General features: G+C 73.6%; 167 protein-coding genes and 2 riboswitches. Of the genes, 81 read left to right on the top strand and 86 right to left on the bottom strand.

The genetic code is table 11. The features are described 5' to 3' along the window. A partial coding sequence (locus ACH4PY_RS31135) for an RICIN domain-containing protein (RefSeq protein ID WP_398190506.1) occupies nucleotides 1–597 on the bottom strand: 597 nt, incomplete at its 3' end. Between the two features lie 1,482 nt (nucleotides 598–2,079). Here ACH4PY_RS31135 and ACH4PY_RS31130 point away from each other — a divergent pair. The 4 genes from ACH4PY_RS31130 to yjfF all read left to right on the top strand — a co-directional run bounded on the left by ACH4PY_RS31130 (nucleotide 2,080) and on the right by yjfF (nucleotide 6,800). Beyond that, nucleotides 2,080–3,093, top strand: a complete 1,014-nt coding sequence (locus ACH4PY_RS31130; RefSeq protein WP_398190503.1) for an ABC transporter substrate-binding protein — start codon at nucleotides 2,080–2,082, stop codon at nucleotides 3,091–3,093. Between the two features lie 73 nt (nucleotides 3,094–3,166). Then, complete coding sequence (locus tag ACH4PY_RS31125) at nucleotides 3,167–4,714, top strand: sugar ABC transporter ATP-binding protein (protein WP_398190500.1); 1,548 nt, start codon at nucleotides 3,167–3,169, stop codon at nucleotides 4,712–4,714. Continuing rightward, nucleotides 4,711–5,796, top strand: a complete 1,086-nt coding sequence (locus ACH4PY_RS31120; RefSeq protein WP_398190497.1) for an ABC transporter permease — start codon at nucleotides 4,711–4,713, stop codon at nucleotides 5,794–5,796. The genes ACH4PY_RS31125 and ACH4PY_RS31120 overlap by 4 nt, the downstream gene beginning before the upstream one ends. Beyond that, on the top strand, nucleotides 5,793–6,800 hold the full coding sequence (gene yjfF, locus ACH4PY_RS31115) for a galactofuranose ABC transporter, permease protein YjfF (RefSeq protein ID WP_398190494.1): 1,008 nt from the start codon (nucleotides 5,793–5,795) through the stop codon (nucleotides 6,798–6,800). The genes ACH4PY_RS31120 and yjfF overlap by 4 nt, the downstream gene beginning before the upstream one ends. A gap of 129 nt (nucleotides 6,801–6,929) precedes the next feature. Here the strand turns inward: yjfF and ACH4PY_RS31110 are convergent, their stop codons facing one another. Further along, entirely contained in the window at nucleotides 6,930–7,535 is a 606-nt protein-coding gene (locus ACH4PY_RS31110; RefSeq protein WP_398190491.1) for a hypothetical protein, read from the bottom strand. Nucleotides 7,536–8,207: 672 nt separating this feature from the next. Between ACH4PY_RS31110 and ACH4PY_RS31105 the strand changes: the two genes are divergently transcribed. After that, nucleotides 8,208–9,323 carry a ricin-type beta-trefoil lectin domain protein gene (locus ACH4PY_RS31105; RefSeq protein ID WP_398190488.1) on the top strand — a complete coding sequence of 372 codons (1,116 nt, stop codon included), beginning with the start codon at nucleotides 8,208–8,210 and terminating at the stop codon, nucleotides 9,321–9,323. Between the two features lie 33 nt (nucleotides 9,324–9,356). Next, nucleotides 9,357–10,880, top strand: a complete 1,524-nt coding sequence (locus ACH4PY_RS31100; RefSeq protein ID WP_398190485.1) for an arabinofuranosidase catalytic domain-containing protein — start codon at nucleotides 9,357–9,359, stop codon at nucleotides 10,878–10,880. A gap of 200 nt (nucleotides 10,881–11,080) precedes the next feature. On the opposite strand, the gene ACH4PY_RS31095 is transcribed toward ACH4PY_RS31100, so the two are convergent. The 4 genes from ACH4PY_RS31095 to ACH4PY_RS31080 all read right to left on the bottom strand — a co-directional run bounded on the left by ACH4PY_RS31095 (nucleotide 11,081) and on the right by ACH4PY_RS31080 (nucleotide 16,337). Continuing rightward, nucleotides 11,081–13,012 (bottom strand): hypothetical protein, encoded by a 1,932-nt coding sequence (locus ACH4PY_RS31095; protein ID WP_398190482.1) that lies wholly within the window; start codon nucleotides 13,010–13,012, stop codon nucleotides 11,081–11,083. An 88-nt stretch (nucleotides 13,013–13,100) separates the two neighbouring features. Further along, nucleotides 13,101–14,054, bottom strand: coding sequence for a carbohydrate ABC transporter permease (locus ACH4PY_RS31090; protein WP_398190479.1), 954 nt, complete (start codon nucleotides 14,052–14,054; stop codon nucleotides 13,101–13,103). Further along, nucleotides 14,044–14,922, bottom strand: coding sequence for a carbohydrate ABC transporter permease (locus ACH4PY_RS31085; protein WP_398190537.1), 879 nt, complete (start codon nucleotides 14,920–14,922; stop codon nucleotides 14,044–14,046). Before ACH4PY_RS31085 ends, ACH4PY_RS31090 begins: the two co-directional genes overlap by 11 nt. Nucleotides 14,923–14,954: 32 nt before the next feature. Further along, nucleotides 14,955–16,337: an ABC transporter substrate-binding protein gene (locus tag ACH4PY_RS31080; RefSeq protein ID WP_398190476.1), complete on the bottom strand. Its 1,383-nt coding sequence runs from the start codon at nucleotides 16,335–16,337 to the stop codon at nucleotides 14,955–14,957. Nucleotides 16,338–16,619: 282 nt separating this feature from the next. Between ACH4PY_RS31080 and ACH4PY_RS31075 the strand changes: the two genes are divergently transcribed. The 5 genes from ACH4PY_RS31075 to ACH4PY_RS31055 all read left to right on the top strand — a co-directional run bounded on the left by ACH4PY_RS31075 (nucleotide 16,620) and on the right by ACH4PY_RS31055 (nucleotide 23,535). Beyond that, nucleotides 16,620–17,399: a FadR/GntR family transcriptional regulator gene (locus ACH4PY_RS31075; RefSeq protein ID WP_398190473.1), complete on the top strand. Its 780-nt coding sequence runs from the start codon at nucleotides 16,620–16,622 to the stop codon at nucleotides 17,397–17,399. Nucleotides 17,400–17,722: 323 nt separating this feature from the next. Then, nucleotides 17,723–19,369 (top strand): glycoside hydrolase family 27 protein, encoded by a 1,647-nt coding sequence (locus ACH4PY_RS31070; RefSeq protein ID WP_398190470.1) that lies wholly within the window; start codon nucleotides 17,723–17,725, stop codon nucleotides 19,367–19,369. 423 nt (nucleotides 19,370–19,792) lie between these two features. After that, nucleotides 19,793–22,204, top strand: coding sequence for a ricin-type beta-trefoil lectin domain protein (locus ACH4PY_RS31065; RefSeq protein WP_398190467.1), 2,412 nt, complete (start codon nucleotides 19,793–19,795; stop codon nucleotides 22,202–22,204). 304 nt (nucleotides 22,205–22,508) lie between these two features. After that, on the top strand, nucleotides 22,509–23,222 hold the full coding sequence (locus ACH4PY_RS31060) for a FadR/GntR family transcriptional regulator (RefSeq protein ID WP_398190464.1): 714 nt from the start codon (nucleotides 22,509–22,511) through the stop codon (nucleotides 23,220–23,222). A gap of 25 nt (nucleotides 23,223–23,247) precedes the next feature. Beyond that, nucleotides 23,248–23,535 (top strand): lactate racemase domain-containing protein, encoded by a 288-nt coding sequence (locus ACH4PY_RS31055; protein WP_398190461.1) that lies wholly within the window; start codon nucleotides 23,248–23,250, stop codon nucleotides 23,533–23,535. A 338-nt stretch (nucleotides 23,536–23,873) separates the two neighbouring features. Here the strand turns inward: ACH4PY_RS31055 and ACH4PY_RS31050 are convergent, their stop codons facing one another. Continuing rightward, nucleotides 23,874–25,235 carry an RICIN domain-containing protein gene (locus ACH4PY_RS31050; RefSeq protein ID WP_398190457.1) on the bottom strand — a complete coding sequence of 454 codons (1,362 nt, stop codon included), beginning with the start codon at nucleotides 25,233–25,235 and terminating at the stop codon, nucleotides 23,874–23,876. Nucleotides 25,236–25,658: 423 nt separating this feature from the next. Between ACH4PY_RS31050 and ACH4PY_RS31045 the strand changes: the two genes are divergently transcribed. The 10 genes from ACH4PY_RS31045 to ACH4PY_RS31000 all read left to right on the top strand — a co-directional run bounded on the left by ACH4PY_RS31045 (nucleotide 25,659) and on the right by ACH4PY_RS31000 (nucleotide 39,620). Continuing rightward, nucleotides 25,659–28,037 (top strand): ricin-type beta-trefoil lectin domain protein, encoded by a 2,379-nt coding sequence (locus ACH4PY_RS31045; RefSeq protein WP_398190454.1) that lies wholly within the window; start codon nucleotides 25,659–25,661, stop codon nucleotides 28,035–28,037. Between the two features lie 68 nt (nucleotides 28,038–28,105). Next, nucleotides 28,106–30,085, top strand: coding sequence for an alpha-L-fucosidase (locus ACH4PY_RS31040; protein ID WP_398190445.1), 1,980 nt, complete (start codon nucleotides 28,106–28,108; stop codon nucleotides 30,083–30,085). Between the two features lie 220 nt (nucleotides 30,086–30,305). Continuing rightward, nucleotides 30,306–32,042 (top strand): RICIN domain-containing protein, encoded by a 1,737-nt coding sequence (locus ACH4PY_RS31035; protein WP_398190442.1) that lies wholly within the window; start codon nucleotides 30,306–30,308, stop codon nucleotides 32,040–32,042. A gap of 224 nt (nucleotides 32,043–32,266) precedes the next feature. Next, nucleotides 32,267–33,310, top strand: coding sequence for a LacI family DNA-binding transcriptional regulator (locus tag ACH4PY_RS31030; protein WP_398190438.1), 1,044 nt, complete (start codon nucleotides 32,267–32,269; stop codon nucleotides 33,308–33,310). 30 nt (nucleotides 33,311–33,340) lie between these two features. After that, nucleotides 33,341–34,411, top strand: coding sequence for an aldose epimerase family protein (locus tag ACH4PY_RS31025; protein WP_398190435.1), 1,071 nt, complete (start codon nucleotides 33,341–33,343; stop codon nucleotides 34,409–34,411). A gap of 265 nt (nucleotides 34,412–34,676) precedes the next feature. After that, nucleotides 34,677–36,212 carry a glycoside hydrolase family 43 protein gene (locus tag ACH4PY_RS31020; RefSeq protein WP_398190432.1) on the top strand — a complete coding sequence of 512 codons (1,536 nt, stop codon included), beginning with the start codon at nucleotides 34,677–34,679 and terminating at the stop codon, nucleotides 36,210–36,212. Between the two features lie 137 nt (nucleotides 36,213–36,349). Further along, the gene (locus tag ACH4PY_RS31015; protein WP_398190429.1) at nucleotides 36,350–36,967 is read left to right on the top strand and encodes a flavin reductase family protein; all 618 of its coding nucleotides are present in this window, start codon (nucleotides 36,350–36,352) and stop codon (nucleotides 36,965–36,967) included. Nucleotides 36,968–37,036: 69 nt separating this feature from the next. Next, complete coding sequence (locus ACH4PY_RS31010) at nucleotides 37,037–37,174, top strand: hypothetical protein (RefSeq protein ID WP_398190426.1); 138 nt, start codon at nucleotides 37,037–37,039, stop codon at nucleotides 37,172–37,174. 97 nt (nucleotides 37,175–37,271) lie between these two features. Next, a complete protein-coding gene (tuf, locus tag ACH4PY_RS31005; protein WP_398190422.1) occupies nucleotides 37,272–38,450 on the top strand; it encodes an elongation factor Tu in 1,179 nt (392 codons plus the stop codon). Between the two features lie 264 nt (nucleotides 38,451–38,714). Then, a complete protein-coding gene (locus tag ACH4PY_RS31000; RefSeq protein ID WP_398190419.1) occupies nucleotides 38,715–39,620 on the top strand; it encodes a spermidine synthase in 906 nt (301 codons plus the stop codon). A 19-nt stretch (nucleotides 39,621–39,639) separates the two neighbouring features. Here the strand turns inward: ACH4PY_RS31000 and ACH4PY_RS30995 are convergent, their stop codons facing one another. Both ACH4PY_RS30995 and ACH4PY_RS30990 read right to left on the bottom strand, forming a co-directional pair. After that, entirely contained in the window at nucleotides 39,640–40,944 is a 1,305-nt protein-coding gene (locus tag ACH4PY_RS30995) for an MFS transporter (protein WP_398190416.1), read from the bottom strand. Between the two features lie 115 nt (nucleotides 40,945–41,059). Continuing rightward, nucleotides 41,060–42,286: a hypothetical protein gene (locus ACH4PY_RS30990; RefSeq protein ID WP_398190413.1), complete on the bottom strand. Its 1,227-nt coding sequence runs from the start codon at nucleotides 42,284–42,286 to the stop codon at nucleotides 41,060–41,062. Between the two features lie 72 nt (nucleotides 42,287–42,358). Here ACH4PY_RS30990 and ACH4PY_RS30985 point away from each other — a divergent pair, with 72 nt between their 5' ends. After that, the gene (locus ACH4PY_RS30985) at nucleotides 42,359–42,820 is read left to right on the top strand and encodes a DUF4442 domain-containing protein (RefSeq protein ID WP_398190410.1); all 462 of its coding nucleotides are present in this window, start codon (nucleotides 42,359–42,361) and stop codon (nucleotides 42,818–42,820) included. Nucleotides 42,821–43,037: 217 nt separating this feature from the next. Then, nucleotides 43,038–43,703, top strand: coding sequence for a DedA family protein (locus ACH4PY_RS30980; protein WP_398190407.1), 666 nt, complete (start codon nucleotides 43,038–43,040; stop codon nucleotides 43,701–43,703). Nucleotides 43,704–43,751: 48 nt separating this feature from the next. On the opposite strand, the gene ACH4PY_RS30975 is transcribed toward ACH4PY_RS30980, so the two are convergent. Further along, nucleotides 43,752–44,321, bottom strand: a complete 570-nt coding sequence (locus tag ACH4PY_RS30975) for a gamma carbonic anhydrase family protein (protein ID WP_398190403.1) — start codon at nucleotides 44,319–44,321, stop codon at nucleotides 43,752–43,754. Between the two features lie 58 nt (nucleotides 44,322–44,379). Between ACH4PY_RS30975 and ACH4PY_RS30970 the strand changes: the two genes are divergently transcribed. Together ACH4PY_RS30970 and ACH4PY_RS30965 are read left to right on the top strand one after the other, a co-directional pair. Further along, nucleotides 44,380–45,213, top strand: coding sequence for an acyltransferase (locus tag ACH4PY_RS30970; RefSeq protein WP_398190400.1), 834 nt, complete (start codon nucleotides 44,380–44,382; stop codon nucleotides 45,211–45,213). A gap of 34 nt (nucleotides 45,214–45,247) precedes the next feature. Then, entirely contained in the window at nucleotides 45,248–45,778 is a 531-nt protein-coding gene (locus tag ACH4PY_RS30965) for a YbaK/EbsC family protein (RefSeq protein ID WP_398190396.1), read from the top strand. 12 nt (nucleotides 45,779–45,790) lie between these two features. Here ACH4PY_RS30965 and ACH4PY_RS30960 read toward each other — a convergent pair whose 3' ends face one another. Then, a complete protein-coding gene (locus ACH4PY_RS30960) occupies nucleotides 45,791–46,198 on the bottom strand; it encodes a CoA-binding protein (protein WP_398190392.1) in 408 nt (135 codons plus the stop codon). A gap of 98 nt (nucleotides 46,199–46,296) precedes the next feature. Here ACH4PY_RS30960 and ACH4PY_RS30955 point away from each other — a divergent pair, with 98 nt between their 5' ends. Beyond that, nucleotides 46,297–46,923, top strand: coding sequence for a YigZ family protein (locus ACH4PY_RS30955; RefSeq protein ID WP_398190389.1), 627 nt, complete (start codon nucleotides 46,297–46,299; stop codon nucleotides 46,921–46,923). A 22-nt stretch (nucleotides 46,924–46,945) separates the two neighbouring features. Here the strand turns inward: ACH4PY_RS30955 and ACH4PY_RS30950 are convergent, their stop codons facing one another. Then, nucleotides 46,946–48,214 carry a glucarate dehydratase family protein gene (locus ACH4PY_RS30950; RefSeq protein WP_398190386.1) on the bottom strand — a complete coding sequence of 423 codons (1,269 nt, stop codon included), beginning with the start codon at nucleotides 48,212–48,214 and terminating at the stop codon, nucleotides 46,946–46,948. After that, nucleotides 48,211–49,134 (bottom strand): 5-dehydro-4-deoxyglucarate dehydratase, encoded by a 924-nt coding sequence (locus ACH4PY_RS30945; protein WP_398190382.1) that lies wholly within the window; start codon nucleotides 49,132–49,134, stop codon nucleotides 48,211–48,213. Before ACH4PY_RS30945 ends, ACH4PY_RS30950 begins: the two co-directional genes overlap by 4 nt. Nucleotides 49,135–49,585: 451 nt before the next feature. Here ACH4PY_RS30945 and ACH4PY_RS30940 point away from each other — a divergent pair, with 451 nt between their 5' ends. Together ACH4PY_RS30940 and ACH4PY_RS30935 are read left to right on the top strand one after the other, a co-directional pair. Continuing rightward, on the top strand, nucleotides 49,586–50,746 hold the full coding sequence (locus tag ACH4PY_RS30940) for an exonuclease SbcCD subunit D (RefSeq protein ID WP_398190378.1): 1,161 nt from the start codon (nucleotides 49,586–49,588) through the stop codon (nucleotides 50,744–50,746). Further along, a complete protein-coding gene (locus ACH4PY_RS30935; RefSeq protein WP_398190375.1) occupies nucleotides 50,746–54,222 on the top strand; it encodes an AAA family ATPase in 3,477 nt (1,158 codons plus the stop codon). Before ACH4PY_RS30940 ends, ACH4PY_RS30935 begins: the two co-directional genes overlap by 1 nt. A 30-nt stretch (nucleotides 54,223–54,252) precedes the next feature. Here ACH4PY_RS30935 and ACH4PY_RS30930 read toward each other — a convergent pair whose 3' ends face one another. After that, nucleotides 54,253–54,699 (bottom strand): Lrp/AsnC family transcriptional regulator, encoded by a 447-nt coding sequence (locus ACH4PY_RS30930; RefSeq protein ID WP_398190372.1) that lies wholly within the window; start codon nucleotides 54,697–54,699, stop codon nucleotides 54,253–54,255. A 93-nt stretch (nucleotides 54,700–54,792) separates the two neighbouring features. On the opposite strand from ACH4PY_RS30930, the gene ACH4PY_RS30925 reads away from it, so the two are divergent. Beyond that, a complete protein-coding gene (locus ACH4PY_RS30925; RefSeq protein ID WP_398190369.1) occupies nucleotides 54,793–55,317 on the top strand; it encodes a rhodanese-like domain-containing protein in 525 nt (174 codons plus the stop codon). A gap of 34 nt (nucleotides 55,318–55,351) precedes the next feature. On the opposite strand, the gene ACH4PY_RS30920 is transcribed toward ACH4PY_RS30925, so the two are convergent. The 6 genes from ACH4PY_RS30920 to ACH4PY_RS30895 all read right to left on the bottom strand — a co-directional run bounded on the left by ACH4PY_RS30920 (nucleotide 55,352) and on the right by ACH4PY_RS30895 (nucleotide 62,764). Beyond that, nucleotides 55,352–55,876 (bottom strand): GNAT family N-acetyltransferase, encoded by a 525-nt coding sequence (locus ACH4PY_RS30920; protein WP_398190365.1) that lies wholly within the window; start codon nucleotides 55,874–55,876, stop codon nucleotides 55,352–55,354. A 95-nt stretch (nucleotides 55,877–55,971) separates the two neighbouring features. Next, nucleotides 55,972–57,663 (bottom strand): DUF885 domain-containing protein, encoded by a 1,692-nt coding sequence (locus ACH4PY_RS30915; RefSeq protein ID WP_398190362.1) that lies wholly within the window; start codon nucleotides 57,661–57,663, stop codon nucleotides 55,972–55,974. A 327-nt stretch (nucleotides 57,664–57,990) separates the two neighbouring features. After that, nucleotides 57,991–59,343 (bottom strand): GNAT family N-acetyltransferase, encoded by a 1,353-nt coding sequence (locus tag ACH4PY_RS30910; RefSeq protein WP_398190535.1) that lies wholly within the window; start codon nucleotides 59,341–59,343, stop codon nucleotides 57,991–57,993. A 27-nt stretch (nucleotides 59,344–59,370) separates the two neighbouring features. Beyond that, the gene (locus ACH4PY_RS30905) at nucleotides 59,371–59,931 is read right to left on the bottom strand and encodes a GNAT family N-acetyltransferase (protein ID WP_398190358.1); all 561 of its coding nucleotides are present in this window, start codon (nucleotides 59,929–59,931) and stop codon (nucleotides 59,371–59,373) included. A gap of 331 nt (nucleotides 59,932–60,262) precedes the next feature. Then, nucleotides 60,263–61,723 carry an NCS2 family permease gene (locus tag ACH4PY_RS30900; protein ID WP_398190353.1) on the bottom strand — a complete coding sequence of 487 codons (1,461 nt, stop codon included), beginning with the start codon at nucleotides 61,721–61,723 and terminating at the stop codon, nucleotides 60,263–60,265. 294 nt (nucleotides 61,724–62,017) lie between these two features. Beyond that, on the bottom strand, nucleotides 62,018–62,764 hold the full coding sequence (locus tag ACH4PY_RS30895; RefSeq protein ID WP_398190350.1) for an SDR family oxidoreductase: 747 nt from the start codon (nucleotides 62,762–62,764) through the stop codon (nucleotides 62,018–62,020). Between the two features lie 258 nt (nucleotides 62,765–63,022). On the opposite strand from ACH4PY_RS30895, the gene ACH4PY_RS30890 reads away from it, so the two are divergent. Further along, nucleotides 63,023–63,787: a GntR family transcriptional regulator gene (locus tag ACH4PY_RS30890; protein WP_398190532.1), complete on the top strand. Its 765-nt coding sequence runs from the start codon at nucleotides 63,023–63,025 to the stop codon at nucleotides 63,785–63,787. Between the two features lie 127 nt (nucleotides 63,788–63,914). Here the strand turns inward: ACH4PY_RS30890 and ACH4PY_RS30885 are convergent, their stop codons facing one another. From ACH4PY_RS30885 to ACH4PY_RS30865, 5 genes are all read right to left on the bottom strand, one after another. Continuing rightward, nucleotides 63,915–65,072: an ROK family protein gene (locus ACH4PY_RS30885; protein ID WP_398190347.1), complete on the bottom strand. Its 1,158-nt coding sequence runs from the start codon at nucleotides 65,070–65,072 to the stop codon at nucleotides 63,915–63,917. Nucleotides 65,073–65,199: 127 nt separating this feature from the next. Then, on the bottom strand, nucleotides 65,200–65,760 hold the full coding sequence (locus ACH4PY_RS30880) for a mismatch-specific DNA-glycosylase (RefSeq protein WP_398190529.1): 561 nt from the start codon (nucleotides 65,758–65,760) through the stop codon (nucleotides 65,200–65,202). Nucleotides 65,761–65,843: 83 nt separating this feature from the next. Next, nucleotides 65,844–67,277: an adenylosuccinate lyase gene (gene purB / locus ACH4PY_RS30875; RefSeq protein WP_398190344.1), complete on the bottom strand. Its 1,434-nt coding sequence runs from the start codon at nucleotides 67,275–67,277 to the stop codon at nucleotides 65,844–65,846. 44 nt (nucleotides 67,278–67,321) lie between these two features. After that, nucleotides 67,322–68,224: an SGNH/GDSL hydrolase family protein gene (locus tag ACH4PY_RS30870; protein WP_398190341.1), complete on the bottom strand. Its 903-nt coding sequence runs from the start codon at nucleotides 68,222–68,224 to the stop codon at nucleotides 67,322–67,324. A 62-nt stretch (nucleotides 68,225–68,286) separates the two neighbouring features. Next, entirely contained in the window at nucleotides 68,287–69,126 is an 840-nt protein-coding gene (locus ACH4PY_RS30865) for a helix-turn-helix transcriptional regulator (RefSeq protein ID WP_398190338.1), read from the bottom strand. Between the two features lie 104 nt (nucleotides 69,127–69,230). Between ACH4PY_RS30865 and ACH4PY_RS30860 the strand changes: the two genes are divergently transcribed. Then, nucleotides 69,231–69,941 carry an SDR family NAD(P)-dependent oxidoreductase gene (locus tag ACH4PY_RS30860; protein ID WP_398190334.1) on the top strand — a complete coding sequence of 237 codons (711 nt, stop codon included), beginning with the start codon at nucleotides 69,231–69,233 and terminating at the stop codon, nucleotides 69,939–69,941. Between the two features lie 18 nt (nucleotides 69,942–69,959). Here the strand turns inward: ACH4PY_RS30860 and ACH4PY_RS30855 are convergent, their stop codons facing one another. From ACH4PY_RS30855 to ACH4PY_RS30845, 3 genes are all read right to left on the bottom strand, one after another. Continuing rightward, entirely contained in the window at nucleotides 69,960–70,976 is a 1,017-nt protein-coding gene (locus tag ACH4PY_RS30855) for a hemolysin family protein (protein ID WP_398190331.1), read from the bottom strand. Beyond that, on the bottom strand, nucleotides 70,973–72,304 hold the full coding sequence (locus ACH4PY_RS30850) for a hemolysin family protein (protein WP_398190328.1): 1,332 nt from the start codon (nucleotides 72,302–72,304) through the stop codon (nucleotides 70,973–70,975). The genes ACH4PY_RS30855 and ACH4PY_RS30850 overlap by 4 nt, the downstream gene beginning before the upstream one ends. 392 nt (nucleotides 72,305–72,696) lie before the next feature. After that, complete coding sequence (locus ACH4PY_RS30845; RefSeq protein WP_398190325.1) at nucleotides 72,697–73,134, bottom strand: GNAT family N-acetyltransferase; 438 nt, start codon at nucleotides 73,132–73,134, stop codon at nucleotides 72,697–72,699. 130 nt (nucleotides 73,135–73,264) lie between these two features. Between ACH4PY_RS30845 and ACH4PY_RS30840 the strand changes: the two genes are divergently transcribed. Both ACH4PY_RS30840 and ACH4PY_RS30835 read left to right on the top strand, forming a co-directional pair. Continuing rightward, nucleotides 73,265–73,492, top strand: a complete 228-nt coding sequence (locus ACH4PY_RS30840) for an antitoxin (RefSeq protein WP_398190322.1) — start codon at nucleotides 73,265–73,267, stop codon at nucleotides 73,490–73,492. Further along, nucleotides 73,489–73,866 carry a fic family toxin-antitoxin system, toxin component gene (locus tag ACH4PY_RS30835; protein WP_398190319.1) on the top strand — a complete coding sequence of 126 codons (378 nt, stop codon included), beginning with the start codon at nucleotides 73,489–73,491 and terminating at the stop codon, nucleotides 73,864–73,866. Before ACH4PY_RS30840 ends, ACH4PY_RS30835 begins: the two co-directional genes overlap by 4 nt. Nucleotides 73,867–73,897: 31 nt before the next feature. Here ACH4PY_RS30835 and bioD read toward each other — a convergent pair whose 3' ends face one another. The 3 genes from bioD to bioB form a co-directional block, all read right to left on the bottom strand. Further along, nucleotides 73,898–74,629: a dethiobiotin synthase gene (gene bioD, locus ACH4PY_RS30830; RefSeq protein ID WP_398190316.1), complete on the bottom strand. Its 732-nt coding sequence runs from the start codon at nucleotides 74,627–74,629 to the stop codon at nucleotides 73,898–73,900. A gap of 165 nt (nucleotides 74,630–74,794) precedes the next feature. Continuing rightward, nucleotides 74,795–76,117: an adenosylmethionine--8-amino-7-oxononanoate transaminase gene (locus tag ACH4PY_RS30825; protein ID WP_398190312.1), complete on the bottom strand. Its 1,323-nt coding sequence runs from the start codon at nucleotides 76,115–76,117 to the stop codon at nucleotides 74,795–74,797. Then, nucleotides 76,110–77,300, bottom strand: a complete 1,191-nt coding sequence (gene bioB, locus ACH4PY_RS30820) for a biotin synthase BioB (protein ID WP_398190309.1) — start codon at nucleotides 77,298–77,300, stop codon at nucleotides 76,110–76,112. Before bioB ends, ACH4PY_RS30825 begins: the two co-directional genes overlap by 8 nt. Nucleotides 77,301–77,494: 194 nt before the next feature. Here bioB and ACH4PY_RS30815 point away from each other — a divergent pair, with 194 nt between their 5' ends. Continuing rightward, nucleotides 77,495–78,673, top strand: coding sequence for an 8-amino-7-oxononanoate synthase (locus ACH4PY_RS30815; RefSeq protein ID WP_398190306.1), 1,179 nt, complete (start codon nucleotides 77,495–77,497; stop codon nucleotides 78,671–78,673). 39 nt (nucleotides 78,674–78,712) lie between these two features. On the opposite strand, the gene ACH4PY_RS30810 is transcribed toward ACH4PY_RS30815, so the two are convergent. After that, the gene (locus tag ACH4PY_RS30810; RefSeq protein WP_398190301.1) at nucleotides 78,713–78,964 is read right to left on the bottom strand and encodes a DUF397 domain-containing protein; all 252 of its coding nucleotides are present in this window, start codon (nucleotides 78,962–78,964) and stop codon (nucleotides 78,713–78,715) included. After that, complete coding sequence (locus ACH4PY_RS30805) at nucleotides 78,961–79,854, bottom strand: helix-turn-helix domain-containing protein (RefSeq protein WP_398190298.1); 894 nt, start codon at nucleotides 79,852–79,854, stop codon at nucleotides 78,961–78,963. Before ACH4PY_RS30805 ends, ACH4PY_RS30810 begins: the two co-directional genes overlap by 4 nt. Before the next feature lie 359 nt (nucleotides 79,855–80,213). Between ACH4PY_RS30805 and ACH4PY_RS30800 the strand changes: the two genes are divergently transcribed. After that, the gene (locus ACH4PY_RS30800) at nucleotides 80,214–80,645 is read left to right on the top strand and encodes an ATP-binding protein (protein WP_398190295.1); all 432 of its coding nucleotides are present in this window, start codon (nucleotides 80,214–80,216) and stop codon (nucleotides 80,643–80,645) included. Nucleotides 80,646–80,663: 18 nt separating this feature from the next. On the opposite strand, the gene ACH4PY_RS30795 is transcribed toward ACH4PY_RS30800, so the two are convergent. From ACH4PY_RS30795 to ACH4PY_RS30785, 3 genes are all read right to left on the bottom strand, one after another. Further along, entirely contained in the window at nucleotides 80,664–81,164 is a 501-nt protein-coding gene (locus ACH4PY_RS30795; protein ID WP_398190291.1) for a C40 family peptidase, read from the bottom strand. A 3-nt stretch (nucleotides 81,165–81,167) separates the two neighbouring features. Continuing rightward, nucleotides 81,168–81,340: riboswitch (cyclic di-AMP (ydaO/yuaA leader) on the bottom strand. 370 nt (nucleotides 81,341–81,710) lie between these two features. Further along, nucleotides 81,711–82,025, bottom strand: coding sequence for a hypothetical protein (locus ACH4PY_RS30790; RefSeq protein ID WP_398190288.1), 315 nt, complete (start codon nucleotides 82,023–82,025; stop codon nucleotides 81,711–81,713). A 5-nt stretch (nucleotides 82,026–82,030) separates the two neighbouring features. Beyond that, entirely contained in the window at nucleotides 82,031–82,666 is a 636-nt protein-coding gene (locus ACH4PY_RS30785; protein ID WP_398190284.1) for an ATP-dependent Clp protease proteolytic subunit, read from the bottom strand. A gap of 58 nt (nucleotides 82,667–82,724) precedes the next feature. Between ACH4PY_RS30785 and ACH4PY_RS30780 the strand changes: the two genes are divergently transcribed. The 8 genes from ACH4PY_RS30780 (at nucleotide 82,725) to ACH4PY_RS30745 (ending at nucleotide 89,535) form a co-directional block, all read left to right on the top strand. Then, entirely contained in the window at nucleotides 82,725–83,015 is a 291-nt protein-coding gene (locus tag ACH4PY_RS30780; RefSeq protein ID WP_398190281.1) for a type II toxin-antitoxin system Phd/YefM family antitoxin, read from the top strand. Nucleotides 83,016–83,108: 93 nt separating this feature from the next. After that, complete coding sequence (locus ACH4PY_RS30775; RefSeq protein ID WP_031513448.1) at nucleotides 83,109–83,411, top strand: urease subunit gamma; 303 nt, start codon at nucleotides 83,109–83,111, stop codon at nucleotides 83,409–83,411. Nucleotides 83,412–83,420: 9 nt separating this feature from the next. Further along, the gene (locus tag ACH4PY_RS30770) at nucleotides 83,421–83,732 is read left to right on the top strand and encodes an urease subunit beta (RefSeq protein ID WP_398190276.1); all 312 of its coding nucleotides are present in this window, start codon (nucleotides 83,421–83,423) and stop codon (nucleotides 83,730–83,732) included. Further along, nucleotides 83,725–85,446: an urease subunit alpha gene (locus ACH4PY_RS30765; protein ID WP_398190272.1), complete on the top strand. Its 1,722-nt coding sequence runs from the start codon at nucleotides 83,725–83,727 to the stop codon at nucleotides 85,444–85,446. The genes ACH4PY_RS30770 and ACH4PY_RS30765 overlap by 8 nt, the downstream gene beginning before the upstream one ends. Nucleotides 85,447–85,452: 6 nt before the next feature. Further along, nucleotides 85,453–86,160, top strand: a complete 708-nt coding sequence (locus ACH4PY_RS30760; protein WP_398190269.1) for an urease accessory protein UreF — start codon at nucleotides 85,453–85,455, stop codon at nucleotides 86,158–86,160. 15 nt (nucleotides 86,161–86,175) lie between these two features. Beyond that, complete coding sequence (gene ureG, locus ACH4PY_RS30755; protein ID WP_398190266.1) at nucleotides 86,176–86,859, top strand: urease accessory protein UreG; 684 nt, start codon at nucleotides 86,176–86,178, stop codon at nucleotides 86,857–86,859. Further along, nucleotides 86,856–87,758 carry an urease accessory protein UreD gene (locus ACH4PY_RS30750; RefSeq protein WP_398190263.1) on the top strand — a complete coding sequence of 301 codons (903 nt, stop codon included), beginning with the start codon at nucleotides 86,856–86,858 and terminating at the stop codon, nucleotides 87,756–87,758. Before ureG ends, ACH4PY_RS30750 begins: the two co-directional genes overlap by 4 nt. Nucleotides 87,759–87,948: 190 nt before the next feature. Further along, nucleotides 87,949–89,535: an alpha/beta hydrolase gene (locus tag ACH4PY_RS30745; protein WP_398190259.1), complete on the top strand. Its 1,587-nt coding sequence runs from the start codon at nucleotides 87,949–87,951 to the stop codon at nucleotides 89,533–89,535. Nucleotides 89,536–89,628: 93 nt separating this feature from the next. Here the strand turns inward: ACH4PY_RS30745 and ACH4PY_RS30740 are convergent, their stop codons facing one another. From ACH4PY_RS30740 to ACH4PY_RS30725, 4 genes are all read right to left on the bottom strand, one after another. Continuing rightward, nucleotides 89,629–90,153, bottom strand: coding sequence for a YbaK/EbsC family protein (locus tag ACH4PY_RS30740; RefSeq protein ID WP_398190255.1), 525 nt, complete (start codon nucleotides 90,151–90,153; stop codon nucleotides 89,629–89,631). A gap of 50 nt (nucleotides 90,154–90,203) precedes the next feature. Next, entirely contained in the window at nucleotides 90,204–91,034 is an 831-nt protein-coding gene (locus tag ACH4PY_RS30735; RefSeq protein WP_398190252.1) for a TIGR02452 family protein, read from the bottom strand. Between the two features lie 79 nt (nucleotides 91,035–91,113). Beyond that, a complete protein-coding gene (locus ACH4PY_RS30730) occupies nucleotides 91,114–91,842 on the bottom strand; it encodes a lysophospholipid acyltransferase family protein (RefSeq protein WP_398190249.1) in 729 nt (242 codons plus the stop codon). Nucleotides 91,843–92,049: 207 nt separating this feature from the next. Further along, nucleotides 92,050–93,510, bottom strand: coding sequence for an MFS transporter (locus tag ACH4PY_RS30725; protein WP_398190245.1), 1,461 nt, complete (start codon nucleotides 93,508–93,510; stop codon nucleotides 92,050–92,052). A 172-nt stretch (nucleotides 93,511–93,682) separates the two neighbouring features. Here ACH4PY_RS30725 and ACH4PY_RS30720 point away from each other — a divergent pair, with 172 nt between their 5' ends. After that, nucleotides 93,683–94,405: a TetR/AcrR family transcriptional regulator gene (locus ACH4PY_RS30720; RefSeq protein ID WP_398190242.1), complete on the top strand. Its 723-nt coding sequence runs from the start codon at nucleotides 93,683–93,685 to the stop codon at nucleotides 94,403–94,405. Between the two features lie 51 nt (nucleotides 94,406–94,456). Here ACH4PY_RS30720 and ACH4PY_RS30715 read toward each other — a convergent pair whose 3' ends face one another. From ACH4PY_RS30715 to ACH4PY_RS30695, 5 genes are all read right to left on the bottom strand, one after another. Further along, complete coding sequence (locus ACH4PY_RS30715) at nucleotides 94,457–95,413, bottom strand: cytochrome c oxidase assembly protein (protein WP_398190239.1); 957 nt, start codon at nucleotides 95,411–95,413, stop codon at nucleotides 94,457–94,459. Between the two features lie 128 nt (nucleotides 95,414–95,541). Next, on the bottom strand, nucleotides 95,542–96,567 hold the full coding sequence (locus ACH4PY_RS30710) for a 6-phosphofructokinase (RefSeq protein ID WP_398190236.1): 1,026 nt from the start codon (nucleotides 96,565–96,567) through the stop codon (nucleotides 95,542–95,544). 201 nt (nucleotides 96,568–96,768) lie between these two features. Then, nucleotides 96,769–97,500: a type 1 glutamine amidotransferase gene (locus ACH4PY_RS30705; protein ID WP_398190233.1), complete on the bottom strand. Its 732-nt coding sequence runs from the start codon at nucleotides 97,498–97,500 to the stop codon at nucleotides 96,769–96,771. A gap of 35 nt (nucleotides 97,501–97,535) precedes the next feature. Further along, complete coding sequence (locus ACH4PY_RS30700; protein WP_398190229.1) at nucleotides 97,536–98,774, bottom strand: MurT ligase domain-containing protein; 1,239 nt, start codon at nucleotides 98,772–98,774, stop codon at nucleotides 97,536–97,538. A gap of 185 nt (nucleotides 98,775–98,959) precedes the next feature. Then, nucleotides 98,960–99,601: a TetR family transcriptional regulator gene (locus ACH4PY_RS30695; protein WP_398190226.1), complete on the bottom strand. Its 642-nt coding sequence runs from the start codon at nucleotides 99,599–99,601 to the stop codon at nucleotides 98,960–98,962. A gap of 148 nt (nucleotides 99,602–99,749) precedes the next feature. Between ACH4PY_RS30695 and ACH4PY_RS30690 the strand changes: the two genes are divergently transcribed. Beyond that, the gene (locus ACH4PY_RS30690; RefSeq protein ID WP_398190222.1) at nucleotides 99,750–100,979 is read left to right on the top strand and encodes an acyl-CoA dehydrogenase family protein; all 1,230 of its coding nucleotides are present in this window, start codon (nucleotides 99,750–99,752) and stop codon (nucleotides 100,977–100,979) included. 24 nt (nucleotides 100,980–101,003) lie between these two features. On the opposite strand, the gene ACH4PY_RS30685 is transcribed toward ACH4PY_RS30690, so the two are convergent. Further along, nucleotides 101,004–101,156, bottom strand: coding sequence for a hypothetical protein (locus ACH4PY_RS30685; protein ID WP_398190219.1), 153 nt, complete (start codon nucleotides 101,154–101,156; stop codon nucleotides 101,004–101,006). A 52-nt stretch (nucleotides 101,157–101,208) separates the two neighbouring features. Continuing rightward, entirely contained in the window at nucleotides 101,209–103,311 is a 2,103-nt protein-coding gene (locus tag ACH4PY_RS30680; protein WP_398190216.1) for an FUSC family protein, read from the bottom strand. 473 nt (nucleotides 103,312–103,784) lie between these two features. Here ACH4PY_RS30680 and ACH4PY_RS30675 point away from each other — a divergent pair, with 473 nt between their 5' ends. Both ACH4PY_RS30675 and ACH4PY_RS30670 read left to right on the top strand, forming a co-directional pair. Continuing rightward, on the top strand, nucleotides 103,785–104,390 hold the full coding sequence (locus ACH4PY_RS30675) for a winged helix-turn-helix domain-containing protein (protein ID WP_398190212.1): 606 nt from the start codon (nucleotides 103,785–103,787) through the stop codon (nucleotides 104,388–104,390). Nucleotides 104,391–104,560: 170 nt separating this feature from the next. Beyond that, entirely contained in the window at nucleotides 104,561–104,923 is a 363-nt protein-coding gene (locus tag ACH4PY_RS30670) for an ArsR/SmtB family transcription factor (protein WP_398190209.1), read from the top strand. Here ACH4PY_RS30670 and mgtA read toward each other — a convergent pair. From mgtA to ACH4PY_RS30640, 6 genes are all read right to left on the bottom strand, one after another. Then, nucleotides 104,894–107,584: a magnesium-translocating P-type ATPase gene (gene mgtA, locus ACH4PY_RS30665; RefSeq protein ID WP_398190206.1), complete on the bottom strand. Its 2,691-nt coding sequence runs from the start codon at nucleotides 107,582–107,584 to the stop codon at nucleotides 104,894–104,896. The genes ACH4PY_RS30670 and mgtA overlap by 30 nt on opposite strands. Continuing rightward, nucleotides 107,568–107,921 carry an ArsR/SmtB family transcription factor gene (locus tag ACH4PY_RS30660; protein WP_398190203.1) on the bottom strand — a complete coding sequence of 118 codons (354 nt, stop codon included), beginning with the start codon at nucleotides 107,919–107,921 and terminating at the stop codon, nucleotides 107,568–107,570. The genes mgtA and ACH4PY_RS30660 overlap by 17 nt, the downstream gene beginning before the upstream one ends. A gap of 77 nt (nucleotides 107,922–107,998) precedes the next feature. Continuing rightward, nucleotides 107,999–108,250 carry a hypothetical protein gene (locus ACH4PY_RS30655; protein WP_398190200.1) on the bottom strand — a complete coding sequence of 84 codons (252 nt, stop codon included), beginning with the start codon at nucleotides 108,248–108,250 and terminating at the stop codon, nucleotides 107,999–108,001. 68 nt (nucleotides 108,251–108,318) lie between these two features. Then, nucleotides 108,319–109,536 carry a cation:proton antiporter gene (locus ACH4PY_RS30650; protein WP_398190197.1) on the bottom strand — a complete coding sequence of 406 codons (1,218 nt, stop codon included), beginning with the start codon at nucleotides 109,534–109,536 and terminating at the stop codon, nucleotides 108,319–108,321. 5 nt (nucleotides 109,537–109,541) lie between these two features. Then, a complete protein-coding gene (locus ACH4PY_RS30645) occupies nucleotides 109,542–110,024 on the bottom strand; it encodes a cation:proton antiporter regulatory subunit (protein ID WP_398190194.1) in 483 nt (160 codons plus the stop codon). Nucleotides 110,025–110,143: 119 nt separating this feature from the next. Continuing rightward, nucleotides 110,144–110,608, bottom strand: coding sequence for a universal stress protein (locus ACH4PY_RS30640; protein ID WP_398190191.1), 465 nt, complete (start codon nucleotides 110,606–110,608; stop codon nucleotides 110,144–110,146). A 224-nt stretch (nucleotides 110,609–110,832) separates the two neighbouring features. Between ACH4PY_RS30640 and ACH4PY_RS30635 the strand changes: the two genes are divergently transcribed. After that, nucleotides 110,833–111,414: an SRPBCC family protein gene (locus ACH4PY_RS30635; protein WP_398190187.1), complete on the top strand. Its 582-nt coding sequence runs from the start codon at nucleotides 110,833–110,835 to the stop codon at nucleotides 111,412–111,414. A gap of 124 nt (nucleotides 111,415–111,538) precedes the next feature. Here the strand turns inward: ACH4PY_RS30635 and sigJ are convergent, their stop codons facing one another. Beyond that, nucleotides 111,539–112,588, bottom strand: a complete 1,050-nt coding sequence (gene sigJ / locus ACH4PY_RS30630) for an RNA polymerase sigma factor SigJ (RefSeq protein WP_398190184.1) — start codon at nucleotides 112,586–112,588, stop codon at nucleotides 111,539–111,541. Between the two features lie 226 nt (nucleotides 112,589–112,814). On the opposite strand from sigJ, the gene ACH4PY_RS30625 reads away from it, so the two are divergent. Then, nucleotides 112,815–113,435, top strand: a complete 621-nt coding sequence (locus ACH4PY_RS30625) for a hemerythrin domain-containing protein (protein ID WP_398190180.1) — start codon at nucleotides 112,815–112,817, stop codon at nucleotides 113,433–113,435. A gap of 29 nt (nucleotides 113,436–113,464) precedes the next feature. On the opposite strand, the gene ACH4PY_RS30620 is transcribed toward ACH4PY_RS30625, so the two are convergent. Continuing rightward, nucleotides 113,465–114,562: a chemotaxis protein gene (locus ACH4PY_RS30620; protein WP_398190177.1), complete on the bottom strand. Its 1,098-nt coding sequence runs from the start codon at nucleotides 114,560–114,562 to the stop codon at nucleotides 113,465–113,467. A gap of 238 nt (nucleotides 114,563–114,800) precedes the next feature. Here ACH4PY_RS30620 and ACH4PY_RS30615 point away from each other — a divergent pair, with 238 nt between their 5' ends. The 7 genes from ACH4PY_RS30615 (at nucleotide 114,801) to ACH4PY_RS30585 (ending at nucleotide 123,066) form a co-directional block, all read left to right on the top strand. Further along, nucleotides 114,801–115,388, top strand: coding sequence for a hypothetical protein (locus tag ACH4PY_RS30615; RefSeq protein WP_398190174.1), 588 nt, complete (start codon nucleotides 114,801–114,803; stop codon nucleotides 115,386–115,388). Nucleotides 115,389–115,514: 126 nt separating this feature from the next. Continuing rightward, entirely contained in the window at nucleotides 115,515–116,654 is a 1,140-nt protein-coding gene (locus ACH4PY_RS30610) for a DUF4129 domain-containing protein (protein WP_398190171.1), read from the top strand. Next, complete coding sequence (locus ACH4PY_RS30605) at nucleotides 116,651–117,166, top strand: hypothetical protein (protein ID WP_398190168.1); 516 nt, start codon at nucleotides 116,651–116,653, stop codon at nucleotides 117,164–117,166. Before ACH4PY_RS30610 ends, ACH4PY_RS30605 begins: the two co-directional genes overlap by 4 nt. 96 nt (nucleotides 117,167–117,262) lie before the next feature. After that, the gene (locus ACH4PY_RS30600; protein WP_398190526.1) at nucleotides 117,263–118,234 is read left to right on the top strand and encodes an AAA family ATPase; all 972 of its coding nucleotides are present in this window, start codon (nucleotides 117,263–117,265) and stop codon (nucleotides 118,232–118,234) included. After that, a complete protein-coding gene (locus ACH4PY_RS30595) occupies nucleotides 118,231–119,577 on the top strand; it encodes a DUF58 domain-containing protein (RefSeq protein ID WP_398190165.1) in 1,347 nt (448 codons plus the stop codon). Before ACH4PY_RS30600 ends, ACH4PY_RS30595 begins: the two co-directional genes overlap by 4 nt. Next, the gene (locus ACH4PY_RS30590; protein ID WP_398190162.1) at nucleotides 119,574–120,098 is read left to right on the top strand and encodes a hypothetical protein; all 525 of its coding nucleotides are present in this window, start codon (nucleotides 119,574–119,576) and stop codon (nucleotides 120,096–120,098) included. Before ACH4PY_RS30595 ends, ACH4PY_RS30590 begins: the two co-directional genes overlap by 4 nt. A gap of 406 nt (nucleotides 120,099–120,504) precedes the next feature. After that, a complete protein-coding gene (locus ACH4PY_RS30585; protein ID WP_398190159.1) occupies nucleotides 120,505–123,066 on the top strand; it encodes a glycoside hydrolase family 2 protein in 2,562 nt (853 codons plus the stop codon). Here ACH4PY_RS30585 and ACH4PY_RS30580 read toward each other — a convergent pair. The 3 genes from ACH4PY_RS30580 to ACH4PY_RS30570 all read right to left on the bottom strand — a co-directional run bounded on the left by ACH4PY_RS30580 (nucleotide 123,044) and on the right by ACH4PY_RS30570 (nucleotide 126,134). Further along, entirely contained in the window at nucleotides 123,044–123,844 is an 801-nt protein-coding gene (locus ACH4PY_RS30580; RefSeq protein ID WP_398190523.1) for a carbohydrate ABC transporter permease, read from the bottom strand. The genes ACH4PY_RS30585 and ACH4PY_RS30580 overlap by 23 nt on opposite strands. Before the next feature lie 95 nt (nucleotides 123,845–123,939). Next, on the bottom strand, nucleotides 123,940–124,845 hold the full coding sequence (locus tag ACH4PY_RS30575) for a carbohydrate ABC transporter permease (RefSeq protein ID WP_398190156.1): 906 nt from the start codon (nucleotides 124,843–124,845) through the stop codon (nucleotides 123,940–123,942). Beyond that, complete coding sequence (locus ACH4PY_RS30570) at nucleotides 124,812–126,134, bottom strand: ABC transporter substrate-binding protein (RefSeq protein WP_398190151.1); 1,323 nt, start codon at nucleotides 126,132–126,134, stop codon at nucleotides 124,812–124,814. Before ACH4PY_RS30570 ends, ACH4PY_RS30575 begins: the two co-directional genes overlap by 34 nt. A 346-nt stretch (nucleotides 126,135–126,480) precedes the next feature. Between ACH4PY_RS30570 and ACH4PY_RS30565 the strand changes: the two genes are divergently transcribed. After that, on the top strand, nucleotides 126,481–127,359 hold the full coding sequence (locus ACH4PY_RS30565) for a putative protein N(5)-glutamine methyltransferase (RefSeq protein ID WP_398190147.1): 879 nt from the start codon (nucleotides 126,481–126,483) through the stop codon (nucleotides 127,357–127,359). A 61-nt stretch (nucleotides 127,360–127,420) separates the two neighbouring features. On the opposite strand, the gene ACH4PY_RS30560 is transcribed toward ACH4PY_RS30565, so the two are convergent. Further along, on the bottom strand, nucleotides 127,421–128,491 hold the full coding sequence (locus ACH4PY_RS30560) for a HoxN/HupN/NixA family nickel/cobalt transporter (RefSeq protein WP_398190144.1): 1,071 nt from the start codon (nucleotides 128,489–128,491) through the stop codon (nucleotides 127,421–127,423). A 211-nt stretch (nucleotides 128,492–128,702) separates the two neighbouring features. Further along, nucleotides 128,703–128,844: riboswitch (cobalamin riboswitch) on the top strand. A gap of 35 nt (nucleotides 128,845–128,879) precedes the next feature. Here ACH4PY_RS30560 and ACH4PY_RS30555 point away from each other — a divergent pair. The 5 genes from ACH4PY_RS30555 (at nucleotide 128,880) to ACH4PY_RS30535 (ending at nucleotide 132,329) form a co-directional block, all read left to right on the top strand. Then, entirely contained in the window at nucleotides 128,880–129,095 is a 216-nt protein-coding gene (locus ACH4PY_RS30555) for a CbtB-domain containing protein (protein ID WP_398190141.1), read from the top strand. A gap of 63 nt (nucleotides 129,096–129,158) precedes the next feature. Then, nucleotides 129,159–130,019, top strand: a complete 861-nt coding sequence (locus tag ACH4PY_RS30550) for a CbtA family protein (RefSeq protein WP_398190138.1) — start codon at nucleotides 129,159–129,161, stop codon at nucleotides 130,017–130,019. Continuing rightward, nucleotides 130,016–130,819, top strand: coding sequence for a hypothetical protein (locus tag ACH4PY_RS30545; RefSeq protein WP_398190135.1), 804 nt, complete (start codon nucleotides 130,016–130,018; stop codon nucleotides 130,817–130,819). Before ACH4PY_RS30550 ends, ACH4PY_RS30545 begins: the two co-directional genes overlap by 4 nt. Continuing rightward, nucleotides 130,816–131,601, top strand: coding sequence for a precorrin-6A synthase (deacetylating) (cobF, locus tag ACH4PY_RS30540; RefSeq protein ID WP_398190132.1), 786 nt, complete (start codon nucleotides 130,816–130,818; stop codon nucleotides 131,599–131,601). The genes ACH4PY_RS30545 and cobF overlap by 4 nt, the downstream gene beginning before the upstream one ends. 2 nt (nucleotides 131,602–131,603) lie before the next feature. After that, nucleotides 131,604–132,329, top strand: a complete 726-nt coding sequence (locus ACH4PY_RS30535) for a cobalt-precorrin-6A reductase (RefSeq protein WP_398190520.1) — start codon at nucleotides 131,604–131,606, stop codon at nucleotides 132,327–132,329. Nucleotides 132,330–132,380: 51 nt separating this feature from the next. Here ACH4PY_RS30535 and ACH4PY_RS30530 read toward each other — a convergent pair whose 3' ends face one another. Beyond that, a complete protein-coding gene (locus ACH4PY_RS30530) occupies nucleotides 132,381–133,547 on the bottom strand; it encodes an SPFH domain-containing protein (protein ID WP_398190129.1) in 1,167 nt (388 codons plus the stop codon). A 27-nt stretch (nucleotides 133,548–133,574) separates the two neighbouring features. Further along, complete coding sequence (locus ACH4PY_RS30525) at nucleotides 133,575–133,808, bottom strand: hypothetical protein (protein WP_398190517.1); 234 nt, start codon at nucleotides 133,806–133,808, stop codon at nucleotides 133,575–133,577. Between the two features lie 155 nt (nucleotides 133,809–133,963). On the opposite strand from ACH4PY_RS30525, the gene nhaA reads away from it, so the two are divergent. After that, nucleotides 133,964–135,871: a Na+/H+ antiporter NhaA gene (gene nhaA, locus ACH4PY_RS30520; RefSeq protein ID WP_398190125.1), complete on the top strand. Its 1,908-nt coding sequence runs from the start codon at nucleotides 133,964–133,966 to the stop codon at nucleotides 135,869–135,871. Between the two features lie 27 nt (nucleotides 135,872–135,898). Here nhaA and ACH4PY_RS30515 read toward each other — a convergent pair whose 3' ends face one another. Beyond that, nucleotides 135,899–136,129 carry a DUF6296 family protein gene (locus tag ACH4PY_RS30515; protein ID WP_398190122.1) on the bottom strand — a complete coding sequence of 77 codons (231 nt, stop codon included), beginning with the start codon at nucleotides 136,127–136,129 and terminating at the stop codon, nucleotides 135,899–135,901. A 264-nt stretch (nucleotides 136,130–136,393) separates the two neighbouring features. Here ACH4PY_RS30515 and ACH4PY_RS30510 point away from each other — a divergent pair, with 264 nt between their 5' ends. Beyond that, on the top strand, nucleotides 136,394–136,822 hold the full coding sequence (locus ACH4PY_RS30510; RefSeq protein ID WP_398190119.1) for an Asp23/Gls24 family envelope stress response protein: 429 nt from the start codon (nucleotides 136,394–136,396) through the stop codon (nucleotides 136,820–136,822). A gap of 75 nt (nucleotides 136,823–136,897) precedes the next feature. Here ACH4PY_RS30510 and ACH4PY_RS30505 read toward each other — a convergent pair whose 3' ends face one another. Further along, nucleotides 136,898–137,512: a TetR/AcrR family transcriptional regulator gene (locus ACH4PY_RS30505; protein WP_398190115.1), complete on the bottom strand. Its 615-nt coding sequence runs from the start codon at nucleotides 137,510–137,512 to the stop codon at nucleotides 136,898–136,900. Nucleotides 137,513–137,580: 68 nt separating this feature from the next. On the opposite strand from ACH4PY_RS30505, the gene ACH4PY_RS30500 reads away from it, so the two are divergent. Together ACH4PY_RS30500 and ACH4PY_RS30495 are read left to right on the top strand one after the other, a co-directional pair. After that, a complete protein-coding gene (locus tag ACH4PY_RS30500) occupies nucleotides 137,581–138,462 on the top strand; it encodes an NmrA family NAD(P)-binding protein (protein ID WP_398190112.1) in 882 nt (293 codons plus the stop codon). Between the two features lie 110 nt (nucleotides 138,463–138,572). Next, on the top strand, nucleotides 138,573–139,088 hold the full coding sequence (locus ACH4PY_RS30495) for an FBP domain-containing protein (protein ID WP_398190110.1): 516 nt from the start codon (nucleotides 138,573–138,575) through the stop codon (nucleotides 139,086–139,088). 73 nt (nucleotides 139,089–139,161) lie between these two features. Here ACH4PY_RS30495 and ACH4PY_RS30490 read toward each other — a convergent pair whose 3' ends face one another. Beyond that, on the bottom strand, nucleotides 139,162–139,662 hold the full coding sequence (locus ACH4PY_RS30490) for an NUDIX domain-containing protein (protein ID WP_398190107.1): 501 nt from the start codon (nucleotides 139,660–139,662) through the stop codon (nucleotides 139,162–139,164). 244 nt (nucleotides 139,663–139,906) lie between these two features. Here ACH4PY_RS30490 and ACH4PY_RS30485 point away from each other — a divergent pair, with 244 nt between their 5' ends. From ACH4PY_RS30485 to ACH4PY_RS30475, 3 genes are all read left to right on the top strand, one after another. Then, nucleotides 139,907–140,449 (top strand): MOSC domain-containing protein, encoded by a 543-nt coding sequence (locus ACH4PY_RS30485; protein ID WP_398190105.1) that lies wholly within the window; start codon nucleotides 139,907–139,909, stop codon nucleotides 140,447–140,449. A 238-nt stretch (nucleotides 140,450–140,687) separates the two neighbouring features. After that, nucleotides 140,688–140,924, top strand: a complete 237-nt coding sequence (locus ACH4PY_RS30480) for a carbohydrate-binding protein (protein ID WP_398190101.1) — start codon at nucleotides 140,688–140,690, stop codon at nucleotides 140,922–140,924. A gap of 100 nt (nucleotides 140,925–141,024) precedes the next feature. Beyond that, on the top strand, nucleotides 141,025–141,435 hold the full coding sequence (locus tag ACH4PY_RS30475; RefSeq protein WP_398190097.1) for a DUF3592 domain-containing protein: 411 nt from the start codon (nucleotides 141,025–141,027) through the stop codon (nucleotides 141,433–141,435). 18 nt (nucleotides 141,436–141,453) lie between these two features. Here the strand turns inward: ACH4PY_RS30475 and ACH4PY_RS30470 are convergent, their stop codons facing one another. The 3 genes from ACH4PY_RS30470 to ACH4PY_RS30460 form a co-directional block, all read right to left on the bottom strand. Continuing rightward, nucleotides 141,454–141,987, bottom strand: a complete 534-nt coding sequence (locus ACH4PY_RS30470; RefSeq protein WP_398190514.1) for an AAA family ATPase — start codon at nucleotides 141,985–141,987, stop codon at nucleotides 141,454–141,456. 32 nt (nucleotides 141,988–142,019) lie between these two features. Next, a complete protein-coding gene (locus tag ACH4PY_RS30465; RefSeq protein WP_398190094.1) occupies nucleotides 142,020–142,244 on the bottom strand; it encodes a cold-shock protein in 225 nt (74 codons plus the stop codon). Nucleotides 142,245–142,460: 216 nt separating this feature from the next. Further along, entirely contained in the window at nucleotides 142,461–143,438 is a 978-nt protein-coding gene (locus ACH4PY_RS30460; protein WP_398190091.1) for a DUF6817 domain-containing protein, read from the bottom strand. Nucleotides 143,439–143,459: 21 nt separating this feature from the next. Between ACH4PY_RS30460 and ACH4PY_RS30455 the strand changes: the two genes are divergently transcribed. Beyond that, nucleotides 143,460–144,068, top strand: a complete 609-nt coding sequence (locus ACH4PY_RS30455; RefSeq protein ID WP_398190087.1) for a CGNR zinc finger domain-containing protein — start codon at nucleotides 143,460–143,462, stop codon at nucleotides 144,066–144,068. 91 nt (nucleotides 144,069–144,159) lie between these two features. Further along, nucleotides 144,160–146,238 (top strand): NAD-dependent DNA ligase LigA, encoded by a 2,079-nt coding sequence (gene ligA, locus ACH4PY_RS30450; protein WP_398190083.1) that lies wholly within the window; start codon nucleotides 144,160–144,162, stop codon nucleotides 146,236–146,238. A 10-nt stretch (nucleotides 146,239–146,248) separates the two neighbouring features. Here the strand turns inward: ligA and ACH4PY_RS30445 are convergent, their stop codons facing one another. Continuing rightward, nucleotides 146,249–147,157 (bottom strand): LysR family transcriptional regulator, encoded by a 909-nt coding sequence (locus tag ACH4PY_RS30445; protein ID WP_398190080.1) that lies wholly within the window; start codon nucleotides 147,155–147,157, stop codon nucleotides 146,249–146,251. Between the two features lie 118 nt (nucleotides 147,158–147,275). On the opposite strand from ACH4PY_RS30445, the gene ACH4PY_RS30440 reads away from it, so the two are divergent. Together ACH4PY_RS30440 and ACH4PY_RS30435 are read left to right on the top strand one after the other, a co-directional pair. Continuing rightward, a complete protein-coding gene (locus ACH4PY_RS30440; RefSeq protein ID WP_398190077.1) occupies nucleotides 147,276–147,623 on the top strand; it encodes a nuclear transport factor 2 family protein in 348 nt (115 codons plus the stop codon). A 102-nt stretch (nucleotides 147,624–147,725) separates the two neighbouring features. Next, entirely contained in the window at nucleotides 147,726–148,361 is a 636-nt protein-coding gene (locus tag ACH4PY_RS30435) for a hypothetical protein (protein WP_398190074.1), read from the top strand. Between the two features lie 94 nt (nucleotides 148,362–148,455). Here the strand turns inward: ACH4PY_RS30435 and ACH4PY_RS30430 are convergent, their stop codons facing one another. From ACH4PY_RS30430 to ACH4PY_RS30415, 4 genes are all read right to left on the bottom strand, one after another. Continuing rightward, nucleotides 148,456–149,205 (bottom strand): D-Ala-D-Ala carboxypeptidase family metallohydrolase, encoded by a 750-nt coding sequence (locus tag ACH4PY_RS30430; protein ID WP_398190071.1) that lies wholly within the window; start codon nucleotides 149,203–149,205, stop codon nucleotides 148,456–148,458. A gap of 141 nt (nucleotides 149,206–149,346) precedes the next feature. Next, complete coding sequence (locus tag ACH4PY_RS30425) at nucleotides 149,347–152,889, bottom strand: ricin-type beta-trefoil lectin domain protein (protein ID WP_398190068.1); 3,543 nt, start codon at nucleotides 152,887–152,889, stop codon at nucleotides 149,347–149,349. A 224-nt stretch (nucleotides 152,890–153,113) separates the two neighbouring features. Beyond that, on the bottom strand, nucleotides 153,114–153,488 hold the full coding sequence (locus tag ACH4PY_RS30420) for a YybH family protein (RefSeq protein ID WP_398190065.1): 375 nt from the start codon (nucleotides 153,486–153,488) through the stop codon (nucleotides 153,114–153,116). A gap of 369 nt (nucleotides 153,489–153,857) precedes the next feature. After that, nucleotides 153,858–154,268, bottom strand: a complete 411-nt coding sequence (locus ACH4PY_RS30415) for a hypothetical protein (protein WP_398190062.1) — start codon at nucleotides 154,266–154,268, stop codon at nucleotides 153,858–153,860. A gap of 122 nt (nucleotides 154,269–154,390) precedes the next feature. Here ACH4PY_RS30415 and ACH4PY_RS30410 point away from each other — a divergent pair, with 122 nt between their 5' ends. After that, nucleotides 154,391–156,244 carry an RNA polymerase sigma factor gene (locus tag ACH4PY_RS30410; protein WP_398190058.1) on the top strand — a complete coding sequence of 618 codons (1,854 nt, stop codon included), beginning with the start codon at nucleotides 154,391–154,393 and terminating at the stop codon, nucleotides 156,242–156,244. A 30-nt stretch (nucleotides 156,245–156,274) separates the two neighbouring features. Here the strand turns inward: ACH4PY_RS30410 and ACH4PY_RS30405 are convergent, their stop codons facing one another. Then, nucleotides 156,275–156,943 carry a Type 1 glutamine amidotransferase-like domain-containing protein gene (locus ACH4PY_RS30405; protein WP_398190054.1) on the bottom strand — a complete coding sequence of 223 codons (669 nt, stop codon included), beginning with the start codon at nucleotides 156,941–156,943 and terminating at the stop codon, nucleotides 156,275–156,277. A 238-nt stretch (nucleotides 156,944–157,181) separates the two neighbouring features. Between ACH4PY_RS30405 and ACH4PY_RS30400 the strand changes: the two genes are divergently transcribed. Further along, nucleotides 157,182–157,430 carry a chaplin gene (locus ACH4PY_RS30400; RefSeq protein WP_398190051.1) on the top strand — a complete coding sequence of 83 codons (249 nt, stop codon included), beginning with the start codon at nucleotides 157,182–157,184 and terminating at the stop codon, nucleotides 157,428–157,430. Nucleotides 157,431–157,516: 86 nt separating this feature from the next. On the opposite strand, the gene ACH4PY_RS30395 is transcribed toward ACH4PY_RS30400, so the two are convergent. The 6 genes from ACH4PY_RS30395 to ACH4PY_RS30370 form a co-directional block, all read right to left on the bottom strand. Next, the gene (locus ACH4PY_RS30395) at nucleotides 157,517–158,557 is read right to left on the bottom strand and encodes an NAD(P)-dependent alcohol dehydrogenase (protein ID WP_398190048.1); all 1,041 of its coding nucleotides are present in this window, start codon (nucleotides 158,555–158,557) and stop codon (nucleotides 157,517–157,519) included. Nucleotides 158,558–158,578: 21 nt separating this feature from the next. Beyond that, complete coding sequence (locus ACH4PY_RS30390) at nucleotides 158,579–159,349, bottom strand: SDR family NAD(P)-dependent oxidoreductase (protein ID WP_398190045.1); 771 nt, start codon at nucleotides 159,347–159,349, stop codon at nucleotides 158,579–158,581. A 7-nt stretch (nucleotides 159,350–159,356) separates the two neighbouring features. Next, on the bottom strand, nucleotides 159,357–160,049 hold the full coding sequence (locus tag ACH4PY_RS30385) for a TetR/AcrR family transcriptional regulator (protein ID WP_398190041.1): 693 nt from the start codon (nucleotides 160,047–160,049) through the stop codon (nucleotides 159,357–159,359). 113 nt (nucleotides 160,050–160,162) lie between these two features. Beyond that, nucleotides 160,163–161,827 (bottom strand): beta-1,3-glucanase family protein, encoded by a 1,665-nt coding sequence (locus ACH4PY_RS30380; RefSeq protein ID WP_398190038.1) that lies wholly within the window; start codon nucleotides 161,825–161,827, stop codon nucleotides 160,163–160,165. 339 nt (nucleotides 161,828–162,166) lie between these two features. Next, nucleotides 162,167–162,691, bottom strand: coding sequence for a DUF3291 domain-containing protein (locus ACH4PY_RS30375; protein ID WP_398190034.1), 525 nt, complete (start codon nucleotides 162,689–162,691; stop codon nucleotides 162,167–162,169). Between the two features lie 48 nt (nucleotides 162,692–162,739). After that, nucleotides 162,740–163,429, bottom strand: coding sequence for a helix-turn-helix transcriptional regulator (locus ACH4PY_RS30370; RefSeq protein WP_398190031.1), 690 nt, complete (start codon nucleotides 163,427–163,429; stop codon nucleotides 162,740–162,742). 258 nt (nucleotides 163,430–163,687) lie between these two features. Here ACH4PY_RS30370 and ACH4PY_RS30365 point away from each other — a divergent pair, with 258 nt between their 5' ends. The 4 genes from ACH4PY_RS30365 (at nucleotide 163,688) to ACH4PY_RS30350 (ending at nucleotide 168,543) form a co-directional block, all read left to right on the top strand. Beyond that, nucleotides 163,688–164,401: a DUF5995 family protein gene (locus ACH4PY_RS30365; RefSeq protein WP_398190027.1), complete on the top strand. Its 714-nt coding sequence runs from the start codon at nucleotides 163,688–163,690 to the stop codon at nucleotides 164,399–164,401. Between the two features lie 228 nt (nucleotides 164,402–164,629). Then, nucleotides 164,630–165,982: a cytochrome P450 gene (locus ACH4PY_RS30360; RefSeq protein ID WP_398190023.1), complete on the top strand. Its 1,353-nt coding sequence runs from the start codon at nucleotides 164,630–164,632 to the stop codon at nucleotides 165,980–165,982. Nucleotides 165,983–166,024: 42 nt separating this feature from the next. Then, nucleotides 166,025–166,987 (top strand): terpene synthase family protein, encoded by a 963-nt coding sequence (locus ACH4PY_RS30355; protein ID WP_398190018.1) that lies wholly within the window; start codon nucleotides 166,025–166,027, stop codon nucleotides 166,985–166,987. Beyond that, nucleotides 166,984–168,543 carry a prenyltransferase/squalene oxidase repeat-containing protein gene (locus ACH4PY_RS30350; protein ID WP_398190016.1) on the top strand — a complete coding sequence of 520 codons (1,560 nt, stop codon included), beginning with the start codon at nucleotides 166,984–166,986 and terminating at the stop codon, nucleotides 168,541–168,543. The genes ACH4PY_RS30355 and ACH4PY_RS30350 overlap by 4 nt, the downstream gene beginning before the upstream one ends. An 86-nt stretch (nucleotides 168,544–168,629) precedes the next feature. Here ACH4PY_RS30350 and ACH4PY_RS30345 read toward each other — a convergent pair whose 3' ends face one another. Then, nucleotides 168,630–169,538 carry a Ku protein gene (locus ACH4PY_RS30345; protein ID WP_398190012.1) on the bottom strand — a complete coding sequence of 303 codons (909 nt, stop codon included), beginning with the start codon at nucleotides 169,536–169,538 and terminating at the stop codon, nucleotides 168,630–168,632. 286 nt (nucleotides 169,539–169,824) lie between these two features. Next, nucleotides 169,825–170,124, bottom strand: a complete 300-nt coding sequence (locus ACH4PY_RS30340; RefSeq protein WP_398190010.1) for a DUF6342 family protein — start codon at nucleotides 170,122–170,124, stop codon at nucleotides 169,825–169,827. 453 nt (nucleotides 170,125–170,577) lie between these two features. Here ACH4PY_RS30340 and ACH4PY_RS30335 point away from each other — a divergent pair, with 453 nt between their 5' ends. Further along, a complete protein-coding gene (locus ACH4PY_RS30335; RefSeq protein ID WP_398190511.1) occupies nucleotides 170,578–171,393 on the top strand; it encodes an alpha/beta fold hydrolase in 816 nt (271 codons plus the stop codon). Then, entirely contained in the window at nucleotides 171,393–172,673 is a 1,281-nt protein-coding gene (locus tag ACH4PY_RS30330; RefSeq protein ID WP_398190509.1) for a SpoIIE family protein phosphatase, read from the top strand. The genes ACH4PY_RS30335 and ACH4PY_RS30330 overlap by 1 nt, the downstream gene beginning before the upstream one ends. Before the next feature lie 138 nt (nucleotides 172,674–172,811). Here the strand turns inward: ACH4PY_RS30330 and ACH4PY_RS30325 are convergent, their stop codons facing one another. The 5 genes from ACH4PY_RS30325 to ACH4PY_RS30305 all read right to left on the bottom strand — a co-directional run bounded on the left by ACH4PY_RS30325 (nucleotide 172,812) and on the right by ACH4PY_RS30305 (nucleotide 175,524). Continuing rightward, a complete protein-coding gene (locus ACH4PY_RS30325; protein ID WP_398190006.1) occupies nucleotides 172,812–173,027 on the bottom strand; it encodes a hypothetical protein in 216 nt (71 codons plus the stop codon). Between the two features lie 222 nt (nucleotides 173,028–173,249). Next, nucleotides 173,250–173,465, bottom strand: a complete 216-nt coding sequence (locus ACH4PY_RS30320) for a hypothetical protein (RefSeq protein ID WP_398190003.1) — start codon at nucleotides 173,463–173,465, stop codon at nucleotides 173,250–173,252. A 184-nt stretch (nucleotides 173,466–173,649) separates the two neighbouring features. Then, on the bottom strand, nucleotides 173,650–174,339 hold the full coding sequence (locus ACH4PY_RS30315) for a hypothetical protein (protein WP_398189998.1): 690 nt from the start codon (nucleotides 174,337–174,339) through the stop codon (nucleotides 173,650–173,652). A gap of 477 nt (nucleotides 174,340–174,816) precedes the next feature. Beyond that, complete coding sequence (locus tag ACH4PY_RS30310; RefSeq protein WP_398189995.1) at nucleotides 174,817–175,161, bottom strand: hypothetical protein; 345 nt, start codon at nucleotides 175,159–175,161, stop codon at nucleotides 174,817–174,819. A gap of 57 nt (nucleotides 175,162–175,218) precedes the next feature. Then, a complete protein-coding gene (locus ACH4PY_RS30305) occupies nucleotides 175,219–175,524 on the bottom strand; it encodes a hypothetical protein (RefSeq protein ID WP_398189992.1) in 306 nt (101 codons plus the stop codon). Nucleotides 175,525–175,852: the final 328 nt, after the last annotated feature.

Below are 175,852 nucleotides of genomic sequence, written 5' to 3'. Positions count from 1 at the left end.
CTGCGCCAGCGCACCCGACGACGACCACCGGTACGACGACGGAAGAGTGCACGTCCCACCCGACGTCGGCGGCGTCGTCGGCGGCGTCGTGGTCGTCCCGGTGAGGCCGGACCAGCGCTGGTTGGCGGCGCCGTTGCACGTCCAGATCTCCACCGGCGTGGTGTTGGCGGTCGCCGCGCCGGTGACGTCCAGGCACAGGCCGGACTCGACGCCGACGATCGTGCCGTCCGAGTTCACCCGCCACTGCTGGTTCGCACCGCCGCTGCAGCTCCAGATCTGCACCCGGGTGCCGGCCGTGGTGGCGTGGCCCGGGACGTCCAGGCACTTGTTGCCGTAGACCGTCAGCTGGTTGCTCGACGTCAGCGTCCACTGCTGGTTCGTACCACCGGAGCAGTCGTAGATCTGGAGGTACGTGCCGTCGCTCTGACTGGCGTTCGGTACGTCCAGGCAGCGACCGGAGCCGGCGCCGCGCAGGGCACCGGTCGTTGCCGCCTGCGCCGGGTTGGCGACGAGCATGGCCGCGACGACGCCCACAGCCGCGAGCATCGAGGCGAGCGCCACGAACAGGCGCCTGTCGCGGAATCTTCCTCTGCGCATGAGGAACTCCTCATCCTTCGGTAAGCGGTTCCGTACCGGCCTGGGGTGGGCCGGCCGGACTGTCGGTGTGGTGCGTCCGGTCAGCGGCCTGCGGACAAGAGCCGCAACCCGGACTGGGGGTGGCGGTCAGATGCCGTACGTTCTCGGAACGGGAGCCGCACGACTGTTAGCGCTAACACATGTGAAGGTGAGCAGCTGCTGGTTCCCTGCGGGGGAGTGGCGGAAGGGGCTCCACGCGGCGCGGCGCGGCGGATTCGGGGCGCGGCAGATCTCCAGCGCCATGTCGGCCTCATTTCTTGGTGCTCCAGCCGGTGTGCGGGAACGGCGCACACCAACGGGATGCTGTGGGGGGGACCAATCACGAGGGTCTGACTGCCACGGCGTGAGGTACTGCCTGTCCCGACGTGGCGAGCTAGCGAAACGGTCGCAAGTGTGGACCCGATGGGCCCGGTAGGTCAACGCCGGGGTTGCGAAAGTTGCGGCTTTCCGAGCGCGGCCGACGCGCTCCCGTGTTCGTCGGCAGGTCAGCCGGATCGGCCCGCCCGCACAGGGTCACTCACCGGCTGACGATGACGCTCCTGCTGCGAACGTTGCGCAACTCGGGCCCGGTCCGACCGCGCCGTCCGGGCACCCGGGAACGGACGTCGCCGGACTTGGGTCCGGGGTGCCCCGTTGGGCCGAGGGGATCCTGCCGGCGGCGCCCCCGGGGTCCGGTCCGGCCTGCTCCGGCGGAAGTTGCCGTTCCGGGCACGGCGGCCGGTCGGCGCGGGCGGAGACCTGTGCGCGCTGTGCCGTCCCTTGACGTGCACGTGTGGCCGTCCTAAGGTGCCGCGAAATGTTCGTAGGGCACCCGGGGATCTCGTCGTTGTGCCGTAGGCCGCCGGTGGGTGACGGCGCGACAGTGGGCTGCATCCGATTGACATGCGAGAGGAGCAATGGTGTTAGCGCTCACCTGGGTGAGTCCTCCCGGAGCGACCGGGTGGAGATATTCCCGATGGCGGCAAGGGGTAGGCACGGGGGTTGCGGGGAGCTATGTTAGCGCTCACTCGTGTGGACCATCCGCCCTCTTCGCAAGGCGATGCTCTGTCGCAGCCGGTATCTTCTGAGCCTGTCGTGGGAGTACCGGTGCTTCGTCGGCCTTGCCGGCCGCGAGCAAGTGAGCGCGCACATCCATGTCATCACGCCGCGGCCCTGAACCGTGGTCCGCGGCACACATTGTTCTTCGTCCAGACCGTCGGGCACCTGCCGCAGCGGGTGCCCGGATCTCCGGCACCGAGCTGAATCTCGACGCGCACAACCCGCACCACCCCACGTCGGCGGCAACCAGGGCAGCTCCCTCGGAACTCCCTGCGCCTCGCCCGAGCCCGTGCCACCCGCTGACCGCGCACCAGTAGTCCCCTCGCAGCGCCGCTGTCCGACAGCGGGTGGTGCGCGGGCAGCCCGCACCAGCGCACCTGCCGCATTTCCCCCGAAGGAGCAGACATGATCGACAGACGCGGATTCCTCACCGCCGGGGCGGCCGCCTCGGCCGCCGGCATTCTCGCGGCGTGCGCGAAGAAGAATCCCGCCAAGGCCTCCGACTCCGGATCCGCTTCCGGCGGCGGTGGCAAGCAGATCACCCTGGGTTTCTCGCAGGTGGGCTCGGAGAGCGGCTGGCGCGCCGCCAACACCCAGTCGGTCAAGGACGCGGCCAGGGAAGCCGGTATCAACCTCAAGTTCTCCGACGCGCAGCAGAAGCAGGAGAACCAGATCTCGGCCATCCGCAGCTACATCGCACAGAAGGTCGACGTCATCTCGTTCTCGCCGGTCGTCGTGACCGGCTGGGACACGGTGCTCAAGGAGGCGAAGGCGGCCGGCATCCCGGTGATCCTGACGGACCGTTCCGTCGAGACGTCGGACCCCTCGCTCTACGTCACCCTGGTGGGCTCCGACTTCGAGAGCGAGGGGGAGCGCGCGGCCCATCTGCTGGAGAAGGTCCTGGCCGGCCAGCAGGACGCGGTGAAGATCGCGCAGCTCGAAGGGACGACCGGGGCGGCTCCCGCGATCGAGCGCGCCAGGGGCTTCGCCAAGATCATGAAGGCGAGCCACCCCGGGTGGAAGATCATCGCGAGCCAGTCCGGGGATTTCACCCGCGCCGGCGGCAAGCAGGTCATGGCGGCCTTCCTGCAGGCGCACTCGGACATCGAGGTGCTGTTCTCCCACAACGACGACATGGCCATCGGTGCGATCCAGGCGATCCAGGCCGCGGGCAAGACCCCCGGCAAGGACATCAAGATCATCTCGTGTGACGGCGTCCACGACGGCTTCGTCGCCATGAGCAAGGGGCAGATCAACGCGATCGTCGAGTGCAACCCCCTGCTCGGCCCCCAGCTGATGGACACCGTGAAGACCGTGCACGCCGGCAAGGGCTCCACGCTGCCCCGGTGGATCAAGACCGAGGAGCACGACTACACCGCGGACCAGGCCGCGGCGGCGCTGCCGAGCCGCAAGTACTGACCGCCGCTCACGACGGTCCCCGGGGCACGGGGACCCCGTCCACGTCGCGACGATTCCACCTAGGAGCGCTGCCATGGCAGAGCCTCGGCCCGTCCTGGAAATGACGGGCATAGTCAAAGAGTTCTCCGGCACACGGGCTCTGTCGGGCGTCGACCTCCGGCTGTTCCCCGGCGAGATCCACGCCCTCCTGGGCGAGAACGGGGCCGGGAAGTCCACGCTCATCAAGGTCCTGACGGGCGTCCACCGGCTCGACGGCGGAACGGTCGTCCTGGACGGCCGGCCGGTTCGCTTCACCAGTCCGCTGCAGGCGCAGCAGGCCGGGATCAGCACCGTCTACCAGGAGGTCAACCTCTGCCAGAACCTCTCGGTGGCCGAGAACATCATGATCGGCCGTGAACCGGTCGGAGCCGGCCGGATCCGCTGGAAGGAACTGCGCCGGCAGGCCGCTCAGCTGGTGACGCGGTTCGGGCTGGATCTCGATGTGTCAGCCCCGCTGGGTTCGCATCCGCTGGCCGTGCAGCAGCTGATCGCGATCATCCGGGCCGTCGGCCCCGGCCGTTTCGCGGGCGGGGCGGAGGCCGGGGCAGCCACGCGGGTGCTGATCCTGGACGAACCGACCTCCAGCCTCGACCGTGAGGAGGTCGAGGAGCTGTTCGCCCTCATGCGGCGACTGCGCGAGGACGGGGTGGCCATCCTGTTCGTCTCCCACTTCCTCGACCAGATCTACGAGGTCTGCGACCGGATGACCGTGCTGCGCAACGGAACCCTGGTCGGCGAGCACCTTGTCGCCGACCTCGGTCAGGTCGACCTGGTCAAGCTGATGATCGGCAAGGACCTGGAAGAGCTGGAGGAGCTCGGCGAGCACCACACGCCCCCGGAGGGCGGTGAGCCGTTCCTGAAGGCGGAGGGCGTCTCCAGGAACGGCGGCATCGCGCCCTTCGACCTGGAAATCCGCGCCGGGGAGGTCCTCGGCCTGGCCGGACTGCTCGGCTCGGGCCGTACCGAACTGGCCCGCCTGCTCTTCGGGGCGGACACCCCGGACGGAGGCCGGGTGCACATCGGGGGGAAGCCGGTGGCACTGAAGGAGCCGAACGACGCGATCGGCAGAGGAATCGCGTTCCTCTCGGAGAACCGCAGAGCCGAGGGCCTGGTCCCCGACCTGACGGTACGGGAGAACATCGTCCTCGCCCTCCAGGCCGCGCGCGGGTGGACCCGGCCCGTACCGGCCCAGCAGCGGGACGATCTGGTCGCCAAGTACATCGCAGCACTGGACATCCGCCCGGCCGACCCCGAGGCGAAAGCCGGCTCGCTCAGCGGCGGGAACCAGCAGAAGGTCCTGCTCGCCCGCTGGCTCCTCACCCAGCCCGCGCTGCTCATCCTCGACGAGCCCACCCGGGGCATCGACGTGGGGGCCAAGGCGGAGATCCAGAAACTTGTCGTGTCACTGTCCGAGGAGGGCATGGCCGTGGTCTACATATCGGCCGAGTTGGAGGAAGTGCTCCGGCTCAGCCACACGCTGGGGGTGCTCCGCGACCGCCGGCTCGTGGCGCGCATGGCCAACGGGCCCGGCGTCACCGCCGGGCGAGTCCTGGAGATCATCGCGAGCGGGGAGCACCGGTGAGCCTCACATCCCTCCGGCGCGCGGCCACGCAGCACCGGCTGTTCTGGCCGGTAGCCGCCCTGGTCGCACTGCTCGTCGTCAACGTCCCCTTCACACCGGGATTCTTCGAGATCCACCTGAAGAACGGGCACCTGTACGGGAGCCTGGTCTCCATCCTGCTGTTCGGGTCCCCGCTCGTCCTCGTGGCGATCGGTATGACCCTGGTGATCGCCACCGGGGGCATCGACCTCTCGGTCGGGGCGGTGGTGGCCATCTCCGGCGCGCTGGCCTGCCTCGTCGTCAGCAAACAGGCCGACCAGGGCAGCGTGACCGGGGTGTTGCTGGCCTTCGCGCTGGCACTTGCCGTGGCGCTGGTGTGCGGTGCCTGGAACGGCTTGCTGGTCGCCCGGCTCGGCATCCAGCCGATCATCGCGACACTGATCCTCATGGTCGCCGGTCGCGGGATCGCCCAGCTGATCACCAGCGGCCAGATCATCACCGTCAACAGCGACGCGTACTCCCTCATCGGCGGGGGCTACTGGCTGGGCCTGCCGTTCTCGCTCTTCGTCGTCGCCGCGGTGGTCGTGCTGAGCATGGCGCTCACCCGCCGTACCGCCCTCGGGCTGCTGGTCGAGGCGGTCGGCGGCAACGCCGAGGCGAGTCGCCTGGTGGGCATCCGGTCACGGCGTATCAAGATCATGGCCTATATGTTCTGCGGACTGTGCGCGGGTGTCGCCGGCCTGATGATCAGTTCCAACGTCTCTGCGGCGGACGGCAACAACGCCGGCCTGTGGATCGAACTAGACGCCATCCTCGCCGTCGTGATCGGCGGCACCTCCCTCACCGGCGGCCGCTTCCACCTCGGCGGCACGATCGTCGGAGCCCTCATCATCCAGACCCTGACCACCACGATCTACACCATCGGCGTGCCGACCCAGACCAACCTGGTCTTCAAGGCCGTCGTGGTCATCGTCGTCTGCCTCATGCAGTCCCCGGTCTTCCGGGCCAAGGTGTTCGGCGCCCGCGGCGGGCGCGGCGGCTCCGACCGCAGACCCTCCGGCGTGGCCGCCGACACGCAACCGCAGATCGAGGTGTCGTCATGAGCGTGATCGACGGTTCCCGCACGCGTGCGGAAGGCCGCCGGCTGCTGCAGGACCGCCGGCTCCCCGTCCTGGTGACAGCCGCTCTGTTCGTCATCATGTTCGGCTTCGGCGCGTTCCGCTACCAGGCCTACGGATTCCTCCACGTCCAGGTCTTCACGAACCTCTTCATCGACAACGGCTACCTGCTCGTCGCCGCGGTCGGTGCGACCTTCGTCATCCTCACGGGTGGAATCGACCTCTCGGTCGGCTCGCTCATCGGCTTCACGACGATGCTGACCGCGTGGCTGGTGGAGAAACAGGGGCTGCCCTTCCTGCTCGTCGCGCCCATCGCGCTGGGAGTCGGCGCCCTCGGCGGCTACCTGATGGGTTACGTGATCCACCACTTCGAGATCGAACCCTTCATCGTGACCCTGGCAGGGCTGTTCTTCTTCCGTGGGCTGTGCCTGGTCATCAGCAAGGAGTCGATCTCCATCTCCGACCCCACGGTGGACAGGCTCGCCCAGACGCATGTCCCCCTGCCCGGCGGGGCGTTCCTCTCGATCGCCGCGGTCGTCTCGCTGGTGGTCCTCGCCCTCGCCTTCTACGTACTGCACTGCACACGGTTCGGCAGGCGGGTGTACGCCATCGGCGGGAACGAGCAGTCGGCGCTGCTGATGGGCCTGCCGGTGGCCGGCACGAAGATCGCCGTCTACACGGTCAGCGGCTTCTGCTCCGCACTGTCCGGACTGCTGTTCACCCTGTACATCCAGTCGGGCGACCCGCTGCACGCGGTGGGCCTGGAACTCGACGCGATCGCCGCGGTCGTGGTCGGCGGCACACTTCTCACCGGTGGATCGGGCTACGTGGTCGGGACGTTGTTCGGCGTGCTGGTACTGGGACTGATCAAGACGCTCATCCAGTTCGAGGGCACCCTCAGCTCCTGGTGGACGAAGATCGCCACCGGGGTGCTGCTCTTCGCGTTCATCCTGATCCAGCGTGCCATGACGGCACGAAACCGGACGTAGGGACCGGCTGTCGCGCGCGGCCGGTCCCTACGTCAGCCGTGCCGGGCCGGAGCACCGTCCGCACGGTGGGCCGGCGCTGGGGAGCGAGCACGGCGTCACCCCGGAGCCGGCGCTCCAGCGAGACGGACCCTACGCGGCGGCCTCCGCGGTCGAGGCGGACGGCGCGGTGTTCCCGGCGGCCGAGTAGTACACCGACCGGCCCTGCTTGGAGCGCTGGGCCTGTCCCTTGGCGACCAGGGCCTCAAGGGTGTTGCGCACGACGGTCGTCTGGATCGTCCGGCCGGGGTGGGACTCGGTGAGCGCGGTGGCGATCTCGGCGGCCGAGCGCGGCTCGCTGCGTCCGGTGAGCTCGGCGACGACCAGTTCCACCAGCGTGGGTGCGGGCGTGGGATTCGCCTTTCCGGCGCCGCCTCCGGCCGCGGTCCTCGTCCTACGGGTGGCTCGACCGGAAGCACGGGAAGCCGCCTCGGGCGGGCGCGGACCGGGCATCGCCGCCCGCGCCACCCCGGGCGCGCTCACGGGGGCCGGAACACGGTCCTGCTCAGGGGTGGCCGGCGCCGCGACCAGCGCCTGCTGCACTCCGACGAGGAGCGCGTGGTCCTGCTCAAGGCTCGCCAGCTTCTCCTGCAGTGCCGCCAGTTCGCCGGCGACGCGTTCTTTTTCCTCGGTGGTGCGTTCCAGATCGGCCTGGATCTGGGCAAGGTACTGGGACTTCAGGGTGGCATTGTCCGCCATGGCAGATCAGCTCGCTTTCCTGTGCACGTGCGGGCGGCGCCGGTCGACATCCGTTGCCGCCGTTCCGTGCCGGTGCGCACGCTGGGCGCGTCGCACGTGAGGGCACTGGGTACGTCGCCCCCCAGGGTAGACGGACATGCCGTCCGGGCACTCCCTCGGGACTTCCGGCGCGTGCCCGCCTCGCGTTCGGAACGCGAAAGCCGTGCGGTGGCCGTCAGCCGACGGGGGCGAAGACCGCGTGCGCCCCGCTCGGTCCGGTGCGTCGGCCCCCGTGTGAGCTGTCGTATTCATCGGGCGGCGCGGTGTCCTGCCGTACCACCGGCGAAGTCCGTCGGGCACGGGCCGGCTGGGGGACGGAGCCGGCCCGCCTCGGTCGACGTTCGCCGGCGGGCTCTCCGCAGAAGCTCTGTGACCAGCTGATTCCACCAGGAGGCGCGCTCGCGTGACGCGGGCCCGCAGGGCTGCGGGCCTGACGGGGCACCGGCTCGCGGGTGGTCTCGTGCAGCACTCTTGAGTTCCGTCCCCCCTATGTGTCAGTCTCATCTGGCCCCCCTGTCGCGGAATTCCTGGCAGCGGGTATGCAACTCGTCTCCATGCAGTCCCCCCACTCGTAGGATTGTGAGCGCTAACATCGGCTCGCGAGCCCCGTGCAGGATCAGACGAGGAACCCTGATGAAAAGACCTTTCACCGCCCTCCTGTTCGCTCTGGCCGCGGCGCTCTGCTTACCCGGCACGGCGTCGGCGACACCGGCCGCCTCCACGGCGTCCACGACACCTCTGCGTGTCATGCCGCTGGGTGACTCGATCACCTGGGGCGTCGGGAGCAGTACGGGCAACGGCTACCGTGCCGCGCTGTACGACGGGCTCGCCGCCGACGGCCATCCCCTCGACTTCGTCGGGTCGCTTCGCGGCGGAACGATGCAAGACCCCGACAACGAGGGGCACTCCGGCTACCGCATCGACCAGGTGGCCGCTCTCACCGACGCGGCCCTGTCCCGGTACCAGCCCGACGTGGTCACCCTGGAGATCGGTACCAACGACCTGAACGGTAATTACCAGGTCTCGACGGCCACTGCCCGGTTACGCTCACTCGTCGACCAGATCACCCGCGACGTCCCGTCCGTGACCGTGCTGGTGGCCTCGCTCGTCGTCTCCACCAGCACCACCGAGGAGCAGTACCGCGGCGCGTACAACCAGGCCGTTCCCGGCATCGTGCAGAACGAGCAGGCCGCCGGCAAACACGTCGGGTACGTCGACATGAGTGCGGTGACCACCGCGGATCTGTCCGACTCCCTGCACCCGAACGACAACGGCTACCAGAAGATGGCCGCCGCCTTCCGGCAGGGCGTCCGGGCGGCCGACAGCGCGGGCTGGCTCGGCGGCTCAGGCTCCGGTTCCGCCTCGGGGCCCGTGCGCTCCGGCCTCGCGGGGAAGTGCCTCGACGTCAGGAACGGCAGCAGCACCGACGGCACCCCGGTCCAGATCTACAGCTGCAACAACGCCGCCGCACAGAACTGGACCGCCTACGCGGACGGCACCCTCCGCGCGGTGGGCAAGTGCCTTGACGCCACCGGGCGCGGCACGGCGAACGGGACGAAGATCGAGGTCTGGACCTGCAACGGGGGTGCCAACCAGGTCTGGCAGGCGGTGAACGGGTCCTACCGCAACCCGGTGTCCGGACGCTGTCTGGACGACCCCGCCGCCTCCACGGCCGATGGCACGCAGACCCAGCTGTGGGACTGCAACGGACAGGTGAACCAGGAGTGGACCGCCCTGGTCCCCGGCTGAGTCACGCACCATTCCACACTCGAAGGAGAGCCGATGCACAGTTCCGCACCCACCCCGTCCACCGGCCTGTGGCGGGCAAGACCCCTGCTCATCCTCCTGCTCGCCCTGGCGATGGCCACGGCCGTCTTCGGCGGCCGGGCCGCCGCGCGCGGTTCGGCCGCCGGGGCGGCCCGGCCGGCGGCCGCCGCGGCCGCGTCCCTGCCCTGCGACATCTACGCCGACGGCGGCACACCGTGCATCGGAGCGCACTCCACGACCCGCGCGCTGTTCGCCGCCTACAACGGCCCGCTGTACCAGGTCCAGCGCGCTTCCGACCACACGTACCACGACGTGGGCCTGCTGACGGCGGGCGGGTACGCCGACGCGTCGGCCCAGACGTCGTTCTGCGCGGGTACGTCGTGCATCATCAGCAAGATCTACGACCAGACCTCCCGCCACAACGACCTGCCCATCTCCTGGGGCGGCTACTGGAAGGGACCGGGCGCGAACGGGGCGGACGTGGGCGCCGACGCGGCGGCGCTGCCGGTCACCGCGGGCGGCCACCCGGTCTTCGGGGTCAAGGTCAACCAGGGCGTGGGCTACCGGATCGACCATGCCAGCGGAGCACCCACCGGCTCCCAGCCCGAGGGCATCTACATGGTGACCTCGTCCAACTTCACCAACCAGTGGTGCTGCTTCGACTACGGCAGCGGCGAGAACACGCACACCGACACGGGCAACGCCACCATGAACTCGATCTACTGGGGCAACGCCTGCTGGTTCGGCGGCTGCACAGGTACCGGTCCCTGGGTGGAGGCCGACCTGGAGAACGGCATGTTCCACACCGGGAGCGGGTCCAACCACGACGCCAACAACCAGGGCGTGCACTTCCCGTTCGTGAGCGCCTGGGAGAAGAACAACGGAACCAGCAACTTCACACTGAAATACGGCAACGCGGCCTCCGGAGGACTCACCACGACGTATTCGGGCGGGCTGCCGAACGGCTACTCGCCGATGAAGACCGACAGCTCCCTGCTGCTGGGTACCGGCGGCGACAACAGCGTCTCCGGCCAGGGCGAGTTCTTCGAGGGCGCCATCACGGCCGGCTTCCCCACGGACGCCACCGAGAACGCGGTGCAGGCCAGCATCACTGCCGCCGGCTACGGCGGCTCGTCCTCCGGCGGGGACGGCACGAGCGGCGTGGTGCGAGGCAACGCCTCCGGGCGCTGCCTCGACGTACCCAACCTCAGCCAGACCAACGGCACGCAGACCGAGCTGTGGGACTGCAACGGCGGTTCGAACCAGCAGTGGACCCTCACCGGCGCCAAGGAGCTGAAGGTCTACGGCACGAAGTGCCTGGACGACGAGGGCAGTGGAACGGCCAACGGTACCAAGGCGATCATCTGGGACTGCAACGGCCAGAACAACCAGAAGTGGAACGTCAACTCGGATGGCACCGTCACCAACGTCCAGACGGGCCTCTGCCTGGACGCGAGTGCCTACGGCACCGCCAACGGCACGCTCGTGCAGCTGTGGACGTGCACCGGGGCCACCAACCAGAAGTGGGCCCGCAGCTGACGTGACATGAGTCCGGGAGCCGCCCCCGGTTGCGACGGCCGGGGGCGGCTCTCACCCACGGGGCCCGGGATCAGCTCCCAGAAGTGGACGGCGCTGCCGAGTACCGGCGCACGGCCCGCCGCGGCGCCACCGGACGAGCGATGCATGGTCATGTCCGCTCCTCGGGGCGCTGCGACCGCCGCTGCCCGTCGTCCGCCGTCTCACGACGGGTCCCGGGGCGCCGGCTCGTCGAGAGGTGTGCGGTAGGTGGGCGTCCGGGTGCGCAGGCCGAGCTGCAGGGTGAGCCGGACGGTACTGGAGCGGGGGAGGACCACCTGCAGCCAGGGTCCGCCGACCGTCACCGACCTGGTGGTGACCGCCGGGGCGGTGTGGCCGTAGTCGTACAGGTCACCGATCCAGGACGGGTCCTCGCAGACGGTGTACTCCACGGTGCGGATGGAGTGCTCGCTGAACGCGCCCGCCTGGACGATCACCGCCCGCGCCGCTTCGGGATCGAGGTTGACCAGATCGACAACCGTGGCGTCCGGGTCGATGGCCGAGACCAGCGCCGCGACCCCGGGGGGAAGCCCCGGGCGGCGGGCGGCGGCGTCGTGGTAGCGCACCCGTGCCTGCTGCAGACCGCCGTTGTAGACCACCTGGGGACCGCCCCAGGTCAGCTGGACAAGAGCCTCGGTGACCACCGGATTGGACTGCTGCCACAGGTGGATGTCGGCCTCCGGCACGTCCCGGTCGCGGTACTTCTCCATACGCGCCAGCCGATGCCGCACCTGCGCCTGGGCCGCCGCCAGGATCTTCTCCGGATAGGCAGGGTCGTCGCCCGCCAGGTAGGCCAGCCAGGGCTCCTCGTGGCCGGCCTCCTCCTTGCTGCGGAAGGAGCGGACCGTGCGCCAGTCGTGTCCGGCGGCGGCGCGCAGGCGGTCGATGCGCGCACGGTCGGCGTGCGAGGCGGTGTGGTGCCACAGCGCGGTCGGGACGGCCATCAGCATGGGGTTGTAGTCGAACCAGCCCTCGTCGCCGTACCGGAAGGGCACATGGAAGGTCGGGGTGTTCACGTCCTCCGCGAGTTGCGGGATCCACTTGGACCGGATGCTGGAGTCGGACTCGGTGAAGGCCATCACCTTGCCGTGCGAGATGATCTCCTCGAGGGCCGGCCGCACCAGCTCCAGGTACGAGTCGTCGCCGCTGACCGCGGCGCCCGCCAGGGCGGCGACGATCGCCGCGTGCCCCACGCTGTACCAGCCGTGCGGCCAGGACCAGCCGTAGTGGCCGCCGTACCACCGCCCGTCGAGCAGACCGCCGACGGTGCCGTCCGGCGCGACGTTGTCGGGCAGGATGCCCCCGTTGGCGGCTGCGCGCTCCCGCCAGGCGCCCACGTACCCGGTGATCCAGTCGGCGTAGCGCTGCTCGCCGGAGAGTATCCAGGCGTTCAGGACGAGGCCTGCGGCGGAGAGGTTGGCCGCGGTGTCACCGTCCCCCATCCGGCGGCGCATCTCCGTGCCGAGCCGCGGGTCGGCGTCGAGCGGAGGCTGCTCCGCGCCCGCCGGCAGGGTCCAGTCGAGGGGGAAGCCGTACATCTGCGCTTCCTTCGGCAGCCATGGGTAGGTGTCGCCGTCCGACAGGCCCTCACGCCCCCGGTCGCTGCCGTTGTGCGGCCGGCGGATGATGCGCCGGCCGGGGTCGTAGTTGCCGTGTCCGGGTTCGACGTACAGGTCCGCGAAGCGCCGCGCCCGCTCGGCCCACCGGTCGGGGGCGGCCATGCACAGGAAGTACAGCAGCAGCAGGCTCTCGCCCTGGTGGAACCAGTCGTAGCCGCGTTCGTACTCGTCCTTGAGCATGCCCAGCTCGGTCAGCTGGCGGGTGACGCCCTCCCAGTGGTGCTCGGACTGGGCCAGCAGGTCGTCCGCGCCTCCGAGCAGGTAGAGCTGGGGCCAGTTGAAGAAGACCTCGTAGAAGTCGTCCACGCCGTCCCGGGAGGTGAGCTCGCCGGTGTAGCGCAGCCGTCCGTCGGGACCTGTGAAGTCGCGGGCGAACCGGCGCCAGGCCCGGTCGAGCAGGTCGAACAGCTCGCGCTGCGCCGTCGCCCAGGTCGGTGGTTCGAGCAGCGGCACCGAGGCCGTGATGACCGGATGCATCGGAGGAGCTCCATTCGCGTTCGGGCACGGCTCGCTCCGGCACGGCGCCGTCCGGTGTGCCGAGCGCCGTGCGGGACGACCGGCTGAGTCAGTTCTTGGTCGCGCCGGCGAGCATGCCCGCTACCAGGAACCGTTGGGAGAACAGGAAGACGACCAGTACGGGGACGATCGCCAGCAGCGTCGCCAGGGCCAGTTCGGGGCGTTCGACCTGCAACGTGCTCGCCGTCGGGTTGAACTGCGGGACGGAGTCGAGCAGGGTACCCAGCCCGACCTGCACCGGGAACTGGTCGCTCTGCGGCAGCATGACGTACGGCAGGTAGTAGTTGGTCCAGTTGGCGACGAAGCTGAAGAAGCCCACCAGGGCGACCACGGGCGCGGCGAGCGGGAGCGCCACCCGGCGGAAGACGCCGAACTCCGAGCACCCGTCCAGCCGTGCCGCGTCCAGCAGCTCTCCGGGCAGGGCGGTGCTGAAGTAGATGTAGGCCAGGTACACCCCGAACGGGTAGAAGGCGTACGGCAGGATGATCGACCACATGGATCCGATCAGGTGGACCGCGTTGACTTCGAGGAACAGCGGCACGACCAGTGTGGCGTTCGGCATCAGCATCACCACGAGGGTGGCGACGAGCAGCGTGCGTCGCCCCCGGAACTCCGTCATCGCCAGCGCGTAGCCGGCCGGCACCGCCACGCTCAGGGTGATCACCAGGGCGAGGAAGGAATAGACGGCCGAGTTCCGCAGCCACATGAAGATCGCGTCGTCCTGGTAGGCGATCAGGGCCGTCCAGTTCGCGTGCAGTGTGTGGAAGGAGCCGAACGACAGCGGATTGTCGTGCACCAGTTGGTCGTCGGTCTTGGTAGCGGCCAGCAGCAGCCAGAGCACCGGCAGCACGAAGAAGACCGCGAACAGCAGGAGCACGAGGGCGGGAAGCGGGTTGACGCGCCCGCGCTCGGAGCGGCCGGCCTGCGTCCGGCCGGCCCGGCCGGGCGCAGGCGCGCTGCCGGCGGGGGTGGCGACCGCCGCTCGCCGGATGTCAGTCCGCATCGAAGAACCCCGATCTGGCCACGAAGACCCCTGCCACGGCCAGCCCGACCACCAGCAGCTCCACCGACACGGCGGCCGCGGTGTTGACGTCGTTGTTCTGGAACGCGAAGTCGTACGCGAGCTGGTTGAGGGAGTAGTCCCGGCCGGCCACGCCGACACTCGCCTGGGTCAGCAGCTGCGGTTCGACGAACAGCTGGGTGCCGCCGGCGAAGGCGAGGATGACCATGTAGACGATCCACTTGCGCAGTAGCGGGATCTGGATCCGCCAGGCGGTCTGCCAGGCACCCGCGCCGTCGATTCGCGCCGCTTCCAGGACGTCTTGCGAGATGTTGTTCAGCGCCCCGTACATCACTACGATCCAGCCGCCGGCCCCGGTCCAGAAGGCGATGAGGGTGAACAGGATCGGCAGGTGACCAGGGGCGACGACCTCGCCGAAGGTGTCGTAGCCGAAGGCCCGCAGCAGGAAGCCGACCGGGCTGACCGCGGGGTCCAGGACGAACAGCCACACCATGACTCCGGCCGCTCCGGCGAGGGCACCGGGCACGTAGTACAGGAACCGCAGTGTCCTGCCCGCGCCGCTCAGCGTCAGCCGGTGCAGCAGCAGCGCCAGCGCGACGACGAACACGACCAGTGACACCAGCCACCAGAGGAGGTAGAGCGCGACGTGCCCGACGGCAGGTGTGAAGCGGAAGTCGTCGACGGCGGTGGAGAAGTTGGACAGGCCGCTGAAGGTTCCGCCGCCGTCGGTGAAGGCGAAGTAGACCGCGTAGCCGGTCGGTACCACTCCGAAGGCGACCAGCAGGACCGTGTAGGCGGCGACGAAACCGTGCCCGGCCCGGCCGGGCCACAGCGTGCGCGAACCGTGCAGCGGTGCGCGGCTCGCCCCGCCGGTCCGTGCCGTCACGGGGTGGTGACCTTGTAGCCGGCGGCGCGCGCGTAGTTGGCGACCGCCGTCTGCCAGGCCGGCAGCAGGGACACCATGGATTTGCCCGCCGTCAGCTGCGGGGTCACCGTGGCGGCCCAGACGGCCTCCTGACTGAACTGGCCGTAGCCCCAACCCGGCCAGACCTCTTCCGCCGCGGCCTGCAGCGGCGCGGCGATGTCCCCGCTGAAGTAGTCGGAGGAGGCCTGCTTGGCCAGCCAGTCCTTCGCCGCGGCGGAGTAGGCCGGGTAACCGGGTGCGAGCCGGGCCTGGTAGTCGTCCGAGGTGGTCACCCACGTCAGGAAGTCCGCGGCGGCCCTGAGGTTGGTGCTGTGTGCGGACAGCAGCCAGGTCCCGCCGCCGACATTGCCCGACGTGCTCGCGCTGTCGGCGGACCATCTGGGCATCGGCGCGACGGCGATCCGGTGCGCCGGAGTCTTGAACGACCCCTGGAACAGGGCGCCGCCGAACCAGGAGGGGCCGGGCATCATGAGGATCCGGCCGGCCTGGTTCTTGTCGAAGTCCGAGCTGAACACGCTGCTCATGGACATCGTCTTGTTCCTGACGAGGGTGTCGAGCAGCGACGCCATGCGCCTGCAGTTCGCGCTGCCGGTGTTCACCGTCACCGCCTTGGGGCCGGTGATCTGGTTGGCTCCGCACCTGCTCGGCCACATGTAAAGCTCGGGTGCCCAGGTGTCGCCGGCCGAGCCGACCAGGTATCCGGAGTGCTCGGTGGCCACCTTCTCCCCGAGGGCCTGGTACTCCTCCCAGGTCTGCGGGACCTGGTATCCCCACTGCTTCATCAGCGGGGCGTCGTACCACAGCACGGTCTGGGCGAGGTCGTTGCGCAGGCAGTACAGCGTGCCGTTGACCGTGCAGGGGGCGTTGGCGCCCTTGGCCCAGCCTGCCAGCTTTGCCGCCGGTATCAGTCCCTTGTCGAGCGGGGCGGCGAATCCGGCGTCGACCGCCCAGGTGGTCTCGTTGTTCTGCGAGCTGAACACCACGTCCGGCCAGCCCTTGCGGGTGCGGTTGAACAGACTGACCTTGGTGCGCAGGTAGTTGGAGCCGTTCGCGTCGCCGTCATAGCTGACGACGTTCATCTTCACGTCCGGGTGCTGCTTCTGGTAGAGCTTGGCGGCGTCCATGCGCGAGGCATCCACCCACACGGTCAGGGCGCCGCCTGTCTGTTTGACGGGCTTGAAGCCACCCCGGGAGCCGTTGCCGTTGCTGCCTCCGCCGCAGGCGGCGACCGTGGCCAGCGCAAGGACGCCGGCCACCAGGGCCGGAAGGCCGGCGCGTCCGCGGTTTCCGCGGGTTCCGTCAGGTGTGCGCGCGCCGACCGCGCGGACCTTGGCTGTCATGAACAACTCCACTACGTCGTGGGGAGCGTCGCGTTTGGTCACATATAACAAGCGCCAGCCGAGCGTGAGTCAACAGGATGAGCATGGTTATTTCCAGGATCTTCTTGGGGGAGCGGTGACAGATTGAGGCATTTGAAGCGTTCTGAGAGTGAGGACGATGCGTGAGTGAAGGAGATAAGTCGTACACATATCGTCGAGACGAGCACACGCTGTATGCTGCGGCGTACACGTCGGACCAGTCGCGTGCCCGCGGCTGACGACGGGAGATGAAGGGGGCGGGCGTTGGACGGCAACCACGTACTCCCGGCGACCGGCGGCCCCGCACCGGCGCCCGCGGACGCGCAGGAAACCGTGGCCTACCGCCCCGGCTACGAACGTGTGGCCGAGGAGATCCTGCGGCTCATCGCCGATCTGGAACTGCAGCCCGGCGACCGGATGCCGACGGAGAACCAGCTCGCCTCGCGTCTGGGTACCAGCAGGACGGTGGTACGTGAGGCCGTCAAGATCCTTTCGGCCATCGGACGGATCCGCGCGCAGAAGGGTCGCGGCCTGTTCGTGGCGAACGACGAGGGCATGCTGGGCTCGTCACTGTGGGGGAGTTTCTTCCTTCCCACCGACCTCGACCACGTCTACCGCCTGTTCGAGTTCCGCCGTGTGCAGGAAGCCGCGGCCAGCCGGCTGGCCGCCACACGTGCGACGCCTTCGGACCTGCGCGCGATCGAGGAGGCCGCCGAGATGTGTCGGCAAGGCCATCTGACCGGCCGGCGCGAGCTGTTCGACCGCGGCGACGACGATTTCCACCTCAGTGTCGCCAAGGCCTCGCAGAATCCCTTCCTGGTGGACGCCGTCCGGGAGGCCCGGCGCCTGCAGCGCCAGTCCAGCACCATCGGGTTGCACGGCACGGTGGGCGGCCACGCGGAGGAGGCGGTGGCCGAGCACGCCGCGATCCACCGCGCGATCAAGGACGGCGACGCGGAGGCCGCGGCGCAGGCGGCCACCGTTCACCTGGACCAGACGTTGGAAGACTACCGTCGCGAGATCCAGCGCCGCGTGTTCGGCTGAACCGCGGCTGCTGCTCGGCCGGGGACGGTGGGTTCCCGGCGGCCTTTTCGAGCCTGTTCTGGAACGTACACCGGTGAGCGGGTGCTCTGTCGCGCGGATTGTTCCCTCAGGAAAGACATTTTTCCACAGCTCTTGACGCCCTGAACGCACAGGAGTTATCTATTCCACACAACGGGCGCCGCTGACGCGCCCGCCGGTGCCGTCCTGGCCATGTTTCCTGACCCGCCACGGCCACGTGGCCATCGGTCGACCTCGTCCCGTGCGGGCGGGGGCTGGTGGCAGGCACCTCTCCCCCCACGACTCGGCCAGGAGGTCGACACATCATGGTCAACCGACATGTGAAATTCGGGCGCCGCCTCGAGCGGTCGCCGCTGAGAAAAGTGTTAGCGCTAACAGCGTCGGCTCTGCTGCTCGCCGCTGGCGCGTCGCTGGCTGCCTCCGGAGCAGCCCAGCCCGCTGCCGCGTTGGGCAACGGGCTGGCCTCGACCCCGCAGATGGGATTCAACGACTGGAACGCGTACGGGTGCAACGTCTCGGAGTCGCTCATCAAGTCCACGGCTCTGGCCATGCACAACAACGGTATGCAGGCCGCCGGCTACACCTACGTCAACATCGACGACTGCTGGATGACGCACACCCGGGACTCGTCGGGGCGGCTTGTGCCGGACCCGTCGAAATTCCCCGACGGCATCAAGGGCACGGCGGACTACGTGCACTCGCTGGGCCTGAAGCTGGGGATCTACGAGGACGCCGGTACCGCGACGTGTGCCGGGTATCCCGGGAGCCTGGGGCATGAGACGACCGACGCGGCGAGCTTCGCCTCCTGGGGTGTCGACTACCTGAAGTACGACAACTGCAACAACAACGGTGTGGCGGGGCAGACGCGCTACACCGCGATGCGCGACGCGCTCGCGGCGACCGGCCGTCCGATCCTGTACAGCCTGTGCAACTGGGGTCAGGAGAATGTGTGGACCTGGGGCGCCGGTGTCGGTAACAGCTGGCGCACCACAGGTGACATCAACGCCAGCTACTCCAGCATGCTGTCGATCTTCCACAGCAACGTGGGTCTGGCCGCCTACGCCGGTCCCGGGCACTGGAACGATCCCGACATGCTGGAGGTCGGAAATGGTTCCCTGACCGACACCGAGGCCCGCACCGAGTTCAGCCTGTGGTCGGAAATGGCGGCGCCTCTCATCGCGGGCACCAACATAGCCTCCGCAAGCTCCTCCACGCTGTCCATCTACACCAACTCCCGTGTCATTGCGGTGGACCAGGACCCGCTGGGCAAGCAGGGCACCCTGGTGTCCTCCGCGGGTGGCCTGGACGTGATGGCCAAACCGCTGTCCAACGGCGACGTGTCGGTGGCACTGTTCAACGAGACCGGGTCGACCGCGACGATCAGCACCACGGCTGCCGCGATCGGTAAGTCGGGCGCATCCAGCTACACCTTGACCGACCTGTGGTCGGGTGCGACGTCGACCACCTCGGGCGCCGTCAGCGCCTCGGTGCCGGCGCACGGCACGGTGATGTACCGGGTCGCGGGCGGCAGTTCGATCACCACGCCGCCGACGGGCGGTGGCGGAGCGCTGCACGCGGTGGGTGCGGGCAAGTGTCTGGATGTGCCGAACTCGTCTGTCACGGCGGGCACGCAGGTGGACATCTGGGATTGCAACGGTCAGGTGAACCAGGGCTGGACGCGTACGTCGTCGGGTCAGCTGGCGGTGTACCCGGGTGGTTCGCAGATGTGTCTGGACGCCTACGACAACCAGACGTCTCCGGGCACGAAGGTGGAGATCTGGTCCTGCAACGGTGGTGCCAACCAGCAGTGGAGCGTCAACGCGAACGGCACCGTCACCGGCACCCAGTCGGGGCTGTGCCTGGACGTCACCGGAGCCTCCACCGCCAACGGGGCGCCGGCCGAACTGTGGACCTGCAACGGCGGCAGCAACCAGCAATGGACCCTGGGATAGGCGCCAGGCCGTTCGGACGACCGCTCCCTCGGTCCACGACAGGGACCGGGGGAGCCGCAGCAGTCCCTGCCCCCGTCGGGGGAGCGGGGGAGCCCGGAACCTGCGCGCGACGCACCTCTTGAGGTCCGGAACGAGAATGTGTCAGTCTCATTTCGGCACCCCGTATCCCGGGTTCTCCCCGCGCCCTGTCCCCACTGCGTGTGAGCGGTCGCGATCTCCTCGTCGAGCTGATGACATGTGAGGTTCAGGGTGATTTCGGCCCTGCGGTGCTTCGGTTCTCCACCGATAAGAGACTGATGCATGCTCGGGTTCCAGGGCGTCATAGGTGCTACCACATGTGCCCCACGGCGGGGGCTCGTGCCGACGGCGCGAGCGTTTCGGCGCCGCCGACCGGCCTTCACCCACACAGAAGGAGAGTGGAGCATGACGTCCATCCGTCCGCGCAAGGGCCTGCACCGCAGCCGACCGCCGAGGGCGGTTCTTGTCGCGGTCCTTGCCGTCGGCGCCGTCGTCGCGGCTCCGGCCGTCACGTCGCACGCGGCGGCCATGACCACCCTGTACGTCTCCCCGGCCGGCAGCGGTACCGCGTGCTCGGTGTCGGCGCCCTGTTCGCCGGCTCAGGCGAAGACCGCGGTCGAGGCCGTCCACGCGAACATGAGCGGCGACGTTGTCGTGCAACTGGCGGGCGGCACCTACCGCATGTCGTCCCCGCTCGTCCTGGGCAGCGCGGACTCCGGCACCAACGGCCATCAGGTCGTCTGGCAGGCGGCTCCCGGCGAGCAGCCGGTGCTTTCGGGCGGGCAGCAGGTGACGGGGTGGACGCTGAAGGACACGTCGAACAACATCTACGCCGCGTCCGTGACCGCCGGGTCCGACTCGCGGCAGTTGTACGTCGACGGGGCCCTGGCGCCACGGGCGTCCATCTCGATCGCCCGCAGCGACGTCAAGATCACCGCCGGCGGGATGACCGTCGTCAACTCCGCACTGAACTACCTGGCCACGCTTCCCCAGCAGAACCGGATCGAACTGGAGAGCCAGAACTCCTTCACCGACCGCTACGCGCCGGTCCAGTCCATCAGCGGCAGCACCGTCACGATGCAGCAACCGGCCTGGAACAACAACAACTGGGGCTACGACACCCTTGCCAGCCCCTTCGCCGGCGGCAGCCTCCAACTGGAGAACTCCTACAGCTTCCTGAAGACCGCCGGCCAGTGGTATCTCGACCCCCAGGCCGGGCAGCTGTACTACAAGGCACCCGCCAACTGGTCGCCCACAGCACACGACGTCGAGCTGCCTCGCCTGACCTCTCTGCTCCAGATCGGCGGCTCCTACGCCGATCCTGCCCATGACATCACCGTCAAGGGGATCGCCTTCCAGCACACCACCTGGCTCCAGCCCAGCACGTCCACCGGCTACGCCGACCAGCAGAGCGGTGCCTTCCTGGGACGCACCTTCACCCAGCCCTCGGACTTCATGACGTCCTGTCAGTCCGGATGCCCGCTGTTCGAAGCGGCCCGAAACAGCTGGAGCCAGGTGCCGGCGGCGGTCCAGGTCTCCGCCGCCCGTGGCATCACCTTCACCGGTGACACCTTCGCGCACCTGGGCCAGGTGGGCCTGGGGATCGGCAACGACGCCGACGCACATGCCTCGGGGGTGGGGCTCGGCGCCTCCTCCGTCACCGTCTCCGACAGCACCTTCACCGACGACTCCGGCGCAGGCATCGTGGTGGGCGGTGTGCAGCCGGACGCCCACCACCCGTCCGACGCGGCGATGACCAACCAGGACATCACCATCCAGGGCAATCGGATCTCCGGTGTCGCCAAGGACTACAAGGACATGGCCGGCATCCTGTCGACCTATGTCACGCACGCGGTCATCAGTCACAACGAGGTGTCGAACCTGGCGTACGACGGCATCGACATAGGCTGGGGCTGGGGTGCCAACGACCCCGGAGGCAGTCAGGACTACCGCAACCGCGGGCTGTACAACTACCAGCCCGTGTACAGCACGCCCACGACACTGAAGAACACGGTCGTCAGCTACAACGCCGTGCACGGCACGAAGAAGGTGTTCCACGACGGCGGGAGCATCTACAACCTGTCCGCCAACCCCGGCACGACCATCGACCACAACTACGTCTACGACAACCAGCACACCGTGGGCCTGTACCTCGACGAGGGCTCCCGCTACGTCACCCTCAAGAACAACGTCATCCAGGACTCCGGCGTATGGGCCTTCACCAACGCCGGCAGCACCAACAACACCAACGACAGCACCTTCGACACCAACTGGTACAACTCGGGTGCCACCCAGGTGGCCACCGGCTCACCCCACAACAACGTCCTGACCGGCAACGTCCAGGTCAGTGGCACCAGTTGGCCGTCCGGTGCACAGCAGGTGATCGCCCAGGCGGGCGCGACGACGGGCACCGGCACGGGGAACACGGGTGCGCTGCACGCGGTGGGTGCGGGCAAGTGTCTGGATGTGCCGAACTCGTCTGTCACGGCGGGCACGCAGGTGGACATCTGGGATTGCAACGGTCAGGTGAACCAGGGCTGGACGCGTACGTCGTCGGGTCAGCTGGCGGTGTACCCGGGTGGTTCGCAGATGTGTCTGGACGCCTACGACAACCAGACCTCGCCGGGCACGAAGGTGGAGATCTGGTCCTGCAACGGTGGTGCCAACCAGCAGTGGAGCGTCAACTCCAACGGCACCGTCACCGGCACCCAGTCGGGGCTGTGCCTGGACGTCACCGGAGCCTCCACCGCCAACGGCGCGCCGGCCGAACTGTGGACCTGCAACGGCGGCAGCAACCAGCAATGGACCCTTGGCTGACAGCAACCGCACGCCCCTGCCGGCCGGCCCCGCAGTCCGTCCGCGGCGCCGACCGCGCCCGGGGTGCCGTCCCCGACACGGGGCCGGCACCCCGGGCTGCGGGACGACATGGGATGGATCTGCTCGGGTCGCCCCGGCGGTGTGCTCCCGGCGACGGCGAAAGTCCTGCTGGGGACGTACGTTGTGCCTGTGGTGAGTGGGAGGAGTGAGCCGTGATGCCGGGAAGCCCCCTCCTGAACCTGTGAGACATCGGATGACCCTGTTACGCTCATGCGGGCGCCATCAGGGGAGCGGGGACGATTCGATGTCATTGACCGACAAGGCCATCGCCCGGATCAGGGAACTCATCCACTCCGGAGACCTCCTTCCCGGGGCGAAACTGCCTCCGGAACAGCAGCTCGCCTCCGACCTCGGGCTCTCCCGCAACCTGATGCGTGAGGCGGTCAAGGCCCTCGTCGTCGCACGGGTCCTGGAGATCCGGCGTGGGGACGGCACCTATGTGACCAGTCTGGAGCCGGCGCTGCTGCTGGAAGGCCTCGGGGCCGCGGTGGAACTGCTGCGTGGCGACAAGCTGCTGGAGCTGATGGAGGTCCGAAGACTCTTCGAACCGATCGCCACAGGCCTGGCCGCCGACCGGATCACCGAGGAGAACCTGGCCGAGATCAAGTACCACCTGGACGTGATGACGCACGCCGGGGACGACGTCGAGCTGCTCAACCAGCACGACGCCGCCTTCCACCGTGCCGTGGTCGCCTCCGCGGGGAACAGCACGCTGGCCACCCTGCTGGAGGGCATCTCCGGTCGCACGGTGCGTGCCCGGGTGTGGCGCGGACTGGTCGACGACAGGGCGGGGGACCGCACCGTCGCGGAGCACCGGGCGATCTACGGCGCCCTGGCCGTACGGGACCGCGCCCTGGCCGAGGCTGCCGCACTGATCCATGTGAGTACGACCGAGCGGTGGCTGCGCGAGCACTTCGGCCAGGAGGCTCCCCACAGCGGTGAGGGCAGCCACCCGTGACGACCGGACCGGAGGGACGAGAGCGGTGAGAACACGGCTGGCCTACGGCGAGAGCGGGCCGGACATCGACGTCGACCCTGCCGTGACCGCCCTGGCCGAGCCGGTGCACCACGAAGCCGTCCCCGACCAGGCCGCGGCACTGGTCGCAGCGCTGCGGCGCCCGGTCGCCGGGCCTCCGCTGCGGGAGCTGATCCGACCCGGGCAGACGGTGGCGATCTCGATGTGCGACGGCACCCGCCCGCAGCCGCGGCATCTGATGCTCCCAGCCGTCCTGGCCGAACTGAATGGTTCCTGCGCCTCGCCGACGTGGTGACCCTTGTCGCCACCGGGACCCCGCGTTCCGCTCCGGTGCGCTGAACGACACGCTCGGTGCTGCTCACGGCTCCCCGCGGCCGTCGGACGCCGGCCGACCCCTCCGCCCGCCCAGGGGACGCGGCCGCCCTGTGACGAAGGGCGGAGCGAACGCCGCGGGCGTCCGCCTCCCCGACCGGCCCGTGGCAGGGAGAGGGCCGTCCTCGGCCCCACCCGCCGAGGACGGCCCTCTGCGCGGCGGCAGTCCACCCGGACGAAGATCCCAGGTGCTCCAGGACTGCCGCCGCGAGATCGCGTGTCAGGTGCTCCGGCCTACGGTGCCCGCCCGTCCGGCCCCGCTCAGCTGCGCAGGCCCCACCGCTGGTTCGAACCGCCCGTGCAGCTCCACAGCTGGACCTTCGTGCCGTTGGCGGTTGCCTGGCCGGAGGCGTCCAGGCACAGCCCCGACTGCACACCGGTGATCGTGCCGTCGGAGTTGACGTTCCACTGCTGGTTCGCCTGGCCGTTGCAGTCCCAGATCACCGCGGCGGTGCCGTTGGCGGTTGCCTGGCCGGAGGCGTCCAGGCACTTGCTGCCGTAGACCATGAGCTGCTTGCCCGCGGTATAGGTCCACCGCTGGTTGCTGCCGCCGTTGCAGTCCCACAGCTCAGCCTGAGTGCCGTTGGCGGTCGTGGAGTTGCTGATGTCGAGGCATCGGCCGGACTGCTGGCCGACGATCTGCTGGTTGCCCGCCGGCGGGCTGGTGGGCGGCGGGCTGGTGGGCGGGGCGGAGGAGTCGAACTGCGTGAAGAACTTCCAGACCTCTCCCGAGGTCCAGGTGTGCCAGCCGTCGCCGGTGGACCCGTCGATGGGGCCGGGGTCGTGGCCCGCTCCGTCGAAGGCCGCCCACACCACCGGGTATCCGGGCTTGCACCCGGAGTACGCGGTGACGATGTGCGTCAGGCTTCCGTAGGCCGGCTCCGGCGGGTTCTGCGGGGTGCAGCCGTTGTTCCTGACGAAGGTGTCCCGCAGCGAGCGCCCGGAAGCGATCGGCAGGACGTTGTCCCTGAGTCCGTGCAGTCCCATGTACGCGACGGGCTGGGTGCCCCCGCTGCACCCGCTGAGGTTGGCCCCGGAGTACACCGCCACCGCGCGGAAGACCGCGGGCCGGGCGCAGGCGAGCGCGTACGTCATCGCTCCGCCGTAGCTGAACCCGGACGAGAAGAGCTGGGTGGTGTCGACGCACAGGCCTGACTCGATCTGGCTGACCATGTCGTCGACGAAGGTGACGTCCTGGCCGTTGGTGTTGGCCCAGCCGTTGTTGATGCCCTGGGGCGCGACGAAGATCGTGCCGTTGCCCGCGCTGTCGGCCAGGCGCCTGAGTCCGTAGTAGGACCAGTTGTAGCCGTCGGTCCCGCCCGAGTCGACGTCGTTCATGGTGCCGCCCACCCAGTGGAATCCGAAGACCAGCCGGTAGGGGCGGTTGGTGTCGTAGTCGGCGGGGACCCTCAGGATGTAACTGCGGTTCTGGCCGCTGCTCTGGATCGTGTGGGTCCCGCTGGCCAGCGTCGGAGCCCTGCCGCAACCTGCTGTGGCCGCGGCGGCTCTGACGGCGGCGGGTGACTCACCCGTGCCGAGTGTGGTGCTCAGTGCGGTGCCGGCCGCAGCCATGACGAGAGCCAGCGCGGCCAGGACGGGCGCGAGGAGGGATCTGCGTCTCATGGGCGCTTCCTTCCGTGGGGGGACAGCGCCGCAGTGCGCCGGTTCGGAGAGTGAGCGCTAACATCTCAACCCGGCACGAAGCGGACTCTTACTGAGGGAGATGGGATGTCTCTGAGGGGATCGGGGGCAGCCTGCATCACTCCACGCGCACTGTCAACCCTTATCGCAAAAGGCCGGATCGGGCATCGCACCCTTGACAGACCCAATGAGTTGGGAGCACCGTCTCACCCCGAAACCCCCAGGCAATCCCACTTCGAGACGGCACTTTTCAGCCCGCTGTAAATGTGAGCGCTAACGCATCGGGTGAGTTCCCCCCACCACCATTAGCGTGCCCTGCGGCCGGATCTCCGGCTCCGGCCGCAGGAGACCCCCACCCTGCGAAAGGAATGCACAGTGACAGCACTCCGCCTGTTGTTCCGGCGCATGCGAGCCTCGACCGTCGTACTCCTGGGCCTCCTCCTCGCCGGCGGCGGCATCGTGGGCACGGCCGCGTCACCGGCCCAGGCCGCGACCTCCATCACGATCAACGGCGCCTCCGGCGGCCGGACCTTCGACGGCGTCGGCGCCATCAGCGGCGGCGGCGGCAACAGCCGGCTCCTGATCGACTACCCCGAACCCCAGCGGGGCCAGATCCTGGACTACCTGTTCAAGCCCGGCTACGGCGCCTCCCTGCAGATCCTCAAGGCCGAGATCGGCGGCGACACCAACTCCACCTCCGGCGCGGAGCCCAGCCACCAGCACACCCGGTCCGACCTGAACTGCAACCGCGGCTACGAATGGTGGCTGATGGCACAGGCCAAGGCGCGCAATCCGAACATCAAGCTGTACGGACTGGCCTGGGGCGCGCCCGGCTGGATCGGCAACGGCAACTTCTGGTCCACGGACATGGTCAACTACCTGGTCTCCTGGCTGGGCTGCGCCAAGCAGCACGGGCTGACGATCGACTACCTCGGCGGCTGGAACGAGCGTGGCTACAACGTCTCGTGGTACGAGCAGCTGCGCAGCGCGCTCAACAGCAACGGCTATGCGGGCGTCGAGATCGTCGGAGCGGACTCCGACTGGACCATCGCCAACGACATCGACTCCAACGCCGCGTTCGCCGCATCGGTAGGTGCCATCGGCACGCACTACCCCTGCGGGTACCGGTCGTCCCAGTCCAACTGCAGTGTCCCGGCAGCCGCCCTCTCGTCCGGCAAACAGCTGTGGGCGAGCGAGAACGGCTCCGACGACTACAACGGCGGCGCCCAGGCGATGGCGCGCGGCATCAACCGCGGCTACATCGACGGGAAGATGACGGCCTACCTCAACTGGCCCGTCGTCGCCGCGGTCACGCCCAACCTGCCGTATCCCACCATGGGACTCGCCCTGGCCTCCCAGCCGTGGTCCGGTTCCTACTCGATCGGCAAGAACGCCTGGGTGATGGCGCAGACCAGCCAGTTCACCGCCCCGGGCTGGAAGTACCTCGACTCGTCGAGCGGCTACATCGGCGGCAGCCGCAGCAACGGCAGCTACGTGTCGCTGAAGTCCACCGACAACTCCGACTACTCCACGGTCATCGAGACGGTGGACGCAGGCAGCGCCCAGACCCTGAACTTCACCGTCGGCGGAGGGCTGTCCACGGGGACCGTGCACGTGTGGTCGACCAACCTCAACTCCAGCAGTCCGGCGGACTACTTCGTGCACTCCGAGGACGTCACCCCGTCCGGCGGCAGCTTCAGCGTCACCGTGCAGCCCGGCCGCGTCTACACCCTGACCACCACGACCGGCCAGGGCAAGGGGACCGCCACCGGCCCGGCCCAGGGCTCGCTGGGGCTGCCCTACGGCGACAGCTTCGACAGCTACCCGGCCGGAACCGAGGCGAAGTACCTCATGGACTGGCAGGGGGCGTTCGAGACGACCGCCTGCGGCGGCGGCCGCAGCGGGACGTGCGTGCGTCAGATGAGTCCGCAGAAGCCGATCACCTGGGACGCGCTGTCCGATCCGCACGCCCTGCTCGGTGACGTGGGCTGGAGCAACTACACCGTCTCCTCCGACGTGCTGCTGGAACAGTCCGGATACGCCGACCTGCTCGGCCGCGCCAACTCGCAGGACTACACCACCACCGGCGGCCTGAACGCCTACCACCTGCGGGTGACCGATGCGGGAGCGTGGTCGATCCTGAGTTCGAGCACCAACGGAAACGTCTCCACGCTGGCCCACGGCACGATCGCGGCGCTGGGCACCAACCGGTGGCACACCCTGGGTCTCACCTTCGCCGGTTCGACCGTCTCCGCGGTGATCGACGGTGCGGCGGTCGGCTCCGTGAACGACTACTCCTTCGCCGGCGGGCAGGTCGGCTACCAGACCGGGCAGACCGAGACTGCGCAGTTCGACAACCTGTCCGTCACCCCCGGCAGCGGTGGTGGCAACGGCGGCACCACGTCCACGATCGTCGGCGTCGCCTCCGGCAGGTGCGTGGACGTGCCGAACCAGTCACAGACGGCCGGTACCCAGGTGGAGCTGTGGGACTGCAACGGCGGCAGCAACCAGCAGTGGACCAGCACGTCCTCCCACGAGCTGCGGGTCTACGGCGGCGACTGCCTCGACGCGTCCGGTGCGGGCACGGCTCCCGGTACGAAGGTGGACATCTGGACCTGCAACGGCGGCAGCAACCAGCAGTGGACGGTCAACGCGAACGGCACCATCACCGGTGTGCAGTCCGGTCTGTGCCTGGACGCCACGGGCAACGCATCGGGCAACGGCACCCTGCTGGAGCTGTGGACGTGCACCGGGGCCAACAACCAGAAGTGGACACGCAGCTGATCGGGGATGCGGCCGGACGGCTCCCCGACCAGCGAGATGACCTCGACAACCAACCCGAGAGGCTCGGCATGTCTTCCTCTTCCCCAGTCAGTCGGCGCAACCTGCTGGCGGCGGCCGGTGCGGCGACGGCTTTCGGACTACTGCGGTTCGCTCCCGAAGCCGCCGCGACGGACGGGCCCGGCAGCTACAGCGCCAGCTGGTCCTCGGTGGACCAGCACCCCCCGGCCCCGGCCTGGTTCCAGGACGCGAAATTCGGGATCTACTACCACTGGGGCGTCTTCAGCGTTCCCGCGTTCGGGAACGAGTGGTACCCGCGCAACATGTACATCGGCGGCTCGGCCGAGAACCAGCACCACATCGCCACCTACGGCGACCCGTCGGTGTGGCCGTACAACAACTTCATCGACGGCGCACGTGACAAGGCCGGCAACTTCGTGCAGTTCGCCCCCAAGCCGGTCTCGCAGGGCGGCAACTGGGACCCGGCCGCATGGGCGGCGCTGTTCAAGGACGCGGGGGCCAGGTTCGCCGGGCCCGTGGCCGAGCACCACGACGGCTTCTCCATGTGGAACAGCGCGTCCAACCCGTGGAATTCGGTACGGCACGGTCCCAAGCTCGATCTCGTGGCGCAGCACGCCCAGGCCATCCGCGGCCAGGGCCTGAAGTTCATGGCGTCCCTGCACCACGCCTACCACTTCAACGGCTACTACGACCACGTGCCGTCCCAGTCGGACCCGACGCTGCGCATCCTCTTCGGCCAGCAGGGGACCGCCGCGGAGAACCAGCTCTGGTACAGCAAGCTGGTCGAGGTCATCGACGGCTACCAGCCCGACCTGATCTGGCAGGACTTCGACCTGGGCCTGGTGCAGGAGTCCTACCGGCTGCAGTTCCTGGCGTACTACTACAACAAGGCCGTGGCATGGAACAAGGACGTCGCCGCGACGTACAAGGACGGCCTGGACAACAAGGGCGAGGTCTTCGACTTCGAGCGCGGCGGTCCGGCGGGGCTCATGACGCCCTACTGGCTCACCGACGACAGCATCTCCTCGTCCAGCTGGTGCTACACCGCGGGCATCGGCTACTACTCGACGCAGGCACTGCTGCACGCGCTGATCGACCGCACCGCCAAGGGCGGCACCATGCTGCTGAACATCGCCCCCATGGCCGACGGCACCATCCCCTCCGGCCAGCAGACCGTGCTGCGCGGAATGGGGGACTGGCTCGGCCGCTTCGGGGAGGCCGTGTACGGCACGCGCTCCTGGTCCAGTTACGGCGAGGGCCCGACCGCGATGGGCGGCGGATCCTTCAGCGGACCCGTGGCCGGCGTGGCGAAGGACGTCCGCTTCACCCGCAGCCAGGACAACCGGGTCCTGTACGCCACATCCCTGGGCTGGCAGGGCGGCACGATGACCATCGCCTCACTCAACTCCAACCGGTTCGCCATCGGCAGCCTCACCAGAGCCCAACTGCTGGGCAACAGCGCGGGAAGCTACATCGACCTGCCCGCACCGGCCCAGGACAGCTCTGGCCTGCACCTGTCCATGCCCTCCTCGAACGCGCCCTTCAGCGCGCTGGCCTACACCGTCAAGCTGACCTTCTCCGGCCAGATCCCCGCGCTGGGCGCGGGCGGCACCGGGAGCGGGTACGTGAAGATCGCCAACGCCACCACCGGGCTGGTGCTGGACAGCGGCGGCAGCGTCGCTTCCGGCTCCAACCTCAAGCAGTGGAACTACGACGGGAGCAGCAACCTCCAGTGGCAGCTGGTGGACCTGGGCAGCGGCTACTACCGCATCGTCAACCGCACGAACGGAATGGTCGCCGACAGCTGGGGTGACGCCTCCAACGGCGCCCCCGCCCGGCAGACGGCGTGGAACGGTGGCAACAACCAGCAGTGGTCCCTCGTCAGCGTGGGGAGCGGCCGCTACCAGATCGTCAACCGCGGGACCGGCACCGCCCTCGACGGTGCGGGCAGCACCGCCGCCGGTTCCACCACGGTGATGTGGGCACCGAACTCCAGCACCAACAACCAGTGGACGATCAGCGGGGTCTGACCGCCCCGGAGGAAAACGGCGGTGTGCGCGATCCTGCACGCTCCCTTGACCGGCCGGGGGAGTCACACCTACGTTGTGCGGTGAACAAAGGGTTGCCCATTTGCGCAACGGCATCGGGCAACCCCACGATCGGCGGGCCGTCTGACGGGCGGTCCGACCGTCGCCGCGCCCGGCAGCGGCCGTGCGCTTCCCCCCACTTCCCCGGAAGGGTGTCTTCCTCATGCGTGGATCCACGCAGCGTCAGCACGGCCGCCGGCCGGTAGGCGTGCTCGGCCTCGGAGTCGCGGTGGTGGCCGTGACCTCGACGGCGTTCACCGGCGCGCCCGCACAGGCCGCGGCCTCTCCCTCCACGACCCTGGTGGTCAGCGCCAACCAGGTGCTGCGGCCTGTCACCCACGTCGCCACCGGCAGCCTCTACGGACTGGCGAACGCCACCACCCCGTCCGACAGCCTGGTGCAGGCCATCAAGCCGAACACCTTCGTCCAGAAGCCGCAGGGCGGCCGTCAGCAGGGCACCGGCGACGTGCTCACCGTGGCGCCGAAGGCGGCGCGCGCCGGTGCGAAGGTCGTCAACCGGCTCTCCGACTACTACGCGGGCTGGCCCTACCAGTTCAGCTGGAACAACTGGTTCTCCGTCGTCGACGACCAGATCGCGCAGACCAAGGCCTCCGGCATCACCAACCTGGCCGCGTACGCACCGTGGAACGAGTCCGACAACACCTGGCTCTCCTCCAACGGCACCTTCGAGGACTTCTGGACCCGCACGTACCGCGAGATCCGCTCCAAGGACTCCACGACGCCGATCCAGGGCCCGAGCTTCTCGGACAACATCAGCGACATGGACAACTTCCTGAAGAACGCGGTGGCCACCGGCACCGTGCCGGACATCATCGCCTGGCACGAGCTCTCGCGCTCCTCGAAGATCGCCGGTGACATCGCCACCGTCACCGCCCTGGAGAGCAAGTACGGCATCAGCCCGCGGCCGATCGCGATCGAGGAGTACGCCGCTCCCTCCGAGGTCGGCGTCCCCGGCGCTCTCGTGGGCTACATCGCCAAGTTCGAGCGGCTGGGCGTGCACGACGCCGAACTCGCCTTCTGGAACCAGTCCGGAGCCCTCGGCGACCTGCTCACCGGCCAGGGCGGCAGCCCCAACGGCGCGTACTGGCTCTACAAGTGGTACGCCGACATGAGCGGTTCGATGCTCGTCACCACGCCTCCCGCCCAGACCGGGATCGACGGCGCGGCCTCGCGCAACAGCGCGGGGAACGAGGTCGACGTGGTCGTCGGCGGCGGCTCCGGCGATTCGGCGGTCACCGTCAACGGTCTGAACGCACTGTCCGCCTTCGGCTCCACCGCCCACGTCAAGGTCGAGTACACGCCCTCACCCGGGCGTACGGTCGCGGTCTCCGGCCCCACCACCGTGTCGGAGTCGGACTACGCAGTGAGCAACGGCAGCCTCACCGTTCCCCTCTCCATGAACAGCGCCTACGGCTACCACCTGGTGATCACCCCGTCGAGCGGCGGCGGTTCCACCCTGGACGGCACGTACCAGATCGCCAACAAGAACAGCGGCCTGGCCCTGGACACCCAGAACGAGGCCACGGGGCAGGGCACCCTCGTCGACCAGGCCACGCCCAACAGTTCGGCCACGCAGAAGTGGACGCTGGCGTCCGCCGGCTCCGGCCTGTACAAGATCCGCAGCCAGTCCGGCCTCGTCCTCGGCATTTCCAACATGAGCACGTCGAACGGTGGCACCGCCCTCGTCTGGGGTGACAGCGGTACCGCCGACCACCTGTGGCGGCTGACGCCCGACGCAAACGGCTACTACAAGATCGCCAACAGCAACAGCGGCCTGCTGCTCGGTGTGCAGAACATGAGCAGCAGCAGCGGCGCCCAGGTGCTCCAGTGGGAGGACAACGGTACGGCCGACCACCTCTGGCGCCTCAGCCCGCGCTGAGCGCAGGCTCCACTCCGGTCGCCCGCGGCCCGCATCGACGAAAACCCTTGCGCAGCGTGTTGCGCACCGAGGGTCCGGGCGCGTGCACCGGCGGGTGCGTGCACCGGTGACGAGTCCGACCGGGGTCGCCCCGACCTCCCGTGGCACCTGGTTTGACGCACCTGTCTGTGAGCGCTCACATTGACGCCGACGCCGATCGGAGAACCATGTCCCACACTGCGCCGATGTCCTCAGGACCGCGTCGTGCACCCACCATGGCGGACGTGGCCCAGCGCGCCGGGGTGTCGCACCAGACGGTTTCGAGAGTGCTGAGCAACCACCCCAACGTGCGCGAGTCGACGCGGGTCGGCGTGCAGCGGGCGATCGAGGAGCTGGGTTACCGCCGGAACTCCTCGGCACGTGCACTGGTGACACGGCGCACCCTGACGCTGGGTGTGGTGGCGTGCAACCCGACACTGTTCGGGCCGGCCAGCATGCTGTTCGGACTGGAGGAGGCCGCACGGGACGAGGGGTTCATGGTCTCGGCGGTCACGCTGCGGCGCTACAGCGCCAAGGCCCTCTCCGAGGCGATCGACCATCTCAGTGACTGGGGGGTGGAGGGCATCGTGGTGATCGTCCCCCACCGGGCGGCGGTCGCGGCCCTGGCCGAGCTGCGGCTGCCGTTCCCGGTGGTGACCGTGGAGGGCGGGCACTCGCTGCCGATCCCGGGCGTGTCCGTCGATCAGGACCTGGGTGCCCGCCTGGTCACCAACCACCTGCTCAACGCCGGGCACGGGACCGTCTGGCACGTGGCCGGCCCGTCGGACTGGCTGGAGGCCGAGGCCCGCGTCCGCGGCTGGCGCGACGTCCTGGAGGAGGCGGGCGTCGAAGTACCCCCGCCGCTCGTCGGTGACTGGACGCCGCTTTCCGGGTACCGTGCCGGCCAGGAGCTGGCGGGCCAGGTGGCCGTGAACGGGGCACGCCGTCGTGGGCCCGAGGTGACCGCGGTTTTCGTGGCCAACGACCAGATGGCGCTCGGCGTGCTGCGGGCCTTCCGTGAGGCGGGCCTGTCCGTGCCCGGCCAGGTGGCCATCGCGGGTTTCGACGACATCCCGGAGGCGGAGTTCTTCGCGCCGCCGCTCACGACCGTACGGCAGGACTTCGCCGCGGTCGGCCAGGCCAGCATCCGGCTGCTGGTGAGCCGGCTGGAGTCGACCGGGACGGCGAACGACGAGCGGGTCGTCATCGACCCCCGCCTGATAGTCCGCAGCAGCAGCACTCCTTCCTGAGCACACTCGTCCGCACGCCTACGGAGCATCATGACCACTGTCACGCGCTCGGCTGCCGGGGCGCTGCCCGAGGGGCGGCCCGTCGAACACTGGCTGCTCGCGAACGGTCCGATCACCGTCGAACTGCTGGACCTCGGTGCGAGCCTGCACTCCGTACGGTGCCCTGACCGCTCCGGGAGAGTCGCCGAAGCGGTCGTCAGCCCCTTGCGCATCGCGGACCGGTTCGGCAGTGCCCGGTATCTCGGCGCCACCGTCGGACGCTACGCGAACCGCATCGGCGGCGCCGTGCTGGAGCTTCGGGGACGTACGCACAAGCTGAGCGCCAACGAGGACGGGAACACGCTGCACGGCGGGGCGGAAGCGTTCGACCTGCGGACGTGGTCGGCTCGCCCGGTCGGCGACGGGGCCCGGGCCGGGGTCGAGTTCCGCCTGACCAGCCCCGCGGGCGATCAGGGCTTCCCGGGCCGCCTGGAGGCCACGGTCACCTACACCCTCGGGGACGAGGGGGACCTCGCCATCGACTACACCGCGACGAGCGACGCCGTCACGGTGGTCAACCTCACGAACCACGCCTACTGGAACCTGGCAGGCGGCACCGACGAGACGGTACTGGACCACGAGCTCCAGATCGGTGCGGACCGGTACACGCGTGTGGATCCCCGTCTGCTGCCGCTGCCCGGACCGCCCGAACCGGTGGAGCGGACCCCCTTCGACCTGAGGGAGCCGACGCGGCTGCGCCGTGCGCTGGAGACCGGGCACGACGAGGTACGCATGGCCGGTCGGGGCTTCGACCACAACTGGGTCCTGAGGCCGCGCACGCCCGGCACGAGAGCTCCCGCAGCCGTCCTGACGCATCCTGCGTCCGGTCGCCGGGTGGAATGCCTGACGACGGAGCCCGGACTCCAGGTGTACACGGGCAACCACTTCGACGGCTCCGTCGCCGACCTGAACGGCCGTCCGATCCTGCGGTTCGGTGGCATCGCGCTCGAGACACAGCACTTCCCCGACGCACCGAGCAGGCCCGACTACCCCTCCCCGATACTCTGCCCCGGGGACACCTACCGATCGACGACCGTCTACCGAATCAGCACCCTGCCCTGAGCGGGCCGCATGAGCGAAACCTTTCGGCTGTGGAATCCGTGGCCCGACGAGTCGGTGCAGGTGACAGCCACGACACGCCGGCTGTTGACGCCACCGGGCCGATGGTCTTAGGTTCCCGAGGAGCCACGCGCTTCGCGCGTGTGATCGAGAGCCGATTGTTAGCGCTCACCTTTGTGCCTCGCAGGATTCGTGCGCCGCCCGGCCTTGCCCGGGAACCGGCGCACGGACGCCCGCCCGGTCCTGGTACGCGAAAGGGATTCGCCCCGTGCACATGTACGACAACCCCGTGATCAGCGGGTTCCACCCCGATCCGAGCGTGTGCCGCGTGGGCGACGACTACTACCTCGTGTGCTCCAGCTTCGAGTACGTCCCGGGTCTGCCCCTCTTCCACAGCCGGGACCTGGTCCACTGGCGGCAGATCGGCAATGTGCTCGACCGCCCGGGCCAGCTGCCGCTGCCCGTCCCCGGGGCCATGGCCTCCCGTGGCCTGTACGCGCCCACGATCCGCCACCACGACGGCCGCTTCTGGGTGATCAACACCAATGTCAGCGGCGGCGGCAACTTCATCGTGAGCGCCGAGCGCCCGGAGGGCCCGTGGTCGGACCCGGTGTGGATCGACCTGCCCGGCATCGACCCGGACCTGGCCTGGGAGGAGGACGGCACCTGCTGGGCGGCGTTCACCGTGCCGGGCATCCACCTCGCCCGGATCGACCCGGTCAGGGGCGAGGTGCTGGAGGGCCCGTTCCCGACGTGGTCCGGGACCGGCCTGAAGTGGCCCGAGGCCCCGCATCTGTACCGTATCGGCGACTGGTGGTACCTGCTCATCGCCGAGGGGGGCACCGAACGCGGCCATGCCGTGTCCGTCGCGCGGGCACGTTCCCCGCGCGGCCCGTGGGAGGGCGCGCCGGGCAACCCGCTGCTGTCCCACAGCGCCACCGACCACCCCGTCCAGAGCACGGGCCACGGCGATCTGGTCACCGCTGCGGACGGCAGCTGGTGGATGGTGCTGCTCGGCACGAGGCCCCGCGGCTACACCCCCAACTTCCAGGTGCTCGGCCGTGAGACGTTCCTCGCCCCTGTCGAGTGGGACGCGGACGGCTGGCCCGTCATGGACCCGGTCCCCGAACGGCACACCGCGCCCGGCGGCGCCTGGCACCCCGTCCCCGCTCTGCCCGCCCGGGACGACTTCGACGCGCCCCGGCTCGCGCCGCACTGGATCTCCCCGTACGCCCGCCCCGACACCTCCTGGTCGCTGGCAGAACGCCCCGGGTGGCTCACCCTCAACGCCACCGGCGGCACTCTGGACCACCCCGGCTACACCTTCGTCGGTCGCCGCCAGCAGCACCACGAGTGCCGCGTCACCGTCCGACTCGACCCGGGCACCGGGCGCGGCGGCCTGAGCGTGCGCATGGACGAGGCCCACCACTACGACCTGGAGGTCGCCGACGGGCAGGTCGGCGTCGTCGCTCGGATCGGCCCGCTGCGCCAGACCGTCGCCCGGTGCGCGGTGGAGCCCGGCCCGCTCACCCTCGCGATCACCGTCCGCACCACGGACATCGTCCCGCCGTCCCCGGAGTTCGCCGGCATCGAGCCGACCGGCCCGGACACCCTCGCCTTCTGGACGCAGGACCCGGCGACCCCCGGTGCCGCGCCGCTGGCCGAACTGGAGGGACGCTACCTGTCCACCGAGGTCGCCACCGGCTTCACCGGCCGCGTCATCGGCATGTACGCGCTGGACGGCACCGTCGCCTTCGACTGGTTCGACTACGAGCCGGAGGCGGACGACACGCTCCGCACCTGACGACGCCGGGGGCGTGCTCGTGCGGCCCGGCCCCGGTGTCCGTGCCGTCCGGCAGCGCACTTTCCGGAGAACACCGGGTCCGGCCGTGCCGCGATCCGTCGTCTGGCCCGTGCGTGCCCGCCGGGATACTGGGGCGCATGCGAATCGACTTCGATCCTGAGCAGCTCGGCCGGAACGCGTTCTACAGGCTCCTCACGGCGACCGTGGTCCCCAGGCCCATTGCCTGGGTGTCCACGACCACCGCGGACGGCTCTTGCGACAACCTCGCGCCGCACAGCTTCTTCACCGTCGCCTGCGTCGATCCGCCCGTCGTGCAGTTCACCTCCGTCGGGCGGAAGGACTCGCTGCGCAACGTCGAGGAGACGGGGGAGTTCGTGGTCAATCTCGCGCCCGAGCACCTCTTCGAGGAGATCAACGCGACGGGGACGGACTTCCCGCACGGCGTGAGCGAGTTCGACGAGGTGGGGATCGCGCGGGAGCCCAGCGCGCGGGTGAAGCCGCCACGGGTGGCGGCTTCACCCGTGGCGCTGGAGTGCCAACTGCACAGCACCGTGCGGCTGGGGGATTCCACCGTGGTGTTCGGGCGGGTCGTGCACGCGGCGGTGTCGGAGGCGGTGCTGGTGGACGGGCATCCGGACGTCCACCGGCTGCGGCCGCTGACGCGGTTGGGCAAGGACGAGTGGGGGACGCTCGGGGAGGTGCTGGAGATCAGCCGGATCCCCGTCCGGGAGTGGGAGCAGGGGCGCCGCCGCTGACGGGACGGCAGGGACGACGGCGGCGAAAACCCTTCGACGCGGGGCGGGGCCGCGGGCCATGATCGGGGCATGTTCCGGCTCGCCTTCCTCGCAGACGCCACCGCGGCAGCGGTCGCGGCGTCGAAGGCCGCCTGCCCGGCCGCGGGCGCGAACGCCGCCCCGGCCGGCCGGAACGCGAACGCATCCTTCGACGGCGCCCGACGCTGACCCTCCCCGGACCGATGTCCGGTGGGACCCCGCACGGGGAGGGTCGGACCGGCCAGGGGTTCCCGACTCACCCGGCGTCCCAGGAGGAGACACCGTCATGTCCAAGCAGGCGTACGTGCGCACCAAGCCGCACCTCAACATCGGCACGATGGGCCACGTCGACCACGGCAAGACCACCCTCACCGCGGCCATCACCAAGGTCCTGGCCGACCGCGGCACGGGCACGTTCGTGCCGTTCGACCGGATCGACCGGGCGCCGGAGGAGGCGGCCCGCGGCATCACCATCAGCATCGCGCACGTCGAGTACGAGACGGCGGCGCGGCACTACGCGCACGTCGACATGCCCGGCCACGCCGACTACGTCAAGAACATGATCACCGGCGCGGCGCAGCTCGACGGCGCCATCCTGGTCGTCTCGGCGCTCGACGGCGTCATGCCGCAGACCGCCGAGCACGTGCTGCTGGCCCGGCAGATCGGGGTCGAGTACGTCGTCGTCGCGCTCAACAAGGCCGACGCGGGAGACCCGGAGCTGACCGACCTGGTCGAACTGGAGGTGCGCGAACTGCTGGGTGCGCACGGCTTCCCGGGCGACGAGGTGCCGGTCGTACGGGTGTCGGGGCTGCGCGCCCTGGAGGGCGACCCGCGCTGGACGGACGCGATCGGCGAGCTGCTGGACGCGGTCGACGCCTACGTGCCCGTGCCGGTGCGGTACACCGACGCGCCGTTCCTGCTGTCGGTCGAGAACGTGCTGACCATCACCGGGCGCGGCACCGTCGTGACCGGTGCGGTCGAGCGCGGCACGATCGCGCCCGGCGACCGGGTCGAGTTGCACACGGCGGCGGGGGAGCCGGTCACCAGCGTCGTCACCGGTCTGGAGACCTTCGGCAAGCCGATGGGCTCCGCGCAGGCGGGCGACAACGTGGCGCTGCTGCTGCGCGGGGTGCAGCGCGGGCAGGTGCGGCGCGGCGACGTCGTCGTGGCGCCGGGCAGCGTCACCCCGCACCGCCGCTTCACCGCGCGCGTCTACGTCGTGCCCGCGGCCGAGGGCGGCCGGCACACGCCGGTCACCTCCGGCTACCGCCCGCAGTTCTACATCCGCACCGCGGACGTGGTCGGCGACGTGGACCTCGGCGACGTGCCGATGGCGATGCCCGGCGACACCGCCGAGGTCACCGTCTCCCTCGGCCGCGCCCTGCCGCTGGAGCCGGGACTCGGCTTCGCCATCCGCGAGGGCGGCCGCACGGTCGGCGCGGGCACGGTGTCCGCGCTGCTCTGACCTGCGGCCCGGGGCCGGTGGTCCGGCTCCCGCCGCTGCCCGGTACGGTCACCCGTACCGGGCAGCGGCGGGCCGCACACCCCGGCCCCACCGCGTGCAGCTGCCGTACCCGTTCGGGAGCCGGAGCACCCGGCCCGGTGTCGGAGGGACCGGCCACGCCAAGCTGCCGGATCGCCGGGGCCCGCCGGACGGGCTCCGTGTCCCGCCGCCGGAGGCACCGGCTCCGCCGTGAGCCGCCCGTGGGCGCCGCGCGACAATGGGGCGGTGGACCACGACGAGGAACCCGGCGGACCGGGCGCCGACCCCGCGCCCGTGACGCGTGAGACCGACTTCGGCACCGCACGCCTGCTTCCCGACATCGACCGCGACCGTGCGTGGCTGCTCACCGTGGACGGTGCGCCGCAGTCGTACGTCGATCTCGACGACCCCGGTCACCTCGAGTTCGAGTACGTGCGCCGGATCGCGTACGCCGTCGACGCGGTCTTCCCCGGTGAGGAGCCGCTGGACGCGGTGCACCTCGGGGGCGGGGCGATGACGCTGCCGCGCTGGCTTGCGCACACCCGGCCCGGGGCGCGGCAGCAGGTCGTGGAGGCGGACGGGCGGCTCGCCGCGCTGGTCGCGGAGGTGCTGCCGACGCGCGATCCCGCGCCGGTCGTGCACACCGCGGACGCCCGCGCCTGGACCGCCACGGCCCGGGCCGGGACGGCGGATCTCGTGGTGGCCGACGTCTTCGGCGGCTCCACCGTGCCGGCCGAGCTGACGTCGGTGGAGTTCGTACGGGACGCGCTGCGCGTCCTGCGGCCCGGCGGCCTCTACCTCGCCAACCTCGCCGACGCCGCGCCCTTTGCCTTCCTGCGCTCCCAACTGGCCACCGTACGGGCCGCGCTCGCGGCCTGCGCGGCAGACGAAGAGGCGGGCGGCGGCGACGTGTGCGTGCTGGCGGAGCCCACCGTGCTGCGCGGCCGGCGCTACGGCAACGCCGTCCTCGCCGCGAGCCGCCGCCCGCTGCCCGTGGACGCGCTGAGGCGGCGGTGCGCCGCCGACGCCTTCCCCGCGCGTGTCGTCCACGGCGCCGACCTGGTCCGGCTGACGGGCAGGGCCGCTCCGGTGACCGACGCCACCGCGAGCCCCTCCCCGCCGCCCCCGGAGGGCGCCTTCAGCGTCGGGTGACCGCGCGCGGCGCGCCGCCCTACGCGGCCGCCTCCTCCTCCGCCTCCCGGGCGGGAACCCGGAGCGGCGACGGGTGCCGCGGCGCCATCCGCAGGGTGCGGACGTCGCGGAGCAGCAGCACCGGCGCCGTCAGCAGGACGATCAGCGCGGACGACCCCCACAGTGCGGGCCGCAGGCCGAACGCCGAGGCGGCGGGGCCCGCCGCGGCCACCGCGACCGGGGTCATGGCGACCGAGCCCAGCCAGTCGTAGGCCGCGACCCGTGACATCAGGTCCTCCGGGATCTCCTGGTGCATCGCCAGCATCCAGCCGACCGCGAAGACCTCGATCGCGATGCCGCCCGCGAACATCACCAGCGCGAGCGTCCACGCGGGGAGCAGCAGGGCGAGCGCGGCGCCGGGCAGCGCGAGCGGGAAGACGCACAGGGTGCCGACGAGCAGCACCCGGCGCGGTTTCCAGCGCATCATCAGCACCGCCCCGCACGCCGTGCCGAGCCCGCCGGCGGCCAGTGCCAGGCCCCAGGGGCCCGCGCCGCCGAGGTGGTCGCGGGAGACCAGCGGGCCGTAGACCGACTCGACCGCGGTGAACATGCCGTTGACGACGGAGAACTGCACCACGATGCCCCACAGCCAGGGCCGGCTGATGACCTCGCGCCAGCCCTCGCGCAGTTCGCCGAGCACCCCGCCGGTGCGCGGCAGCCGGGCGGCGCCGCCGGTGTCGATACGGGCGCGCAGCACCGCGGCGACCACGAAGCCGGCCGCGTCGGCCGCGAGCACCCACCCGGCGCCGACCGCCGCGACCAGCGCGCCGCCGAGCGCGGCGCCGCCGACGGTGGCCGCGTTGGTGGACAGCCGGTAGACGGAGATGGCCGGGCCCGCGTGCCGGGACTCGACGGTGGCCAGCACCAGGCCCTGGGCCGCGGGCGCGAAGAACGCGTGGGCCCCGCCGCCGACCGCGGTGAGCGCGGCCATCTGCCACAGCGCGGGGTGGCCGGTCAGCACCAGCGCGGCGAAGAGCGCCTGCGAGACCGCGTTGACGACGTTGGCGACGGCCATGACGTGCTGCCGCGGCAGCCGGTCGGCGAGCGCGCCGCCGACGAGCAGCAGCACGACCATCGCCAGCGTGCGGGCCGCGGCGACGACGCCGACGTCCGTGGCGCTGCCGCCCGCCTCGATGACCGCGAAGGCCGCGGCGATCGTCGCGCCCGCGTTGCCCGCGCCGGTGATGAAGGAGGCGCCTACCAGGAGCCGGAAGTCGCGTCCTGCCCAGGGCGGGAGGCCGCGGCGGGCGGTCCGGTGGCCGGCCCGGTGGTCGTCTGCGGTCATCAGGGGACTATCGCCGCACCCCGGGCGTCCTGCCAAACGGTTTACCGGCGGCCGGGCCCCGCGCCCGGGTCCCCCGGCTCTTCCGCCCGCCGAGGGACCCGGGCGACGGAGGCGGCTACTGCTTGATCGGCCGGATCGTGGACTTGATCTGGTCGATCACCGACTGCGCGAGCTGGCCGGAGACCCCGGTCCTGGCCCACAGCACCCACACGATCGGGGTCGGGGTCTTCTGCGCCGGGTCCAGCCAGGCGACGGCGTAGGCGACGCCGTTCGACGAGCACTTGTTGGCCTTGGGCACGTTCGTCATCGTGGCCTGCGCCTGCCAGCCGGTGATGCCGTGCGCGTTGTGGAAGGCCTTGCTGTCGAGGGCGGGGGAGACGGTGCCCTTGTCGTTCTCCTGGAAGGCGTACTTCGCCCAGGCCCTGGCCTCGTTCTCGGCGGCGGCCTGGAGGCTGGCGGCGCCCGCGCCGCCCTTGGTGCCCGCGGTGGCGTTGCTGGCGGAGACCTTGCCGTCCTTGCAGGTGTCCTCCATGTAGTACGCGGGGGCACCCACGATGACCTGCGGCTTGCCCGCGTCGTCCTCGTAGCCGACGCTCATGGACTCGCTGCCGACCGTCCAGCCGGGCGGCACGTCGAAGGCCGAGTTGCGCTCGGCGCGCTTGACGACCTTCCAGCCGGGGACGACGGGCTGGACGTCGGTGGAGCCGGCGGGACCGCGCGGGTCGTCCTCGTCGCCGCCCCCGGCCTCCATGGTCCCGGTCGCGGTGGGCGTGGGGGTGCCGGTGGGGGTGGCGGAGCTCGCGGAGACGCTGGGCGAGGTGGTGTCGTGCGCGTCGGTCTTCTTGCCGTCGTCCTTGCCGACGAGGACGACGGTCACCACGACGGCCGCGATCACCGCGAGGGCGGCGCCGATGGCTATCGCGATCGTGGTCTTGTTGCGGCCGGGCTGCTGCCCGCCCCCGGGCCCGCCGGGGAAGGGCTGCGGCGTCGGGTAGCCGATCGGACCGGGCCCGCCCGGCACGGAGTACCCGGGCTGCTGGACCGGTTGCTGGTAGCCGGGCTGGCCGTACGGCGACGGGGTGCCGTACGGCTGGGTCTGCGGGTACGGCTGCGGGGCCGGCGGCTGCTGCCCCGGGGGGACGGGCGGCGGGACGGGCGGCTGCGCCGGAGGCTGCTGGCCGGACTGCGGGTAGCCCGGCTGCTGCGGGGGCTGCGGATAGCCCGGCTGCGCGTACGGGTTCGGCGGCTGACCGTACGGCCCCTGGGGTTGCTGCGGGGGATTGCCCGCTGGGTACTGCTCTCCGCCGGATTGTCCCCCGGCCTGCTGGTCTCCTGGCCACATGGCTGGAAACACTAGGGGAGCGGGCGCCGTGGTTCCACGCCGGATGGGCCTACTCGCTGGTAACATCCTGGCATGTCCGAGACCTTGCCCACGCCGGCTTCCATAGGCGAATTCCTCACGGCCACCGTGCCGATGGTCCGCACGCTCCGGCTGGAGTACCTGGAGACCACCGCCGAGCGTGCGGTGCTGGCGCTGCCCGACGACCCGGAGTACCACAACCACGTCGCCGGGCCGCACGCCGGCGCGATGTTCACCCTCGCCGAGTCGGCGAGCGGGGCCGTCGTGATCGGCGCGTTCGCCGACCAGCTGGGCCGGGCCGTACCGCTGCCGGTGCGCGCCGAGATCGGCTGGACCAAGCTCGCCCGCGGCCCGCTGACCGCCACCGCGGTGCTCGGCCGGCCCGCCGCCGAGGTCCTCGCGGAGCTGGACGCCGGCACCCGGCCGGAGTTCCCCGTCGAGGTGTCGGTGCGCCGCGAGGACGGCGCCGAGACCTCGCACATGACGATCGTCTGGACACTGCGCCCCAACAGCTGAGCCGGCGGCTGAGCCCGGCAGCCGAGCCCCGACGGTCCGGCCCCGGGAGCCGAGCCCGCCGCCGCGCCCCGCCCCCCGCCGACGCGGACCGTGCCGACCCGAGCTGACCGGCCGGAACGCGCGGCGGTCCGGGACGGTTCGCCCGTCCGGTCGGTTAGGCTTCCTGGGAGTGCGCCGGGAGCGCACGTTCGACCGTCGTCGTGGGGAGGGACCTCCTGTGCATGTGCAGGACTGGCTCGACGGCATCCCGCCGGTCGCCGTCTACCTGATGGTGGGTCTGGTGGTCGGCCTGGAGAGCCTGGGCATCCCGCTGCCGGGCGAGATCGTGCTGATGACCGCGGCGCTGATGTCCTCGCAGGGCAACGCCAACCCGTGGCTGGTCGGCACCTTCGCCATCGTCGGGGCCGTCGGCGGCGACTCGATCGGCTACGCGATCGGCCGCAAGGGCGGCAAACCGCTGCTCGAACGGCTCGGCAGACGCTTCCCCTCGCACTTCTCGCCAGGGCATGTGGCCACCGCCGAGCGGTCCTTCCAGCGCTGGGGCATGTGGGCGGTCTTCTTCGGCCGCTTCGTCGCCCTGCTGCGGATCTTCGCCGGGCCGCTCGCGGGCGTGCTCAAGATGCCCTACGGCCGCTTCCTGACCGCCAACGCGCTGGGCGGCATCGTGTGGGCCGGCGGCATCACCGCCGTCATCTACTACGTGGGCCAGGTCGCCGAGCCGTGGCTCAAGCGCTTCGGCTACGTCGGGCTGGGCATCGCGGTGCTCTTCGGCATCGGCTCGCTCGTCCTGGTCAAGCGGCGTGCGGCGAAGGTGCAGGCGGAGATGGAAGCCGCCGCGCCCGCCGAGGAGGCGGCCGAGGTCGCGGCGGCGCCCGCCGAGTAGGCAGCGCCCGCCGGTCCGCGTACGGCCCGGCGCGCCCGCCTCCTCCGCTCAGCCCCGCCCGTCCCCGACGGCGTCGCGGTGCACCTCGGCGAGCGCCACATAGTGCTCGGCGTTGAGCCGGACCACCGCCCGCTCCTCCTCGGTCAGCTCGCGCCGCACCCGCGCGGGCACCCCGGCGACCAGCGAGCCGGGCGGGACCTGCGTCCCCTGCGGCACCAGCGCCTGCGCGGCCACCAGTGAACCGGCACCGATGCGCGCACCGTTCAGCACCGTCGCGCCCATCCCGATCAGCACCCCGTCCTCCACCGTGCAGCCGTGCAGCACCGCGTTGTGCCCGACGGGGACGTTCTCGCCCACCACCACCGGGAAGCCCAGGTCGGCGTGGACCGAGCAGTTGTCCTGGACGTTGGACCCGGCCCCGATCGCGATCGACTCGCAGTCCCCGCGCAGCACCGCGTGGTACCAGACGCTCGCCCCGGCGCCCAGCGTCACCCGCCCGAGCACCACGGAGGTCGGGGCCGTGTACGCCGCCGGGTCGATCTCCGGCCGTACGCCGGCGATCCCCGCGACCAGGGCCCCGGTGCGGTGCTCCCGTGCCCCCGCCTGCTGCTCCGCCATCGGACCGCTCCCTCATGCCGTTCCGCCGATCTTCCCCGGCACCGTATACGGTGGCTGCGTGCCCAGGAACAAGAACGTGTTCTTTTCCGAGAACGCGAACACCGCGCCCGTGCCCCCCGCCCCGCCCGGCGGCCGCGGGCTCGCGGCGCGGCGGCGGCGCGCGGTGTCGCGGCTCGTGCACCGCGCCTGGCGCTGGGCGCACGAGACCGCCGCCGTCACCGCGGAGCGCCCCGGGCCGCTGCGCTTCGGCCGCATCGGGCCCGGCACCCGGCTCGCCCACCCGCAGGGCACCGTCTTCGGGGAGCGCTGGATCCACCTCGGCGACTACTGCATCATCGGCGAGCAGGTCACCCTCACCGTCGGCCTGCTGCCCCCCGAGGCCGCGCCCGCGGGCCACCCCCCGCCCGACTACGGCCCCGGCCCGGTGCTGCGGCTCGGGCACGGCGTGGTGCTGGGCCGGGACAGCCATGTGGTGGCGCTCGCCCCCATCACGATCGGCGACAACGTCTTCTGCGGCCCCAACGTCTATCTGACCAGCATCAACCACTCCTACGACGACGTGACCCGGCCGGTCGGCGAGCAGTGGCCGCGCACCGCCCCCGTCGAGATCGGCGCCGGAAGCTGGCTCGGCGCCAACTGCGTGATCCTGCCGGGCGCGCGGCTCGGCCGGAACGTCGTCGTCGCGGCGGGCTCCGTCGTCCGCGGCGAGGTCCCGGACTACGCGGTCGTCGCGGGCGCACCTGCCCGGGTCGTCCGGCGCTGGGACTCCGCGGCCGGGGCGTGGCAGCCCCCGCTGCGCACCCCGGCGCCCGGGGTGCCGCTCGTGGCGGCGCCGGACGAGCCGGGCGGGCAACTGCGGCCGGAGGCGGACGAGTTCCAGCAGCCGGCCTGAGCGGGCGGGCCACGCGTTTTGCTAGATTCGCCGCATGCGCGCCCCCATCGGAGACTTCGACGACGCCCAGCCCGCCACCGAGCGCCGCGAGCTGCTGCCGCCGCCCGTCGCGGCGGCCGTCACCGCCGAGATGCTGCACGTGGACAGCGACCCGGAGAAGGCCGACACCGCGGTCTTCGCCGCCACCTACGGCGAGGGCCTGCTGGAGGCGTCGGCGAACTGCGTGGTCGTCGCGGGCAAGCGCGGCCAGGACGTCACCCTCGCCGCATGCGTGGTCCTGTCCGCCACCCGGGTGGACGTCAACGGCGCGGTACGGCGGCACCTGGGCGCCCGCAAGGCGTCCTTCGCCGCGATGGACACCGCCACCGGCGAGACCGGCATGGAGTACGGCGGCATCACCCCGGTCGGGCTGCCCGCGCACTGGCCGCTGCTGATCGACCCGGCGGTGCTGGACACCCCCTGGGTGCTCATCGGCAGCGGGGCGCGCCGGGGCAAGCTCATCGTGCCCGGCAAGCTGCTCGGCGGCCTGCCGAACGCCGTGGTCCTGGACGGGCTCGGCGTCTGAACCGGGCGGCCGTCAGCCCAGCTGCGGGATCTCGATGGCGGGGCAGCGGTCCATGACCATCTCCACCCCGGCCGCGCGCGTGCGGTCGTAGGCCGCCTCGTCCACCACGCCGAGCTGGAACCACACGGCCTTCGCCCCGATGCCGACCGCGTCGTCGGCGACCTGCCCGGCGAGCGCGGAGTTGACGAAGACGTCCACCACGTCCACCGGGAAGGGGATTTCGGCGAGCGAGGCGTACCCCTGCTCGCCCGCCACGGCCTCGGCCTTCGGGTGGACCGGCACGACCCGCTTGCCGTGGCGGCGCAGCACCTCGGCGACGCCGTACGCGGCGCGGGCGGTGTTGTTCGACAGGCCGACCACCGCCCAGGTGTCGCCGCTGTCCTCCAGGATCCGCCGCACCGTCGCGCTGTCGCCGTACATACCGTCCTCCGTCGCCCGTCGTGGCAAGCCCGTACGCCCTGGTCAACCGGGGCAGAGGTACCTCCATTCCCCGCCGGGCCACCCCCTAGTCTGGACCGATGGCGGACTCCTACCTGACGGTGGCGCGCGCGGGCGTGCACGAAAGTGAGATCAAGCGCTCGCGGTTCCTGTGCACGCTGGCCCCCGCCGCCGACGAGGAGGCCGCGCAGGCGGTGATCCGCGAGGTGCGCAGGGCGCACCCGGCGGCCACGCACAACTGCTTCGCCTACGTCATCGGCCCCGACGGGCGGCTGCACCGGGCGAGCGACGACGGCGAGCCCGGCGGGACGGCCGGCACCCCCATGCTCCAGGTGCTGCTGGGCCGCGCGGTCCGCGACACCGTCGCCGTGGTCACCCGCTACTACGGCGGAATCCAGCTCGGCGCGGGCGGCCTGGTCCGGGCGTACGGCGGCGCGGTGTCGGCGGCGCTGGACGAGATCGGCACCGTCGAGCGGCGCCGCCTGGTGCTGCTGACCGTGGTGGTGGACCACGCGCGGGCCGGGCGGCTGGAGAACGACCTGCGCGCGGCCGGCCACGCGCTGCGGGAGACCGCGTACGGCGCCGCGGTGACCTTCACCGTCGGGGTCCCGGCGGACGACGTGCCCGCGTTCGCGTCCTGGCTGGCCGACGTGACGGCGGGCGCCGCCACCTGCGAGGCGGGCGGCAGCGCCTACGTCGACGTCTAGGCGGGGTCCGGCTGGAGGGCGGTCACCAGCGCGGCGACTTCTTCTCGTACGAGGGGTCGATGCGCCGCATGTAGCCGGTGTCGTCCCGGTTGCGCAGCCCGCAGCGCACGTACTGCTCGTGCAGCCGGGCCAGCGCGTCGCGGTCCAGTTCGACGCCCAGGCCCGGGGTGCGCGGCACCCGCACCGCGCCGCCGGAGAACTCCAGCGCGCCGGGGACGACGATCTCCTCGGTCTTCCACGGCCAGTGGGTGTCGCACGCGTAGGTGAGGTTGGGCGTGGCCGCCGCCAGGTGGGTCATCGCGGCAAGGCTGATGCCCAGGTGCGAATTGGAGTGCATGGACAGGCCCAGGCTGAAGGTGCGGCAGATGCCGGCCAGCAGCAGGGAGCGCTGCATGCCGCCCCAGTAGTGGTGGTCGGACAGCACGACCTGCACGGAGTCGCGGGCCACCGCGGACGACAGCTCGTCGAAGGCCACCACGCACATGTTGGTGGCCAGCGGCATGGGCGCCTGCCGTGCGACCGCGGCCATGGCCTGCTGGCCGGGCGTCGGGTCCTCCAGGTATTCGAGGACGCCGTCCAGCTCCTGGGCGACCCGCACCGAGGTGTCCACCGTCCAGGCGGCGTTCGGGTCGAGCCGCAGCGGCACGCCGGGGAAGGCCTTGTGCAGCGCCCGGATCGCCTCGATCTCCTCCTCGGGCGGCATGACCCCGCCCTTGAGCTTGATCGCGCCGAATCCGTACTCCTCGGTCATCTTCCGGGCCTGGGCCACGATGCCGTCCGGGTCCAGCGCCTCCCCCCACGCGTCGGGCTCCGCGCCCGGGTGGCCGGCCCACTTGTAGAAGAGGTAGGCGCTGAAGGGCACAGAGGAGCGCACCGCGCCGCCCAGCAGGTCGCTGACCGGGAGCCCGGCCGCCTTGCCCTGGATGTCCAGGCAGGCCACCTCGAAGGGCGCGAAGACCCGGTCGGCGGTGCTGCTGCTGGTGATCATGCCGGTCAGGCCGTGGCCGTCGGAACCGGTGTCGCCGGCCAGCGCCTCGGAGATCCGCCGGTGCATACCGCCGAGGGTGTGCACGTCCATGCCGGTGATGACGTCGACGGCGGTGTGCAGCCGCCGCAGATGGCCCTCGTCGGCGTAGGTCTCGCCGAGCCCGGTGATGCCCTGGTCGGTGTGGACCTCGACGATCGCCCGCAGTGCGTACGGCTCGTGCACGCCGACGGCGTTGAGCAGCGCCGGGTCGCGGAAGGCGACCGGGGTGATGTCGACGCCGGTGATCCTGATGCCGCCGCTCACCGCGCCGCCTCCGCCGCCACCAGGGCCCGGCCCGCCTCGACGATCCGGGCGAGTTCGGCGAGATCCTCCGGCGTGGGGTCGGTCAGCGGCGGCCGCACCCCGCCGACGTCCAGGCCGCCGAGCCGCACCGCGGCCTTGACCAGCGAGACCGCGTAGCCGGGGGTGCGCTCGCGCAGCGCGATGAGCGGGTGGAAGAAGCCGGCCAGCAACTCCTGCACGGTCTTGTCGTCGCCCGTGGTCACCGCCCGGTGGAAGGCCAGCGAGATCTCCGGGGCGAAGCAGAAGACCGCGGAGGAGTAGAGGTCCACGCCGATGCCGCGGTAGGCGGGCACGGTGCCCTCCGCGGTCGGCATGCCGTTGAAGAACCGGAAGTCCTTGGCGCCCGCCACGGCGTCCGCGCGCACCGCGGTGACGATCCGGGAGAGCTGGTCGAGGTCGCCCAGGCCGTCCTTGAAGCCCACGACCTTCGGCAGCCGGGCCACCTCCAGGGCGGAGGCGACGTCGAAGCGGGCGCCGCCGCGCTGGTAGACGATGACGGGCAGGTCGGTGGCCGCCGTCACCTGGGTCACGTACGCGACCAGGCCCGCCGCGGGGGCCTGCACCAGATACGGGGGCATGAGCAGCAGTCCGTCCGCGCCCGCCTCGGCCGCGGCCCGCGCGAAGGTGCGGGCCAGCGGCAGCGAGCCGCCCGCCCCGGCGAAGACCGGGACCCGGCCGCCGACCGCCGCGACGGCGGTGCGGACCACGTCGGCGTACTCCCCGGGTTCGAGGGCGTGGAACTCACCCGTGCCGCACGCGACGAACACGCCGCCGGCCCCCGCCTCGACCCCCCGCCGCACGTGTTCCGAAAGAATCGGAAGATCGACCGAATCCTCTGGGGTGAACGGTGTCACCGGGAAGAAGAGCACGCCGTCGAGCATTGATGCCTCTCATTGTCCACACATATGAACGCTCATCATGAATGCGAATCTTTATGGACTGTAGGCGCCCCCTCGCAACCGGTCAATGGCCAGCGGAAATCGCGGCCCGCCCGCACTGCGGGGGCGGGTGCGCCCGTCGGCGGCCATCTTCCGCCCCGGCGGCGGGACATCGGAGCGGGGGGCGTCAGGGGCCCTGCCGAATGGGCGGGTTCGTCCTGAATGCGTCGCGCACTGTCGAACATTCGACGCGGCAGCTTTCGAATCGTCGGACGAAAACTTCCGGTAGGCCGAAGCGGCACCCGGTCCGGACCCGCGCCCACCGGCACGGGCGGGCCCGTATCGCGGGCGCCCCCCGGGCGGCCCCGCCGACGGCCTAGAATCCAGTGATCACCACGGGGACCGGCGGAGGGCGAGGAACGGCGAGGGTGAGCACGCACGGCGAGGCGGCCCGGTGAGGCTGCTGCACACATCGGACTGGCACCTGGGCCGGTCCTTCCACCGGGTGAGCCTGCTGGACGCCCAGCGGGCCTTCCTCGACCACCTCGTCGCCGTCGTCCGCGCGGAGGCCGTGGACGCCGTGCTCGTCGCGGGCGACGTCTACGACCGCGCCGTCCCGCCGCTGTCCGCCGTCGAGCTGTACGACCGCGTGCTGCACGCTCTCGCCGACTGCGGCGTGCCCACCGTGATGATCTCCGGCAACCACGACTCCGCCCGCCGCCTCGGCGTCGGCGCCGGACTGCTCGGCCGCTCCGGCGTCCACCTGCGCACCGACCCCGCCGCCTGCGACCGCCCCGTGCTGCTGCGCGACGCCCACGGCGAGGTCGCCGTCTACGGCATCCCCTACCTCGAACCCGCCCTCGTCCGCGACACCCTGGGCGCCGAGCGCGCCGACCACCCCTGCGTGCTCGCCGCCGCCACCGACCGCATCCGCGCCGACCTCGCCGCCCGCCCGCCCGGCACCCGCAGCGTCGTGCTCGCCCACGCCTTCGTCACCGGCGCCGCGCCCAGCGACAGCGAACGCGACATCACCACCGGCGGCGTCGCCTCCGTACCCGCCGCGCTCTTCGCCGGCTTCGACTACACCGCGCTCGGCCACCTGCACGGCTGCCAGACCGTCGCCGACCGCATCCGCTACAGCGGCTCGCCGCTCGCCTACTCCTTCTCCGAGGAGCACCACCGCAAGAGCATGTGGATCGTCGACCTCGCGGCGGACGGCACGATCGACGCCCGGCGCGCCGACACCCCCGTACCGCGCCGCCTCGCCCGGCTGCGCGGACGGCTCGACGACCTGCTCGCCGACCCCGCGCACGAGGCGCACACCGACTCCTGGGTCGAGGCCGTCCTCACCGACCCCGTACGCCCCTACGAGCCGATGGCCGCGCTCGCCCGGCGCTTCCCGCACATCCTCAGCCTCGGCTTCGAGCCCGACGAGCGGCCCGACGACGGCGCCGCCTCCTACGCCGGCCGCCTCGCCGGGCGCGACGACCGGCAGATCGCCGAGGACTTCGTCCGCCACGTACGCGGCAGCGACCCCGACGCGCACGAGAGCCGGCTGCTGCGCGACGCCCTCGACGCGGCGCGCGCCGCCGCCACCGCCGCGGAGCGCGACTGATGCGACTGCACCGGCTCACCCTCACCGCCTTCGGCCCCTTCGCCGCCGAGCAGTCCGTCGACTTCGACGCGCTGTCCGCCGCCGGGCTCTTCCTGCTGCACGGCCCCACCGGCGGCGGCAAGACCTCCGTCCTCGACGCGGTCTGCTTCGCGCTGTACGGACAGGTGCCCGGCGACCGGCCCGCCACCCGGCTGCGCAGCGACCACGCCGCGCCCGGCACACCCACCGAGGTCGTCCTCGACCTCACCCTCGGCGGCAGGCGGCTGGAGATCACCCGGCGGCCCGAACAGCCCCGCGCCAAGAAACGCGGCACCGGCACGACCACCGAACGGGCCGTCACCCTGCTGCGCGAGCACACCGCGGGGGAGTGGCGGGCGCTGTCCAAGTCGCACCAGGAGGCGGGCGAGGAGATCCGGCAGCTGATCGGGATGAGCTGCGAGCAGTTCTGCCAGGTGGTGCTGCTGCCGCAGGGCGAGTTCGCGACCTTCCTGCGGGCCGGGGCGACCGAACGGGCCGCGCTGCTCGGCCGGCTCTTCGACACCCGGCGCTTCCGCTCCGTCGAGCACCGGCTGCGCGACGACAAGCTCGCGGCCGCCGCACGGCTCGCCGACGGCGACCGGCGCACCGCGGACGTCACCGCCCGCATGCGGCAGGCCGCCGGTCTCGGCGAGCAGTCCGGGGACGGCTTCGGACTGCTCGCCGACGCCGCGCTGCTGCGCTGCACCGCCCGCGAGCAGCACGACATCGCGCGCACCGCCCTCGCCCGCGCCGAGGCCGTCCACACCGCCGCCGAGGCCGCCGCCCGGGAGGCCCGCGAGCGGTACGCGCTCCGCCAGCGCTACGAACAGGCCGTACACCGCGCCGCCGCGCTCGCCGCCGAGGCCCCCGCCCGCGCCGCCGCCCGCGCCGCGCTGACCCGCGCACAGCGCGCCACCACCGTCGAACCCGCCCTCACCCGCCGCGACAAGGCCGCCGCCCTGCACGCGGAGGCCCGCACGGCGGAGCAGGCCGCGGCCACGGCCCTGTCCGCCGCCGGGGAGCCGGCCCTCGCGGTGCCGCCGCAGCAGCCCGGCGGTACCGCCGACGCCCAACGGACGCCGGGGGCAGAGCGGGCGGCGGAGCCCGGCGGGGGCGACCCGACCGCGTCGGGCGATGCCGCCCCGGGCAGTTCCCGGCAGCCGGCCCCGACCCCGGGAGCCGGGGACGCACCCGGTGCCGGGTCCGCTGCGGTGGGCGGCGAGGACGGCGGGGGTGCGGAGGGTGGTGGCCCGGGGGCCGGGGAGGTCGGGGACGGGCTCGGTGGGCTTGACGGCGGGGGTGCGGAGGGTGGTGGCCCGGGGGTCCGGGAGGTCGGGGACGGGCTCGGTGGGCTGGACGGCCGGAGTGCGCACGCCCCCGGCCTCGTGCCCGGGGCCCGGGAGGGGGCGAATGCCGGGCACGCGCGGGGTCTCGTCCCGTCGGCCCGGGAAGCGGCGGGACCGGCGGGCGGGCTGCGCGCCGACGGGCTGGAGCAGCGGGCGGGGGAGTTGCGGGAGGTGCTGGGCGGACTCGGCGCGGCCGCCGAGGCGGAGGCGCGGGTACGGGAGGTCGCCGCCCGGCGGCAGTTGCTGGAGCGGGAGGAGCGCGACGACGAGGAGGCCCTACGGGACGCCGGCGGCTGGCTCGCCGGGTGGCCGCGGGAACGGGCCGCCCTCCAGGCCAGGCTCGACGCGGGCCAGGAGGCCGCGGCCCGCGCCGCCGCCCTCGCCGCCGAGCTGACCGCGGCCCGGCAGCGCCGGGACGCCGCCGCCCGCCGGGACACGCTCGCCGCCGAACTGGACACCGCGGAGCAGTCCGCCCGCGCGGCCCGCGACCACGCCGCCGACGCGCGCGAGGCCTGGCAGGACCTCCGGGAGAGCCGCATCTCCGGCATCGCCGCCGAACTCGCGGAGGGCCTCACCGCGGGCGAGCCCTGCCGCGTCTGCGGCTCCGCCGAGCACCCCGCGCCCGCGCGGCCCGCCGGGCGGCACGTCACCCGCGCCGACGAGGACGCCGCGTACGCCCGCTTCCAGGACCGCGCCGCCGCCTACGACACGGCCCGCGAGAACGCCGCCCGGCTGGGCGCCGCGCTGGAGGCGGCCACCGCGGCCGCCGGGCCCGCCCCGTACGCCGAACTCGCCGCCCGCCACGGGGAGGCGGCCGCCGCGCACGACGCCGCCCTGCGGGCCGCGGCCGACGTCCCCGAGGCGCGGGCGGCCCTCGGCCGCGCCGAGGGGGAGCGCGACCGGCGCACCGCGCAGCAGCAGGAGGCCCAGCGCCGGGCCGCCGCCCGTACCTCCCGGCGCGAGGAACTGGACGAGCAGTACGAGCGGTTGAGCGGCGAGGTGGCCAGGGCGCGGGCGGGGCACCCGAGCGTCACCGCCCGCCGCGAACGGCTGTCGGCCGCCGTCGCGCTCCTGGACCGCGCGGCCCACGCCGCCCGGGACCGCGCCGACAGCGCCGAACGCCTCGCCGAGGCCGATTCCGCGCTCGCCGAGGCCGCCACGCGGGCCGGTTTCCGCGACGCCGCAGAGGCCGCCGCGGCGCTCCTCCCGCCGCCGCGCCTGTGGGAGGCCGAGCGCCGGGCCGGGACCTGGGACCGCGAGGAGGCCGCGGCACGCGCCGCCGTCGAGGCCGCCGCGCAGGCCCTCACCACCGCGGCACGGGCGGCGGCGGACCAGGACGGCCCGCGGAGCACCGTACCGGAGCACGGGGACGCCGACCCTCTCGCCCTGCTGCCGGCTCCCGACCCCGCCGCCGCGGAGGCCGGTCTGGCGGCCGCCGAGGCGCGGCTGCGGCGGGCGGCAGCCGGGGAGTCCGCGGCCGGGACGCGGTGCGCGGAACTCGACCGGCTGGGGCACGAGGCCGCCGCGCTGGTGCGGGAGCTGGCCCCGGCCCGTACCGCGTACGAGCGGCTGGCCCGGCTGTCGGACCTCGTCTCGGCCACCTCCGCCGAGAACCGCTTCCGGATGGAGCTGGAGACGTACGTGCTGGCCGCGCGGCTCGAACAGGTCGCCGCGGCGGCCGGGGTGCGGCTCCAGCGGATGTCCGGCGGGCGCTACACCCTCGTGCACAGCGACGCGCGGGGCGGCGGGCGGGCCAAGTCGGGGCTCGGCCTGGTCGTGGTCGACGCCTGGACCGGCACCGAGCGGGACACCTCCACCCTGTCCGGCGGCGAGACCTTCTACGCCTCGCTCGCCCTCGCGCTCGGCCTGGCCGACGTCGTCACCGACGAGGCGGGCGGCATGCGGCTGGACACCCTCTTCATCGACGAGGGCTTCGGCAGCCTCGACGAGCAGGCCCTCGACGAGGTCCTGGACGTGCTGGACGGGCTGCGCGAACGGGACCGTGCGGTCGGCATCGTGAGCCATGTCGCCGACCTGCGCGACCGCATCCCGGCCCGGCTGCGCGTCAGCAAGGGCCGCGACGGTTCGACGCTGAGCCAGCGCACCGCCTGACGGCCTGTCCGGCGCCGCGCCCGCCCGGTCTCACAGCACGAGCGGGCGGCGCTCCAGCGGCGAGGAGTAGACGACGCTGGTGGTGACGGCGCCGAGCCCGGACAGCCGCCCGGTCGTCTCCTCCAGATGCCGCATGGAGCGGGCGGCGACCTTCATCACGAAGCAGTCGTCCCCCGTGACGTGATGCGCTTCCAGCACCTCCGGGGTACCGGCCAGCAGGTCGTGGAAGGGCTTGTAGTTGCCGTGCGGATAGCGCAGCCGCACCAGCGCCAGGATCGGCAGCCCGATCCGCTCGGGGTCGATCACCGCCGAGTAGCCGGTGATCACCCCCGCCTCCTCCAGCCGTCGCACCCGTTCGGTCACCGCACTCGGCGACATGGCGACGGTACGGGCCAGCTCGGCGAAACTGGCGCGGCCGTCCCGCTGCAGGGCTTCCAGCAGCTTCCAGTCGGTGGCGTCCAGGGAATACGCGGTCATGCCCGACCAATATAGGGGATTCCCCGGCCGATCGACCAGGACGCCGGGGAACCGCCCTTCCTGGCCCCGCGCATCGACCGTAGAGTTCCGGCCATGATCATCGAAACCGCCGCCGAGGCCACCCCCGCACCCGCCGTGACCAGCGAGAACCCCGTCCTGCGCGTCCCCCCGGCCACCCCCGCGGAAGCCGCCGCGCACTTCGCCGCGAGCCTCGCCTTCCACACCGACGTGTCCGACGTCGCCGCGGCCCTGGCCACCGCCGCCGAGACCGGCGCGCACCCCGGCTTCGTCCTCGTCGACACCCGCAGCACCGAGGCGTGGGAGCAGGGCCACGTCCCCGGCGCCGTCCACCTGCCGACCGCGCAGATCCCGCAGCTGGCCGACGCGTTCCTGGACCGCGCGGTCCCGGTGGTCGTGCACTGCTGGGGCCCCGGCTGCAACGGCGCGACCCGGTCCGCGTACGCCCTCGCCTCCCGGGGCTACCAGGTCAAGGAGATGCTCGGCGGCATCGAGTACTGGATCCGCGAGGGCTTCGGCTACGAGAGCGCCGAGGGCGCAGAGCAGCGCGCCGCCGACCCGCTGACCGCCCCGGTCGGCGCCGACGACTGCGGCTGCTGAACGGCGCTCGCGGCGGCGCGTACGGCAGCGGGCGTCAGGCGGGCAGATCCCGCAGCTCGTACGCCCACAGCTCGCCCCGGTCGGCGACGCGCACGAAGCCGACCCGGCCCAGCACCGCCTGCGACGCGCCGTTGCCCGGCTCGGTGGTGGCCAGCACCCGGTCCACCTCGGGCTGGCCCAGCGCCCACCGGCACAGCGCCCGCGCCGCGTCGGTGGCCCAGCCCTCCCCGCGGCCGGACGCGGACAGGTCGTAGCCGATCTCGACCGCCCCCGCGTCCGGCGGGCCGTGGAAGCCCGCGCCGCCCAGCGCCGTGCCGTCGGCGGAGCGCTGGATCGCGAAGACGCCCCAGCCGGGCCGGTAGAGCCCGGCGACCGCGGCGGCCACCGTCATCGAGGCCGCGCCTATCGTGCCCTCGCCCGGGGCGCCGTCGATCCAGACCAGCCCGGCGGGCTTGCCCTCGGCCAGTTCCGCGGCGTCCCGCGGCAGTTGCTCGCGCAGTGTCAGCCGCCCCTCGGTCAGCACGAGCCGACCGCCGTCCAGCGAAGCGTGCAGGGTCATCGGCCGTACCGCCTTGTCCAGGAGCAGAGGAGAAGTGCCGGGGACGGTGGTGGCGCCCGGCCGCGCACGGCCGGGCGCCACCACCGCGACGCGTACTACAGGGCCGAGATCTCCGCGAGCAGGTCGTCCAGGCCCAGCGAGCCCTGCGACAGCGCCGCCATGTGCCACGCCTTCAGGTCGAACGCGTCACCGTGCGCCGCCCGCGCCGCCTCGCGGCCCAGAAGCCAGGCACGCTCGCCGAGCTTGTAGCCGATCGCCTGACCGGGCATGCCGAGGTACCGGACGATCTCGCTCTCGACGAAGGCCTTCGGCCGCCCGCTGTGCCGGCCGAAGAACTCCTGGCCCAGCTCCGGCGTCCAGCGCTCGCCCGGGTGGAAGGGCGAGTCGGCCGGGATCTCCAGCTCGGCGTGCATGCCGATGTCGATGATCACCCGCACCGCGCGCATCATCTGCGCGTCCAGGTAGCCGAGCCGCCGCTCGGGGTCGGACAGGAAGCCCAGCTCGTCCATCAGCCGCTCCGCGTAGAGCGCCCAGCCCTCCGCGTTGGAGCTGACCAGGCCCGCGGTCGCCTGGTAGCGGGACAGGTCGCCCGCGACGTGCGCCCACTGGGCGAGCTGCAGGTGATGGCCCGGCACACCCTCGTGGTACCAGGTGGAGACCAGGTCGAAGACCGGGAAGCGGGTCCGGCCCATCGTCGGCAGCCAGGTGCGGCCCGGCCGGGTGAAGTCCTCGGACGGCGCGGTGTAGTACGGCGCGGCGGCGCCGCCGGGCGGGGCGATCCGCGCCTCGACCTGCTTGACCCGGTCGGCCAGGTCGAAGTGCGTGCCGTCCAGGCCCTCGATCGCCTCGTCCATCAGCTCCTGGAGCCACTGGCGGACCTCCTCGACGCCCTCGACGGCCTGCCCGTGCGCGTCGAGGTGGGCGAGCACCTCCCACGGGTCCTTGCCGGGCAGGATCTTGGCGGCCTCGGTGACCATCTCGGCGTGCAGCCGGTGGTATTCGGACCAGCCGTACGCGTAGGCCTCTTCGAGGTCCAGGTCGGTGCCGTTCCACATGCGCGAGAAGGTCGCGTACCGCTCGCGGCCCACGGCGTCGGGCGTACCGGCGACGGCGGGCGCGTAGACGTCGCGCAGCCAGTCGCGCAGCGCCGCGTACGCGGCGGTCGCCTCGGCCGCGGCCCCGTCCAGCTCCACGCGCATGTCCTGCGGGCCCTCCGCGACGAGCTCGGCGAACCAGCTGCCGCCGTCGCCGCCCTCACCCGCCCACTCGCCGAACTGCGCCACCATCGTCTCGACCTGGCGCGGCCCGCCCGGCAGCCCGCGCGACAGCCCCTCGGCGAGCGAGGCCCGGTAGCCCTCCAGTGCGGCCGGCACGCCGCGCAGCCGCGCGGCCAGGTCGGCGAAGTGCTCGGGCGTCTCGGTGGGCATCAGCGTGAACGCCTCGCGCACGGTGTGCGCGGGGGAGTTGAGGTTGCTCACCGTCCGCAGGTGCTCGTCGGCGGCGTGCACCGCGAGGTCGGCGGTCAGCCGCTCCCGCAGCAGCCGTGCACACCGGCGCTCCACGCCGCTGTCCGCCCCCTCCACGGCCTCGGCCGCGGTCAGCCGCTCCAGCGTCCGCCGGTTCAGCGCGGCGAGCCGGTCCGCCCCGGCGGGCGAGAAGTCCGGCAGCAGCCGTGCGGAACTGGCGACACCGAGATACGTGCCGAGCAGCGGGTCGAGTTCGATGAGGTCGTCGACGTAGGCGTCGGCGACCTCCCGGGGAAGCGAGGTGCTGGTCAGATTGGACATGCGGCCATCTTCGTACGAACCCCGCACCGATTGCCACCGCCCCGCGCCCCCGACCACCGCAAGATCCCCGCACCCGACCCCCGTCCCCGCGAGGAACTCCGCACGCCCCCCTCCCCGACCGCAATTTCCCGCCCCACAGCCGGCAGTCCGCGGAGCCCCGGGGAGCTGGCGCTCGGCCATGCACGGCGCGGGGTCGCGACTCACACCGTTAGGGGCAGTCCGGGGCGTCAGGGGCGCGGGGAACTGCGCGCTCGGCCATGCACGGCGCGGGGTCGCGACTCACACAGCGAGGGGCACCCCGTAGCGCCCCGGTCCGCCAGGACCACCTCAGCCCCCCGCCGGACGGCGCACCGCCCCCCACGGCAGCTCCGCCGGCGACGCCGGCAGCGTCGCGGTCACGACGAGCGTGCCGTCCTCGACCTGGTAGTCGAGCGGGAGCCCCAGCTCCCGCATGACCCCCGCCACGCCCGGGTTTGCTGCGCGCGTCACCGCGTAGACGCTGGAGCGCCCGGCCTCCGCTGCGAGTTCGACGAGTCCGCGCAGCAGCGCGCTGCCGATGCCGCGCCGCTGCCACGCGTCCTCGACGAGCAGCGCGACCTCGTTCTCCTCGCCGTCCCACAGCAGGTGGCCGAGCGCCACCAGTTGGCCGGAGGCGGTCTCGACGGCCAGCGACTGGCCGAAGCGCGGGGTGAGCAGGTGCGCGAGGTAGCGGTCGGCGTCCTGGACCGGGCCGTGGTAGCGGCGGGCCAGCGTCGCGGGGGAGCAGCGCGCGTGCAGCGCGAGCGCGGCCGCGTGGTCCTCGGGCCCGGCCCGGCGGACCGTCAGTTCGTCGCCGGAGGCGAGGGTGCGGGCCCTGCGTGCCGCGGGGGTCCGTACGCCGAGCCGGGCGTCGAGCTCCACCAGCGCCCGCGCCCGCGCGAATTCGGTGGGCGTGAAGGGCGGGTGGGCCCGGCGCACCGTCAGGGTGCCGCCGGACGGGTCGCGCAGCTGCATCATGGCGGGCTCCAGCGCCTCCACGGGCTCCTCGCCGGGGACGGCCGGGGCCGCGGTGACGGTGCAGCGCCCGAACAGCTGGCGCAGCGCCAGGGGGAGTTCGGCGGGGTCGAGCGCGGTACGGGTGGCGAGGGCCAGGACCTGGGCCGGGGTGTCGACGAGGTCGTGCGTGTCGGCGCGCTCCAGCCACGTGTCCGCGCCGCCCGCGCCCTCCACCAGGCGGGCCAGTTCGGAGCCGGCCGTGCCGCCGGGCGCGCGCAGCAGGAACTCGTCGACGGTGCCCTCGGCCAGCGGGTGGGTCTGGAGGGTGACGATGTCCACCCGGGCCCCGGCGAACGCCGCGCACACCGCGGCGAGGCTGCCGGGGGTGTCCCGCACGGTGGTGCGCAGCCGCCACAGCGCGGGTTCGGCGGCGGCCTCCGGCAGCGGGACGGGAAGCGGCGACGCGGCTCCGGCGCCCCGCGTCGGGCGGGAGCGGCGGGCGAGCGGCCACAGCCGGAACCGGGTCACGGCTCCGGCCGGGGGCTCAGGAGTCGAATGTGGCATACGCCTACAATGGCGAAGCCTTGTTGCGCGATCACGAACATGCCGTGACCAGACGGTAAAGGACGGGTCTTCTCGGTCAACCGGCCCTTTCCCTTCATTGCCGCCCGTTGCCGGTACGAAACCGATCGAAGCGCTCAGGATCCCGACGCGGGCCGCCCGTCCGGGAGTTCAGCCGGCGGCGGGCCCGTGGACATGACGGTGTCCCGGCTGCGGGAACTGCGGCGGGTACGGGTCGAGCACCGCGCGCAGCGCGAAGCCGCACTTCTCGGCAACCCGGCAGGACGCGGTGTTGTCCACGGCGTGCAGCAGTTCCAGCCGGTCGGGCGGTGTACCGTGGCCGCCGCCGAGCACCCAGCCGGTGACCGCGCGGACCGCGTGCGGGGCGACCCCGCGGCCGCGGGCGGCGGCCGCCGTCCAGTAGCCGATCTCCGCCGACGCGTCCCCGGCCGCCTTGCGCTTGACCGCGACGTGCCCGAGCAGCCGCCGGTCCTCCTCCGCCAGCACGGCGAAGGCGTACCGCGTGCCGTCCGCCCAGCCGTCGGCCTGCGCCGCGATCCAGCGCCGCGCCTCGGCCTCGCCGTCGATGCTGGTCGCGAGCCACCGCCGGAGCGCGGGGTCCCGGTGGGCGAGTGCCAGCTCCTCGGCGTCGCCCGCGGCCCACGGGCGCAGGCGCAGCGCGGGGGCGCCGTCCGCCGCGGGCACCGCGAGCCCGGCGAAGTCGGTGGTCATACCCGGTCCTCCCTTGTCTCACCTGTCCCGCGGCAATCTACGCGCACCCTCGGACACCCACGGCGCCGCGGACACCCCCCGGTCGGCGGACCGGGGGCCCGGCCAGGAGGTGCGGGGGAAATGTCCGGTGGCGGGAACTCCGGTGCGATGGCGGGAGTTGTGACAGTACGGGCCGGTGCGCGGCACCGGCCCGGCCAGCTGCCCCGACCGGGCGCCCCCGTCCCGGTCGGGGCGCCGCGACCGCCCGCGCCTGCCCGCCCCCTCCTCGGGCGGGCGCGGCGCGGAGCGGGTCCCGTGTCCGGGAGGGGGCCGAAGCGGCAGGTGGCGGGCGCTACTTCACGCCGAGCAGCTGCTGGAGCGGGTCGATCGCGAAGTAGGCGACGAAGCACACCGACACGCCCCACACCAGCGGGTGGATCTCCCGCACCTTGCCGAGCGCCAGCTTGATCGCGACGAAGGACACGAAGCCCGCCCCGATGCCGTTGGTGATGCTGTAGGTGAAGGGCATCGCGGCGATCGTGAGGAAGGCCGGGATCGCGATGTCGTACTGCGTCCAGTCGATGTTCCGCACCTGCGCCATCAGCAGGAAGCCCACCGCGACGAGCGCGGGCGCGGCCGCCTGCGAGGGCACGACGGCCGCGAGCGGCGAGAGGAAGAGCGAGACCGCGAAGAGCGCGCCGGTCACGACGCTGGCCAGGCCCGTGCGCGCCCCCTCGCCGACGCCCGCAGCCGATTCGACGTAGGCGGTGTTGGACGAGGCCGAGGCGGCGCCGCCCGCGGCTGCCGCGAGGCCGTCGATGAAGAGCACCCGGCCGATGTTGGGCACCTTGCCCTGCTCGTCGACGAGCCCGGCCTCGCTGGAGATGCCGACGATCGTGCCCATCGCGTCGAAGAAGTCCGACAGCACCAGCGTGAAGATGAACAGCACGGAGGTGACGACTCCGGCCTCGGAGAAGGCGCCGAAGGGGCTGAAGTGGCCGATGAGCCCGAAGTCCGGCGTGTCGACGATGTCGTGCGGCACCTTCGGCGCGGTCAGGCCCCACGCGCCGGCCGGCAGGTCGGCGATCTTGTTGACGACGATCGCGACGACGGTCATCACCACGATGCTGATCAGGATCGCGCCCTTCACCCGGCGCGCGACGAGGGCGACCGTCAGCAGCACGCCGAGGCAGAACACCAGCACCGGCCAGCCGGTGAGCGCACCGGTCGCGCCGAGCTGCACGGGGACGGTGGTGTGCGCGGCGTCCGGGATGCGGCTGGCGAACCCGGCGTCGACGAAGCCGATGAAGGCGATGAACAGGCCGATGCCGACGCTGATCGCCTGCTTGATCGGCAGCGGGATCGCGTTCATGATCGCCTCGCGCAGCCCGGTCGCGACCAGGACGCAGATGACCACGCCTTCCAGGACCACCAGGCCCATCGCGTCCGGCCAGCTCATCTTGGGCGCGAGCTGGAAGGCGACGACGGCGTTGAGGCCGAGCCCGGCTGCGATGGCCAGCGGCAGGTTGCCGCCGACCCCCATGATCGCCGACATCACCGCGGCCACCAGCGCGGTCGCGGTGACCAGCTGCGCGGTCGACAGGTGGTGGCCGAACTTGTCGGTCGCCCCGGACAGGATGATCGGGTTGAGGACCAGGATGTAGGCCATCGTGAAGAAGGTGGCCAGACCGCCCCGCAGCTCCCGTACCGGGGTCGACCCGCGCTCCGATATTCGGAACCAGCGGTCCAGGAAGGTGCCGCCGGGCGGCGGTCCTGACAGCCGCTTGGCGGTGTCCACGACGGGTCCAGGCATGGTGCTCCTCTGCGTGCGAGTGGGACGTGCGACGAGCCGCGGCGGGCACGCGCGGCGGCGGGCCGGCGGGCGCGGGTGCCGCGGGACCCACGGATTGTCCCGGGACGCGGGCAGCCGCGGGTTGCCGCGGTGTTACCGGGTATCACCGTCGGGTTTCGGCCATGCTCAGGTCAACACTCATGACACACCCGGTCGAACGCGGGACGCCCCGCGCGCGGGCAGCGGACGCACCGCACCCGGGGCGGGAGGCCCCGGGTGGGTGGAGAGTGCGCGCCACCCGTCCGGCGGCTGCGGTCAGAGGCCGCCGGCGATCCGCAGCACCGCGCCCGTCGTGTAGGACGCCTCCGGCGACAGCAGCCACGCGACCGCTCCGGCGATCTCCTCCGGCTGGCCGGGGCGGCGCATCGGGACCCGCTCGGGGTTGCGCCACGGCCGCTGCGGGTCGCCCATCGTCGCGTGGATGTCGGTGACCACCATGCCCGGCTGCACCGAGTTGACCCGCACCCCGTCCGGGCCCAGCTCCTTCGACAGGCCCACCGTCAGCGCGTCCACCGCGGACTTGCTCGCCGCGTAGTGCACGTACTCGCCCGGGCTGCCGAGCGTGGCGCCGCCCGAGGAGATGTTGACGATCGCGCCGCCCTCGCCGCCGTGGCGCGTGGACATCTCCAGCGCCGCGCGCCGGGCGCACAGCAGCGCGCCCATCAGATTGACGTCCACCACCCGGCGCATGACCTCGACGGGCGTCTCGGTGAAGCGGCCGAGCGGCCCGGTGATCCCGGCGTTGTTCACCAGGCCGGTGACCGCGCCCAGCTCCGCCCGGACCGTGTCGAAGAAGCCGTCCACCTGTCCGGCGTCGCTGGTGTCGAGCTGGTAGGGCAGGCACGTGCCGCCCTGCTCGCGGATCCGCCGGGCGACGTCCTCGGCGGCGTCCTTGGCCCGCTCGTACCCGATGCCCACCCGGTGGCCGGCCGCCGCCAGCCGCAGCGCGACCGCCGCGCCGATGCCCCGACTGCCCCCGGTGACCAGCGTGACCTCGTCCATCGGCCGTCCGCTCCCTCGTGCCGCCGTGCGGCACCAGGCGCCGCTCGATGATCACGAACACTATCGCAGCACTCCGTCAACATCGCATGAACACTGGACATATCCCCTTCCTGGGCGCCTGTGCCGGTTCGAGGATTGGTCTTGACCAAGAGTGACGGGCCGCTCTATCGTCCTTAGTAGTGCAAGGACCTTTAATAAACACTGGTTAGGAAACAAGGCTGAACAAGCCTTGAGCTGATGGCTGATTGCGAGGACAGGGTGGGGACCACGCAGCTCGAATCGGTGCCGGAGCCGAAGTACTGGCATCTCAAGACGGTGCTCAACGACGCGCTCGACTCCGAGTTCGAGGTCGGTGAGATCCTGCCGAACGAGCGCGACCTCGCCGCCCGCTTCGGCGTCGCCCGCGCGACGCTGCGCCAGGCGCTCGAACAGCTCGAACTGGAGGGCCGGCTCCAGCGCCGCCGCGGTGTCGGCACCACGGTCGCCCCGCCGCGCATGGGCGTGTCCGTCGGCCCCTCGGCCGGTGTGTGGCCCGGTGCCGGACGGGACGCGTGGGAGACCGCCGGGTGCGTCGAGGCCGTCGCCCCCGCGCCGGTCGCCGCGCTGCTCGGCACCGGGGCCGACGAGGCCGTGCACACCATCCGCCGGGCCCGCGTGATGCGCGGCCAGCCGGTCGCCGCCGAGCTGCTGTACGTCCCGCGCTCGTCCGTGCCGGGCCTGCCCGGTGACCTCACGCCCGCCGCGCACGCCCCCGCCGTGCTGCGCGAGCTGCACGCGCTGGCGCTGGAGGGCGAGGACCGCGCCGTCGAGCTGGGCTCCGCCCGCGCCGACGACGCCAAGCAGCTCGACCGGCTCCCCGGCGCCCCGGTCCTCGTCGTGACCTCGCGCTACTACGCGGGCGGCCGGGTCGCCGCCGTGTCGCTGGCCACCTACCGCGCCGACACCTGCAAGCTGACCTTCGGCGACGCGGGTGCCTTTGAAGTCACCCACCACCAGCAGCAGGTCAGCCGCCAGGCCTCCTGACCCGCGCCCGAGCACGCACAGGGCCCGTCACCCCGGCAGGGGGAGACGGGCCCTCGTCGCGTCCGTACGGCCGCGCCCGGTACGGTCCGCGGGCCGGCGCAGCCCGCGCCCGTACGGCCCGTGCGGGTCAGCGCAGCGCCATCGACGTCTGCTGGACGGTGAAGAGCTGCTCCTCGACGTGGTCCAGGGCTAGGCGCAGCGCGCCCGTCGCGATGGCCTCCTGGCCCAGCGCCGACAGCACCACCTGCGGGGTGCGCAGGCAGTAGCGGGCCAGCTCGGCGCGCAGCGGCTCCAGGATGCCGTCCAGGCCCGCCGCCCAGCCGCCGATCACGACCAGCTCCGGGTCGATCGCGAGCACCAGCGCCGCCACGTCGTGCACCAGCCGGTGCAGGAAGCGCTGCACCGCGTGGGTGGCCTGCGCGTCGCCCTGCCGGGCCAGCGCGAAGACCCGCGTCACCGCGGGCTCGTCCAGCGGGTGCAGCGGCTCTCCGGTGGTCGACAGCAGGTGCTCGGGTGTCGCCTCGCGGCCCAGCAGGTGCAGCGCGCCGATCTCACCGGCCGCGCCGCCGGAACCGCGGTGCAGCCGGCCGCCGATCAGCGACCCCGCTCCCGGGCTGAGCCCGGCCAGCACGAAGACCACGTCGTCGGTGCCGACCGCCGCGCCCTTCCAGTGCTCGGCCACCGCCGCCACGTTCGCGTCGTTCTCCACCAGCACCGGGCAGCGGAAGGAGCGCCGCAGCCGCTCCCCGAGCGGCAGCCCGGTCCAGCCGGGCAGCGCGGTGCCCAGCCGCACCTCGCCGTCCGTCCCGACGATGCCGGGGCTGCCCACGCCCACCGCCCACAGCGTACTGCGTGCGACGCCCGCCTTGCGCAGCAGCTCGGCGACGGTGCCGCGGACCCGCTCCAGGCGGTCGTCGGCGCTCGCGCCCTCGTCGACCTCCCGGCCGTGCGAGCCCAGCACCTGGCCGCCGAGGTCGGACAGCACGACCCGGATCTGGTGCGCGCCGATCTCGATGCCCAGCAGGTGCCCGGCCTCGGCGTGGAAGCGGAAGCGCCGCGCGGGGCGGCCCTGCTTGCGGGTGTCGCCGGCCTCCGGGCCGACCTCCACCACCAGGTCCGATTCCGTCAGACCCTCGATGACACCCTCGACGGTGGGCCGGGACAGGCCGGTGCTCTGCACCAGCTCGGTGAGCGTGGGGGTCTGCGCCCCGCGCAGGGCGTGCAGGACGACCGCGGAGTTGATCCGCCTGAGCAGGGACGGGTCCCCGCCGGTGAGTCGCCCCACGTATGTCCTCCCAGCCTGTGCCTGTGTGTGGCGGATCGTACCGGGCGCAGGGCTACGCGGCGAGTGCGGTCCCGTTACGTTTGGGTGCCATCGTCACCGTGCCGTCCGGCCCGGTGCTGACGTTCCGTCAGCCGCGCGGGGCGGGCGGCGCGGGCGCCGCCGGGCGCAGCCGGCCGAACTCCTCGGCCAGCGCCGCCGGCGTCCAGTGCGCGTTGAGCCCGCTCGGACTCGGCAGCGCCCAGATCCGGGTGTCGCCCAGCGTCCGCGGCTGCGGGCCCACCTGCGCGCGGGGCTCGGCGAAGGCCACCCGGTAGGCCGTGACGCCCAGTATCGCCAGCCACGCCGGGCGGTGCCCGGCGACCTTCGCCGCCAGCAGCCCGCCGCCCTCGACCAGCTCCTCGCGGCTCAGCTCGTCGGCCCGCGCGGTGGCCCGCGCCGCCACGTCCGTCACGCCCAGCCCGAGGCCCAGCAGGTCCGCCTGCTCCACCGGCGCGAAGCGGCGCGGGGTGAAGCCGGAGGCGTGCAGCGCGGGCCCTGGGGGCACCACCCGTGCGCAGCTTCGGGGGAGGTTGCCGGGCCGGGCGAAGTGGTAGCCGGTGTGCGCCGACATCAGCCCCGGGTTGATCCCGCAGAACAGCACCCTCCCCCGGAGCTGCGCCCGGGAGGTGCCCCCACCCGGCCCGATCACGTCCTCCGGCGTGCGGTCGCAGGCCGCCGCCAGCTCCTGCGCGGATGGCGTGGGCAGCCGCGGCGGCACGGCCGGCGCGGACGTCAGAGGATCGCCCCCGGGCGGTAGGCCGCCGCCTCGGGACGCGCCTTGACGACGTCCTCGACCCGCCGTACGACCTCGGCGACCTGCCCGGCGGCGGCGCCGGTGAAGGACAGCCGGTCGGCCATCAGCGCGTCCAGCTCCGCGCGGTCCAGCGGGATCCGCTCGTCGGCGGCGAGCCGGTCCAGCAGCTCGTTGCGCTCGGTGCCCTGCTCGCGCATCGCCAGCGCCGAGGCCACCGCGTTCTCCTTGATCGCCTCGTGCGCGATCTCCCGGCCGACGCCCGCCCGCACCGCGCCCATGAGCACCTTGGTGGTGGCCAGGAAGGGCAGATAGCGGTCCAGCTCGCGGGCCACGACCGCGGGGAAGGCGCCGAACTCGTCCAGCACCGTCAGGAAGGTCTCCAGCAGCCCGTCGAAGGCGAAGAAGGCGTCGGGCAGCGCGACCCGGCGCACCACCGAGCAGGACACGTCGCCCTCGTTCCACTGGTCGCCGGACAGCTCGCCGGTCATCGAGGCGTAGCCGCGCAGGATCACCATCAGGCCGTTGACGCGCTCGCAGGAGCGGGTGTTCATCTTGTGCGGCATCGCGGACGAGCCGACCTGGCCGGGCTTGAAGCCCTCGGTCACCAGCTCGTGCCCGGCCATCAGCCGGATCGTCTTCGCGGTGGACGACGGCGCGGCCGCGAGCTGCACCAGCGCGCTGACCACGTCGTAGTCCAGCGAGCGCGGGTAGACCTGGCCGACGGAGGTGAAGGCGCGCGAGAAGCCCAGGTGCGCGGCGATCCGCTGCTCCAGCTCGGCGAGCTTGCCGCTGTCGCCGCCCAGCAGGTCCAGCATGTCCTGCGCGGTGCCGACCGGGCCCTTGATGCCGCGCAGCGGGTAGCGGGCGATCAGGTCCTCGACCCGCTCGTACGCCACCAGCAGCTCGTCGGCCGCGGTCGCGAAGCGCTTGCCGAGCGTGGTGGCCTGCGCCGCCACGTTGTGCGAGCGGCCGGCCACGACCAGCTCCGCGTACTGCCCGGCGAGCTGCGCGAGGCGCGCCAGCACCGCGACCGTGCGGTCCCGCACGAGTTCCAGGGACAGCCGGATCTGCAGCTGCTCGACGTTCTCGGTCAGGTCGCGGGACGTCATGCCCTTGTGGATCTGCTCGTGCCCGGCCAGGGCGTTGAACTCCTCGATCCTGGCCTTCACATCGTGCCGCGTGACCTTCTCGCGCTCGGCGATCGAGCCCAGGTCGACCTGCTCCAGGACCCGCTCGTAGTCGGCGACGGCCCCCTCCGGCACCTCGATGCCGAGATCGGCCTGGGCGCGCAGCACGGCCAGCCACAGGCGGCGTTCGAGCACCACCTTCTGCTCGGGGGACCACAGGGCGGCCAGCTCCGTGGAGGCATAGCGGCCGGCGAGGACGTTCGGGATACGCGGCTTGGCTGTCACGCGCTGATTCTACTGGTCGCGGGCCTGCCGTCGGTCCGGCCGGCTCAGTGGCCGGCCTCGGACGGCAGCGGCGCCGCCGGCGGTTCGGGCGCGGGCAGGGCCGGTCCGTACGGGAGCAGGTCGGGGCGTTTGGCCGGGCGGCCGTCGCCGGAGGAGCGGCAGGTCAGCCTGCGGCCGATCCACGGAAGCAGATGGCGGCGGGTGAAGGACGCGTCGGCCAGCCGCCGGGCGGCCCAGCCGGGCCGCACCGCGGGCGGCAGCGGCGCCCGCCAGTCGCCTGTCGCGGGCAGTCCGAGGGTCTGCCACACGGCCTCGGCGACCCGCTCGTGGCCCTCCGCGGTCAGGTGCAGCCGGTCCTCGCCCCACATCCGCGGGTCGCCGAGCACCTCGGCCCCGTACAGGTCGACCACGACGGCGCCGTGCCGGGCCGCGAGGTCCTCGACGAAGGCGAACAGCTGCTCCATGCGCGGCAGGAAGCGGGTGGCGACCGGGCCGCGGCGTGCCGGGCTGCGCATCAGCACGAGCTGCCCGCAGGACGGGGCGAGCCGCCCGGCCGCGTCCTCCAGGTGCGCGCACACCGCGTCGACGTCGCAGCCGGGGCGCAGCACGTCGTTGAGCCCGCCGACCAGGGTGACCAGGTCCGCGCGCATCGCCGCGGCCGCGTCCACCTGGTCCTCGACGATCTGCCGGATCAGCTTGCCGCGCACCGCGAGGTTGGCGTAGCGGAAGCCCGCGTCGCCGGCCTCCGCGCCCGGCAATTGCGCCAGGCGCGCGGCCAGCAGGTCGGCCCAGCCGCGGTAGCTGCCGTCGGGCAGCAGGTCCGACATGCCCTCGGTGAAGGAGTCGCCGAGGGCGACGAAGCTGCGGTACGGCCGGGGCGCCGCGGGGATGCCCGGGGCCGGGTCGGCGGAGATCTCCGCGGGGGTGTCAGTCGTGTCGCTTTCCATCGCGGCGCGATCCTATCCGCCGGGCGCCGCCCGCCATGGCCCGCGGGGGCCGCCCGGAGGTGCTACGGGCTGTCGCTGAGCTTCTGGGTGCCGATGACCGACAGCAGCGCGAGCTTCTCGGCGTCCTCGGTGCCCGGCTCCGCGGTGAAGACCATGATGCGCAGCTCGCTGCCCTCGACGCTGAGCAGGTCGCAGTCCAGCGTCATCAGGCCCAGCTCCGGGTGGTCGACGGTCTTGCGCGACCCGTCGTGCTCGCCCACCTCCCGCGAGTCCCACAGCTGCGCGAAGCGCTCGCTGCCCGCCCGCAACTCCGCGATGAGGCGCCCCAGCCGCTGGTCGGCGGGGTAGCGCCCGGCGGTCGTCCGCAGCGCGCCGACCTGCGCGGCCTCCAGCGTGGCCAGCGACCGGGCGCTGTGCACGACCCGGGGGTTGCCCTGGCCCAGGAAGTGCCGCCACACCGCGTTGCGCTCCTTGCCGTGGAACTCGCCCATCAGCGCGTTGTGCAGCGGATTGGCGAGCAGCAGCGTCCAGGCCGCGTCCGACACCGCCACCGGCGTCCCCGACAGCCGGTCCAGCAGCCGCTGCACGCTCGCCGGGATGTACGCGGGCACCGTCCCGCGGCCCGGCGGCACCAGGCCCGCGGTGTGGAAGAGCTGCTCGCGCTCGGGCCCCGACAGCCGCAGCGCGCGTCCCAGCGCCTCGACGACCTGCTCCGACGGGTTGGCCGAGCGGCCCTGTTCCAGCCGGGTGATGTAGTCGACGGAGATCCCGGCGAGCATCGCCAGCTCCTCGCGGCGCAGCCCGGCCGCCCGCCGGTGGCCGCCCGCCGCGAGCCCGGCCGACTCCGGTGAGACGCGGTCCCGCCAGCGCCGCAGTGTGTGCCCGAATTCCGTGGTCGCCATGCCCCCCACTGTCGCACCGACGCGGGCCGTCCGTCCTGGTACTGCCGGTCCCAGGAAGCCGGGGGCGCTGGCAGCCGGCCACCGCGCCGCCGCACCGTGAGGGCATGACAGCGACACTGATCACCGGAGCGAACAAGGGCCTCGGCCGGGAGGCCGCCCGCCGGCTGGTGGCCGCGGGCCACACCGTCTACCTCGGCTGCCGGGACGCGGAGCGGGGCCGGGCGGCCGCCGCGGAGCTGGGCGCCACCGCCGTCCTGCTGGACGTCACCGACGACGCGTCGGTCGCGGCCGCGGCCGCGGCGATCGAGGCGGCCGGCGGCCTCGACGTCCTCGTCAACAACGCCGGCATCCAGCAGGAGATGGCCGCCGACGGCGCCGTCACCGGTGCGGCCGGGCTCACCCCGGAGATGATGGAAGGGACCTTCGCCACCAACGTCCTCGGGCTCGTCCGCGTCACCCGCGCCTTCCTGCCATTGCTGCTGCGGTCGGCCGCCCCGGTCGTCGTCAACGTCAGCAGCGGACTTGCCTCACTGGCCCGGGTGAGCGACCCCGGCACCCACGCCTACGCCTACCCCGGCGTCGCCTACCCGGTCTCGAAGGCCGCGGTCAACATGCTCACCGTGCAGTACGCCAAGGCCTTCCCGCAGATCCGGATCAACGCCGTCGAGCCCGGTTACACCGCGACCGACCTCAACGGGAAGCGGGGCGGGCAGAGCGTCGAGCAGGGCGCCGAGATCATCGTGCGGATGGCGCAGACCGGTCCCGGCGGCCCCACCGGCGGCTTCTTCGACGCCGAGGGCACGCTCCCCTGGTGACGCGCCTCGGGGCCCGGCTCACACCCGTCCCGGGCCGACCAGCCGCTTGAGCACGTCCTCCATGGTGACCAGCCCCACCCCGCGGCCGTCCGCGTCCACGACCGCCGCGAGGTGGGCGCTGGCCGCCCGCATCGCCGTCAGCACGTCGTCCAGCGGGGTCGCCGCGCCGACCCGGGTGATGGGGCGCAGCGCCTCCCGGGGGAAGGCGGCGTCCCGCGGTTCGGCGTCCAGCGCGTCCTTGACGTGCAGGTAGCCGAGCACCCGCCCGTCCCCGTCCGCGACCGGGAAGCGCGAGAAGCCGGAGCGGGCCGCCAGCGCCTCCAGCCCGTCCGGGGTGATGCCGAGCGAGGCGCGCACCACCTGGTCCGCGGGCAGCACGATCTGCCCGACCGGCCTGCGCCCCAGGTCCAGCGCCTCGCGCAACCGCCCGGTGGCCCGCTGGTCCAGCAGCCCCGCGGCGCCCGCGTCGGCGACCATCGCGGCCAGCTCGTCGTCCGAGAAGACCGCGGCCACCTCCGAGCGCTGCTCCACCCGCAGCAGCCGCAGTCCGGCGTTCGCCAGCGCGTTGATCCCGAAGATGACCGGCCGCAGCGCGCGGGTGAAGCCCACCAGCGGCGGCCCCAGCAGCAGGGCGGAGCGCACCGGGTCGGCCAGCGCGATGTTCTTCGGGACCATCTCGCCGAAGAGCATGTGCAGATACGTCGCGAGCGCCAGCGCCACCACGAAGGCGATCACATGGATCGCCCCCTGCGCCGCGCCCATGGCGTGCAGCACCGGCTCCAGCAGATGCGCGATGGCCGGCTCCGCGACGATGCCCAGCACCAGGGTGCACGCCGTGATGCCGAGCTGGGCGGCGGCCAGCAGCGGCGCCAGGTGCTCCAGCCCCCACAGCACCCGCGCCGCCCGCCGGTCGCCCTCCTCCGCGGCGGCGGCCACCTGGTCGCGGCGCACCGAGATCAGCGCGAACTCGGCGCCGACGAAGAAGGCGTTGACCACCAGCGTGAGCAGCCCCACGAGCAGCTGGACGACCGTCATCGGCGCGCTTCCCCCGGCCCGGCGGGCGGGGACACCAGCCGCACCCGCGCCGCCCGGTGCCCCGACGCGTCCTCGACCTCCACCAGCCAGCCGTCCAGCCGGAGCCGGTCGCCGCGCACCGGGATGCGGCCGAGCCGCTCGGCGACCAGCCCGGCGAGCGTCTCGTACGGGCCGTCCGGCACCCGCAGCCCGATCCGCACCAGCTGGTCCTCGGTGCGCGTCGCGCCGTCCGCCCGGTACGTGCGCCGGCCGTCCGGCTCCTCGCGGACGAAGAGCAGGTCGGGCTGCTGGAGCGGATCGTGCTCGTCCTGCACCTCGCCGACGACCTCCTCGACGATGTCCTCCAGGGTGGCGACGCCCGCCGTGCCGCCGTACTCGTCGATGACGACCGCCATCGCGCGCGCCCCCGACAGCCGGTCCAGCAGCCGGTCCACCGCGAGCGACTCGGGCACCAGCAGCGCGTCCCGCAGCAGGTCCGTGACCGGGGTGCGGTCCCGGCGGGCGGCGGGCACGGCCAGCACGTCCTTGATGTGCACGGTGCCGATCACCGCGTCGAGGGTGCCGCGGAAGACCGGGAAGCGGGACAGCCCGGTGGCCCGCGTGGCGTTCGCGACGTCCGCGGCCGTGGCCCGCGCCTCCAGCGCGGTGACCTGCACCCGCGGGGTCATCACGTTCTCCGCGGTGAGATCGGCGAGACCCAGCGTGCGGACGAACAGCTCGGCGGAGTCCGGCTCCAGCGCGCCCGCCTTCGCCGAGTGCCGGGCGAGCGCCTTCAGCTCCTGCGGGCCGCGGGCCGAGGCCAGCTCCTCGGCGGGCTCCAGGCCCATCCGGCGCAGCACCCGGTTGGCGGTGTTGTTCAGATGCCGGATCAGCGGGCCGAAAGCGGCGGTGAAGGCGCGCTGCGGGCCCGCGACCGCCTTGGCGACCGGCAGCGGCCGGGAGATCGCCCAGTTCTTCGGCACCAGCTCACCGACCACCATCAGCACGACCGTCGACAGCGCCGTGCCCAGCACCAGCGCCAGCGACGAGGCGGCGCCGCCGCCGAGCCCGGCGGCACGCAGCGGGCCGCGCAGCAGCTCGGCGATCGAGCCGCGGGACAGCATGCCGATGATCAGCCCGGTGACGGTGATCCCGAGCTGCGCCCCCGACAGCTGCACGGTCAGCGACCGCACCCCGGCGAGCGCCGCGGCCGCGCCCCGCTCACCGTCCCGCGCGGCGCGCTCCACCTCCGCGCGCTCGATCGTGGTCAGCGAGAACTCCGCTGCGACGAAGACGCCGCAGGCGAGACTGAGGAGCAGGGCCAGCAGCAGGAGCAGCGCTTCGGTCATCGGACACCTCGCCCCCATCGTCGGCCACCGCCCGCCCCGGCGCACCCGGCGTGCGCCGTACGGGCGCGGCACGGCCGAGCCCACGCCCGGCGGGCATCCCCCTGCCGCTCACGGCTGGTGCCGCGCCTGCTGTCCGGCTGCCTGCGGCCCGCGCCCCGGGCCCGTCGCGGACGCCGCTCGGCTGCCCGCGACGGGCCCGGGGCGCGCGCAGGCCCCCACCCGCCCGCGGGCGGCGGCCCCGGCTCGCCGCAGACGCTGTCCGGACGGTGACGTGCGGTGCCCCGGGCCGCGGGAACGCCCCCGATGCCGATGCCGATGCCGATGCCGGGCGTCCGGGCCCCGCGCAGGTCCCCACCCGCCCGCGGCCGGGCGGGACGGCTTCCCTCAGCGGCTCACGCCTCGCGCAGCGGCTTCGTCCAGCGGCGCCATTGCTGCTCGGGCGCGTAGCCCGCCGCGTGCCAGGCGTGGTGGGCGCGCTCGTTGCGCTCCAGCACCATCGCGTCGCCGCGCCGCCCGCCCAGCGCGCGGAAGCGCTCCTCGGCCGCGTCCAGCAGCACGCGGGAGAGGCCCTGGCGGCGCGCGCCGGGGTGCACCGCCAGCCGGTAGAGGTGGCAGCGCCATCCGTCGAAGCCCGCGATCACCGTGCCCACCAGCTCCCCGTCGCGCTCGGCGAGCAGCAGCGCGCCCGGGTCGGTGGCGATGAGCCGGCTGACCCCGGCCTCGTCGTCGGTGATGCTGGTGCCCTCGGCGGACACCTGCCAGAAGGCCAGCACGCCTGCCGCGTCGGCGGGGACGGCGGCCCTGATCAGGGGATTGCTCATGTCCGGCATCCCATCACCGGCCCGCTGCCCCCGGCCCGCAATTCCGGGATGCGAGACGGCTGCCGCTGGCCGGGGGGCGGCAGCGCGGGGGGCACCGGTGGCCTTGCCGCTACTAGCGCCACGGCGCTAGCGTGGTGCCATGGCCAAGACCCAGTTGAACGTGCGGGTGGACGAAGCCACCGCGGAGACCGCGAGGGAACGCGCCTCGCAGCGCGGCATCAGCGTGAACCGCTACATCGAGGAACTGGTCCGCCGCGACGAGGGCGAGAGCGGCAGGGCGTTCGTCCAGGCCGCCGCGGACTTCATGAAGGAGTACGAGGCGGTCTTCGCGGAGGAGTTCGGCGACAGGGACACGAGCCCGCGTTGAGCCTGACCATAGATCTGGCCTGGCTGCTGATGGTCGCCGAGCACAACACCCCCGGCGACCCCCTGGTCACCGACTGGGGCGCGCTGGTCGCGGCCGTCGGCAGGCACAAGGCCGAGATCTTCGGCGTGCCCGTCTACCCGGACGACCACGTCCGCGCCGCCTCCCTGCTCCAGCTGCTGCTGCACGTCCCCGCCCTCGAACGCTCCAACGCGCTCTTCGCCACCGCCGTCGCGTACGCCTACCTGGTGGCCGGCGGGCAGCACGTGAGCACCACGCCCGAGCGGGTGCGCGACCTGGCCCGGCTGGTCAAGGACGGGTCGGCCGGCGTCGACCGCATCGCCGAGGAACTGCGCGGCTGGACCGTCCCGGCCTGACCCGCCCCGGCCCCGCCGCCCCGGTCCCGCCTCAGGAGGCGAACGCCGGCGCCGCGTAGACCTGCGCGAAGGCCTCCCCGTCCCACGTACCGCCCAGCTGCGGCGCGAGCCACTCCGGCGCGGCGGCGCGGAAGGCCGCGGGGGACAGCGCGCCCGCCCCCTGCGGCAGCGCCCCGAGCAGCGGCGCCCCCGCGGCCTCGGGGACGTCGGCGACGTTGCAGCGCTCGGCGAGGTCCGGCTCGCCGCGCCAGCTACCGAAGATCACCCCGGCGCAGCTCAGGCCGCGCTTGGCCAGGGCCTCGGCGGTCAGCGCGGTGGCGTTGAGCGTGCCCAGGCCCGGCCGCGCCACCAGCAGCACCCGGGCGCGGATGAGCGCGGCGGCGTCGGCGAGCGTGCTGCCCTTATCGTCGTAGCGGACCAGCAGCCCGCCCGCGCCCTCCACCAGCACCACGTCGTGGACGGCGGACAGCTTGGCGGCGGCCTCCGCGATGTCCGTGGGTCCGACGGCCGGGATCCCGGCGCGGGCCGCGGCGGTGGCGGGCGCCAGCGGCTCGGGGTAGCGGGCCAGTTCCACCGCGGTGACCGCGCCCGCGAGCCGGGCCACCTCCGCCGCGTCGCCCGGCTCGCCCTCGGCCACCCCGGTCTGCGCGGGCTTGAGCACCGCGACGCTCAGCCCCTGCGCCAGGGACGCGGCGGCCACGGCCGCGGTCGTCATCGTCTTGCCGACCTCGGTGTCCGTACCGGTGATGACCACGATGGCCATGGGTGTCGCTCCGTTCCTCGTCGTCTCGCGCCGGTCCGCCGAAGCGGCCGGGCGCCCCGGATCCTCCGCGGCTCGGGGCACCCTGCCCCGCCGCGCCCTTCCCATCCGGCTTCCGGCAGGTTTTCACCCGGCAGTCACCCGTTTGCCCGCGGCCCCCGGGGGAGGTCACCCGGCCAGGGCCGCGTCCCGCACCCCGGCGCAGATCCGCGCCAGGTCCTCGTCGCCGGTCACGTAGGGCGGCATCGTGTAGACCAGGTCGCGGAAGGGCCGCAGCCACACCCCGGCGCGCACCGCGGCGCGGGTCGCGGCGGCCATGTCCACCTCGTGGTCGAGCTGCACCACGCCGATCGCGCCGAGCACCCGTACGTCCCGTACGCCGGGCAGCTCCGCGGCCGGTGCGAGGCCGTCGCGCAGGCCCGTCTCGATCCGCTTGACCTGCTGCGCCCAGTCCTGCCCGAGCAGCACGTCCAGCGAGGCGTTCGCGACCGCGGCGGCCAGCGGGTTGCCCATGAAGGTCGGGCCGTGGGCGAGCACCGGCACCTCGCCGCGGGAGATGCCCTCGGCGACCGCGGTGGTGCACAGCGCCGCCGCCATCGTCAGATACCCGCCGGTCAGCGCCTTGCCGACGCACATCACGTCGGGCGCGATCCCGGCGTGCCCGGCCGCGAAGAGCGTTCCGGTGCGGCCGAAGCCGGTGGCGATCTCGTCGAGCACCAGCAGCACCCCGTGCTCGTCGCACGCCTCCCGCAGCACCCGCAGATAGCCGGGGGAGTGGAAGGTCATGCCGCCCGCGCCCTGCACCACCGGCTCCACGACGACCGCCGCCAGCTCGTGCGCGTGCCGTGCGACCAGTGCGCGCAGCCGCCCGGCGTAGGCCGGGTCCGGGTCGGCGTCGAAGCCGGGCGGCGGCTGCTCGGCGAAGACCTGCTCGGGCAGCACCCCCGACCACAGGTGGTGCATGCCGCCCTCGGGGTCGCACACCGACATCGGCTGCCAGGTGTCGCCGTGGTAGCCGCCGCGCCAGGTCAGCAGCCGGCGCTTCTCGGGGCGGCCGAGCGAACGCCAGTACTGCAGGCACATCTTGACCGCGACCTCGACCGACACCGAGCCGGAGTCGGCCAGGAAGACGTGCCGCAGCGGCTCGGGCGTGATCTCCACCAGCCGGGCGGCGAGCCGGACGGCGGGCTCGTGGGTGAGGCCGCCGAACATCACATGGCTCATCCGCCCGAGCTGGTCGCGCACGGCCGCGTCCAGCACCGGGTGCCGGTAGCCGTGGATCGCCGACCACCACGAGGACATGCCGTCGACCAGCTCGTCCCGCCCCTGCGCGGGCACGGCGAGCCGCAGCCGTACGCCCTCGGCCGACGCCACGACCAGCGGTTCCTGGCGGCCGGGCATCGGCCCGTACGGATGCCAGACGTGTTCGCGGTCCAGGTCGAGGAGCACCTCGGCGGGCAGGTCCGGGCCGGTGGGCGCGGGCTCAGGCATTGGGCGGCAGGTCCGTTCCCGCGCCCCGGCGGCGTACCGCGACCAGGTCCGTGCGCGCGCCCGGCACGGCCGGTGCGGCCGCCTCCTCCGCCGCCGCGGGCGCTTCCCCGTGGGCGTCGGCGCACGCGGTGTCGCCGCAGCCCCCGCAGCCGCCGTCGTGCGCGCCGCACAGCCCGGCGGAGCGGTGGGCGGGCAGCGTCGTGGTGTCCGCGCCCTCCACCTCGAAGCCGGCGTCCGCGATCATGTCCAGGTCGGCCTGGCCGGCCTGGCCCTCGCTCGTGAGGTAGTCGCCCAGGAAGATCGAGTTGACCAGGTGCAGGGCGAGCGGCTGCATCGTGCGCAGGTGCACCTCGCGGCCGCCCGCGAGCCGTACCTCCACGTCCGGGCACACGAACCGGACCATCGCCAGGATCCGCAGGCAGCGCTGCGGGGTCAGGTTCCACTCCTTGGCCAGCGGGGTGCCCTCGAAGGGGATCAGGAAGTTGACCGGCACCGAGTCCGGGTCCAGCTCGCGCAGCCCGAACACCACGTCCACCAGGTCCGCGTCGCTCTCGCCCATGCCCGCGATGAGCCCGGAGCACGCCGAGAGCCCGGCCGCCTGGGCCTGCTGCACGGTGTCCACCCGGTCGGCGTACGTGTGCGTCGTGGTGATGGACCCGTAGGTGCCCTCCGAGGTGTTGAGGTTGTGGTTGTACGCGTCCGCGCCGGCCGCCTTCAGCCGGTCGGCCTGGCCGCCCGTCAGCAGGCCCAGGCACGCGCACACCTCGACCTCGCCGTTCTGCTCCTTGATGGCGGCGATGGTCTCCGAGACCCGGTCCACGTCGCGGTCGGTGGGCCCGCGCCCGCTCGCCACCAGGCACACCCGCTTGGCGCCGCCCGCCACCCCGGCGCTCGCCGCGGCCGCGGCCTGCTCGGGCTTGAGCCAGGTGTACTTGAGGATCCCGGCCTGCGAGCCGAGCCGCTGCGAGCAGTACGAGCAGTCCTCGGGGCACAGCCCGGACTTGAGATTGACCAGGTAGTTGAGCTTGACCCGGCGGCCGAACCACTTTCGGCGCACCCGGCCCGCCGCGGCCACCACGTCGAGCAGCTCGTCGTCGGACGTCGCCAGTACGGCGAGCGCCTCGTCCCGGGTGGGCAGCTCGCGGCGCAGCCCCTTGTCCACCAGTGCGGTCAGCAGATCCATGAGGGGATACTCGCCTACCCGGCCGCCCCGAGCCAAGGACGGACCGTACAACAGCGGTGGCCGCGGGTGTGTGCATCACCACACCCTGTGCCCGATTGCGGGCCAGTACGTTGCAGGGTGAGGCCCCTCGCCGCGGGCGCCGCTCTCCGGCGGGCCCCGCGCCCCAACCGCACCCCGGACCCCGAAGGACCGCCGTGACCAGCACACCGCCCGCCGCCGGGCATCCCGGCCCCTTCGGCTGGATCGCCGAGCAGGCCGCCGTCCGCGAGGCCGCGGGCCTGCGCCGCGAACTGCGGCCGCGGGCCGCGGAACCGGACCTGCTCGACCTCGCCGGCAACGACTACCTCGGCCTGAGCCTGCACCCCGAGGTCACCGCGGCGGGCGCGCAGGCGTGCGTGCGGTGGGGCGCCGGGGCCACCGGCTCCCGGCTCGTCACCGGCAGCACCGCGCTGCACGCCGAACTGGAGGCGGAACTGGCCGACTTCACCGGCTTCGAGGCCGCACTCGTGCTCGCCTCCGGCTACGCCGCCAACCTCGCGGCGGTCACCGCGCTCACCGGGCCGGGCGGTCTCGTCGTCTCCGACGCGGCCAACCACGCCTCGCTCATCGACGGCTGCCGGCTGTCCAGGGCGGCCACCGAGGTCGTCCCGCACGCCGACCCCGCCGCCGTGCGCAAGGCCCTCGGCGGGCACGCCGGGCGGGCCGTCGTCGTGAGCGACACCGTCTTCTCGGTGGACGGCGACGCGGCGCCGCTGGGCGCGCTCGCCGCCGCCGCACGCGGGCACGGGGCCGCGCTGCTGCTGGACGACGCGCACGGGCTCGGGGTCCTCGGGCCGGGCGGGCGCGGCTCCGCGCACGCCGCGGGCCTCGCGGGCGCCCCGGACGTGGTGTGCACCGCGACGCTGTCCAAGGCGCTGGGCTCCCAGGGGGGTGTGGTGCTGGGCCCCGCGGCCGTCGTCGACCATCTGGTCAACACCGCGCGGACGTTCATCTTCGACACCGGGCTCGCACCGGCCGCCGCCGGGGCCGCCCTCGGCGCCCTGCGGCTGCTGCGGCGCGAGCCCGCGCGGGCGGACCGCGCTCTCGGCGCGGCCCGCGACTTCCACCGCCGCTTCACCGCCGCGGGGCTGGAGGCGACGGCGCCGGACGCGTGCGTCGTCTCGGTCCGCGCCCCCTCGCCCGCGGCCGCGGTGCGATGGGCCGCCGACTGCCGTGCCGCGGGGCTCGCGGTGGGCTGCTTCCGCCCGCCGTCCGTCCCCGACGGCATCTCCCGGCTGCGGGTGACGGCCAACGCGGCGCTGTCCCCGGCCGACATCGCGGCGGCGGCCGGCACGATCGTCGCGACCGCGCCGGCCGGGGCGGTCCGCGCCTGACGGACCCGCCGGGTACGGATCTGCCGGTGCTCGGCGAGGCTAACGGGCCGTGAGCGCCCCCGTGGTGACGGCCTCCACGAACGAGGTCCACGCCCCCGGCGGGAAGAGGAGGGCCGGTCCGGCGGTGTCCTTGGAGTCGCGGACCGCCACCGGCCCGGTGGCCAGCCTGGCCGTCTCGACGCAGTTGTTCGCCGCCGTGCTGTGGCTGCTGCGCCGCCAGGCGACGTCCAGCGCCAGGCTGGACGGAACGTGGGCGTGCGGCTCGTGAGCCGCCGGGATTCGCGCAGTCATGCTGTCGGTGCCTCCTTAGTGCGCCGCTGCAACCGCGAGAACTCCGTCCCGATTTCCGTGATCATCGCAGCCGATTCCGCACAGGGGAGCGCGCGATCACACAATCGGGCGAACGCGGCGGTGTAAGCGGCGATGTCTTCTTTCCGATCGACACAGAGACTACCCGTCAGATGGTCGAGAACAACCACGTCCAGATCTGCAATGCGCGGAAAGGAGAAGATGACGAAAGACCCCGTCACCCCTATGTGCCCGCCCGCGGCAAATGGCAGCACCTGCAGGGAAACCTGCGGGAGTTCGGCCGCGCGGGCGAGCCAGCGCAGCTGACCGGCCATCACCTCCGGCCCGCCGACACCGCGGCGCAGCACCGCCTCGTCGAGCACCGCGCTCAGCTCCAGCGGCGGGTTCTGCTCCAGCAGCACCGCCTGCCGGGCGATGCGCACCTCGGCCAGCGCGGTGACCTCGCGCGGGCTCAGCTGGGGCAGCACGTCGCGGGTCAGCGCGCGGGCGTAACCGGGGGTCTGGAGCAGGCCCGGCACCACCGTGGTCTCCAGCGACCTGGCCCGGGTGGCGCCCGTCTCCAGGCTGATGAAGTCGCGGTACTCCACCGGCAGGACCTCGCGGAAGTCGTGCCACCAGCCGCGCTGGTGGCCGTGTCCGGCAAGGGTGTGCAGCAGGTCGCGAACATCGCGGTCACGTACAGAGTAGGCGTCGAGCAGCAGGTTGACGTCCTCGGCGCGGACGCTGCTGTGGCCGGTCTCGATGCGGCTCACCTTCGACTGGTGCCACCCCACCCGCTGGGCGGCCTCCCCGCTGGTGAGCCCCGCGAGGTCGCGCAACCGGCGCAGTTCCGCGCCGAGTCGGCGCCGGCGTACGGCGGGCACTCGTTCCATGTCCTCTCGGCCTCCTCGCTGCGGCGCCCGCCGTCCTGCGGGCCACCGGGTTTCCTGGCGGTGCTGCCCGCGCCGCCGCACGGGCCTTCATGAGTCCCGTTCGCGGCAATACGGCTGCCGGTCGCGTTCTGTCCTCTTCTCCCCGATACGACAGTCTGCCGACCATGTGCGTTCTCCCGCGGCAGAGTTCACCGTTTTGAGCGACAGATATATGCAGACCGCTGTGCGGCGCCCGCATTGGCGGCACGATGAGTGCATTCTGGCGCGAACCCGGCGCGTGGGAGGGCGGCCCAATTCCCGCCCCGCTGCCGCACGGTGCGCACCGGAGCCAGGTCACGGCGGGAAAGGGAAGCGTCGCCATGGCAGATCTTCAGGAAGCGTCCGTCACCCTGCCGAGCGAACCCGCCTCGGTGACGGCGGCCAGGCGGTACGTCTGCGCGCTGCTCTCCGACTGGGGACTGCCCGCGGGCGCCCCGGCCGTCGACACCGTGCGCCTGATCGTGTCCGAACTGGCCACCAACGCCGTGCTGCACACCTCCGGCCTGTCGCCGACCTTCACCGTCGACGTACGCCTGGAGCGGTCCGAGCAGCTGCACATCGGCGTCACCGACAGCCATCCGGGCTGGCCGCGGCAGGCCACGGTGTGCCCGCAGCAGCAGGACAACGGCCGCGGGCTGGTCATCATCCGGCACCTGACCGCCGAGTCCGGCGGCAGCCTGCGGGTCACCCCGACCGACGACGGCGGCAAGACCGTCTGGATCATGCTGCCCTGGGCCGTCCCGGTCGGCTGAGCCCGCGCCCGCGGGCGGTCAGACCCGCCCGTACCAGACGCTGCGGGTCCAGATGTGCTCCAGCCGGACCCGGGCGCCGGTCTTCGGGGCGTGCCAGATCTCGCCGCCGCCCGCGTAGATGCCGACGTGGTAGACCGAGGACGCGGACGACCCGCTGTGGAAGAAGACCAGGTCGCCGATGTGCCGGGAGGACGCGGAGATGTGCCGGATGCTGCGGTACTGCGCGGCGGCGGTGCGCGGCAGGCGCTTGCCGGCCTTGCGGAAGGAGTAGAGGGTCAGGCCCGAGCAGTCGAAGCGGGAGGGCCCGGTGGCGCCCCACTGGTAGAGGGAGCCCTTCTTGGAGGCGGCCACCCCGAGCGCCCGGACCCCCGTCGTCGCAGCCTCGGCCTGCTGGACGGCGCCGGGCAGCAGGGACGGTACGGCAACGGCGGCGGCGGTGAGCACGGACGCGGCCCCGAGCCGGGACAGCCGTGCGGACGCCGAACGTGCGGATGCGGAACGTGCGACAGGCGCGGTCATGCGCAACCCTTCGTCGTCGGCCTGCGAAGGATGACCTGTCGGGTTCGGGCAGGCGAAGATGCCCGGCCGCGTGCTGCGGCTTCACCCCAAGGGGCGGTCCCGTGATGCCGGGCCCGGCCCCGTCGTGCGTGGGTCCTCCGCTCCCGCCGTTGCACTCGTGTCGACCTGGCATCCGCACGCCGGCGGGACTCGGCGTCCGTGCGGACCGCCCCGCCACGGCGGCGGGGGCTTGTCGTCACCACGGATCGTGACGCACACGGCACGCCCGTACCCGGTCGGAAACGCCCGGTGTGACCCTCGTCACGCTTGCTCCGACCGGGTGGCGGCGCTGCTCCCTTCCGGTGGCCGCCGCTCACGCAGACCGCTGTGACCTGCACTCTTGACCCGCACCCCGAAGGTGGCCGCGCAACCGCGGCGCTTCTTGCCGACGCCGCGCCGCTGGGCCGACGGGATGAGGGGCGGTTCGGCCGACAAGGGGAGGGCCGCGCCGCTGAGTGACGGCGCGGCAGGTCCGGCGGCCCGGCGGCCGGCACCGCGCGGCGGGTACTACGGCGCGGGCGGCTCGGGCTCGGGCGCCACCACCGCGAGCGAGGACCGGCGTTCGCCGTCCAGCACCCGCAGCGCCCGTCCCAGCGTGGCGTGGTGGAGTTCGGTCTCGCCGCGCAGGTGCATCACCGTCAGCGCCTCGCGCAGCGCCAGCGCCCGCCCGACGAGCGCCTGCGCGGCGCGCAGCGCCCCGTAGGTGTCGGCCGTCCGCGAGGGGTTGACGCGGCCGAGCAGGTCGACGACCTCCAGGTAGCAGTCGATCAGCTCGCCCTCGGAGCGGGTGAGCGCGGGCAGCGGCGGCGGTTCCGGGCGCACCGGCCTCACCGCGCGCCGGTCGCCGGGCCGTTGGTCTTGCGGCTGTTGGTCAGCCGGTCCGCGAGGCCGTACTCGACGGCGGCCGCGGCGTCGAAGATCTTGTCACGCTCGATGTCCGTCCGGATCTGCTCCGGGTCGCGCCCGGTGTGGCGCATCAGCAGGGCCTCCAGCTTCGCCCGGGTGCGCAGCAGCTCGTCCGCCTGGATCTCCAGGTCCGACACGTCGCCCTGCACCACGTCGCCCAGCGACGGCTGGTGGATCAGGATCCGGGCGTACGGGGTGATCATCCGCTTGCCCGGCGCCCCGGCCGCCAGCAGCACCGCCGCGGCCGACGCCGCCTGCCCGATGCAGACGGTCGCGACGTCGCAGGTGACGTACTGCATCGTGTCGTAGATCGCGGTCATCGAGGAGAAGGATCCGCCCGGCGAGTTGATGTACAGGTGGATGTCCTGGTCCGGGCTCGCGCTCTCCAGGTGGATCAGCTGCGCCATCACGTCGTTGGCCGACGTGTCGTCGATCGGGGTACCCAGGAACACGATCCGTTCCTGGAGCAGCTTGGAGTACGGGTCCGTGGTGCGGGTGCCGCTGCTGCTGCGCTCGGTGAACTCCGGGAGCACGTAGCGGGCGGTGGGACGGATCATGCGGGCACCTCCGTGCGTACAAAATGTACAGGACGTACAGGTCGTTATGATGGGGAGCATGACCCATGACGTCCCGGTGACACAAGCGCGAGCCGAGCTCGCCGAGCTCATCAACCGCGTGGTCTACGGCGGTGAGCAGGTGGTGCTGACCCGGCACGGCAAGCCGTTGGTGGCCCTGGTGTCGGCCGCTGACCTGCAACGACTGCGCGATCTCGACGCCGCCGCCGACGAGCGGCCGATCGTCGCGGTCACCACCGCGGCCACGCCCCCGTCCGCCACGGGCGAACGCCGCAGGTTCGGCATCGTCGCCGAGCACCGCGGGCCCACCCCGGGTGACCGCCGCCCGTAACAGGGGTTAACGCGCCCGAAACGCCGCCGCCGTAACCTCGCGCCCCAGGCCCCGAACTGCCCGGAAACGGGCCGGAGATGGCGAGGTGCGGCGGTGCGGTTGACCCCTCACGAGCAGGAACGCCTGCTCATCCATGTCGCGGCCGACGTGGCCGAGCGGCGCCGCGCCCGCGGGCTGCGGCTCAACCACCCCGAGGCGGTCGCGCTCATCACCGCGCACATCCTGGAGGGCGCGCGGGACGGACGCGGTGTCGCGGAGCTGATGCGCACCGGCCGCACCGTCCTGACCCGCGCGGACGTCATGGACGGCGTCCCCGAGATGATCCACGACGTCCAGGTCGAGGCCACCTTCCCGGACGGCACCAAGCTCGTCACCGTCCACGAGCCGATCGTCTGAGGAGGCGGCATGATCCCGGGGGAAATCGTGTACGGTGACGCGCCCGTCGAACTCAACGCCGGCCGCCCGGTCACCCGGCTCACGGTGCTCAACACCGCCGACCGGCCCGTCCAGGTCGGCTCCCACTACCACTTCGCCGAGGCCAACCCCGGCCTGGACTTCGACCGGGACGCCGCCCGCGGGCTGCGGCTGGACGTCCCGGCCGGCACCGCCGTGCGCTTCGAGCCCGGCATCCCCGCCGAGGTCGCGCTGGTGCCGATCGCCGGCGCCCGGGTCGTCCCCGGGCTGCGCGGCCAGGTCGCCGGAGCCCTCGATGGCTGAACTCGCCCGCCCCCGCTACGCCGACCTCTACGGCCCCACGGCCGGCGACCGCATCCGGCTCGCCGACACCGACCTGCTGATCGAGATCGAGCGCGACCTCGCCGGCGGTCCCGGACTCGCCGGGGACGAGGCCGTGTTCGGTGGCGGCAAGGTCATCCGCGAGTCCATGGGCCAGGCCCGCACCACCCGCGCCGAGGGCGCGCCGGACACCGTGATCACCGGGGCCGTCGTGCTCGACCACTGGGGCGTCGTCAAGGCCGACGTGGGGCTGCGTGACGGCCGGATCACCGCCCTGGGCAAAGCGGGCAACCCCGACACCATGGACGGCGTCCACCCCGACCTCGTCATCGGCCCGGAGACCGAGATCATCGCGGGCAACGGCCGGATCCTCACCGCCGGGACGATCGACGCGCACGTCCACTTCATCTCGCCCACCCTGATACCGCAGGCCCTCTCCTCCGGCGTGACCACCGTGCTCGGCGGTGGCACCGGCCCCGCGGAGGGCAGCAAGGCCACCACCGTCACCCCCGGCGGCTGGCACCTGGCGCGGATGTTCGCCGCGCTGGAGGACTTCCCGGTCAATGTCGGGCTGCTCGGCAAGGGCAACACCGTCAACCCCGACGCGCTGCACGCCCAGTTGCGGGCGGGCGCGCTCGGCTTCAAGATCCACGAGGACTGGGGCGCCACACCCGCCGCGATCGACGCGTGCCTGCGGGTCTGCGAGCAGTCCGGGGCGCAGCTCGCGCTGCACACCGACACCCTCAACGAGGCCGGATTCGTCGAGGACACCCTCGCCGCCATCGCCGGGCGCGGTGTCCACGCCTACCACACCGAGGGCGCGGGCGGCGGGCACGCGCCCGACATCATCACCGTCGTCGCGCACCCCAACGTGCTGCCGTCGTCCACCAACCCGACCCGGCCGCACACCGTCAACACCGTCGAGGAGCACCTCGACATGCTGATGGTCTGCCACCACCTCAACCCCGCGGTGCCCGAGGACCTCGCCTTCGCCGAGTCCCGCATCCGCCCGTCCACCATCGCCGCCGAGGACGTGCTGCACGACCTGGGCGCGATCAGCATCATCAGTTCCGACTCCCAGGCCATGGGCCGCATCGGCGAGATCGCGCTGCGCACCTGGCAGACCGCGCACGTCATGAAGCGCCGCCGCGGCGCCCTGCCCGGCGACGGCCCCGCCGACAACCACCGGGCCCGCCGCTACGTCGCCAAATACACCATCAACCCGGCGGTGGCCCAGGGCCTCGACCACGAGATCGGCTCCGTGGAGCCCGGCAAGCTCGCCGACCTGGTGCTGTGGGACCCCGCCTTCTTCGGCGTCAAACCGGACCTGGTGCTCAAGGGCGGACAGATCGCGTACGCCCAGATGGGTGACGCCAACGCCTCCATTCCGACCCCGCAGCCCGTGCTGCCCCGGCCGATGTTCGGCGCTACGGGGGCGGCGCCCGCCGCCAACTCCGTCACCTTCGTCACCCAGGCCGCGCTCGACGACGGGCTGCCCGAACGGCTAGGCCTCGCCAAGCCCTTCGCCGCCGCCCGCAGCACCAGGTCCGTCACCAAGGCCGACATGCGCGGCAACGAAGCGCTGCCGGACGTGCGCGTCGACCCCGACACCTTCACGGTCACGATCGACGGCGAACCGGTGGAAGCCGCACCCGCCGCCGAACTGCCCATGGCCCAGCGCTACTTCCTCTTCTGAGCCGCCATGACGACCGACGCGCCCGCGCCCGCGGGCACCGGAGCCCTCGCCGCCCTGCTGCTGCTCTGCGACGGCCGCTTCCCGGCCGGCGGCCACGCGCACTCCGGCGGCGCCGAGGCCGCCGTCGCCGACGGCCGGGTGCACGACCCGGACAGCCTCGCGGACTACTGCCGCGGCCGGCTGCACACCACAGGACTGGTCGCCGCCGCACTGGCCGCGGCGGCGGCCGCAGGACTCGACCCGCTCGGCCTCGACGACGCGGCCGACGCCCGGACGCCCTCGCGCGCGCTGCGCACCGCCTCCCGGCGGCTGGGCCGCCAGCTCACCCGGGCCGCCCGCGCCACCTGGCCCTCCGCCGCGCTGGACGAACTCGCCGCTGCCCGGCCGCGCGGCGCCCACCAGCCCGTCGTGCTGGGCCTGGTCGCGCGGGCCGCCGGTCTGGGCCCCGCCGACGCCGCCCGCGCGGCGGCGTACGAGGCCGTGACCGGCCCGGCCGGGGCGGCCGTACGGCTGCTCGGCCTCGACCCCTTCCACGCCGCCGGAGTCCTCGCCGCCCTCACCCCGCACATCGACGCCGTCGCCGACGACGCCGCCCGCGCCGCCGAACGCGCCCGCACCCACGGCCCGACCGCCCTGCCCGCCGCCTCCGCACCGCTGCCGGACATCGCCGCCGAGCAGCACGCGGCCTGGCCGGTACGGCTGTTCGCCTCCTGACCCCCGGAGCCCCTCATGCACCGTGACCACCCCGAGGTCTATCCCCAGCGGCACTCCCACTCCGCCGAGCCGCTGCGCCCCGACGGCCGCCGCCGCGCGCTGCGGATCGGGCTCGGCGGCCCGGTCGGCTCCGGCAAGACCGCGACCGTGGCCGCGCTGTGCCGGGTGCTGCGCGAACGCTTCGCCATCGGTGTCGTCACCAACGACATCTACACCCGCGAGGACGCCGACTTCCTGCTGCGCAACGCGGTGCTGCCGCCCGAGCGGATCGTCGGCGTCGAGACGGGGGCCTGCCCGCACACCGCGATCCGCGACGACATCTCCGCCAACCTCGAAGCCGTCGAGGACCTGGAGGACGCGGTCGGGCCGCTGGACCTGGTGCTCGTCGAGTCCGGCGGCGACAACCTCACCGCGACTTTCTCCCGGGGCCTGGCCGACGCGCAGATCTTCGTGATCGACGTCGCGGGCGGCGACGACATCCCGCGCAAGGGCGGTCCCGGGGTGACCACCGCCGACCTGCTGGTCGTCAACAAGACCGACCTCGCCCCGCACGTGGGCGCCGACCTGGACCGGATGGCCCGCGACGCCGCCGCCCAGCGCGGCGCGCTGCCGGTCGTCTTCACCTCCGTCGCACGCGGCGACGGCATCGCCCCGGTCGCCGCATGGGTCGGCGAGCGCCTCGCGGCCTGGACCGCATGACCTCGACCACCGCCTCCGCCCCCGCGGGCAGCGCGCACGGCCCCGCGCCCGAGACCGGGGCGGACCGGCCCGTGCCCGCGTCCGCCGCCCCCGTCCGGACGGCGGGGACCGGCCGGGCCGCGGGCGGGGGCGCCACCGGGGGTGCCGGTTCGGCGGGTGCGGTCCGTGCCACCGCGCGGATCCGCGCGGAAGGGGACGGGCGGGGCGGCACCGTGCTGCCGCTGCTCGCCGGGGGCGGGCCGCTGGCGCTGCGGCGTACCCGCGCCGAGCGGGAGGGATGGGCGCGGGTCACGGTCGTGGGGGCCATGAGCGCGCCGCTCGGCGGCGACCGGCTGCGGATCGAGGCCGAGGCGGCCGCCGGTGCGCGGCTGCTCGTGGACGCGTCCGCCGCGACCGTCTCGCTGCCCGGCCGCGACGGCCGGCCCGCGCACTACGACGTACGCCTCACGGTCGGCGCGGACGCCGAACTGCACTGGCTGCCCGAGCCGTTGATCGCCGCGTGCGGCAGCGACCTGCGGATGACGACCCGGGTCGTCCTCGCCCCCGGCGCCCGGCTGGTGCTGCGCGAGGAACTGGTGCTCGGCCGGCACGCCGAGCCGCCCGGCAGGCTCCGCACCCGCCTCACCGTCACGTACGGCGGCCGCCCGCTGCTCGACCAGGAGCTGGACGTCGGACCCGGGGCGCCGCCCGGCTGGGACGGGCCCGCCGTCCTCGGCCCGTACCGCACACTCGGCCAGCTGCTCGTCGTGCCGGCGCCCGAGCCGCCGCCCGCCGCCGCGTTGCCGCCGCTGACCTCGCTCACCGAGCTGGCGGGCCCCGGCCTGCTGCTCACCTCCGCGGGTCCGCGCGCGGCTTTCACCGCCGCGGCCGCGACACTGGCGGAGGCGTCGGGGCGGTGAACACGCCCGGCCGCGTGGGGCGATGACGTGCCGTCACCCGGTCGGACCGCACCCTGCCGGGCGGAAATCACGCTTTGATGAAGAATCACTCTCCCAGCCTGTTCACAGCAGCTCCACAGGGGAAAGGATTCGCTTCTGATCACAGTGATCACCGTGGCCACAAGCCACGGAGGAGAGGGGGAGTTTCGACGTGAGACGCACCATCGTGCTCGTCTCCACCGGCGCCCTGATCGCCGGAGTCGTCGCCGCGGCCCCGGCCGCGACCGCGGGACCCGCGCACCACGGCACGCCGTCCCAGGTGACCGTGCCGGAGTCGGCCGGCGTCGCCATCGCCGCCGCGAACGCCTGGCGCACCGGTGTCAGCTGGGCGGACTGTCCGGCCGGCTGGGGGCTCGCCACCCCCGTGCAGTGCGGCTGGGTCACCGTACCGGTCGATTACCGCAAGCCGTTCGGCGCCACCGTCAAGCTCGCGGTCGACCGTGCCGTCGCCACCGGCTCCAAGGCCGAGCACCAGGGTTCGCTGATCTACAACCCGGGCGGCCCCGGCGGCTCCGGCCTGCGCTTCCCGGTGCGGCTCACCACCGCGGCCCCGCTGTGGACCAAGACGGCCAAGGCGTACGACTTCGTCGGCTTCGACCCGCGCGGTGTCGGCCACTCGGCGCCGATCTCCTGCGAGGACCCGGCGGACTACGCCCAGGCGCCCAAGGCCGACCCGGTGCCGGACAGCGACGCCGACAAGCAGGCCCAGCGCAAGCTGGCCGCCGAGTACGCGGCCGGCTGCCTGGAGCGGACCGGCGCCGCGATGCTCTCCCAGATGACGACCCCGAACACCGCCCGCGACCTGGACGTCATCCGGGCCGCGCTGCGCGAGGACAAGCTGAACTACCTCGGCGTGTCCTACGGCACCTACCTCGGCTCGGTCTACGCCACGCTCTTCCCGACGCACGTGCGCCGGATGATCATCGACAGCGTGGTCAACCCGTCGCGCGACCAGGTCTGGTACCAGAACAACCTGGACCAGGACATCGCCTTCGAGGGCCGCTGGAACGACTGGGAGACCTGGGTCGCCAAGTACGACTCCGTCTACCACCTGGGCAGCACCGTCGCCCAGGTCGAGGCGAAGTGGGAGGCGCTGCGCGCCGCGGCCAAGGCGCACCCGATCGGCGGTGTCGTCGGCCCCAACGAGCTGCTCGGCTTCTTCCAGAACGCGCCGTACTACGACTCCACGTGGGCGACCGTGGCCGGGGTGTGGAGCGCCTACGAGGCCGGTGACACCCAGGCGATGCTGGACGCGGCGGCCCCCGACCCGTCCGACACCGCGGGCAACACCAGCGGCGAGAACGGCAACGCCGTCTACACCGCGGTCGAGTGCACCGACGCCAAGTGGCCGACCAGCTGGCACAAGTGGGACCGGGACAACACCGCGCTCAACGCGAAGTACCCGTTCCTGACCTGGTCCAACGCCTGGATGAACCTGCCGTGCGCCACCTGGCCGGTCAAGCAGCAGACCCCGGTCGACGTCCGCGGTCACCGCGGGCTGCCCGGCGTGCTGATCGTCCAGAGCACCAGGGACGCCGCCACCCCGTACACCGGCGCGCTGGAGACGCACCGCCGGCTCACCGGGTCGCGGCTGATCACCGAGCAGGGCGCCGGTTCGCACGGCGTGACCAACCTCGTCAACCCGTGCATCAACTCCCGGGTCGACGACTACCTGCTGCACGGCACGCTGGACCGGCAGGACGTGGTGTGCGGCCCGCACGCCACCCCCGTGCCGTAACCGGCGCACCGCGTACGGCCGTTCATCGGGCCGCCGCCCGCACCCCCGCCCACGCGCGGGTGCGGGCGGCGGCCCGCGGCGTGTCCGGCGCCGTCAGAGCGCGATGGCCTCGACGCGGGGCGCGGCGATCCGCACGTAGTCCTTCACCGGGAGCGCCAGCGAGCGGTCCAGCCGGGCGGCGTTGAAGTAGAGCGTGTCGTGCTCCAGCAGCCCCGGGTCGACGATCAGCTCCAGCTTCTCGTCGAAGGAGAAGGGCAGCACGGTGCCGCTCACACTGCCCGCGAGCCGCTCGGCGATGTCGCGCGAGGCGAAGGAGACGTACGTGCCGGACAGCAGCGCCTTGACCGCGCCGAGGTCGACCCGCCGGTCGCCGGGCACCACCGCGAGCACATAGCGCGTGGTCTTCTTGCCGACCTTGACCATCACCACGATGCACTTCGCCGCCTGCGCGAGCGTGTTCCCGCGCAGCGCGCTGACCAGCTCGGTCGCGCCCTCCGGGGCGTGCTCGACGATCCGGTGGCCGGCGCCCTCCGCCTCCAGCAGCGCGAGCAGCCGGTGGTAGGTGGCGTGCTCGTCCGGCTGTGGCGCCGCTTGCGGGGATTGCTGGATCTCGCTCATGACCGCCTGGATTTCGCTCGGGGTACGGGAAGGGGCTCGGTGACGGGGGCTCAGACGTGCGTGGCGCCGAAAGCGGCGGCGAAGGCCGCGCGGGTGGGGGAGTCGGAGCGGCGGTCGAGGACGGCGAAGACGACCTCGTCGACCGATCGTGCGAACCGCCCGCCCGGCCGCAGCAGGACGGCGAAGGCCTCCGCCACCCGCGCCGGGTCGTTGCCGAAGACGCCGCAGCCCCACGCGCCCAGCACCAGCCGCCGGTAGCCCTCGGCGACCGCCACCTCCAGCACCCGCTCGGCGCGCGCGTCGAGCGCGGGGCCTATCTCGCCGGTGCGCTCCGGCAGGGTGCGCGCGATGACCCCGGCGTTGGGCGCGGGCGAGGTGAGGAAGCCGGCCGCCCACGGCTCGTCCAGCAGCGCGCCGCGCGCGTCGCGGAAGACCGGCACGGCGGGGGAGTGGATGACCCGGTGCGAGTAGAACGGGTCGCGGTGCGCGCGGTGGTGGGCGTAGTAGCCGGGGGCGCGCAGCAGGCAGGAGTAGAGCGCCGAGGCCCGGCACAGCGCCTCCTCCTGCGCCTGCGCCCCGTTGACGTAGCCGCCGCCCGGGTTGCGCGCGGAGGCGAAGTTCAGCACCGCCACGGGGCCGCCGCCCGCCGAGACCAGCCGGTGCGCGGCCGCCAGGCTGTCCTCGCCGGTGACCGTGCAGCGGGCGCCGGGCCCGGGAGCCGTCTCGGGCACGGGGACCGGGTCGGGGCCGAACATCCGGGTGCCGGCGGCCGCGGCCTCGACGGCGCCGAGGCCGACCCACCGCCCGCCGGGCCCGGGGTAGCCGCCGTCCTCGACGAACCGCTGGTTCTCCATCGCGATGTTCCGCAGTCGTGCGCTCACGGTTCCCGACCCTACGGGGACGGAGTGCCGCCGCGCGAACCGGAATCGGGGGCCGGCTGACGGTCCGTCGGCCGCGCGGTCAGGAGCCGGTGCCGGAACCGCGGCGCAGCCGCGAGCCGGAGCCCTTCTGCGCCTGCGTCTCCGCCTTGACCTCGCCCGCGTAGCGGTCGACGTACTCCTGGCCGGACAACTCCATGATCGCGTACATGATCTCGTCGGTGACCGCCCGCACCACGTGCCGCTCGCCCTCCATGCCGTGGAAGCGGCCGAAGTCCAGCGGCTCGCCGAACCGGATGGTGACCCGGCCCAGCCGCGGCAGCCTGCGGCCGGGCGGCTGGAGCTCGAAGGTACCGATCATGGCGCACGGCACGACGACGGCACGGGCGCGCAGCGCCATCACCGCGACGCCCGTCCGGCCGCGGTAGAGGCGCCCGTCGTGCGAGCGGGTGCCCTCGGGGTAGATGCCGAGCAGTTCGCCACGGCGCAGCACGCCGAGCCCCGCGTCGATCGCGGACTGCGAGGCGCTGCCGCCCGAGCGGTCCACCGGGATCTGGCCCACCCCGCGGAAGAAGGCCGCCGTCAGCCGCCCCTTGAGGCCGGGCCCGGTGAAGTACTCGGCCTTGGCCAGGAAGGTGATGCGGCGCGGCAGGATCGCGGGCATCACGAAGTGGTCGGAGAAGGAGAGGTGGTTGCCGGCGATGACGGCGGCGCCGGACTCCGGGATGTTCTCGGCGCCCTCGATACGGGGCCGGAAGAACATCCGCAGCAAGGGCCCGAGAATGACGTACTTGAGCACCCGGTAGAACACGGGCAGCCTCCCCCTCGACGGCGGGCCCGGTGCTCCGGGGCCGCACGGCCGGTCCACCCGGCGCCCCGGCAGAGTAGTGCCCGCGCGCCCGTACCGACCAGCGCGGCCGCCGACTCCCGGCCGGGCACCGTACGGCCGTACGGCGCCCGGTCCCGGACGTGCCGCGGCCCGGCTCCCCCGTGGAGCCGGGCCCGTACCTCCGTGCCGTCAGTGCGCGGCCCGGCGCGGCATCAGGAGGGCCACCGCCGCGGCGGCGGCGAGGGCGGCGGCCGCGACCAGCGTCACCGTCTCCAGGGCCCCGCCCGTGCCGTGCTGCCCGGCGTTGGAGAAGAAGACCGTGCCCAGCACCGCCACGCCCACCGAACCGGCGAGCTGCTGCACCGCGTTGAGCACCCCGGACGCCGATCCGGCCTCCTCGTCCGACACCCCGGCGAGCGCGATGTCGAAGAACGGCGCCATCACCATGCCCAGGCCGATCCCGCTCGCCAGAAGCGAGGGCGCGAGCTGCCAGCCGCCCGGCGTGCCCGCGGCGTGCACGGTGAGCGCCACCGAGGCCATCCCGGCCGCGGCGAGCAGCAGCCCGCCCTGGAGCGCGGCCCGCCCGTACTTCTGCCCCAGCCACGCCCCGGACAGCGTCGCCCCGGCCGCGGCGCCCAGCGCCCAGGGGATCATGGTCAGCCCGGCGTGCTGCGCGCTGAAGCCGAGCCCGTACTGGAGGTACAGCGGCACCACCAGCATCAGCCCGGTCATCCCGGCGAAGAAGACCAGCCCGACGGCGAGCGAGCCGGTGAAGCCGCGGTGCCGGAAGAGGCCGGGCTCGACGAGGGGCGAACCGCCGCGCCGCCGCACCCAGCCCTGGTGGCGGGCGAAGACCGCGTAGACCGGCAGCGACCCGGCCATCAGCAGGTACGACCACAGCGGCCATCCCAGGTCGCGGCCCTGGACCAGCGGGTAGACCAGCATCAGCACCGCGGTGCTCAGCAGGGCGACGCCCGGCAGGTCGAGCCGCGGCGAGTGCGGCGCCCTGCTCTCCGGCAGCACCCGCAGGGCGAGGACGAAGGCGGCGAGCGCGAGCGGCAGGTTGATCAGGAAGACCGCGCGCCAGCCGGTGCCGAGTACGTCCGCGTCGGTGAGGTAGCCGCCGAGCACCGGTCCGGCGACCGCGCCGAGGCCCATGACGGGACCGAAGACGCCGAAGGCCGCGCCGAGGTCCTCGGGCGGGAAGAGCTCCCGGATCAGTCCGAGGCCCTGCGGCACCATCATCGCGGCGAAGCCGCCCTGCGCCGCGCGCATCCCGATGAGCATCCCGGCCGAGCCGGAGCAGGCGCACAGCAGCGAGCACAGACCAAAGCCCGCGACGCCTGTCAGGAACATCCGGCGGCGCCCCACGATGTCGCCGAGCCGGGCACCGGTGATCATCAGCACCGCGAAGGCAAGGGTGTAGGCGGCGGCGATCCACTGGATCCGGGTGGAGCTGCCGCCGAGGTCGGCCTGGATGGCGGGGGAGGCGACCCCGACGATCGTGGCGTCCAGCAGGTCCATCACCTCGACGGCGAGCACGACGGCGAGGCCGAGCCAGCGCAGCCGGCTGCTGCTTCTGCTGCCGTCGGCGGCACGGTCCCGTATGCCGCTGCCCGGGACCTGGCGGTCCGTGGTGGGTGTGGTCATGGCGGTCCTTCGCTCTCTCTCGCTGCGGGCGGGCACTGCGCGAACGGTGTTCGTTCGGCGACGAACACCGTTCTACGGGCGAACGATGTTCGTGTCAAGAACAATGTTCGTATCTCGCGAACGGCGTTCGTTTCGGCTACGGTGAACCCATCAGCACCCGCAGGAGGAGTACGTGCCGCAGCCCACCGAGCCGACCGGTGCCCCCGCCCTGCCCTGGGAGCGCCCGCGCAGGTCCGCCCCGCGCCGCACCTTCACCCGTGCGGCGGTCGTGACCGCCGCGCTGCACGTGATCGACACCGAGGGCGTCGAGGCGATGAGCATGCGCCGGGTCGCCCAGGAACTGGGCACCGGCCCGGCGTCGCTCTACGCGCACGTCTCGGGCCGCGAGGAGATGATCGCCCTGGTCCTGGACCGGGTGCTGGCCGCGGTGGTGTGCCCGGAGCCGGACGCGGGGCGCTGGCGCGAGCAGATCAAGGACGTCATGCGGGACTCCCGCCGCGCCCTCGTCGCGCACGGCGACCTGGCCCGGCTGCTCCCGGAGATCGGCGTGCCCACCGGCGAGAGCGTCACCGTGATCAGCGAGGGGATGCTCGCCGTCCTCGCGGCCGCGGGACTGCCCAAGCAGGTGTGCGCGTACGCGGTGGACGCGCTGAGCCTGTACGTCAGCGGCATCGCCGCCGAGGAGGCGACCCGCGCCCACCACGCCAGGAGCGGCGGGAAGGGCCCGGAGATCGCCACCCGGCTGGAGGACTACATCGGCGCCCTGCCGCCGGACCGCTTCCCGATGCTGACCGGCATGACGGCGGAGCTGGCCCGCGACGTCGGCGACGAGCGCTTCGAGTTCGGCATGGACCTGATGGTCACCGGCCTCGCCGCCCACCTCCCGGCGTCCTGAGCCGGAGGAGCGGGCCGGGAGCGGGTCCGAAGCGGGCCGGGGGAGCCGGGCTCAGCCGCGGCCGCGCGACTCCAGCGAGGCCAGGTAGGCGTTGTACGCGACCAGTTCGGCGTCGCCGTCCCGGTCCGCGGCGCGGTCCTTGCGCCGCGCCTGGCGCTGCTCGGAGGTGTACCACTGGATGAGCAGCGCGATGAGGACCACGACCGAGGGGATCTCGCTGAAGGCCCACGCGATGCCGCCGGCCGCCGTCTGGTCGTCCAGCGCGTTGATGCCCAGCGAGGCAGCGGGGTGCTTGAACGTGCTCACCAGCGGCTCGCTCGCCATCATCACCGCGATGCCGAAGAAGGCGTGGAAGGGCATCCCGGCGAACAGCTCCAGCATCCGCAGCACGTAGCCCGGCCGGTGCGGCCCGGGGTCGACGCCCATGATCGGCCAGAAGAACAGCAGCCCCACGGCCAGGAAGTGCACCATCATCGCGGTGTGCCCGAAGCTGTGCCGCATGAGCGAGTCGAACAGCGGCGAGAAGTACAGCGCGTACAGGCTCGCGACGAACAGCGGGATGGTGAACGCCGGGTGCGAGATCACCCGTACGTAGCGGCTGTGCAGCAGCTTGACCAGCAGCTCGCGCGGACCGGTGCGGCCGCGGCCGGCGGTCGGCAGCGCGCGCAGCGCGAGGGTCACGGGCGCGCCGAGCAGCAGCAGGATCGGCGAGAGCATGCTGAGGATCATGTGCTGCACCATGTGCACGCTGAACATGACCATGCCGTAGTCGTCGAGCCGGGTGCACATCGTGACGGCGATCGTCAGCACCCCGACGGTGAAGGAGACCGTACGGCCCACCGCCCACGCGTCCCCGCGCCGCCGCAGCCGCAGCACCGCCCAGCCGTAGAGCACCAGGGCGAGCGCGCAGCCGGCCGCGAACCACGGGTCGCCGCCGGTGACGGCGAGCCCCCGGCCGAGGGTGAACGGCGGCAGGTCCATGTGCATGCCGTGCCCACCGTGGTCCATCCGTCACTCCTCCGTCGCGCCGAGCGGCAGCCGGCCGTTTCGACCGATGTGCCCGCACCAGAGTAGAACCGCCCCCGCCCGGTGCTCCGGGCGGGGGCGGACCGCGGTCGTCGTCGCGGCTCAGCGCGTCACAGGACGCACTCGGCCTCGGTGTAGCGCTCGGCGGGCACCGTCTTGAGGTGCTGCACCGCCTCGGCGAGCGGCACCAGCGTGATGTCGGTGCCGCGCAGCGCGGTCATCATGCCGAACCGGCCGCTGTGCACGGCCTCCACGGCGTGCCAGCCGAAGCGCGTCGCCAGCACCCGGTCGTACGCCGTCGGCGTGCCGCCGCGCTGCACGTGACCGAGGATGACGGGCCGGGCCTCCTTGCCGAGCCGCTCCTCCAGCTCGACGGAGAGCTGGTTGGCGACGCCGGTGAAGCGCTCGTGGCCGTAGACGTCGGTGACGCCGGCGGTGAAGTCCATCGTGCCCTCGCGCGGCTTGGCGCCCTCGGAGACGACCACTATGGCGAACTTCTTGCCCGCCTCGAAGCGCTTGCCCACCACGGCGGCCAGCTCGGCGATGTCGAAGGGCCGCTCGGGCACCACGATCGCGTGCGCGCCCGCGGCCATGCCCGAGTGCAGCGCGATCCAGCCGGTGTGCCGGCCCATGACCTCGACGATCAGCACCCGCTGGTGCGACTCGGCGGTGGTCTTCAGCCGGTCCAGCGCCTCGGTGGCCACGGTCACGGCGGTGTCGAAGCCGAAGGTGACGTCCGTCGAGGCGATGTCGTTGTCGATCGTCTTGGGCACCCCGACGATCGGCAGGCCCGCGTCCGACAGCAGCCGGGCCGCCTTGAGGGTGCCCTCGCCGCCGATCGGGATGATCGCGTCCAGGCCCAGGTCGGTGACATGGCCGCGCGCCGTCTCCACGCCGCCGCGCAGGTGCGCGGGCTGCACGCGGGAGGAGCCGAGGATGGTGCCGCCGCGCGCCAGGATGCCGCTCACGGCGTCCAGGTCGAGCTTGCGGTAATCGCACTCGAGCAGGCCCTTCCACCCGTCGTGGAAGCCGATGACCTCGTCATTGTGGTCCACGACGGCGCGGTGCACGACGGACCGGATGACGGCGTTCAGCCCGGGGCAGTCGCCGCCGCTGGTCAGCACACCAATACGCATTGCTCTCGTTACTCCCGCGACTCGTCGGGACGGCCGGACCACGTCGTCCGGATGGATCACCGCAAGCTTACCGATCCCCGTACCGTGCCCTCCACGGCGACCGCACTGCGGACACCTGACGATTGACCGAACTCCGGGAGACGTTTTACCGGCGGCTTGCCGTCCGTACCCCGACAGGGTACGGACGGCGGGCCCGCGAGGTCACGCGGGCTGCTGCTCCGCGGCCGAGATGCGCTCGGCCCGCAGCGCGTCGTACCACCGGTCGTCGGTGGGCGGCAGCGCGTTGACGTCCAGCGCCAGCTTGATCAGCATGTCGGCGATGTGCGGATTGCGGGCCATCACCGGGCCGTGCATGTACGTGCCGAACACGGTGTCGTTGAAGGCGCCCTCGGTGCCGTCCCCGGTGCCGTTGCCGCGGCCGATCCGGACCCGGGCGAACGGGCGGGCGGTCGGGCCGAGGTGGGTCACGCCCTGGTGGTTCTCGAAGCCGGTGAGCGGCGGCAGGCCGAGCCGGGGGTCGATGTCGGCCAGCACGTCGCCGACGCAGCGGGCGCCCTCGCCGCGGGTGCTCACCACGTCCAGCAGGCCGAGGCCCGGCTCGGGGCGGCCGAGGTCGTTGACGAACTCGTGGCCGAGGATCTGGTAGCCGGCGCACACCGAGAAGACGATCGCGCCGTTGGACACCGCGCGGCTCAGGCCGCCGTCGCGGCGCAGCCGCTCGGCCGCGAGCCGCTGCGGGCGGTCCTCGCCGCCGCCGATCAGGTAGATGTCGCCGGAGGTCGGAACGGCCTGGTCGGAGCGGACGTCCACCCGGGTCACCGGGACCCGGCGCTGGAGCGCCCGGCGCTCCACCACCAGCGCGTTGCCCTGGTCGCCGTAGGTGCTCAGCAGATCGGGGTACACCCACACCAGGCGCAGGCTGGACTCACTCATTGGGGTATCTCCTTGACGGTCCTTGACGGCCCGGGTCAGTTGCCGACGCGGCGGCGCAGGTCCTGGAAGGCGGTGTAGTTGGCGATGGCCTCGATCCGGCCGGGCGGGGCGGTCCTGACCGCCTCGTCGAGGTCCGCGCAGACCACGAACTGCTGGTTGGCCACCTCCAGGCGCACCGCGAGGTCCAGCTTGCGGTCGCCGATCACCATGATCGGGTGCCCGGTCAGCCGGGTGTAGTCCACGTCCCACAGCCACGAGGTGTCGGTGCCGTCCGCGCCGCGCGCGTTGACCGACAGGATCACCGGGGTCGGCGGCGCGTCGATGAGGGAGAAGGTCTCCAGCCAGCCCGCCGGGTTCTTCGCCAGCAGCAGCCGCAGGTCGCGCCCGCCGAACTGCACCACGTCGTAGCGCCCGGCGACCGCCTGCACCTTGTGCATCCGCTCCAGCGCGACCTTCGGGTCGATGCCGAAGGTCGCGGCGACGGCCGCGGAGACGGCGGCGTTGGACTTGTTGGCCCGGCCCGGCAGCTGCAGGTGGATCGGCCAGGCGACGCCGTACGGGTCGACGACGTGGTCGCCGGACAGCGCCCAGGTCGGGGTCGGGCGGCGGAAGCCGCACTCGCCGCAGAACCAGTCGTCGCCCGGCCGCTGCAGCACCCCGCCGCACGACGGGCAGGACCAGGCGTCGTCCTTCCAGGACTGGCCGGCCGCGACCCACACCACGGTCGGGCTGGAGGAGGCGGCCCAGGTGACGAGCGGGTCGTCGGCGTTGGCGATGATGACGGCCTCGGACCCGGCCAGTCCCTCGCGCCACTTCTCGGCGAGCATCCGCGTCTCGGCGGCCCGGTCGAGCTGGTCGCGGGAGAGGTTCAGCAGCGCGATGGCCTTGGGGGCGACGTCCCGCGCGACCCCGGCGAGGTACTTCTCGTCCACCTCGATCACGCCGTAGCGGGCGTCGGAGCCGCCGGCCAGCGCGGAGGTGATGCCGGCCGGCATGTTGGCGCCCAGCGCGTTGGAGACGACCGGGCCGCCGGCCCGCAGCGCCTCGGCGAGCAGCCGGGTGGTGGTGGTCTTGCCGTTGGTGGCCGACACCAGTACGACGTCCAGGTGCCGGGCGAGCCGGGCCAGCAGATCGGGGTCGAAGCGCAGCGCGACCTTGCCGCCGATCACCGACCCGCTGCCCTTGCCCGCGGCGCGGGACACCGCGGCGGCCGCCCTGCCCGCCGTCACGGCCAGCTTCGCCCGCGGGGTCAGCGGCTCCGATTTGCCTGCCATCCGTCTGTCTTCCCTCCTGGATCCGGCGCGACTGAAGCCCGCGCGCCTCCCGCGGCGGCCGGGTGTTCCGCCGCTACGGGGGCCGCGACGGCGGCCGGCAAGTTCCGGTCGAGGTCAGCCTATCGACTCCGGGCCGCGAGCCCGCACCTCGCCGCCCGGACGGTTGCCCGTCCGGGGGCCCGGGATCACAGCCCGGGGCTGCCCGCGCGGTCGTCGGCCTCGACGAGACGTCCCCACAGCAGATCGGCCAGGTGGCGTACGAGGACGTCGCGGGGCAGCGGGCGCTCGCCGAGCCACCAGTCGCCCGCGGCGTACATCATGCCGACGATGCCGTGCCCCCAGACCCGGGCCAGCTGCGGACCGTCCGGACCGAGGTCCAGGCGCTCGGCGATCACCTCGCCGAGGTCCTCGCCCATCCGGCGCAGCAGCGGCGCGGAGTGCCGGCCGACGTCGAAGCCGCGCTCGTCGGAGGGCGCCTCGGCGGGGTGCATGAGGAAGCGGTAGACCTGCGGACGGGTCTCGATGGCCGACAGGTACGCGTGCAGCGTCGCCTCGACCCGGTCGCGGCGGTCGCCGGGGGAGTCCAGCGCGGTGCGCAGGGTCGCCAGCAGTGCGTCGGTGTGGCGTTTGGCCAGCGCGCGGTAGAGCCCGCTCTTGTCGCCGAAGTGGCGGTAGAGGATGGGCTTGGTGATCCCGGCCTCGGCCGCGATGGCGTTCATCGACGCCTCGGGGCCGTCGCGCAGGACGACCCGCTCGGCGGCCTCCAGCAGCTCGTTGCGCCGCCGTTGCGTGGCTGCCTGCTGCTCGCTCCGCTGGCCGGTCTCCACCCGGAACCTCCCCGTCGTCCGATGGCGGTGGTCTGCGCAACGTAACACCCCTGGCCCCGCACATCCGATGCGGCTTGGCGAGTTGACATCGCTTACCCGACGGTAACAGACTGCTGTTACCGCAAGTAACTAGCATGTGGAGGGGACGATGGGCGACTTCACGCTCGATCTCAACGACGACCAGCGGTCGGTGCGCGACTGGATCCACGGCTTCGCCGCCGACGTGATGCGCCCTGCCGCCGCCGAGTGGGACGAACGCGAGGAGACCCCGTGGCCCATCATCCAGGAGGCGGCCAAAATAGGCTTGTACTCGCTGGATTTCTACGCCCAGCAGTTCTTCGACCCCACCGGCCTCGGCATCCCGATGACGATGGAGGAGCTGTTCTGGGGCGACGCCGGCATCGCGCTGTCCATCGTCGGCACGGGCCTGGCCGCCGTCGGCGTGCTGGCCAACGGCACCGAGGAGCAGATCGGCACCTGGGTCCCGCAGATGTACGGTGACGCCGACGACGTCAAGGTCGCCGCCTTCTGCTCCTCCGAGCCCGACGCCGGCTCCGACGTCGGCGCCATGCGCACCCGCGCGGTCTACGACGAGGCGACCGGCGAATGGGTGCTCAACGGCACCAAGACCTGGGCCACCAACGGCGGCATCGCAGGCGTCCACGTCGTCGTCGCGGTCGTCGACCCCGAACTGGGCACCCGCGGCCACGCCTCCTTCATCGTGCCGCCCGGCACCCCCGGCCTGTCCCAGGGGCAGAAGTTCAAGAAGCACGGCATCCGCGCCTCGCACACCGCCGAGGTCGTGCTCGACAACGTCCGCGTCCCCGGCGACTGCCTGCTCGGCGGCAAGGACAAGCTCGACGAGCGCCTCGCCCGCGTCCGCGAGCGCGCCCGCAGCGGCGGCAGCGAGCGGATCAAGAACGCCGCGATGGCCACCTTCGAGGCCTCCCGCCCCGCCGTCGGCGCGATGGCGGTCGGCACCGCCCGCGCGGCCTACGAGTACGCGCTGGAGTACGCCAAGGAGCGCGAGCAGTTCGGCCGCCCGATCATCGACAACCAGGGCGTCGCCTTCCAGCTCGCCGACATGCGCACCCAGATCGACGCGGCCAGGCTGCTGGTGTGGCGCGCCTCCTGGATGGCGACCGCGGGCAAGCCCTTCACCTCGGCCGAGGGCTCGATGTCCAAGCTCTTCGCGAGCGAGACGGCCAAGAAGGTCACCGCCCAGGCCGTGCAGATCCTCGGCGGCAACGGCTTCACCCGCGAGTACCCGGTGGAGCGCATGCACCGCGACAGCGCGATCTACACCATCTTCGAGGGCACCAGCGAGATCCAGCGGCTGGTCATTGCCCGCACCCTGTCGGGCCTGCCGATCCGCTGACCCCGGGCGCTCCCGGCGGCGGGGCTACTTGTCCTTGCCGTAGCCGCGCAGCAGGAACCACGCCATCAGCGCGACGCCCACCACCGACACCAGCAGGACGGTACGCATCACCGGTCCCGGGCCCGCGGTGTCGGAGACCGCCAGGGTGCTCAGGTCGTGCATCGCGCCGATGTGCATGGAAGGCTCCTTCTGGTTCCGGCCCCCAAAAGCGTAGACCCGCACCCCCCGGTCACCGCGCCGCGGGGGGTCCGGGCTCGCCCGCGGGGTGCCGGCGGCCCGCCGACCTGGGGCGCAGCGCCTCGGCCAGCTCGTCGAGCGTGTCGACCAGCAGCTCCGCGCCGCGCCGTACGACCCGGTCGCCGGCCGGGTCGGACGGCCAGCGCGCCAGCTCGGCGTGCAGCGCCGACCAGTCCGGCGCGCGCCGGTCGCGCACCTGCCCGGCGGCGTGCGCGGTGGCCTCGCGCAGCACCGCGGCGAAACGCGCCGCCTCCGGCACCGGGGCGGCGTCCCGGCCCGGCTGGTGCGCCTCCATGACCAGCCCCACCCGCCCGATCGCCGACAGCGCCGCGTCGGCGTCCCGCACCGCGCTGCGCGACACCCCCCGGTGCCGCACCGGCTCGGCGTCCGCCCGCGCCACCGCCTGGTCCCAGGTCGCCCCGGCCGCCCGAAGGTCCAGCAGCGCGCTGCGCACCGCGCCGGGGCGGCGGCGCGCCGGATCGGCGTGCGCGTCCATCACCGCCGCGACGTAACCGCTGGTCGCCTCGATCCACTCGGCGAGCCGGTCGCGCAGCCGCGGCGTCTCCCACGCCGGGAAGACCGCGTAGGCGGCCATCGCCAGCAGCCCGCCGAGCAGGGTCAGCAGCACCCGGTCGCGCACGGTCTGCTCGACCTGCTGCCCGCCCATGCCCAGCAGGAAGACGACGTACGCGCCCACGCACGCCTGCGCGACCACGTAGCCGCTGCGCATCAGCAGGTACATCAGCCCGATGCTGACCACCGCGAGCCCTGCCAGCGCGTACGTGCCCGGATGCGTCGCCTGCGTGATCGCGGTGCCCAGCGCCACGCCCACCAGCGAGCCGGTGAAACGTGCCACCCCGCGCTCGTAGGTCTGGGTGAAGTCCGGCCGCATCACCATCACCGAGGCCATCGGTGCCCAGTAGCCGTGGCCCAGCGGCAGCGCGCCGCCCAGCACGTAGCCGACGCAGGCCACGACGGACAGCCGCAGCGCGTGCCGCAGCACCGGCGCGTCCCAGCGCAGCTGGCGGCGCACCGTGCGCACCGCGGTCGGCAGCAGCTCGCCCGCCTTCGGGCGCAGCAGGTGCGCGGTGCCGGTCGCGTCCGCCGGACCCGAGCCCTCCGCCCGCTCCACCGCGGCCGACAGCAGCGACACCAGCCGGGTCGCCGAGCGGCGCGCGCTGCCGGTCAGCTCGGTGCCGGGGGCGTCGGAGCGCAGCAGCGCGTCGGCGCGCTCGGGGACCTCCAGCGGCGTGCCGTGCCGGATCGACCGGGCCACCGCGTCCAGCACCACGGCCGCGACCGCCAGCACCTCGCGCGCCCGGTCCCGCTCCGGCCCCTCGGCCGCCGCTCCCACCGTGGGGTCGGCGAGGGAGGCCAGCACCGGCCGGATCCGCTCGGCCAGCACCCGCTGCCCGTGCAGCTCGTCGGGCCGCCGCCGGGCCTGGCGGGGCGTCAGCTCGGCGGCCTCGCGGGCGGTCATGAGCGCGCCGGGGTCGAAGGGCGCGACGGGCTCGTGCCGCAGCCGCCGGGCGTAGTCGGCCTCGGCGGCGAACGCGTCGGCCAGCGCGTCGCGCTGCGCGCCCCAGCGGCGGATCGGGAAGACCACGATCAGCGCCGCCTGCACCAGCGCCCCGAGCCCCACCAGGGCCGCGTGGTGCAGCGCGCTGAGCGCGGAGGTCGGCAGCGTGACCGTCACCAGCATCACCGCGACGGTCAGCGCCGAGACCATGCCGGTCGTGGGGCCCAGTGCCCACGCCAGGCCCGCGCCGAACGACCACACGGCCAGCAGCAGCACGAACGGCACCACGTGGGAGGCGGCCAGATAGCCGAGGAAGGTGCTCACCGCGAGCCCCGCGCCGGTCGCCAGCGCCAGCACCGGCCGCGGCCGCCAGCTGCGCTGGAAGGTCGCGGCACCGGCGGCGAACGCCCCGAAGGCCGACGACGCGGCGACGGGCGGCGACCACAGCCACAGCGCGAGCCCGATGACGATCGCGACACCGGCCGCCGCGCGCAGCGCGACCAGCGGTTCCAGCCGGGTCCGCTCGACCTTCAGGCCGGACCGGGAGGTCTCCCGCAGCGCACGCAACCACGTCATGGAGCAGAGAATAGGCAGTTCAGCGCCCGCTGCGGAGATCCGGCCCGGTCCGGTGCGGAGCCGGATCCCGGCGCGCGGCTCGGGACGCGGGGGAGGGCGGGGCGGAACGGGAAGGGGCCGGCGGGGGAACGCGGAGGGGCCGGCGGGGAACGCAACGCCCCCGCGCCCCGCGGGACGTGACGACCACCACCCCGCCCCGGCGCGCACACCCCTCACACCCGCGCGCCGCCTTCTGGTTCAATGGGGGACATGGCCAGCATTACTGACACCGGGACAGGTCGCAGCGACCTCGAACCCTTCTGGCCGTCCCGGCAGGAGCACCACTTCGACCGCTGGTGTTGCCGCGCGATCCCCGCGCGGACCCGCGAATCCCGCTGACCTGCCCGTAGGCCCCGCCCCTCCGGCGGCCGGGCGACAGCAGACGGTCCCGCGCACACGGCGTCCCACGACCCTTCGCGCGAAAGAGCCGAGCCATGTCGAACGTGCCCACCGCTTCCCCCGTCTCCGCCGCCCCGCAGGTGGCCGGAGTGCCCCCGCGACCGGGACTGCCACCGGGTGTGCCGTCCCTCAACCACCCCGCCGCCCGGCAGCGGCTGCGCGCCGTACGGCCCGACGAGGTGCCGCCCGCGCCGGACTTCCTGCCGCCCGGCGCCACCTGGCTGCCCGCGCCCGGCCATGTGCTGCCCAGCGCCCCGGGCGGCGCGCCGATGGTGGGCTACCTGGTGCTGGTGCCCGCCGAGCCGCCCGCCCCCGTGGTGGCCGCGCCGCCCGCCGCGGCGGCTCCCGCCGGTCCCGGACTGCGCATCGACGCCGACCGGCGCAGCGTCGAGGTGGACGGCCGCCCGCTGGACCTCACCTATCTGGAGTTCGAGCTGCTGGCGCACCTGGTGGCCCACCCGCACCGGGTGCACTCCCGCGACCAGCTCGTCACGACGGTGTGGGGCTACGGCCACGTCGGTGACGGCCGCACCGTCGACGTCCACGTGGCACGGCTGCGCCGCAAGCTCGGCGCGGCCCACCGCGGCACGATCGTGACGGTGCGCCGCGTCGGCTACAAGTACGCCCCGGCGCAGCCCTAGCATCGCGACCTCCCCCGAAGGGCGCCCCGGCCACCGCCGGGGCGCCCTTCGCGCTGTCCGGCGGGGTGTCCCGCCGGGGGCTCGGCCGACCTGCTGCGAGCCCGGCTTCGCGCGGCCTAGACTTGCCGTGTTGCGCAACTTCTGAATCCGAGGGGCCATACCGGGGTGCGGTGGTGACAGCGGGTGGGGACGCCGTGGAGGAGCCGTCCGCAGAGGCGGTCGCGCGGGCGGCGGCGGCCTTCGGTGTGCTCTCCTCGCCGCTGCGGCTGCGGCTGGTGCGGATACTGCTGGACGGCGAGAGCGACGTGAGCGCGCTCGCCGCGGCCGTGGGCAACGCGATGTCCACCGCCAGCGAGAACCTGGCGATGCTGCGGGCGGCCGGCCTGGTGCGGTCCCGCCGGGCCGGGCGCCGGGTGCTCTACGCCGTCGAGGATCCGCGGGTGGAGACGCTGGTGCTCCTGATGCTGCGGCGCTTCTCCGTCCCGGACGCGGGGCCGGACGCGTCAGGACCGCCCGCCGGACAGGGCGGGTGAACTGCGCGCCGTGGCCCGCCGCGTCGTGTGCCGGGACCTCACCGCGCGCAGCGCGACGGCGTAGAGCGCCAGCACGGCGGCCAGCAGCGCGTAGTAGACCGCGGGCAGCGCGGTCATGCCGAGCGTGCGGGCGGCGGGCGACAGGGGCAGGGCCAGGCCGATGACGGCGAGCGTCGCGGCGGCCGCGCGGATCGCGCGTGGGGCGCGGTGCGGCGCGGTGCGGCCGCCCGTGCGCAGCATGAGCATCACCAGGGCCTGGGTGAGCAGGTTCTCGGTGAACCACCCGGCGTGGAAGGCGGCCTGGCCGGCCCGGTGGTCCGAGCCCGGGACGGTGAGGACGAGCACGGCGAAGGTCGCGAGGTCCGCCGCGGCGTTGAGCAGTCCGAAGGCGGTGACGAAGCGCAGCAGGGCGCGCGGTTCGAGCGGCGAGGGGCGCCGCGCGCCGTCGGGGGCGGGCCGGTCGTAGGCCAAAGTGAGCTGGGCGGCGTCGAAGCACAGGTTCTGCAGCAGCACCTGCGCGGGCAGCATGGGCAGGAAGGGCAGCAGCAGACCGGCCGCGAGCATCGCGACGACGTTGCCGAGGTTGGAGGACAGCGCGATGCGGAGGTAGGCCGCGATCACCCCGGTGGCGTGCCGTCCCGCGCGGATGGCGTGGTCGATCGCCGTGAGGTCCTTGGCGGCCAGGACGACGTCGGCGGCCTCGCGCGCGACGTCGGTGGCGTCGCCGGGGCAGATCCCGACGTCGGCGGCCCGCAGGGCCGGGAGGTCGTTGACGCCGTCGCCCAGGAAGCCGGTCGTCCGGCCGGCCGCGCGCAGGGCGCCGACGATGCGGGCCTTGTGCTCGGGGGTGCAGCGGGCGAAGACCGTGGCGCGGTCGGCGAGTTCGGCCAGCGCCCGGTCGTCGAGCCGGTCGACGGCCTCGGCGCTCACGACCGTGCCCGGATCGAAGCCCAGGTCCCGGCACACGCGCGCGGCCGTGCCGGGATGGTCGCCCGTGACGACCTTGACGGCGACCCCGTGCCGCCGCAGGTCGTCGAGCGCGGCCGCCGCGCTGGGCGCCGGGGCGTCGCGCAGGGTCACGAAGCCCGCGAGGGTCAGGCCGTGCTCGTCGGCGGCGCCGTACGGCCCGGGCCGGGCGGGGCGCTCGGCGCGGGCCACCGCGAGCACCCGCAGGCCCTCGCCCGCGAGCCCGGCCGCGAGGGCGGCGGCCCGCTCCAGGGCGGACGCGTCCAGGGCGGTGTCCCCGTCGCCGGTGGCGGCCCGGGTGCAGCGCCGCAGCACCTCCTCGGCGGCGCCCTTGACGACCACGACGTGCCGGGCGCGGCGGCCGGTCCGGCGGACGACCGCGGTGGAGATGCGCCGCGAGGGGTCGAAGGGCAGGGCCGCGACCCCGTCGTAGGCGTCCTCGTAGGCGTCGCCCGCCGCGGCGGCGGCGTCGAGGACGGCCTCGTCCAGCGGGTCGGCCGCGGGCAGTTCGGCCAGCTGGAGGTTCCACAGGCTGTTCACCGCCGCCCAGTGCAGCACCCGCGGCTCGAGGCGTCCCGCGGCGTCGACGCACCCCTGGACCACCGGCCGGTCGAGGGTGAGGGTGCCGGTCTTGTCGGTGCACAGGACGTCCACGGCGCCGAGGTTGTGCAGCGCGGGCAGCCGGCGCACCACGACGTCCCGTTCGCGGGCGAGGCCCGCGGCCCGGCGCGCGAGCACGGTGGTGACGACGACGGGCAGCATCTCCGGGGTGAGGCCCACGGCCACGGCCACGGCGAACGGCAGGGTCTCCAGGCCGCGGCCGCGCAGCGCCGCGCCCGCGGTCAGCACCAGCGGCGGGGTGACGAGCATGAAGCGGACGAGCATCCAGGAGATGCCGTTGACGGCCCGGTCGAACGCGGAGCGCGGGCGGCTGCCCGGGGAGTGGTGGGCGCGGGCGAACGCGGTGCGCGCGCCGGTGGCCGTCACCACCGCCGTCGCGCTGCCGGAGGCCACGCTGCTGCCCTGGAAGCACACGTCCGCACGGTCGAAGGCGCCGCCCGCGGGTCCGGGCACGTCCAGCGGGCGCTTGGCCGCGGGCGCGGACTCGCCGGTGAGGGCCGCCTGGTGGAGTGTGAGGTTCTGCGCGCGCAGCAGCCGTACGTCCGCCGGGACGACGTCGCCGGGGCCCAGCCGGATCACGTCCCCCGGCACGAGCAGGGCGACGGGCAGCTCGCGCAGCCGCGGCGCGGCGTCCGGTCCCGCCCGGCGCTGCACGGTCGCGGTGGCGGCGACGAGCCGCAGCAGGTCGGCCGCGGAGCGGTCGGCGCGGAATTCCGCGTGCGACCGCAGCGCGCTGCTGACCAGGACGAGCACGGTGATCACACAGGCCGCGCCCCACGAGGAGACCAGCGCGGACGCCAGCCCCAGGCACAGCAGGACGGCGGTGAACGGGTCGCGCAGCGTGCGGGCGTAGCGCACCGGCCAGGTCGGCGGGCGGCGGCCGGGCGGGGTGTTCTCGCCGCAGCGGACCAGCCGGTCCTCCGCCTCGGCCTCGGTCAGGCCGCGCGGCCCGCTCTCCAGGCGGCGCAGCACCTCCAGCACGGTGCCGCCCGCCGCGGCGGGCGCCCCGCCGGACCCGGCGGGGCCGGTGGTCCGCGGTGCGGGGCCGGCCGTGCGGTCAGGCGCCCAGGCCACGGGCGGTCTTGCGGGAGGGCGTCTCGCGCTGGGCCAGCTGGCCGACCATCACGCGGACGACCGTCACCACGTCGGGACCGTCGACCAGGTAGACCTGCCGCCGGCCCTCGCGGCGGGAGCGCACGAGCCCGGCCAGCTTGAGCTTGGCCAGGTGCTGGCTGACCGCGGGCAGCGAGGCGCCGACCCGCTCGGCGAGTCCGGTGACGTCGCAGTCGCCCTGGGCCAGGATCCACACGATGTGCAGGCGCATCGGCGAGGCGAGCAGACCGAACGCGGCGGCCGCGTCCTGGAGCACCTCGGCCGAGGGATCGCGGTGGTCTCCGGCCGACCTCGTCACGTGAACCTCCCTGCCCCCGGCGCCTGTCGGGGCACCGGACCGCGCACCGCCCGACGGCGGACCGTACCACGCACCGGTCAGGGGCTCGCCCCGTCCCACCCGTAACTCAGCGGGAGCCCGCCGCGGCGGCGGTAGACGTGCAGCGCGGAGACTTGCAGCCCCCGGCCGTCGCCCACCACCGGGCACTCGACGGTCACCTGGAGCACCTGGGGCCGCCCGGCGACCCGTACCCGCAGCCCGTCGGCGGGACCGCCCTCCAGACCGGCCTCCTCGGGGACCGGCGTCCCGCGCTGACTCGTCGCGCCCGGCGCACTCTCGGTTCCTGCCATGGGGACAGTTTAGGACTTGCGTAACTGAACAACTGGCGGATGTGAGCAACCCTACGTCCGCCGGCCGGTCAGTTCGCGGCCGCCGTCCGCTCCGGCTCCACCGCCGGTGTCCCGCCGTCGTCCGGCGGCCGCGGGGGGCGCAGCCGGCCGAGCGCCTGGGCGGCGGGCTGCGTGACACGGGCCGCGACCGGCCCGGCGATGACCAGGACCAGCACGTACGCGGTGGCCAGCGGCCCGATGCGGGGCTCGGTGGCGGTCGCCAGCCCCGCGATGACGATGGAGAACTCACCGCGCGCGACGAGCGCGCCGCCCGCCCGCCAGCGCCCGGCGGACCCGACGCCCGCGCGCCGCGCCGCGTACCACCCGGTGGCGACCTTGGTGCCGGCCGTGACCGCGGCCAGGGCGAGGGCCAGCGGGAGCACGGACGGTATCGCCGCCGGGTCGGTGCTGAGCCCGAAGAAGACGAAGAAGAGGGCGGCGAACAGGTCGCGCAGCGGGGTGAGCAGGTTGCGGGCGCCCTCGGCCACCTCACCGGACAGCGCGATGCCGACGAGGAACGCCCCGACGGCGGCGGACACCTGGAGCCGCTGCGCGAAACCGGCGACGACGAGCGTCAGCCCGAGGACGACCAGCAGCAGGAGTTCGGCGTTGCTGGTGGACACCGCCCGGCTGATCAGCCGCCCGTGCCGCAGGGCGACGTAGAGCACCACCGCGACGGTGCCGAGCGAGATCAGCAGCGCGACGCTGCTCCCGGCCAGGCTCATCCCCGCCAGCACGGCCGTGACGAGCGGCAGGTAGACGGCCATCGCCAGGTCCTCGATGACCAGGACGCCGAGGACGACCGGTGTCTCGCGGTTGCCGAGCCGCCCGAGGTCGCCCAGCACCTTGGCGATCACCCCCGAGGAGGAGACCCAGGTGACACCGGCGAGCACCACCGCGGCGACCGGGCCCCAGCCCAGCAGCAGCGCGGCGGCCGCGCCCGGGGTGGCGTTGAGGACGAAGTCGACCACGCCGGAGGGGTACTGGGTCCGCAGGCTGCCGACGAGCTCGGGCGCGCTGTACTCCAGTCCGAGCAGCAGGAGCAGCAGGATGACGCCGAGTTCGGCCCCGGTGGCGATGAACTGCTCGCTGGCGTCGAGCGGGAGGAGGCCGCCCTGCCCGAAGGCCAGCCCGGCGAGCAGGTAGAGGGGGATCGCCGAGAAGCCGAACCGGTCGGCGAAGCGCCCGAGGACGCCGAGCCCGAGGATGACCGCGCCGAACTCCAGCAGCAGGTCGGTGTTCTCCACGCGTGTCACCCTCCCTCGATCAGGTCGGCCACGGCCTCGACGCCCTCGCGGGTGCCGACGACGACCAGGACGTCCCCCACCGCGAAGCGGAAGTCCGGCGCGGGGGAGGGCGTCGCCGAGGTGCGCCGGAGCACGGCGACGATCGAGGCGCCGGTACGGGTGCGGGCCTGCGTCTCGCCCAGCAGCCGGCCGCCGAAGGGGGAGCGCGCGGTCACCGGGATCTTCTCCGTCACCAGGTCGATCCCGGCGGGCAGGTACTGCCGCAGCGGCTCGGGGGCGAGGATCTTCGCCAGCGCGTCGGCCTCGTGCGGGCCCAGCAGGACCGTCTCCCGGCAGGCGTCGTCGTCGGCGGGGTCGTGGAAGGCCAGCCACCGCCGGCCGTCCGGATGCGCCACCACCGACACATGGCGGCCGTCGCCGGTGACCACGTCGTAGCGCACGCCGACACCGGGCAGCGGGGTGCGTCGCGGGCGGAACTCGTTGTCCATGCGGGGCTCCAGGGTAGACAGGCCTGGCACCCCATCCAACCATGACCGCCGACCCCTCTGACGTGGGAACGGTCACTGTGCGTTCCCGCCGGGAGGGCCGCGGGGCCGGGGAGCGGCGGCTACGGCACCACGGTGACGGGCCACTTGCCCGCCTTCACCAGCCGCACGGCGACCGAGCCCACGAACCGGTGGCCGGCCCGCTCCGAGGCGCCGACCACGACCGCGTCGGCCTTCAGCTCGTCGGCCGCGGTGGCCAGCCCGCCGTAGGCGTCGCCGCGGAAGGTGTGGAACTCCCACCGCACCTGGAAGGTGCCGCGCAGCCGCTCCACGGACGCGCGGATATCGGCGACCAGCTGGTCGGCGATCCCGGTGTCCACGTCGGCCACCGGGACGCCGAGCGCGGCGCCGCCGGGCAGGTACGACTGCACGTAGACGAGGGCCAGCAGCGCGTTCTGCCGGCGTGCGAGCCCGGCGGCGTACGCAGCGGCGCGCCAGGACGAGTCGGAACCGTCGAGTCCGGCCACGATGACCTTCGGGCCGTCGGTGCCGCGTTCGAAACGCACAGGGGATTTCTGCTCGTCCACGCGGTCAGGCTATAGGCCCCCGGCCTGCGGTTTCACCCCTGGCGACGCTGAGTGCTCACCCCAATGGGTGTATTGCCACGACATGTGCACCTTTGCGGGGCACGCTTCTCGGGAGGAGTGAAACAGGCGGCGCCCTCCGCCGGGCGCGTGGACCGAGGTCAGGCCCGCGCCTTCGCGCCGGCTCGCCGCCCACGCCGCTACCGGGGAGGTTTGTCATGCCGAGCGTGTCCACGAGTGTTTTCGTGCCCAGGCCGGACACCGAGGTCTTCGACTTTCTCGCCGACGCCCGCAATCTCGCCCTCTGGAGCTCCGGCGTGAGCGCCGTCGACTCCGACGACGTGGTGCCCGGCCGCGACGCCGCCTACCGCTACCGCTACCCCGGCCGCCGGCGCCCGCACCGGCTGGTGTGCGCCGACTTCCAGCCCTCGCGCCGCATAGTCTTCCGCGGCCAGCGCATGTGGAGCCCGCTGGGCACCCAGGTGCCCGTCTACGGCTTCGACCTCATCCCGCACGCCGACGGCACCATGGTGCGGCTGTCGGTCACCAGCTGCCTGAGTGCGGCGCTGCTGCTGCTCGCCCCCGTCGTCGCGATGGCCTGGCGCCGGGACCTGCCGGTCGACGCCGGGAAGTTCCGCGACCTGCTCGGCGGCGCCGTGCCCGCCACGACCGCCGTGAAGAGCCCGGCGCTGCCGGTCGCCGGAGCGTCCGCGGGGCCTGCCGCGGGCCCCGCCGCCGGGGCTCCCGCACCGGCCGCGGGCAGCCTGCCGGTGTCGTCGGCGCCCGGCGGATTCGACTACGCTCATTGAGTGTTAAACTAAACCTCGTGGCGAGGCACTCCCCCGAGCCCGCCACTGCGACCGCCCCGGCCTGGTCCCCCCGTCCCGGCCGGGGCTCCGCATGTCCGGGGGCCTTTGTGCGTCCGGGCCTTCCTCACACCTCCCCGCCGGGACCGGCCGCGCCGTCCGGGGCCTGCGCGTCCTCGCCGACCCGGGAGAGCTTGTCCGGGTTGAGCACCAGGTAGATGTCGGTGACCTTGTCGTCGACCGGGTCCAGGTCCACGACCATGACCGCGGTGGGGGAGTCGTCGGTGACGACCACCACGGACGGATCGCCGTTGACCTGCCGGTAGCGGATGTCCGCCGACCGCGGCAGCCGGTTGGCCGCGTAGCCCGTCAGCAGCCGCGCCACGTTCTCCTGGCCCGACACCGGCCGCACCAGCGCCCCCGGCAGCCCGCCGCCGTCCGCCCACAGCGTCACGTCCGGCGCCAGCAGCGTCATCAGGCCCGCCAGGTCGCCGCCCAGCGCCGCGGAGATGAAGCGTTCGGTCACCTGCCGCTGCAGCCGCCGGTCGGCCTGGTAGCGGGGCCGCCGCGCCTGGACGTGCTCGCGCGCCCGGTGCGCGAGCTGCCGCACCGCCGACGGGCTGCGCTCCAGGATCCCGGCGATCTCGGTGTGCGCGTAGCCGAACACCTCGTTCAGTACGAACACCGCCCGCTCCAGCGGCGTCAGCGTCTCCAGCACCACCAGCATGGCCATCGACACCGACTCCCCGCGCAGCGCCGCGTCGGCCGCGTCCACCGAGCGCGTGGCCTGCGAGGAGTCCGCCACCTCCGGCGCCGCCTCGGTGAGCAGCGGCTCCGGCAGCCACGGGCCGACGTACGTCTCGCGCCGCCGGCTGATGCTCGCCTGCCGGGCGAGCGCCTGGTTGACGGCGATCCGCACCAGGTACGCCCGCGGGTTGACGATGTCCGCGGCCCGCCCCTGCTCCGTGCGGCGGGTCCAGGCCAGCCAGGTCTCCTGGAGCACGTCCTCGGTGTCCGCGGCGCTGCCGAGCATGTTGTAGACCACCGAGAACAGCAGCTCGCGATGGCCGACGAACTCCGCGGTCGCGCGGTCGCCCGCGGCGCCGCCGTCGTCCCGCGCGGGCCCGCCGCCCCCCGCGGACCCGGTGTCGTCGTGCGTGGCCGGTGCGTCGGACACGATGCAGCCTCCCGTGGTGCGATTCCCCGTCCCCCCCTGGGAGGGTGCGCACCGCCTCCAGCGTGACATCGCGCCGCGCGAGTGTGACGCGCGTCTCTCCGGACGCGTCGGATGTCACACTCCGCGCGGCCCGGACGCTCCTGTGAGCGTGGGCCGGTGCGCCGGTCCGCCCCCGCCGCGCCACCGGGGCGGCGGGACCACCGGACAGGAGAGGAAGCGGGCCGCCGTGACCGACTCGGACCAGATCGATTTCACCATCATGTACGCGACCCACCGCGCCTTCCGCCGCGACCTGCAGCGGCTCGCGGCCGCCACGGAGGCCGGCCGCGGGCGCGCACCGCAGGCGCTGGCCGGCTGGGCGAACTTCAGCAGGCAGCTGCACCACCACCACTCCGTCGAGGACGCGGCCCTGTGGCCGCAGGTCGAGGCGAAGATCGCCGGCCGCCCCGACGCCCAGCAGCTGATGAAGGACATGGAGGCCGAGCACGCCGAACTCGGCCCGCGCATCGACGCCGTCGACGTGGCACTGCACAGCGCCGACCCGGACCTCGGGGCGAAGATCGAGGACCTCTACCAGGTCATGGACGGCCACTTCCGGCACGAGGAGGACAGCGCGCTGCCGCTCATCCAGGAGGTCCTGACCCCCGCGGAATGGCGGAAGTTCGGCCTCGCCAACGCCCGCAAGTTCGGCCTCAAGGGCGTCGCGACGTACATCCCGTGGGTGCTCGACGGCTCCACCTCCGTCCAGGAGAAGGAGTTCCTCGGGGCCTTCCCGCCACCGGTGCGCGTCGTCAACAAGCTGTTCTGGCAGCGCTCCTACGCGAAGAACGGCCCCTGGCAGTCCTGACCGGCCGGCCGGGCCCCGCCCCGGCCGCCTCAGTACCTGAGCACCGCCGCCACGTGCCCGACGTCCGCCAGCTCGCCGTCCGGCACGAACCGTACCCGCGCGCCCGTGTCCAGTGCCTGCTCGGCGATCTCGTCGACGATGTCGTCCCTGGCCCCCCGGTCGCCCGCCGCGGCCGGGACCAGGTGGTCGCCGTCGTCGCGGACCGTCGTGCGGTAGCCGTCCTCGATCGCCACCAGCGCCACCCGGGCCTCGGCCACCGACTGCCACACCTCGTCCACGCCGCCCGCGAAGGCCTTCCGGCTGCGGGCCTGGTCCAGCTCGGCGAGCACCTCGCCGACCTCCTCCGCGGCCCGCTGCCCCGCCGCCTCGGCCAGCGCCCTGCGCAGTGCCTCGGCCGGGCCCTCGGCCAGTCCGCCCTGCACGATCTGCCCGGCGGACTCCTTGACCAGCTTGCCCGCGTCGTTCAGCGCGGCCAGCGCCTCCGACTCCGCGACGACGTACAGCGGCTGCGGGTCGGCGGCCAGCACGACCCCGGCCTTCTCGGTCACCTCCCGCAGGAACTGCCGGGTGGACTCGTCGTTGAAGACGCTCGGCGTGTCGCCGATGCGCTCCTCGCGCTCCGGGTCGAAGTCCTCCGGCGCCCGCCGGACCGGAAAGGCCCCGGTGACCTGTTCCGGCGCCCGCCCCTTCGACCCGCTCCACATCGTCGCGACGTCCGCGGACAGCGCCAGCACCCAGTACGGCTGGTTCGCCACGTGCGCGGCCACCAGGTTGCGGGTCAGGAAGGTCTGCGCGAGCAGCACCCGGGCCGGAACCGTACGGGCGAGCGTCCACACCTGGTGCTCGCCCGGCGCGGCGAAGATCGCCAGCCCGTCCTCGGCGTGCACCAGGTCCACCTCGCCGAGGGCCTGGTCGAGCTGCCCGATCACGTCGATCCGGTCCGCCCGCGAGACCTCCGGATCGTTGTGCACCGCGTCCTTGGCCTCCTCCAGCAGGTTGCGCAGCCTGACGGCGTCCTGGGCGTTGTCCGGCTCACGGCGGTGCGTGGGGAGCAGGATCGAGACGGCCGGATACGGTCGCGGGCGGCGCAGGTCGGCGAGGATGGCGGGACTGATCGGCGCGTGCATGTCGGTGCCCTTTCGGCGGCTGCAACATCTGCCGGAGACGTCCCCCGGGGCGTCTCGTCGTCCCTTCCTGGATATAACAATGTGCCGCCCCCCGCAGCTTGTGGACGCGTCCCCGCCGTCCCGCCCGGGTGCAGCGGCCGGTCACCCGGACGGCCCGCCGGGCGCTGCGCGTACCGCCGCGACCCCGCACGGTGAAGGGGACCGGGCCTGCCCGCCCGCGGAGCAGAAGGGGACCGACGTGACCCGACACCGACGACGCGTCCCGGCCGCCGGCCGGCTGCGGGCCGCGACCGCCGCCGCCCTGGTCGCCGCCTGCGCGGGCGGCCTCGCGCTGGTCAGCGGCTGCGACGACTCCTCGGGCGGCAGCGCCCCGTCCGGCACCCGGCTGCCCTCGGCGGTGCGCTCCGCGGTCTCCAGCGGGGCCGCGGCCGCCTCGTCCGCCGTCTCGTCGGCCGCCGCGGCGGCCTCCAGCTTCGCCGCCTCGGTCGGCGCGGGCGCCACCAGCGCCGCCGCGTCCTTCGACGCCGCCCTCGCCAAGGCCGCCGGGCAGGGCAACGCGATCGACTCCGTGCAGCTCACCAGCGTGCCGACCGCCCAGACCGGCGGGCTGAACGCGGTCGTCGTCGGCATGGCCAACAACACCGACAAGACCGCCTCCTACGCGGTCAAGGTCGAGTTCGCCGACTCCACCGGCCACGTCGTGGACAGCTCCGTGGTCGGCGCCACCGGCGTCGGCGCCGGCAGGAGCGCCCAGACCATCGCCTTCACCACCAAGGACCGCGGCACCGTCCTCACCCCGCGGGTCGCCAAGGCCCAGCGCTTCTGACCTGCCGCTTCCCGGCCACGCCCCGCGCTCCGCCGCCGCCCCGCCCGAAGCCCGGCCCGGGGGCCGCCGCTGACACCCCCGGACCCGTGTGCGAAGCTTCCGACTTCGGGGCGAGGGGAGGCGGCGGTGGACGGGCAGGACGCCACAGCCGGAGCGGACGGGACGACGGGACGGCCGGACACGCCGGACGGGGCGGGGAAGCCCGCGGCGGCGCCGGGCACCGGGCGGGGGAGCAGGACGGCGGCAGCGGGCACCGCGCTCGCGCTGGTCGCCGCCGCGGGCACCGCCCTGGGCGCCGTGCTGCTGCACCCCGGCCACTCGCTGCTGGCCAAGAGCGGCGGGCCGCTGGACAGCACCGGCGCCGTGATCGTGCTCGCGCTCGCCGTCCTGGGCGCCGGACTAATGGTGGCCGGCCGCTACCGGGCCCGCGTCGGCCACCGCTTCGACCTGCCGCCCTTCGAGCAGCGGCTCGCCGACGCCGTGAGCGTCACGCTGGTCGCCGCCGCCCTCGCGGTACCGCTGCTGCTGCTCCTCAAGCACCCCTTCCGGCACTCCCCGGCCACCCCGCCGCCGCCGCCACCCTCCACGGCCCTCCCCGGTCGCGGCACCCACGTACCGGTCCACGCGCCCCCGACGCACAAGCCCGGCCACGGACCGTCGATCACCCTCCCGCACCTGGTGGTCGTGCTGGCCCTCGTGCTGCTCGCCGTCGTGCTGCTCGTCGCGGGGTACAAGCTGTGGCGCCAGCTGTACCGGCCCTCGGCGCACGAGACCGCGGAGCCGTACCTGCACGAGCCCGACGAGCAGGGAGCACTCGCCGAGGCCGTCGACTCCGGCCGCCGCGCGCTGCTCGGCGACGGCGACCCGCGGGCCGCCGTCATCGCCTGCTACGCCGCCATGGAACGGTCCCTGGCCGGCTCCGGCGTCGCCCGGCACGCCTCCGACAGCCCGCAGGACCTGCTGGAGCGGGCCGCCGGCCGCGGCCTGCTCGGCGGCCCGCACGCCGCCGACCTGACCGGGCTCTTCCGCGAGGCCCGCTACTCCACGCACCCCATGGACACCACCCACCGCGACCGCGCCGCCGCCGCACTGGACGCCATCGCCGCCCAGCTCGCCGAGTCCGCCGCCCGCGAGGCGGCTGCCGCCCAGGCCGACGAAGCAGTGCAGGCCGCCGAAGCGGCGCAGGCCGCGGCGGACCCGGCCCCGGAGCCCGGCACCGCCCCGCAGGGCCGCGGGCCCCACCCGACGACGGGAGCCCACCGGTGACCCAGCCGCCCGAGCCCGGCGCCCCCGGCTCCGTACGCCACTCGCTGCTCCTGCTGGGCGCGGCCGGCGTCGCCGCCGTCGTCGTGCTCGCCCTCGCCGAGGGGGCGGCCGGCGCCGCCGCCGCGCTGGCCGTGTGCACCGTCGCGGGCCTGGCCGTCGCCCGCTACGCCACCGGCGCGGGCGCCCAGGACAGCGGCTTCCGGCGGAACGTACGGCTGCTCGGCAGCCGCGCCCCCGCACTCGGCGAATGGCAGCGCATCGTCGACAAGTCGATCGGCGAAGGCGCCGACGTGCACTTCGTCGCCACGCTCCGCCCGCAGCTCCAGCGGCTCTTCGCCGCCCGGCTCGCCGAGCGGCACGGCGTGCACCTGCACCGCCACCCCGAGCGGGCCAAGGCCCTGGTCGGCGCCGACCTGTGGCCCTGGATCGACCCGCACCGCCGCCCCGTGCGGCGCCCCGACCACCCCGAGCGGGTGCTGCGCGCGCTGCTCGACCGGCTGGAGTCGCTGTGACCGCGCCCGCGCCCCGTCGCCCGTCCCACGTCCAGGCAAGGTGAGGAACCGCACGTGACCGAAGACCGCATCGCCGACGCCGCAGGCCCGTACGCCATGACCCCGCGGGAGGCCGGTGAGCGCGCCGCCGGGGTGCTGGCCGAGATACGCACCGCCGTCGTCGGCAAGTCCCGGCCGCTGGAGATGGTCATGCTCGGCATCCTCGCCGGCGGCCACGTCCTCATCGAGGACCTGCCGGGCCTGGGCAAGACCCTCATGGCCCGCTCCTTCGCCGCCGCCCTCGGCCTGGACTTCCGGCGCATCCAGTTCACCCCCGACCTGCTGCCCTCCGACGTCACCGGCGCGCCCTTCTACGACCAGCGCTCCGGCGACATGGTCTTCCGGCCCGGCCCCGTCTTCACCCACCTGCTGCTCGCCGACGAGATCAACCGCACCCCGCCCAAGACGCAGGCCTCGCTGCTGGAGGCGATGGCCGAGTCCCAGGTGTCCATCGACGGCAGCACCCGCCCGCTGCCCGACCCGTTCGTCGTCATCGCCACCGCCAACCCCATCGAGTACGAGGGCACCTACTCGCTGCCCGAGGCGCAGCTCGACCGCTTCCTGCTGCGCGTGCGCATGGGCTACCTGACAGCCGAGCAGGAGACCGGGATGCTGCGCGCCCGGATCGCCCGGGCCGCCCCCGAGGCGGTGCTGCGCACCCTCAGCAGCCCCAAGGACGTGGTGGCGATGCGCGCCGCCGTCGAGCGGGTCGAGGTCGAGGACGACCTGCTGGACTACGTCGTCGCGCTCGTCGGGGCCACCCGCGCCCACCAGCACATCCAGGTCGGCGCCTCACCGCGCGGCGGCCTCGCGCTGGTCCAGCTCGCCCGCGCCCGCGCGGTCCTGGACCTGCGTGACTACGTCACGCCCGAGGACGTCAAGGACGTCACGGTCGCCGCGCTCGCCCACCGCGTCACCCTCAAGCCCGAACTGTGGGTGCGGCAGATCGACGCCGACGACGTCATCGCCGAGATCGTGCGGTCCGTCGCCGCGCCGCAGACCCTGCCCCGCAGCCGCGTCGCCTCATGACACCCGGGACCGGCCGGTCCGCGGCCGTCGAACGCGCCCTCGGCGGCCGCGACGCCTCCGACGGCGGGCCCACCGAGCCGCCGAGCCCGCCGCCGCCCGGCTGGCGGGCCTCCGAGGGCGCGCTGCGGTACGCCACCGTCGCCGCTGTCGCGGTCGCCGCCGCCCTGGTCACCGGGCACGCCTGGCTGCTCGCCGCGGCGGCCGCGCCGCTCGCGCTGCTCGCCCTGGCACTGCCCGCCGGCACCCGCCCGCGCCGCATCGACCCGGCCGTTGACGTCCAGCCGCGCCGCTGCTTCGAGGGCGAGCAGCTCACCGTGACCATCACCCTCGGCCTCGACGGCGCCGCCGGACGCCTCGACCCGGGCGTCACCCCCGGCCCCGGCCTGCGCCTGGACGAACTCAGGCCCGGCCCGCGGCACCTGACCCTGCTGCTCACCGCGGAGCGCTGGGGCCGCTGGAGCGTCGGCACGGTCGACGTCGACGTGTACGACGTGGGCGGCGCCGCCCGCCGCACCGTCCGGGTGGACCTGGGCGAGGTCGCGGTCTTCCCGGTGCCCAGCGCCGCCGCCGTCACCCCCATCCCGGTCCGGCTGCCGCAGCGGCTCGGCGAGCACACCTCGACGCAGCGCGGCGAGGGCGTCGAGGTCACCGGCGTCCACCCGTACGTCGTCGGCGACCGGCAGCGGCGCATCCACTGGCCCGCGACCACCCGCCGCGGCGAACTGCAACTCCACCAGTTCGCCGCCGAGAAGGCCTCCGACACGGTGGTGCTGCTCGACGTGCTCGCCGACGTCCGCGACCCCGCCACCGGGGCGTCCTCGCTCGACGAGACCTTCCGCGCGGCCGCCGGACTCGTCCGCGCCTACCTGCGCACCCACGACCGCATCGGTGTCGTCTCCGTCGGCGGCGCCACCCGGTGGCTCCAGCCCGGCAGCGGCCAGACGTACTTCTACCGCATCGTGGAAAGCGTCCTCGACGTCCGCAAGGACCTCGGCTACCGCACGACCGGCCTGCGCCGGCTCCCGCCGCCCGCGCTCCCCGAGAACGCGCTCGTCTACGTCTTCACACCGCTCACCGACCAGCGCATCCTCGATGTCCTCGACCAGGTCAGGGCACGGGCCAACCCGCTGGTCGTGGTCGAGATCCCCAGCGGCGACCCGGACGTCGAACCCGGCGACACCCGCGCACAGCTCGCCCTGCGGCTGTGGCGCGCCGACCGCGAGGCGATGCGCTTCGCGCTCACCGAACGCGGCATCGCCGTCGTCACCCACACCCCCGGCGAGACGCTCGACCTCGCCCTCGCGCCACTGCTGCGCACCCGGATCCGCGGAGGAAGCCGATGAGCCGCACGACGGGTGCCCACCGGCTGACCGCCCGCGTCCTGGGCGCCGCACTCGCCGTCGCCGCCTGCAACCCGCCGCGCACCGTGACCGGGCCGCTCATCGGCTGGCTGCTCGTCGCCGCCGCCGTGGCCGCCGCGTGGTGGGCCGCGCCGCTCGTCGACGCCCGGCCGGTGCTGACGTCCATGCGGTGGAAGGACGTCGCCGTCCACCGCCGCAACACGCTGCTGCCCGCCGGGGCGGTGGTGCTCGCCGCTGTCACCGCGCCCGCGGCATGGCTCGCCGCGTGCGTGGTCGGGCTGCTGGCCGCGTATCTGCTCGTCACGGACGCCTGGACGATGAGCGCGTCCGCCCCGCCGGACACCGACCGGCTGCGGCCCGCCGCCGCCGTGGCCGCGGCCTGCGCCGTGACCTTCGCCGCGGCCCAGGCCCCGCTGGCCAACACGTCCTGGGCCCGCCTCCCCGCGGCCCTCGCCGTAGCCGCGACCACCACCTGCGTCGCCCTCTCCCTCCGCCACCGCTGAGCGGTCCCCTCCGGGGGCCTTCGCGCCACGAACTGCCGCTTGCGGTGGGCTTCCACGCCTTCCCCCGCTGGGGGCTTGGCGCGCAGTTCCCCGCGCCCCTGACAAACGCTCACCCTCCTTCGGCAGGGGGATACGTAGGGCGGCGACACACAGGGGCGCGTGAGGGCACCTCCCGGGCGAAGCCTGGGGGAGAACTGCGCGGTCAACCCCCACCGGCAGCAGGGCGCGGAAGCCCACCGCAAGTGGCAGCCCCTGGCGCAAAAGGGCCACCGCACCCGCCGCGGCGAACCCACCTGTATCGGTTCAGTAAACGTGCCGCTCAGGCACGAACCCATCGCTTCCCATCAGGACTTGGCGTGCTTTACCGTTTAATGCGCCAGCCACCGCCCCAGGCAAGGGAGAAGCGATGAAGGACGTCACGCCACTGGTCGACGGCTGGAACCTCCGTCTGCCGCGCGCAAGCGCAAGCCCAAGCCCAAGCGCAGACGCAGACGCAGAAGCAACCGCCCCGCCCCAGCCCAGCGGCAGCGACACCGTGCGGGCCGTCGTCCCGGGCTGCGTCCACACCGACCTGATGGCCGCGGGTCTGCTGGCCGATCCGTTTCTCGACCGGAACGAGGCCGACGCAGCCTGGGTCGGCCACGCCGACTGGACGTACGAGTCCGTGCTGCCGCCCGTCACGACGGCCCACGAGCGCAGCGACCTCGTCTTCGACGGCCTCGACACCGTCGCCGAGATCCGCCTGGGCGACGGCGTGCTGGGCCGTACCCGCAACATGCACCGCTCCTTCCGCTTCGACGTCACCGCGCACCGCTCGGCCACCGCGCAGCTCCCGTTGAGCGTCGCCTTCACGTCGGCCTACACCGAGGCCGAGCGGGTGCGGGGGCTGCTCGGCGACCGGCCCAACTCCTATCCCGAGCCCTTCCAGTACGTCCGCAAGATGGCCTGCTCGTTCGGCTGGGACTGGGGTCCGACCCTGGTCACCGCGGGGATCTGGAAGCCCGTCAGGCTGGAGCACTGGTCGACCGCCCGGCTGGCGCGGGTCACCCCGCTGGTGACCGTCGCGGACGGGACGGGCCGGGTCGAGGTGCGGATCGAGCTGGAGCGCACCTCCTGCGGCGCGGACCGCCCGCTGCTGGTCCGGCTGCGGGTCGGCGAGCACAGCGCGCAGACGGCCGTACCGCCCGGCGCGGACCGCGTCACCGTCGTCGCCGAGGTCCCCGGGCCCGAGCTGTGGTGGCCGCGCGGCTACGGCGAGCAGCCGCTCCACGCGTGCGAGGTCACCCTCACCGACCCGGCGGCGGAGACGGCGGACGGCGCGGACGGCGTCCTCGACCGCTGGCAGCGCCGCATCGGCTTCCGCACGGTCACGCTCGACACCTCGCCCGACGCGCACGGCAGCGCCTTCACCCTGGTCGTCAACGGCACCCCCCTCTTCGCCCGGGGCGTCAACTGGATCCCCGACGACGTGCTGCCCACCCGGATCGACGCCGCCCGCTACCGGCGCCGCCTGGAACAGGCCGCGGACGCGGGGGTGGACCTGGTGCGGGTGTGGGGCGGCGGGCTCTACGAGAGCGACGACTTCTACGACGCCTGCGACGAGCTGGGCCTGATGGTGTGGCAGGACTTCCCGTTCGCATGCGCCGCCTACCCCGAGGAGCAGCCGCTCCGCTCCGAGGTCGAGGCCGAGGCCCGGGAGAACGTCGCCCGGCTCGCCCCGCACCCGAGCCTGGTGCTCTGGAACGGCAACAACGAGAACCTGTGGGGCTTCCGCGACTGGGACTGGGAGTCCGCGCTGGCCGGTGCGTCGTGGGGTGAGGGCTACTACCTGGGCCTGCTGCCCCGCGTCGTCGCGGAGACCGACCCGACGCGCCCGTACTGGGCCGGCAGCCCCTGGTCGGGCTCGTGGGAGCACCACCCCAATGACCCGCGGCACGGCACCGCCCACTCCTGGGAGGTGTGGAACCGTCAGGACTACACCGACTACCTCGACAGCGTGCCGCGCTTCGTCGCCGAGTTCGGCTGGCAGGCCCCGCCCGCGTACGCCACCGTCCGCCGGGCGATCGGCGACGAGCCGCTGACGCCGGACTCGCCCGGCATGCTGCACCACCAGAAGGCCGAGGACGGCAACGGCAAACTCGCCCGGGGCCTTGCCCACCACTTCCCCGTCCCGGCCGACTTCGACACCTGGCACTACCTCACCCAGGTCAACCAGGCACGGGCGATCGCCACCGGGATCGAGCACTGGCGTGCGCACTGGCCACGCTGCGCCGGCACCGTCGTGTGGCAGCTCAACGACTGCTGGCCGGTGACGTCGTGGGCCGCCATCGACGGCGACGAGCGCCCCAAGCCGCTCTACCACGAGCTGGCGCGGCTCTACGCCGACAGGCTCGTCACCGTGCAGGCCCGTCCCGGCGGGCAGGTCGCGGCCCTGGTCAACCAGGCGGCGGGGGAGTGGGCGGGCGAGGCCGTGCTGCGCCGTGTCGCGGTGGACGGCGCCGTGCTCGCCGAGGCCCGGCTGCCGTTCTCCGCCGCGCCCCGGAGCGTCGCGGAGATCCCCGTGCCCGACGAGCTGCTGCCCGCGGCGGAGGGCGGCAAGGAGCTGCTGACGGTGCGGGCGGGCGACGAGCGGGCCTGCTGGTTCCCCGTCCGGGACAAGGACTTCGCCTACCCCGAGCCCGCCTGGGACCTCGATCTCGCGGTGCTGCCCGACGGCGCCGCCGAGGTCACGGTGACCGCCCGCGTCCTGCTGCGCGACCTGCTGCTCCAGGCCGACCGGCTCGCCCCCGGGGCGAGCGCCGACCGGGGGCTGACGACGCTGCTGCCCGGCGAGAGCGCCACCTTCACCGTCACCGGCTGGGACGCCCCCACCCCGCAGGCCGCCGCCGCCGCGCTGTTCAGCGTCAACGCGGCGGTACGCGGCCCGCGGCCGGGGACGGCTCCGGCTACTTCGTCGCACCCCGGGTGAACCCGTTGTAGATGAAGCGCTGAAGGAGGAGGAAGACCACCAGGGTGGGCACGATCACCAGGATCGCGCCCGCCGAGATGTCCTCCCAGTGCGCCCCGAAGGGGCCCTTGAAGCGGAAGAGCGAGGTGGAGATCGTCCCCAGGTCGTCCGAGGGCATGTAGAGGAAGGGGATGTAGAAGTCGTTGTAGACGGTGATGCCCTTGATGATGACCACCGTCGCGACGGCCGGTTTCAGCAGCGGCAGGATGATCCGCCAGTAGATGGTGAAGGCGTTCGCCCCGTCGATGCGGGCCGCCTCGTCCAGGGACACCGGGATGCCCCGGATGAACTGCAGGAAGATGTAGATCGAGACGATGTCGGTGCCCATGTAGAGCAGGATCGGCGCCCAGCGGCTGTCGAACAGGCCGAAGTCGTTCACGATCTTGAACGTCGCCACCTGGGTGGTCACGCTCGGCACCAGCGAGCCGATCAGGAACAGCGCGATCACCAGCCGTCGCAGCCGGAAGTGGAAGCGGTCGATCGCGTAGGCGGCCATCGAGCCGATGAGCACCGTCCCGGCGATGGAGAAGACCAGGATGAAGGCGGTGTTCCAGAACGCCCTGAGCATCTTCCCGGCCCGGAAGGCCGTCACGTAGTTGTGGTAGTTGAGCCAGTTGTGCGGCAGCGTCAGCGCGCCGCTGCCGTCGGCCATCTCGCGGGAGGTCTTGAGCGACGTCAGCAGCACCGCGACCAGCGGCAGCAGCACCACGACGCTCGCGGCGACCAGCGACAGGTACATCAGCGTCCGGGCCACCGTGCGGCGGGCCCGCGTCCCCCCGGTGCCGTCGGCCGCCGCCGCGGGCGCGGCGGGCGCTTTGCGGACGAGAAGCGAGGTCATACGAGATCGTTCCTCTCGTCCGGCACCACGATGCGCTGGAGCCAGGTCACCAGCAGGATGATCACCAGCAGCGCCACGGCCGCCGCGGAGGCGAGCCCCATCTTGTTGAACTCGAAGGCCAGCTTGACCGTCTGGATCACGAAGGTCTGGGTGCCCGCGGCGCCGCGCGTCATGATGTACGGGATCTCGAACGCCGACAGTGAGCCGGAGATCGCCAGGATCGCGCTCAGGCTCAGCACCGGTTTGATGCCCGGGGCGATGATGTGCCGGAACTGCTGCCAGCGGTTGGCGCCGTCCAGTTCCGACGCCTCGTACAGCTCGCCGGGGATGGACTGGATCGCGCCCAGGAAGAGCACGAAGTTCAGGCCCATGAAGCGCCACACCGACACCCCGGCCAGCGAGGTGTTGCCCATCCGCCCGCTGCCCAGCCAGAAGTGGTGGCCGTGCGCGCCGAAGGCGCTCAGCACCGTGTCGAGGGTGCCGTGCGGCTGGAAGAAGTACAGGAAGACGAAGCCGATCGCGACACCGTTGAGCAGGTAGGGGAAGAACAGGATCCCCTTGAAGAGGTTGCGGAAGCGCACGTCGAAGCTGAGCACCGTCGCGAAGTACAGCGCGAGCACGATCTGCACGACGGAGGCGACCAGGTAGTAGACGCTGACGAAGAAGACCTGGAAGAGCTCGGGTCTGGTGAACAGCTCCACGTAGTTCTTGGTCCCGACGTAGTTGCGGTCCGGGCTGACGCCGTCCCAGTCGGTGAAGCTGTCCCTGATCATGTTCCCGACCGGGACGTAGGTGAACGTGATCAGCAGAGCCAGTGGCACCGCCAGGTAGAGCCATGGCGTCACGGTCCGCCAGACCCGAGCGCGGTTCACAGGCTCGCGGTCTTCTGTGCGGCCGACCACTTCTTCGCGAGGTCCGCGAAGATGCCGTCCAGGTCGCCGCCCGCCGCCCCGCGTGCGACGTCGATGAGGTGCTGGCGGTAGTCGGGCTTGTCGGTCATGCCGATCTCGGACTGGTTGTCGATGCCGGTGACCTTCGCGGCCTGCGCCTGCGACATCTGCACGAACTGCACCCCGGCGTCCTGGAAGGGCTTGAGGGCGCTGGGCATCTCACCGCCCCTGAGGGTCGGGACGGCCTGGTTGTCCTGCACGTAGCCGGACTTGTCGGTGAACCAGTCGATCCACGCGCGGGCGGCGGCCTTGTGCCGGGAGTGGATGTTCACCGCCTCCTGGTAGTCGGGCGCCACCGGGGTGCAGAACTTTCCGTCCTTCTGCGAGGGGAAGGGCATGTAGCCGATCTCGGACGGGTCCTTGCCCGCCTTCTTCGCCGCGTCCTGCATCTGGACGATCGCCCAGGACCCCAGCCACATGGTGCCGATCTTGCCGGTGGCCAGCAGGCTCTTGCTGTTCTCCCAGTTGGTGGTGGTCGGGTCCTGCTCGGAGAGCTTGCCGTGCACGATGTCGTACAGCAGCGTGTCGCCGGCGTTCAGGTCGCTGCCGGCCTTCCACGGGTCGGGGTCGTCGGCCGGCTCGTCGGTCGCCTTGGGGTCGCACGTGACGGCGCCCTGGACCTGCGTCCAGGCGGTCAGCGGCCAGCCGTCCTTGTAGTTGGTGTAGTACGGCGTCGCGCTCGTCGCGGACTTGATCGCCCGCAGGTCGGCCAGGAACGCGTCGGGCGTCTTCGGCCAGTCGGTGATCCCGGCCTGCTGCCACACGGTCTTGTTGTAGACGAAGCCGTCGGCGTTGGCGAAGTTGGCGATGCCGTAGACCTTGCCGCCGACGGTGGCCTTCTCGGTGAAGGTGTACTTCTTGCCCAGCTCCTCCGCCGTGCCGAGCGACGCGAAGAACTTCGGGTAGTCGGCGGTCTTGACGGCCGCCGGGATCATGAGCACGTCGCCGTAGTTCGACGTGTTCATACGGATCTTGACCTCGCCCTCGTAGTCCGTGATCCCCTCGAAGGTGACATGGACCTTGGGGTAGATCTTGTTGAACTGCGCGGCGTACTTCTTCATCGTGCCGTCCTGCACCAGGTCGGTGCGCTGGGTCAGGACCTTGACGTCCCCGGTGACCTTGGACGGATCGGTCGGCGAGGCGGCCGACTCGCCGCCGGACGACGAGCCTCCGCCACCGCAGGCCGTGGCCAGCAGCGCCATCACGGCGACCAGCGAACCGGCGAGTGCTGTGCGCTTCATCTGCTCCCTCTCCGTTTCCACGACGTCCGACCGAGTCCAGCGGGACGACGGCAACTTAAGCGATTCAGTTGCAGAACGACCGCACTATTGCATTGGGTTGTTGGCCGGTAAAGACGCTGATTCCGCGCTGATGCTCAACCGTTACATATCGATTCGGTGCCAACACCCGCCGGTGCTGGGGTAGGTTGGGCGCCGACCGGCGGCGAGGCCGCCGGCACGCGCCACGACTGGCAGGGGAGGTGGGACCGATCACCGCGCGTACGCACCGCACGTTCCCGCCGTCCGGCCGCGGCCCCGGGGCTTCCTGACCGGGTCCGCCGGCCGCCGCACCCGCCGAGAGGCCGCCATGCCGCACACCCCGGAATTCGCCGGACCCCTGTCCGTACCTCCCGTCCTTCCCGTACCGGGATCCGCGCCGGAATCCGGTACGGAATCCGCGCACGCCGCCGTCACCGCCCGCCTCAGGGCCGCGGGCTGCGTCTTCGCCGAGGACGAGGCCCGCATCATCCTGGACACCGCCGCCACCCCCGCCGAGGCCGCCGCGATGACCGCCGCGCGCGCCGCCGGGCGGCCGCTGGAACACGTCGTCGGCTGGGCCGAGTTCTGCGGTCTGCGGATCGAGGTCGGCGAAGGGGTGTTCGTGCCGCGGCGGCGCACCGAACTGCTGGTGCGCGAGGCCGTCGCGCTCGGCCGCGCCGCGTGCGCCGCGCGCGGGCGGTCGGTCGTGGTCGACCTGTGCTGCGGCTCCGGTGCGGTCGGCGCCGCACTCGCCGCGGCCCTGGGGCGTACCGAACTGCACGCCGCCGACCTCGACCCGGCCGCCGTCGCCTGCGCGGCGCGCAACGTCGCCGCCGTCGGCGGCCGGGTGCACCGCGGCGACCTGTTCGCGGCGCTGCCCGCGGCGCTGCGCGGCACGGTCGACGTGCTGGCCGCCAACGTGCCCTACGTGCCCACCGGCGCGGTCGCCCTGCTGCCGTCCGAGGCCCGCGACCACGAGGCCCGGCTCGCCCTCGACGGCGGGCCCGACGGCCTGGACGTGCTGCGCCGGGTCGCCGCGGAGGCCGCGCGATGGCTCGCCCCCGGCGGCTCCGTCCTGGTCGAGGCGGGCGAGCGGCAGGCAGCCGCGGCCGCCTGCGTCCTCACCGGCGGCGGCCTGTCGGCCCGTACCGTCACCGACGACGACCTCGGCGCGACGGTCCTCGTCGGCACCCGCCCCGCGTCCTAGACGGCGAAGGCCCGTACCCCCGCGCGAGGGGGTACGGGCCTTCGCCGTGACGGTGTGCGGGTCAGTCCGGCTGCTCGGCGGTGCGCAGCCCCGAGGACCACTTCTCCTCGATGTTGCCGAACTTCCACACCGCCACCGCGACCGCCCAGGTGGCGAAGAAGAGCCCGACGATCACGTAGCCGACGATGTTGAGGTCCAGGCCGCCGATCCAGTCCCAGAAGGCGCCGTGCAGACCGGCCTTGTCGCTGACCAGGCCCAGCAGTTCCACGGTGCCGATGATGAGGGCCACCGCGACCGACAGGCCGGTGATGGTGAGGTTGTAGTAGACCTTGCGGACCGGCTTGGAGAAGGCCCACTCGTAGGCGAAGTTCATGAACGAGCCGTCGATCGTGTCCAGCAGGCACATGCCCGCCGCGAAGAGCACCGGCAGGCACAGGATCGCGTACCACGGCAGGCCCGAGGCGGCGCCGGACCCGGCCAGCACCAGCAGGGCGATCTCGGTCGCGGTGTCGAAGCCCAGGCCGAAAAGCAGCCCCAGCGGGTACATCTGCCAGGGCTTGGTGATCGACTTCATCACCCGGCCGAGCAGCCGGTTCATGAACCCGCGGTTGTTCAGGTGCTCTTCGAGCGCCGCCTCGTCGAAGTGCCCGCCGCGCATCTGCCGGAAGACCTTCCAGATCCCGGCCAGGATCAGCAGGTTGATGATCGCGATGGCGTAGAGGAAGGTGCCGGACACGGTCGTGCCGATCCAGCCGGTGACGGTGTGCAGCTGCGAGTCGTCGTTCTGGACCGGGTCGGAGAGCGACTTGATGCCCAGCGACAGCAGTACGGCCAGTCCGAAGACGATGCTGGAGTGGCCCAGCGAGAACCAGAAGCCCACCGACAGCGGGCGCTTGCCCTCGTGCATGAGCTTGCGGGTGGTGTTGTCGATCGCCGCGATGTGGTCGGCGTCGAAGGCGTGCCGCATGCCGAGGGTGTACGCGGTCACGCCGATGCCGATGCCGAAGGACTTGGTGCCGACGCTGTAGTGCTCCGGCGCCACGATCGCCACCAGGGTGAACCAGCCGATCACATGGAGCGCGACGATGAACGCCGCCATGCCGCCGAGCCGGGTCCACTCCGCCCGGGTCATCGAGCTCCTCATCCGTCGCAGGCGCGATCCGGCAGGTGCCGGGGCCTCGGTGGTGCTGCTCATTCCTTCGTCCTCCGGGGAGCGGCCGGTGTGTCGCTAACCGCATCAGCGTACTAGTTGCGAACGATGTGCAATAGGCCGCCCGGCCCCCGGAGAGCTTGATCACATCGGCGGAACCCCTGGTGATCGCCGGTTCGCCCTGATTGACGCATGACAGAACGGAGCCCTACGCTCACCGGGTAAGTGATGACATGGGGAAGCCGGTGAGACTCCGGCACGGTCGCGCCACTGTGATCCCGCCGCCTTCGGGCGAGACGGGAAGTCAGATACCCGCTCATCACGACGCCCAGCAGACCAGGGACGCACGATCCCCGAAGGAGGGCTCATCTTGAGCAGCATTTCCCCCGCCCGCCCCGCCGCCACACCGGTCGTCCTGCCGGTCACCAAGGCTGCGGTCTGGCTCGTCGGCGCCACCGTCCTCGCACTGCTCGCCTACTACTTCATCGGCGTCGACCAGGGCGCCGTCTCCGTGTTCGGCAAGGACATGCACATCCACGAGTTCGTCCACGACGCCCGGCACTTCCTCGGCTTCCCCTGCCACTGACGGCAGCGGGCCCGCCCGCAAGCCCCCGCGTCCCCTGTCCCCCTTCACAACGGACAACTCGACATGGAAAAGAAACTCGTGCTGCGCGGCGTCCTCGCCGGCGCAGTCGCCGGGCTGCTCGCCTTCGTCTTCGCCCGCATCTTCGCCGAGCCGTACATCAGCAAGGCCATCGACTACGAGAGCGGCCGCGACGCCGCGCAGACCGCCCTCGACAAGGCCGCCGGGATCGCCCCCGAGGCCGCGGGCTCCGACCTGTTCAGCCGCACCGTCCAGGCGGACGTCGGCATCGGCGTCGGCATGGTCGTCTTCGGCATGGCCATGGGCGCGCTCCTCGCCGTCGCCTACACCGTCTGCCTCGGCCGGGTCGGCGGGCTGCGCGCCCGCAACCTCGCCCTGCTCGTCGCGGGCGGCGGCTTCCTCGGCATGTACCTGGTGCCGTTCCTCAAGTACCCGGCCAACCCGCCGGCCATCGGCCACGAGGAGACGATCAGGGCCCGCAGCGGCCTCTACCTGATCATGGTGGTGTGCTCGGTCGCCTTCCTCGTCGGCGCCGTCTGGCTGGGCCGCCGGCTCCAGGCGCGCTTCGGCAACTGGAACGCCACACTGCTGGCCGGTGCCGCGTTCGTCGTCGCCATCGGCGCGGTCATGCTGCTCCTGCCCTCGCTCGGACACCTGGGCTGGAACAAGGAGCACTACGGCGACCACGCCACCGAGACACCCCAGCCGCTCACCGACCCCAAGGGCGACATCGTCTTCCCCGGCTTCCCCGCCGACGTGCTGTTCGCCTTCCGCTTCTACTCCGTGGGCGCGCAACTCCTGCTGTGGTCCGCGCTCGGCCTGGTCTTCGCACCGCTCGCCGAACGCGTCCTGCGCCCCGCGACGGCAGCCGCGCCCGCCCGCGGGACGGCGCCGTCCCCCGCATGACAGCGCACGTACCGGGAACGGGGGACCAGGGCGCGGTGATCGACGAGATCACCGCGCTCGGGCCCTTCTTCGCGTTCACGACACACCCGGACCCGGCGGCGGACCCGGACCGCGCGGCGCCCGGCCCGGCGGTCGGCGCCGGGTCCGGCGAACCGGTGTGGCAGGCCCTCGACGGGCCCGCCGTCGCCGCCCGGGCCGAGGCCGTCCGGGCGTGGCTGGCCGCCGCGAGCGGGCGGCCGCCCGACGCCGTCGAGGCCCGCGTCGGCGCGTCCGTCGCCCACCTCGGCCTCGCCGCCCGCCTGGTGTCACCCGCCCTGGCCGCCGCCGTCCTGCACGGCGTGCTCCTGGACCACCGGCTCGCCGCCGTCCGCTGGCAGCCCGTCCTCGGCGGCCCCGCGCCCCTGTCGCTGCCCGCCGCTGCGCTGCGCGGCCCCGCCCTGCCGCCCGCGCCGCTCGCCGACGCCTTCGCCGCCCGGCTGCACGACGGCCCGCTCGCCGAACTCGCCGCGCTGCACGCCCCGCTCGGCGTCTCCCGGCACATCCTGCTGGGCAACACCGCGTCCGCCGTCAACGGCGCCGCGGCCATGATCGCCGGCGCCCGGCCCGACCTGGCCGCCGCCACCGCGCGGTTCGCCACCGCGCTGCTGGACCGCGCTCCGCTGCGTGCCCAGCGCGCCCGCACGCCCGCGGGGGCCTTCCGCCGCCGCAGCTGCTGCCTGATCTACCGCGCCGCCCCCGACCGCCGCGGCGCCCTGTGCGGCGACTGCGCCCTGCACCCCACCACGGACACCCGCCCATGAGACACGTGCACGTCATCGGCATCGGCGCGGGAGACCCCGCCCAGCTCACCCTCCAGGCCGTCGACGCCATCGGCCGCACCGACGTCTTCTTCCTGCTCGACAAGGGCGAGGAGAAGGCCGACCTGGCGGCCCTGCGCGAGCTGATCCTGCGGCGGCACGCGACCGGCCCGCACCGCGTCGTCACCGCCCGCGACCCCGACCGCGACCGCACCGCGCCCACCCCCGGCTACGCCCCCGCCGTCGACGACTGGCGCGCCCGCCGCGCCGCCCTCTACCGCCGGATGATCGCCGAGGAACTGCCCGACGGCGGCACCGGCGCCTTCCTGGTGTGGGGCGACCCGGCCCTCTACGACAGCACCCTGGCGATCCTCGACGACCTCCGCGGTGACGGCGGCCCCGCCTTCGAGTGGACGGTCGTGCCCGGCGTCAGCAGCGTCGCCGCCCTCACCGCCCGGCACCGCGTGACCCTCAACCAGGTCGGCGGCCCCGTCCACATCACCACCGGCCGCCGCCTCGCCGACCACGGCCTGCCGCCCGGCGCCGACGACGTGGTGGTGATGCTCGACGCCCGGCACGCCTTCACCGCGCTCACCGGCCAGGGCCTGCACATCTACTGGGGCGCCTACCTCGGCACCCCCGACGAGATCCTGCTGTCCGGCCCCCTCGACGCGGCGCTGGCCGAGCGCATCACCGCCGCCCGCACCGAGGCCCGCACCCGCAAGGGCTGGATCATGGACACCTACCTGCTGCGCAGGCCGCGCCCGCAGGCCGCGCCCCGCTGATGCTGCGGGTCCTCGTCCTGGGCGGCACAGGGGAAGCCCGGGAGCTGGCCGGACTGCTGGCCGCCGACCCGCGGCTGGAGGTCACCAGCTCGCTCGCCGGGCGCACCCCGCACCCGCACCTGCCCGCCGGGCAGGTCAGGTCCGGCGGCTTCGGCGGCGCCGACGGCCTGGCCCGCTGGCTGCGCGAGCACCGCACCGGCGCCGTCGTCGACGCCACCCACCCGTTCGCCGCCCGGATCAGCGCCCACGCCGCCCGCGCGGCCCGCACCGCGGGCGTACCGCTGCTGGCGCTGCGCAGGCCCGGATGGGCGGCCCGGCCGGGGGACCGGTGGCACTGGGCGGCGGACACCGCCGAGGCCGCGGCGCTGCTGCCCACGCTCGGGCGGCGCCCCTTCCTCACCACCGGCGCCGGTGAGCTGGCCGCCTTCGCCGCACTGCCGCTGCACTTCCTGGCCCGTACGGTCACGACCCCGCCCCCGCCGCTGCCCGCCCGCTGCGACCTGATCACCGCCCGCGGCCCCTTCACCCCCGACGGCGAGCGCGCCCTGCTGCGCGACCACGGCATCGACGTGCTCGTCACCAAGGACAGCGGCGGCCCCGCCGCCAAGCTCACCGCCGCCCGCGAGGCGGGCATCCCCGTCCTGGTCGTCCGCCGCCCGCCCCCGCCTCCCGGAGTCCCGGCCGTCACCACCGCGCGGGCCGCCGCCCGCTGGCTGCGCGCCCGCTGACCCGCCGCCGCCGCGCGGCGGGAGCGGCGGGCGGCGCCGGGTACGCGGGGCTCAGTCGATGTCGACCCGGCCGTTCGCCGCGTCCGGGCCCTTGCCGCGCACCTCGACCTCGGCCGACGGCCGGGCGGTTGGCGAGGCGTCGGAGCGCAGGTTCTTGCGGACCGAGTCCAGGATCGTCAGGCCCTGGCCGACGAGCCCCGCGGCCATCTCGCCGAGGCCGTCGGCCCCGTTGATGACGTTGACGTTGGCGCCCTGCAAGCCGCTCGCGGCCTCCTTGACGATCTGCGGCAGCTGGTCGATGATCATCCGCTCCAGCGCGACCCGGTCGTGCGACGCGGCAGCCTCCGCCTGGATGCGCATCCGCTCGGCGTCGGCGACGGCCAGCACCCGGATGCGCTCGGCCTCCGCCTCCGCGGGTTTGACGATCTCGGCGACCAACTGCTGCTGGCGCAGCTCGGCGGCGCGCAGCGCCAGTTCGGTCTGCGCCGCTATGACCTCCTGCTGGGCGTGCGCCTGCGCGAGCGGCCCGGCCTGCGCCGCCTGCGCTTGGGCGCGGTCGACCTGCGCGTTGAACTCCGCCTGCACCACCGCGGTCTGCCGCGCGTACTCCGCCTGGTTGCGCGCCGCGGCCTGCTGCGCCTCCACGGCGGCCTGCGTCGCCTGGGCCTGGGCGATCTGCGCCTGCCGCTGGATGGCGGCCTTGTGCGGGGCGGCCATCGCCTCGATGTAGCCGGTCCTGCCGTCGTCGATGGACTGGATCTGCAGCGAGTCCACCGTCAGGCCGATCTTGGCCATCTCGGTCTTGGACGTCTCCAGCACCTCGGTGGCGAGCTTCTGCCGCTCGGTGACGATCTCCTCGACCGTCATCGAGCCGATGATGGACCGCAGGTGGCCCGCGAAGATGCGGCCGGTGAGCACCGACATCTGGTCCTGGTCGGACAGGAAGCGCTGCCCGGCGTTGACGATGCTCTCGTGGTCGTTGCCGACCTTGAAGGCGATGACGGCCTTCACCGTCAGCGCGATGCCCTGCCGGGTCACGCAGGTCTCGGAGACCTCCGCCTCGCACATCGCGAGCGTCAGGAAACGGGTCTTGCGGAAGACCGGCAGCACGAACTTGCCGTGCCCGGTGACCACCCGGAAGGGAGCTCCGCCGAGCCCCCGGCGGCCCCCCGAGATCAGCATCGCCTCGTCTGGATCGGGAACGCGATAACCGAACATCCTTGCCTACTCCTTCGTGTGCGCGGCTCAGCCGGCCGGGTCGCCGGACGGGTCGTCCCACGCGATCACGTCGACCTGCCTGGTGCCGCGGGAATCCACCACGAGCACCCGGCTGCCCCGTTCCAGCGGTGCGTCGGACCAGGCGAGAAAGGTCTCGGTACCGCCCCTGACGCGTACCAGCACCTCGCCGGGTCCCGCGGATCCGCGGGTGCCCAGCAGCAGTTCCCCGACACAGCCGATCACGGCCTCGTCCCGCGCCACCACCGGCCGCGCCCCCCTCGTCGTCCTCCGTCGCCGTCCCGCGGTCGTCCACGTGCCCGGCCTGCCCCATCCTCCCACCACGCGCTGCCCGCGGGCCCCTGGTCTGCCGGAATGTGCCAGGGTTGCGCCCATACACGCAACGAGCGGGAGGCTTGATGTTCCGGGGCTTCACCACCCCCCTGACGGGTCGGACGGAACGGGACGAATCGGGGGTCTCGTCACCGTGGGCGTTCATCCGCACCGAGTCGGGCAGCGCCGCGGTGCTGCTCGCCGGGACGCTGGCGGCGCTCGCGTGGGTGAACATCGCACCTGACGGCTACGCGTCCTTCTGGGAGACCCGGCTGTCGGTGCGGCTCGGCTCGCACGGCGTCGACATGGATCTGCGCGAGTGGGTCAACAGCGGCCTGATGACGCTGTTCTTCCTCGTCGTCGGGCTGGAGGCGCGCCGCGAGTTCGACATGGGCGAACTGCGCGACCGCAAACGGATCCCGCTGCCGCTGCTGTGCGGGCTGTGCGGCATGGCCGTCCCGGTGGCGATCTACCTGGGCATCAACGCCGGCAGCTCCTCCGCGCACGGCTGGGGCACCGCGATGTCCACCGACACCGCCTTCGCGCTGGGCATGCTGGCGCTGCTGGGCTCGCGCTTCCCGCGCCGGCTGCACACCTTCATCCTCACCGTGGCCGTCGTCGACGACTTCCTCGCCCTCGCGGTCATCGCCGTCGCCTACAGCGAGAAGGTGTCGTGGACACCGCTGCTGATCGGCGCGGGCGCGCTCGTGGTGGCCGGCTTCGTACGCCGCACCGGCACCCGCCGCGGCGGGGTGTACGCGGTGCTGGGGATCGTGGCCTGGGTGGCGTTCGTGCACTCCGGCGTGGACCCGGTGGTGGTCGGCCTGATCCTGGGCCTGATGTCGTACGCCTACCCGGCGCCGCGGGACGCCCTGGAGCGGGCCAGCGGCCTGTTCCGGTCCTTCCGCGAGCAGCCCACCGCCGAGCTGGAGCGCGAGGCCCGGCAGGGCATCGCACTGGCCCTGTCGCCCAACGACCGCCTGCAGCGCCTCTACCACCCGTGGAGCAGCTACGCGATCGTGCCGCTGTTCGCGCTCGCCAACGCCGGGATCGAGATCAACGGGTCGCTGCTGTCCAGCGCCTTCACCTCGCCGATCACGCTGGGCATCCTGTTCGGCTACGGGCTCGGCAAGCCCGCCGGGATCCTCGGCGCGTCCTTCGTCGCCGACCGGCTCAGCCGCGGCCGGATGAAGCCGCCCGTGGGCTGGGCGGCCGTCGCGGGCGGCGGCACCATCGCCGGCATCGGCTTCACCGTCTCCCTGCTCATCGCGACCCTCGCCTTCGACGGGCGGCAGCTGGAGCAGGCCAAGATCGGCGTGCTCAGCGCGGTCGTCTTCGCGATGCTGGCCACCTCCCTGGTCGCGCTGGTCACCTCGCGGCTGCCCAAGGCCCGGCGGGCGAAGGCGCTGCTGGGCACCGCCGAGTCCGTCGTCGACCTGGCCGAGCCCGTCGACCCCGAGCGCGACCACGTCCGCGGGCCGCTGGACGCGCCGGTGACGGTCGTGGAGTACGGCGACTTCGAGTGCCCGTTCTGCGGGCAGGCCGAGCAGGTGGTGCGTGAGCTGCTGGCCGACTTCGGCGACGTCCGCTACGTCTGGCGGCACCTGCCGCTGCCCGACGTCCACCCGCACGCCCAGCTCGCCGCAGAGGCGGCCGAAGCCGCCGCGCTCCAGGGCGCGTTCTGGGAGATGCGCGACCTGCTGATCACCCACCAGGAGGAGCTGGGCGTCAAGGACCTGCTGCGGCACGCCCAGGACCTGGGCCTGGACGTGGACGCCTTCCGGGAGGCGCTGCGCGGGCGCAAGGGCGCGGCCCGGGTGGAGGTGGACGTCGAGTCCGCCGACCTCAGCGGGGTGGCGGGCACGCCGACCTTCTTCGTCAACGGGCGCCGCCACCACGGGGCGTACGACATCCAGAGTCTGTCCTCGGCCGTCGTCGCGGCCCGGGACCGCGCCGTCCTCATCGACGGGGCCTGGCCCGGGTCGGACCGCTGACGTGCCGAGGTGCTCGCGGGGCGGATCTCAGCGCGGTACGGGGCGGACGGCGAGCGGTGCGTCCAGGGACTGGTGGCCGCCGCTGGCGACCATGCGGACCTCGCCGTCCGCACTGATCTCCGCGCGGACGATACCGGTGTCGTCCGCGTAGATCGGGTAGCCGCCGGCGCCTGACCGGTCGGTGCGGTGCACCAGCACCGCGTCGTCCTCCACCGCCGCGGCCTGGAAGACCAGCTCGTAGGTCTCCGGATAGTCCATGGCTCTACCTCCGGGCATGGGCTTGCCGGTCCCTTCCATGGTCCCTCACCCGCCTGCCGGGCGCGCGCCCGGGGGGCGGAATCCGGCCGCAGCCCGGCGTACCGGGGCGTGCCGCGGTGCGAAGTGGCGCGTCCCGGGTGGCGGTCGCACAGTGGAAGGGAGGGCCGAGGCGCCGGTGCGCGCCCGTAGGCCCGGCCGCCGGGCCCCGCCCGCGGTACGGCTCCGGCGGTCCGCCGCCCGCCCTACCCACGTAAGGGGATATTCATGGCAACCGACAACGACTCCCGGTCCGTCTCCAGCCGCCGCAGCGACGTCGGCGGCAAGACCACCATCGCGGACTCCGTGGTGGCCGTCATCGCCGGTATCGCCGCGCGTGAGGTCGACGGGGTCCACACGATGGGCGGCGGCGCCTCCCGCGCTATGGGCGCCGTACGCGACACGGTGTCGCGCTCCACCGACTTCACCCGCGGCGTCAAGGTCGAGGTCGGCGAGAAGCAGGCCGCGGTGGACCTGGACGTCGTGGTCCTCTACGGCACCGAGATCGACGACGCCGCCAAGCAGATACGCTCGCACGTCGCCAACGCCGTCGAGCGCATGACGGGCCTGGAGGTCGTCGAGATCAACATCGGTGTGCGCGACGTCTACATCCCCGGCGAGGAGTCGGACGAGGAGTCCCAGTCCCGCGTCCAGTGACCTCCCGCACGCCCCTGCCGGGCCCGGCCGCCTTCCGCGCGGCCGGGCCCGCGGCGTGCGCGGGACCGCGGCCGGTCAGCGGGCGGGCAGCGCGGCCGCGAGGGCGGCGCGGATCGGGGCGAGGTCGACGTCGGCGGCGATCGTCGCGGGCTCGGGCCGCTCGGTCGCGAGCTGCTCCATGCCGAACAGGGCCCGCAGGAAGCGCGGGTGGACGGTACGGGCGAGCAGGTCGTCCGCGACCCGGTCGGCGTCCTGGGGCCCGAGCCGGCAGCTCTCACCGAGGAAGCCGGCCAGCCGGGCGTGCGCGGAGCCGATGACCGCCTCGTGGTAGCGGGCGGACGCCTCGGGCAGCCGCTCGGCCTCGGCGATGCCCATCCGGCACATCCGCAAGGTGGGCTCCCACAGCAGCGTCTGGAGGAAGCGCCCGCAGTAGAGCACCGCGGCCTCCGCGGGATCCTCGGCGTAGTCGCCGGGCGTCCCGAGCCGGTCGAGGTACAGCCTGCGCACCAGGTCCACGACGGCGAGGAAGAGCTTGTCCTTGCTCTCGAAGTGCGCGTAGAGCGTGCGCTTGGACGTCTCGGCGCGGGCGGCCAGCTGGTCCATCGAGGTGCGTTCGAAGCCCGTCTCCAGGAAGACGTTCTTGGCCGTGAACAGGATGTGCTCCCGCAGTTCGTCGCCGCGCCTTGCCATGCGCCCTCCAGTGCAGCAAAGTAAACGGTACGGTAGAGTTTACTTAAGTCGAGGTCGAGGAGTCCGACATGATCGTCGTCACCACACCCACCGGAAGTATCGGCCACCAGGCCCTTGAGCACGTCATCCGTGCGGGCGCCCCGGTCCGGGTCATCGCCCGCGACCCCTCCCGGCTGCCCGCCGCCGTCCACGAGCACGCCGAGGTGGTCAAGGGCGCGACCGACGACCCCGCGGCCCTCGCCGAGGCCCTCACCGGCGCCGACACCGTGCTGTGGGTGCTGCCGCCGGACCCGCGGGCGGCGAGCGTCCACGCCCACGTCATGGACTTCACCCGCCCGCTGTGCGACGCGATCGTGGCCCAGGGCGTGCGCCGCGTCGTCGCAGTGTCCAGCCTCGGCCGGACGGTCGCCCGCAACGCCGGGCAGATCTCCGCGGTCTTCGCCATGGACCACCTCGTCGAGAGCACCGGCGTGCACTACCGCTCGCTCGGCATGCCCGGCTTCATGGAGAACACCCTCGGGCAGCTCGGACCGATCAGGAACCAGGGCCTGTTCTTCGGCACCCTGCCCGCCCGCCGCACGTCCCCGGTCGTCGCCACCCGCGACATCGCCGCCGTCGCCGCGGCCCTGCTGCTCGACCCGCAGTGGACGGGTCAGGAGAGCGTCGCGGTGCCCGGCCCCGAGGACCTGTCGCCCGACGACATGGCGCGCGTCATGACCGAGGAACTGGGCCGTCCGGTCGCGTACCGGGAACTGCCCCGCGAGGACTTCGTCGCCGCGATGACCGGGCACGGCATGACCCGCGCCTGGGCCGAGGGCATCGCCGACATGACCGCCGCCGTCGACGCCGGCCTCTACGACGCCGAGTCCTACCCCGACCGGGCCGTCACCACCCCCACCACCTTCCGCCAGTGGTGCCGCGAGGTGCTGCGTCCCGCGCTGGACGCCTGACGCCCGGGGGCCCGCCCGCCGCCCGTACGCCCCCACCAGGGGCGACGGGCGGCGGGGCCGGGCCGAAAACCGTTCGAGGGCGGCCACGGCGGGCAGGTAGCGTCGGCGGTATGGACCCCCTGACCGACGCCGAGCTGCGCGCCTCCTTCGTCAACTGCTCCAAGGGGGAGGCCGGGCGCATCAACCTCCCGCGGGACCTGCCCGCCCTGCCCTGGGCGGACCTGGACTTCGTCGGCTGGCGCGACCCGGGCGCCCCCGACCGCGCGTATCTCGTCGCCCCCGCCACCGCCCCCGGTGGCAAGGCGGTCGGCCTCACCCTGCGGATCGCCCCCGGCGCCCGGCGCAGCCTGATGCGCAGCAGCCTGTGCGGGCTGTGCCTGACCGGCCACTCCGGCGGCGGCGTCGACCTGCTGGCGGCCCCCCTCGCGGGCGCCGCCGGGCGGCAGGGCAACACCGTCGCCCTCTACATGTGCGCCGACCTGCAGTGCTCGCTCTACATCCGCGGGAAGAAGACGTCGGCGCTGGTCCGCCGCATGGAGGAGACCCTCACGCTGGAGGAGCAGATCGGCCGCACCCGGCGCAACCTCGACGCCTTCCTGGCCAAGGTCACCGTCCGGGCGGCGTGAGCGGCGGCTGCTGCAGGCCCGCGCGCTGCCAGGTTCGGGCGGACGCCGGGTCCGGACACCGGTGCGGGACCGGTCACAGGCCGACGGGCACCGGCGCGTCCGGAACGCCGTCCGCGGCGAGCCGCGCGAGCAGCCCGCCCAGGTCGCGGGGGGAGAACAGGTCGGTGCCGCGGTAGCCGCGGATGTCCTCGGGCCGCCACCACCGCGTCCCGGTGACGTTCTCCGCGGCGAGCTGCTCGTCGGTCAGCGCGCCGCGCGGGCCGAAGTGCGGGGTGGGGACGAGAAAGTAGTCGTTCACGACGCCGTCGTAGCCGGGCGCGTGCGCGGGATCCACGACCTCCTGGTGCCAGACGTGCGGCGGCTCGCCCTCCAGCGCGAACCCCACCTCCTCGCGCAGCTCCCGGCGCAGCGCGTCGAGCGCCGTCTCCCCGCGCTCGACGCCCCCGCCCGGCGCGGCCCACACCACCAGCGTCCCGCCCGGCCGGGCGAAGGCGAACCGGCACAGCAGGATCCGCCCGCCCCGCTCGTCGAGCACGAGCGCGCGGACGGCGTGACGCAGGTTCAGCGGCGGCATCCGCACACGATAGCCACCCGGGGAACGGCCCCCGCCGCCGGACCGGCTCCGCGGCCGGACGGCAACCTCCGGGGACGACTGCCCGCACGGCTTCCCGGGGCCGCGCGAACCCGGCCCGGGGACGCCGCGCGCGGCCGTCACCGCAGGACAGACCCCTCCCGCAGGCCGCCGCCCCGGGCCGCTCCGGCATGATGGAGGTGTCGGCCGGCCGCGGAGCCGGTCACCGAGCAGGAGGGGGCCGGAGATGCGCGCGAGCGTCACCGCGGTCAGCGCCAGTGGTGCGTACACGTTCACCAAGCCCAACCGCGGCGGCATCCGACTGATCGCCGGTCTCGGCGTGGAGGGCGACGTGCACTCCGGCGTGACCGTCAAGCACCGCTCGCGCGTCGCCAAGGACCCGACGCAGCCGAACCTGCGCCAGGTCCACCTCATCCACGAGGAGCTGTTCACCGAGGTCGCCGACGCGGGCTTCACCGTCGCCCCCGGCCAGCTCGGCGAGAACATCACCACCAGCGGCCTTGACCTCCTCGGCCTGCCGACCGGCACCCTCCTGCACATCGGCGCCACCGCCGTCCTGGAGGTCACCGGCCTGCGCAACCCCTGCCGCCAGATCGACGACTTCCAGCACGGCCTGCTCAAGCAGGTCGTCGGCCATGACGCCGAGGGCAACGTCGTCCGCCGGGCGGGCGTCATGAGCGTCGTCCGCGAGGGCGGCACCGTCCACCCCGGCGACCCGATCACCGTCCACCTCCCGTCCACCCCGCACCTGCCGCTCGCCCCGGTCTGACCGGCCCGGGGGAGGGAATTTCGACGGCACGGGAGGCCGGAGCAGCCCTGCCGGGCGGAGGTCCTGGGGTACGCAGGGGTGCCGATCCGGCAGCACTTCGACGTGCTGGTGGGTACGGGGAGCAGCACCGTCGACCGGCCCGGCGGAAGGCCGCACCCGAAGGTGCCCGACTACGTCTGCCCGCTCGACCACGGGTACGTCGACGGCACTGGCGGGGCGACGGCTCCGGGATCGACGTGTGGCCGGCACCGCGCGGGACCGTGCCGCCGCCGCGGCCGCCCGCTCGCGGCCACCCCGGCCAGCCACGACACCCACGACCCCGCCGACCGGCGGCGCCACCTGGGCGTCCGGCGTCGCGTACCGGGCCGGCGACCAGGTCGCCTACGGCGGTACCGGCTGCCGCTGCCTTCAGGCCCACACCGCGATGACCGGCTGGGAGCCCCCCAAGGCCCCGGGCCTCTGGCAGCCCGTCTGATCCCGCCTCCCCGTCCGGGGCCGTCGGCCCGGCGCACCCCCGCGGCCCTTCCTGTGAACCGCCTCCGGCCCCTGGCAGGCGGTGCGCCGGGTGCGCCAGGATGGCCGCCATGATCTTCGTCGCGGTCGCCTCGGCCGCCTTCCTGGCGGGCGCCTTCGGTACGGCGCGGGCCGTCCTGCACGGCGCGCGCTGCCTGCGGGCGCGCCGCAGCGGCCTGGAGCTCCAGGCCGACGTGGTCGGCAACGACAGCGGGCCGACCGCGAACGCCGGGCGCTACAGCCTCACCCCCGTCGTCCGCTACCACGTCGAGGGGCGCGCCATCGTGTCCTCCCTCGTCAACGCCTCCGGCAGGCCCGCTCCGACCGGCGGCGCGATGACCGTCGTGGTCGACCCGGCCCGCCCCTACGAGCCGTACGACCGCTACCGCCTCCTCGGCGCCGTGGACGGCGGCTCCGTCCTGCTCCTCCTGCTGGGCGGCGCGCTGCTGGTGTGGTCGCTGGTCCTGCTCTGAGCCCGCGCGGGCAGCGCGCTACCCGGCGACGCGGGCCGTGCCGAGCCCGGCCAGGATCGCCTCGACCGTCTGCCCGGGCGTCAGGTCGGAGGTGTCCAGCCACAGTCCGCGGCGCGGTGTCCGCCGCAGCTCCTCGTCGAGCAGCCCGACCGTCCAGCCGCCGCCGTAGCCGCTCTTGCGCCGCCCGGCCTCGCGTGCCGCGACCGCTTCCGCCGTCGGGGCGAGGACGACCAGGTACAGCGGCCGCGCCGTCACGGCGTCGAGAAAGTGGGCCAGGTGCTCGCCGAGGACGACGTCCTGGACGACCACGGTCCAGCCCTCCCGCGCGTACAGGTCCGCCACCGCCGCGCAGGCCCGGTACCGCAGCAGCAACTGCGCCGTGGCCCCGGGCGTCGGGCACGGCGTGAACTCCTCGCGCCCCGACACGACCATGCGCCGGAAGCCGTCACCGCGCAGATGCACCGACCGCGGGAGCCGCTCGGCCAGCACCTGGGCCACGGTGGACTTCCCCGATGCCATGACCCCGGTGACCAGCACCACCGCGCCCCGCAACTCGCCCACCGCCGTCGCCCCGTGCCCGGCCGTCAGCCGGCCAGGGGCACGATGCTCACCGCGCAGTAGTCGTACCCGTCCTGCTCGCCGCCGGGATCCTCCCAGACCAGCTCGACCCGCTGCCCCGCCGTCAGCGTGCGGAAGCCGTCCATCCGGATGTGCGAGAAGTGCCCGAAGCACCCGCCGGGCGTCTCCGGCGAGTCGAGCACCCCCCAGCCGTCCTCGTCGCTCCACTCCCGGACCGTCGCGATCACCATGACAGCCACCCTACGAGCCCGCCCCTGCACACGGGGTGCAATTTTCGGGCCCCGGCCGCCCGCACCCCAGCCGCCGTACGGCGAACTCCACGACGGCGGCCGCGAGCAGAAGCCGCCACTCCGTCTCGTTCTGGCGCGCGACATCGCCGCCGGGCCTGTCGGGGCCGTCGTCCCGCGCCCGACCGGGAGCCGCCCGCACCTCGCAAACCCCCCGGCTCAGCCCCCCTGCTGCGGGTACGTGCTGACCTCGATCAGGTTGCCGTCCGGGTCGCGCAGGTAGGTGCTGGTGATGGGGCCGAGCGTGCCCGTGCGCGGGACGGGGCCGGTCTCGACGGGGACGCCGCAGGCGGCGAGGTGTTCCAAAACGCGGGCCTGCGGGTGCGCGGTGACCAGGCACAGATCGGCGCTGCCGGGGGTGGGGCGGGCGGCGTGCGGGAGCAGCTCGGCGCCCGCCCGGTGCAGGTTGATCTTGACGGTGCCGAAGGTCAGCGCGCGCCGTCCGTCGCCGAAGGTGACCGGCCGCATGCCGAGGACGCGTTCGTAGAAGGCGACGCTGGCCTCGACGTCGGAGACGGTCAGCACGAGGTGGTCCAGCCCGCCGACCAGCGGCCCGGTCACGGGACCGGCGCCGTAGCGGCCGAGCAGCCGCGTGCAGGCCTGCTGGGCGGGCGCGGACAGCAGGCCGCGGGAGCGGGTGAACAGGTCGGCGAGATCGGGGCCGTAGCGGGCCGCGAGGTCCGCGTTGTGCGCGACCAGGTCGAGTTCGTTCGCGGCGGTGATCTCCATCAGGGCCCGCAGGTCGGCCTCGGCGGGAACGCCCTCGGCGCCGGAGAAGCGGTCCCGGAAGACGACGGGGGAGCCTTGGCCGAGCTGGGGGTAGACCGCGGAGCGGTCGCAGCTCGCGTAGAAGTGGACCAGCTCTTCCGCGCGTTCGCCGACGAGCGCCGCGAGCCGGGTGCGCTCGCCGGTGCCGATCAGCGCCTCGTCGAAGCCGTCCGTCCCGTACGCGGCGTGGCACAGCCCCGCCGTCCGCACGTCCGGGCCGGCGCCCCACTCCTCCAGCAGTCGCTCCACCCGGCCCAGGTGCGCCAGCAGGGTGCCGCCGGGGTGGGGGATGCGGTCGGCGTCCCGCTCGCGCAGGAAGTCCTCGATACGTGCCCGGTCGGGCTGCGGTTCGTTCCGGCTCATCACCATGTCACGAGTTATAGTCGTGACGTGAACGCCGAGGCAAGCGATATGGGCGCGGACGTGCCCGCCGGGGAACTGCGCTTCAACTTCCGCTCCGGCCGCCTGTGCCTGGCGTTCGTCGCCACGGTCGGCGAGCGCTGGCGCGGCCGGTACGAGCGGCTGCGCGAACCGTCCGACCTGGCCCGCTGGTACTGCGAGGCGGGGCTGCTCCAGGAGCCGCCGGACGTCACCCGGTCCGGCCTGGAGTCCGCCCGGGTGCTGCGCGAGGCCGTCCACCGCCTCGCCCGCGCGGTGCTCGCCGGGCAGGCCCCCTCGCCCGCGGACGAGGCCGCCGTCAACGCCGCCGCGGCCGCGCCACCGCTGGTGCCCGTCCTGAGCGGCGGCACCGGGCGGCTGGCCCTGCCGGCCGCGCGCGGGCAGCAGGCGGCCCTCAGCACGGTGGCCCGCGACGCCGTCGACCTCTTCTCCGGCCCCGCCGCCGCCCGCCTGCGCGCGTGCGCGAGCCCGGAGTGCGCCCTGCTGTTCGTCGACACCAGCCGCCCGGGGCGCCGCCGCTGGTGCTCCAGCGAGGCCTGCGGGGGCAAGGACCGCGCCGCCGCGTACCGCCGCAGGCGCGCGGGGATACCAGAGGGCTGAGCCCGCCCGCTGTCGAACCCCGGGCGACGGCCAGGCCCCCCGCGATTGCCGGGCCCCGCGATTGTCAGACCCCCGCGCGAGGATGGCGGGTATGACGACAACTCCCGCCGTTGAGGCGTTGGCCACCCCTGCCCAGTACCGGGACGCGGTCACCCGCGTCCGTGAGGCCGCCCGCGCCTACTACGGCGGAGACGGTGACTTCGCCGCCGAGAGCGTGCTGGACGACGCCACGTACGACGGGTTGCTGCTCGCCCTCGCGGCGTACGAGCAGACCCATCCGGACGAGGCGGCGCCCGACTCCCCGACCACCCAGGTCGCCGCCGGGGCCGCGCCGGTCGGGGACGTCGCCCACGGTGTGCCGATGCTGTCGCTCGACAACGTCTTCTCCGCCGAGCAGCTGACCGCGTGGGGCGAGGGACTGCAGCGCCGCCTGGGCCGCCCGGTCGAGGGCGGCTTCACCGTGGAGCCCAAGCTGGACGGCGCGGCGATCGCCGCCCGCTACCGTGACGGGCGCCTGGTCCAGGTGGTCACCCGCGGCGACGGCCGGTTCGGCGAGGACGTCAGCCATGTCATCGGCACGATCGACGGCCTGCCACAGTCGCTCGGGACGGCGGTCACGGTCGAGGTGCGCGGCGAGGTGCTCTTCACACAGGAGCAGTTCGAACGCGCCAACGAGATCCGTGTCGAGCACGGCGCCACCGTCTTCCGCAACCCGCGCAACGGCACCTCCGGCACGCTGCGCGCCAAGGACCGCCCCTACCGCCTGGCCATGACCTTCTGGGCGTACGGCGCCGTCAACCTCGACGGCGGCACCTTCCTGCCCGACGGCGCCTCGCACAGCGAGGTGCTGGCCCTGGTCTCCGCGGCCGGGGTGCGGACCACCCGCGACAATCCGGCAGGGCTGCGCCGCGTCGGCACGGTCGAGGAGGCGCGGCGGCGGGTCGAGGAGATCCAGGCGATGCGGCCCGGCCTGCCCTTCGGGATCGACGGCGTGGTCGTCAAGGCCGACACCGCCGCCGAGCAGCAGGCCGCCGGTTCCGGCTCGCGCTTCCCGCACTGGGCCGTCGCCTTCAAGCTGCCCGCGGTCGAGCGCACCACGGTGCTGCTGGACGTCGAGTGGAACGTCGGCCGGACGGGCGTCATCGCCCCCCGCGCGCGGCTGCAGCCCGTCGAGATCGACGGCAGCACCGTCGAGTACGCCACGCTGCACAACCCCGCCGACATCCGCCGCCGCGACCTCCACCTCGGCGACACCGTCACCGTGTACAAGGCGGGCGACATCATCCCCCGCGTGCAGGCCGCGGTCGTCCAGTTGCGCCCGGCCGGTGCGGCCGAGGTGCCGCTGCCCGCTGCCTGCCCGAACTGCGGCAGCGACATCGACCGCAGCCAGGAGCGCTGGCGGTGCGTCAAGGGCGCCGCCTGCCGGCTGCCCGCGCTCATCGCCTACGCCGCGCAGCGCGACTGCCTCGACATCGACGGCCTGGGCAGGACGTACGTCACCTGGCTCGTCGACTCCGGCGCCGTCACCGACATCGCCGACCTCTACACCCTCGACCTGGCGACGCTCTGCGAGGCGGCCGGGAGCGACAAGCGGGGCGCCAAGCTCGCCGACCAGATCCTCGCCGCCAAGGCCAAGCCGCTCAGCCGCCAGCTGTGCGCCCTGGGCATCACCAACACCGGGCGCCGCCTGTCCCAGCGCATCGCCGCCCACTTCCGCACCATGGACGCGGTGCGCGCCGCGAGCGCGGAGGCGTTCCAGGACGTGGACGGCATCGGGCCGGAGAAGGCGCCCGGCATCGTGGCGCAGATAGCCGAACTCGCCCCGGTCATCGACAAGATGGCCGCGGCAGGCGCCACCATGAGCGAGCCGGTGTCCGACACCGCGGTCGACGGCCCGCTGACCGCCGAGGACGGCCGCCCGAAGAAGGTCGTCGTCACCGGCAGGATGACCGGCCCGCTCGCCGCCCTCAGCCGCACCGCAGTGAAGGACCTCATAGAACGCGCCGGCGGCAGGGCCGGCGACAGCGTCACCGCCGAGACCGCCTGCCTCGTCGCCGCGCCCGCCGCGAACGGCAGGCTCAGCAGCAAGGCCGCCAAGGCCGGGCAACTCGGCGTCGAGGTCCTCACCCCGGAGGAGTTCGCGGAACTGGTCGCCGACTATCTCCCCTGACCGGGCGCGTTCAGCGCGCGGGCGGCGGTGCCGGAAGGCCGGCGCCGCCGAAGGCCCGGCGGGCGTGCTCGACGGCGGCGCGGACGGCCGGGTCGCCGGTGTCCTTCCAGGCCAGCACGAGCAGCGCGGGCGAGGGGACGTCGGTGAGGGGGCAGGCGCCGAGCCGGTCGCGGTGCCGGGCGGCCATGGATTCGCTGAGGACGGCGACGGCCAGCCCGCGGCAGGCGAGGTCGGCGAGCGCGTCGGCCGCGCTGGCCTGCAGCGCGATCGTGAGCCGCAGGTCCTGGGCGGCGCACGCCCGGTCCAGCACCGCCCGCAGCCCGGTCCCGGCGGGCATGCAGGCGACCGGGTGGGCGCTCAGCTCGCGCAGCGTCACCGCGTCCCGCCCGGCGAGCGGGTGCCCGGACGGGACGGCGGCGACGAGCCGTTCGCCGACCACCGTCAGCGTGGACAGCCCCTCGTGGGCGGCCTGCGCGGTGCCGACGAGCGCCAGATCGACGGTGCGGGCCCGGACCGCCTCCAGCAGCCGGTCCGAGCCGTCCTCCAGCAGCGACATCCGCACGCCGGGATGCGCCCGGTGGAAGGACGCGAGCGCGTCGAAGAGCGGCGCGAGCGTGCATCCGGTGACCATGCCGACCGTGAGCTGTCCCCGCAGCAGGCCGCTGACCTCGCCCACCGACCGCCCGAGCGCGTCGGCGGCGGCCAGTGCGGCACGCGCGTGCTCCAGCGCGGCCCGGCCCGCCGCGGTGAGGGTGACGGCCCGCTGCGAGCGGTCGAACAGCTCGGCGCCCAGCTCGCGTTCGAGCCGCCGGATCTGCGCGCTGACGCCGGACTGGCTGATGTGCAGCCGGTCGGCCGCCCGGGTGAAGTTGCGCTCCTCGGCCACCGCGACGAAGTACTCCAGGTGCCTCAGTTCCATGACCGATGATGCTAGTTGTCAGAAGAACGAGCTGTTGGACTTCTTGATCGCCCGCGACCAGGCTGGAGGTGAGAGCGCGGCCGGCCGGCCGCGTATCGCCGGAAGCCAGGAGGAACCCGTGAGCACGCCCTCTCCGGAAAGCGTCGCCGCCGCCTATTTCGACGCCTGGAAGAGCAACGACATCGAGCGGGTGCGGCCCCTGCTCCACGACGGCGTCGACTTCGTCGGCGCGCTCGGCACCGCGCAGGGCGCCGACGACGTCCTCTCCGGCCTCGGCGGCATGTTCGCGCTGACCCGGCACGTCGAGGTCGTCCGGCGCTGGGCGGACGGCCCCGACGTCATCACCTGGTTCGAGCTGCGGACCGAGACCTCGGGCCCGATGGCCGTCGTCAACTGGAGCCACGTCGAGGAGGGCCGCATCAGCCGGATCAGGGTCACCTTCGACCCGCGGCCGATGCTCGCCTGAATCCGCGTCACCCCCCGGGCGGGAGACGGCGGTGGACCCGGCCCGGTGCCCCGGTCGGACGTGCATCTAAGATGACCACTTCCGGCCGAACGGGGAGGGCTGATGACCGTACGTTTGCGCCGGCAGGGCACGCGGGCCGCGGCGGCGGCCGCAGTGGCAGCCGCGGCCGTGCTCGCCGCGTGCTCGGGCGACGGCGGCCCGGCGGCACTGTCGCAGGCCGGGCTGCACGACAAGGTGCGCTCGGCGGCCAAGGAGTCCACGCACTGCCCGCTGGACTACGACCTGGACAGGGCCGCCTCGGCCGCGCACGTGCCCGGGCCGGCGAGCCCGGTCTCGGCGCATGTCGACCTGCCGGAGGACGCGGACAAGGACGCCGTGCTCAGCACCGCGCACGCCACCGACGTGGAGTGCGACTACCGGCTGGGCACCCAGCCGGTGTCCGTCGAGACCCTCGCCGCCGAGAAGGGCACCGCGGCCGCCCTGCTGGCCCCGCTGATCCAGCGCGACGCGGGACTGTCCTCCACCGAACTGGCGGCCTACCTCGGCGAGGTGACCAAGGCGTCCACCGGCACCCCCGTCGTCACCTCGACCGGCAACGTCGCCCTCGTGCGGCTGCGCGGGGCGGGCGGCGACAGCGTCGCCCTGATGCTCTCGGCCGGCACCGACAGCCACGCGGAGCTGACCGCGAAGCAGGTCGGCGCCCTCGCACGGAATCTGGGCGGCCAGGCGCACTGGTGACGGCGCCGGGACGCCGCACCCCGGCCGGACGGTTCCGGCCCGGTGGCCCGCGGGCGCCCGCCGGGGCCGTGCCCCGGCGGCCGGCCGCGCACCGTCAGACCGTGCCGTTCTCCCACCACCAGGCCCGCCCCAGGTCGGCGCGGCTGTCGACGTGCTGGTGGTCCTCGGTGTACGTCTCCAGACCGGAGAAGCCGCAGGTCTCGGCCTTCTGGTAGACCGTCTTGTTGGCGACGCCCGCCACCCCGAGGTCCGCGGCCGTCCCGTACAGGTGCATGCTGTCGGACGCGCCGCCCACCGAGGCGTTGTGCGCGATGCTGCGGAAGCCGGAGTTGACGGTGACGGGGACGTTGCCGAGCTTCTTGCGCAGGGCTTCGAGCTTGTACATCAGCCGCCGGACGTTCTCCTTGGCCGCGGCCGCGCCGACCTTGCCCCCGTCGAAGGTCCCGCTCACCCGGTCGGTGAACTCGCCGAAGTCGAAGTGCGCCGTCGAACCGTCCGACTGCTGGAGCGCGTCGAGCTGCGCCTGGGTGGCGGGACCGGCGACGGCGTCGGAGGCCAGACCGTACGCGGACTGGAACAGGCGGACCGCCGTCGCCGTCCCGGGCCCGAAGTCCCCGTCGACCGCGACCCGGGTGTGCGCGGGGCCGGACGTGGCCCAGCCCGCGACCCGGATCTGCAGCTCGGTGACGTCCGCGCCGGTCATGCCCTGCTGGAGGGTGCGCGACCAGGAGTACGCGGAGGCCGACCGGGACAGCAGGACCGGGCCGAGTACGGCGCCCGTACCGGCGGCCAGCGTGCCGCGCAGCAGGGTGCGGCGGTCGAAGGGGAAGGAGGAGGGGGCCATCGTTGTCCTCTCGCTGGCCGGCCGGGGCGTGCCGCCCCGCGGGCGTGGGCGGTCCAAGGATGCCGCTGGTGCCTGAGGTGCTCAAGGGGCAGGCGGGCGAACATCTGCCGGGCGGCGGGCGAACTCCGCCCGGCAGGAGCGTCACCGCAGCCGGAAGACCTGGGCCGCGGTGCCGTTGCAGTCGTACAGCTGGAGCGCGTCCCCCTGCCGCGCCAGCCCGCCGCTGTCGTCCAGGCAGCGCCCGGAGGGCGAGTTGAACAGGGTGCCGTCCGAACGGCTCGTCCAGGCCTGCGCGCCCGTGCCGTTGCAGTCCCACAGCTGGACGCGGGTCCCGTTCGCCGTGCCGCCGCCCACCGCGTCCAGGCACTTGCCCAGCGCGTGCAGCGTGCGGTCCCCGGGCGCCGACCAGCGCTGCGCGTCGGTGGAGTTGCAGCCCCACAGCTGCACGGGTGTCGTCGAGGCGGGGTCGGCGTTCGCCACGTCCGCGCACAGCCCGCCGGGACCGGTGAGCGGCCCCGGCGGCAGCTTCCAGACCTGCGCGCCCGTCCCGTTGCAGTCGTAGAGCTGGAGCTGGACGGCGCCGGGCGTGGTGTTGCTGTCGGGCACGTCGAGGCAGCGCCCGGACGCCGGGTTGAGCAGGCTCCCGTCGGTGCGGTGGGTCCACAGCTGCGCCGCCGAGCCGGTGCAGGACGCGAGCGCGACGGGCGTGCGGTTCGCCGTGCCGCCGCCGGAGGCCGTGACGCAACTGCCGAGCGTGCGCAGGGTGTTGTCGGAGGCGAGGGTGAACTGCTGGCCCGCGGTGTGGTTGCAGCCCCACAGCTGGAGCGCCGTGCCGTCCGCCGCCGAACCGCCGCGCGCGTCCAGGCAGTCGGCCCCCGCCCCGACGACCTCCCCGGCGGCCGGGTTCGCCGTCGCGCTGCCCTCCAGCGCCACGGTGTGCGCGGTGCCCACCGGCAGCGCGGCCGTGGTCACCGTGACGGTGCGGCGCTGCGGATTCCACGACCAGTCCGTCTCCGGCACCTGTGTGCCGTCCACCCGCACGGCGGTCGGCGCCGCCGAGTTCGACAGCCGCAGCGTGTACGCCCGGGAGGCCGGGGCGCCGGGCCAACTGCCGCTCTGCGCCCCGACGGTGAGGGTCCGCGCGGCGTCGTTCCAGGACAGCGGCGTCGTCGCCGACTGCCCTGCCGTGTACCCGGTGCCCTCACCCGCGTCGGTGTACACCGAGGACGAACCGTCCGCGCCCGCGGCCACGTTGACCGTCAGCGCGGTCAGCGGCGCCTGCGCGCTGCCCGCGTAGTCGGTGCGCGTCGTCAGCATGCCGCCGCCCCGGACCAGCACCGGGAACTGCCCGAGCGGGGCGGTCATCGTCACCGTCGCCGGGCCGGTGTACGTGCGCCCGGTGAAGTAGTCGGTCCAGCCGCCCGGCGGGACCCACACCGACACCGAGCCGTTGCCCGAGCCGTCGTTCGGCGTGGTGATCGGCGCCACCAGCACGTCGTCGCCGTACAGGTACTCGCCCTGGGCCCGGTAGGCGTCCTCCTGCGCCGGGTAGTCGAGGTACATCGGGCGGACGATCGGCACGCCCGTGGTGCTCGCCTGGCGGGCGAGTGTGTAGGTGTACGGCACCAGTGCCTCGCGCAGCCGCAGCGCCTGCGCGGCGGCGGTCGCGGCCGCCCCCGTGTAGTTCCACGGCAGCCGGTCGCCGTGGTCGGAGTGCAGCCGGTCGACGGGCTGGAAGGCGCCGAACTGCAGCCAGCGCACGTACAGGTCGTCGGCCAGGTGCCCGCCGTGGAAGCTGCCGATGTCGTGGCTGACGTTCGACAGCCCGGCGGCCGCCTCGTCGGCGGTGAAGCGCACCTCGAAGCCCAGCATGTCCCACGTCGCCGGGGTGTCCCCGGTGAACTGCATGCTGGTGCGCCGCTCCGACCACGGCCCCAGTGCGTAGCTGCTGTCGTCGCCGCCCTGCTCGGATCCGCCGATCCGGGCGAAGGAGAAGCCGCGCAGCCCCCTGGCGGCCGCGTCGTCGGCGTACGCCTGGTTGATCAGGTTGTCCGGCGCGACGTGCGGGTCGCTCGCCGTCGAACCCCCGCACCCGCCGCAGTAGTCCAGCCACCACTCCCGCACGCCCTGCTGCTCGAACGGCTGGTGCAGGCCCAGGTAGGCGCCGAGCTGGGCGCTGCTGGACCAGTCGAAGCGGTAGGTGTTCCCGCTGTCCACGGTCAGGCCGCCCGCCGCGCTGTTGGCGGCGGCGAAGCGCGGGTCGTCGCCGTTGATGCTCGGGTGGATGTTCATCGCGACCGACAGGCCCTGCTGCTTCGTCCAGTCCAGGAAGCCCTGCGGATCGGGGAAGAGCGCGGAGTTCCAGTTCCAGCCGTTCCACTGACTCGGCGACTTCCAGTCGGTGTCCACCACCAGCCAGTCGAGCGGCACGTCGTTCGTCCGGAAGGCGGGCAGCAGCGTGTTCTCGTAGTCCGCCGTGGTGTAGGCGTAGTAGCGCGAGTACCAGACCCCGTACGCCGAGCGCGGCAGCAGCGCGGTGCCGCCGGTCAGGGCGTTGAGGTCGGACAGGCCCTGCTTGTAGTCCTGGCCGTAGCCGAGGAAGTAGCCGTCCTGGTAGGGCGACGTCCCGTGCGAGGGGCGGTCGGTGACGGTGTGCGCGGAGCCGAGGAGGGCGCTGCGGCTGTCGTCGAGCAGGTACCAGCCGCTCCGGTCGAGGATCCCGGGGTGCTCGGGTACGGGCAGGGTGCGCGGGTTGTCCAGCGTCCGCGACCAGCCGCCGAGCGTGTCCGCGGGCCCGGCGCCGTAACCGGTGGTGACCAGGCCGGTCTGCGCGGCGGGATAGGCCGTGGTGGTGAGCGGGGTGACGGCGAGGCTGTCGATGTTGACCCGGCCGGTGTCCCCGGCGTTCTGCACCAGCGCCAGCGCGTTCGTGCCCGCGGCCAGGTGCACGGTGACCGACGCCGTGGACCAGTCGTTCCACGAGGCCGTCGCGGGCAGGCTCAGTGCGGGCCCCGCGGCGCCGCCGACCCGGGTGGACAGCGTGCCGGTGCCGCCCGCCGCGTTGGAGTAGCGGACCTGCAACCGGTAGTCCCCGGCCGCCGGGACCTGCGAGACGTCCTGCGCGATCCCGCTGCCCGCGGCCTCGTAACCGGCCACGAAGGCGCTGCCGGTGTAGCCGGTGTGGTCGTACGCCGTCGCGGCCCGCCCGCTGAACAGCGCGTCCTCCCCCTCGCAGGCGGTCCCGAAGGCGCAGTAGGACGGGAAGGCGGGCTTGGCCTGCACGCCCGTCCCGGCCAGCGTGACCGTGGTGTTGGCCGCGGTGAAGGGCCCGCTGCCCTCCTTCCAGCGCAGCGTCAGCGCACTGGTCCTGATCTCCCGGTAGCCGTCGGAGCTCACATCGGTGGTGTACGCGGGCGGGCTGAAGGAGCGGTTGACCGCGTTGAAGGTGGCGCCGTCCTGGAAGGCCCCGTCACCTGCGTACTCCAGCCGTACCAGCGTCGGCGTCAGCACCTCGAAGCGCGCGTTGCCGTCCACGACGGCACCTGACGCCGCGTGCGCCGCGGTCGCCCCGCCGACGACGGCGACCAGCATCGAGGCCAGCAGCGCCAGGCAGGCGGCGACGAGCGGCCCCGCCCGGTGGGCGTACGGGTGCGGGCGCGGTGCTCGCGAGGGACGAGGACGCACGGGAACCTCCCGGGAGGGTTGTTGCCGACATCGTTGTCAGAAACATGTCGGGCAGGCGCGGGGAAAGCCGGTCGGGGGCAGGGGGCCGCCGTCCGGTCCGGAAGTCGCGCGGGTGCCACGGGCGGCCGGCCGGTGGTCCGAGTTTCCGGGTGCGGCGCGGACATGTCAATGATGCGGACGGGCCTCGGCTTCTTCGCCGCCGGGCCCTGCCGGACCGGCGCGCGTCACGGACTCAGGTGCTCGTGCAGCATCCGCCACTCCCCGTCGCGCCGCACGACGACGTTCGTGCCCCGCCCGGCCCCGGACCGGGGCCGCCCGCCGACGGTCCCGGTCCAGGAGAAGCGGTAGCGGCAGACCGCGTGCGCGCGCCCGAGGACGACCCACTCGACGTCGCCGATCTTGTACGTCTCCTCGCCGATGGCGGCGAACGTCCGCGCGATCGCCGCGGCGATCTCGGCGCGGCCCCGGTGGGAGCCGTCCGAGAACCAGTAGACCGCGTCCTCCGCGATCAGCGGCATGACCCGGTCGAGGTCATGGCTGTTGGCGGCCTGCTCGTAGCGCCGCAGGAAGGCGGTGAGCTCGGCGGCGGCGTCGGTCACGGGCGGCGCACCGGACCGAGCCGCGCGACCCCGGTCCCGGTCCGCCCGGCGGCGCCGGGCCGGGTCGCGGCGTCCTCACGTGTGTCGGGCACGCCGCCCATCATCGGGGAGCCGCCCGCGCGATGTCATCCGGTGTGCGAGGACGGCTCCGCGCCGGAGCCCGGGCGCCCGGTGCGCAGGCGGCCTACGCCATCGGCTCCCGCCGCGTGGACGGGCGGTATCAGGTGACGCGCTGTCGCCCTCCGGTCACGCTCGGGGCGCCTAGGCTCGGACCTGTCCCGGCGCCGCCCGCGACGTGTACGGGTGCGGCGTCCGGGACGGTCACGGTTTCAGCGGGGTCGGCGCGGTCGGCGGTGGACGTCATCGGGGTCACGGGGAGTACAGCGGGGCGGGCGCGGCGCGCCGGGGCGGCCGTGCGCGCACATACGCGTCGAGCACGGCCTGGTGGCGTGCGGCCAGGCCCTGCGCGAGACGCTCGGCGTCCTGCGCCGACCCGGCGTTGCGCAGCAGCCTTCGCAGGTCACGCGCGGGCTGGCTGCGGGCCCGCCACCAGAACCAGTGGCGTACGACCGCCCCCGCCGCGGTGAGCAGGATGTGCGCGGCCGCGAGCACGGCGGCTACGGGGACGGCGGTCCCGTGCGCGAGCGCCGCCACCGGCAGGGCCACCGCCGGTGCGTGCGCGGCGAGGCGGTGCCCGAGCCCGCCGGGGCCCGGCCAGGGGCGGTACGGGTCCGGGCCCGCGGGGTGCCGGGGGCCGTCGGGGATGCCCGGTCCTTTCATGGTTCCTCCGTCGCTGTCGTGGAGCGGTTCGGAGGTCCGGGTCGCGGCGGTCGGGGTTTTCCCATGGACGGCGCGAACTTTTTTCGGCGGATTCGGCGGATTCGGCAGAACCGGGGGACGCGATGAGCGGCGGGGACGAGTTGCAGGACGGGCGGGGGGACGCCGAGCTGGTCGCCGCGGTCCTCGCGGGCGGCGCGGGACCGCGGCGGACGCGGGCGCTGGAGACGATCGCCTCCCGGCACTACCGCGCGGTGCTGCGGCAGTGCGCCCGGCTGCTCGGCGAGGACGCGCAGGACGGCGCGGACGTCGCCCAGAAGGTGTTCGAGGACGCGGTCGCGAGCCTGCTGCGGGGGCGGGGTCCGGCGAACCCCGAGAAACTGGGCGCCTGGCTCGCGGAGTTCGCCAAACGGCGGGTCCTCGCGTACTGGCGGGACAAGCGCCCCGGCGGCACGGCCGTCACCCCCGGGGACGACGGCTTCGACGCGCTGCCCGACGACGAGGAGTCCCGGTCCGGCAGCGCCGGGCGGCGCGCCCATGTGGAACGGCTGCTCGCGATCGTGGTCGGGTCGCTGACCGCCCACCAGCAGCGGATCTACCGGCTGCGGATCGTGGAGGGGCTGAGCGGCCGGGAGATCGCCGCGCGGACGGGTACGGCCGTGGCGACCGCCGACAACCAGGCCCATGCGCTCAAGGGCCTGCTCGCCGACGGCTTCCACGCGCTGGTCCTGGTCCAGGAGGGCCGCTCCCACTGCCCGGAGCTGGCCGCGATCCTGGACGCCGCGGGCGTCACCACCGTGACCGCGGAGAACTTCACCCCGGGCCTGCGCGAGCGCGTCGTCCGGCACTTCGGCACGTGCGCGATCTGCGACGCGTGCGGGGTGTGCCAGGTCCAGCGGCGCTTCCTCGCCGGACCGTACAGCCCGGTCTTCTTCCCGATCGTGGACGGTACGGACCTGCGCGACCGGGTGCTCGACCACATCCGGCGGACGACCGGCGGCCCGCCCGCCCAGCCGCCCGGCTCTCCCGCCGCGGCGGGCGCCGCCACGGCGGGCGCGGCGGCGGCCGGTGCGGGGCTCGCCGCCGTGAGCGGCGCCCGGCGCGCGGCCCGGCGGCGCCTGCGGCTTCCCGGCCGCAGCGCGCCATGGGTGGCCGCCGTCGCCGGGGTCGTCGCCGTGGCGCTGGTGGCCGCCCTCGTCGTCGCCCTGACCCGCCGTCACCCGTCCGGGAGCGGGGCCACCCCGCCCCGTTCGGCGACCGCCGCGACCACGGCAACGTCCCGCGTCGGCACCCCGGCCGTACGCCCGCAGAACGCGGACGACTACTTCACCGCCGCCGGCGCACCGGGCCGCACGTACGTGGGGCACGTCCAGGACCCGGTGCTCTCCGGTGTCACCGCCCCGGCCGTCGCACGCGACCTCCAGACGGCGCTGCGCCGCCCGATCCTGGACTGGCAGGCGGCGGCAGCGAACGGGCCGGTCTCGCCCGCCGCCCCGGTCGCCGCGCCCGCGGACTCCTTCGACGAGCGGACCACGGTCATCACGGCGGGCACCCTGCTGACCGTCACCTACCGCTTCAGCGGCGGCGACGAGTTCGGCGGCGGGGGCGGACGCACCGTGGTCGTCGACACCACGACCGGCACCGTCCAGGCGCCGGACCGCCTGCTCACCCCGGCCGCCGCCGCGCCGCCCGGCGCCCGCCGCATCACGGCGGCGCTCAACTCCTCCCCGCAGGGCCGCAAGCTGACCTCCTACGGCTGCCCGGCGCTCACCGACTCCTTCGTCGCGGCCAACGTCCTGGCCCGCCCCTCCGCCTTCGGGCGGCTGCCCTTCGGCGTCACCGGCGCCGGGATCGCCTTCATGGTCGCGCCCGGCAACCAGGACTGCGGCTGGCCCGACCTGGTCGTCGTGCCCTTCGCCGCCCTGACCGGCCTGGTCGATCCCACGGTTCCCGCCCGCGCCGCGGGGAGGCGCCGGTGAGCGGCCGGCCCGCCTCCCGCGCCGCGGCCGTCACGGATGGAACCGCCAGCGGCCCTCGGAGACGACGTCCACCTCGCCGTCGCGGACGCGTACGGCCGTGTCGTCGTCGGTGAAGTAGACCGGGAAGTCCGCCCGGGCGGCGATGCGGTCCGCCCAGGCGTCGTCCCGCTCGGGGAAGCCCGGTGAGTACAGGTGCGGCTTGAGGTACCAGTCGAAGAGGCCGAACGGCGGTTCCAGGGTCGTCGCGCCGAGCACATGGAGGTCCGCGGTGTCGCCGATGACGTCGGCGGAGTGCGCGGTGAGGTTGCGGCTGAAGATCATCGATCCCGCGCTGACGCCCACGTAGACCCGCTCCTCCAGCGCCTGGAGGAAGCCGTCGGCCAGGCCGTTGCCGGTGATGCTGCGCGCGAGGTGGTACTGGTTGCCGCCCTCGACGTAGACGACGTCGGCGTGCCGCAGCCGGTCGAGCACCACCGGCCGGGGCAGGCCGTTGAGTTCCAGGACGTCGAACTCCCGCCAGCCGAGGCCGTGCAGCCGGTTCATGTCCGCGAGGAACCACCCGTGGTCGCCGGGCTCGGCGACCGACGCCGTGGGCACGAACACGACGTTCGCGGATCCGAAGGGCTTTCCCAGCATGTCGCGCAGCGCGTCCCGCAGGGTCTCGTTGCGCAGGCCGCTCGCCGTCAGCAGAAGATTCACCGGGGGAGCCAAGCACGGCCCGCGGCCGCGCGCAACGAACCCGGGGCCCCGCTCCGGCCGGTGGCAGCGCGCCTCCATGTGGCCGAATCCGTCCCCGGATCCGGCGAACGCGCGAGTGGCTGCCGCCGCCGCGCCCGCCGGGGCGGATACGTTCCGTGACGTCGCGTGTGCGGAACCTCCGTGTCCGCAGGGCCCGCACCGCACGCAGAGGACCGTCGACCGACTTCGAGGAGTCAGCATGCGCATGCGTATGGCCGTCACCGCTTCCGCCCTGGCCGTCGCCGCCACCTTCGGGGCCGCGGGGGCGGCGTTCGCCGACTCGGGCGCCGTGGGTGCCGCGGTGGGCTCGCCCGGTGTCCTGTCGGGCAACACCGTCCAGATCCCGATCCACGTCCCGATCAACCTGTGCGGCAACAGCATCGACATCATCGCGCTGCTGAACCCGACCTTCGGCAACACCTGCGTCAACGGGAACGACGAGGGCTGAGTCCGGCACGCACCGACACAGCGCGGGCGGGCTCCCGGCTTCCACGAGGAAGCCGGGAGCCCGCCCGCCGCGCGTGTCCGCGGTGGTCAGCCGTTGGGGAGGATGACCGCCCGGCCGTTGATGCTGCCCTCGTGCAGCCGCTCGTAGGCGCGCGGCGCCTCGTCCAGGGAGAAGGTCTCGGTGTGCACCGAGACCGCGCCGTCGCGGGCCAGCGCCAGCACCTCCTGGAGTTCGGGGCGGGTGCCCCAGTACGGGGCGCTCACCGAGACCTCGAAGGGCAGCACGCCGAAGCCGACCGGCAGCGCGCCGCCGCCGATCCCGACGATCGACACCTCGGCCTCGACCCCGGCCACCGCGCCCGCGGTGCGGACGGTCGGCGCCGCGCCGACGAAGTCGAAGACGGCCTGCGCGCCCAGGCCCCCGGTCAGCTCGCGGACGGCGGCGGGAGCGCCGTCGTCGGACAGTACCGCGGCGTGCGCGCCGACCTTGCGGGCCAGCGCCAGCTTGTCCTCGCTGACGTCCAGCGCGACGACCCGGGCCGGGGTCAGCGCCCGCAGCAGCTGGATCGCGGTGTGCCCGAGACCGCCCGCCCCGATGACGACCGCGGTGGACCCCGGCACCAGCTTGGGCAGCGCCCGCTTGACGGCGTGGTAAGGCGTCAGGCCCGCGTCCGTCAGCGGCACGGCCGCGACCGGGTCGAGGCCGTCGAGGGGCACCAGGTGGCGCGGGTCGTCGACGAGCAGGTACTCGGCGATGGCGCCGGGCGCGCCCAGCCCCGGCGGGCGGATGCCCAGCTCGTCGGCGCGCAGGCAGTAGTTCTCCTTGCCCTCGGCGCACTTGGCGCACCGGCCGCAGCCCCAGGGCCCGTAGACGGCGACGGCGTCGCCCTCGCGGACCCCCGTGGTACCGGGGCCGAGCGCGGCGACCGTGCCGACGCCCTCGTGGCCGAGCGTGAGCGGCAGCGGGTAGGGGAAGCTCTCCGCGGGCCAGCTCATGACGGCGATGTCGCTGTGGCACACGCCGGCGGCGGTGACCTTCAGCAGCACCTGCCCGGGACCGGGCTCGGGGTCGGGTACGGTCACCACCTCGGGGGCGGCGCCGATGGTGCGGTACTGGAGTGCTTTCACGGTGGTCTCCTCTCCGGGGTGTCAGACGGCGGTGTACGCGCCGTCGACCAGGTGGTAGCTGCCGGTGACGAACGAGGCGCGGTCGCTGAGCAGGAAGGTGATCAGCTCGGCCACCTCCTCGGGGCGGCCCAGCCGCCCCGCCGGGTGCAGCGCGACGAGCGCGGCACGCGCCTGCTCGTCCATCCCGTTCAGCAGCGGCGTCTCGATGAAGCCGGGGCCGACCGCGTTGACGCGGATGCCCCGCGCCGAGTACTCGGCGGCGGCCGTCTTCGTCAGCCCGACCACGCCGTGCTTGGCGGCCACATAGGCGGGCGAACCGGCGAAGCCGACCGAGCCGAGGATGGACGCGACGTTGACGATCGCGCCGCCGTGCCCGGTCGCCTCGATCGCGGGCAGCTCGTGGCGCAGGCAGTAGAAGACGCCGTCGAGGTTGGTGCGGATGACCCGGTCGTACTCCGCGACGTCGTACGCCCCGGTGGGCGCGCTGGGGCCGCCGATACCGGCGTTGTTCACCGCGAGGTCGAGGCCGCCGAAGGTGTCCACGGCGAAGCGGACGGCCGCCTCGGCGGAATCCGGGCGGGTGACGTCCAGCGCGGTGGCCGCGGCCGGGTGCCCCTGCGCCGCGAGGGCCGCGGCGGCCTTCTCGGCGCCGGGGACGTCGAAGTCGGCGAGGACGACGCTCGCGCCGCCCGCGGCCAGCTGCCGCGCGGTCGCCAGGCCGATGCCGGAGGCCGCCCCGGTGACCAGGGCGGTGCGTCCGGCGAATTCGGTGGGGATGGGGGTGGTGCTCATGGTGCTCTCACAAATCGGTAGTGCGTGGTTCCTGTGTGCTGTGGGCGGCCGCCGAGGCGGCCTCCCGGGTCAGGGCGTCGTACGCCCGCTCCATCAGTCCGGCCAGGCCCGTCCCGGCGCCGTCCGGCTCGTCGGGACCGCGGGCCCACGCCCGCAGCGCGGCGGTCAGTACCCCCGCCGCCGCCTCCACGACGACGGCGGGGCGCAGATCCTCCGGCGGGGTGCCGAGGCGCTGGGCGACGATCCGCACCGACTCCTCCTGGGCGTCGACGCGGATCCGCTCGTAGGCGGCGAACAGCGTCGGCTCCCGGTCGAGCAGGCCGACGATCCGGCGCATCTGCGGGCGCAGGTGCGCGGCGGGCGTGTCCCGGTCGGCCAGCCAGGCCGCGACGGCACGGCGGTAGGCCAGCAGCGGGGGCTCGTTGGGCGGCCGCACGCGCAGCGCCGCGTTGATCCGGTCGCCGTCGTCCCGGACGAAGCCCAGCGCGGCGTCCTCCTTGCCGGTGAAATGCCGGCTGAAGGTCCGCCTGGTGACGTCCGCGCGCCCGGCTATCGCCTCCACCGTGGTGGCGGCCAGCCCGCGCTCCAGGATCAGGTCGACCGCGGCCGTCGCGAGCGCCGCGCGGGTGCGCCGCGCCCTCAGCAGCCGCCGGTCCGCGTCGGCGGCGCCGCTACCCGGTTCCGTCCCGTCGGCGTCCATGTCCTCGACCGTACGCCTCGATGTCCCGGTGGGACACATGTCCCGGTGAGACATATGTCCCACCGGGACGTGACCGCGACCGCGGGCCGGGCGGGGCGGCCGTGAGAGCAGGTCTAGCGGGTGAAGCCGAACCAGTTGACGTTCACGAAGTCGGCGCCGCTGCCCGAGGAGAAGACCAGGTAGACGTCGTGCACGCCGGTCGCCGCGGCCGTGAGGTTGGCCGGCACCGTCTGCCAGTTCTGCCAGCCGCCGCTGCTCCCGTAGTCGATCTCGGCGATCTTGGTGCCCGCCGTGCCGTCCAGCCGCACCTGGATCGCGCCGCTGACCCCGGCCGCCGCGCCCGAGGCCAGACGGGCGACGAACTGCGCCGGTGAGGACGAGCCGAAGTCCACGCCGGAGTACTTCAGCCAGTCGCCGCCCGCGATGTGGCCCACGTCCTGGCCGCCGCCGGTGTCGGTGCAGCTCTCGGTCTGCGTTCCGCTCTGCGCGCTGTACGACTCCGCCTGGATCGTCCCGTACGCGCTCGTCCCGCCGCCCGGCGGCGGGGTGGTGCCCGAGCCGGCGCCCGGACCGAGGGTGATCGTCCAGGAGGTCGGCGCGCCGTCCTGGAGGTGGCCGTCGACCGGCGCCGCGCCCGTGGGGCCGACGTCGTCGTAGGGGAAGGCGTAGCCGACGGTGGCGTACTTGTGCACCAGGCGGGCGTAGTGGTTGGTCGTCGCGTCGGTGTAGTAGCCGGACGGGGAGACGCCGTCGGGCTGGTTGCCGCCGCCGGTCACCAGCAGCGAACTGCGGTTCAGGGCGGCCGCCAGGCGCGCCGCCACCGCGCCGCGGGCGTCGCCGCCCGAGTTGTAGAGCGGCCCGCTGGCGCAGCCGAAGATGTCGGCCGCGCTGGGCTTGGTGAACGGCACCCCGTTGGTGTTCAGGCCCGCGAAGACCAGCGTGCCGCCGGACACGGTGCCGGAGTAGGAGCCGATGCTGCCCTGGCCGTTGATGGTCAGGGTGTGCGACTGGTAGTAGCTCCACACCCGGTCCAGGTAGTTCGACCAGTAGCCGGCGAAGTCCACGGGGGAGTGGGCGGGCGCGAGGATGCGCAGCGCGGCGCCCGAGGAGTCGGTGGCCACCAGCCGGTCCCACGGCGCCCCGTCGGCCGCGTGCTGCGCCTGGAGCCCGGCGGCGATGGAGGCCAGCGCGCCCGAGGGTAGCGGGCTGACCGACTGCGCCCCGCCGCTGCCGGTCGTGGCCATCGAGACGGGCAGGGCGACCATGTCGACGTAGGAGATGTTCGCGTACAGGTTGGCGCTGTTGTACGTGAACTCGCAGAACGTCCAGTCGGTCAGCCAGTTGGGGTCGCTGCTGGTGAAGCCGGGCTGGACGAGTCCGGGTACGCCGCCGTTGCCGCCGGGCGGGTTGACGAAGAACTGGATCTTCTTGCCGACGGAGAACCAGACCCGGCCGCCGATCACGTAGTCCTGGAGCGTGAAGGCGGTGGCCGCCGAGCCCGACGGCCCGAGCGCGATGGAGTAGTCCGCGACGGGCGTCAGCACGGACGAGGGGCTGGGCAGCCGCTGGAAGTGCCCGGCCTGGGTGACGAAGCCGGGCCAGCCCGTGCTGTCCGCGCCGCTGATGTAGGCGTAGACGGTGGCGCTGCCGGAGTTGTTCCGGAGCGAGACAGGCAGCGACGGCCCGGCGGCAGCGGCCCGCGGGGCGAGACCGCCCGCCCACAGCGGGGAAGCGGCGGCGGCGCCGGCGGCCGTGAGGAAGGATCGCCTGGAGACCATGTACTCCTCCTCGAGGACGGCGGGCAGGCGTCGGCGGACCTGCGGCCGGGCACTGCCCGCGTGGGGGGATCGCCTTCCGAGTCCGTCCGACCCGGGCACCGGCGCTGCCGCGACGTCCGTGCGGCGGGCCGCCGGCCGGCCGCGGGAAGGCGGAGGACGGGCAGCGTGAGAGGTGGTACGGGGGGCGCGGAGCGGTCGGAGGGGCAGCGAGCACGATGTGCGCGGATGTCGCTGCGTGTGCACCTCTGAGTGACATTGATTGAACTCGCGCGGACGTCTGTCGTCAAGGCGGAAGAGAGCGCTCTCTTCAGGCGGTGGGCGGCTTGGCCGGAAACCGCGTCAGGCGGGCACGTGGCCGGGGTCCGCCTCGGCGGGGGAGTGGGGGACGGCGAAGGTGAAGGCGCGCGGCGACGGCCCGTTGTCGCGGAGGTCGGCGAGCCGTTCGAGGGCTTCCTCGACGGTCGGCAGGTGCCCGGCGGGGATCCACCACATGACCTGGTGCGCCTCCACGTGCCGCTCGAACCACTCGCGGCGCCGCCGCATGGTGTCGAGATGGCCGCTGCGGAAGGCGAAGTCGCGCAGGCTCTCGACGGACTCCCACACCGACATGTTCACGATGACGTTCTCGCCCGCGGGCCGCATCGCGGTGGCGTCGGGCTGCCCCTCCTCGGCCAGCCGCCAGACGAAGCCGGGCGCCCGGTCGGCGGCGCCGTTGACGGGGACGAGCAGATCGACGAAGTCCCGCATGCGCGGGTCGTCGAGAGGGTGCCGCAGGGTGGCGACGTTGAGCTCGGCGAGATGGACGCGGGGCCCGTCGCCCGCTGCGGGACCGGCGGGGTGGGCCGAGGCCTGGGATGAGGTCATGGCCTCATCCCAGCACGTCCCGCATTTCTATGTCAATGGGCGTTGTTTTTAGTGGAGTTCGACGACGACGCAGCAGTGTCCGGGCCGCGGGTCCATCCGTGCCCGGACCCCTCCGTCGCCCAGCAGCCCCTCCAGCAGGGCCAGGTTCATCCCGCACACCAGCGGCGGGAAGCTCTCCGCCACCGCGTGGAAGGGGCAGTTGCGCATGCGCACGACCGCCGGCGCGGAGCCTTCCGCGGCGTTCTCGACCCCCGGCGCGGAGCCTTCCGCGGCGGTTTCGGCGCGCGGCTCGTAGCCCCGGGAGGCGAGCAGCTCGACGGCCTGTTCCAGGCTCGCGCAGGGCTCCGCCCCGCCGCGCAGGGCCTCCCCGCGCCGCCGCGCCGCGCCGTAGAGCGCGGCGTCCGCGCCGGCCAGCTCGGCGGCCTCCGCCAGCAGCTCGGCGGCGGTGCGGTAGTCGCGCGCGGGCAGCGACACCGACCGCTCCCCCCGCGCGCGGGTGTAGACCTTGGCCGGCCTCCCGGCCCCCGGCCCCGTACGCCCCGTCAGGCGGCGGCTGCCGCTGTCCAGCAGCCCGGCCTCGGTGAGCCTGTCGAGGTGGTGCGCGGCGAGTGTCCGCCCGACCCCCGCCGCCTCGGCCGCCTCGTTGCGCCCGACCTCCCGGTCCTGCGCGGCCACGTACTCGTACAGCCGCCGCCGGACGGGGTCCTGCAGTGCCGCGATCGCCTCGATGTCCTCCATCCCCGCATTCTAGGAACAACCCCGATAGGCGATAGAGCGGCCCGACCGCGGCCCGGAGCGGTACGTCCGCGACTGCCGTGAATCGGCCGCGCCGCGGGCCACCCGGTGGGGTGAATCCGCCGCCGGCCCCTGGCATATGACGTTTCGGCGCCGCTTTACTGCTGGAGGCGGGCGGTGCCGCACGCTGCGCCGGTCCGCCGGCCGGGCCCACGGCCCGCGCCCCCTGCCTTCCCTCTCTCCCGGAGGACCCCCGTGACCGTGACGACGACCCCGGAGCTGCCCACCACCATCGACGACGTGATCGCCCGGATGCGGCAGATCGACGCCGCGCTCGACCCGCGCGACGGTGTCGCGTGCTTCAACCACGTGTATCTGAGGGTCACCGAGCTGGTGAAGGAGAACATCACCGAGGGGACGTTCTCCGACGGCCCGTTCCTGGAGCGCATGGATGTGATCTTCGCCGGGCTCTACCTCGGCAACGTCGCCGCGGCCGCCGCGGGCCGCCCCGTCGACCCCGCCTGGGAACCGCTGTTCCAGGCCCGCGACAACCGCGTCATCTGGCCGGTCCAGTTCGCGCTGGCCGGGATGAACGCCCATATCGACCACGACCTCGCCGTCGCCGTCGTCGAGACGTGCGCCGAGCGGCACACCACCCCGGACACCCCGCCGGTCCACTCCGACTACGAGAAGGTCAACGACCTCCTCGCCTCCGTCGAGGCCGAGATCCGCGCCGAGTTCGAGACCGAGGTCGTCAGGGTCGCCACCCGCGACGCCGAACTCCTCAAGCACGCCGTCAGCAGCTTCTCCGTCGCCGCCGCGCGCGAGGCGGCCTGGGCCAACGCCCGCTCGCTGTGGGCCGACCGCCGGATCGGTACGAGCCTCTACCACGAGCACGAGATCGCCATCGGCAGGGCCGCCGCGAAGGTCAGCCGCGCGATCCTCCTCCCCGTCGTCCCCCCGCCCGCCGACTGACCCCCCGCCGACTGACCCCCCGCCGACTGACCCCGCGCCCGCCGCCGCCCGTTCACGGCGCCCGGGAGGGGCGGACCCCTGCGGGGGCCCGTCCGGCGGAGGCAGCCCGGCGCCGCTCACCGGGCCGCCGTGCGACGACCTGCCCGAAGCCCGCGGCCACCGTGGGCGGACCGGCCCGCACAGCCCCGGCGGGGTTGCGCGCCGCATCCCCCTGTGAAGGAGTCCGTGATGGTGATCGGCGTCGGCTCTGACGTTGCGTCCCTTCCCCTCGCGCCCGGGGCCCGGCGTCTGCTGGGACACACCGCGGCCATGCTGCGCGACCCGCTGGCCGTGCTGACCGAACTGCCGGGCGACCGGCCGCTGCTGCGGCTGCGGTTCGGGCCGACCACCCTCGTCCTGGTCAGCGACCCGCAGCTGATCCGTCAGGTCTTCCTCGACGACCGCACCTTCGACAAGGGCGGCCCGCTCTACGACCGGGCCCGCGAGGTCCTCGGCAACGGGCTCGTCACCTGCGTCCAGCGCGACCACCGGCGCCAGCGGCGGCTGTGCCAGCCGTCCTTCCGCCCCGACCGGCTGCCGGGTGTCGTCGCCGCGGCGGTCGGCTCCGTCCGGGAGATGACCGGTTCCTGGACCACCGGGCAGAGCGTCGACGTCACCGAGCAGGCCGTGGCCTTCGCCACCCGCGCCCTCCTGGGGAGCCTGTTCAGCACCGCGCTGCCCGGTACCGGCACCGCGCGCATCCGCCAGGTGCTCACCGTCATGGAGGAGGGCATCTTCCGGCGCACGCTCAGCCCCGCCCTCGTCAACCGGCTCCCGCTGCCCGCGAACCGGCGCCACCGCGACAGCGTCGCGGGACTGCGCGGCGAGGTCGCCGCGATCGTCGAGGCCCGCCGCGCCGAACCGCGCGACCACGGGGATCTGCTCTCCACCCTCCTGGGCACCGGCGGTCCCGGCACAGGCGACGCGGACCGGGACGTGCCCCCGCTGTCCGAGACGGAGATCATCGACCAGGCGCAGACCTTCCTGCAGGCCGGTGTCGAGGCCGTCGCCGCCACCCTCGCCTGGTCCCTGCACCTGCTGGCCGAGCACCCACCGGCCGCCGAACGCGTGCGCGCCGAAGGCGACGCCGTCGTGGGCAGCGCGGCTCCCGCCCCCGACCACCTCCCGCGTCTGGCGTTCACCCGGGGCGTGGTGACCGAGGCCCTGCGGCTCTACCCCCCGGCCTGGTTCCTGACCCGCTCGGTGGAGCAGAACACCGTACTCGGCGGCACCCGGCTGCCCGCGGGCACCGTCCTCGCCCTCAGCCCCTACCTCCTGCACCGCCGCCCCGAACTCCACCACCGGCCCCACCTCTTCGACCCCGACCGCTGGTACGACACCAAGCCCGACCCCACCGGCTTCCTGCCCTTCGGCGCCGGTGCCCGCCAGTGCATCGGCGACCGGCAGGGCACCGACACCGTCGTGACCGCCCTCGCCGTCATCGCCCGGAACTGGCGGCTGACCCCCGTCACCGGCGTATCCGTGCGACCACGAACCCTCCTCGTGCCCCGGGGCCTGCGACTGCGGGTGACCGCCCGCTGAGCGAGGCCGCTCCCTGCCGCGGGCACCGAAGGAGCCGAGCCGATGGCCGAAGAACTCCCCGCCCTCCCCGACATCCCCTGCCCCTTCCCCTCGACCCTCGGCGCCCGCCCGCACCCCCACGCCCGGACCGCGGAACACGACGTCCTCACCCTGCTGGACGGCATCGGCGCCCCCGCCCAGCTGAAACGCCGACTCGCCGGCATCCGCCTCGGCCCCCTCACCGGCCGGCTCCACCCCGGCACCTCCCGGGAGGGCCTGTACCTGGCCATGCTCTACTCCGCCCTGTTCTGCCTGCACGAGGACTGGATCACCGCTCAGGATCCCGCCGGTCTCACCAGCGCCTACGACCGCGTCCTGGCCGTCTTCGACGGAGAACCCGCCACCGCGGCGGATCTGCCGCTCACCCGGCTGACCGGCCGTCTCGCCCGCTCGCTGCGCGACGTCCGGCTGCCCGGGCACACCGACCGCTTCCGCACCGCGCTCGGCGACTACCTCCACGCCCACCGCTGGGAGGCCGGCATCCGGCACCGGGCACTCTCACCGGCCGAGTACCGGCGCATGCGCCCCGTCGTCCTCGGCGTCCGCCCGCTGCACGAGCTGTATCCGGTCATCCACCGCAGACCCGTCCCCGTGCACCTGCTGGGCCACCCCGTCGTGGAAGCCCTCGGCGAGCACCTGGTGGCCTTCCACTACCTGGTCAACGACGTGCACTCGCTGGCCAAGGAGCTGCGGGGCGAGAAGCATCCGCTCAACACCGTGCTCGTCCTGCGCGCCGCACACGGCCTGTCCCTGCGGCAGGGCCTCGACGCCGCCGCCCGCGCCGCCACCGAGGAACTGGACGCCTACCGGCGGCTCAAGACGACCCTGCCGCGCCTGGGCCTGGACCACCCGGCGCTGGCCGCCCACCTCACCGGCCTCGAACGCCTCGCAGCGGACGCGGTCGCCTGGCACCTCGCGGCCCCCCGGTACCGGGTCGCGCCCCCGCGCCGGAGGACCGGCCCGTGACCACCACGCCCCCCGGCCCGGCCGAGGACGAAGCCCTGGACCGCCTGCACGCCCTCGTCGACGACCTCGGCACCGGCGGCGGCGCCGTCACCCCCGCCGTGTACGACACCGCACGCGCGGCGACCCTGCTGCCCCACCGCCCCGGCACCGGAGACCTGCTGCACTGGCTCGCCACCCGGCAGCAGCCCGACGGCGGCTGGGGCGACCCGCTGATCCCCCACGCCCGCGACCTGCCCACCCTCGCAGCCGTCCTCGCCCTCACCCGCCACCCGGCCCACCGGCACTCCGCCGAACGCGGCATCGCCTTCCTCCGCCACCACGCCCCGCGGGTCTGGGGAGGCCCGGTGCCCCAGGACATCCCCGTCGCCCTGGAACTGCTGCTGCCCCCGCTCCTGGACGAAGCCCGCACCACTTACCCCACCTTGCCCACCGCCCGTTACCACGCGCTGCGCACCCTGGGCGGGCAGCGGCGCCGCCTCATCACCCGCCACGCCCCGCACCCAGCAGGCACCCCGGCCGTCCACTCGTGGGAGGGCTGGGGCAGCCCCCTGCAGCCGCTGCCGGTCGACGGCAGCGGAGGCGTCGGCCACAGCCCCGCCGCCACCGCCGCGGCCCTGCACCACCTCGGACACCGCGCCCCGGCCGGCACCCTGGAGGCCTACCTCGCCCGTGCCGCCACCGGCCGGCCCCCGCTCCTGCCCACCGTCTGGCCCATCGGCGTCTTCGAACAGACCTGGGCCCTGCACGCCCTCGCCCTGGCCGGTCTGACCCGCCACCCGCGCCTCGCCGACCCGTGCGCCCGCCGGCTCGACGCGCTCCGGGCGGCGCTCACCCCCGCCGGTATCGGCATGAGCGCCCATTTCGCACCGGACGGCGACATGACCGCCACCGCGCACCTCACCCTCGCCCTCACCGGCCGCCCCACCGACGCGGCCGCGGTCGAGCGGTACCGCCACCAGGACCACTACCGCACCTATCCCGGCGAGCTCCAGTCCTCACTGACCACCACGGCCCACGCCCTGCACCTGCGGACACTCACCCGCCCCGCCGGGCAGGACGGCCCCGTCCACCGCTTCCTCCGCGACCGCCAGGACACCGACGGCCGGTGGAGCGGCGACAAGTGGCACACCTCCTGGATCTACACCACCGCCCAGGTCCTCTTCGCCCTGCCCACAGCCGACGCCGCCGCCCTGCGCGGCGCCGCCGCCCTTCTGCGCGCCCAGCGCCCCGACGGCGGCTGGGGCGCCCACCGCCACCCCACCGCGGGCGAAACCGGCTACGCCGTCCTCGCCCTCCACACCCACCCGCTCCCCGGCACCTCCGCCGCCATGTCCCGCGCCGCCCGCTGGCTGACCGCCTGGCAGCAGGCCGGCGGGTCCTGCGACTGCCTGCTGTGGACCGGCAAGGAGCCCTACTGCCCCCAACGCGTCGACCGCACCGTCGCCCACACCGCCCTCCTCACCGCCGCCCGCCACACGAGGGCTGGCGTCCCGCACCGGCCGCACGCCCCCAGCTCCGGACCCCCACCGCCGGGGGACCGGGCACGACCCCCGTAAGGCGGTGGCACGGGCCGGCGGCCCGAGAGGTGCCGGCGAGCCGTGCGGTGGCGCCATTCCCCGGTGCCGGGGTGTGCGGTGCTGCTTCAGCCTGCTTTCCTGCGGGTGGTCTTCTTGGCCGCCGTCTTCTTCGCGGCCTTCTTGGCGGGTTTCTTCTTCGCCGGAGGCCGGCCTTTCATGGGGTGGACCTCGGCGTCCTCGCCGCGGTCGGCGCGGGCTTGCTCCGTCGCGCGCTGCAGCGCGGTCATCAGGTCGGTGACACCGGCTTCCTCGTGCTCCGCAGGCTCGGGGGTCGGTGGAGCCCTGTGCTCGGCCTTCGCGGTCAGCAGTTCCTGGACCGCGGCGGCGTACTCGTCGTGCATGTCGTTCATGTCGACGTCGCCGACGGCGCCGATGTAGTCGAGCGCTGCCTGGACCTCGTCGTCGGACAGGTCGACCTGCCCGCGCGGGGCGGCGTCGTCGGCCGAGCGCAGCTCGTCGGGCCAGTGCAGCCGGTGCAGGACCAGGACGTCGCCCTGGGCGCGGACGACCGCCAGGGTCTCGCCGGTCCCGCGGAAGGCGAGCTTGCCCACGGCGCCCTTCCCGGCGCGGGCCAGGGCCTCGCGCATCAGGATGTACGGCTTGTTCGCCGCCGGACTGGCCGGGGCGAGGAAGTACGGGGTGCCGAACTGCTCGCCCGGCACCCGGGCGAGGTCGACGAAGCCGCTGACCTCCACCGTTTTCGCGGTCGGCAGCGGAAGGTCGTCGAGCTCCTCGTCCGAGATCGAAACCAGCGTCCCGTCCGGAGCCTCGTACGCGCGGCCGATCTCGTCCGGTTGCAGCGGCTGCGCCCCGTCGTCGAGCTCGAGCTCGCAGACCTTCCGGTTCCGCACGCGCCCGTGGTCGTCCTTGTGGATCTGCCGGAACGCGGCCCGGTGGGAGTGGACCGCAGGCTCGACCCGCACCGGTATCGCGACCAGCCCGAAGGTGATCGTCCCGCTCCAGATCGGTGGCATGGGATGGTCCTTCCCGTCGGCGGGTCCCGTTTCGCAATCTAGGTCGTGCGCGCGGGCCCCGCAGGCCGAGCCGGGGGCGCACGGCGGCGGTGGGGGAGCCGGACCGGCCGGTGGCCGGTTGCAGCTGCCTCCCGCCGCGGGCGGCCGGTTACGGCAGGCGGGGGACGGGAGTGCCGCGGGGCGGCTGCTGTTCTCGGCCGCGGTCCGCGCCGCCGGCCCGCGTGCGGCGCAGACGCAGGTGCCGCCCCGGAGGGAGGGGCCGGTCCCGCCGGGGCGGCTGGGCGGACTAGTAGGTCAGGTCCTTCTGGCCCTGGACCAGGTTGCCGGCGATCTGCAGGTTGCCGTCGGAGTCCAGCACCGCGATGATCTTCTTCTCCGAGCCGTGGTAGGTCGTGAAGTAGACCTTGTCCGCCTCCTGGGAGGAGGACTGGTTGGTGTTCACGGACAGCTCGATGCTCACCGGCGAACTGATGAGCACGTCCTTCTTGTCGGTGCCCGGGTAGACCCCGTTGTCCTTGAGCTTGACGCGGCCGTGGTTGTCACCCTCATCCCACTCCGACGCCACTCCGAGATCGAGTTCCGCCATGTCGCTTCCCCTCAGCATTCGGCGGAGCGCCTCGCACCCGGCACGGCGCGAACGGCGCCGTTCTTTCGTGCCTGATGCCCGATGAGATGCGCCCGCTGGCCAGTGACAAATGGTGTTTTGGCGGGGAGAGTTCCCCCAACCGGTGAAGAAGTTACACAGACCGCGCACCCGGTGCCGCAGAAATTCCCGAATCCTTCCGAATAACGGTGTTCCTGGCCAAATCCTGTGAAACCGTGCCCCGCGACCGCTCGGCGGTGGGCGCCGGGACTCGGCAGGTGCGGGCGGGCGCTGCCCGGGATGTCGCCCCACGTGCGGCCCGCGCGGTGTGCCACCGGGGTGACGTGCGAGGCGCCGGTTCCCCTGGGGAGGTGGCGGACGTCTCCGATCGCCCGGCGTGTCCGGGGGTGCCCGGCGGGCAGGCACCGGAAAAAGAAGGGTGGGAGGATGATCGGCATGGATGTGCGCAGCAGGAATCACGTGGTGGTGTCGGGCCGACCGGACGGCCCGGTGCTGGTGCTCGCACACGGGTTCGGCTGTGACCAGAACATGTGGCGCCTGGTCCTGCCCGCTCTGGAGCGTGACTTCCGGGTGGTGGTGTTCGACCACGTCGGGGCGGGACGCTCGGACCTGTCCGCGTGGAGCCGGGAACGCTATGCCACCCTGGACGGCTACGCACAGGACGTGCTGGAGATCTGCCGGTACCTGGACACCGGTCCGGTGATCTTCGTCGGTCACTCGGTGAGCGCCATGGTCGGCGTACTGGCCGCGGTCGCGGAGCCTGAGCTGTTCGCCGGGCTGGTGCTGCTCACCCCGTCCCCGTGCTACATCGACGACCCCGCCGCCGGCTACCGGGGCGGGTTCAGCGCGGAGGACATCGAGGAACTGCTGGAGTCTCTGGAGTCGAACTACCTGGGCTGGTCGGCCGCCATGGCCCCGGTCGTCATGGGCAACCCCGAGCGGCCCGAGCTGGGAGAGGAGCTGACCAACAGCTTCTGCCGCACCGACCCGGAGATCGCCCGGGTCTTCGCCCGCGCCACGTTCCTGTCCGACAACCGGACCGACCTCGCCGCGGTCGGCGTGCCGACGCTGGTCATCCAGTGCTCCAGCGACGCCCTCGCCCCGCCCGAGGTCGGCGCCTTCGTCCACGCCCGGATCACCGGCAGCAGCCTGGTCACACTGGCGGCCACCGGCCACTGCCCGCAGCTCAGCGCGCCCGAGGCGACCGCCGACGCCATCAGGGCATTCGCCACCGAGGTTTCGGCACCGTGATGTGTGAGACCGGCGACGACGCAGACCAGGGCGGCAGGGGCGCCGAGGACGGCAGGAGGCGCCACGGGCCGCAGGAGGAGAGCGTTTCGTTCTCCGCGCTGCTGGAGGACAGTGCCGACGACCTGTACGACAACGCGCCGTGCGGATACCTGTCCACGCTCCTGGACGGCCAGATCGCCAAGATCAACCGCACGCTGCTGAACTGGCTGGGCTTCGAACGCAGCGACCTGGTGGGCCGCAAACGCTTCTCCGACCTGCTCACCGTCGGCGGCAAGCTGTACCACGAGACACACTTCGCGCCGTTGCTGCGCATGCAGGGCCAGGTCAGCGGCATCGCGCTGGAGATGAGGGCCGCCGACGGCGCGCGACTGCCGGTCCTGGTGACCTCCACCGTCAAGACCGGCGGCGACGGACAGCCGCTGCTGATCCGCACCAGCGTCTTCGACGCCCGCGACCGCCGGGCCTACGAGACCGAGCTGCTGCGCGCACGCCGGGAAGCCGACCGCGAACGCGAACGCATCCAGCGCCTGGCCACCACCCTCCAGCAGACCCTGCTGCCGCCCGCACTGCCCGGTGTACCCGGTCTGGAGATCGCCGCGGACTACCACATCGCTTCCGCCGACGAGGTCGGCGGCGACTTCTACGACCTGTTCCCCCTCGGCCACGGAAGGTGGGGGATGTTCCTGGGCGACGTGTGCGGCAAGGGAGCGGCCGCGGCCGCCATCACCTCCCTGGCCCGCTACACGCTGCGCGCCGCAGCCGTCTACGACCCCGACCCGGCCGCCGTCCTGGGCAACCTCAACACCGTGCTCAACCACGAGTACAACGACAACGACCCGCGGTTCTGCACCGTCATCTTCGCCCTGCTCACCTCCGACGACATCGGCGGAGGCTTTCGTATCACGCTGGCCAGCGGCGGCCACCCGCCCGCGATCCTGATGCGCGCCGACGGCACCGCCGATGAGCTGCCCACCCCCGGCGGCCAGCTCATCGGTGTCCTGCCCGACGCCCGTATCGCCACCACCAGCGTCCACCTCACCCCGGGCGACACCCTGCTGCTCTACACCGACGGCCTCACCGAAGCCCACACCCACCGGTCCGGTGAGCGCTACGGTGACGAAGCCCTCGTCGATCTCGCCCGCTCCCTCGCCCCGACCACCGCCACCGCCGTCGTCGAAGCCCTCAGCGACCTGCTCGACAGCCTCGGCACCGGCGTCGACGACGACACCGCCCTGCTGGCCGTCACGGTGCCCCCTCCCGCCGTCGAGCCGCGGGCGTGACCGACCGGACGCTCCGCACCCCGGCGCCGCCCGTCCGGCAGGCGCCTCCACCGGCAGGACGCCGTCGCCCGGGTGTGTTTCTTCCAGCAGATGTGCGCGACCGGCCTGACCGGTCGCAGGATCGCGGAACTCCTTCCGTCAGCGGATCCAGGTGAACAGGAAGAGCGCGACCAGCCCGACGACGACGACCAGCAGGGCGCCCGCGGTCCCGCTCCCGCCTGCGCCCGAGCCGCGCCTCTCGCCGAAGTCCCCGTCGTCCTGACCGGTGTAGTGGTGGTGCGCGCCGTGGTGGTGGCCGTGGTGGTGACCGAAGTGGCCACTGTGCCCCGAGTCGCCGTGCCCGCCGCCGTCCATGGGAGCCCTCCCCTCCGTAGCGGTGTCCCGCCTGTGAGGGAGAAGACGCCCGGAGTACGGTGCCGGTTCGCCGGGATCGGCCTCACCTGGCGGGTGAGCGCGAGCCCCGGCGCGGCTGGGCCGGCCGGGAGCGCGGTCGGCGGTACCGGCCGCGCCACCGTCCTCCCGGGCGGCCCCCTCCGTCGACCGCTACCGGACGTGACCGGGTCCCGGCGGTGCCCCCTACAGGGAGGTGCCTGGTCCGGTGCGGTGGTCGCGGTGCTTTCTCCACCGGCGTTGCACCAGCGCCCACAAGCCGACAGCGGCAGCCAGTGCGAGTCCGCCGAGCCAGGACTGGCCCCACGGGTGGCCGCCGCCGGTACGTCCACCGAAATGCCAGACCAGCACCCCGATCACGTAGGTGCCGACCGCGATCCCCGCCCACCGGACCCCTCTCATGCCGAACCGGATACCCACGGTTGCGCTCATGACTCCCGGCCGTGGCTGCGGATGCTTCACCGCACAGGGCCGGCCCACCCCGGCTCCGCGCCGCCGGCCGGTTCCCCGAGGCAAGTGCTGCGGCCGCCTGTGGCCCCCGCAAGGCGGTCCGCCCCGCCGTCCCCGGAGTGTGTCCGGGCGGGCTTCAGACCGAGCAGAACAGCGGTCCGTGGCCGGGTGGTTCGTCGCGCCGGTCGACGAGGCGGAACATGCCGAACCGGTCGGCGTACCGGCGCAGCGACGCGACAGCCGCGTCGCCCGTCGTGCCGATCTCTTCGAACACCTGGTCGTGGACCCCGCGCAGACCCGCGGAGCTCGCGAGTCCGGCCACGGCAAGTGCCTGCACGAGGTCGGCGTCGCGGCCGAACAAGCCGTAGAACCCCTCCTCCCGCATGAGGGACCAGACCGGGTCGTACTGTTCCTCCGGCACGTCCAGGGCGCCGCAGACCCGGTAGATCCGGTCGAGGATCTCCTGGGTCTGCCGCCGGTAGCCGGCCACGAGACGCAGTCCCGGAAAACGGTTGAGCTCCTCGGTGGCCCGGGGAGGGTCCGACGAGCAGAGCAGGCCGAGGTCCGGACCGGCGGCCGCGCCGACCACCCGCTGGCCGCCGCGGGGCATCAGGAAGACGTGCAGGAGGGACGCGACACGCCGGTCGGCCGAGGGCGCTCCCGTCGGGAGGTCCGCCACCTCACGGCCGTCAGCCCATACGTGCGCCCGTCCGTCGCGGACGTCGAGGTCGCACGGCAGCTGCCCGATCAGCATCAGATCACGGCTGCGCAGGACCAGCGAGAAGTGGACCGCGAGCCGGCCGGACGCGGGGCCGGTCGTGCTCATCTCGACCGGGACGTCCGCGAAGACCCTCTCCCACAGGCCGGTGAACGTGTCGCCGACCTCCTCGGTGACCTGCGGTGCCGTGTGACGGTGAGGTACCCGGCCAGGTAGCCGTCGCTGTCCCGGCACGACAGCGGCTGGGCGAGGAGGGACTCCTGCGCACCTCGTCGCCCAGCCTGATGCGGGCGAGGCCGACCGCGGTGCGCGCGCCGTGGAACCTCGCCGCCCAGCGCAGCGGAGCGGGCAGCAGGACGTTCCAGGGTGCCGGGAACAGGTCGAACTCGGCGAAAGTCGCGAGGCCCTCGGCGAGCGGGCGGTAGACCTCCGTCAGGATCTCCGCGCGCAGGAGATCCTCGGTGGACCGCGCCTCCCGGTGCGCACGCTGCGCCGGTCCCGGCGCCTCCAGCGCGAGGAAGGCCTCGACCCGGCTGCCCTGCCGCGGCTCGTCCGCCGCCCCGTCGGCCGCCGGGGGCGTCTGCGTCAACGCCGCGAGCTGCCGCAGGACTTCCGCGTCGGCGCGGACTGCTCCGCGCTCTCGATCCGCACCGAGCGGCGCTCCCAGCCCGTCCCGTCGGGGGAGGATCCGATCTCGACCTCGATCTCGACGACGGACTTCTTACGGCGTTTCAGCAGCCACGCCGCCAGCAGGGGCAGCGTCGGCACGTACGCGAGCGCCGGACCACCGGCCCGCGCTCCTTCGGCGGCCGGCCCACCACGGTAGGCGACGACCGCCCGCAGCCACCAGAGCCCGCGCGCCCACCGGTGACGCGCCTTCACGACGCGGACGCCCCGGCATCGGGCGGCGGCCGCCGAGGTGGGGTGCACAGGGGCCACGGTGGGGACGCGGTCACCGCTGCCCGGGTTCGAGCGCTCGCGGCCGTGTCAGGGGACCATCTGGGTGGCGACGACGGGGGTGTCAGCCTCCCCTGAACGGCGCAGGGCCAGCCGCGCGGTGTACCGCGGCTCGTCGGCCTGGTGCTGCCAGGTCAGTCCGGTCACGGTGTAGGCGTCTCCCTCGGCCAGCCAGTCCGCCGCCGCCCGGAAGACGTCCACGGCGCTGTCGGCGGCCAGCACCAGCGTCCCGTCGTCCTCGACGGCGACCCACAAGCCCACGTGCGTGTTGACGAAGGATCCCGCCCGCTCACGCAGTTCGTCCGCAACGGGAAAGGTGTGCGCCTCGCCGGTCATCGTCGTCCTCCTCGTTCGGTTCTCAGCTACCGCTCGTGTGCCCCCCTCACCCTGCGTCATGCCTCCCTGCCGCATGAACCGTTGCCGCCGGCACCGGCTCCCCCGGGCCGCGTGGCGTTGGTCCGCGTTCGCCGCCGGGGGAGTCCCTGGTGCGGCCGACGGTGCTTCCCCCGGCGGTGAACAGGCGGTACGGGTCGCGGTGTTTGTGACGGGGCTCCGCGGACAGGGCCGTTGGGTCAGTGTTGGAGGGTGAGGAGGCCGGGGCGCCAGGGGAGTTGGTCGTAGGCGCCGCCTGCGTTGGGGTTCTTGCCCTGGTAGAGGAGTTGGA

The sequence above is a fragment of the Streptomyces sp. NPDC021224 genome (assembly GCF_044332905.1).
Lineage (GTDB): Bacteria > Actinomycetota > Actinomycetes > Streptomycetales > Streptomycetaceae > Actinacidiphila.
The sequence above is the reverse complement of the archived record's forward strand: the minus strand, read 5'-3'. Positions and strand labels throughout refer to the sequence as shown.

What these genes read in the sequence shown, in the direction of transcription:
- ACH4PY_RS31130 (WP_398190503.1), top strand. Translation starts at nt 2,080, where the DNA reads ATGATCGACAGACGCGGATTCCTCACCGCCGGGGCGGCCGCCTCGGCC.
- ACH4PY_RS31125 (WP_398190500.1), top strand. Translation starts at nt 3,167, where the DNA reads ATGGCAGAGCCTCGGCCCGTCCTGGAAATGACGGGCATAGTCAAAGAG.
- yjfF (WP_398190494.1), top strand. Translation starts at nt 5,793, where the DNA reads ATGAGCGTGATCGACGGTTCCCGCACGCGTGCGGAAGGCCGCCGGCTG.
- ACH4PY_RS31110 (WP_398190491.1), bottom strand. Translation starts at nt 7,535, where the DNA reads ATGGCGGACAATGCCACCCTGAAGTCCCAGTACCTTGCCCAGATCCAG.
- ACH4PY_RS31105 (WP_398190488.1), top strand. Translation starts at nt 8,208, where the DNA reads ATGAAAAGACCTTTCACCGCCCTCCTGTTCGCTCTGGCCGCGGCGCTC.
- ACH4PY_RS31100 (WP_398190485.1), top strand. Translation starts at nt 9,357, where the DNA reads ATGCACAGTTCCGCACCCACCCCGTCCACCGGCCTGTGGCGGGCAAGA.
- ACH4PY_RS31095 (WP_398190482.1), bottom strand. Translation starts at nt 13,012, where the DNA reads ATGCATCCGGTCATCACGGCCTCGGTGCCGCTGCTCGAACCACCGACC.
- ACH4PY_RS31090 (WP_398190479.1), bottom strand. Translation starts at nt 14,054, where the DNA reads ATGCGGACTGACATCCGGCGAGCGGCGGTCGCCACCCCCGCCGGCAGC.
- ACH4PY_RS31080 (WP_398190476.1), bottom strand. Translation starts at nt 16,337, where the DNA reads ATGACAGCCAAGGTCCGCGCGGTCGGCGCGCGCACACCTGACGGAACC.
- ACH4PY_RS31070 (WP_398190470.1), top strand. Translation starts at nt 17,723, where the DNA reads ATGGTCAACCGACATGTGAAATTCGGGCGCCGCCTCGAGCGGTCGCCG.
- ACH4PY_RS31065 (WP_398190467.1), top strand. Translation starts at nt 19,793, where the DNA reads ATGACGTCCATCCGTCCGCGCAAGGGCCTGCACCGCAGCCGACCGCCG.
- ACH4PY_RS31060 (WP_398190464.1), top strand. Translation starts at nt 22,509, where the DNA reads ATGTCATTGACCGACAAGGCCATCGCCCGGATCAGGGAACTCATCCAC.
- ACH4PY_RS31050 (WP_398190457.1), bottom strand. Translation starts at nt 25,235, where the DNA reads ATGAGACGCAGATCCCTCCTCGCGCCCGTCCTGGCCGCGCTGGCTCTC.
- ACH4PY_RS31045 (WP_398190454.1), top strand. Translation starts at nt 25,659, where the DNA reads ATGCGAGCCTCGACCGTCGTACTCCTGGGCCTCCTCCTCGCCGGCGGC.
- ACH4PY_RS31040 (WP_398190445.1), top strand. Translation starts at nt 28,106, where the DNA reads ATGTCTTCCTCTTCCCCAGTCAGTCGGCGCAACCTGCTGGCGGCGGCC.
- ACH4PY_RS31035 (WP_398190442.1), top strand. Translation starts at nt 30,306, where the DNA reads ATGCGTGGATCCACGCAGCGTCAGCACGGCCGCCGGCCGGTAGGCGTG.
- ACH4PY_RS31030 (WP_398190438.1), top strand. Translation starts at nt 32,267, where the DNA reads ATGTCCTCAGGACCGCGTCGTGCACCCACCATGGCGGACGTGGCCCAG.
- ACH4PY_RS31025 (WP_398190435.1), top strand. Translation starts at nt 33,341, where the DNA reads ATGACCACTGTCACGCGCTCGGCTGCCGGGGCGCTGCCCGAGGGGCGG.
- ACH4PY_RS31015 (WP_398190429.1), top strand. Translation starts at nt 36,350, where the DNA reads ATGCGAATCGACTTCGATCCTGAGCAGCTCGGCCGGAACGCGTTCTAC.
- ACH4PY_RS31010 (WP_398190426.1), top strand. Translation starts at nt 37,037, where the DNA reads ATGTTCCGGCTCGCCTTCCTCGCAGACGCCACCGCGGCAGCGGTCGCG.
- tuf (WP_398190422.1), top strand. Translation starts at nt 37,272, where the DNA reads ATGTCCAAGCAGGCGTACGTGCGCACCAAGCCGCACCTCAACATCGGC.
- ACH4PY_RS30995 (WP_398190416.1), bottom strand. Translation starts at nt 40,944, where the DNA reads ATGACCGCAGACGACCACCGGGCCGGCCACCGGACCGCCCGCCGCGGC.
- ACH4PY_RS30990 (WP_398190413.1), bottom strand. Translation starts at nt 42,286, where the DNA reads ATGTGGCCAGGAGACCAGCAGGCCGGGGGACAATCCGGCGGAGAGCAG.
- ACH4PY_RS30985 (WP_398190410.1), top strand. Translation starts at nt 42,359, where the DNA reads ATGTCCGAGACCTTGCCCACGCCGGCTTCCATAGGCGAATTCCTCACG.
- ACH4PY_RS30975 (WP_398190403.1), bottom strand. Translation starts at nt 44,321, where the DNA reads ATGGCGGAGCAGCAGGCGGGGGCACGGGAGCACCGCACCGGGGCCCTG.
- ACH4PY_RS30965 (WP_398190396.1), top strand. Translation starts at nt 45,248, where the DNA reads ATGCGCGCCCCCATCGGAGACTTCGACGACGCCCAGCCCGCCACCGAG.
- ACH4PY_RS30960 (WP_398190392.1), bottom strand. Translation starts at nt 46,198, where the DNA reads ATGTACGGCGACAGCGCGACGGTGCGGCGGATCCTGGAGGACAGCGGC.
- ACH4PY_RS30955 (WP_398190389.1), top strand. Translation starts at nt 46,297, where the DNA reads ATGGCGGACTCCTACCTGACGGTGGCGCGCGCGGGCGTGCACGAAAGT.
- ACH4PY_RS30945 (WP_398190382.1), bottom strand. Translation starts at nt 49,134, where the DNA reads ATGCTCGACGGCGTGCTCTTCTTCCCGGTGACACCGTTCACCCCAGAG.
- ACH4PY_RS30935 (WP_398190375.1), top strand. Translation starts at nt 50,746, where the DNA reads ATGCGACTGCACCGGCTCACCCTCACCGCCTTCGGCCCCTTCGCCGCC.
- ACH4PY_RS30930 (WP_398190372.1), bottom strand. Translation starts at nt 54,699, where the DNA reads ATGACCGCGTATTCCCTGGACGCCACCGACTGGAAGCTGCTGGAAGCC.
- ACH4PY_RS30925 (WP_398190369.1), top strand. Translation starts at nt 54,793, where the DNA reads ATGATCATCGAAACCGCCGCCGAGGCCACCCCCGCACCCGCCGTGACC.
- ACH4PY_RS30920 (WP_398190365.1), bottom strand. Translation starts at nt 55,876, where the DNA reads ATGACCCTGCACGCTTCGCTGGACGGCGGTCGGCTCGTGCTGACCGAG.
- ACH4PY_RS30915 (WP_398190362.1), bottom strand. Translation starts at nt 57,663, where the DNA reads ATGTCCAATCTGACCAGCACCTCGCTTCCCCGGGAGGTCGCCGACGCC.
- ACH4PY_RS30905 (WP_398190358.1), bottom strand. Translation starts at nt 59,931, where the DNA reads ATGACCACCGACTTCGCCGGGCTCGCGGTGCCCGCGGCGGACGGCGCC.
- ACH4PY_RS30900 (WP_398190353.1), bottom strand. Translation starts at nt 61,723, where the DNA reads ATGCCTGGACCCGTCGTGGACACCGCCAAGCGGCTGTCAGGACCGCCG.
- ACH4PY_RS30895 (WP_398190350.1), bottom strand. Translation starts at nt 62,764, where the DNA reads ATGGACGAGGTCACGCTGGTCACCGGGGGCAGTCGGGGCATCGGCGCG.
- ACH4PY_RS30870 (WP_398190341.1), bottom strand. Translation starts at nt 68,224, where the DNA reads ATGGAAAGCGACACGACTGACACCCCCGCGGAGATCTCCGCCGACCCG.
- ACH4PY_RS30865 (WP_398190338.1), bottom strand. Translation starts at nt 69,126, where the DNA reads ATGGCGACCACGGAATTCGGGCACACACTGCGGCGCTGGCGGGACCGC.
- ACH4PY_RS30860 (WP_398190334.1), top strand. Translation starts at nt 69,231, where the DNA reads ATGACAGCGACACTGATCACCGGAGCGAACAAGGGCCTCGGCCGGGAG.
- ACH4PY_RS30855 (WP_398190331.1), bottom strand. Translation starts at nt 70,976, where the DNA reads ATGACGGTCGTCCAGCTGCTCGTGGGGCTGCTCACGCTGGTGGTCAAC.
- ACH4PY_RS30850 (WP_398190328.1), bottom strand. Translation starts at nt 72,304, where the DNA reads ATGACCGAAGCGCTGCTCCTGCTGCTGGCCCTGCTCCTCAGTCTCGCC.
- ACH4PY_RS30845 (WP_398190325.1), bottom strand. Translation starts at nt 73,134, where the DNA reads ATGCCGGACATGAGCAATCCCCTGATCAGGGCCGCCGTCCCCGCCGAC.
- ACH4PY_RS30840 (WP_398190322.1), top strand. Translation starts at nt 73,265, where the DNA reads ATGGCCAAGACCCAGTTGAACGTGCGGGTGGACGAAGCCACCGCGGAG.
- bioD (WP_398190316.1), bottom strand. Translation starts at nt 74,629, where the DNA reads ATGGCCATCGTGGTCATCACCGGTACGGACACCGAGGTCGGCAAGACG.
- ACH4PY_RS30825 (WP_398190312.1), bottom strand. Translation starts at nt 76,117, where the DNA reads ATGCCTGAGCCCGCGCCCACCGGCCCGGACCTGCCCGCCGAGGTGCTC.
- bioB (WP_398190309.1), bottom strand. Translation starts at nt 77,300, where the DNA reads ATGGATCTGCTGACCGCACTGGTGGACAAGGGGCTGCGCCGCGAGCTG.
- ACH4PY_RS30810 (WP_398190301.1), bottom strand. Translation starts at nt 78,964, where the DNA reads ATGACTGCGCGAATCCCGGCGGCTCACGAGCCGCACGCCCACGTTCCG.
- ACH4PY_RS30805 (WP_398190298.1), bottom strand. Translation starts at nt 79,854, where the DNA reads ATGGAACGAGTGCCCGCCGTACGCCGGCGCCGACTCGGCGCGGAACTG.
- ACH4PY_RS30800 (WP_398190295.1), top strand. Translation starts at nt 80,214, where the DNA reads ATGGCAGATCTTCAGGAAGCGTCCGTCACCCTGCCGAGCGAACCCGCC.
- ACH4PY_RS30795 (WP_398190291.1), bottom strand. Translation starts at nt 81,164, where the DNA reads ATGACCGCGCCTGTCGCACGTTCCGCATCCGCACGTTCGGCGTCCGCA.
- ACH4PY_RS30785 (WP_398190284.1), bottom strand. Translation starts at nt 82,666, where the DNA reads ATGATCCGTCCCACCGCCCGCTACGTGCTCCCGGAGTTCACCGAGCGC.
- ACH4PY_RS30780 (WP_398190281.1), top strand. Translation starts at nt 82,725, where the DNA reads ATGACCCATGACGTCCCGGTGACACAAGCGCGAGCCGAGCTCGCCGAG.
- ACH4PY_RS30770 (WP_398190276.1), top strand. Translation starts at nt 83,421, where the DNA reads ATGATCCCGGGGGAAATCGTGTACGGTGACGCGCCCGTCGAACTCAAC.
- ACH4PY_RS30765 (WP_398190272.1), top strand. Translation starts at nt 83,725, where the DNA reads ATGGCTGAACTCGCCCGCCCCCGCTACGCCGACCTCTACGGCCCCACG.
- ACH4PY_RS30760 (WP_398190269.1), top strand. Translation starts at nt 85,453, where the DNA reads ATGACGACCGACGCGCCCGCGCCCGCGGGCACCGGAGCCCTCGCCGCC.
- ureG (WP_398190266.1), top strand. Translation starts at nt 86,176, where the DNA reads ATGCACCGTGACCACCCCGAGGTCTATCCCCAGCGGCACTCCCACTCC.
- ACH4PY_RS30750 (WP_398190263.1), top strand. Translation starts at nt 86,856, where the DNA reads ATGACCTCGACCACCGCCTCCGCCCCCGCGGGCAGCGCGCACGGCCCC.
- ACH4PY_RS30740 (WP_398190255.1), bottom strand. Translation starts at nt 90,153, where the DNA reads ATGAGCGAGATCCAGCAATCCCCGCAAGCGGCGCCACAGCCGGACGAG.
- ACH4PY_RS30725 (WP_398190245.1), bottom strand. Translation starts at nt 93,510, where the DNA reads ATGACCACACCCACCACGGACCGCCAGGTCCCGGGCAGCGGCATACGG.
- ACH4PY_RS30715 (WP_398190239.1), bottom strand. Translation starts at nt 95,413, where the DNA reads ATGGACCACGGTGGGCACGGCATGCACATGGACCTGCCGCCGTTCACC.
- ACH4PY_RS30710 (WP_398190236.1), bottom strand. Translation starts at nt 96,567, where the DNA reads ATGCGTATTGGTGTGCTGACCAGCGGCGGCGACTGCCCCGGGCTGAAC.
- ACH4PY_RS30705 (WP_398190233.1), bottom strand. Translation starts at nt 97,500, where the DNA reads ATGAGTGAGTCCAGCCTGCGCCTGGTGTGGGTGTACCCCGATCTGCTG.
- ACH4PY_RS30700 (WP_398190229.1), bottom strand. Translation starts at nt 98,774, where the DNA reads ATGGCAGGCAAATCGGAGCCGCTGACCCCGCGGGCGAAGCTGGCCGTG.
- ACH4PY_RS30690 (WP_398190222.1), top strand. Translation starts at nt 99,750, where the DNA reads ATGGGCGACTTCACGCTCGATCTCAACGACGACCAGCGGTCGGTGCGC.
- ACH4PY_RS30685 (WP_398190219.1), bottom strand. Translation starts at nt 101,156, where the DNA reads ATGCACATCGGCGCGATGCACGACCTGAGCACCCTGGCGGTCTCCGAC.
- ACH4PY_RS30680 (WP_398190216.1), bottom strand. Translation starts at nt 103,311, where the DNA reads ATGACGTGGTTGCGTGCGCTGCGGGAGACCTCCCGGTCCGGCCTGAAG.
- ACH4PY_RS30675 (WP_398190212.1), top strand. Translation starts at nt 103,785, where the DNA reads ATGTCGAACGTGCCCACCGCTTCCCCCGTCTCCGCCGCCCCGCAGGTG.
- ACH4PY_RS30655 (WP_398190200.1), bottom strand. Translation starts at nt 108,250, where the DNA reads ATGGCAGGAACCGAGAGTGCGCCGGGCGCGACGAGTCAGCGCGGGACG.
- ACH4PY_RS30645 (WP_398190194.1), bottom strand. Translation starts at nt 110,024, where the DNA reads ATGGACAACGAGTTCCGCCCGCGACGCACCCCGCTGCCCGGTGTCGGC.
- ACH4PY_RS30620 (WP_398190177.1), bottom strand. Translation starts at nt 114,562, where the DNA reads ATGCACGCGCCGATCAGTCCCGCCATCCTCGCCGACCTGCGCCGCCCG.
- ACH4PY_RS30600 (WP_398190526.1), top strand. Translation starts at nt 117,263, where the DNA reads ATGACCCCGCGGGAGGCCGGTGAGCGCGCCGCCGGGGTGCTGGCCGAG.
- ACH4PY_RS30595 (WP_398190165.1), top strand. Translation starts at nt 118,231, where the DNA reads ATGACACCCGGGACCGGCCGGTCCGCGGCCGTCGAACGCGCCCTCGGC.
- ACH4PY_RS30590 (WP_398190162.1), top strand. Translation starts at nt 119,574, where the DNA reads ATGAGCCGCACGACGGGTGCCCACCGGCTGACCGCCCGCGTCCTGGGC.
- ACH4PY_RS30585 (WP_398190159.1), top strand. Translation starts at nt 120,505, where the DNA reads ATGAAGGACGTCACGCCACTGGTCGACGGCTGGAACCTCCGTCTGCCG.
- ACH4PY_RS30580 (WP_398190523.1), bottom strand. Translation starts at nt 123,844, where the DNA reads ATGTACCTGTCGCTGGTCGCCGCGAGCGTCGTGGTGCTGCTGCCGCTG.
- ACH4PY_RS30570 (WP_398190151.1), bottom strand. Translation starts at nt 126,134, where the DNA reads ATGAAGCGCACAGCACTCGCCGGTTCGCTGGTCGCCGTGATGGCGCTG.
- ACH4PY_RS30565 (WP_398190147.1), top strand. Translation starts at nt 126,481, where the DNA reads ATGCCGCACACCCCGGAATTCGCCGGACCCCTGTCCGTACCTCCCGTC.
- ACH4PY_RS30560 (WP_398190144.1), bottom strand. Translation starts at nt 128,491, where the DNA reads ATGACCCGGGCGGAGTGGACCCGGCTCGGCGGCATGGCGGCGTTCATC.
- ACH4PY_RS30550 (WP_398190138.1), top strand. Translation starts at nt 129,159, where the DNA reads ATGGAAAAGAAACTCGTGCTGCGCGGCGTCCTCGCCGGCGCAGTCGCC.
- ACH4PY_RS30545 (WP_398190135.1), top strand. Translation starts at nt 130,016, where the DNA reads ATGACAGCGCACGTACCGGGAACGGGGGACCAGGGCGCGGTGATCGAC.
- cobF (WP_398190132.1), top strand. Translation starts at nt 130,816, where the DNA reads ATGAGACACGTGCACGTCATCGGCATCGGCGCGGGAGACCCCGCCCAG.
- ACH4PY_RS30530 (WP_398190129.1), bottom strand. Translation starts at nt 133,547, where the DNA reads ATGTTCGGTTATCGCGTTCCCGATCCAGACGAGGCGATGCTGATCTCG.
- nhaA (WP_398190125.1), top strand. Translation starts at nt 133,964, where the DNA reads ATGTTCCGGGGCTTCACCACCCCCCTGACGGGTCGGACGGAACGGGAC.
- ACH4PY_RS30515 (WP_398190122.1), bottom strand. Translation starts at nt 136,129, where the DNA reads ATGGACTATCCGGAGACCTACGAGCTGGTCTTCCAGGCCGCGGCGGTG.
- ACH4PY_RS30510 (WP_398190119.1), top strand. Translation starts at nt 136,394, where the DNA reads ATGGCAACCGACAACGACTCCCGGTCCGTCTCCAGCCGCCGCAGCGAC.
- ACH4PY_RS30505 (WP_398190115.1), bottom strand. Translation starts at nt 137,512, where the DNA reads ATGGCAAGGCGCGGCGACGAACTGCGGGAGCACATCCTGTTCACGGCC.
- ACH4PY_RS30500 (WP_398190112.1), top strand. Translation starts at nt 137,581, where the DNA reads ATGATCGTCGTCACCACACCCACCGGAAGTATCGGCCACCAGGCCCTT.
- ACH4PY_RS30495 (WP_398190110.1), top strand. Translation starts at nt 138,573, where the DNA reads ATGGACCCCCTGACCGACGCCGAGCTGCGCGCCTCCTTCGTCAACTGC.
- ACH4PY_RS30490 (WP_398190107.1), bottom strand. Translation starts at nt 139,662, where the DNA reads ATGCCGCCGCTGAACCTGCGTCACGCCGTCCGCGCGCTCGTGCTCGAC.
- ACH4PY_RS30485 (WP_398190105.1), top strand. Translation starts at nt 139,907, where the DNA reads ATGCGCGCGAGCGTCACCGCGGTCAGCGCCAGTGGTGCGTACACGTTC.
- ACH4PY_RS30475 (WP_398190097.1), top strand. Translation starts at nt 141,025, where the DNA reads ATGGCCGCCATGATCTTCGTCGCGGTCGCCTCGGCCGCCTTCCTGGCG.
- ACH4PY_RS30465 (WP_398190094.1), bottom strand. Translation starts at nt 142,244, where the DNA reads ATGGTGATCGCGACGGTCCGGGAGTGGAGCGACGAGGACGGCTGGGGG.
- ACH4PY_RS30460 (WP_398190091.1), bottom strand. Translation starts at nt 143,438, where the DNA reads ATGGTGATGAGCCGGAACGAACCGCAGCCCGACCGGGCACGTATCGAG.
- ligA (WP_398190083.1), top strand. Translation starts at nt 144,160, where the DNA reads ATGACGACAACTCCCGCCGTTGAGGCGTTGGCCACCCCTGCCCAGTAC.
- ACH4PY_RS30445 (WP_398190080.1), bottom strand. Translation starts at nt 147,157, where the DNA reads ATGGAACTGAGGCACCTGGAGTACTTCGTCGCGGTGGCCGAGGAGCGC.
- ACH4PY_RS30435 (WP_398190074.1), top strand. Translation starts at nt 147,726, where the DNA reads ATGACCGTACGTTTGCGCCGGCAGGGCACGCGGGCCGCGGCGGCGGCC.
- ACH4PY_RS30430 (WP_398190071.1), bottom strand. Translation starts at nt 149,205, where the DNA reads ATGGCCCCCTCCTCCTTCCCCTTCGACCGCCGCACCCTGCTGCGCGGC.
- ACH4PY_RS30415 (WP_398190062.1), bottom strand. Translation starts at nt 154,268, where the DNA reads ATGAAAGGACCGGGCATCCCCGACGGCCCCCGGCACCCCGCGGGCCCG.
- ACH4PY_RS30410 (WP_398190058.1), top strand. Translation starts at nt 154,391, where the DNA reads ATGAGCGGCGGGGACGAGTTGCAGGACGGGCGGGGGGACGCCGAGCTG.
- ACH4PY_RS30400 (WP_398190051.1), top strand. Translation starts at nt 157,182, where the DNA reads ATGCGCATGCGTATGGCCGTCACCGCTTCCGCCCTGGCCGTCGCCGCC.
- ACH4PY_RS30390 (WP_398190045.1), bottom strand. Translation starts at nt 159,349, where the DNA reads ATGAGCACCACCCCCATCCCCACCGAATTCGCCGGACGCACCGCCCTG.
- ACH4PY_RS30385 (WP_398190041.1), bottom strand. Translation starts at nt 160,049, where the DNA reads ATGGACGCCGACGGGACGGAACCGGGTAGCGGCGCCGCCGACGCGGAC.
- ACH4PY_RS30380 (WP_398190038.1), bottom strand. Translation starts at nt 161,827, where the DNA reads ATGGTCTCCAGGCGATCCTTCCTCACGGCCGCCGGCGCCGCCGCCGCT.
- ACH4PY_RS30375 (WP_398190034.1), bottom strand. Translation starts at nt 162,691, where the DNA reads ATGACCTCATCCCAGGCCTCGGCCCACCCCGCCGGTCCCGCAGCGGGC.
- ACH4PY_RS30370 (WP_398190031.1), bottom strand. Translation starts at nt 163,429, where the DNA reads ATGGAGGACATCGAGGCGATCGCGGCACTGCAGGACCCCGTCCGGCGG.
- ACH4PY_RS30360 (WP_398190023.1), top strand. Translation starts at nt 164,630, where the DNA reads ATGGTGATCGGCGTCGGCTCTGACGTTGCGTCCCTTCCCCTCGCGCCC.
- ACH4PY_RS30355 (WP_398190018.1), top strand. Translation starts at nt 166,025, where the DNA reads ATGGCCGAAGAACTCCCCGCCCTCCCCGACATCCCCTGCCCCTTCCCC.
- ACH4PY_RS30345 (WP_398190012.1), bottom strand. Translation starts at nt 169,538, where the DNA reads ATGCCACCGATCTGGAGCGGGACGATCACCTTCGGGCTGGTCGCGATA.
- ACH4PY_RS30340 (WP_398190010.1), bottom strand. Translation starts at nt 170,124, where the DNA reads ATGGCGGAACTCGATCTCGGAGTGGCGTCGGAGTGGGATGAGGGTGAC.
- ACH4PY_RS30335 (WP_398190511.1), top strand. Translation starts at nt 170,578, where the DNA reads ATGGATGTGCGCAGCAGGAATCACGTGGTGGTGTCGGGCCGACCGGAC.
- ACH4PY_RS30330 (WP_398190509.1), top strand. Translation starts at nt 171,393, where the DNA reads ATGTGTGAGACCGGCGACGACGCAGACCAGGGCGGCAGGGGCGCCGAG.
- ACH4PY_RS30325 (WP_398190006.1), bottom strand. Translation starts at nt 173,027, where the DNA reads ATGGACGGCGGCGGGCACGGCGACTCGGGGCACAGTGGCCACTTCGGT.
- ACH4PY_RS30320 (WP_398190003.1), bottom strand. Translation starts at nt 173,465, where the DNA reads ATGAGAGGGGTCCGGTGGGCGGGGATCGCGGTCGGCACCTACGTGATC.
- ACH4PY_RS30315 (WP_398189998.1), bottom strand. Translation starts at nt 174,339, where the DNA reads ATGAGCACGACCGGCCCCGCGTCCGGCCGGCTCGCGGTCCACTTCTCG.
- ACH4PY_RS30305 (WP_398189992.1), bottom strand. Translation starts at nt 175,524, where the DNA reads ATGACCGGCGAGGCGCACACCTTTCCCGTTGCGGACGAACTGCGTGAG.